This window comes from Enterobacter sp. UNJFSC 003 (assembly GCF_036903355.1).
Classification (GTDB): Bacteria; Pseudomonadota; Gammaproteobacteria; order Enterobacterales; family Enterobacteriaceae; genus Enterobacter.
On record NZ_JBAKHK010000003.1, the window covers coordinates 1 to 227190 of the forward strand.

Annotated in this window: 224 protein-coding genes, 8 tRNA genes and 6 pseudogenes (1 of these 238 only partly in view); 136 read left to right on the forward strand and 102 right to left on the reverse strand. The window is 54.7% G+C overall.

Going from position 1 to position 227190, the window contains the following annotated elements; genetic code table 11:
* From V5P19_RS10100 to V5P19_RS10130, 7 genes are all read left to right on the forward strand, one after another.
* Positions 1-77, forward strand: a tRNA-Met gene (locus tag V5P19_RS10100).
* A gap of 9 nt (positions 78-86) precedes the next feature.
* Positions 87-171: transfer RNA gene (locus V5P19_RS10105), tRNA-Leu, on the forward strand.
* Positions 172-194: 23 nt separating this feature from the next.
* A tRNA-Gln gene (locus tag V5P19_RS10110) sits at positions 195-269 on the forward strand.
* A gap of 32 nt (positions 270-301) precedes the next feature.
* Positions 302-376 (forward strand) — tRNA-Gln (locus tag V5P19_RS10115).
* A 17-nt stretch (positions 377-393) separates the two neighbouring features.
* Positions 394-470, forward strand: a tRNA-Met gene (locus tag V5P19_RS10120).
* Positions 471-514: 44 nt separating this feature from the next.
* Positions 515-589: transfer RNA gene (locus V5P19_RS10125), tRNA-Gln, on the forward strand.
* Positions 590-625: 36 nt separating this feature from the next.
* Positions 626-700, forward strand: a tRNA-Gln gene (locus tag V5P19_RS10130).
* 103 nt (positions 701-803) lie between these two features.
* Here the strand turns inward: V5P19_RS10130 and ubiF are convergent.
* Positions 804-1979 carry a 3-demethoxyubiquinol 3-hydroxylase gene (ubiF, locus tag V5P19_RS10135; protein ID WP_334402771.1) on the reverse strand — a complete coding sequence of 392 codons (1176 nt, stop codon included), beginning with the start codon at positions 1977-1979 and terminating at the stop codon, positions 804-806.
* Positions 1980-2114: 135 nt separating this feature from the next.
* On the opposite strand from ubiF, the gene miaB reads away from it, so the two are divergent.
* The 10 genes from miaB to rihA all read left to right on the forward strand — a co-directional run bounded on the left by miaB (position 2115) and on the right by rihA (position 12314).
* Positions 2115-3539, forward strand: coding sequence for a tRNA (N6-isopentenyl adenosine(37)-C2)-methylthiotransferase MiaB (miaB, locus tag V5P19_RS10140; RefSeq protein WP_334402773.1), 1425 nt, complete (start codon positions 2115-2117; stop codon positions 3537-3539).
* 153 nt (positions 3540-3692) lie between these two features.
* The gene (locus V5P19_RS10145) at positions 3693-4739 is read left to right on the forward strand and encodes a PhoH family protein (protein WP_334402775.1); all 1047 of its coding nucleotides are present in this window, start codon (positions 3693-3695) and stop codon (positions 4737-4739) included.
* Positions 4736-5203: an rRNA maturation RNase YbeY gene (ybeY, locus tag V5P19_RS10150; RefSeq protein WP_334402777.1), complete on the forward strand. Its 468-nt coding sequence runs from the start codon at positions 4736-4738 to the stop codon at positions 5201-5203. Before V5P19_RS10145 ends, ybeY begins: the two co-directional genes overlap by 4 nt.
* An 88-nt stretch (positions 5204-5291) precedes the next feature.
* Positions 5292-6170 carry a CNNM family magnesium/cobalt transport protein CorC gene (corC, locus tag V5P19_RS10155; RefSeq protein ID WP_021242574.1) on the forward strand — a complete coding sequence of 293 codons (879 nt, stop codon included), beginning with the start codon at positions 5292-5294 and terminating at the stop codon, positions 6168-6170.
* Positions 6171-6175: 5 nt separating this feature from the next.
* Entirely contained in the window at positions 6176-7714 is a 1539-nt protein-coding gene (lnt, locus tag V5P19_RS10160) for an apolipoprotein N-acyltransferase (protein WP_334402779.1), read from the forward strand.
* A gap of 337 nt (positions 7715-8051) precedes the next feature.
* On the forward strand, positions 8052-8957 hold the full coding sequence (locus tag V5P19_RS10165) for an amino acid ABC transporter substrate-binding protein (protein WP_334402782.1): 906 nt from the start codon (positions 8052-8054) through the stop codon (positions 8955-8957).
* 155 nt (positions 8958-9112) lie between these two features.
* The gene (gene gltJ / locus V5P19_RS10170; protein WP_334402784.1) at positions 9113-9853 is read left to right on the forward strand and encodes a glutamate/aspartate ABC transporter permease GltJ; all 741 of its coding nucleotides are present in this window, start codon (positions 9113-9115) and stop codon (positions 9851-9853) included.
* On the forward strand, positions 9853-10527 hold the full coding sequence (gene gltK / locus V5P19_RS10175) for a glutamate/aspartate ABC transporter permease GltK (RefSeq protein ID WP_182060023.1): 675 nt from the start codon (positions 9853-9855) through the stop codon (positions 10525-10527). Before gltJ ends, gltK begins: the two co-directional genes overlap by 1 nt.
* A complete protein-coding gene (locus V5P19_RS10180) occupies positions 10527-11252 on the forward strand; it encodes an amino acid ABC transporter ATP-binding protein (protein WP_334402789.1) in 726 nt (241 codons plus the stop codon). The genes gltK and V5P19_RS10180 overlap by 1 nt, the downstream gene beginning before the upstream one ends.
* Before the next feature lie 120 nt (positions 11253-11372).
* On the forward strand, positions 11373-12314 hold the full coding sequence (rihA, locus tag V5P19_RS10185) for a pyrimidine-specific ribonucleoside hydrolase RihA (RefSeq protein WP_334402791.1): 942 nt from the start codon (positions 11373-11375) through the stop codon (positions 12312-12314).
* A gap of 66 nt (positions 12315-12380) precedes the next feature.
* Here rihA and V5P19_RS10190 read toward each other — a convergent pair whose 3' ends face one another.
* Positions 12381-12863 (reverse strand): zinc ribbon-containing protein, encoded by a 483-nt coding sequence (locus V5P19_RS10190; RefSeq protein WP_334403492.1) that lies wholly within the window; start codon positions 12861-12863, stop codon positions 12381-12383.
* A 214-nt stretch (positions 12864-13077) separates the two neighbouring features.
* On the opposite strand from V5P19_RS10190, the gene leuS reads away from it, so the two are divergent.
* From leuS to lipA, 14 genes are all read left to right on the forward strand, one after another.
* Positions 13078-15660 (forward strand): leucine--tRNA ligase, encoded by a 2583-nt coding sequence (gene leuS, locus V5P19_RS10195; RefSeq protein WP_334402793.1) that lies wholly within the window; start codon positions 13078-13080, stop codon positions 15658-15660.
* A gap of 14 nt (positions 15661-15674) precedes the next feature.
* Positions 15675-16244 (forward strand): LPS assembly lipoprotein LptE, encoded by a 570-nt coding sequence (lptE, locus tag V5P19_RS10200; protein WP_334402795.1) that lies wholly within the window; start codon positions 15675-15677, stop codon positions 16242-16244.
* On the forward strand, positions 16244-17275 hold the full coding sequence (gene holA / locus V5P19_RS10205) for a DNA polymerase III subunit delta (RefSeq protein WP_334402797.1): 1032 nt from the start codon (positions 16244-16246) through the stop codon (positions 17273-17275). Before lptE ends, holA begins: the two co-directional genes overlap by 1 nt.
* Positions 17268-17933, forward strand: coding sequence for a nicotinate-nucleotide adenylyltransferase (gene nadD / locus V5P19_RS10210; RefSeq protein ID WP_334402799.1), 666 nt, complete (start codon positions 17268-17270; stop codon positions 17931-17933). Before holA ends, nadD begins: the two co-directional genes overlap by 8 nt.
* A gap of 269 nt (positions 17934-18202) precedes the next feature.
* Positions 18203-18520 carry a ribosome silencing factor gene (gene rsfS / locus V5P19_RS10215; protein WP_334402802.1) on the forward strand — a complete coding sequence of 106 codons (318 nt, stop codon included), beginning with the start codon at positions 18203-18205 and terminating at the stop codon, positions 18518-18520.
* Positions 18521-18523: 3 nt separating this feature from the next.
* A complete protein-coding gene (gene rlmH / locus V5P19_RS10220) occupies positions 18524-18991 on the forward strand; it encodes a 23S rRNA (pseudouridine(1915)-N(3))-methyltransferase RlmH (RefSeq protein ID WP_003858701.1) in 468 nt (155 codons plus the stop codon).
* Between the two features lie 28 nt (positions 18992-19019).
* On the forward strand, positions 19020-20921 hold the full coding sequence (gene mrdA / locus V5P19_RS10225) for a peptidoglycan DD-transpeptidase MrdA (protein WP_334402804.1): 1902 nt from the start codon (positions 19020-19022) through the stop codon (positions 20919-20921).
* Positions 20922-20923: 2 nt separating this feature from the next.
* A complete protein-coding gene (mrdB, locus tag V5P19_RS10230; protein WP_334402807.1) occupies positions 20924-22036 on the forward strand; it encodes a peptidoglycan glycosyltransferase MrdB in 1113 nt (370 codons plus the stop codon).
* 16 nt (positions 22037-22052) lie between these two features.
* Positions 22053-23159, forward strand: coding sequence for an endolytic peptidoglycan transglycosylase RlpA (gene rlpA / locus V5P19_RS10235; RefSeq protein ID WP_334402809.1), 1107 nt, complete (start codon positions 22053-22055; stop codon positions 23157-23159).
* A gap of 138 nt (positions 23160-23297) precedes the next feature.
* Complete coding sequence (gene dacA, locus V5P19_RS10240) at positions 23298-24509, forward strand: D-alanyl-D-alanine carboxypeptidase DacA (RefSeq protein ID WP_334402810.1); 1212 nt, start codon at positions 23298-23300, stop codon at positions 24507-24509.
* A gap of 106 nt (positions 24510-24615) precedes the next feature.
* Positions 24616-24879, forward strand: coding sequence for a DUF493 family protein YbeD (gene ybeD, locus V5P19_RS10245; RefSeq protein ID WP_006177135.1), 264 nt, complete (start codon positions 24616-24618; stop codon positions 24877-24879).
* A gap of 93 nt (positions 24880-24972) precedes the next feature.
* Positions 24973-25614, forward strand: coding sequence for a lipoyl(octanoyl) transferase LipB (lipB, locus tag V5P19_RS10250; RefSeq protein ID WP_334402813.1), 642 nt, complete (start codon positions 24973-24975; stop codon positions 25612-25614).
* 291 nt (positions 25615-25905) lie between these two features.
* Positions 25906-26859: a YbeF family transcriptional regulator gene (locus tag V5P19_RS10255; protein ID WP_334402815.1), complete on the forward strand. Its 954-nt coding sequence runs from the start codon at positions 25906-25908 to the stop codon at positions 26857-26859.
* 207 nt (positions 26860-27066) lie between these two features.
* A complete protein-coding gene (gene lipA, locus V5P19_RS10260) occupies positions 27067-28032 on the forward strand; it encodes a lipoyl synthase (RefSeq protein WP_334402817.1) in 966 nt (321 codons plus the stop codon).
* A gap of 84 nt (positions 28033-28116) precedes the next feature.
* Here lipA and tatE read toward each other — a convergent pair whose 3' ends face one another.
* Both tatE and V5P19_RS10270 read right to left on the reverse strand, forming a co-directional pair.
* Positions 28117-28320, reverse strand: a complete 204-nt coding sequence (tatE, locus tag V5P19_RS10265; protein WP_014069320.1) for a twin-arginine translocase subunit TatE — start codon at positions 28318-28320, stop codon at positions 28117-28119.
* Between the two features lie 126 nt (positions 28321-28446).
* On the reverse strand, positions 28447-29235 hold the full coding sequence (locus V5P19_RS10270) for a deaminated glutathione amidase (protein WP_334402820.1): 789 nt from the start codon (positions 29233-29235) through the stop codon (positions 28447-28449).
* A 67-nt stretch (positions 29236-29302) separates the two neighbouring features.
* Here V5P19_RS10270 and crcB point away from each other — a divergent pair, with 67 nt between their 5' ends.
* A complete protein-coding gene (crcB, locus tag V5P19_RS10275; RefSeq protein ID WP_334402822.1) occupies positions 29303-29686 on the forward strand; it encodes a fluoride efflux transporter CrcB in 384 nt (127 codons plus the stop codon).
* Positions 29687-29904: 218 nt separating this feature from the next.
* Here crcB and cspE read toward each other — a convergent pair whose 3' ends face one another.
* Positions 29905-30114, reverse strand: a complete 210-nt coding sequence (gene cspE / locus V5P19_RS10280) for a transcription antiterminator/RNA stability regulator CspE (RefSeq protein WP_000034825.1) — start codon at positions 30112-30114, stop codon at positions 29905-29907.
* Between the two features lie 189 nt (positions 30115-30303).
* Positions 30304-30921: a lipid IV(A) palmitoyltransferase PagP gene (gene pagP, locus V5P19_RS10285; protein WP_334402824.1), complete on the reverse strand. Its 618-nt coding sequence runs from the start codon at positions 30919-30921 to the stop codon at positions 30304-30306.
* 458 nt (positions 30922-31379) lie between these two features.
* Here pagP and dcuC point away from each other — a divergent pair, with 458 nt between their 5' ends.
* Together dcuC and rna are read left to right on the forward strand one after the other, a co-directional pair.
* Positions 31380-32747 (forward strand): anaerobic C4-dicarboxylate transporter DcuC, encoded by a 1368-nt coding sequence (gene dcuC / locus V5P19_RS10290; protein ID WP_334402826.1) that lies wholly within the window; start codon positions 31380-31382, stop codon positions 32745-32747.
* A gap of 94 nt (positions 32748-32841) precedes the next feature.
* Positions 32842-33651, forward strand: a complete 810-nt coding sequence (gene rna / locus V5P19_RS10295) for a ribonuclease I (protein WP_334402828.1) — start codon at positions 32842-32844, stop codon at positions 33649-33651.
* On the opposite strand, the gene V5P19_RS10300 is transcribed toward rna, so the two are convergent.
* Both V5P19_RS10300 and V5P19_RS10305 read right to left on the reverse strand, forming a co-directional pair.
* Positions 33645-34268, reverse strand: a complete 624-nt coding sequence (locus V5P19_RS10300; protein WP_334402830.1) for a flavin reductase family protein — start codon at positions 34266-34268, stop codon at positions 33645-33647. The two genes, rna and V5P19_RS10300, sit on opposite strands and share 7 nt — an antisense overlap.
* Before the next feature lie 89 nt (positions 34269-34357).
* Positions 34358-35188, reverse strand: coding sequence for an alpha/beta hydrolase (locus V5P19_RS10305; RefSeq protein ID WP_334402832.1), 831 nt, complete (start codon positions 35186-35188; stop codon positions 34358-34360).
* A gap of 255 nt (positions 35189-35443) precedes the next feature.
* Between V5P19_RS10305 and rnk the strand changes: the two genes are divergently transcribed.
* The 3 genes from rnk (at position 35444) to uspG (ending at position 36639) form a co-directional block, all read left to right on the forward strand.
* Positions 35444-35854: a nucleoside diphosphate kinase regulator gene (rnk, locus tag V5P19_RS10310; protein ID WP_334402834.1), complete on the forward strand. Its 411-nt coding sequence runs from the start codon at positions 35444-35446 to the stop codon at positions 35852-35854.
* Positions 35855-35993: 139 nt separating this feature from the next.
* A complete protein-coding gene (yldA, locus tag V5P19_RS10315) occupies positions 35994-36083 on the forward strand; it encodes a small membrane protein YldA (protein WP_334402836.1) in 90 nt (29 codons plus the stop codon).
* A 127-nt stretch (positions 36084-36210) separates the two neighbouring features.
* Complete coding sequence (uspG, locus tag V5P19_RS10320) at positions 36211-36639, forward strand: universal stress protein UspG (protein ID WP_334402838.1); 429 nt, start codon at positions 36211-36213, stop codon at positions 36637-36639.
* A 60-nt stretch (positions 36640-36699) separates the two neighbouring features.
* Here uspG and ahpF read toward each other — a convergent pair whose 3' ends face one another.
* Positions 36700-38265: an alkyl hydroperoxide reductase subunit F gene (gene ahpF / locus V5P19_RS10325; protein ID WP_334402840.1), complete on the reverse strand. Its 1566-nt coding sequence runs from the start codon at positions 38263-38265 to the stop codon at positions 36700-36702.
* A 149-nt stretch (positions 38266-38414) separates the two neighbouring features.
* Positions 38415-38978 carry an alkyl hydroperoxide reductase subunit C gene (gene ahpC, locus V5P19_RS10330; protein ID WP_334402843.1) on the reverse strand — a complete coding sequence of 188 codons (564 nt, stop codon included), beginning with the start codon at positions 38976-38978 and terminating at the stop codon, positions 38415-38417.
* A gap of 639 nt (positions 38979-39617) precedes the next feature.
* Here ahpC and V5P19_RS10335 point away from each other — a divergent pair.
* From V5P19_RS10335 to V5P19_RS10345, 3 genes are all read left to right on the forward strand, one after another.
* Positions 39618-40517: a LysR family transcriptional regulator gene (locus V5P19_RS10335; RefSeq protein ID WP_334402845.1), complete on the forward strand. Its 900-nt coding sequence runs from the start codon at positions 39618-39620 to the stop codon at positions 40515-40517.
* Positions 40518-40691: 174 nt separating this feature from the next.
* Positions 40692-41915: a phosphoadenosine phosphosulfate reductase gene (locus V5P19_RS10340; protein ID WP_334402848.1), complete on the forward strand. Its 1224-nt coding sequence runs from the start codon at positions 40692-40694 to the stop codon at positions 41913-41915.
* Positions 41900-42526, forward strand: a complete 627-nt coding sequence (locus V5P19_RS10345) for a ParB/RepB/Spo0J family partition protein (RefSeq protein WP_334402850.1) — start codon at positions 41900-41902, stop codon at positions 42524-42526. The genes V5P19_RS10340 and V5P19_RS10345 overlap by 16 nt, the downstream gene beginning before the upstream one ends.
* Here the strand turns inward: V5P19_RS10345 and V5P19_RS10350 are convergent, their stop codons facing one another.
* A complete protein-coding gene (locus V5P19_RS10350; RefSeq protein ID WP_334402852.1) occupies positions 42527-43687 on the reverse strand; it encodes a pyridoxal phosphate-dependent aminotransferase in 1161 nt (386 codons plus the stop codon). It abuts the gene before it with no gap.
* A gap of 123 nt (positions 43688-43810) precedes the next feature.
* Here V5P19_RS10350 and V5P19_RS10355 point away from each other — a divergent pair, with 123 nt between their 5' ends.
* From V5P19_RS10355 to V5P19_RS10365, 3 genes are read left to right on the forward strand one after another with little or no spacing between them, the layout of a single operon-like run.
* Complete coding sequence (locus V5P19_RS10355) at positions 43811-44425, forward strand: methylthioribulose 1-phosphate dehydratase (RefSeq protein ID WP_134348462.1); 615 nt, start codon at positions 43811-43813, stop codon at positions 44423-44425.
* Positions 44422-45111: an acireductone synthase gene (gene mtnC, locus V5P19_RS10360; RefSeq protein ID WP_334402857.1), complete on the forward strand. Its 690-nt coding sequence runs from the start codon at positions 44422-44424 to the stop codon at positions 45109-45111. The genes V5P19_RS10355 and mtnC overlap by 4 nt, the downstream gene beginning before the upstream one ends.
* Complete coding sequence (locus tag V5P19_RS10365) at positions 45108-45650, forward strand: acireductone dioxygenase (protein WP_334402859.1); 543 nt, start codon at positions 45108-45110, stop codon at positions 45648-45650. The genes mtnC and V5P19_RS10365 overlap by 4 nt, the downstream gene beginning before the upstream one ends.
* 23 nt (positions 45651-45673) lie before the next feature.
* On the opposite strand, the gene V5P19_RS10370 is transcribed toward V5P19_RS10365, so the two are convergent.
* Positions 45674-46153, reverse strand: coding sequence for an SRPBCC family protein (locus V5P19_RS10370; protein ID WP_334402862.1), 480 nt, complete (start codon positions 46151-46153; stop codon positions 45674-45676).
* A 42-nt stretch (positions 46154-46195) separates the two neighbouring features.
* Positions 46196-47212 (reverse strand): S-methyl-5-thioribose-1-phosphate isomerase, encoded by a 1017-nt coding sequence (gene mtnA / locus V5P19_RS10375; RefSeq protein ID WP_334402865.1) that lies wholly within the window; start codon positions 47210-47212, stop codon positions 46196-46198.
* Positions 47213-47316: 104 nt separating this feature from the next.
* On the opposite strand from mtnA, the gene mtnK reads away from it, so the two are divergent.
* Entirely contained in the window at positions 47317-48516 is a 1200-nt protein-coding gene (gene mtnK, locus V5P19_RS10380; protein ID WP_334402867.1) for an S-methyl-5-thioribose kinase, read from the forward strand.
* A 38-nt stretch (positions 48517-48554) separates the two neighbouring features.
* Here the strand turns inward: mtnK and V5P19_RS10385 are convergent, their stop codons facing one another.
* From V5P19_RS10385 to V5P19_RS10400, 4 genes are read right to left on the reverse strand one after another with little or no spacing between them, the layout of a single operon-like run.
* Positions 48555-49796, reverse strand: coding sequence for an LVIVD repeat-containing protein (locus tag V5P19_RS10385; RefSeq protein ID WP_334402869.1), 1242 nt, complete (start codon positions 49794-49796; stop codon positions 48555-48557).
* Positions 49793-50857 carry a sugar ABC transporter substrate-binding protein gene (locus V5P19_RS10390; protein WP_334402871.1) on the reverse strand — a complete coding sequence of 355 codons (1065 nt, stop codon included), beginning with the start codon at positions 50855-50857 and terminating at the stop codon, positions 49793-49795. The genes V5P19_RS10385 and V5P19_RS10390 overlap by 4 nt, the downstream gene beginning before the upstream one ends.
* Before the next feature lie 30 nt (positions 50858-50887).
* Positions 50888-51883 (reverse strand): ABC transporter permease, encoded by a 996-nt coding sequence (locus tag V5P19_RS10395; RefSeq protein WP_334402873.1) that lies wholly within the window; start codon positions 51881-51883, stop codon positions 50888-50890.
* Positions 51880-53382, reverse strand: coding sequence for a sugar ABC transporter ATP-binding protein (locus tag V5P19_RS10400; protein WP_334402876.1), 1503 nt, complete (start codon positions 53380-53382; stop codon positions 51880-51882). Before V5P19_RS10400 ends, V5P19_RS10395 begins: the two co-directional genes overlap by 4 nt.
* 160 nt (positions 53383-53542) lie before the next feature.
* Between V5P19_RS10400 and V5P19_RS10405 the strand changes: the two genes are divergently transcribed.
* From V5P19_RS10405 to V5P19_RS10420, 4 genes are all read left to right on the forward strand, one after another.
* Positions 53543-54631, forward strand: coding sequence for an oxidoreductase (locus V5P19_RS10405; protein ID WP_334402879.1), 1089 nt, complete (start codon positions 53543-53545; stop codon positions 54629-54631).
* A gap of 57 nt (positions 54632-54688) precedes the next feature.
* Positions 54689-55432 carry a 3-oxoacyl-ACP reductase family protein gene (locus V5P19_RS10410; protein WP_334402881.1) on the forward strand — a complete coding sequence of 248 codons (744 nt, stop codon included), beginning with the start codon at positions 54689-54691 and terminating at the stop codon, positions 55430-55432.
* A 183-nt stretch (positions 55433-55615) separates the two neighbouring features.
* Entirely contained in the window at positions 55616-55918 is a 303-nt protein-coding gene (locus V5P19_RS10415) for a type II toxin-antitoxin system RelE/ParE family toxin (RefSeq protein ID WP_334402883.1), read from the forward strand.
* On the forward strand, positions 55893-56297 hold the full coding sequence (locus V5P19_RS10420; protein WP_176610920.1) for a helix-turn-helix domain-containing protein: 405 nt from the start codon (positions 55893-55895) through the stop codon (positions 56295-56297). The genes V5P19_RS10415 and V5P19_RS10420 overlap by 26 nt, the downstream gene beginning before the upstream one ends.
* Here the strand turns inward: V5P19_RS10420 and V5P19_RS10425 are convergent.
* From V5P19_RS10425 to entC, 7 genes are all read right to left on the reverse strand, one after another.
* Entirely contained in the window at positions 56294-56491 is a 198-nt protein-coding gene (locus V5P19_RS10425) for a YbdD/YjiX family protein (protein ID WP_334402888.1), read from the reverse strand. The genes V5P19_RS10420 and V5P19_RS10425 overlap by 4 nt on opposite strands.
* A gap of 62 nt (positions 56492-56553) precedes the next feature.
* Entirely contained in the window at positions 56554-58659 is a 2106-nt protein-coding gene (gene cstA / locus V5P19_RS10430; protein WP_334402891.1) for a pyruvate/proton symporter CstA, read from the reverse strand.
* Positions 58660-58874: 215 nt separating this feature from the next.
* A complete protein-coding gene (entH, locus tag V5P19_RS10435) occupies positions 58875-59288 on the reverse strand; it encodes a proofreading thioesterase EntH (RefSeq protein WP_334402893.1) in 414 nt (137 codons plus the stop codon).
* Positions 59289-60044 carry a 2,3-dihydro-2,3-dihydroxybenzoate dehydrogenase EntA gene (gene entA / locus V5P19_RS10440; protein WP_334402895.1) on the reverse strand — a complete coding sequence of 252 codons (756 nt, stop codon included), beginning with the start codon at positions 60042-60044 and terminating at the stop codon, positions 59289-59291.
* A complete protein-coding gene (locus V5P19_RS10445; protein WP_334402896.1) occupies positions 60044-60898 on the reverse strand; it encodes an isochorismatase in 855 nt (284 codons plus the stop codon). The genes entA and V5P19_RS10445 overlap by 1 nt, the downstream gene beginning before the upstream one ends.
* 10 nt (positions 60899-60908) lie before the next feature.
* Positions 60909-62519, reverse strand: coding sequence for a (2,3-dihydroxybenzoyl)adenylate synthase EntE (gene entE / locus V5P19_RS10450; protein WP_334402898.1), 1611 nt, complete (start codon positions 62517-62519; stop codon positions 60909-60911).
* 9 nt (positions 62520-62528) lie between these two features.
* Entirely contained in the window at positions 62529-63704 is a 1176-nt protein-coding gene (gene entC / locus V5P19_RS10455) for an isochorismate synthase EntC (RefSeq protein WP_334402899.1), read from the reverse strand.
* A gap of 187 nt (positions 63705-63891) precedes the next feature.
* Between entC and fepB the strand changes: the two genes are divergently transcribed.
* Positions 63892-64851 carry a Fe2+-enterobactin ABC transporter substrate-binding protein gene (gene fepB, locus V5P19_RS10460; protein WP_334402901.1) on the forward strand — a complete coding sequence of 320 codons (960 nt, stop codon included), beginning with the start codon at positions 63892-63894 and terminating at the stop codon, positions 64849-64851.
* Between the two features lie 34 nt (positions 64852-64885).
* On the opposite strand, the gene entS is transcribed toward fepB, so the two are convergent.
* Positions 64886-66133 carry an enterobactin transporter EntS gene (gene entS, locus V5P19_RS10465; protein WP_334402903.1) on the reverse strand — a complete coding sequence of 416 codons (1248 nt, stop codon included), beginning with the start codon at positions 66131-66133 and terminating at the stop codon, positions 64886-64888.
* A gap of 109 nt (positions 66134-66242) precedes the next feature.
* Between entS and fepD the strand changes: the two genes are divergently transcribed.
* Genes fepD through fepC form a run of 3 tightly spaced genes read left to right on the forward strand, consistent with a single transcriptional unit; the run spans position 66243 to position 69033 of the window.
* Complete coding sequence (gene fepD / locus V5P19_RS10470; RefSeq protein WP_334402905.1) at positions 66243-67247, forward strand: Fe(3+)-siderophore ABC transporter permease; 1005 nt, start codon at positions 66243-66245, stop codon at positions 67245-67247.
* Positions 67247-68236: an iron-enterobactin ABC transporter permease gene (gene fepG, locus V5P19_RS10475; RefSeq protein ID WP_334403494.1), complete on the forward strand. Its 990-nt coding sequence runs from the start codon at positions 67247-67249 to the stop codon at positions 68234-68236. Before fepD ends, fepG begins: the two co-directional genes overlap by 1 nt.
* Positions 68233-69033 (forward strand): iron-enterobactin ABC transporter ATP-binding protein, encoded by an 801-nt coding sequence (fepC, locus tag V5P19_RS10480; RefSeq protein WP_334402908.1) that lies wholly within the window; start codon positions 68233-68235, stop codon positions 69031-69033. Before fepG ends, fepC begins: the two co-directional genes overlap by 4 nt.
* Before the next feature lie 10 nt (positions 69034-69043).
* Here fepC and entF read toward each other — a convergent pair whose 3' ends face one another.
* Genes entF through fes form a run of 3 tightly spaced genes read right to left on the reverse strand, consistent with a single transcriptional unit; the run spans position 69044 to position 74365 of the window.
* Positions 69044-72901 carry an enterobactin non-ribosomal peptide synthetase EntF gene (gene entF, locus V5P19_RS10485; RefSeq protein ID WP_334402910.1) on the reverse strand — a complete coding sequence of 1286 codons (3858 nt, stop codon included), beginning with the start codon at positions 72899-72901 and terminating at the stop codon, positions 69044-69046.
* Positions 72898-73110 carry an MbtH family NRPS accessory protein gene (locus tag V5P19_RS10490; RefSeq protein WP_334402913.1) on the reverse strand — a complete coding sequence of 71 codons (213 nt, stop codon included), beginning with the start codon at positions 73108-73110 and terminating at the stop codon, positions 72898-72900. The genes entF and V5P19_RS10490 overlap by 4 nt, the downstream gene beginning before the upstream one ends.
* Positions 73111-73120: 10 nt before the next feature.
* The gene (fes, locus tag V5P19_RS10495) at positions 73121-74365 is read right to left on the reverse strand and encodes an enterochelin esterase (RefSeq protein WP_334402915.1); all 1245 of its coding nucleotides are present in this window, start codon (positions 74363-74365) and stop codon (positions 73121-73123) included.
* A 103-nt stretch (positions 74366-74468) separates the two neighbouring features.
* Between fes and V5P19_RS10500 the strand changes: the two genes are divergently transcribed.
* Entirely contained in the window at positions 74469-76718 is a 2250-nt protein-coding gene (locus V5P19_RS10500; protein WP_334402917.1) for a TonB-dependent siderophore receptor, read from the forward strand.
* Between the two features lie 62 nt (positions 76719-76780).
* Positions 76781-77473 carry an enterobactin synthase subunit EntD gene (gene entD, locus V5P19_RS10505; RefSeq protein ID WP_334402919.1) on the forward strand — a complete coding sequence of 231 codons (693 nt, stop codon included), beginning with the start codon at positions 76781-76783 and terminating at the stop codon, positions 77471-77473.
* Here entD and sitD read toward each other — a convergent pair.
* The 4 genes from sitD to V5P19_RS10525 are packed head-to-tail and all read right to left on the reverse strand — an operon-like array spanning position 77409 to position 80820.
* Positions 77409-78248 carry an iron/manganese ABC transporter permease subunit SitD gene (gene sitD / locus V5P19_RS10510; protein WP_334402920.1) on the reverse strand — a complete coding sequence of 280 codons (840 nt, stop codon included), beginning with the start codon at positions 78246-78248 and terminating at the stop codon, positions 77409-77411. The two genes, entD and sitD, sit on opposite strands and share 65 nt — an antisense overlap.
* Positions 78245-79102 (reverse strand): iron/manganese ABC transporter permease subunit SitC, encoded by an 858-nt coding sequence (gene sitC, locus V5P19_RS10515; protein WP_334402922.1) that lies wholly within the window; start codon positions 79100-79102, stop codon positions 78245-78247. The genes sitD and sitC overlap by 4 nt, the downstream gene beginning before the upstream one ends.
* On the reverse strand, positions 79099-79905 hold the full coding sequence (sitB, locus tag V5P19_RS10520; protein WP_334402924.1) for an iron/manganese ABC transporter ATP-binding protein SitB: 807 nt from the start codon (positions 79903-79905) through the stop codon (positions 79099-79101). Before sitB ends, sitC begins: the two co-directional genes overlap by 4 nt.
* Before the next feature lie 3 nt (positions 79906-79908).
* The gene (locus tag V5P19_RS10525; protein ID WP_334402926.1) at positions 79909-80820 is read right to left on the reverse strand and encodes a metal ABC transporter substrate-binding protein; all 912 of its coding nucleotides are present in this window, start codon (positions 80818-80820) and stop codon (positions 79909-79911) included.
* 212 nt (positions 80821-81032) lie between these two features.
* On the opposite strand from V5P19_RS10525, the gene V5P19_RS10530 reads away from it, so the two are divergent.
* Genes V5P19_RS10530 through V5P19_RS10540 form a run of 3 tightly spaced genes read left to right on the forward strand, consistent with a single transcriptional unit; the run spans position 81033 to position 82446 of the window.
* Entirely contained in the window at positions 81033-81593 is a 561-nt protein-coding gene (locus V5P19_RS10530) for a type IV secretion protein Rhs (RefSeq protein WP_334402928.1), read from the forward strand.
* Positions 81590-81946 carry a putative T6SS immunity periplasmic lipoprotein gene (locus V5P19_RS10535; RefSeq protein WP_334402930.1) on the forward strand — a complete coding sequence of 119 codons (357 nt, stop codon included), beginning with the start codon at positions 81590-81592 and terminating at the stop codon, positions 81944-81946. The genes V5P19_RS10530 and V5P19_RS10535 overlap by 4 nt, the downstream gene beginning before the upstream one ends.
* Positions 81946-82446: a type VI secretion system tube protein Hcp gene (locus V5P19_RS10540; protein WP_334402933.1), complete on the forward strand. Its 501-nt coding sequence runs from the start codon at positions 81946-81948 to the stop codon at positions 82444-82446. Before V5P19_RS10535 ends, V5P19_RS10540 begins: the two co-directional genes overlap by 1 nt.
* A gap of 246 nt (positions 82447-82692) precedes the next feature.
* Here V5P19_RS10540 and betT read toward each other — a convergent pair whose 3' ends face one another.
* Positions 82693-84726 carry a choline BCCT transporter BetT gene (gene betT / locus V5P19_RS10545; RefSeq protein ID WP_334402936.1) on the reverse strand — a complete coding sequence of 678 codons (2034 nt, stop codon included), beginning with the start codon at positions 84724-84726 and terminating at the stop codon, positions 82693-82695.
* 128 nt (positions 84727-84854) lie between these two features.
* Between betT and betI the strand changes: the two genes are divergently transcribed.
* The 5 genes from betI to V5P19_RS10570 all read left to right on the forward strand — a co-directional run bounded on the left by betI (position 84855) and on the right by V5P19_RS10570 (position 91368).
* Positions 84855-85442, forward strand: coding sequence for a transcriptional regulator BetI (gene betI, locus V5P19_RS10550; RefSeq protein ID WP_334402938.1), 588 nt, complete (start codon positions 84855-84857; stop codon positions 85440-85442).
* 13 nt (positions 85443-85455) lie between these two features.
* Positions 85456-86928: a betaine-aldehyde dehydrogenase gene (betB, locus tag V5P19_RS10555; RefSeq protein WP_334402940.1), complete on the forward strand. Its 1473-nt coding sequence runs from the start codon at positions 85456-85458 to the stop codon at positions 86926-86928.
* Between the two features lie 13 nt (positions 86929-86941).
* Positions 86942-88621: a choline dehydrogenase gene (gene betA, locus V5P19_RS10560; RefSeq protein ID WP_334402942.1), complete on the forward strand. Its 1680-nt coding sequence runs from the start codon at positions 86942-86944 to the stop codon at positions 88619-88621.
* A 278-nt stretch (positions 88622-88899) separates the two neighbouring features.
* Positions 88900-89640 (forward strand): SDR family oxidoreductase, encoded by a 741-nt coding sequence (locus tag V5P19_RS10565; RefSeq protein WP_334402944.1) that lies wholly within the window; start codon positions 88900-88902, stop codon positions 89638-89640.
* A 33-nt stretch (positions 89641-89673) separates the two neighbouring features.
* Positions 89674-91368 (forward strand): thiamine pyrophosphate-binding protein, encoded by a 1695-nt coding sequence (locus V5P19_RS10570; protein ID WP_334402946.1) that lies wholly within the window; start codon positions 89674-89676, stop codon positions 91366-91368.
* Between the two features lie 30 nt (positions 91369-91398).
* Here the strand turns inward: V5P19_RS10570 and V5P19_RS10575 are convergent, their stop codons facing one another.
* A complete protein-coding gene (locus tag V5P19_RS10575; protein ID WP_334402948.1) occupies positions 91399-92097 on the reverse strand; it encodes a GNAT family protein in 699 nt (232 codons plus the stop codon).
* Positions 92098-92296: 199 nt separating this feature from the next.
* On the opposite strand from V5P19_RS10575, the gene V5P19_RS10580 reads away from it, so the two are divergent.
* The 5 genes from V5P19_RS10580 to V5P19_RS10600 all read left to right on the forward strand — a co-directional run bounded on the left by V5P19_RS10580 (position 92297) and on the right by V5P19_RS10600 (position 97294).
* Positions 92297-93865 (forward strand): ABC transporter substrate-binding protein, encoded by a 1569-nt coding sequence (locus V5P19_RS10580; protein WP_334402951.1) that lies wholly within the window; start codon positions 92297-92299, stop codon positions 93863-93865.
* Positions 93866-93927: 62 nt separating this feature from the next.
* Positions 93928-94941: an ABC transporter permease gene (locus tag V5P19_RS10585; protein ID WP_334402954.1), complete on the forward strand. Its 1014-nt coding sequence runs from the start codon at positions 93928-93930 to the stop codon at positions 94939-94941.
* Entirely contained in the window at positions 94941-95774 is an 834-nt protein-coding gene (locus tag V5P19_RS10590; protein ID WP_334402957.1) for an ABC transporter permease, read from the forward strand. Before V5P19_RS10585 ends, V5P19_RS10590 begins: the two co-directional genes overlap by 1 nt.
* Complete coding sequence (locus V5P19_RS10595; RefSeq protein ID WP_334402959.1) at positions 95767-96603, forward strand: ABC transporter ATP-binding protein; 837 nt, start codon at positions 95767-95769, stop codon at positions 96601-96603. Before V5P19_RS10590 ends, V5P19_RS10595 begins: the two co-directional genes overlap by 8 nt.
* Positions 96590-97294, forward strand: coding sequence for an ABC transporter ATP-binding protein (locus V5P19_RS10600; RefSeq protein WP_334402962.1), 705 nt, complete (start codon positions 96590-96592; stop codon positions 97292-97294). Before V5P19_RS10595 ends, V5P19_RS10600 begins: the two co-directional genes overlap by 14 nt.
* Positions 97295-97328: 34 nt before the next feature.
* Here the strand turns inward: V5P19_RS10600 and V5P19_RS10605 are convergent, their stop codons facing one another.
* From V5P19_RS10605 to budA, 4 genes are all read right to left on the reverse strand, one after another.
* On the reverse strand, positions 97329-97802 hold the full coding sequence (locus tag V5P19_RS10605) for a cold shock domain-containing protein (protein ID WP_334402965.1): 474 nt from the start codon (positions 97800-97802) through the stop codon (positions 97329-97331).
* Between the two features lie 131 nt (positions 97803-97933).
* Positions 97934-98704 carry a (S)-acetoin forming diacetyl reductase gene (locus tag V5P19_RS10610; protein ID WP_334402967.1) on the reverse strand — a complete coding sequence of 257 codons (771 nt, stop codon included), beginning with the start codon at positions 98702-98704 and terminating at the stop codon, positions 97934-97936.
* A gap of 19 nt (positions 98705-98723) precedes the next feature.
* Positions 98724-100403, reverse strand: coding sequence for an acetolactate synthase AlsS (gene alsS, locus V5P19_RS10615; RefSeq protein ID WP_334402969.1), 1680 nt, complete (start codon positions 100401-100403; stop codon positions 98724-98726).
* Positions 100404-100416: 13 nt separating this feature from the next.
* On the reverse strand, positions 100417-101196 hold the full coding sequence (gene budA / locus V5P19_RS10620) for an acetolactate decarboxylase (RefSeq protein WP_334403496.1): 780 nt from the start codon (positions 101194-101196) through the stop codon (positions 100417-100419).
* Positions 101197-101301: 105 nt separating this feature from the next.
* Here budA and V5P19_RS10625 point away from each other — a divergent pair, with 105 nt between their 5' ends.
* Complete coding sequence (locus V5P19_RS10625) at positions 101302-102183, forward strand: LysR family transcriptional regulator (protein WP_334402972.1); 882 nt, start codon at positions 101302-101304, stop codon at positions 102181-102183.
* On the opposite strand, the pseudogene V5P19_RS10630 reads toward V5P19_RS10625, so the two are convergent.
* A pseudogene (locus V5P19_RS10630) lies at positions 102175-102324 on the reverse strand (AraC family ligand binding domain-containing protein); the annotation flags it as partial. The gene V5P19_RS10625 and the pseudogene V5P19_RS10630 overlap by 9 nt on opposite strands.
* 205 nt (positions 102325-102529) lie before the next feature.
* Between V5P19_RS10630 and V5P19_RS10635 the strand changes: the two are divergent.
* Positions 102530-102985 (forward strand): hypothetical protein, encoded by a 456-nt coding sequence (locus tag V5P19_RS10635; protein ID WP_334402974.1) that lies wholly within the window; start codon positions 102530-102532, stop codon positions 102983-102985.
* On the opposite strand, the gene V5P19_RS10640 is transcribed toward V5P19_RS10635, so the two are convergent.
* The gene (locus tag V5P19_RS10640; RefSeq protein ID WP_334403498.1) at positions 102972-104498 is read right to left on the reverse strand and encodes an MFS transporter; all 1527 of its coding nucleotides are present in this window, start codon (positions 104496-104498) and stop codon (positions 102972-102974) included. The genes V5P19_RS10635 and V5P19_RS10640 overlap by 14 nt on opposite strands.
* Positions 104499-104620: 122 nt before the next feature.
* On the opposite strand from V5P19_RS10640, the gene V5P19_RS10645 reads away from it, so the two are divergent.
* Complete coding sequence (locus V5P19_RS10645; RefSeq protein WP_334402977.1) at positions 104621-105505, forward strand: LysR family transcriptional regulator; 885 nt, start codon at positions 104621-104623, stop codon at positions 105503-105505.
* Positions 105506-105614: 109 nt separating this feature from the next.
* A complete protein-coding gene (locus tag V5P19_RS10650; RefSeq protein ID WP_334402979.1) occupies positions 105615-106232 on the forward strand; it encodes a hypothetical protein in 618 nt (205 codons plus the stop codon).
* A gap of 163 nt (positions 106233-106395) precedes the next feature.
* On the opposite strand, the gene cspA is transcribed toward V5P19_RS10650, so the two are convergent.
* The 14 genes and pseudogenes from cspA to V5P19_RS10720 all read right to left on the reverse strand — a co-directional run bounded on the left by cspA (position 106396) and on the right by V5P19_RS10720 (position 121834).
* Positions 106396-106608, reverse strand: a complete 213-nt coding sequence (gene cspA, locus V5P19_RS10655) for an RNA chaperone/antiterminator CspA (RefSeq protein ID WP_334402981.1) — start codon at positions 106606-106608, stop codon at positions 106396-106398.
* Between the two features lie 436 nt (positions 106609-107044).
* Positions 107045-108973 carry an EAL domain-containing protein gene (locus tag V5P19_RS10660; RefSeq protein ID WP_334402984.1) on the reverse strand — a complete coding sequence of 643 codons (1929 nt, stop codon included), beginning with the start codon at positions 108971-108973 and terminating at the stop codon, positions 107045-107047.
* 17 nt (positions 108974-108990) lie between these two features.
* Entirely contained in the window at positions 108991-109485 is a 495-nt protein-coding gene (locus V5P19_RS10665; RefSeq protein ID WP_334402986.1) for a molybdopterin-dependent oxidoreductase, read from the reverse strand.
* Positions 109486-109911: 426 nt separating this feature from the next.
* A pseudogene (locus V5P19_RS10670) lies at positions 109912-110247 on the reverse strand (hypothetical protein); the annotation flags it as partial.
* A 475-nt stretch (positions 110248-110722) separates the two neighbouring features.
* A complete protein-coding gene (locus tag V5P19_RS10675) occupies positions 110723-111055 on the reverse strand; it encodes an SMI1/KNR4 family protein (protein WP_334402989.1) in 333 nt (110 codons plus the stop codon).
* 452 nt (positions 111056-111507) lie between these two features.
* Positions 111508-111780: a hypothetical protein gene (locus tag V5P19_RS10680; protein ID WP_334402992.1), complete on the reverse strand. Its 273-nt coding sequence runs from the start codon at positions 111778-111780 to the stop codon at positions 111508-111510.
* Between the two features lie 158 nt (positions 111781-111938).
* A complete protein-coding gene (locus V5P19_RS10685) occupies positions 111939-112505 on the reverse strand; it encodes a hypothetical protein (RefSeq protein ID WP_334402994.1) in 567 nt (188 codons plus the stop codon).
* Positions 112506-112692: 187 nt separating this feature from the next.
* A complete protein-coding gene (locus V5P19_RS10690) occupies positions 112693-113199 on the reverse strand; it encodes a hypothetical protein (RefSeq protein ID WP_334402996.1) in 507 nt (168 codons plus the stop codon).
* A gap of 447 nt (positions 113200-113646) precedes the next feature.
* A complete protein-coding gene (locus V5P19_RS10695; RefSeq protein ID WP_334402999.1) occupies positions 113647-114078 on the reverse strand; it encodes an SMI1/KNR4 family protein in 432 nt (143 codons plus the stop codon).
* Positions 114075-118286, reverse strand: coding sequence for an RHS repeat-associated core domain-containing protein (locus V5P19_RS10700; RefSeq protein ID WP_334403001.1), 4212 nt, complete (start codon positions 118284-118286; stop codon positions 114075-114077). Before V5P19_RS10700 ends, V5P19_RS10695 begins: the two co-directional genes overlap by 4 nt.
* A gap of 17 nt (positions 118287-118303) precedes the next feature.
* Positions 118304-118741: a DcrB-related protein gene (locus tag V5P19_RS10705; RefSeq protein WP_134348528.1), complete on the reverse strand. Its 438-nt coding sequence runs from the start codon at positions 118739-118741 to the stop codon at positions 118304-118306.
* Between the two features lie 72 nt (positions 118742-118813).
* Complete coding sequence (locus V5P19_RS10710) at positions 118814-119677, reverse strand: HlyD family secretion protein (protein WP_334403005.1); 864 nt, start codon at positions 119675-119677, stop codon at positions 118814-118816.
* Positions 119674-119889 (reverse strand): DUF1656 domain-containing protein, encoded by a 216-nt coding sequence (locus V5P19_RS10715; protein ID WP_334403007.1) that lies wholly within the window; start codon positions 119887-119889, stop codon positions 119674-119676. Before V5P19_RS10715 ends, V5P19_RS10710 begins: the two co-directional genes overlap by 4 nt.
* A complete protein-coding gene (locus tag V5P19_RS10720) occupies positions 119879-121834 on the reverse strand; it encodes an FUSC family protein (protein ID WP_334403009.1) in 1956 nt (651 codons plus the stop codon). The genes V5P19_RS10715 and V5P19_RS10720 overlap by 11 nt, the downstream gene beginning before the upstream one ends.
* A gap of 76 nt (positions 121835-121910) precedes the next feature.
* Between V5P19_RS10720 and V5P19_RS10725 the strand changes: the two genes are divergently transcribed.
* From V5P19_RS10725 to V5P19_RS10735, 3 genes are all read left to right on the forward strand, one after another.
* Complete coding sequence (locus V5P19_RS10725; RefSeq protein ID WP_334403011.1) at positions 121911-122705, forward strand: helix-turn-helix transcriptional regulator; 795 nt, start codon at positions 121911-121913, stop codon at positions 122703-122705.
* Positions 122706-123161: 456 nt separating this feature from the next.
* Positions 123162-123632 carry a tlde1 domain-containing protein gene (locus V5P19_RS10730; RefSeq protein ID WP_334403012.1) on the forward strand — a complete coding sequence of 157 codons (471 nt, stop codon included), beginning with the start codon at positions 123162-123164 and terminating at the stop codon, positions 123630-123632.
* The gene (locus V5P19_RS10735) at positions 123629-124063 is read left to right on the forward strand and encodes a hypothetical protein (RefSeq protein WP_334403014.1); all 435 of its coding nucleotides are present in this window, start codon (positions 123629-123631) and stop codon (positions 124061-124063) included. The genes V5P19_RS10730 and V5P19_RS10735 overlap by 4 nt, the downstream gene beginning before the upstream one ends.
* Positions 124064-124116: 53 nt before the next feature.
* On the opposite strand, the gene V5P19_RS10740 is transcribed toward V5P19_RS10735, so the two are convergent.
* Complete coding sequence (locus V5P19_RS10740) at positions 124117-125007, reverse strand: oxidoreductase (RefSeq protein WP_334403016.1); 891 nt, start codon at positions 125005-125007, stop codon at positions 124117-124119.
* Positions 125008-125114: 107 nt separating this feature from the next.
* On the opposite strand from V5P19_RS10740, the gene V5P19_RS10745 reads away from it, so the two are divergent.
* Positions 125115-126236 carry a YbdK family carboxylate-amine ligase gene (locus tag V5P19_RS10745; protein WP_334403019.1) on the forward strand — a complete coding sequence of 374 codons (1122 nt, stop codon included), beginning with the start codon at positions 125115-125117 and terminating at the stop codon, positions 126234-126236.
* Here V5P19_RS10745 and V5P19_RS10750 read toward each other — a convergent pair.
* From V5P19_RS10750 to V5P19_RS10760, 3 genes are all read right to left on the reverse strand, one after another.
* Positions 126226-129321 carry an efflux RND transporter permease subunit gene (locus V5P19_RS10750; RefSeq protein WP_334403022.1) on the reverse strand — a complete coding sequence of 1032 codons (3096 nt, stop codon included), beginning with the start codon at positions 129319-129321 and terminating at the stop codon, positions 126226-126228. The two genes, V5P19_RS10745 and V5P19_RS10750, sit on opposite strands and share 11 nt — an antisense overlap.
* A gap of 9 nt (positions 129322-129330) precedes the next feature.
* Positions 129331-130395 carry an efflux RND transporter periplasmic adaptor subunit gene (locus V5P19_RS10755; protein ID WP_334403024.1) on the reverse strand — a complete coding sequence of 355 codons (1065 nt, stop codon included), beginning with the start codon at positions 130393-130395 and terminating at the stop codon, positions 129331-129333.
* Between the two features lie 112 nt (positions 130396-130507).
* The gene (locus tag V5P19_RS10760; RefSeq protein WP_334403026.1) at positions 130508-133216 is read right to left on the reverse strand and encodes a cation-transporting P-type ATPase; all 2709 of its coding nucleotides are present in this window, start codon (positions 133214-133216) and stop codon (positions 130508-130510) included.
* Between the two features lie 489 nt (positions 133217-133705).
* Here V5P19_RS10760 and V5P19_RS10765 point away from each other — a divergent pair, with 489 nt between their 5' ends.
* Positions 133706-133954, forward strand: coding sequence for a DUF1158 domain-containing protein (locus tag V5P19_RS10765; protein WP_334403027.1), 249 nt, complete (start codon positions 133706-133708; stop codon positions 133952-133954).
* A gap of 65 nt (positions 133955-134019) precedes the next feature.
* On the opposite strand, the gene V5P19_RS10770 is transcribed toward V5P19_RS10765, so the two are convergent.
* Together V5P19_RS10770 and V5P19_RS10775 are read right to left on the reverse strand one after the other, a co-directional pair.
* The gene (locus V5P19_RS10770) at positions 134020-134361 is read right to left on the reverse strand and encodes a RamA family antibiotic efflux transcriptional regulator (RefSeq protein ID WP_334403028.1); all 342 of its coding nucleotides are present in this window, start codon (positions 134359-134361) and stop codon (positions 134020-134022) included.
* A gap of 32 nt (positions 134362-134393) precedes the next feature.
* Positions 134394-135497, reverse strand: coding sequence for an MBL fold metallo-hydrolase (locus V5P19_RS10775; RefSeq protein WP_334403030.1), 1104 nt, complete (start codon positions 135495-135497; stop codon positions 134394-134396).
* Positions 135498-135687: 190 nt separating this feature from the next.
* Between V5P19_RS10775 and V5P19_RS10780 the strand changes: the two genes are divergently transcribed.
* The 3 genes from V5P19_RS10780 to nfsB all read left to right on the forward strand — a co-directional run bounded on the left by V5P19_RS10780 (position 135688) and on the right by nfsB (position 137410).
* Positions 135688-136278: a TetR/AcrR family transcriptional regulator gene (locus V5P19_RS10780; protein ID WP_334403032.1), complete on the forward strand. Its 591-nt coding sequence runs from the start codon at positions 135688-135690 to the stop codon at positions 136276-136278.
* On the forward strand, positions 136268-136636 hold the full coding sequence (locus V5P19_RS10785; RefSeq protein WP_334403035.1) for an MmcQ/YjbR family DNA-binding protein: 369 nt from the start codon (positions 136268-136270) through the stop codon (positions 136634-136636). The genes V5P19_RS10780 and V5P19_RS10785 overlap by 11 nt, the downstream gene beginning before the upstream one ends.
* Before the next feature lie 120 nt (positions 136637-136756).
* Positions 136757-137410, forward strand: coding sequence for an oxygen-insensitive NAD(P)H nitroreductase (gene nfsB, locus V5P19_RS10790; protein WP_334403037.1), 654 nt, complete (start codon positions 136757-136759; stop codon positions 137408-137410).
* Positions 137411-137444: 34 nt separating this feature from the next.
* Here the strand turns inward: nfsB and V5P19_RS10795 are convergent.
* From V5P19_RS10795 to V5P19_RS10815, 5 genes and pseudogenes are all read right to left on the reverse strand, one after another.
* A pseudogene (locus V5P19_RS10795) lies at positions 137445-137730 on the reverse strand (helix-turn-helix domain-containing protein).
* Positions 137711-137821: pseudogene (locus tag V5P19_RS10800) on the reverse strand (type II toxin-antitoxin system RelE/ParE family toxin); the annotation flags it as partial. The pseudogenes V5P19_RS10795 and V5P19_RS10800, both read right to left, overlap by 20 nt.
* Before the next feature lie 6 nt (positions 137822-137827).
* Positions 137828-138250 carry a hypothetical protein gene (locus tag V5P19_RS10805; protein WP_334403039.1) on the reverse strand — a complete coding sequence of 141 codons (423 nt, stop codon included), beginning with the start codon at positions 138248-138250 and terminating at the stop codon, positions 137828-137830.
* A pseudogene (locus V5P19_RS10810) lies at positions 138243-138946 on the reverse strand (hypothetical protein). The gene V5P19_RS10805 and the pseudogene V5P19_RS10810 overlap by 8 nt, the downstream one beginning before the upstream one ends.
* A 254-nt stretch (positions 138947-139200) precedes the next feature.
* Positions 139201-140229, reverse strand: coding sequence for a DUF2157 domain-containing protein (locus V5P19_RS10815; RefSeq protein WP_334403040.1), 1029 nt, complete (start codon positions 140227-140229; stop codon positions 139201-139203).
* Positions 140230-140533: 304 nt separating this feature from the next.
* Here V5P19_RS10815 and V5P19_RS10820 point away from each other — a divergent pair, with 304 nt between their 5' ends.
* Complete coding sequence (locus V5P19_RS10820; protein ID WP_334403042.1) at positions 140534-142105, forward strand: Wzy polymerase domain-containing protein; 1572 nt, start codon at positions 140534-140536, stop codon at positions 142103-142105.
* Between the two features lie 161 nt (positions 142106-142266).
* Here the strand turns inward: V5P19_RS10820 and V5P19_RS10825 are convergent, their stop codons facing one another.
* The 7 genes from V5P19_RS10825 to V5P19_RS10855 form a co-directional block, all read right to left on the reverse strand.
* Positions 142267-143244, reverse strand: a complete 978-nt coding sequence (locus tag V5P19_RS10825; RefSeq protein WP_334403044.1) for a fimbrial protein — start codon at positions 143242-143244, stop codon at positions 142267-142269.
* Positions 143245-143336: 92 nt separating this feature from the next.
* Positions 143337-143849, reverse strand: a complete 513-nt coding sequence (locus V5P19_RS10830) for a fimbrial protein (RefSeq protein WP_334403045.1) — start codon at positions 143847-143849, stop codon at positions 143337-143339.
* A 10-nt stretch (positions 143850-143859) separates the two neighbouring features.
* Positions 143860-144384, reverse strand: a complete 525-nt coding sequence (locus V5P19_RS10835) for a fimbrial protein (protein WP_334403046.1) — start codon at positions 144382-144384, stop codon at positions 143860-143862.
* Between the two features lie 15 nt (positions 144385-144399).
* Positions 144400-147036 carry a fimbrial biogenesis usher protein gene (locus tag V5P19_RS10840; protein ID WP_334403048.1) on the reverse strand — a complete coding sequence of 879 codons (2637 nt, stop codon included), beginning with the start codon at positions 147034-147036 and terminating at the stop codon, positions 144400-144402.
* A gap of 22 nt (positions 147037-147058) precedes the next feature.
* Entirely contained in the window at positions 147059-147769 is a 711-nt protein-coding gene (locus V5P19_RS10845; RefSeq protein ID WP_334403051.1) for a molecular chaperone, read from the reverse strand.
* A 52-nt stretch (positions 147770-147821) separates the two neighbouring features.
* The gene (locus V5P19_RS10850) at positions 147822-148361 is read right to left on the reverse strand and encodes a fimbrial protein (RefSeq protein WP_334403054.1); all 540 of its coding nucleotides are present in this window, start codon (positions 148359-148361) and stop codon (positions 147822-147824) included.
* Positions 148362-148429: 68 nt separating this feature from the next.
* A complete protein-coding gene (locus V5P19_RS10855; protein WP_334403056.1) occupies positions 148430-148981 on the reverse strand; it encodes a fimbrial protein in 552 nt (183 codons plus the stop codon).
* 267 nt (positions 148982-149248) lie between these two features.
* On the opposite strand from V5P19_RS10855, the gene V5P19_RS10860 reads away from it, so the two are divergent.
* The 3 genes from V5P19_RS10860 (at position 149249) to V5P19_RS10870 (ending at position 151336) form a co-directional block, all read left to right on the forward strand.
* On the forward strand, positions 149249-149923 hold the full coding sequence (locus tag V5P19_RS10860; protein ID WP_334403059.1) for a molecular chaperone: 675 nt from the start codon (positions 149249-149251) through the stop codon (positions 149921-149923).
* Between the two features lie 12 nt (positions 149924-149935).
* Positions 149936-150472 (forward strand): fimbrial protein, encoded by a 537-nt coding sequence (locus V5P19_RS10865; RefSeq protein WP_334403061.1) that lies wholly within the window; start codon positions 149936-149938, stop codon positions 150470-150472.
* Positions 150473-150727: 255 nt separating this feature from the next.
* Positions 150728-151336, forward strand: a complete 609-nt coding sequence (locus V5P19_RS10870; protein WP_334403063.1) for a helix-turn-helix domain-containing protein — start codon at positions 150728-150730, stop codon at positions 151334-151336.
* Positions 151337-151370: 34 nt separating this feature from the next.
* Here V5P19_RS10870 and V5P19_RS10875 read toward each other — a convergent pair whose 3' ends face one another.
* Positions 151371-152237 carry a helix-turn-helix transcriptional regulator gene (locus tag V5P19_RS10875; protein ID WP_334403065.1) on the reverse strand — a complete coding sequence of 289 codons (867 nt, stop codon included), beginning with the start codon at positions 152235-152237 and terminating at the stop codon, positions 151371-151373.
* A 107-nt stretch (positions 152238-152344) separates the two neighbouring features.
* On the opposite strand from V5P19_RS10875, the gene V5P19_RS10880 reads away from it, so the two are divergent.
* Positions 152345-153781, forward strand: coding sequence for an MFS transporter (locus V5P19_RS10880; RefSeq protein WP_334403067.1), 1437 nt, complete (start codon positions 152345-152347; stop codon positions 153779-153781).
* A gap of 65 nt (positions 153782-153846) precedes the next feature.
* Positions 153847-155091: a mechanosensitive ion channel family protein gene (locus tag V5P19_RS10885; protein ID WP_334403069.1), complete on the forward strand. Its 1245-nt coding sequence runs from the start codon at positions 153847-153849 to the stop codon at positions 155089-155091.
* Here V5P19_RS10885 and V5P19_RS10890 read toward each other — a convergent pair whose 3' ends face one another.
* From V5P19_RS10890 to V5P19_RS10935, 10 genes are all read right to left on the reverse strand, one after another.
* Entirely contained in the window at positions 155092-156063 is a 972-nt protein-coding gene (locus tag V5P19_RS10890; RefSeq protein ID WP_334403071.1) for a LacI family DNA-binding transcriptional regulator, read from the reverse strand. It abuts the gene before it with no gap.
* A 75-nt stretch (positions 156064-156138) separates the two neighbouring features.
* A complete protein-coding gene (locus V5P19_RS10895) occupies positions 156139-157281 on the reverse strand; it encodes a Gfo/Idh/MocA family oxidoreductase (protein WP_334403073.1) in 1143 nt (380 codons plus the stop codon).
* Complete coding sequence (locus V5P19_RS10900) at positions 157274-158299, reverse strand: sugar phosphate isomerase/epimerase family protein (RefSeq protein ID WP_334403074.1); 1026 nt, start codon at positions 158297-158299, stop codon at positions 157274-157276. The genes V5P19_RS10895 and V5P19_RS10900 overlap by 8 nt, the downstream gene beginning before the upstream one ends.
* 15 nt (positions 158300-158314) lie before the next feature.
* Positions 158315-159553, reverse strand: a complete 1239-nt coding sequence (locus V5P19_RS10905; RefSeq protein WP_334403076.1) for an MFS transporter — start codon at positions 159551-159553, stop codon at positions 158315-158317.
* A 208-nt stretch (positions 159554-159761) separates the two neighbouring features.
* The gene (pheP, locus tag V5P19_RS10910) at positions 159762-161150 is read right to left on the reverse strand and encodes a phenylalanine transporter (RefSeq protein ID WP_334403078.1); all 1389 of its coding nucleotides are present in this window, start codon (positions 161148-161150) and stop codon (positions 159762-159764) included.
* Between the two features lie 102 nt (positions 161151-161252).
* Positions 161253-163433 carry a TonB-dependent siderophore receptor gene (locus V5P19_RS10915; protein ID WP_334403080.1) on the reverse strand — a complete coding sequence of 727 codons (2181 nt, stop codon included), beginning with the start codon at positions 163431-163433 and terminating at the stop codon, positions 161253-161255.
* A gap of 225 nt (positions 163434-163658) precedes the next feature.
* Positions 163659-163934, reverse strand: coding sequence for a DUF1471 family periplasmic protein YahO (gene yahO, locus V5P19_RS10920; RefSeq protein ID WP_334403082.1), 276 nt, complete (start codon positions 163932-163934; stop codon positions 163659-163661).
* A gap of 177 nt (positions 163935-164111) precedes the next feature.
* Positions 164112-165134, reverse strand: a complete 1023-nt coding sequence (locus tag V5P19_RS10925; protein WP_334403085.1) for an ABC transporter ATP-binding protein — start codon at positions 165132-165134, stop codon at positions 164112-164114.
* 1 nt (position 165135) lies between these two features.
* Positions 165136-166710 (reverse strand): iron ABC transporter permease, encoded by a 1575-nt coding sequence (locus V5P19_RS10930; RefSeq protein WP_334403088.1) that lies wholly within the window; start codon positions 166708-166710, stop codon positions 165136-165138.
* Positions 166711-166733: 23 nt separating this feature from the next.
* A complete protein-coding gene (locus V5P19_RS10935; RefSeq protein ID WP_334403091.1) occupies positions 166734-167750 on the reverse strand; it encodes an iron ABC transporter substrate-binding protein in 1017 nt (338 codons plus the stop codon).
* A 267-nt stretch (positions 167751-168017) separates the two neighbouring features.
* Between V5P19_RS10935 and V5P19_RS10940 the strand changes: the two are divergent.
* A pseudogene (locus V5P19_RS10940) lies at positions 168018-168258 on the forward strand (tyrosine-type recombinase/integrase); the annotation flags it as partial.
* A 15-nt stretch (positions 168259-168273) separates the two neighbouring features.
* Here V5P19_RS10940 and V5P19_RS10945 read toward each other — a convergent pair.
* Positions 168274-168350: transfer RNA gene (locus V5P19_RS10945), tRNA-Arg, on the reverse strand.
* Between the two features lie 276 nt (positions 168351-168626).
* Between V5P19_RS10945 and V5P19_RS10950 the strand changes: the two genes are divergently transcribed.
* From V5P19_RS10950 to fimZ, 3 genes are all read left to right on the forward strand, one after another.
* Complete coding sequence (locus V5P19_RS10950; protein WP_334403094.1) at positions 168627-169325, forward strand: EAL domain-containing protein; 699 nt, start codon at positions 168627-168629, stop codon at positions 169323-169325.
* A gap of 24 nt (positions 169326-169349) precedes the next feature.
* A complete protein-coding gene (locus V5P19_RS10955; RefSeq protein ID WP_334403095.1) occupies positions 169350-170066 on the forward strand; it encodes a DNA-binding response regulator in 717 nt (238 codons plus the stop codon).
* Between the two features lie 809 nt (positions 170067-170875).
* Complete coding sequence (gene fimZ / locus V5P19_RS10960) at positions 170876-171508, forward strand: fimbria biosynthesis transcriptional regulator FimZ (RefSeq protein ID WP_334403097.1); 633 nt, start codon at positions 170876-170878, stop codon at positions 171506-171508.
* Positions 171509-171559: 51 nt separating this feature from the next.
* Here fimZ and sfmF read toward each other — a convergent pair whose 3' ends face one another.
* From sfmF to fimA, 6 genes are all read right to left on the reverse strand, one after another.
* Entirely contained in the window at positions 171560-172081 is a 522-nt protein-coding gene (sfmF, locus tag V5P19_RS10965; protein ID WP_334403099.1) for a fimbria assembly protein, read from the reverse strand.
* A gap of 9 nt (positions 172082-172090) precedes the next feature.
* Entirely contained in the window at positions 172091-173098 is a 1008-nt protein-coding gene (gene fimH, locus V5P19_RS10970; protein ID WP_334403101.1) for a type 1 fimbria D-mannose specific adhesin FimH, read from the reverse strand.
* Positions 173091-175649, reverse strand: coding sequence for a fimbrial biogenesis usher protein (locus tag V5P19_RS10975; RefSeq protein WP_334403103.1), 2559 nt, complete (start codon positions 175647-175649; stop codon positions 173091-173093). The genes fimH and V5P19_RS10975 overlap by 8 nt, the downstream gene beginning before the upstream one ends.
* Positions 175650-175663: 14 nt before the next feature.
* The gene (gene fimC / locus V5P19_RS10980; RefSeq protein ID WP_334403105.1) at positions 175664-176356 is read right to left on the reverse strand and encodes a type 1 fimbria chaperone FimC; all 693 of its coding nucleotides are present in this window, start codon (positions 176354-176356) and stop codon (positions 175664-175666) included.
* 34 nt (positions 176357-176390) lie between these two features.
* Positions 176391-176933 carry a type 1 fimbrial protein subunit FimI gene (fimI, locus tag V5P19_RS10985; RefSeq protein WP_334403108.1) on the reverse strand — a complete coding sequence of 181 codons (543 nt, stop codon included), beginning with the start codon at positions 176931-176933 and terminating at the stop codon, positions 176391-176393.
* Positions 176934-177002: 69 nt separating this feature from the next.
* Positions 177003-177563 (reverse strand): type 1 fimbrial major subunit FimA, encoded by a 561-nt coding sequence (gene fimA, locus V5P19_RS10990; RefSeq protein ID WP_334403111.1) that lies wholly within the window; start codon positions 177561-177563, stop codon positions 177003-177005.
* 309 nt (positions 177564-177872) lie between these two features.
* Here fimA and folD point away from each other — a divergent pair, with 309 nt between their 5' ends.
* From folD to V5P19_RS11015, 5 genes are all read left to right on the forward strand, one after another.
* Entirely contained in the window at positions 177873-178739 is an 867-nt protein-coding gene (folD, locus tag V5P19_RS10995) for a bifunctional methylenetetrahydrofolate dehydrogenase/methenyltetrahydrofolate cyclohydrolase FolD (RefSeq protein ID WP_334403113.1), read from the forward strand.
* A 1-nt stretch (position 178740) separates the two neighbouring features.
* Complete coding sequence (gene ybcJ, locus V5P19_RS11000) at positions 178741-178953, forward strand: ribosome-associated protein YbcJ (RefSeq protein ID WP_334403115.1); 213 nt, start codon at positions 178741-178743, stop codon at positions 178951-178953.
* Between the two features lie 235 nt (positions 178954-179188).
* Positions 179189-180688, forward strand: coding sequence for a PTS transporter subunit EIIC (locus V5P19_RS11005; protein ID WP_334403117.1), 1500 nt, complete (start codon positions 179189-179191; stop codon positions 180686-180688).
* Between the two features lie 86 nt (positions 180689-180774).
* Positions 180775-181791 carry a Mal regulon transcriptional regulator MalI gene (malI, locus tag V5P19_RS11010; RefSeq protein ID WP_334403119.1) on the forward strand — a complete coding sequence of 339 codons (1017 nt, stop codon included), beginning with the start codon at positions 180775-180777 and terminating at the stop codon, positions 181789-181791.
* Between the two features lie 73 nt (positions 181792-181864).
* A complete protein-coding gene (locus V5P19_RS11015) occupies positions 181865-182386 on the forward strand; it encodes a metal-dependent hydrolase (RefSeq protein ID WP_334403121.1) in 522 nt (173 codons plus the stop codon).
* Positions 182387-182472: 86 nt separating this feature from the next.
* Here the strand turns inward: V5P19_RS11015 and cysS are convergent, their stop codons facing one another.
* Positions 182473-183858, reverse strand: coding sequence for a cysteine--tRNA ligase (gene cysS, locus V5P19_RS11020; protein ID WP_334403122.1), 1386 nt, complete (start codon positions 183856-183858; stop codon positions 182473-182475).
* Between the two features lie 174 nt (positions 183859-184032).
* Here cysS and ppiB point away from each other — a divergent pair, with 174 nt between their 5' ends.
* The 7 genes from ppiB (at position 184033) to mnmH (ending at position 188768) form a co-directional block, all read left to right on the forward strand.
* Complete coding sequence (ppiB, locus tag V5P19_RS11025; RefSeq protein WP_010428247.1) at positions 184033-184527, forward strand: peptidylprolyl isomerase B; 495 nt, start codon at positions 184033-184035, stop codon at positions 184525-184527.
* 3 nt (positions 184528-184530) lie between these two features.
* Positions 184531-185253, forward strand: coding sequence for a UDP-2,3-diacylglucosamine diphosphatase (lpxH, locus tag V5P19_RS11030; RefSeq protein ID WP_334403124.1), 723 nt, complete (start codon positions 184531-184533; stop codon positions 185251-185253).
* A gap of 150 nt (positions 185254-185403) precedes the next feature.
* Positions 185404-185613: a YdgH/BhsA/McbA-like domain containing protein gene (locus tag V5P19_RS11035; RefSeq protein WP_334403126.1), complete on the forward strand. Its 210-nt coding sequence runs from the start codon at positions 185404-185406 to the stop codon at positions 185611-185613.
* Positions 185614-185680: 67 nt separating this feature from the next.
* Positions 185681-185866, forward strand: a complete 186-nt coding sequence (locus V5P19_RS11040; protein ID WP_334403128.1) for a hypothetical protein — start codon at positions 185681-185683, stop codon at positions 185864-185866.
* A 173-nt stretch (positions 185867-186039) separates the two neighbouring features.
* Positions 186040-186549: a 5-(carboxyamino)imidazole ribonucleotide mutase gene (gene purE, locus V5P19_RS11045; RefSeq protein WP_334403130.1), complete on the forward strand. Its 510-nt coding sequence runs from the start codon at positions 186040-186042 to the stop codon at positions 186547-186549.
* The gene (gene purK / locus V5P19_RS11050; protein ID WP_334403132.1) at positions 186546-187613 is read left to right on the forward strand and encodes a 5-(carboxyamino)imidazole ribonucleotide synthase; all 1068 of its coding nucleotides are present in this window, start codon (positions 186546-186548) and stop codon (positions 187611-187613) included. The genes purE and purK overlap by 4 nt, the downstream gene beginning before the upstream one ends.
* An 84-nt stretch (positions 187614-187697) precedes the next feature.
* Positions 187698-188768, forward strand: coding sequence for a tRNA 2-selenouridine(34) synthase MnmH (gene mnmH, locus V5P19_RS11055; protein WP_334403134.1), 1071 nt, complete (start codon positions 187698-187700; stop codon positions 188766-188768).
* Between the two features lie 53 nt (positions 188769-188821).
* Here mnmH and V5P19_RS11060 read toward each other — a convergent pair whose 3' ends face one another.
* The 3 genes from V5P19_RS11060 to ybbA form a co-directional block, all read right to left on the reverse strand.
* Positions 188822-189967: a porin gene (locus V5P19_RS11060; RefSeq protein ID WP_334403136.1), complete on the reverse strand. Its 1146-nt coding sequence runs from the start codon at positions 189965-189967 to the stop codon at positions 188822-188824.
* Positions 189968-190149: 182 nt separating this feature from the next.
* Positions 190150-192564: a putative ABC transporter permease subunit YbbP gene (gene ybbP, locus V5P19_RS11065; protein ID WP_334403138.1), complete on the reverse strand. Its 2415-nt coding sequence runs from the start codon at positions 192562-192564 to the stop codon at positions 190150-190152.
* A complete protein-coding gene (gene ybbA, locus V5P19_RS11070; protein ID WP_334403140.1) occupies positions 192561-193247 on the reverse strand; it encodes a putative ABC transporter ATP-binding protein YbbA in 687 nt (228 codons plus the stop codon). Before ybbA ends, ybbP begins: the two co-directional genes overlap by 4 nt.
* Between ybbA and tesA the strand changes: the two genes are divergently transcribed.
* Genes tesA through V5P19_RS11085 form a run of 3 tightly spaced genes read left to right on the forward strand, consistent with a single transcriptional unit; the run spans position 193218 to position 195553 of the window.
* Positions 193218-193841: a multifunctional acyl-CoA thioesterase I/protease I/lysophospholipase L1 gene (gene tesA / locus V5P19_RS11075; RefSeq protein WP_334403143.1), complete on the forward strand. Its 624-nt coding sequence runs from the start codon at positions 193218-193220 to the stop codon at positions 193839-193841. The genes ybbA and tesA overlap by 30 nt on opposite strands.
* Before the next feature lie 28 nt (positions 193842-193869).
* Entirely contained in the window at positions 193870-194640 is a 771-nt protein-coding gene (locus tag V5P19_RS11080) for an SDR family oxidoreductase (protein ID WP_334403146.1), read from the forward strand.
* Positions 194641-194698: 58 nt separating this feature from the next.
* Positions 194699-195553 carry a co-chaperone YbbN gene (locus V5P19_RS11085; protein ID WP_334403148.1) on the forward strand — a complete coding sequence of 285 codons (855 nt, stop codon included), beginning with the start codon at positions 194699-194701 and terminating at the stop codon, positions 195551-195553.
* Positions 195554-195601: 48 nt separating this feature from the next.
* On the opposite strand, the gene fetB is transcribed toward V5P19_RS11085, so the two are convergent.
* Positions 195602-196384 (reverse strand): iron export ABC transporter permease subunit FetB, encoded by a 783-nt coding sequence (gene fetB, locus V5P19_RS11090; RefSeq protein WP_334403151.1) that lies wholly within the window; start codon positions 196382-196384, stop codon positions 195602-195604.
* The gene (fetA, locus tag V5P19_RS11095; protein WP_334403154.1) at positions 196377-197048 is read right to left on the reverse strand and encodes an iron ABC transporter ATP-binding protein FetA; all 672 of its coding nucleotides are present in this window, start codon (positions 197046-197048) and stop codon (positions 196377-196379) included. The genes fetB and fetA overlap by 8 nt, the downstream gene beginning before the upstream one ends.
* 143 nt (positions 197049-197191) lie before the next feature.
* Between fetA and V5P19_RS11100 the strand changes: the two genes are divergently transcribed.
* The 3 genes from V5P19_RS11100 to V5P19_RS11110 are packed head-to-tail and all read left to right on the forward strand — an operon-like array spanning position 197192 to position 199442.
* The gene (locus V5P19_RS11100; RefSeq protein ID WP_334403156.1) at positions 197192-198034 is read left to right on the forward strand and encodes a hypothetical protein; all 843 of its coding nucleotides are present in this window, start codon (positions 197192-197194) and stop codon (positions 198032-198034) included.
* A gap of 44 nt (positions 198035-198078) precedes the next feature.
* A complete protein-coding gene (locus V5P19_RS11105; RefSeq protein WP_334403159.1) occupies positions 198079-198993 on the forward strand; it encodes an SPFH domain-containing protein in 915 nt (304 codons plus the stop codon).
* The gene (locus tag V5P19_RS11110) at positions 198990-199442 is read left to right on the forward strand and encodes an NfeD family protein (protein WP_334403161.1); all 453 of its coding nucleotides are present in this window, start codon (positions 198990-198992) and stop codon (positions 199440-199442) included. Before V5P19_RS11105 ends, V5P19_RS11110 begins: the two co-directional genes overlap by 4 nt.
* Here the strand turns inward: V5P19_RS11110 and cueR are convergent.
* The 3 genes from cueR to V5P19_RS11125 all read right to left on the reverse strand — a co-directional run bounded on the left by cueR (position 199439) and on the right by V5P19_RS11125 (position 201363).
* On the reverse strand, positions 199439-199849 hold the full coding sequence (gene cueR / locus V5P19_RS11115) for a Cu(I)-responsive transcriptional regulator (protein WP_334403164.1): 411 nt from the start codon (positions 199847-199849) through the stop codon (positions 199439-199441). The genes V5P19_RS11110 and cueR overlap by 4 nt on opposite strands.
* A gap of 86 nt (positions 199850-199935) precedes the next feature.
* Entirely contained in the window at positions 199936-200958 is a 1023-nt protein-coding gene (locus V5P19_RS11120; RefSeq protein WP_334403165.1) for a tyrosine-type recombinase/integrase, read from the reverse strand.
* Between the two features lie 105 nt (positions 200959-201063).
* Complete coding sequence (locus V5P19_RS11125; RefSeq protein WP_334403167.1) at positions 201064-201363, reverse strand: helix-turn-helix transcriptional regulator; 300 nt, start codon at positions 201361-201363, stop codon at positions 201064-201066.
* Between the two features lie 89 nt (positions 201364-201452).
* Between V5P19_RS11125 and V5P19_RS11130 the strand changes: the two genes are divergently transcribed.
* The 7 genes from V5P19_RS11130 (at position 201453) to V5P19_RS11160 (ending at position 206880) form a co-directional block, all read left to right on the forward strand.
* Entirely contained in the window at positions 201453-201956 is a 504-nt protein-coding gene (locus tag V5P19_RS11130) for a hypothetical protein (RefSeq protein WP_334403169.1), read from the forward strand.
* A gap of 17 nt (positions 201957-201973) precedes the next feature.
* On the forward strand, positions 201974-202198 hold the full coding sequence (locus V5P19_RS11135; protein WP_059452853.1) for a phage filamentation protein Fil family protein: 225 nt from the start codon (positions 201974-201976) through the stop codon (positions 202196-202198).
* A 22-nt stretch (positions 202199-202220) separates the two neighbouring features.
* Positions 202221-202604 carry a hypothetical protein gene (locus V5P19_RS11140; protein ID WP_334403175.1) on the forward strand — a complete coding sequence of 128 codons (384 nt, stop codon included), beginning with the start codon at positions 202221-202223 and terminating at the stop codon, positions 202602-202604.
* Between the two features lie 69 nt (positions 202605-202673).
* A complete protein-coding gene (locus tag V5P19_RS11145) occupies positions 202674-203603 on the forward strand; it encodes a Dam family site-specific DNA-(adenine-N6)-methyltransferase (RefSeq protein WP_334403177.1) in 930 nt (309 codons plus the stop codon).
* Positions 203603-203989 carry a hypothetical protein gene (locus V5P19_RS11150; protein WP_334403179.1) on the forward strand — a complete coding sequence of 129 codons (387 nt, stop codon included), beginning with the start codon at positions 203603-203605 and terminating at the stop codon, positions 203987-203989. Before V5P19_RS11145 ends, V5P19_RS11150 begins: the two co-directional genes overlap by 1 nt.
* On the forward strand, positions 203982-206585 hold the full coding sequence (locus tag V5P19_RS11155) for a replication endonuclease (protein WP_334403182.1): 2604 nt from the start codon (positions 203982-203984) through the stop codon (positions 206583-206585). Before V5P19_RS11150 ends, V5P19_RS11155 begins: the two co-directional genes overlap by 8 nt.
* A 97-nt stretch (positions 206586-206682) precedes the next feature.
* Positions 206683-206880: a hypothetical protein gene (locus V5P19_RS11160; RefSeq protein WP_334403184.1), complete on the forward strand. Its 198-nt coding sequence runs from the start codon at positions 206683-206685 to the stop codon at positions 206878-206880.
* 28 nt (positions 206881-206908) lie between these two features.
* On the opposite strand, the gene V5P19_RS11165 is transcribed toward V5P19_RS11160, so the two are convergent.
* From V5P19_RS11165 to V5P19_RS11175, 3 genes are read right to left on the reverse strand one after another with little or no spacing between them, the layout of a single operon-like run.
* Positions 206909-207184, reverse strand: coding sequence for an ogr/Delta-like zinc finger family protein (locus tag V5P19_RS11165; protein ID WP_334403500.1), 276 nt, complete (start codon positions 207182-207184; stop codon positions 206909-206911).
* 47 nt (positions 207185-207231) lie between these two features.
* A complete protein-coding gene (locus V5P19_RS11170; RefSeq protein WP_334403186.1) occupies positions 207232-208296 on the reverse strand; it encodes a phage portal protein in 1065 nt (354 codons plus the stop codon).
* Positions 208293-210110 (reverse strand): terminase family protein, encoded by a 1818-nt coding sequence (locus tag V5P19_RS11175; protein WP_334403187.1) that lies wholly within the window; start codon positions 210108-210110, stop codon positions 208293-208295. The genes V5P19_RS11170 and V5P19_RS11175 overlap by 4 nt, the downstream gene beginning before the upstream one ends.
* Positions 210111-210285: 175 nt before the next feature.
* Here V5P19_RS11175 and V5P19_RS11180 point away from each other — a divergent pair, with 175 nt between their 5' ends.
* From V5P19_RS11180 to V5P19_RS11285, 22 genes are all read left to right on the forward strand, one after another.
* On the forward strand, positions 210286-211347 hold the full coding sequence (locus tag V5P19_RS11180; protein WP_334403189.1) for a GPO family capsid scaffolding protein: 1062 nt from the start codon (positions 210286-210288) through the stop codon (positions 211345-211347).
* A 28-nt stretch (positions 211348-211375) separates the two neighbouring features.
* A complete protein-coding gene (locus V5P19_RS11185) occupies positions 211376-212413 on the forward strand; it encodes a phage major capsid protein, P2 family (RefSeq protein WP_334403191.1) in 1038 nt (345 codons plus the stop codon).
* 2 nt (positions 212414-212415) lie between these two features.
* A complete protein-coding gene (gpM, locus tag V5P19_RS11190; RefSeq protein ID WP_334403193.1) occupies positions 212416-213120 on the forward strand; it encodes a phage terminase small subunit in 705 nt (234 codons plus the stop codon).
* Between the two features lie 103 nt (positions 213121-213223).
* The gene (locus V5P19_RS11195) at positions 213224-213697 is read left to right on the forward strand and encodes a head completion/stabilization protein (RefSeq protein WP_059445697.1); all 474 of its coding nucleotides are present in this window, start codon (positions 213224-213226) and stop codon (positions 213695-213697) included.
* A complete protein-coding gene (locus V5P19_RS11200; RefSeq protein WP_334403198.1) occupies positions 213694-214170 on the forward strand; it encodes a phage tail protein in 477 nt (158 codons plus the stop codon). Before V5P19_RS11195 ends, V5P19_RS11200 begins: the two co-directional genes overlap by 4 nt.
* A 35-nt stretch (positions 214171-214205) precedes the next feature.
* Entirely contained in the window at positions 214206-214862 is a 657-nt protein-coding gene (locus V5P19_RS11205; protein WP_334403502.1) for a hypothetical protein, read from the forward strand.
* Between the two features lie 2 nt (positions 214863-214864).
* Positions 214865-216001 (forward strand): DUF2586 domain-containing protein, encoded by a 1137-nt coding sequence (locus tag V5P19_RS11210; RefSeq protein ID WP_334403200.1) that lies wholly within the window; start codon positions 214865-214867, stop codon positions 215999-216001.
* Positions 215998-216456, forward strand: a complete 459-nt coding sequence (locus V5P19_RS11215; protein ID WP_032638419.1) for a phage protein — start codon at positions 215998-216000, stop codon at positions 216454-216456. Before V5P19_RS11210 ends, V5P19_RS11215 begins: the two co-directional genes overlap by 4 nt.
* 4 nt (positions 216457-216460) lie before the next feature.
* Positions 216461-216772 (forward strand): holin, encoded by a 312-nt coding sequence (locus tag V5P19_RS11220; protein ID WP_334403202.1) that lies wholly within the window; start codon positions 216461-216463, stop codon positions 216770-216772.
* Positions 216759-217097, forward strand: coding sequence for a M15 family metallopeptidase (locus V5P19_RS11225; RefSeq protein WP_334403204.1), 339 nt, complete (start codon positions 216759-216761; stop codon positions 217095-217097). The genes V5P19_RS11220 and V5P19_RS11225 overlap by 14 nt, the downstream gene beginning before the upstream one ends.
* Entirely contained in the window at positions 217097-217480 is a 384-nt protein-coding gene (locus tag V5P19_RS11230) for a hypothetical protein (protein ID WP_334403206.1), read from the forward strand. Before V5P19_RS11225 ends, V5P19_RS11230 begins: the two co-directional genes overlap by 1 nt.
* 102 nt (positions 217481-217582) lie before the next feature.
* Positions 217583-217852: a putative phage tail assembly chaperone gene (locus V5P19_RS11235; RefSeq protein ID WP_334403208.1), complete on the forward strand. Its 270-nt coding sequence runs from the start codon at positions 217583-217585 to the stop codon at positions 217850-217852.
* A 17-nt stretch (positions 217853-217869) separates the two neighbouring features.
* Positions 217870-218040 carry a hypothetical protein gene (locus V5P19_RS11240; RefSeq protein ID WP_334403210.1) on the forward strand — a complete coding sequence of 57 codons (171 nt, stop codon included), beginning with the start codon at positions 217870-217872 and terminating at the stop codon, positions 218038-218040.
* 1 nt (position 218041) lies between these two features.
* On the forward strand, positions 218042-220201 hold the full coding sequence (locus tag V5P19_RS11245) for a phage tail tape measure protein (RefSeq protein WP_334403212.1): 2160 nt from the start codon (positions 218042-218044) through the stop codon (positions 220199-220201).
* Positions 220198-220533, forward strand: coding sequence for a DUF2590 family protein (locus V5P19_RS11250; RefSeq protein WP_334403214.1), 336 nt, complete (start codon positions 220198-220200; stop codon positions 220531-220533). The genes V5P19_RS11245 and V5P19_RS11250 overlap by 4 nt, the downstream gene beginning before the upstream one ends.
* A complete protein-coding gene (locus V5P19_RS11255; RefSeq protein WP_334403216.1) occupies positions 220526-221710 on the forward strand; it encodes a baseplate J/gp47 family protein in 1185 nt (394 codons plus the stop codon). Before V5P19_RS11250 ends, V5P19_RS11255 begins: the two co-directional genes overlap by 8 nt.
* Positions 221703-222296 carry a phage tail protein gene (locus V5P19_RS11260; RefSeq protein ID WP_334403218.1) on the forward strand — a complete coding sequence of 198 codons (594 nt, stop codon included), beginning with the start codon at positions 221703-221705 and terminating at the stop codon, positions 222294-222296. Before V5P19_RS11255 ends, V5P19_RS11260 begins: the two co-directional genes overlap by 8 nt.
* 10 nt (positions 222297-222306) lie before the next feature.
* Complete coding sequence (locus V5P19_RS11265; protein WP_334403220.1) at positions 222307-224685, forward strand: phage tail protein; 2379 nt, start codon at positions 222307-222309, stop codon at positions 224683-224685.
* An 11-nt stretch (positions 224686-224696) separates the two neighbouring features.
* Complete coding sequence (locus V5P19_RS11270; RefSeq protein WP_334403222.1) at positions 224697-225215, forward strand: tail fiber assembly protein; 519 nt, start codon at positions 224697-224699, stop codon at positions 225213-225215.
* Complete coding sequence (locus V5P19_RS11275) at positions 225215-225937, forward strand: hypothetical protein (RefSeq protein WP_334403224.1); 723 nt, start codon at positions 225215-225217, stop codon at positions 225935-225937. Before V5P19_RS11270 ends, V5P19_RS11275 begins: the two co-directional genes overlap by 1 nt.
* Complete coding sequence (locus V5P19_RS11280; protein WP_334403226.1) at positions 225909-226451, forward strand: hypothetical protein; 543 nt, start codon at positions 225909-225911, stop codon at positions 226449-226451. Before V5P19_RS11275 ends, V5P19_RS11280 begins: the two co-directional genes overlap by 29 nt.
* Positions 226452-226454: 3 nt before the next feature.
* On the forward strand, positions 226455-227190 hold the beginning of the coding sequence (locus V5P19_RS11285; protein ID WP_334403228.1) for a hypothetical protein. 989 nt of this gene lie beyond the right edge of the window; 736 of the gene's 1725 nt are visible here — the first part of the coding sequence; the start codon lies at positions 226455-226457; its stop codon lies beyond the right edge, outside the window.

A 227190-nucleotide genomic window follows, 5' to 3' on the forward strand; every position in this document is an offset into this window, starting at 1 on the left:
GGCTACGTAGCTCAGTTGGTTAGAGCACATCACTCATAATGATGGGGTCACAGGTTCGAATCCCGTCGTAGCCACCATCTTTTTTTGCGGGAGTGGCGAAATTGGTAGACGCACCAGATTTAGGTTCTGGCGCCGCAAGGTGTGCGAGTTCAAGTCTCGCCTCCCGCACCATTCCCAAGTAAGCGTTGCACGGATGGGGTATCGCCAAGCGGTAAGGCACCGGTTTTTGATACCGGCATTCCCTGGTTCGAATCCAGGTACCCCAGCCATATTTCTTCGATTTTGCGGTTCTCCGCGGTATTGGGGTATCGCCAAGCGGTAAGGCACCGGTTTTTGATACCGGCATTCCCTGGTTCGAATCCAGGTACCCCAGCCATCGAAGATTGGAGTACTGGCTACGTAGCTCAGTTGGTTAGAGCACATCACTCATAATGATGGGGTCACAGGTTCGAATCCCGTCGTAGCCACCAAATTAGTAAACTATCGAATTATTCGGTAGACTAGAAAAAATTGTTGGGGTATCGCCAAGCGGTAAGGCTCTGGTTTCTGATACCAGCATTCCGAGGTTCGAATCCTCGTACCCCAGCCAATTTAAAAAGTCGTTAAGCCTTTTGTTTAACGCAATTGGGGTGTCGCCAAGCGGTAAGGCTCTGGTTTCTGATACCAGCATTCCGGGGTTCGAATCCCTGCACCCCAGCCACTTAGTAACAAAAAAGCCCGCTCTGCGGGCTTTTTTGTTTTTCAGAATTAAGTAGCCTGATGTCCTCACCCTGCCCCTCTCCCACAGGGAGAGGGCATAAAGTTTAGAGTCCCAGGGCGTATTTCAGCGCCTGACGTTTCAAACCACCGGCGCGTTCCGCCGCCATCAATCCTAAGTTACGCAAAATGCGTACCGGTGCTAAGTCATTGCTGAACCCGGCATAGAACAGGTCCATCCCCGACTGCATAATGAAGTTATCCGCCATCCGTCGCGTCTGGTAGCGCTTCAGTACCTGATGGCTGGCCCAGGACTCAGCATGCGAACGTGCACTGCCCAGGACATCCAGTAAGGCCTCAACATCACGATACCCCAGATTCACTCCCTGTCCGGCCAGAGGATGAATGGTGTGAGCGGCATCGCCCACCAGAGCTAAACCTTCTCGGGCATACTGCAACGCATGACGACGCGTCAGCGGGAATGCGCCTGCCGCGACCGGCGTGACATGGCCCAAACGGCGCGGGAAGTGCTGCAGAATTTCTCGCTGCAGTTGCTCCATTGAAAGTGCCTGTAGCTGACGAATGCGCGCCGGTCTGTCGTACCACACCAGCGATGCCCAGTTATCGAACAGCGGTAAAAAGGCGTGCGGCCCATTCGGAGTAAAGTGTTGCCAGGTACTTTCACCGGGTGCGTTCTCGCACTGAACGGTGATCAGCATGCAGGACTGCTGATATTGCCAGGCATGAACTCCAATTCCGGCCATCTGCCGGACCTGTGAATTAGCACCATCAGCCCCCACCACCAGCTTCACGGACAGCTCATCGTTGTTATCCAGCGTCAGCACATAGCCGCGCTCGTGATGATGTAGCGCCTTGAGCGATGCAGGCACGCGTAGCGTCACCGTTGGATGAGCCTCCAGCGCCTGCCAAAGCGCTAGCTGAAGGGCGTTGTTTTCGACCATATAGCCCAGACGCGGCAATTTCAGTTCGGCGGCATCGAATGCAACGTGGGCGTTTTCCCATTCCCAGGTTTCGAGCCGACGGTAAGGATGCGCGCGCATCGCCAGCACCGCATCCCAGACGCCCAGCCCGCGAAGCAGATCAACGGAGGCCGCGCTGATGGCAGATATGCGCACGTCAGGCCTGGAAGCAGGATCAAATGCTGCAGGGGCAACCTGTTCGATTACCGTGACTTCAAATCCCTGCTGCGCCAGCCCCAGCGCCAGTGCGCCGCCGACCATACCGCCGCCGACAACGGCAATTTCGGTTTGTTGGAGTGTCATGGTCAATTTTCCTTATTGCAGAATCCCTTAAGTTTACCGGATTTTTGTGGTCTTGAGGTTGACAACCTTCATACTGGTCACAACCGCACCAAAGCATTACAATACGCGGCTTGCAATCCTGAGCTGAGCAAGTCGATGACTAAAAAACTCCATATAAAAACCTGGGGCTGTCAGATGAACGAATACGATTCATCGAAGATGGCCGATCTGCTGGATACAACCCACGGATACCAGCTGACTGATAATGTGAAAGAAGCCGATGTGCTGCTGCTTAACACCTGTTCAATTCGTGAAAAAGCGCAGGAAAAAGTGTTTCACGTGTTGGGTCGCTGGAAACTTCTCAAACGAAAAAATCCGGACCTGATCATTGGCGTGGGTGGCTGCGTCGCGTCGCAGGAAGGCAAGCTGATCCGCCAGAGAGCCCCCTATGTGGATATTGTCTTTGGTCCTCAGACCCTGCACCGCCTGCCGGAGATGATCAATCAGGTTCGTGGCAACCGTAGCCCGGTCGTTGACGTGAGCTTCCCGGAGATCGAAAAGTTTGACCGTCTGCCAGAGCCGCGCGCTGATGGCCCGAGCGCTTTCGTCTCCATTATGGAAGGCTGCAACAAATACTGTACGTATTGCGTGGTTCCTTACACGCGCGGTGAAGAAGTCAGCCGCCCGGCAGACGATATTCTGTTTGAAATCGCGCAGCTTGCCGCACAGGGCGTACGCGAAGTGAACCTGCTAGGCCAGAACGTTAACGCCTGGCGCGGAGAGAACTACGACGGCAGCACCGGCAGTTTTGCTGAACTTCTGCGTCTGGTGGCCGCGATTGACGGTATCGACCGTATTCGTTTTACCACCAGCCACCCGATGGAGTTTACCGACGACATCATTGAGGTTTATCGCGATACGCCAGAGCTGGTGAGTTTCCTGCATCTGCCAATCCAGTGCGGCTCTGACCGCGTGCTGAACCTGATGGGCCGCCCGCATACGGTGCTGGAGTACAAATCCACTATTCGTAAGCTGCGTGAAGCCCGTCCGGATATCCAGATTAGCTCCGATTTCATCGTCGGCTTCCCTGGCGAAACCGCTGATGACTTCGAGCGCACCATGAAGCTTATCGGCGAGGTCAATTTCGACGTCAGCTACAGCTTCATCTTCTCAGCACGTCCAGGAACTCCCGCGGCCGACATGGTTGACGATGTTCCTGAAGAAGAGAAGAAGCAGCGTCTGTATATCCTGCAGGAGCGTATCAATCAGCAGGCAAACGCCTGGAGCCGTCGCATGCTCGGTACTGTTCAGCGTATTCTGGTGGAAGGCACCTCTCGTAAGAGCATTATGGAACTGTCCGGCCGTACCGAGAATAACCGCGTGGTGAACTTTGAAGGCACGCCGGATTTGATCGGTAAATTTGTGGACGTTGAGATTGAGGAAGTGCTGACCAACTCCCTGCGCGCGAAGCTGGTGCGCACCGAGGATGAAATGGGTCTGCGAATTGCTGAATCTCCGGAATCCGTTATTTCCCGCACCCGCAAAGTCAACGATTCTGGCGTAGGCATCTATCAGCCTTAATCCTTCAGGCCTGCCTTTTCGGCAGGCCTTGTATTTCTCCTCGTCGTCCCCAATATGCATACCAATGCTTGCGCCTTTATTCTATGGCGTGAATACTTTCGGTAATGACAGTTTTATGATGCCAGACCTACAAAACACTCAAAGAGGAACGGTTTGAATATAGACACGCGTGAAATTACCCTTGAGCCAGCAGACAACGCTCGCCTGCTGAGCCTGTGTGGGCCGTTTGATGACAACATCAAACAATTGGAGCGACGTCTGGGTATCGAAATCAATCGTCGCGACAACCATTTCAAACTCACCGGACGTCCTATCTGCGTCAATGCGGCTGCTGATATTCTGCGTAGTCTATATGTCGATACCGCGCCAATGCGTGGCGAAACGCAGGATATTGAACCGGAACAGATCCACCTCGCCATCAAAGAGGCGCGCGTGCTTGAACAAAGCGCGGAAAGCGTGCCGGACTATGGCAAAGCCATCAACATCAAAACCAAACGCGGTGTGATTAAGCCGCGTACGCCAAACCAGGCGCAGTACATTGCCAATATTCTCGACCACGACATTACCTTCGGTGTGGGTCCAGCAGGTACGGGTAAAACCTACCTCGCCGTTGCCGCAGCGGTGGATGCCCTGGAACGTCAGGATATTCGTCGTATTCTGCTGACCCGTCCTGCAGTAGAAGCGGGTGAAAAACTGGGCTTCCTGCCTGGCGATTTGAGCCAGAAGGTCGACCCGTACCTACGCCCGCTGTATGACGCGCTGTTCGAGATGCTCGGTTTTGAGAAGGTTGAAAAGCTCATTGAGCGTAACGTTATCGAAGTCGCCCCACTTGCCTACATGCGCGGCCGTACGCTCAACGATGCCTTTATCATTCTTGATGAGAGCCAGAACACCACCATCGAACAGATGAAGATGTTCCTGACGCGTATCGGCTTTAACTCAAAAGCGGTAATCACAGGTGACGTTACCCAGATTGACCTGCCGCGCAGCACCAAGTCCGGCCTGCGCCATGCCGTCGAAGTGCTGGCCGAGGTCGACGAAATCAGCTTTAACTTCTTCCACAGCGAAGACGTCGTGCGCCACCCGGTTGTGGCCCGCATCGTTAACGCGTATGAAGCCTGGGAAGAGGCGGATCAAAAACGTAAGGCCGAGCTGGCCGCAGAACGTAAGCGCGAAGCGCAGGAGCAAGAACATAAATGAGTCAGGTGATCCTCGATTTACAGCTGGCCTGTGAAGACAATTCCGGCATGCCAGAAGAGGCACAGTTTCAGAAATGGCTGGATGCGGTCATCCCCCAGTTTCAGGAAGAATCAGAAGTCACGATTCGCCTTGTTGATGAAGCAGAAAGCCATGAGCTTAACCTGACCTACCGTGGGAAAGATAAGCCAACCAACGTGCTCTCTTTCCCCTTTGAAGCCCCGCCAGGGATCGAGATGCCCCTGCTGGGCGATCTGATCATCTGCCGTCAGGTGGTTGAACAGGAAGCCAAAGAGCAGCAAAAGCCGCTTGAGGCCCACTGGGCGCATATGGTGGTACATGGCAGCCTGCATCTGCTGGGCTACGATCACATTGAAGATGAAGAAGCAGAAGAGATGGAGTCCCTCGAGACAGAGATAATGCTTGCTCTGGGCTATGAGGATCCGTACATTGCCGAGAAAGAATAGTCAGACAATCGCTGACTAACATGCCGCCGCGCAAGGATATCGCGCGGCGGTAAACGTTGAACTAACAAGAGAACCCTTAACAAACGCCATGAGCGACGACAATTCACACAGTAGCGACACGACAACCAGTAAAAAGGGATTTTTCTCCCTCATTCTGAACCAGCTTTTCCACGGTGAGCCCAAAAACCGTGACGAACTGCTGGAGCTGATTCGTGATTCCGGGCAAAACGACCTTATCGACGAAGATACGCGCGAAATGCTCGAAGGGGTCATGGACATCGCTGACCAGCGCGTCCGCGACATCATGATCCCCCGTTCGCAGATGATCACCCTCAAACGTAACCAGACGCTGGACGAGTGCCTCGATGTGATCATCGAATCAGCCCACTCGCGTTTCCCGGTCATCAGCGAAGATAAAGATCACATCGAAGGGATTTTGATGGCGAAAGATCTGCTGCCGTTTATGCGCAGCGATGCCGAAGCCTTCAGCATGGAAAAAGTGTTACGCCAGGCCGTGGTTGTACCGGAAAGCAAGCGTGTGGACCGGATGCTGAAAGAGTTCCGCTCTCAGCGCTACCACATGGCGATTGTTATTGATGAATTTGGTGGTGTGTCCGGTCTGGTCACAATCGAGGATATCCTTGAGCTGATCGTCGGTGAAATCGAAGACGAGTATGACGAAGAAGAAGATATCGACTTCCGTCAGTTGAGTCGTCACACCTGGACCGTGCGCGCGCTGGCCTCCATTGAGGACTTCAACGATGCCTTCGGTACCCACTTCAGCGATGAAGAGGTCGATACCATTGGCGGTCTGGTCATGCAGGCCTTTGGGCACCTTCCGGCACGCGGAGAAACCGTTGACATCGACGGTTACCAATTCAAAGTCGCGATGGCCGACAGTCGACGTATCATTCAGGTTCATGTCAGAACGCCGGACGATTCACCGGTACCAAAACTGGAAGATTAATGTAAATGGCATTTGCCCCATTACTTGAACGCCAGCGCGTCCGTTTGCTGCTGGCGCTGTTACTCGGAGCCAGCGGTACGCTGGCTTTTTCTCCTTATGACATCTGGCCTGCGGCCATCCTTTCGCTGATGGGGCTCCAGGGGTTAACGCTGAATCGCCGCCCCGTTCAGGCCGCCGCAATTGGCTACTTCTGGGGGTTGGGGCTGTTCGGCTCTGGCATTAACTGGGTTTACGTCAGCATCGCCCAGTTCGGCGGCATGCCTGGCCCGGTCAACGTCTTCCTCGTAGTTTTACTCGCCGCCTACCTCTCACTTTACACCGGTCTGTTCGCAGGCATACTTTCTCGCCTGTGGCCAAAAACGACCTGGCTGCGCGTCGCTATCGCGGCACCGGTTGTCTGGCAGATCACAGAGTTTCTGCGCGGCTGGGTCTTGACCGGCTTCCCGTGGCTGCAGTTTGGCTATAGCCAAATTGACGGCCCGCTGAAAGGACTCGCGCCACTCATGGGCGTTGAGGCGATTAACTTCTTGTTGGTGGTTGTCAGCGGCCTTCTGGTGCTGGCGCTGGTTACCCGCAGCTGGAAACCGCTTGTTGTGGCGCTGGTGTTGTTTGCACTGCCTTTCCCGCTGCGTTATATCCAGTGGTTTAGCCTGGTACCTGAGCGCGCCACGCAGGTTTCGATGGTACAGGGCGACATTCCGCAGGCAATGAAGTGGGATGAGAAAGAGCTGCTGAACACGCTGAAAATCTACGCTAACGCCACCGAAGAGGTGATGGGCAAATCACAGCTGATTATCTGGCCGGAGTCTGCTATTCCGGATTTGGAAATCAATCAGCAGCCTTTCCTGAACATGATGGATGACCTGCTTCGCGCACGCGGCAGCACGCTGATTACCGGTATTGTTGATGCGCGTCTGAATCAGCAGAATCGATACGACACGTACAACACCATCATTACGCTCGGCAAAGGCAGTGAATACAGCTATAGCTCCACCGATCGGTATAACAAGAATCATCTGGTCCCCTTCGGCGAGTTTGTTCCGCTGGAATCGATTCTGCGACCGCTGGCGCCGTTCTTCGATCTGCCGATGTCCTCTTTCAGCCGTGGTCCTTACGTACAGCCACAGCTGCATGCGCAAGGCTTTGCGCTGACGGCGGCCATTTGCTATGAGATCATCCTCGGCGAGCAGGTACGCGATAACTTCCGCCCGGATACTGACTTCCTGCTGACTATCTCAAATGATGCCTGGTTCGGTAAATCGATTGGCCCGTGGCAACATTTCCAGATGGCGCGTATGCGTTCCCTTGAGCTGGCGCGTCCGCTGCTGCGTAGCACCAATAACGGCATTACTGCAGTGATTGGCCCGCAGGGTGAAATTCAGGCCATGATCCCGCAGTTCACCCGTGAAGTGCTGACCACGAAAGTTACGCCGACCACCGGACTGACGCCATACGCCCGTACCGGCAACTGGCCACTATGGATCCTGACGGCCCTGTTTGGATTTGGCGCGCTGCTAATGAGCCTTCGTCAGCGTCGTAGATAACCGCCCCATCACCCTAACCCTCTCTCTTTCTGAGAGAGGGTCATTTTTGGCACGCCTATTGCTTTGTTTAAACACGCAAACGCGGTATGGCTTAACGTGCAACCTTGTCGCACCAGCGTAGATCATCAGCAGCACCGAAACGGTGCAACGAGAGATTATTGCCTCTGAATGGTGCGGCGCGCTTCGCAAAAATAAACAATAACGCAGCAAAATCTTTACATTAAGCCAGACTAAATGTTAACAAGCTTGCATAACACTGCACTCGCATAGCGCGAGATATAACAACATCACAATGGGTATCAATGCGTCACTGGCGCTGATAAGAAAGGAGTTGGGTATGCAATTACGTAAACTGGCCACAGCAATGCTGGTTATGGGAATGTCCGCAGGCGTCGTTCACGCTGAAGACGCTCCGGCAGCAGGAAGCACTCTCGATAAGATTGCCAAAAATGGCGTGATCGTGGTCGGCCACCGTGAATCTTCTGTCCCGTTCTCTTACTACGACAACACGCAAAAAGTCGTGGGCTATTCGCAGGATTACTCCAACGCCATCGTTGAAGCTGTGAAGAAAAAGCTGAACAAACCTGACCTGCCGGTGAAGCTGATTCCTATCACTTCACAGAACCGTATTCCACTGCTGCAAAACGGCACCTTCGATTTTGAGTGTGGATCCACCACCAACAACCTTGAGCGTCAGAAACAGGCCGCGTTCTCCGACACCATCTTCGTGGTAGGCACCCGCCTGCTGACCAAGAAAGGTGGCGATATCAAAGATTTTGCCGATCTGAAAGGCAAAGCGGTTGTTGTGACGTCGGGTACCACGTCAGAAGTGCTGCTGCACAAGCTGAATGACGAGAAGAAAATGGATATGCGCATCATCAGCGCGAAAGACCATGGCGACTCTTTCCGTACTCTGGAAAGTGGCCGTGCTGTCGCGTTTATGATGGATGACGCCCTGCTGGCCGGTGAACGCGCGAAAGCGAAGAAACCAGACAACTGGGAAATCGTGGGGACGGCCCAGTCTAAAGAAGCTTACGGCTGTATGCTGCGTAAAGACGATGCTGACTTCAAAAAACTGATCGATGACACCATCGCTCAGACGCAGACGTCCGGCGAAGCGGAAAAATGGTTCGACAAGTGGTTCAAGAACCCAATTCCACCAAAAAACCTCAACATGAACTTTGAACTGTCTGATGACATGAAAGCGCTGTTCAAATCACCAAACGATAAAGCTCTTAACTAATTAGAACGACAGGGGCGGGATCTCCTGCCCTCTCGATTGTCGGGAAGCATGGACAGACTATACGTTGAGTGGTCGTTCCCCACTCAGCGCGAAAAATGAGCTTCTCACCAATCTTCGAGGGTAGCGCTGCTACCCTTTTTTTTCTGGAGTTTATTATGTCAATTGACTGGAACTGGGGCATCTTTCTGCAACAAGCCCCGTTCGGCAACACCACCTATCTTGGCTGGCTGTGGAGCGGCTTTCAGGTCACCGTAGCGTTATCGATAACGGCGTGGATTATCGCGTTTCTTGTCGGTTCGCTGTTCGGTATTCTGCGCACCGTCCCTAACCGCTTTCTCTCAACGCTCGGCACTTTGTATGTGGAACTGTTCCGTAACGTTCCGCTAATCGTGCAGTTCTTTACCTGGTATCTGGTTATCCCGGAACTGCTACCGGAAAATATCGGCATGTGGTTTAAAGCGGAGCTGGATCCGAACATTCAGTTCTTTGTTTCCTCCATGCTATGTCTGGGGCTATTCACCGCCGCGCGCGTTTGCGAGCAGGTGCGTGCTGCCATTCAGTCTCTGCCGCGCGGGCAAAAAAATGCCGCGCTGGCAATGGGCCTAACGCTGCCGCAAGCCTACCGCTACGTGCTACTGCCAAACGCCTACCGCGTGATCGTCCCGCCGATGACCTCAGAGATGATGAACCTGGTAAAAAACTCGGCCATCGCCTCGACCATCGGCCTGGTCGATATGGCTGCGCAGGCAGGTAAGCTGCTGGATTACTCCGCCCACGCGTGGGAGTCCTTCACTGCGATTACGCTCGCGTACGTTCTGATTAACGCTGTCATCATGCTGGTGATGAACCTGGTTGAACGCAAAATTCGCCTGCCGGGCAATCTGGGGGGCAAATAATGTACGAATTTGACTGGAGTTCTATTGTTCCTTCCATGCCGTATCTGCTTGATGGTTTGGTGATTACGTTAAAGATCACTGTTATTGCCATCATCATTGGTATCGTCTGGGGCACCCTGCTGGCGGTGATGCGCCTGTCGAGCTTTAAGCCATTCGCCTGGTTTGCGACCGCCTACGTAAACGTTTTCCGCTCCATCCCGCTGGTGATGGTGCTGCTGTGGTTTTATCTGATTGTTCCTGGCTTTTTGCAAAACGTCCTGGGGCTGTCACCAAAAACCGATATCCGCCTGATCTCCGCCATGGTGGCGTTCTCAATGTTTGAAGCCGCGTACTACTCAGAGATTATCCGTGCCGGTATTCAGAGCATCTCCCGCGGGCAGTCCAGCGCTGCGCTGGCGCTGGGAATGACGCACTGGCAGTCAATGCAGCTCATCATTCTGCCGCAGGCATTTCGCGCCATGGTTCCACTCTTGCTCACCCAGGGCATCGTACTGTTCCAGGATACGTCTCTGGTGTATGTGCTGAGCCTGGCAGACTTCTTCCGTACGGCGTCCACCATCGGTGAACGTGATGGAACCCAGGTCGAGATGGTACTCTTCGCAGGTGGGGTCTACTTTGTGATTAGTTTAAGCGCATCGCTGTTGGTCAGTTGGCTGAAGAAAAGGACTGTATAATGATTTCCCTGAAAAATGTTTCTAAATGGTATGGGCACTTTCAGGTGCTGACCGACTGCTCCACCGAAGTGAAAAAAGGCGATGTGGTCGTCGTATGTGGACCATCAGGTTCCGGTAAATCCACGCTGATTAAAACGGTGAACGGCCTGGAGCCGGTGCAGCAAGGTGAAATCCTCGTTAACGGCACCAAAGTCAACGACAAGAAAACCAACCTGGCTCAGCTACGTTCCCACGTAGGGATGGTGTTTCAGCACTTTGAACTGTTCCCGCACCTTTCCATTATCGAGAACCTGACGCTCGCGCAGGTGAAAGTGCTGAAGCGCGATAAAAAGCTCGCGCGCGATAAAGGCCTGAAGTTACTGGAACGCGTAGGGCTTTCTGCTCACGCCGATAAATTCCCGGCGCAGCTTTCGGGTGGCCAGCAGCAACGTGTGGCAATAGCCCGCGCGCTGTGCATGGATCCGGTAGCCATGTTGTTCGATGAACCTACTTCTGCACTCGACCCTGAGATGATCAACGAAGTGCTGGACGTCATGGTCGAACTGGCGCACGAAGGAATGACCATGATGGTGGTGACCCACGAAATGGGCTTCGCACGCAAAGTAGCAAACCGCGTCATCTTTATGGATGAAGGGAAAATCGTGGAAGACTCGCCGAAAGAAGAGTTCTTCGCGAATCCGAAATCAGAACGTGCGAAAGATTTCCTCGCCAAAATCCTGCATTAATCTTCTCAGTGCGCAATCTGCGGATTGCGCACTGCTTCACGCTTTATAGCTCTTTCTCTCGTCTCCGTCACATTCCAGCGTTAACCTTGTCACAAAATAATGCTAAGAATGGAGATCTCTATGGCACAGCCCATCATTCTCGATTGCGATCCGGGTCATGACGACGCAATCGCCCTCGTCCTTGCCCTCGCCTCCCCTGAACTCGAGGTAAAAGCCGTCACCTCATCCGCCGGAAACCAGACACCAGAGAAAACCCTGCGCAACGTGCTGCGCATGCTGACGCTGCTAAAGCGCCCGGATATTCCTGTCGCAGGCGGAGCCGTCAAACCGCTGATGCGTGAACTGATCATCGCGGACAATGTTCACGGTGAGAGCGGGCTGGATGGCCCTGCGTTACCCGAGCCCAGCTTCGCACCGCAAAACTGTACCGCCGTTGAGCTGATGGCGAAGGTGCTGCGTGAAAGCCCTGAGCCAGTAACGCTGGTTGCCACCGGACCGCAAACCAACGTCGCGCTGCTGCTCAACAGCCATCCGGAACTGCACGGTAAAATTGCCCGTATCGTCATGATGGGCGGCGCGATGGGCCTGGGTAACTGGACGCCTGCCGCCGAATTCAACATTTTTGTCGACCCGGAAGCCGCAGAAATTGTCTTCCAGTCGGGTTTACCCATTGTGATGGCAGGGCTGGACGTCACCCATCGCGCACAGATTATGGCTGATGATATTGAACGTTTCCGTGCGATTGGTAACCCGGTGTCGACGACGGTGGCTGAACTGCTCGACTTCTTTATGGAGTATCACAAAACCGAGAAATGGGGCTTCCACGGTGCACCGCTGCACGATCCTTGCACGATAGCCTGGCTGTTAAAACCGGCGTTGTTTACCACGGTGGATCGCTGGGTGGGCGTGGAAACCCAGGGGAAATATACTCAGGGAATGACGGTGGTGGATTATTACTGTCTGACGGGAAATGCACCGAATACCACGGTGATGGTGGATATCGATCGTCAGGGGTTTGTGGATTTACTGGCGGAAAGACTCGAACACTATAGTGCGGCCTGATGCCCTCTCCCACAGGGAGAGGACGCAAACACTCAAACGGCAACTATGTTGCCGTTTTGCTTTTACCTAGGGCTCAAACGGACGTCGCTGAAACTGATCGTGCCCGCATTTTGGACACAGCGGCAGCACGTCAGGCGTATAGACCGCAATATGGTGATGGCACTTCTCGCACACCAGATTCCCCAGCCCCACGACTTCGCCGCTGTGATAAACGCCGTGATGGTTCAGATCCTGAAACACCTCGCGCCATTCAAGCTGCGTTTTGTCGGTGATGTCAGCCAGTTCCTGCCAGAGGCTTTCCTTAATTACCCGCATAAAAACGCTGTCGGCGACCTCCTCCTGGCTCTCCTCATAGCTGCGCGCAAACTCCTCAAGATCCCGGCGTACCGCTCGCGTCACTTCTTCGACTTCCGTGCGCGTTAACTCACCCGTTTGCGTCACCTTTGCCCGCGCCTGTTCAACCAGAGCATCAATATCACGTTCACCATTACGCAGCCGTTCCGTCAGTGTTGCCACCAGTTCGCGGTAAAATTGAGCAACCTTGTTCATCATTTTGCCTCCCGGGTAAGTAACTATTTCTAATAATAGACCTTATTTCATCACCGCTTTGTCAGGTGAAGCACAGACCCGGTAAATTCCTGCAAAGCGCATTTGTGCGAAAGGCTGTTTTGACGCGGACGTTTGGGCTATGCTATGCGGATCTGAGATACCACATCCATTGGCTACATTTGTAGCTGTATTGAAAACAGGACCACTGGCTGCCATGCAAGAGCAATACCGCCCGGAAGAGATAGAATCAAAAGTCCAGCAACACTGGGACGAGAAGCGCACCTTTGAAGTAACCGAAGACGAGAGCAAAGAGAAGTATTACTGCCTGTCGATGCTTCCCTATCCTTCTGGTCGACTACACATGGGCCACGTGCGTAACTACACCATCGGCGACGTGATTGCACGCTACCAGCGCATGCTGGGCAAAAACGTGCTGCAGCCTATCGGTTGGGATGCGTTCGGTTTGCCTGCGGAAGGCGCAGCGGTAAAAAACAACACAGCACCCGCCCCATGGACGTACGACAACATTGCGTACATGAAAAACCAGCTCAAAATGCTGGGCTTTGGTTATGACTGGAGCCGTGAGCTGGCAACCTGTACCCCAGAATACTATCGCTGGGAGCAAAAGTTCTTCACCGAGCTGTACAAAAAAGGCCTGGTCTATAAGAAGACCTCTGCGGTTAACTGGTGCCCGAACGACCAGACCGTTCTTGCGAACGAACAGGTTATCGACGGCTGCTGCTGGCGTTGCGATACTAAAGTTGAGCGTAAAGAGATCCCACAGTGGTTTATCAAAATCACTGCATACGCGGACGAACTGCTGAGCGATCTGGATAAGCTGGATCACTGGCCTGACACCGTTAAGACCATGCAGCGTAACTGGATCGGCCGTTCTGAAGGGGTGGAAATCACCTTCAGCGTGGACAACGACGACCAGACCCTGACCGTCTACACCACCCGCCCGGATACCTTCATGGGCGCGACCTACCTGGCCGTGGCCGCAGGTCACCCGCTGGCGCAGAAAGCTGCCGAGAACAATCCGGAGCTGGCTACCTTTATCGACGAATGCCGCACCACGAAAGTGGCCGAAGCCGACATGGCGACGATGGAGAAAAAAGGTGTTGATACCGGTTTCAAAGCCATCCACCCGCTGACGGGCGAAGCTATCCCTGTCTGGGCGGCAAACTTCGTTCTGATGGAGTATGGCACAGGCGCGGTAATGGCCGTTCCGGGTCACGATCAGCGCGATTACGAATTTGCCTCCAAATACGGCCTGAACATCAAACCTGTGATTCTGGCGGCTGACGGTTCTGAGCCGGACCTGTCTGAACACGCGCTGACCGAAAAAGGCACCCTGTTCAACTCCGGTGAATTCAGCGGCCTGAGCTTCGAAGACGGCTTCAACGCCATTGCCGATAAGCTGGCCTCACTGGGCGTGGGTGAGCGAAAAGTGAACTACCGTCTGCGCGATTGGGGCGTTTCCCGTCAGCGTTACTGGGGCGCACCTATCCCAATGGTCACCCTGGAAGACGGTACCGTGCTGCCAACACCAGAAGATCAGCTGCCGGTGATCCTGCCGGAAGACGTGGTCATGGACGGCATCACCAGCCCGATCAAAGCCGATCCTGAATGGGCGAAAACCACCGTTAACGGCCAGCCAGCGCTGCGTGAAACCGACACCTTCGACACCTTTATGGAGTCCTCCTGGTACTACGCGCGTTACACCTGCCCGCAGTATCAGGAAGGTATGCTGGATTCCGATGCGGCAAATTACTGGCTGCCGGTTGATATCTATATTGGCGGTATCGAACACGCCATCATGCACCTGCTCTATTTCCGCTTCTTCCACAAGCTGATGCGCGACGCAGGCCTGGTGAACTCTGATGAGCCAGCCAAACAGCTGCTGTGTCAAGGCATGGTGCTGGCCGACGCGTTCTATTACGTGGGTGTGAACGGCGAGCGTAACTGGGTTTCCCCGGTGGATGCTATTGTTGAGCGCGATGAGAAAGGCCGTATTGTTAAGGCGAAGGACGCTGAAGGTCATGAACTGGTGTATACCGGCATGAGCAAGATGTCCAAATCCAAAAACAACGGTATCGATCCGCAAGTCATGGTTGAGCGTTACGGCGCAGATACCGTACGTCTGTTTATGATGTTTGCGTCCCCGGCAGACATGACTCTGGAGTGGCAGGAATCTGGCGTAGAAGGCGCAAACCGCTTCCTGAAACGCGTCTGGAAACTGGTTTACGAGCACACCTCTCAGGGGGAGGCTCCGGCACTGAATGCTGCGGCATTGACGGAAGATCAGAAGGCGCTGCGTCGTGATGTTCATAAAACGATTGCGAAAGTAACCGATGATATTGGTCGTCGTCAGACCTTCAACACCGCAATTGCGGCTATTATGGAACTGATGAATAAGCTGGCAAAAGCCCCGCAGGAAGGCGAGCAGGATCGTGCCTTAATGCATGAAGCGCTGCTGGCCGTCGTTCGCATGCTGAACCCGTTTACGCCGCACGCAAGCTTCACGCTGTGGCAGGAACTGAAAGGCGAAGGCGATATCGACAATGCGCCGTGGCCAGTCGCTGACGAAGCCGCTATGGTTGAAAACACCACTCTGGTTGTGGTGCAGGTTAACGGCAAAGTACGCGGTAAAATTACCGTGGCAGTTGATGCATCGGAAGACCAGGTTCGCGAACGTGCGGGTCAGGAACCTCTGGTTGCGAAATATCTTGATGGCGTTACCGTACGTAAAGTGATCTACGTACCGGGTAAATTGCTGAATCTGGTCGTTGGCTAAGCGCGGGAGGAAACGTGCGACAACTGGCAACAATACTCTTATCTCTGGCGGTGCTTGTCACCGCAGGGTGTGGCTGGCACCTGCGCAATACCACGGCAGTGCCGCCTCAGATGAAAACGATGATCTTTGACTCTTCGGATCCGAACGGTCCACTGAGCCGTGCCATCCGTAACCAGCTTCGCCTGAACGATGTTGAGCTGATCGAGAAAAGCACGCTGCGCCAGGATGTACCTTCATTCCGCGTATTAAGCTCAGCGTTGGCGAAAGATACCGCATCCATCTTCCAGGATGGACGTACTGCGGAATATCAGATGGTGCTGACCGTTAACGCAGCCGTGCTGATCCCGGGTAAAGATATTTATCCTATCAACACTAAAGTGTACCGTTCGTTCTTTGATAACCCGCAAACCGCGCTGGCAAAAGATGCCGAGCAGCAGATTATCATCAACGAAATGTATGATAAGGCAGCGGAACAGCTGATCCGTAAGCTGCCAAGCATTGCCGCGTCTACGAAAGCAGGCTCTGACATCATCGACAAACCGGATACGACTACGCCGACCATGTCAACCTCGATGGGTAACTGATGATCAGGCTGTATCCTGAACAACTCCGCGCGCAGCTCAATGAAGGGCTGCGCGCGGCGTATCTGCTACTCGGAAACGATCCGTTATTGCTTCAGGAAAGCCATGATGCCGTCCGCCATGCGGCGGTCGCTCAGGGCTTTGATGAACACCATACCTTCCAGTTGGATAACAATACCGACTGGAATGCCCTCTTCTCCGTTTGTCAGGCGATGAGTCTGTTTGCATCACGCCAGACAATTCAGATCCTGCTGCCCGACAATGGCCCTAACGCGGGCATCAATGAACAGCTGGCGACGCTGGTCAGTCTGTTACATAGCGATCTGCTGCTGATTGTGCGTGGCAACAAACTGACCAAAGCGCAGGAAAACGCAGCATGGTTTACCCAGCTCGCGACCCACGCTGTACTGGTCACCTGTCAGACGCCAGAACAGGCGCAACTGCCAAAATGGGTGGCGGCGAGAGCAAAACAGCACAACCTCCAGTTGGATGAGGCAGCCAATCAACTGCTTTGTTACTGCTATGAAGGCAACCTATTGGCACTGGCTCAGGCGCTGGACAGGCTCTCACTGTTATGGCCGGATGGAAAACTGACGCTACCACGCGTGGAACAAGCGGTTAATGATGCGGCGCACTTCACCCCCTTCCACTGGGTTGATGCGCTGCTATCGGCGAAGAGCAAGCGGGCGCTGCACATTTTGCAACAATTGCGACTTGAAGGCAGCGAGCCGGTCATTTTACTGCGGACGCTTCAGCGCGAACTGTTGCTGCTGAATACACTCAAACGTCAGTCGACACATACGCCATTGCGTGCGCTGTTTGATAAACATCGGGTATGGCAAAACCGCCGGGCGATGACCACCGAGGCCATCAACCGCCTGAGTAATGAGCAGCTTCGCCAGGCCGTGCAGCTTCTTATGCGCGCTGAACTCACGCTAAAACAAGACTATGGTCAGTCAGTCTGGTCAGAGCTCGAAAGCCTTTCTCTGCTGCTCTGTCACAAGGCGCTGGCTGACGTATTTATTGATGGATAGTATGCATACTCTACAGGCACTGTACGGTGGCACCTTCGACCCGGTCCATTACGGGCATCTGAAGCCGGTTGAGATTCTGGCGAATCTGATTGGCTTACAGCGCGTAACCATCATGCCGAATAATGTTCCGCCGCATCGCCCTCAGCCTGAAGCAACCAGCGAACAGCGCAAAGAGATGCTCGCGCTGGCCATTGCAGATAAACCGCTCTTCAGTCTCGATGAACGTGAGCTTCGCCGCGATATGCCTTCATGGACGTCGCAAACGCTGCAGGAGTGGCGTGTCGAACAAGGGCCGAACAAGCCGCTGGCCTTTATCATTGGCCAGGATTCACTGCTCAACTTCCCGACCTGGCATCAGTACGAAACCATTCTTCAGAACAGCCATCTTCTCGTCTGCCGTCGCCCGGGCTATCCGCTGACCATGCGTGAAGAGCAGTATCAGCAATGGCTTGAAGCACACCTGACGGACAACGTGGAAGATCTGCATAATCAGCCAGCCGGGAAGATTTATCTGGCCGAAACGCCGTGGTTTGATATTTCAGCAACCCTTATTCGTGAGCGTCTGCAGCAGGGTTTAGACTGTGGCGATCTGCTGCCGTCGTCAGTGCTGGCGTATATTCACGCACACGGTTTGTATCAGAAAAGCGCAGACGCATAGCATGGGCGCACGAAAAAGCGCCTTATTGATTATCCTGCCTTGACAGGTTAAGCCATACTGTTATCCTCCGCTGCCAGACTTTCCCGCCGATCATTGCTTTACAGAAATTGTTTTACAAAAATGGCGATGCAATCTCAGGCGGAGGGTGGGATGATACCCGCCTTCAAAAGCCCGGCCGGAGACATTTGTCCCGACACAGGCGTCAGTTCAGGTATACTGTCTGGCCACGAATTCATAGTTGTACCATCTTATCCACCCAGGGGGAAAACTTGCAGGGTAAAGCACTCCAGGATTTTGTTATCGACAAAATTGATGACCTGAAAGGTCAGGACATCATCGCTATCGACGTTAAGGGTAAATCCAGCATCACCGACTGCATGATCATTTGCACCGGTACGTCTACTCGTCATGTTGCTTCGATCGCTGATCACGTTGTTCAGGAATCTCGTGCAGCAGGTCTGTTACCGCTTGGTGTTGAAGGTGAAGCAACCGCTGACTGGGTGGTTGTCGACCTCGGCGATGTGATTGTCCATGTCATGCAGGATGAGAGCCGTCGTCTGTATGAGCTGGAAAAACTCTGGGGTTAATGCGTGAAGTTGCAGCTGGTCGCCGTCGGCACCAAAATGCCAGACTGGGTACAAACCGGTTTTACTGAGTATCTGCGTCGTTTTCCAAAAGACATGCCGTTCGAACTGGTGGAGATCCCAGCAGGAAAGCGCGGCAAGAACGCCGATATCAAACGTATTCTCGATAAAGAGGGAGAACTGATGCTGGCGGCCGCAGGCAAAAACCGCATCGTGACCCTCGATATTCCAGGTAAACCCTGGGATACGCCGCAGCTGGCGCACGAACTTGAGCGCTGGAAGCAGGATGGCCGTGACGTCAGTCTGTTGATTGGCGGGCCAGAAGGATTATCTCCTGCCTGCAAAGCGGCGGCAGAACAAAGTTGGTCTCTCTCCGCGCTGACGCTCCCCCACCCGCTCGTACGGGTACTGGTGGCAGAAAGCCTGTATCGCGCGTGGAGCATTACTACCAACCACCCATATCACCGCGAGTAGTGACTGACCAGGGTAGATTAAGCAGCGGATGAAACTACAGAATTCTTTTCGCGACTATACGGCTGAGTCCGCGCTGTTTGTGCGCCGGGCACTGGTCGCCTTTACGGGGATTTTGCTGCTTACCGGCGTGCTGATCGCCAATCTTTATAATCTGCAAATTGTCCGTTTCACCGATTACCAGACGCGTTCAAACGAAAACCGTATCAAGCTGGTACCGATCGCCCCCAGCCGCGGCATTATTTACGACCGCAACGGCACGCCCCTGGCCTTAAACCGCACCATCTACCAGATAGAAATGATGCCGGAGAAGGTCGATAACGTGCAGGATACGCTGGACGCGCTGAAAAGCGTCGTTGACCTCAACGACGACGATATCGCCGCATTCAAGAAAGAGCGTGCACGCTCGCACCGCTTCACCTCAATTCCGGTCAAAACAAACCTCACGGAAGTGCAGGTGGCCCGCTTTGCCGTTAACCAGTACCGATTCCCCGGTGTAGAAGTCAAAGGCTATAAGCGCCGTTTCTATCCCTACGGCTCCGCTCTGACGCACGTCATCGGCTACGTTTCCAAGATTAACGACAAAGACGTTGAGCGTCTTGATAAAGACGGTAAGCTGGCCAACTACGCCGCAACGCACGATATCGGCAAGCTCGGTATTGAGCGGTATTATGAAGATGTCCTGCACGGGCAGACCGGTTACGAAGAAGTTGAAGTGAACAACCGTGGCCGCGTGATCCGTCAGTTAAAAGAGGTTTCGCCGCAGGCGGGGCATGACGTCTATCTGACACTCGATCTGAAGCTCCAGCAGTATATCGAAACCCTGCTCGCGGGCAGCCGCGCTGCCGTTATCGTCACCGATCCGCGTACCGGTGGGATTCTGGCCATGGTCTCTATGCCAAGCTACGATCCGAACCTGTTTGTTGACGGCATCTCTAGCAAGGATTATTCCGGCCTGCTTAACGATCCGAATACCCCTCTGGTTAACCGTGCTACGCAAGGTGTGTATCCCCCGGCGTCAACGGTTAAGCCTTACGTAGCCGTCTCGGCACTCAGTGCTGGCGTGATTAACCGTAATACCAGCCTGTTCGACCCGGGCTGGTGGCAGCTGCCGGGCTCTGAAAAGCGCTATCGTGACTGGAAAAAATGGGGGCACGGTCATCTGAACGTCACCAAATCTCTTGAAGAGTCAGCGGATACCTTCTTCTATCAGGTCGCTTATGACATGGGGATTGACCGTCTTTCAGAGTGGATGAGCAAATTCGGCTACGGCCACTACACAGGCGTTGACCTCTCGGAAGAACGCTCTGGAAACATGCCAACCCGTGAGTGGAAACTAAAACGCTTTAAAAAGCCGTGGTACCAGGGTGACACCATCCCGGTCGGGATTGGTCAGGGTTACTGGACGGCCACCCCGCTGCAAATGAACAAAGCGATGATGATCCTCATCAACGATGGTGTGGTGAAGGTTCCACACCTGTTACAAAGCACCGTGGAAGATGGCAAAAAAGTGCCGTGGATCCAGCCGCACGAACCGCCTGTAGGTGACATCCATTCCGGTTACTGGGAAATCGCGAAAGACGGTATGTACGGTGTGGCGAACCGCCCTAACGGTACGGCGCATAAATACTTCGCTGGCGCTCCCTATAAGGTGGCTGCTAAATCAGGTACTGCCCAGGTCTTCGGTCTGAAGGCCAACGAAACCTATAACGCGCACAAAATTGCAGAACGCCTGCGTGACCATAAGCTCATGACGGCATTTGCCCCTTACGATAACCCGCAAGTTGCGGTGGCGATGATCCTGGAAAACGGTGGTGCAGGCCCGGCAGTGGGTACCATCATGCGCCAAATCCTCGACCACATTATGCTGGGTGATAACAACACCGAACTGCCGGCTGAAAACCCGGCAGCCGCTGCGGCGGAGGACCAATAATCATGACGGATAATCCAAATAAAAAATCGCTGTGGGACAAAATCCACATCGACCCAGCCATGCTGCTGATCCTTTTGGCGCTGCTGGTCTATAGCGCCCTGGTTATCTGGAGTGCTAGCGGCCAGGACATCGGCATGATGGAACGTAAGATCGGCCAGATCGCGATGGGGCTGGTTATCATGGTCGTCATGGCCCAGATCCCACCGCGCGTTTACGAAGGCTGGGCACCCTACCTCTACATATTCTGTATTATCTTGCTGGTGGCCGTTGACGCCTTCGGGGCCATTTCTAAGGGGGCGCAGCGCTGGCTCGATCTGGGGATTGTTCGCTTCCAGCCCTCGGAAATCGCCAAGATTGCCGTTCCGCTGATGGTGGCGCGCTTTATCAACCGCGACGTCTGCCCACCTTCACTTAAAAACACCGCTATCGCACTGGTGCTGATCTTCCTGCCCACACTGCTGGTTGCGGCGCAGCCTGACCTCGGCACCTCGATTCTTATCGCACTTTCCGGCCTGTTCGTGCTGTTCCTGTCGGGGCTGAGCTGGCGTCTGATTGGTATCGCCGTGCTGCTGGTGGCCGCGTTCATCCCTATTCTCTGGTTCTTCCTGATGCATGATTACCAGCGCCAGCGCGTAATGATGCTGCTTGATCCGGAATCCGATCCGCTCGGCGCGGGCTACCATATTATTCAGTCTAAGATTGCGATTGGTTCCGGGGGGTTGCGAGGTAAAGGCTGGCTGCACGGCACACAGTCGCAGCTAGAATTCTTACCAGAGCGCCACACCGACTTTATCTTTGCGGTGCTGGCGGAAGAGCTGGGACTGGTTGGCATCTTGATCCTGTTGGCGCTTTACGTGCTGCTGATCATGCGGGGACTGTGGATTGCCGCACGTGCCCAAACGACCTTTGGCCGCGTCATGGCGGGCGGGCTGATGCTGATTTTATTCGTTTATGTCTTCGTAAATATTGGTATGGTGAGTGGTATTCTGCCGGTTGTTGGCGTACCGCTGCCGCTGGTGAGTTACGGAGGCTCGGCACTGATCGTGTTGATGGCCGGGTTTGGTATCGTAATGTCGATCCATACCCACAGAAAAATGTTGTCAAAAAGCGTATAAAAATAAGGGGTTCGGAATGCGTAAGCAGTGGCTGGGGATCTGCATCGCAGCAAGTTTACTTGCGGCCTGTACAAGTGATGATGGACAGCAACAGGCAACCGTTGCGCCGCCGCAGCCTGCGGTTTGTAATGGCCCGATCGTAGAAATCAGCGGAGCCGATCCCGTTTATGAACCGCTGAATGCGACCGCAAATCAGGATTATGAGCGCGATGGCAAAAGCTTCAAAATCGTTCAGGATCCTTCCCGTTTCAGCCAGGCTGGCTTTGCCGCCATTTATGATGCTGAGCCCGGAAGCAACCTGACGGCGTCGGGTGAAGCCTTTGATCCGCTGCAGATCACTGCGGCGCATCCCACGCTGCCCATCCCGAGCTACGCCCGCATCACAAACCTGGCGAACGGCCGTATGATCGTGGTACGCATTAACGACCGTGGTCCCTACGGTAACGACCGCGTCATTTCGCTGTCTCGTGCCGCCGCGGACCGCCTGAACACCTCAAACAACACCAAAGTGCGTATCGATCCAATTATCGTTGCGCAGGATGGCTCACTCTCAGGGCCGGGTACGGCTTGTACGACAGTGGCGAAACAGACCTATGCCCTTCCCGACCGCCCAAATCTCGACGGTGGAATGGGGAGCGTCTCTTCTCCGGCCCAGCCTGCGCAGCCTGGCGGCGAAGTTCACGCCATTAGTAACGACACGTTGCAAAGCGATGACACCATGGGGGCGCCGGTAAAGAGCAGCGGCTTACTCGGCGCACCGACGACCTTATCCCCGGGCGTGCTGGAAGGTAGCGAACCTACGCCGCCACCTGTCACAGTCCCTGTCGAGCAACCTGCGCCCGTAACGGCACCGGCCCCAACGCAAAGCCCAGCAGCTGCTGTGCCAGCGGTATCCAGCGGTGGTTTTGTGGTTCAGGTAGGCGCAGTGAGCGATCGGGCTCGCGCGCAGCAGTATCAGCAGCGTTTAAGCCAGCAGTTTGGTGTACCAGGACGCGTTGAGCAGAATGGCGCGGTCTGGCGTATTCAAATGGGACCATTTGCCAGTAAACCGGAGGCAGCCTCCCTGCAGCAGCGTTTGCAAAATGAAGCCCAGCTGCAGTCTTTTATCGCTGTTGCAAAGTAATTAATCGGCGGTATCCGAATTGTCGGTTTGTGTAACTAACATTCACAAACTCATACCGAAAGTCGGATGCCTGCCTGTATAGCATTTGCTATAGTAAGGCACTTTTTTAATTCCATCACGGATGTCGTAGTTCTGACTATGAAGACCACTTTTTCTGCTCGTTTTGTGCAGCGTATCGCGCTGACCACGGCCCTTTGCGCAGCGGCTTTCTCTGCAGCGCACGCCGATGACCTGAATATTAAGACCATGATCCCTGGCGTTCCGCAAATCGATGCGGAGTCCTACATCCTGATCGATTACAACTCTGGCAAAGTTCTCGCAGAACAGAATGCCGACGCCCGTCGTGACCCGGCCAGCCTGACCAAAATGATGACCAGCTACGTTATCGGCCAGGCCATGAAAGCAGGCAAATTCAAAGAAACCGACCTGGTAACTATCGGTAACGATGCCTGGGCAACCGGAAACCCGGTATTTAAAGGTTCCTCCCTGATGTTCCTGAAGCCAGGCATGCAGGTTCCTGTCTCTCAGCTGATCCGTGGTATCAACCTGCAGTCAGGTAACGACGCCTGTGTTGCTATGGCCGATTTCGCTGCGGGCAGCCAGGACGCATTCGTTGGCCTGATGAACAGCTACGTGACTGCACTGGGTCTGAAAAACAGCCATTTCCAGACCGTGCATGGCCTGGACGCTGACGGTCAGTACAGCTCCGCACGTGATATGGCGCTGATTGGCCAGGCACTCATCCGTGATGTGCCAAACGAATACACTATCTACAAAGAAAAAGAATTTACCTTCAACGGTATCCGCCAGACCAACCGCAACGGCCTGCTGTGGGATAACAGCCTCAACGTTGACGGTATCAAGACCGGCCATACCGATAAAGCAGGTTATAACCTGGTGGCCTCTGCCACCGAAGGCCAGATGCGTCTGATCTCTGCCGTGATGGGTGGCCGCACGTTTAAAGGCCGTGAAACAGAGAGCAAAAAACTGCTGACCTGGGGCTTCCGTTTCTTCGAGACCGTGAACCCACTGAAAGCAGGTAAAGAGTTTGCATCTGAGCCGGTCTGGTTTGGGGACAACGATCGCGCATCCCTGGGCGTGGATAAAGATCTGTACCTGACCATTCCACGTGGACGCATGAAAGACCTTAAAGCCAGCTATGTGTTGAATACCACCGAACTGCACGCTCCGCTGCAGAAAAATCAGGTCGTAGGCACCATCAACTTCCAACTGGATGGCAAAACTATCGATCAGCGTCCGCTCGTGGTGCTGGAAGAAATCCCTGAAGGCAATTTCTTCGGCAAAATCATTGATTACATTAAATTGATGTTCCATCACTGGTTTGGCTAAAAATTGAACACTTGAAAGTGTGATTTTGATCCCCATATACTAAGTATCCTGATAACTCCCACCTGACGTGGGAGTTATTATTTTTTGACGTTACGCCGGAGCTGACATGAAAACCAAACTTAACGAACTGCTTGAATTCCCTACCTCATTTACTTACAAAGTAATGGGTCTGGCGAAACCTGAGCTGGTTGATCAGGTGGTTGAAGTGGTACAGCGCCATGCGCCGGGTGACTACTCTCCGTCAGTAAAACCAAGCAGCAAGGGCAACTACCACTCGGTTTCTATTACCATCACTGCGACTCACATCGAGCAGGTTGAAACGCTGTACGAAGAGCTCGGCAATATCGAAATTGTTCGTATGGTACTGTAGTCCCCCTGCGGTTACCCGGTTTCCCGGGTAACCCCGTTTCTCGCTGTGATATAATGCCCTCACCTTTTGTCCCTCGTCTTCGGAGACGTTGTTTTGTTCCAGGATAAAATTCTTGTCCGTCACCTCGGGCTGCAACCTTACGAGCCTGTCTCTCAGGCAATGCACGACTTCACCGACTCACGCGATGACACTACACCGGATGAAATCTGGCTTGTAGAACATCTGCCAGTTTTTACGCAAGGACAGGCGGGAAAAACCGAGCATCTGTTAATGACGGGCGATATTCCGGTTATTCAGAGTGACCGCGGTGGACAAGTGACGTACCACGGTCCGGGCCAGCAGGTTATGTACGTAATGCTTAATCTGAAACGCAGGAAGCTGGGCGTGCGTGAATTGGTTACCCTACTGGAACAAACGGTCGTGAACACGCTGGCGGAATACGGGATTGACGCACATCCACGTGCCGATGCGCCGGGCGTTTATGTTGGCGAGATGAAGATTTGCTCTTTAGGGTTGCGCATCCGCAGAGGCTGCTCTTTCCATGGGCTGGCATTGAATATTAATATGGATCTGACGCCCTTCCAGCGCATCAACCCTTGCGGCTATGCCGGAATGGAAATGACGCAAATGCGGCAGTGGGTTAAAACCGCTACGCCTGATAATATTCGACCTGTACTTTTAAACAGCTTTTTAGCACTGCTTAACAATCCTCCTCACGAATATATCCCTGCTTAATACATCCTACATCATGGCTCGATTATTTGACGAGCCACTCCTCATTTAACGCTTTTACGCTTTACAACAATCCCTAGATTCTATATTTTCGAAGCGCCCGAATATAATAGTTACATATTATTTACCCTATCGCCATTGCTGCCTGCGGGTCCTGTGTAACGTGCGTGATAATCACACAACTGTTTGTTTTTGATAAACAACTAAAACACAACCAACAGTTTACGAATCTCTACAAGCATAATAAATAAATTCAACTATCATTCATATTGTGAATGAATACGGAGTGAACGCGTGGAGTCTAATAATTTACCAGCCAAACGCCTGAATGAACCCACTGGCGAAGACAAGCCACAAATTTTTCGGACTTTACGTAATATTGACCTCAATTTGCTGACTATTTTTGAGGCGGTATATGTCCATAAGGGTATCGTTAACGCTGCGAAAATTCTTAATCTCACGCCTTCAGCAATAAGCCAGTCAATTCAAAAATTGCGCGCTATATTTCCCGACCCGTTATTTATTCGTAAAGGCCAGGGAGTTACACCTACGGCCTACGCGACGCATCTCCACGAGTACATCAGCCAGGGGCTGGAGTCGATTCTGGGTGCGCTGGATTTAACCGGAAGTTACGATAAACAGAGAACCATCACTATCGGCTGCACCCCCTCTGTTGGTGTACTGGTAATGCCCGCGATCTTTGCAGCCGTGAAGCAACATGCCCCGCATCTCTTGCTACGTAATGTCCCTCTCAACGAGGCTGACGTTCAGCTCTCCCAGTTTCAAACCGACCTGATTATCGACAGCGGCAACTTCAGCGCCAGAGCGCTGGGACAAAACCTTCTGTTTGCCGATAGTCTGGTTTTAGTTTGCCGGCAACATCACCCGGCGCTCAGCGAACCCTTAACCATCGAAAATTTGCGTAATTACGACCACTCATCGTTCATTACCGAAGGGCAGTCTCAACACGCACTGCGACAGCGTATTGAGGAGATCTTCCCGGAACGTCAAATTAGCTTTAGCAGTTACAATATGTTTACGACTGCATCCCTGATCGGCAGCAGCGATATGCTGTGTATCATGCCTTCACGCCTGTATAATCTGCTGCGCAAATGCTGGCCGCTGGAGAGTATTCCTCTCGACCAACTGAATGCAGAATCCATTGAAATTTCACTGCATTACAACAAGCTCAGCTTGCGCGACCCGGTCCTGGAAAACGTCATCAACGTCATTCGCCAGGCCTTCTGAGCCCCTTTGACAGCATGACCGCCTGACGCATACGAGACAAAAAGCACAAACCAACAACTATTTTACAAATTGGCGACCCGGTAGGCTGCTTTATCGACCGTTTCAATGATATACTGCCTGTCGTTCGTTCAAAAATAGTTGATAAATACAACATTCCCTTGAAATGAAACGCTTTCCTTCGATATTCGCAACTGGAACACGCACGCTATGAGTAAACCCATTGTGATGGAACGCGGTGTTAAATACCGCGATGCCGATAAAATGGCCCTTATCCCGGTTAAAAACGTGGCTACAGAGCGCGAAGCGCTGTTAAGAAAACCGGAATGGATGAAAATCAAACTTCCGGCAGATTCTTCGCGTATCCAGGGGATCAAAGCGGCGATGCGTAAGAATGGCCTTCACTCCGTTTGTGAAGAAGCGTCTTGCCCGAACCTTGCTGAATGTTTCAACCACGGCACCGCAACGTTTATGATTCTGGGTGCAATCTGTACCCGCCGTTGTCCGTTCTGTGACGTTGCTCATGGCCGCCCGGTTGCGCCTGATGCTAACGAGCCGCAAAAACTGGCGCAGACTATTGCTGACATGGCGCTGCGTTATGTGGTGATTACCTCCGTTGACCGTGACGACCTGCGTGATGGCGGTGCTCAGCATTTTGCTGACTGCATTACGGCCATTCGCGAAAAAAGCCCAAGCATCAAGATTGAGACGCTGGTTCCAGACTTCCGCGGGCGTATGGATCGCGCACTGGATATCCTGACCGCGACCCCGCCAGACGTGTTTAACCACAACCTGGAGAACGTGCCGCGTATTTACCGCCAGGTCCGTCCGGGTGCTGACTATAACTGGTCGCTGAAGCTGCTGGAGCGCTTTAAAGAAGCCCATCCGCATATTCCTACCAAGTCAGGTCTTATGGTTGGTCTCGGTGAAACCAATGCCGAAATAGTTGAAGTGATGCGCGATCTGCGTCGCCACGGCGTCACCATGCTGACGCTGGGCCAATACTTGCAGCCAAGCCGCCACCACCTGCCGGTACAGCGCTACGTTAGCCCGGATGAGTTTGATGAGATGAAAGCCGAAGCAATGGCAATGGGCTTTACCCATGCAGCCTGTGGTCCGTTTGTTCGCTCGTCTTACCATGCTGATATGCAGGCTAAAGGCGAAGAAGTGAAATAATCACTGCAATATTCCCTTACAGTTATGCAAAAAAAAACCGGCCTCTTAAGCCGGTTTTTTTTCGCAAGCCCTCAGGCATTGCCGTTACTCTTTGTGAGAAAGCTTCTCCGCCGGGACATCGTCCTCGGCACTTTTCTTCGCAGCCGCATCATCGTCGTTCATGGCTTTCTTAAAGCCTTTGATGGCTGCACCCAGGTCACCACCCAGCGTGCGTAACTTCTTGGTACCAAACAACAGGACGACCAGTGCGGCAACCACCAGCAGTTTGGTAATACTAATCTCACCCATAGATACCTTCTTTACATAAAACAGGCTGCATTCAGCGCCAAAAACCTGATTGTATTAACGGTCATTTGACGCGTGCACACAATAGCAATCTGTAACAAGGTGAATCAAGCGTTGTTGAAAAAAACGTCACAATAATTGCGGTGGCGCAAACCGACGATTGCGAAGAACAGGTAATTGCTGACGCGCCAGCGCAATCCTGTCTGAAATTATCTCCGCCATCAGCAAAACCGGTGCTTCCGCCGCAGCTGCAATCGTGACGCCCAGCGGATCAACCACCCTACTCTGCCCGATATTCTTATTACCGCACTCCCCAGCAGCAACCAGATAACAGGTAGTATCCAGCGCGCGAGCCGCCAACAGCGTTGCCCAGTGATGCTCTTTCAATGGCCCCTTGACCCACGCGGCAGGTAGAACCAAGACATCAGCGCCCTGCAGCGCAAGGCTCAACGCCAGCTCAGGGAAACGAAGATCGTAGCAGGTCATCAGGCCTATCTTTAGGCCATCAATATCAATCAAAGGCGGAATACGATCCCCAGGATCAACTCGTCGCGACTCCTGAATACTGAATGCGTCGTACAGGTGCAGCTTGGCATAACTCGCGATAATAGTGCCCCCCCGAAGCGCGACCAACGTGTTCACCGCCCGACCGGACGTTGAGGGGACATGCAGCGTCAACACGGTAGTCATTTGATTGCCTGCACTCTCCACCAGCAGCTGCTGGAGAAACGTGCCGTCCAACGGCTGAGCTGATTTCACCGACAGATCGGGATCGTTATCATCGCGAGCCAGGAGAGCCTCCGGAAGGACCAACAGCGATGCGCCTTGACGCAGTGCCTGCGCCATCATAGCGACGCACTGACTCGCGTTCTGGCGCCAGTCTGGCGTCACCGCGAACTGTCCTACAGCAACATACATATTTGTCCCCTCGTCATATTCAGCGTTAAACTCGACACTCTTACACATCAAATAGCAGGTATTTAGCGTGTTACAACTACTTTTAGCCGTTTTTATTGGTGGGGGAACGGGTAGCGTTGCGCGATGGTTCTTAAGCATGCGGTTTAATCCGCTGCATCAGGCGATTCCTATGGGGACGCTGGCAGCAAACCTGATTGGAGCATTTATTATTGGTATGGGGCTCGCCTGGTTTAATCGCATGACGCATATCGACCCCATGTGGAAGGTATTAATTACCACAGGATTCTGTGGCGGATTGACCACTTTCTCAACCTTCTCGGCTGAAGTCGTTTTCCTGATTCAGGAAGGCCGCATCGGCTGGGCGCTCACAAACGTTGCGGTTAACATGCTCGGCTCTTTTGCGATGACCGGGATCGCATTTTGGCTCTTTTCTTCTGCCAGCGCGCAGTGATTGTTGGTGCGTTAATGTTGGCTTAATTTTTCTCTGTCACTCTGGCGGTAATACTGAACGAGGGTGACAAAATGAAAGAAAGTATGATGAGTGCAGGAATGGTATTGTTGAGCGTACTGATCGTCGCCAGCTTCCTGAAAATGTATCTGCTGGGTTGATTCAAACGAAAAAAACCCGCTCAATGAGCGGGTTTTGAAATTCTTGCTGACGTGTCTGAATTACAGAGCGATTACGTTAGCAGCAGAAGGGCCTTTGGCACCGTTAGTGATTTCAAACTCAACGCGCTGACCTTCAGCCAGGGTTTTGAAACCATTAGTCTGGATTGCAGAGAAGTGTACGAACACATCTTTGCTGCCATCTTCAGGAGTAATGAAACCGAATCCTTTGGACTCATTAAACCACTTAACGTTACCTTTAATCTTAGACATCAAAATTACCTTTACATTAAAAAACGACACAAATGCTGTGTCGGTATCAGTACAACAATTGTGGGACCTTTTGTCCAGCGGATCTTTGATAAAAAGTGACAAAAGTCGCGTTAATTTTTATTGGTGGATTTTTATCCTTTCCTATCCGACACCTGGACATTTAATCGCCAACAAAAACCGCCTTTTCAGTTAAAACTGAAAACGCATCCAGGCAAAGTAAACGTTTCCGTTGTTATACGTCCCCGGTATATACGTCATCTGGAACGTTGCAGGGCCGTAGCCAATGGAGGCCAGCGGCAGCAGAACCGGTACCGGTATGTACTTCCAGTTATCGCGCGCCGTAAAGCCTGCGGTATAGCCCAGCCCCAGACGGAAGTTATCATCCGCTAAAGGACGCCAGGTCTTCTCCCATCCGTACCCGCCAATAGGCTCCCACTTATTGTAAGAGTCCTTAAAAGCCATCAGATACAGGCCGTGCCAGTTGCCTTTGTCATCCCAACGGGATTGACCGAAACCAGCCCCCCATGGGCGCTCGTTGTAGCGATCGGTTTTTTCTTTGTCATAGGCAAAACGTGCATGCCATGTTATTGCTGGAATATAGAGGTCATAATGCTCAGGCTCTTTCCAGGTTTGCGCGACGTTATCCGTAAACGTTGAGAACCAGCCTTTATTCGCCGCGTTGTCTTCTGCCAGTGCAGCGGATGAAAACGTCAACTGCCCAAAAATAAACAATAAAATCAGGATTAAGTTATTACGTACAATCACAATGCAATTACCATTCTTAGTATTCAAGGCGAAATTTACCATAAAATACTTGAATCAATGCTTAACAGCATCAGCGTTTTTCCTAATTAATCAGTCACTTTCTGGGAATATTCTGAAGCAGCCAGCTCTGTATGTCCGAATAAGCGGACCCAGGACAGGTTAAAGCGGATGCCCACACAGGCCGGAGGCCTTTCAGAGTCTGGTCAGAGCTCAGTTCCTGCCGCGCGCAGCGGCGGTCCGCTCAAGGATATTATGAATGCATGAAATTAAACATAAAATTAACAGTTACCCACCATCCAAATAACATATACTGATTTTAGCCAGTCAATACTGACCGTGCGTAAATGCCATAGCGATGGCAAAAATATCGTCAACATCCGTTTTAGTCGTCTATTTATTGATTTTAATCAGCAAGAACTGGCCATTAATTGGGCACATTCTCAACCTTCTTTTTTTATTGATTTTTTGTGCTCTTGGGCAGCATGGATACAGGGGAAAGCATGCTTACGTTTATCGAACTCCTTATCGGAGTCGTCGTCATTGTAGGTGTAGCACGCTACATCATTAAAGGGTATTCAGCCACGGGTGTGTTATTTGTCGGTGGTCTGACGCTGCTCATCATCAGTGCCCTAATGGGACACCAGGTCTTACCGGCCAGCGAGACCAGTACCGGCTATACCGCTACCGATATTGTTGAATATATTAAAATTCTGCTCATGAGCCGTGGCGGCGACCTCGGTATGATGATCATGATGCTGTGCGGTTTTGCGGCCTACATGACCCACATCGGCGCCAACGATATGGTCGTTAAGCTGGCATCGAAACCGCTGCAGTATATTAATTCCCCTTATCTGCTTATGGTTGCAGCCTATTTCCTTGCGTGTCTGATGTCGCTGGCCGTGTCGTCTGCAACGGGCCTTGGCGTGCTGTTAATGGCCACCCTGTTCCCGGTGATGGTGAACGTCGGCATCAGCCGCGGTGCGGCGGCGGCAATCTGTGCCTCACCCGCAGCGATTATTCTTTCTCCAACCTCCGGTGACGTGGTGCTGGCGGCAAAAGCGGCGGAAATGTCGCTCATCGACTTCGCCTTTAAAACCACGCTGCCCATTTCCATCGTGGCCATTGTCGGGATGGGGATCGCGCATTTCTTCTGGCAGCGCTATCTGGATAAAAAAGAGAACATCAGTCACGAGATGATGGACGTGAGTGAAATCACCACCACCGCGCCATCGTTCTATTCTATTCTGCCGTTCACGCCGATTATTGGCGTACTGATCTTTGACGGTAAATGGGGCCCACAGCTGCACATCATCACCATCCTGGTTATCTGTATGCTGCTTGCCGCGCTGCTGGAATTTGTGCGCGGTTTCAACACGCAGAAGGTCTTTTCGGGCCTTGAGGTTGCTTACCGTGGCATGGCAGATGCCTTCGCTGGGGTCGTCATGCTGCTGGTAGCCGCAGGCGTATTCGCCCAGGGGCTGAGCACCATCGGCTTTATCCAGAGCCTCATCTCAATCGCAACCTCATTCGGCTCTGCCAGCATTATCCTGATGCTTGTTCTGGTGGTTCTGACCATGCTGGCGGCGATGACAACCGGCTCCGGTAACGCCCCGTTCTACGCGTTCGTTGAAATGATCCCAAAACTGGCCCACTCCTCCGGTATTAATCCGGCCTATCTCTCTATTCCGATGCTGCAGGCATCCAACCTCGGCCGCACCATTTCCCCGGTTTCCGGTGTCGTGGTGGCGGTGGCCGGGATGGCAAAAATATCGCCTTTCGAAGTGGTCAAACGCACCTCCGTACCGGTTCTGGTGGGTCTTATCATCGTCATTATCGCCACGGAAGTGCTGGTCCCCGGCGCTGCCTAAGCTAAATTCCTGATAGCCAAAAAGCGCCTGCGGGCGCTTTTTGTGCTTTAATAACTTTCAGAAATAAATCGCATTCAATCGATCAGGAAATCAAATGTTCAGGAAGGATATCGTCATCCCCTCTGGCGCAATGGCGCTTGCACTCTGTGTATTCTCCGCACAGGCAGATCCCCTCAAGGCAACGCAGTATGGCGATTTCGACCGCTACGTCCTGGCACTTTCCTGGCAAACAGGGTTTTGCCAGAGCATGGTGGAGCGGAACCGTAATGCACCTGAAGAGTGTCGTCTGCAAAAAGAGAGCGAGACCAAAACGGATTACCTGACCGTTCACGGACTCTGGCCTGGCCTGCCGAAGTCTATCGCCGCGCGTGGCGTGGATGAACGCCGCTGGATGCGCTTTGGCTGCGCCACGCGTCCGCTCCCCAACATGCCGGAAGTGAAAGCGAGCCGGAAATGTTCCGCTGCCGAAACAGGGCTATCACTCTCGGGTGCCGCAAAACTGAACAACGTCATGCCCGGTGCAGGCGGTAATTCCTGCCTGGAGCGCTACGAATATGCCAAACACGGCGTCTGCTTTGGTTTTGACCCTGATGCGTACTTCGGCACGATGGTACGAATGAATCAGGAGGTTAAAAACAGCGCGGTGGGGAAATTCCTTGCGGATAATTACGGTAAGACCGTAAGCCGCAGAGATTTTGATAGCGCGGTGGCTAAAAGCTGGGGCAAACAGAACATCAAAGCGTTTAAGCTCACCTGCAACGGTAATCCGGCCTATCTCACCGAGATACAAATCTCACTCAACGCCGAGACCATCAACGCCCCGCTCTCGGCGGCGTCGTTTGCGCCACAGCCGCACCCGGGCAACTGTGGCAAACAGTTTATTATCGATAAGGCCGGTTACTGACCCCTGCGGGCATCCGGGCGTACCAGGTCAAAGCGATGCGTATCGCTGATGGCATAGTACGCCGTTGGGCCACCCGCACGCAGGATCGGTTGCGCCTTCGCGGTCTGGTAAATGCCCTCTTCCAGCAGCGTTTCGGCGATATGGATACCGACCACTTCCCCCAGAACCAGCCAGGTATCTACCGGCGTGCCGTCAGCACCCGTTAGCTGAATGCACTGCGACAGGCGACATTCGAAGTTCACCGGACTTTCTGCCACGCGCGGCGCCTTTATCAGCTGGCTCGCAATCGGCGTCAAGCCAGCAAAGGTGAACTCGTCTTCCCCATGGGGAAGCGTGACGGAGGTTTCATTCATTGCTTCGGCCAGGTCGCGCGTGGCCAGATTCCAGACAAACTCGCCGGTTTCGGTAATATTGCGCACGCTGTCCTTCCAACCATTGCTGGAAAAGCCAATGATTGGGGGGCGGTAGTTAAAGCAGTTAAAGAAGCTATAGGGTGCGAGGTTCAGCTGCCCGGCATTATCGCATGAGGAGATCCATCCAATCGGGCGTGGACCCACAATGGCGTTCAGCGGGTCATGCGGCAGGCCGTGCCCCTGAGAAGGTTGGTAGAAATACATATTGTTCTCGCATTGGTGGGGCCGACACGAATTACGCTTCGCTCAACACCCTGTTTCAGGACGCTCAGCGTAGCGCAATCCGCCAGAAATTAAGACTGAATAAATTTCAGCAAATCGTCATTTATCTGGTGCTTATGGGTGGTGCAGATGCCGTGCGAACCGCCGGCATACACCTTCAGCTCAGCGTTCGGTAGGATTTCCGCCGCCACGCGACCGCAGGTGTCGATCGGGACGATTTGATCAGCATCGCCGTGGATCACCAGCGTCGGAATGGTCATCTTCTTCAAATCTTCGCGCAGGTCGGTTTCGGAGAAGGCTTTAACGCAGTCGTACAGGGCTTTAATCGAGCCCTGAAGCCCTTGCTCAACAAAGCTTTCCCGCACCGCTTTGGACTCCTTCGCCCCGGGACGGTTATAGCCATAAAATGCCGCGCTCAATTCATAGAAGAAGGCCGCGCGATCGTTAACCACGCCTTCCCGAATACCATCAAACACCTCTTTCGGCACCCCGTTCGGGTTGAAATCGGTTTTGATCATAATCGGCGTGACCGCACCAATCAGCGCGGCTTTGGCCACGCGCTGCGTGCCGTGGCGACCAATATAGCGCGCCACTTCGCCGCCGCCGGTCGAGTGGCCCACGTGGACGGCATCTTTCAGATTAAGATGCGCCGTCAATTCGGCCAGATCGTCGGCGTATTGATCCATATTATGGCCGTCCCACGGCTGTGCCGAACGACCATGTCCGCGTCGGTCATGCGCAATTACGCGAAATCCTTTTGACCCCAGAAACAACATTTGGTCTTCAAAGGCGTCTGCCGTCAGCGGCCAGCCGTGGCTGAACACGATGGGCTGCCCGCTGCCCCAGTCCTTAAAATTCAAATAACTGCCGTCTTTCAAGGTAAGTTTGTCGTAATCGCTCATGAGATCTCCTGATGAAGGAACACTGAATGCGGATAGTCGCCCGCAAAGGGCGCTTAAAAAGGATAATGCAAATTTGCCAGGGATCACGTTTTTCGCCAAAAATTCATATGACAGATGAATGTGACCTTCATCACTTCAAACTTGCGTGCACAGTGAGTATCATCAGGAGAGTTAAACCCTCGCTGCCAGACGGCGAGGGTTTTCTTTTGGATTGGTTTCTGCGTTCCACGCAGCATTAACGACATGGAGTAATAAATGTCCAGACCCACAATCATCATCAATGAACTTGACGCAGAACGTATTGACCGACTTCTGGAGAAAGCAGAATTTGCCTCCCTGCCGGTGGCAGACGCGCTGAATGAGGAACTCGACCGGGCACAAATGTGTTCGCCTGAGACCATGCCGCATGACGTCGTCACCATGAACAGCCAGGTGAGATTCCGTAACCTGTCCACCGGGGAAGAACTGATCCGCACGCTGGTGTACCCGTCACAGATGACGGACAGCAGCGCGCAGCTTTCCGTGCTGGCGCCTGTGGGTGCAGCGCTGCTTGGGCTGCGCACGGGTGATACCATTAACTGGGCGTTACCGGGTGGCACATCAACCCATCTTGAAGTGCTTGAGCTGCTCTATCAGCCAGAAGCTGCTGGTGATTACCTGCGTTAATCCCATCTGAAAAAGCGCCCCTTCGCTTTGCACAGAGGATGCATCAGCATCCTCTTTCCGCAAATTCACCCAAATGTCCTATATCGCGCAAAACCCCCTTAATCCACGCTTAATCTGTTTTAGTGCCGCGGGGACGGTCATGAGTGAAATCGTGTCTATTACACTGGTTTATCTCATTTTTTTGGCGATTATCGTCATGGCCGTGCTGTACCTTGAACGTCACTGGTAACCTGTTTCTCCCCCCTGATTCAAACGTAAAAAAACGTCACGGCATGAAAAGTGCCGTACAGATACCAAAAACCGATATTATTTTGTGGTTGAATGATTTCAGCGTTTATAAACAAGGAGAAACGGGTATGTATCAAACAATCATTATGCCGGTTGACGTTTTCGAAATGGAACTCAGTGATAAAGCGGTACGTCATGCCGAGTTTCTGGCGCAGCAGGACGGAATTATTCATCTTTTGCACGTTTTACCGGGCTCCGCCAGCCTGAGCCTTCACCGCTTTGCCGCCGATGTCCGTCGTTTCGAAGAACATCTGCAGCACGAAGCCGAAACGCGCCTGCAAACCATGGCCGGGCACTTCACTATTGACCCTGCACGCATCAAAACACACGTCAGGTTTGGTAGCGTGCGTGACGCCGTCAATGAACTGGCAAACGAATTGAAGGCCGATGTGGTGGTTATCGGTTCACGTAATCCTTCTATTAGCACTCACCTGTTGGGATCTAACGCCTCCAGCGTGATCCGCCACACCCACATTCCGGTGATGGTCGTGAGATAAAAAAAGAGGCCACCTTTTGGTGGCCTCTTGCTATAGCAGGTGTCGTCTTACTTTCTTTTATTATGCTGTTTTGGTGCGAATCAGATAATCGAACGAGCTTAGCGATGCCTTCGCCCCTTCGCCGGTGGCGATGATGATCTGCTTGTACGGTACGGTGGTACAGTCGCCCGCAGCAAACACGCCCTTCACGCTGGTTTCGCACTTCGCATCAATAATGATTTCACCCATCCGGTTGCGCTCAATGGCGCCTTCCAGCCAGGTGGTGTTTGGCAGCAGGCCAATCTGAACGAAAATCCCCGCCAGCGGCACGCTATGCACATCGCCGCTCACGCGATCACGGTATTCCAGGCCCGTCACTTTGCTGCCGTCGCCCTTCACTTCCGTCGTCTGCGCATTCAGCACGATGTCGACGTTTTTCAGGCTGCGCACTTTGTCCTGTAGCACCTGATCCGCTTTCATTTCGGGTGCAAACTCCAGCAGGGTGACGTGTTCAACGATACCCGCCAGGTCGATAGCCGCTTCTACGCCGGAGTTACCGCCGCCGATTACCGCCACGCGTTTACCTTTAAACAACGGGCCGTCGCAGTGCGGGCAGTAGGTTACGCCTTTAGTGCGATACTGATCTTCGCCCGGCACGTTCATGTTGCGCCATTTCGCACCGGTGGCAATGATAATGCTGCGCGCTTTCAGCACCGCGCCGGAGGCCGTTTCAATTTGGTGTAACCCGCCTTCAACCGCCGACGGAACCAGCTTGCTGGCACTCTGGCTGTCGATAACATCAACCTCGTAATCGTTGACGTGCGCTTTTAAAGCGCCCGCCAGCTTCTGTCCTTCGGTTTTCGGCACAGAAATATAGTTTTCGATGTCCACGGTATCGAGCACCTGCCCGCCAAAACGTTCGCCCATCAGGCCGGTACGAATACCTTTACGCGCAGAGTAAACCGCCGCCGCCGCGCCCGCCGGGCCGGAGCCCACAATCAGCACATCGTAAGCATCACGTGTGTTCAGCTCTTCCGCCGCACGCTTCTCTGCGCCGGTGTCCACTTTTGCCACGATTTCTGTCAGGGTCATACGGCCCTGGCCGAACGTCTGGCCGTTCATATAGACCGCAGGGACGCCCATCACGTTACGATCGGTAATTTCGTTCTGGAAGGTACCGCCGTCAATCGCCGTGTGTTTAATGCGCGGGTTCAGCACCGCCATCAGGTTCAGCGCCTGCACCACGTCCGGACAGTTATGGCAGGAAAGCGAATAATAGGTTTCAAACTCAAAATCACCGTCAATATTGCGGATTTGCTCCAGCAGCGTCTGCGCCTCTTTTGACGGATGTCCACCGGTCCACAGCAGCGCCAGCACCAGTGAGGTAAATTCGTGCCCCAGCGGAGAGCCAGCAAAGCGCGGCCCCTGGTCAGATCCCGGATTGGTAATCAGGAAAGAGGGTTTGCGAACGGCCAGAGCGTTATCTTCCTTAAAGGTCACTTTCGGTGACAGCTCGGCGATCTCCGCCAGCAGTTCCTTGATCTCTGCCGATTTTGCGCTGTCATCCAGCGTGGCAATCAGCTCAACAGGTTTGGTTAGTTTCTCAAGGTATGCCTTGAGCTGGGTTTTCATAGTTGTGTCGAGCATTGTTCTTCCCTCTCTAAAAACGTCATCATGCAAGCTGCCTTATACGGGCGGCCTGAATGCAACTTGCATCATGGTGCTGGAAAAAAACGGGTGCGGCGCACCCGTTGTTGTAGGCCCGAGCAGGCGGCGCGCCGCCGGGCTTTTCAGACTTAGATTTTGCCAACCAGGTCCAGGGATGGAGCCAGCGTCGCTTCGCCTTCTTTCCATTTCGCCGGGCACACTTCGCCTGGGTGAGAAGCTACGTACTGCGCCGCTTTCACTTTACGCAGCAGGTCAGATGCATCACGGCCGATACCTTCAGCGGTAACTTCGATGGCCTGGATAATGCCCTGCGGGTCAACAACGAAGGTTGCGCGGTCGGCCAGACCTTCATCTTCACGCATGTTTTCGAAGTTACGGGTCAGGGTGCCAGTCGGGTCACCGATCATCGCATATTTGATTTTAGCGATGGTTTCAGAGCTGCCGTGCCATGCTTTGTGGGTGAAGTGGGTGTCAGTAGACACTGAGTACACGTCTACGCCCAGTTTCTGCAGTTCGTCATAATGATCTGCGACGTCGCCCAGTTCGGTCGGGCAAACAAAGGTGAAGTCAGCCGGATAGAAGAAGAACACGCTCCAGCGGCCTTCGGTATCTTTCTCGGTAACTTCGATGAATTCGCCGTTTTTGAACGCCTGGTTTTTGAAAGGTTTAATTTTGGTGTTAATCAAAGACATCTGTACTTCCTCCGTGTTTTCGTTGAGAGGTAAGGTAACGGACTTTCGCCGAGCGGGCTAATGCGTTTGCTTTATCAAATCAATCAGCCATACCTTACAACCCGAACAAGACAACGTTTAGAACGGAATAAACATAAAGTCCAAAAGTAAAAAGGCCGCCCTGTTGGGCGGCCCTGATACCTGAACTTCCCACAGGAACTTTCAGTGCCAGCGAGGCTGGCGTTGCGTTGCGCTCTACATACCTTTATATCAAGGCGGTAACAGCGCTTTGATTACAACACCCGCAACGACGCGGGGCAATCGGCTACAGGGGTATTCGTGTCTATAACTGCAATAGGTTTTACCGAACGACGCATTTCATTTAAGCAGCGACGCCCTCCGGGGGGAGAAATAAGAATGAGTGATAATTATCTGTCGATATATAAACGACACTATTTTTATTCAATTTCACGTTCTATTTTAAAGATAAAAATATCTTAACCCACCTTGAAGTCCCATTTCATTAATCTTCCATCGTGATATATTAAGACGGTATTTAATGACAATTAAGTTAGTTAACCACACGGATGGTAAATGGTTAACTTAGTTCTATAGTTATCAGTGATGTAATAACGCAATGCAGCTCACTCAGGATGAAAAATGGCAAACCTTTACGATCTCAAAAAATTCGATCTTAACCTGCTGGTGATTTTTGAATGCATCTACCAGCACCTCAGCATCAGCAGGGCGGCGGAAACGCTCTACATTACGCCATCGGCAGTGAGCCAATCTTTACAAAGGCTGCGTAATCAACTCAACGACCCGCTTTTCATTCGTTCTGGCAAAGGGATCACGCCGACGACCGTGGGGGTCAATCTCCATTTACATCTTGAGCAAAATCTTAACCAGCTTGAGCAAACCATCAATATCATGCATGGTTCGTCGCTAAAGAAGAATTTCGTCATCTACTGCCCGCAGGTTCTGACCACGGATAACCTGCTCAATCCAATGAAGTTATTGATGAGAGAGCATAATTATGAAGTCGAACTTCATGACATGCTGCTGTCCAGTGACTCCGCCGAAGACCTTCTGGCTTACCGTAAAGCAGATCTGATTTTCTCTATAGCCCCTATCAGTAACCGCTCGATGGTATGCGCCCCCTATACGCGTTTCGATATGATTCTGGTGTGCAGTCAGGATCATCCGCGTATGAAAGACAGTGCAACAATGGAAGAGCTACAGGAAGAGAAGTTTACCATCTTCATGAGCGATGAAGCTGGGGTCAAAAGCTATCAGTCGAAGACAGAAGAAGTTCACGCGGACAGGACAATCGGGTTTCGGTGTGACTCACTCTTTTCAATCATGACCATGATCAGTGCATCGCATTTGGTTGGATATGTCCCAGGGGTACTGTATGAGAAATACCGTGATGTGTTACGGCTAAAAAAAATCGACGCGCCCTTCACGCTCCCGCATATGGAAGTATTTATGATTTACAACCGCTCGGCGCTTAACAGTTCGGTTTTCTCGAAATTTATTGAGCAGATCACCACAAAATAAAAAGGAATGGCTGTGATATCCACAGCCATTCAATTCCCCTCAAAATATAACCCTCACTTATAATTAATAAAAACAATTCTATTTTCCATTTACCTGCCTTTATTTTCGCTACTATTATTCTCTCTCCTGTATTGACACAACCATCCGGTATTTATTTCCAGGAGGAGTTTGCCCTTGTCAATCTATAAACACCCACTCAATCAAAATGTTCTTGAAGCCGCGACAGAGCGTATTACATGGGCTCTCGAGCATTTACCCAGAGTCTGCGTGTCGTTTTCCGGTGGGAAAGATTCCACCATCATGCTCCATTTAACGGCCCAGCAGGCACGAAAGATGGGAAAGAAAATCCATGTTCTGTTTATCGACTGGGAAGCACAGTTCACCTGTACCATTCAGCATGTGAATAACATAATCGTACAATACGCTGACGTCATAGAGAAAAGCTGGTGGGTGGCCCTGCCGCTGACCACGCAAAACGCGCTCTCACAGTTTCAGCCAGAATGGCAGTGCTGGGAGCCGGGCAAAAACTGGGTGCGCCAGCCCCCCGCAGAGGCAGTGATCTCTCCTGATTACTTTGATTTTTATCAGCCAGGCATGACGTTTGAAGCCTTTGTCCGCGCCTTTTCTGACTGGTTTGCCCAAAAGCGCCCTGCCGCGATGATGGTGGGTATTCGTGCCGATGAATCTTACAATCGCTTTTTGACTATCGCCAACGCGCGCAAGCAGCGCTTTGCTGATGACAAACCCTGGACAACCGTCGCTCCGGGCGGCCATGCCTGGTACGTCTATCCCCTTTATGACTGGAAAACTGCCGATATCTGGACATGGTTTGCCAAAACGGGCTGCTGCTATAACCCCTTGTACGACCTAATGTTTCAGGCAGGCGTGCCGCCACGCTATATGCGCATCTGCGAACCTTTTGGCCCCGAACAGCGTCAGGGCTTATGGCTTTATCACGTTGTCGAGCCGGACCGCTGGGCCGCGATGTGCGAACGCGCCAGCGGCGTGCGCAGCGGCGGTATCTACGCCGGGCAGGACAATCATTTTTATGGTCATCGCAAAATTCTCAAGCCGGAGCATCTCGGCTGGCGCGAGTACGCCATGCTTCTGCTCGACAGCATGCCGCAAACCACTGCGGAGCATTACCGCAATAAAATCGCGATCTATCTGCACTGGTATCAAAAAAAAGGCATGGCGGATATACCCGACACGCAAGAGGGGGATATCGGTGCTAAAGACATCCCTTCGTGGCGACGGATATGCAAAGTGTTACTTAACAACGACTACTGGTGTCGGGCGCTCTCATTCAGCCCAAACAAACCAAAGTACTACCAGCGCTACAGCGAACGGATGAAAACAAAACGCCAGGAATGGGGAATTTTATGCAGCAACGATTGATTAAAGAGATAGCAAGCTATCTTCAGTCGCTTCCGGAAGAGAAACGAATTGACGCTATCAACGCCTTTCGTCAGGCCATTCATGAAAATAGCCCTTTTCGCGATCAGCCTATCGACTGCGTGCTGTGGATTAAACAGGACGACATTATCGCCAACGATTACAACCCCAACAATGTGGCGCCACCGGAAAAAAGACTGCTCGGTAAATCGCTGGAGCTGGACGGATTCACGCAGCCGATTGTGGTGACAGAAAGCGACTCTCAGCACTATGAAATCGTCGATGGCTTTCATCGCCACGAAATCGGCTCAAACCGGGCAGCCCTGAAGCGTCAGTTGAAAGGCTACCTGCCGGTGACGTGCCTGCGTAAAGCGCGACAGGAAAAGTTCGACAGAATGGCGGCCACCATTCGCCACAACCGCGCGCGGGGTCGCCACCAGATTAATGCCATGTCGGACATCGTGCGCGAACTGGTACAGCTTGGCTGGAACGATGAAAAAATCGGCAAGGAGCTGGGTATGGACAGCGACGAGGTGCTGCGTCTGAAGCAGATCAACGGCCTGCTGGAACTCTTTGCAGACCGTCGATACTCGGAAGCCTGGACGGTAAAATAATCAGAGCGTGTTTAAGCGCTCGGCCGCCGCCAGCAGCGTCGATTCCTGTTTTGCAAAGCAGAGGCGAATCAGCTTATGCGGGAAGGGATCGGCGCAAAACACCGACAGCGGAATAGCCGCCACGCCGACCTCTCTGGTCAGCCACTGGCAGAAGCTCACATCATCCAGATCGGAAATCGCGCTGTAGTCCGCCAACAGGAAGTAGGTGCCCTCACACGGCAAAATTTCCAGGCGGCTTTGGCGCAGCGCATCTACAAACAGATCGCGGCGGGCGCGGTAAAAATCCGGCAGCTCACGATAATGTTCAGGTTCGGCACGCAGTATATCGGCCAGCGCCAGCTGAGCAGGCGTGTTGACCGCAAACGTCAGATACTGATGCACCTTACGCAGTTCAACGCTGATGGCTGCCGGCGCTACGGCGTAACCCACTTTCCAGCCGGTCATGTGGTAGGTTTTACCAAACGACGATACTGCAATGGCGCGTTCGCGAAGCTGCGGATGCGCCAGCACGCTGGCGTGCCCTTCGCCCGCAAAGCAGATATGTTCGTACACTTCGTCGCTCAGCACATAGATTTCGCGTTCAGCAATCGCCTGCCACAGGGCAGCAAAATCCGCCTTCTGCCATACCGTCGCGGACGGGTTATGCGGCGTATTCAGGATCACCAGACGGGTTTTCTCGCTCAGCAGGGCCGCAAACGCCTGCCAGTCAGGACGAAAATGCGGAGGCTGTAGCGCAACACGCTTCACCACGCCGCCAGAGAGCTCAATGGCCGGTGCGTAGCTGTCGTAGCTCGGGTCAAAGCAAATGACCTCATCACCGGTGCGAACCAGTGCGGTAATCGCCGCATACAACGCTTCTGTCGCACCTGCTGTTACCGTAATCTCGCTGTTCGCATCCGGCGCGAACCCATAGAGCGCCGCCGTTTTATCCGCAATGGCATCACGCAACGCCTGCACGCCAGTCATCGGTGCGTATTGGTTCGCTCCCTGCGCAACATGGTACGCCAGACGCTCCTGCAGGGTGTTCGGGCCGTCGAAGTCCGGGAAGCCTTGCGAGAGGTTAATGGCATTGTGCTGCTGCGCCAGGGCACTCATTTGCGTAAAGATGGTGGTGCCAAGATTGGGAAGTTTACTCTGCGGAATCAATGCGTTATTGCTCATTGTACTGTGCCTGCTTGTAATACTTATGTTGCTGCCACTATAACACGATGTTAGTCTTTGGCAATCAAGACGCTTAGACGTCTAAACCATATCAATATTCCTGGCCGAGAGGGTAAAAGGAAAATGACAGACAACCTGCAACTCACGCATCTGGTCGACGCCTGCCGCTGGATTGGCGCCAAAGGCTGGGCCCCCGCCACCGGCGGCAACATGTCGGTACGTCAGGATGAACACCTCTGCTGGCTCAGCGAATCCGGTAAAGACAAAGGCAGCCTGACAACGAAGGATTTTCTGCAGGTGGAGATCGCCACCAACCGTGCACCGTCTGGCCGCACGCCCTCGGCGGAGACCGGGCTACACACCCTCATTTATCGTCTGTTCCCGGAGGCCAATGCCGTCCTGCACGTTCACACGGTGAACGCGACGGTGCTGTCACGTCTGGTGAAAGAGGCTGAACTGAACATCAGCGGCTTCGAGATGCAAAAATCCCTCACCGGGCAGACCACGCATCAGGATACGGTGGCTATCCCGGTGTTTGATAACGACCAGGATATCGACGCCCTCGCCTCGCGAATCGCCCATTACGCCCAGGAACGCCCGCTTAATTATGGTTTTCTTCTACGCGGTCATGGCTTAACCTGCTGGGGACGCGACGTGGCCGAAGCCCGCCGTCATCTGGAAGGACTAGAATTCTTATTTGAATGCGAAATGCGTTTACGACAACTGGAGAGAGTATGATTCGCGCGATTGTGACGGATATTGAAGGGACCACCAGCGATATTCGTTTTGTCCATGACGTTTTGTTCCCCTACGCGCGTGAGCGTCTGGCGGCCTTTGTGACCGCCCAGCAGTACGCCGAGCCGGTCAAATCGATTCTGGACAACCTGCGTGATGAAATCGGCAATCCACACGCCAGCATCAATGACCTGATCGAGGCCCTGTTTGCCTTTATGGATGAAGACCGGAAATCGACGGCGCTGAAGGCCCTGCAGGGGATCATCTGGCAAGACGGTTACGTCAACGGCGACTTCACCGGCCACCTCTACCCGGACGTACTGCCTGCGCTGGAAAAATGGAAAGCGCAAGGCATTGATCTCTATGTTTATTCCTCTGGCTCCGTCGCTGCGCAGAAACTGTTATTTGGCTACAGCGATGAAGGTGATATTACTCATCTGTTCAGCGGCTATTTTGATACCCACATCGGCGCCAAGCGCGAGGTGCAGTCTTATCAGAACATTGCGGCACACACGGGCATTGCCCCGTCGCAGATCCTGTTCCTGTCGGATATTCATCAGGAGCTGGACGCGGCTGAACAGGCAGGTTTTCGCACCCTGCAGCTGATTCGCGGTGATGATGACGGCGCAAGCCACCACCATCAGGTTCACCAGTTTGACGAAATAAACCCGGAGCAGATCCCTTCATGAGCGCATTAACCATTTATTCCGATAAAGACGCGAGCGAATACCAGTGGTACAGCACCGACGCGGACGAGATCGCGCAACAGCTCAACGCCAAAGGCGTGCGGTTTGAACGCTGGGCGGCCGATCGCGATTTAGGCCAGGATCCTGAACCAGAGGCAGTGATCGAAGCCTATCAGCATGCGATCGATAAGCTGGTGGCGGAAAAAGGCTATCAGAGCTGGGACGTCATCAGCCTGCGCGCCGACAATTCGCAAAAAGAAGCGCTGCGTGCAAAGTTCCTGAACGAGCACACCCACGGCGAAGATGAAGTGCGCTTCTTTGTAGAAGGTGCCGGGCTGTTCTGCCTGCACATTGGCAATGAGGTGTATCAGGTCCTGTGCGAGAAAAACGATCTGATTTCCGTGCCGGCGGGCACGCCGCACTGGTTTGATATGGGTTCAGAACCGAACTTTACCGCGATCCGTATTTTCGACAACCCGGAAGGCTGGGTGGCCCAGTTTACCGGTGATGCGATTGCGGATGCGTATCCCCGATTAGCATAGGTATTCGCTTTCCTCCTTCTCCCTCAAGGGAGAGGAGGTCTAAGAGACTTCACATACCCCACCAGCTGATCCAGCACAATCCCCCAGCCTTCATGAAAGCCCATCTGTTCATGCTGCTCGCGGATGTCCTTCGTTGGATGGCGCGCAATCGCCGTATAGCGGGTCTTCCCCTCCCCCACCTCTTCCAGCAATAAAATCGCCGTCATAAACGGCTTTTCGGCCGGTTTCCAGCCTTCGGTATAACCGTCGGTAAAGACCAGCTTTTTGCCGGGATCGATTTCCAGGAAGACACCGCGGTTATCCATCCGCTGACCATCTACCTCAAAAACGGTGTTGAACCGCCCGCCCACGCGCAGGTCGAGGTCGCATTCGGTCACTTTATGGGGAACAGGAATGAAAAATTTTTTGATGTGTTCCGGCGTGGTCCAGCACAACCACAGCAGGTCGCGCGGTGCATCCACCACGCGCTCCAGTTTTAAGTCTGTTTCAGGATCGAGCGTCACGATGTTGTCCTCTCAGGGGAATCCCTTAAAGGATAGCTGGACTCAGGCAAATTTACCCTGCGCCACCTCTTGCGGCGTGACCACGCCCGTATCCAGCACCCAGCCACTAATCAGTGCCGCAGGCGTAACGTCAAAGGCCGGGTTGTAAACCTGGGCATTCTCCGGTGCCCACTGCACCGCGCCAAAACTTCCCGCCACGCCCGTAACCTCGCTTGCCGCGCGCTGTTCGATGGGGATCGCCTCACCGTTCGGGCAGTCCGGGTCGAGCGTAGTGTGCGGGGCCGCAACATAGAACGGAATGCCGTGGAATTTCGCCAGCACCGCCAGGGAGTAAGTGCCAATCTTATTCGCTACATCACCGTTAGCGGCAATTCGGTCTGCGCCCACCCATACGGCGTCGACCTGTCCTTTTGCCATCAGGCTGGCCGCCATGGAATCAGTAATGAGCTGATACGGTACGCCCAACTCGCCCAGCTCCCACGCGGTCAGTCTCCCGCCCTGTAACAATGGGCGAGTTTCATCCACCCAGACGTTGCTGACGTTTCCTTCCCGATGCGCGCGGGCAATCACGCCAAGCGTAGTGCCTACGCCCGCCGTCGCTAACCCACCGGTGTTGCAGTGGGTCAGCAGACGGCTGCCAGGCTTCACCAGCGCGCTGCCCGCCTGCGCAATCGCGTCGCAAAGCTGCTTGTCTTCCTCAACCAGGCGCAAAGCTTCTGCCGTCAGCGCCGGCACAAAATCTTCCTGCCACAGCGCCAGCTTCATGCGGTCGAGGTTGTTCATCAGGTTCACCGCCGTGGGGCGGGACGCGCGCAGCGTCTCAAGCGCCACCGCCAGCGCGTCGCGGCGTTGACCATTTTCCGCCAGCAGCGCCAGCAACAGGCTTGCAGAGAGACCAATCAGCGGCGCACCCCGCACGCGCAGAGCATGAATATGCCCCACCAGCGCCTCCACCGTTGAGGCGTTGAGCCAGCGTTTTTCCTGCGGAAGCGCCTGCTGATCGAGAATAAAGAGCTGATTATCCGCCACCCGCAGGCTGGTCGTCTGTAATGTCTGCATGTCGTTAATTCCCTGTTGCGTTGTTGTAGCACATTGTGTCAGGATGAAATCCAGATGTATAGACGTCTACATGTCTTTATTAGCAAACCAATGAGGAACAGGCAATGTCGCAATACCGTACCTTTACCGCCCAGGATGCCGTGGAGTATGCAAAGCAGTTCGGCGGCCTTGATAACCCATCATCGCTGATGGAGGCGCAGGAAGTGGGCGACGGCAACCTCAATCTGGTCTTCAAAATTTTCGATGCCCACGGCGTGAGCCGCATCATTGTTAAACAGGCGTTGCCTTATGTGCGCTGCGTCGGCGAATCCTGGCCGCTGACGCTGGATCGCGCCCGGCTGGAAGCGCAAACCCTGGTCGAACACTATCAGCACAGTCCGCAGCATACCGTGAAAATCCACCATTTCGACCCGGAACTGGCGGTGATGGTGATGGAAGACCTTTCCAGCCATCACATCTGGCGTGGCGAGCTGATTAAGAACCGCTACTACCCGCAGGCCTCCCGTCAGTTAGGTGAATACCTCGCAAACGCGCTGTTCCATACCAGCGACTTTTATCTGCATCCGCACGACAAAAAGGCGCAGGTGGCAAAATTCATTAACCCGGAGATGTGCGAGATCACCGAAGATCTGTTCTTCAACGATCCCTATCAGATCCACGAGCGCAACAGCTACCCAGCCGCGCTGGAACACGACGTGGCAGCACTGCGCGATGATGCGCAGCTGAAGATTGCCGTGGCCGCTCTGAAGCACCGCTTCTTTTCTCAGGCAGAAGCCCTGCTGCACGGGGACATTCACAGCGGGTCTATCTTCGTGGCCGACGGCAGCCTGAAGGTGATTGATGCGGAATTTGGCTACTTTGGCCCCATCGGTTTCGACGTGGGTACCGCCATCGGCAACCTGCTGCTGAACTTCTGCGGTCTGCCAGGGCATCTGGGCATTCGCGATGCCGCCGCCGCCCGCGAGCAGCGCCTGACCGATATTCAGGAGCTGTGGAACACGTTCGCAGAACGCTTTCAGGCGCTGGCACACGAAAAAACGCGTGACGCCGCCCTCAGTGCGCCAGGCTATGCCTCTGAGTTTCTGAAAAAAGTCTGGAAAGATGCCGTCGGCTTTTGCGGCACCGAGTTGATTCGTCGCTGCGTGGGGCTTTCGCACGTGGCGGATATCGACACCATTACGGACGAGGCGATGCGTCATGAATGTCTGCGCCACGCCATTACGCTTGGCAAAGCCTTGATCGTCATTGCCGATCGCATCGACAGCGTCGAAGAGCTGGTAGCACGAGTGCGTCAGTACAGCTAATTTATCCCTCTCCCACGGGAGAGGGCATCAAACCGTACTCATCCCAAATACTCAATTACCGACAGCCCGCCGTTATAGTCGGTGCTGTAAATAATCCCCTGCGCATCGACAAACACGTCGCATGACTGGATCACCGGCGGGCGATTCGGGCGCGTATCCATCATTTTTGCGGGTGCCGCGGGCACCAGCGCGCCGGTTTCAACCGGACGATACGGATTCGAAATGTCGTAGGCGCGCACTCCCGCATTCTGATACGTGGCGAAAATCAGCGTTGAACTGATAAAGCTCCCCGGTCGGTTCTCATGCAGGTTATGCGGCCCGAAGTGTGCCCCCTTTGCCACATAATCACGCTCGTCCGGCTGCGGAAACGTTGAAATACTGACCGGATTCGTTGGCTCGCGGATATCAAACAGCCAGATCAGCTTCTCACCATCCGCCTGGTTATCAAGCACCGCCTCGTCCAGCACCACCAGCAGATTGCGATCCGGCAACGGCAGCGCGGTATGCGTCCCTCCTCCAAACGGCGGACTCCAGTTGCGGTGGCTAATCAGCGTCGGCTGGGTTCTGTCCTTCACGTCCAGCAGCGTCAATCCGCCGTCGCGCCAGCTGCCGTACGCGGTATCGCCGGCAATAATGGCATGGTGGAGCGCATAGCGTTTGCCTTGCGGCCAGCCTGGCTGTTCGCCTTCGGCCTGGTTCATTCCCGGCAGCCACCAGCGCCCCGCCACCTCGGGCTTACGGGGATCGGCCAGGTCGATAGTCAGGAAGATGTAATCGGTAAAACCGTCGATCAGCGCCGACACGTATGCCCAGCGTCCGCCCACGTACCAGATACGGTGGATCCCGATACCGTTCAGCGACATAAAGCCGATTTCACGAGGGTTGTCAGGGGTAGAAATATCAAACACGCGCAGCCCCGCGCTCCAGTCTTTGTCCTGCACGTCGCTGACGGTCTCACCGACCTGGCGGGTGTAGTAGACTTTCTCATCGGCAAAGCGGGCATCGGCAAACAGGTCGCGGGCGTTAATCACCAGCAGCAGATCGTCATGCGCCTGGAGATGCACGTTCCAGGTCCCCGGAGGCGCAGGCACGTAGCCCGCCGCTTTGGGGTTTTTCGGGTCACGCACGTCAACAATCGAAAACCCCTGCGACACCATATGGCCGATGTAGGCAAAACCGCGATGCACCATCAGCTGCACGCCATCCGGGCGACCGCCCTGGTCGCTGTGGCCAATCAGCCGCATACTGCGGCTGTATTCGGGCGTGGGCAGTCCACTCATTTATTTTTCGCTTCCAGCGTCGCAAACCACGGCGCAATAAAATCTTCCGTCTGGCCCCAGCCCGGAATGATTTTACCCAGCGACGCCACGTTCACCGCACCCGGCTGCGCGGTCAACAGCGCCTGCGGGATCGCGGCAGCTTTAAAATCGTAGGTTGCAGGTGTAGTTTCACCGGCAATTTTGTTGGCAATCAGGCGCACGTTGGTGGCACCAATCAGCTTCGGATCCACCGCCACGCTCACCTTCCACGGGCTGCCGGATTCACGCATCAGCTGCAAATCCTGGTTAGAGATATCGATGCTGTAGAGTTTGATTTCGGTACGACCGTTCTCCTTCAGGGCTTTATACGCGCCCTGGCTGAAGGCATCCCAGGTTCCCCAGATAGCGTCGATTTTTCCTTTCGGGTATTTCGCTAAAATCGCACCGACTTTGTTGGCCGTATCACCCTGCACGTCCGATGACACCGCGCCGATAGACTCCAGCTCTTTAATGCCCGGGTACTGCTTTTGCAGCACTTTATACGCCGCCTGGCGACGCTCCATCGGCGGGAAGCCAGCGACCCACAGCTTCACAATATTGGCTTTACCGTTGAAATCTTTTGCCAACTGGCCAAAGGAGAGATTCGTCAGCGACGCATCGTCCTGCTGGGTGACGGTCACGCCCGGGATCTCGCCGTTGACGGCTGTATCAAACACCGAGACCTTGATTCCGGCATCCACCGCCTTCTTCACCAGCGCGGTCGCATAGGGATCGCGCCCCTGGGAAAGAATAATCCCGTCGTATTTCTGGCTGATGGCCTGGTTAACGAAATCCTGGAATTTAGCGTCATCGCCATTGCTTAAAAAGGTGCTGACCTTGAAGCCAAGTTTTTTCCCTTCCTGAATCGCGCCTGCGACAAACTGGGTGGTGTTGTCGTCAGAGCCGAGGTTACGGATCACCGCAATACGGATCGGCCCATCATGTTCGGCAATGGCCGCCGGAAGCGGTGCAGGCGTTGCGGCAAAACCCGGCAATGCGGTCAATAATCCTGCAGCCACTAAAGAGAGAGCGATTTTTTTCATTCTGTTATCCCGTTGTGTTGTTTTAAATGGTTAACGTTTTTGTATGTAGGTAATCGCCAGCGCCACTGCGAGCACTAGCCCTTTTATAATGTCCATTGCGTAATAGGGAACCGACAGCATCACCAGCCCGTTTGACAGCACGCCGAGAATAACCGCGCCGACCAGCGTGCCAAGTGCGTTCGGTTTGCCCGATCCGGCCAGCGAGAAGCCAATCCACGCCGCGGCGACGGCATCCATCAGATATCCGCCGCCCGCATTCACCTGCGACGAACCAATGCGCGAGGCCAGCAATATTCCCCCCAATCCTGCCAGCAGCGAGGCAATCACGTAGGCTGCCACCTTGTAGCGCGTAGTACGGATCCCGGACAGGCGCGCCGCTTCCGGATTACCGCCAATCGCGTACATACGGCGTCCGTGCGTGGTGAGCGACAATCCAAGCTGCGCCACAACGGTGACCACCAGCATGATGATGACGATGGTCGGTACTTGCCCCAGCAGGCTGAACGCCGCCGGAATGGTGCCTTCTGCCATGTCGCCGCTCGGCAGTACCATGTTCTCGGTAATCGACCCGCCGTAGCTGTAGGTCATCGCCACGCCCTGAATCACAAACAGGCTGGCAAGCGTGGCCAGCATGTCCGGAATACGCAGGATAACGATCAGAAAAGCGTTGAACAGCCCCACAAGCGTGCAGAGCGCAAGGGTGATCAGAATCGATTCTGTGGTGCCGAAGCCGTGCCAGACGAACAGCGAAATCACCAGCGCGTTGGCCAGAGACGCCGTCGATCCTACAGAGAGATCAAACCCACCGATGGTGAGCGAAATCGACACGCCGATAGCAATCACCGTCACGATGGCAATCGAGCGCAGGATGTTGATGATGTTGTTGGGATCGAGGAAGTTGTCCGACGCCAGGCCAAAGACGGCCACCAGCGCGACGACTGTCAGCAACATGCCCCATTTGTAGAGAAAATCGAAAATCTGCTGGCGGCCAGACGCCGCCGCGGTCACTGAAAGGGCCTTGCTCACGACGCCGTTCCTCCGGTTGAATAATAAAGTAATGTCTCTTCGCGGGCCTCGGCCCCGGCGATTTCTGCCACAATGCGCCCGTCCCACAGCACGCAGATGCGGTCGCACAATCCCACCAGCTCGGCAAACTCGCCGGAGGCGTAAATGACCCCTTTGCCTTCGCGCGCCAGGCCGTCAATCAGTTGGAACAGATCGGTTTTGGCCTTCACATCCACGCCTTTCGTCGGCTCGTCAAAAATCAACACGCTGGCGTCATTCCGCAGCCACTTGCCGATGGCGATCTTCTGCTGGTTACCCCCGGACAGCCTGCGCAGCACCTGGCCTGGCCCACGGGCACGCACGCCGACGCGGGCAATGACCTCCTCCGCCCAGCGCCATGCCTGACGATGGCCAAACAGGCTCCAGCGCGAGAAGCTGTTATCCGCCGTCACCGACAGGTTCATGCTCACCGGCTCATCGATAAAAATGCCCTCTTTGCGCCGCTCCTCCGGCACCAGCGCCAGCCCGCGCTGCACCGAGTCTGCCGGATCGCGCGGCTGCCAGGGCTGATGGTTCAGCTCGCCTTGGTCAATCCGGCTTTTGCTGGCACCAAACAGCGCTTTACAGAGTTCGGTTTTGCCCGCCCCCGCCAGCCCGGCAATGCCCAGAATTTCACCTTTACGCAGGTGCAGAGAGATATCTTTCAGTAAGGCTTCATCGTGCAGCCCTTCAACCCGCAGCAATGTCTCTTCGCTATGCGCTGGACGCGCGGGGGGATAAATATCGCTCAGCGCGTGGCCGAGCATCTTCTCGACAATCTCTTCGCCGCTGAGATCGGCCATCGGACCGGACTCAATCAACTTGCCGTCGCGCAGCACCGTTAAGGTGTCGCAGATGGCCTTCAGCTCGTGAATACGGTGAGAGATAAATACCACCCCGATACCCTGCTGCTGCAGGCGCTTCACGACGGCAAACAGGCGTTCACTTTCGTGAGCGTCCAGCGGTGCGGTAGGTTCATCCAGAATTAAAAAACGGCAGTGGTGCGACAACGCCCGCGCCAGCAAAATTTGCTGCTTTTCAGCGAGCGTGCAGCTGTCGATGGGGCGGCGAACATCAAGAGAGACGTCCAGCTGTGCCAGCGCCTGCCTCGCCTGCTGGCGAATAGCGCGCCAGCGATAGCGGTGACCGGGCTGCGCCAGCCGATCGAGCATAATGTTTTCCGCAATGCTCAAACCAGGAATCAACGCCACGTCCACCTCCTGCTGGACCAGATGGATCCCCAGCAGCTTAGCGTCGAGCGGCTCGCGGATCGTCACCGGCTGGTTATTGATGCTGATCTCACCCTCATAACGATCGTGTGTACCGCACAGCACCGCCATCAGCGTCGATTTCCCCGCACCGTTTGCGCCGGTCAGCGCGTGCACGGATCCGCCGGTCAACGTGAAGTCCACGCGTGACAGCGCCTGAAAGCCGGAAAAGGCCAGGCTGATACCACGCATCTCAAGGCGACTGGAAAGCATCCGCGTTAAATCCTTCATTTATATTTCGATTTATGGAATTTTTCACAGCTCCGGTTGACTGACAACGACGGAAAAGGCATAAGATAAAGCGAAATATTATTAGCCATCCGGATGTCCAGACATAACATCGGGTTAGCGATTCATCAAAAAGGACAACACCATGAGCAACACCGATATCCGCGTCGTGCCGGGTCCGGCGAACTACTTCTCACACCCCGGCAGCCTTGCGCATCTGAATGATTTCTTTACGCCGGAACAGCTTTCCCGCGCGGTGTGGATTTACGGTGAACGTGCCATCGAAGGCGCACGCCCCTACCTGCCGGAGAGCTTTAGCGCGCCGGGCGCAAAACACCTGCTGTTTAAAGGCCACTGCAGCGAACGCGACGTCACCCATCTGGTGAATGACGCCGGGCGTGATGCGGCCATGGTGATTGGCGTTGGCGGCGGCGCGGTGATGGATACCGTCAAGGCCGTGGCGCGCCGTTTAAGCGTTCCTTTCGTTGGGATACCCACCATCGCCGCCACCTGTGCGGCATGGACGCCGCTCTCCGTCTGGTATAACGATGCCGGTCAGGCGCTGCAGTTTGAAATTTTCGACGACGCCAACTTCCTGGTGCTGGTGGAGCCGCAGATCATCCTTAACGCCCCGGCGGAATATCTGCTGGCGGGTATCGGCGATACGCTGGCGAAATGGTACGAAGCGGTGGTGCTCGCCCCTCAGCCAGAAAATCTGCCGCTGACCGTGCGGCTGGGAATCAACGGCGCGCTAGCGATCCGCGATGTGCTTCTGGATCACAGCGAAGAAGCGCTCGCCGACCAGCAGCGTGGGGAAGCCACTCAGGCTTTCAGGGACGTTGTCGATGCGATTATCGCGGGCGGCGGGATGGTGGGCGGACTGGGCGAGCGCTATACGCGCGTGGCGGCTGCGCATGCCGTACACAACGGCCTGACGGTCCTGCCGCAAACCGAAAAATTCCTGCACGGCACAAAAGTGGCCTACGGCATTTTGGTGCAAAGCGCCCTGCTTGGCCAGGATGACGTGCTGGCTCAGCTGGTGGCGTCGTATCAACGCTTTAACCTGCCGACCACGCTTCGCGAGCTGGAGGTGGACATCAATAATCGCGACGAACTCGACAAGGTCATCAACCATACGCTGCGCCCGGTGGAGTCGATTCACTATTTGCCGGTAACGCTGACGCCTGACGTTCTGCGCGCCGCATTTAAGAAGGTGGAATCCTTCACCCGTTAACCGTCCTGACCGTCTATACCTAATGATGATTCTCACCACTCTCGCAACGAGGTCATCATGCAGATCGATTTAACAGGTAAGAAGGCGCTGGTTACCGGCGCCAGCCGCGGATTGGGTCGTGCTATTGCACTGTCTCTGGCACGCGCGGGTGCCGATGTGGTTATTACGTATGAAAAATCTCACGATAAAGCCCAGGCCGTGGCCGATGAGATAAAGGCGCTTGGGCGGCACGGCGAGGCCGTTCAGGCGGATAGCGCGAATGCACAGGCCATTCAGGATGCCGTCACGCATGCGGCGCGCTCCCTCGGCGGGCTGGATATTCTGGTCAACAACGCCGGCATCGCACGCGGCGGCCCGCTGGAGTCCATGACCCTGGCGGACATCGATGCCCTTATCAACGTCAATATTCGCGGCGTGGTGATCGCCACCCAGGAAGCGCTGGTTCATCTCTCTGACGGCGGGCGCATTATTAACATCGGCAGCTGTCTGGCAAACCGCGTGGCGCAGTCTGGGATCACCGTTTACGCAATGACCAAATCCGCCCTCAACTCCTTCACCCGCGGTCTGGCGCGCGATCTGGGGCCACGCGGCATCACTGTTAACCTGGTGCATCCCGGCCCGACCAACAGTGACATGAACCCCGAAGACGGTGAACAGGCCGACTCTCAGCGCCAGCTTATTGCGGTAGGTCATTATGGACAGCCGGAAGATGTCGCGGCCGCAGTCACCTTCCTGGCAAGCCCGGCCGCCGGGCAGATCTCCGGCACGGGGCTGGACGTTGACGGCGGGTTGAACGCCTGATCGCATATTCTGTGCAAGCCTCTGCCGTCCGGCGGAGGCCTTTACGAGCCGCCTCGACGGTTCGCGTTTTGCCTCTTACTTGCGTTTGTTCTCCGCTCTACAGTACCCCATAAGAAATTCGGAATTTATCTAATAGTCTTATTATTTCCTTATGTTTTGTGTGGGCGTACAGTGGAGGTACGGATGAAGATTGTCTGGTCAAAAACGGCAGAGAAACAATTTTCTAAAATCGATAACCGGTATCAGAACTGCATTAAAAGCAGGCTGGAGAAGATGGATGATAAAACTTCACCTGTATCGGATATCAAGAAATTATCTTCTCCCGAAAACCACTACAGGCTGCGTTTAGGTGATTACAGGGTTATTTACACCTTTGGGGATCCGCCGGGCGATACCTGCTACGTAGTGGCAGTTAAACGCCGAACAACTACCACCTACCTTCATGAGGAGCATACGGAATATGGCTATTCAGTTCATAAAGGATGAAGAAGGAAAAAACCAGTATGTCGTCATTCCTTACGGTGAATACTTTCGTATGCGCTTAGCCATGCTGGAGTACGACGACGACGATGAAAACGACTGGGAGGATATTCCCTATGAGTCAGACATCTACGATAACGTAGGCCTACCGGGAGAGGTCTGCAACGTAATGCACAGCCAAAACGTCAGCCTGCAGGCCGCCTGGCGCATTCTGCGCGGCATGTCTCAGCAGGAGGTGGCGGAGAAACTCGGCATCAGCCAGTCCGCCGTGTCACAGCTGGAAGCCCTCGACTCCCGTCCGCAAAAACGCACCCGCGAAAAGCTGGCGGCCATTTACGGCTGTAAGCAAGAACAGATCAGCCTCTATTTACCGAAAGAGGGTTAACAGCATTTCGGCCCGCCCTTGCTGCCGTAACGGGCGTCCTGACGATCGCGGAAGAACGCTTCGTAGGTCATCGGCTCCTGGTCCGGATGGTTGACGCGCATATGCTCAACGTAGTTGTCGTAATCCGGCACGCCGATCATCATTTTAGCGGCCTGACCTAAGTATTTACCGGCTTTGGAAAGCGTATCAAACATCGTTAATTCTCATTGATGCCTCTCCCCTGTGGGGAGAGGGCTGGGGTGAGGGGTATGTCGAGTTAATGTGCCCCTTTCGCCTGGGTCACAATCTCGTCCAGATTCTCAGGCATTGGCTCATACGGTGTCTCTTTCGCCGTTGGCTTGTCGATTTTCAGCGCGGCCAGGGCGGTCTTCAGAGAATACATCGCCAGCACCACGACCACCACCATAAAGAAGACAGTCAGCCCGGCATCCAGGCGGTTGTTAAACACCAGCTGTGAGAGCTGTGATTCGGTGTACTGCGGTGGGATCGCGCCACTGTCGATCATCGCCTGGAACTTATTCGCGATGGCCAGGAAGCCCACTTTGTTGTCCGGGCTAAAGGCTTTCTGCCAGCCCGCCGTCAGGGTACAGATCAGCAGCCACGCGGTTGGCAGTAACGCTACCCAGGCGTAACGCTGGCGCTTCATCTTGAAAAGCACCACGGCACAGAGCATCAGCGCCATCCCCGCCAGCATCTGGTTGGCAATACCGAACAGCGGCCACAGGGTGTTAATGCCGCCCAGCGGATCGACCACGCCCTGATGCAGGAAGTACCCCCACGCCAGCACGCACAGGGCCGTCGCCAGCAGGTTAGCGGGAAGCGAATCGGTACGTTTCAGGTTCGGAGAGATCACGCCCAGCAGGTCCTGCAGCATAAAGCGCGCCGCACGCGTGCCCGCATCCACCGCCGTCAGAATAAAGAGCGCTTCGAACAGAATGGCGAAGTGGTACCAGAACGACACATCCATCAGCCCGCCCAGCGCGCCGTGCAGAATGTACGCCATGCCCACCGCCAGCGTCGGGGCACCGCCCGCACGGGAGATGATCGATTGCTCACCGACCTCATTGGCAATATGCGTTAGCGTTTCAGGGGTAATTGCAAAGCCCCAGCCGCTCACCACCTGCGCGGCAGACGCCACCACGTCAACGGTTCCGGCCGGAGCCAGTACCGCCATCGGGCTGTTCATCGCAAAGTACACGCCCGGATCGATAATACAGGCGGAAACCAGCGCCATAATCGCGACGAAGGACTCCATCAGCATCCCACCGTAACCAATCAGGCAGGCCTGGTTTTCATTCGCCAGCATCTTCGGTGTGGTACCGGAGGCAATCAGCGCGTGGAAGCCAGACACCGCGCCGCAGGCGATGGTGATAAACAGGAACGGGAACAGGTTACCGGTCCAGACCGGGCCGGTGCCATCAATGAATTTAGTCAGCGCTGGCATGGTCAGCGTCGGACGCATGATCAAAATGCCGATCGCCAAACCCACGATGGTGCCAATTTTCAGGAAGGTAGAGAGGTAATCACGCGGCGCCAACAGCAGCCATACCGGCAGCACCGCCGCCACAAAGCCGTAGCCCACCAGCATCCAGGTCAGCTGTACGCCGGTAAAATCGAAGAACGGTGCCCAGGTCGGGCTTTCCGCTACCCAGCCGCCGGAGATAATGGCGAACACCAGGAATACCAGACCAATCACCGACACTTCGCCAATGCGCCCGGGGCGCAGATAGCGGATATAAATCCCCATAAACAGCGCCAGCGGAATGGTAAAGGCGACGGTGTAGGTTCCCCACGGGCTGTGGGTCAGGGCTTTCACCACGATCATCGCCAGCACCGCGAGGATGATCACCATGATCATAAAGGTCGCCACCAGCGCAATGACACCGGCGGTCGGCCCCATCTCCTCTTTCACCAGCTCGCCGAGCGAACGCCCGTCGCGACGGGTAGAAACGAACAGCACCATAAAGTCCTGCACCGCGCCTGCCAGCACCACGCCCGCCAGGATCCAGATCATCCCAGGTAGATAGCCCATCTGCGCCGCCAGCACCGGTCCCACCAGCGGCCCTGCGCCAGCGATCGCCGCAAAATGGTGACCGAACAGCACTTTTTTGTCCGTAGGAACGTAGTCCAAACCGTCATTGTGGCGAACGGCCGGCGTCATGCGGGTGGCATCGACGCCCAGCACATTCTTCGCAATAAAGCGGCCATAAAAACGATACGCAATCAGATAAATGCAGACGGAGGCGACGACAATCCAGAGCGCATTGATTTGCTCCCCCCGGTTGAGGGCGATATAGCCCAGGGCAAAGGCTCCCACAACGGAGAGCCCTGCCCATGTAAGGTATTTCCCTGAGTTGTTCATAGATGTTGTCCGTTGTAGTGAAACAGTGAGATGTTACATTTTGTTTCTAGAACAACGGCAAATATTTAACAACTTTGAAACGCAATAATGCGTGGTCAAACCAGAGATTTACACCACATTGTTAAGCCGATCACTTTCGCGCAGTCATGTAGCCGCCGCCTTACGGGATGATTTGTATGATCTTTTTAGGCCCTAGCCTTGCCTTACCGCGCGGCTCACCCCAGCACCATCGTACTCAACCGACAGGTGCAGCAACGCCGTCCCTGCTCGTCAAACACCACAATCTCCCAGCTCTGGCTGGAACGCCCGAGATGCAGCGGCTGACATACCCCGCGCACCTTGCCGAGCGCCACCGCGCGGTGATGCGTTGCGTTAAGCTCCGTTCCCACCACGTTTTGTCCGTCGCGGGTCATCAGGAAGCCGGCCATCGACCCAAGCGTTTCCGCCAGCGCCGCCGATGCCCCGCCGTGCAGCAGGCCAAACGGCTGGTGAGTACGCGCATCCACCGGCATTTCCGCTTCCAGCGTATCGTCGCCGATACGGGTATAGCTGATGCCCAGATGCGCCACCAGGGTGTTCAGGCTGGTGGCGTTAAGTTCTTCAAGCGATAGGTGACGTTTCCAGATCATCTACGCCCCCAGCGTGGAACCACCGTCCACCACGATATCCTGCAGCGTGATGTGGCTGGCGGCATCGGAGGCGAGGAACAGCACCGTACTGGCAATCTCCTGCGGACGGGCAATTTTGCCCAGCGGAATACCCAGCTTAAACTGCTCGCCAACGCCGCGAACGCGCCGCTGCTCGGCATCATCGCTCGTCCACAGGGTGCGCTGCATATCGGTATCGGTTGACCCTGGCGACACCAGGTTACAGCGCACGCCGCTGCTCGCCAGCTCAAGCCCGACGGTCAGCGCCAGGCTTTTCAGCGCGGCCTTCGAGGCGCCATAGGCGCTCATGCCAATGCGCGGGGTATGCGCGGCGTCAGACGCCACGGTGACAATCGCCCCGCCCTGCTGACGACGGAACTGGCCCATCGTCTGCTGGAACAGATTAAACGCCCCGCCAACGTTGACCGCAAACGTCTGCTGCCAGTCCTCCTGCGACATTTCATCCGTTGCGCCCATACGCAGAATGCCGGCAGCATTGACCAGCACGTCCAGGCGATCAAGAGTAGTGAGCACGCGGCCGCAAACGTTGCTGACCTGAGCAGGATCCGCAACGTTCATCGTTTCGGTGGCGAAGGGATAATCGCCGAGCGGAAACGCCAGATCGAACCCGGTCACCTGCGCCCCCGCGTCAACGAACGCCAGCGCCGTCGCGTAGCCGATGCCCTTTCCCGCGCCCGTCACCCAGACGTTTTTACCGGTAAAATCGAACCCCGCCATTACTTCACCTCGCGGGAAAGCAGCGCCCACCAGGCGTCGAGCGTCGGATTTTTCGCCAGCATCACGAAGTCGATATCGCCATGCACTTTGCGCCAGCGGGCGGCCAGCGCCATCATGCGCACCGAGTCCAGACCGTAGTCGATCAGGTTTTCGTCATCCATCGGCTCATCGGACTCGTCCAGCAGGGGCAGGATCATCTCACGCAGCGCGGCCTTTGAGGCCGGGACGGACGGCAGCAGTTCGTCGGTCATCACCACGCGGCCAGAACGCCCGGCCACGTAGTTGAGGGACATCAGATGCTCGTCGCGGGTAAAATCCGCCAGCGCGTCGGCAATAAAGAACGGTTTAATATCGCGCATAAAGGCGTCGGTGGCGGTGGTCATGCAGCCGATGTGGGCGTAAACGCCGGTAATCAACAGCTGGTTGCGTCCGGTCTCTTTCAACATGTGTTCCAGCGGCGAGCGATGAAACGCGCTGTAGCGCCACTTCACCAGCACGGTATCGGCTTCGTCGGGCGTCAGTTCAGACACGATACGCTGCTGCTCCGGCGAGCGGGTCAGGCCCGGCCCCCACATGTCGTTCAGCAGGGCGCGGTCTTCGTCGCTCTGCGCTTTCGGCTGAGCGGTGTAGTAAACCGGAATATGGTGTTCTTTGCAGTATGCACGCAGCCTCGCGATGTTCGCGACCACCTGCTGCATCATCGCGCTGTTTTCGCCCCAGAAGTTCAGGAAATACTCCTGCATATCATGGATGAGCAGCGCGGCACGCTCAGGCTCAAACGCCCAGTTCACTTTGTTATTCGGCAGGTCCGCGGCGGTTGGCAGCGCGTATGCGGTTAATTTTGGAATGGTCATACTCTGTTCCTCAGCCCTGGGCGCGTTCAGCAAGCCACAGGCGCAACTGTTTCTTATCGACTTTGCCGACGGGCGTTAACGGGAGCGCCTCCACGCTCTCCACGCGGTCCGGCAGCTTGAATTCGGCAACGCCCTGCTCGCGCAGGAAGCGACGCACCTCGACCGCGCGCAGGGGCTGTTTTACAACCAGATACGCGCAGCTCTTCTCGCCCAGCAGGCTGTCTTCCATGCTGACCAGCGCGGCGTGGATCACCGACTCATGGCGCAGCAGCAGGTTTTCGATCTCCTCGGCTGCGATCTTCTCGCCGCCGCGGTTAATCTGATCTTTCTCGCGTCCCTGCACGGTGATATAGCCCTGCTCGTCAATGGCGATCAGATCGCCGGAGCAGTAAAAGCCGTCAGCATCAAAGGCGCTGGCGTTATGTTCCGGGCTGTTAAAATAGCCGCGGAAGGTGTACGGCCCGCGCGTCATCAGGCGCCCGACTTCACCGCGCGGCAGCGGACGACCGTTTTCATCCGCCACCCACACTTCATCATCCGGACACATCGGGCGACCTTGGGTATTGATGATGCGCTCCGGCGTATCGTCGAGCGCGGTGTAGTTCACCAGCCCTTCCGCCATGCCAAACACCTGCTGCAGCTGGCAGCCAATGTCGGCCGGAATGCGCGCGGCAAGCGTGGCGGACAGGCGCGCGCCGCCCACCTGCAGCAGCGTCAGGGAGCGAAGCTGCTTATTACCCGCACCTTCAGATATTGCCTGCAGCCACAGGCTGACGGCTGGAGGCACCAGCGAGGTCACGTTAATCTGGTGTTTTTCAATCAGCGGGAAGCAAATCGTGGCGCTTGGGTCGCTGGCTAGCACCACGCAGCCGCCCGCAGTAAAAATGCCCAGCGATCCCGGCGAACTCATGGCGTAGTTATGCGCCGCGGGCAGCGCGTTCAGGTAACGGGTGTTCGCGGTAATGCCGCAAATTTCGTTGCTGCGGCGAATGCTGTAGTCGTAATCGTTGTGCGTACGCGGGATCAGCTTCGGCGTGCCGGTGCTGCCGCCGGAGAGCTGGAAAAATGCCACTTCGTCAGCGGGAGTGGGATTCGGAATAAAATTATCCGCCGGGCGGTCAATCGCCGTTTCCAGAGCATGTCCGCCCGTATCGCCCCGCAGCAGCACAGCGCGCACCGAGCGGTGTTCATCGACAAACGTATTCAGGAACGCATCGCCCGCAAACAGCGGATGCTCGCGATCGGCGATCAGCAGCACGGGGGTGATCTGTGCGGCATACGCGTTCAGCTCGCTGCGCTGATGGCTGAAGAGCGCATTGACCGGCGCCACGCCAACCTGCAGCAGCGCAAAGAAGGTGATGTAAAACTCTGCTACGTTGCCAAGCTGAACCAGCGCCGTTTCACCGCGATGCATACCCAGCGCCTGCAGTGTGGAAGCCAGGTTGTTCACCGCCTGATTGAACTGGCGGTACGTCACGCGGCGGTCGCCGTCAATAATGGCCGTCGCATCGTTATCCGCACGATCCGTCAGGATGTGGGTCAGGGGCAGATCTTGCCAGTAGCCTTTTTCACGGTAGCGCCGGGCAAAATCCTCAGGCCAGCGGGTAAAGGGAATGGTCATGAGTCTTCCTTAGTGCAAACCAAAAACGTTGAGCATGGTAGAGAGTTTCACGCCGGTCTCACGCCACTCACCTACCGGGGAGGAGGCAGGCACGATGCCCGCGCCGGCAAACAGGCGAACGGACTTCTCATGCAGGCGCGCGCAGCGGATCGTCACTACCCACTCGCCGTTACCTTCGCTGTCACACCAGCCGACGATGCCGCCGAACAGCTCGCGGTCGAACGGCTCCAGCTCGGCAATCAGCTGTTTTGCCGCCTGATGCGGGAAACCGCTCAGCGCAGGCGTCGGATGCAGCAGACAGGCCAGAGTTAACGCGTTCTCGTTCGCACGCGCCTCACCTTCCACCGGCGTCGCCAGATGCCACAGCGTTGGGGTGGTGATCAGCTGCGGGGAAGACGGCATGCTGAGATGATGGCTACGCGGCGCCAGAATGGCCTTCATCGCCTGGGTAACCAGGTCGTGTTCGTGGCGGTCTTTTTCCGACGCCAGCAGCTTATTGCCCGCCTCGCGATCCAGCACATCGTCCGGCTGACGACGCGCGGAGCCTGCCAGCGGCAGCGAGCTGAAGTGCGCGCCCTCTTTGCGCAGCAGCAGTTCCGGGCTTGCGCCAAGCAGTACGCCGCCGTCTTCCAGCGGCACGTGGAAGTTAAAGCTTGCCGGGTTCTGTGCAATCAGACGCTCCAGCATGGCCCCGCTATCAACGGTTTTATCGGTAGCGATATCAATCAGGCGCGACAGTACGACCTTGTTCACCTGCGGCGTGGCGGTAAGCTTCGCCGCGCGGGCGACGATCTCTTCAAAGACGGGCTGCTGCGGTATCTCGGTGCGTTTTTCAACGTTCAGCGCCTGCAGGCCGGAGACATAACGAGCCGACTTCTGGCGCGCGGGGCGGGAAAAGGTCTGCCAGCGTTGCGGAATAAACAGGGACGACGGCTTGCGGGTATCGAATGGGATTGCGCCCACCATCACCGGGTGAGCAATTCCGCTGGCTTTCGCGTTCTGAAAGGCCAGGGCTAATTTTTGCTGGAAATGACCCGACGGATCGTCGCCGCCAACGGCGGATTCAGAGAAGCGGGCAAAGCAGCCTGACGTGGTAAAACTGCGGTAAGGCGACATAAAGAAAAAGCTGTCTGATTGCAGCGTGGTAGCGGTGTGCTGAACTTCCTCAGCCAGGGACGTATCCATTTCATCCTCCTCAAAATGATAAAAGAAGCAATAATGATTATCATTTATATTTTCGTCGGCTAACCTAATCCTACAACGCGCCGGTGTCAACCGCAGAGCAAACAACTTATGTGACTAACGCTTGCATCTCGCCCCACAATCATGAAAATGAGAAGCATTAACTTTAACAAAAACAGGATGCTGCTTTGTGAAACTCCCTGCTACTTGCCGTAATGCTCTTCTTTTAACAGGACTTTTTGTTTTAGGACTTACCTCAGCCATCGCCGCCGACTGGCCGCGTGAGGTGACCGACAGCCGTGGCGTGCAGACTCTGGAGAGCAAACCCGCGCGTATTGTCTCCACCAGCGTGACCTTGACCGGCTCCCTGCTGGCGATTGACGCGCCGGTCGTCGCCAGCGGTGCCACCACGCCAAACAACCGCGTGGCCGACGCGCAGGGGTTTTTACGTCAGTGGGGAGAGATTGCAAAACAGCGCAAGCTGGCACGCCTGTACATAGGTGAACCGAGCGCCGAAGCGGTTGCCGCTCAGATGCCCGATCTCATTTTGATTAGCGCCACCGGCGGCGATTCTGCCCTGGCGCTGTACGATCAGCTCTCAGCCATCGCGCCGACGCTTATCATCAATTACGACGACAAAAGCTGGCAGGCGCTGCTGACGCAGCTGGGGACAATTACCGGGCAGGAAAAACAGGCCGCTGAACGTATCGCGGAATTTGATCAACGGCTCGCGCAGGTGAAACAGCAAATGACGCTGCCGCCGCAGCCGGTAAATGCCATCGTCTACACCGCCGCTGCGCATTCAGCCAACCTGTGGACCAAGGAATCTGCCCAGGGCAAGCTGCTGCATCAGCTGGGCTTTACGCTGGCAGAGCTGCCGCCCGGGTTACATACCTCGAAAAGCCAGGGAAAACGCCACGACATTATTCAGTTAGGCGGTGAAAACCTGGCGACAGGCCTGAACGGAGAAGGTTTATTCCTGTTTGCCGGAGACCAGAAGGATGTCGACGCGATTTACGCCAACCCGCTGCTGGCGCATTTGCCGTCGGTGCAGAACAAACGCGTCTGGGCGCTGGGAACAGAGACCTTCCGCCTGGATTATTACAGCGCGATGCGGGTGTTAGACAGATTGAATACGTTGTTTAAGTAGGCATTTCTCGCCCTCTCCCGCAAGGGAGAGGGCGTCACGCCGCACCGTCGTTCAACGTAATCTCTTGCCTGAAGCGTCGCAACTCCGCCAGCACCAACACTAAAATCCCGCCAACCGCGGCCAACGCAAACCCGCTGCTGCTCGCCGAGACCACCGGGGTCACGATCGCTCCCAGTCCGCCGAGGATCGCCGCCCCTATCGCATCGCCCGTCACGTTTTGCGCGGTCCATAAGCCATTAATGCGTCCCAGCATGCCTTCCGGCGTTTGAGTCTGAATCAGGGTGTACTGCAGCAAAGAACTGATGGCACTCAGCCAGCCGAATATCACCAGACAAATGACGCCCAGCGCCCATACCGGCATCAGGCTAAAAGACCCAATGGCAATAAACGAGGCCAGCGTCGCCAGCAGCATAATCAGACCCGGACGCGCGCTCTGCGCCAGGTTGCCGCTGGTCAGCGCGCCACAGGCCGCGCCAAGCGGAATGGCGGCATAAAGCACGCCAATCTCCGAGGCGCTCATCTGCCATTCGCCCGCCAGCGCGGGATAGAGCACGCGCACCGCGCTCGCCATGGTCAGCAGACCGCCGAGCAGCGCAATGCCGCCAATCAGCGAGTTGCTGAACAAAAAGCGGATCGCCGCCATAAGGGACTTCAAAGGGTGTTCACGCGGCTGCGGCGGGGGCGGCAGCTGCGGCAGGCGCAGCAGCGTCAGGGTAGTGATAAAGGTCCCCGCCGCCGCGAGGCCGTAGTTCCACGCCACGTTGCCGGTCGCCAGCAGCAGGCCGCCGACCATCGGCGAAATCACCGATCCCAGACGCACGGTAAGCATGGTAATGGCTCCCGCCTGCATCAAATTTTCTCGGCCGACCAGCGCAGGCGTGGCCGCCAGCAGCGCGGTGACGCCGAGCGAGGCAAAGAAACCATCCCACAATCCCAGCGCGTAAATGGCAATCAGCGACGGTTCTGGCAGCATCGCGTTCAGGCACAAACCAATAAACCCGACGCCGCACGTCCCGCGTGCCAGCAGGATCAGCTTTTTACGCTCGTACCGATCCGCCAGCACGCCCCCCACCATCAGGCCAATAAACATCGCGCCACCGGTTAAGGTGACGGAAAGCCCCACTAGCCAGCTGGAGTGGGTCATGGTCTGGATTTGCACCGGCACGGCAACGCCGAGCAGGCCGAGGGATAAAATGGAGATAAAACGGGCGATAAAGACGGCGCGAAACGCCGGGTGCGTGTTGAGCAGGCTGAGGTTGAGCAGCCAGGATTTTTGATTCATGACAAAGCCTTGAGGTGTCGATCTACCATTTCCATGGCGGCACATGCTAACATAGCCAAATAAGATAGATAACGATAATTACTATCATTATCAATTCATGGATGTTGCTATGTCGTTTTCCTCTTCTGCGGTGCGCGCCGTTGCCGTGCCCGTTTTATTGCTACTGTTGATCCTTGCGATTGCACTCAGCCTGCTGGTTGGCGCGAAGCCGCTGCCCGCGTCCGTTATTGTCGATGCGCTCTCCGGTACCTGTCAGAACGCCGACTGCATCATCGTGCTTGACGCGCGTCTGCCCCGCACCCTTGCCGGCCTGCTGGCGGGCGGCGCGCTGGGCCTTGCCGGTGCGCTGATGCAAACCCTGACCCGTAACCCGCTCGCCGACCCCGGCATTCTCGGCGTGAATTCAGGGGCGAGTTTTGCCATTGTGCTCGGCGCCGCGCTGTTCGGCTTCACCTCACCGTCTGAACAGCTGGCGATGGCCTTTTGCGGCGCGCTGGCTGCCTCGCTGGTGGTGGCGTTTACCGGCAGTCAGGGCGGCGGACAGCTCAGCCCGGTACGCTTAACGCTGGCGGGCGTGGCGCTCGCGGCGGTGCTGGAAGGGTTATCCAACGGCATTGCCCTGCTCAATCCCGATGTCTACGATCGACTACGCTTCTGGCAAGCGGGCTCGCTGGATATCCGTACCCTCGAAACCCTGAAAGTGGTGGCGATCCCGGTGATTATCGCCGCTGCCGTAGCGCTGTTTTTAAGCCGGGCGCTGAACAGCCTGAGCCTCGGCAGCGACACCGCAACGGCGCTTGGCAACCGCGTGGCGCGCACCCAGCTGATGGGGCTTGTGGCGATCACCGTGCTGTGCGGTAGCGCGACGGCGGTGGTTGGCCCGATTGCCTTTATCGGGCTGATGATGCCGCATATGTCACGCTGGCTGGTGGGGGCGGATCATCGCTGGTCTCTGCCGGCGACGCTGCTGGCAACCCCTGCCCTGCTGCTGTTTGCCGATATTCTTGGTCGTCTTTTAGTCCCCGGCGAACTGCGCGTCTCGGTGGTTAGCGCCTTTATCGGCGCGCCGATGCTCATCTTCCTGGTACGCCGTAAACGCGGAGGTGGCGCATGATGGCCCCGTCCCGCCGGTTAGTGGCCAGCATATCCCTGCTGGCGATCGCCATCGTGCTGATGGCGGTCTGGAGCCTGCGCAGCGGCGCGGTCACGCTCGACTTGACCCAGGTCTTTCACGCGCTCGTCGGCAGCGCGCCGCGCAACATCACCCTCGTGGTAACCGAATGGCGACTGCCGCGCGTGGCGATGGCGATACTGGTAGGCGCGGCGCTTGGCGTCAGCGGCGCGATTTTCCAGTCGCTGATGCGCAACCCGCTGGGCAGCCCGGACGTCATGGGGCTTAACACCGGCGCCTGGAGCGGCGTGCTGGTGGCGATGGTGCTGTTTGGTCAGCACCTGACGGCCATTACCTTTACGGCGATGGCGGGCGGCATTCTGACATCGCTGGTTATCTGGCTGCTTGCCTGGCGCAACGGCATCGATACCTTCCGCTTAATCATCATTGGGATCGGCGTTCGCGCCATGCTGATGGCGTTTAACACCTGGCTTCTGCTGCAGGCCTCGCTGGACACAGCCCTCTCCGCCGGACTGTGGTACGCCGGTTCACTTAACGGCCTGACGTGGGGCAAAACCTGGCCGGCCGCGCCGCTGATCCTGCTGATGTTTATCGGCGCGCTGCTGCTGGTGCGGCGCATGCGCCTGCTGGAGATGGGTGACGACAGCGCCTGCGCGCTGGGCGTGGGCGTGGAGCGCTCGCGCCTGATGCTCATGCTGGTGGCCGTATTACTCACCGCCGCCGCTACCGCTATCGCCGGGCCGATCTCGTTTATTGCCCTTGTCGCACCGCATATTGCCCGCCGCCTCAGCGGTACGGCGCGCTGGGGCTTGACCCAGGCCGCGCTGTGCGGCGCGCTGCTGTTGCTGGCTGCCGATCTCTGCGCCCAGCGGCTGTTTATGCCTTATCAACTTCCGGTGGGCGTCGTGACCGTCAGCCTTGGCGGAATTTACCTCATCGTCTTGCTCGTTCAGGAGTCACGCAAGAAATGACAGACTTAGCCTCCCGCTTGCGCGGCGAAAATTTAACCCTCGGCTACGGCAAAAAAATCATCGCCAGGGATTTGACCGTTGCGATCCCGGACGGCCACTTTACGGCGATTATTGGCCCGAACGGCTGCGGCAAATCGACCCTGTTGCGCACCCTCAGCCGCCTGATGACGCCGGTTGAGGGCAGCGTATTCCTCGACGGCGAGCAGATCCAGCGCTTCGCCAGTAAAGAGGTGGCCAGGCGCATCGGGCTTCTGGCGCAAAACGCCACCACGCCAGGGGATATCACGGTGCAGGAGCTGGTCTCCCGCGGTCGCTATCCGCACCAGCCGCTGTTTACCCGCTGGCGCAAAGAGGATGACGAAGCGGTAAACCGGGCGATGCAGGCGACGGGCATGAGTGAACTCGCCCAGCAAAGCGTGGATACGCTCTCCGGCGGACAGCGACAGCGGGCGTGGATCGCCATGGTGCTGGCGCAGGAAACCGCCATCATGCTGCTGGACGAGCCGACGACCTGGCTGGATATCAGCCATCAGATTGACCTGCTGGAACTGCTGAGCGAGCTAAACCGCGCGCAGGGTTACACCCTGGCGGCCGTGCTGCACGATTTGAATCAGGCCTGCCGCTACGCCACGCATTTGATTGCGCTACGCGACGGGGAGATCGTGGCCCAGGGCGCGCCAAAAGAGATTGTGACCCCGGACCTGATCGAGCGGATCTACGGCATGCGCTGCATGATTATTGACGATCCGGTGGCGGGGACACCGCTGGTTGTGCCGCTGGGCAAACGCGCGGTCTGATCCCCTCCTATTATCCCAAAATCTCCTTCAGCATCGGTCCAATCTCCTCAAACGCCTGCGGCGAAATGATATCCACGTGGGCACAATCCTGACAGTATACCTCAAGCTCGCCCACCCACGGCGCCCAGGCGACCTCAGGGTCCTGGGTTCGCGTGCGTTCGGCAACAAACAGCGTCGCTTTGCCGTCAAAGCGTGAGCTGTGCGCCGTGGTAAGCAACCGCACCGCATCGGCGTAGTTGCCCTCAATGGCGTTAAACAGCTCGCTGGAGCCCCGCCCCTGCTGCGCGGCGATAAACGCCTGTCGCTCGCGTTCAATTTCCGCCAGCACTTCCGGGTCAAGGCCGTTGGCCTCTTTCTCCGCCCAGTTTTGCGTTTCCGGCGGCCAGGTATCCAGCAGGCCGAGGAACGCGACCTCTTCACCCTGCGCGCGCAGGCGTGCGGCAATGCCCTGCGCCAGCGTGCCGCCGAGCGAATAGCCCAACAGATGATATGGCCCCTGCGGCTGCTGCGTTCGCAGGGTATTCAGGTGATGTTCAATCACGCCAACCAGATCCGCGCTCTGCTGCATCGGTCCGCCTGGTCGCGGCGACTGAATGCCGATAATTGACCAGCGCGGGCTGAGATAGCGCGCCAGCACGCTAAACTGCCAGGCAAAACCGGACGCCGGATGGAAGCAGAACAGCGTTGGGCCCTCGCTTTCACGCAGCGGCAGCAGGGTTTCATATCCCAGACGCCGCGCCTGCTCGTCGTTCACCTGCGAGTCCAACAGCGCGCTGAGCTTGTTGACCGTGGAGGCAACCATAATCTGTCCCGGCGTCACCCTGCGTGAAAACGCACGGCTGAGCTGCGCGGCCAGGCGCATCGCCAGCAGCGAGTGTCCGCCGAGGGCAAAAAAGTCGGCGTCGATATCGTTCACCTCGCAGCCCAGCAGAGCAGAGAACGCCTGCGCCACGGCGACTTCGGTTTCGCTTTCCGGCGCACGTCCCGAGGTTTTACGGTTCAGTTCAGGCAGCGGTAGCGCCTTGCGGTCGAGCTTGCCGTTCGCGCTTAGCGGCAACGCGCTGATTTGCAGCAGGACCACCGGCACCATATGCGGCGGCAGCTGTGCCTTCAGCGATTCCAGCAGTGCGTCGCGATCCAGCGGTAAACCCGATTCAGACACCACATACCCCACCAGCTGGCGCGCATCGCCGCCCGTGGCGGCCGCCTGGTTGAACACGCAGGCATGCGCCACGGCCTGCGCGACGTCTGGCAGCGAAAGCATCGCGCGGTCGATTTCCCCCAGCTCGATGCGCTGGCCGCGGATTTTTAGCTGATCGTCGCTGCGACCCAAATATTCCACCGCGCCGTTATCCAGCCAGCGGGCAACGTCACCGGTGCGGTACATCCGCTCGCCTGCCGCAAACGGGTCGGCGATAAAGCGGCTCGCCGTCAGATCCGGACGGCCAAGATACCCCTGTGCCAGCTGAATGCCCGTGAGATAGAGATCGCCCGCCACGCCAAACGGCACCGGACGCATCATCGCATCCAGAATGCGCAGCCCGGTGTTCCACACCGGAAAACCAATCGGCACGCTATTGCCTTCAACGGCCGCCAGCGCCGCGCCGCAGGCCGGATACCAGCTCACATCAACCGCAGCTTCCGTGGGGCCATAGAGGTTATGCAGCGGCGTATGGGTCAGCTGTTCCCATTCACGACACAGTTCGGTCGGCAGCGCTTCCCCGCTGCAGAACACCTGCTTTAGCGACTTACAGCAGCTAACGTTTTCCGGCGTCAGCGAGGCGACAAACGCCGCCAGCATCGACGGCACAAAGTGGGTGATGGTAACCCCGTATTGCGCGAAGAAACGCTGCATCGCCTGCGGATCGCGGTGCGCGTCCGGCTCGGCCATCACCAGCTTTGCCCCGGCAATAAACGGCCACCAGAATTCCCACACCGACACGTCAAAGCTGCACGGCGTTTTCTGCGCCACCACGTCACGCGCGTCGAGCGGATAATGGTTTTGCATCCACGTCAGACGGTTAACGATGGCGGTGTGTCCCACCATTACCCCTTTCGGGCGGCCGGTGGAGCCAGACGTAAAGATGATGTACGCGGTCTGCTCCGGCTTCGCCAGATTCAGTGGCTCACCGTCGGTAGCAGGTAATAGTGTATTGTAACTAAATCGGGTAACGGGCAGATCGCTAAAACGCGGAAGCTGCTCGTCGGTGGTGATGAGCAGCGACGGCTTCGCGTCCTCAAGCATCATCCGCAGCCGATCGTCCGGATAGCCGGTATCCAGCGGCAGCCACGCGGCGCCCGCCTCCACGATACCGTGCAGCGCCAGCGTCAGGAAAACCGAGCGCGGCAGCGCCACCGCCACGCTGTCACCTCGTTTTACGCCGCGTTCACGCAGCAATGCTGCCAGCGCTACCACCTGCTCGCGCATCTGACGATAGCTCAGCTCAATATGCGCGTCCGCCAGCGCGGGGGCGTCCGGCGTTTTGCTCGCCTGCTCGGCCACCAGGCTCGCCAGCGTCGCCGACGGCAACGCCAGTCCGGTATCGTTGATGCGAGCGAGCTGCTGATATTCCTGCTCGGAAACGATTTCCACTTCACCACAGCGCAGATCCGGATTCGCCGCAAACTGCCGCAGCATCGCGTTCAGGCGCGCCGCGTGACGGGCCAGCGTGGCGTCATCGTAACGCTGTTTGTTGGCGAGGATCTCGATGCTCAACCCGCCCTGCTCGTCCGGGAACAGCGCCAGCTCCAGATCGTTAACCGGGCCGGTTGCCAGCGTATGGGTGATGGCCTCCACGCCCTCAATGTCCAGCTGATAGTCGAACACCTTGACGTTCAGCACCGGACCAAACAGGGCTTCATCGCCTGCGCTGCGCCCGCTATCGCGGACAATCTGCTCGGCGTCGTAACGCTGATGGCGACGCATTTTTTTCAGCAGTTGCGCGAGGCGCATCGCCAGCTCGGGCAGGCTCTCCTGCGGGGCGATATTCACCGCCATCGGCAGCACGTTAAGCACCGGTCCGGTCGCGGTTAGCGCCGCCGACCCCATGCGGCGCATAAAGATAAACCCGGCCGCGTAGTCCAGCCGTCCAGTCAGGCGGCCCAGCCACAGCGCCACCAGCGCAAGGGCCAGATCGGTGCGCTGCACCTGCCCTGCCGCCTGTGCAAGCTGGCTAAAGGCCCGGCCGTCCATTGCAATTTTCAGGCGCAGAATGTCGGTAGTGGCGGCGCGTCCCGGCAGCGGCGCGGAAGAGAGCGAGACCGGAGAAGGAAGCTGCTTGCGCTGCTCTGCCCAGAAGGCACCGTCGCGCGCGTATGCCTCGCTGTCGCGATAGCGCTGATACTCGTCCACCACCTCGGCAAACGGCGTAAACGGGGATGCAGGCGTCGGTTCACCCTTTTTCCACGCGGCGTAAATCTCGGCGATTTGGCGGGTAATGGCCGGGAAGCTGAAGCCATCCACCACCAGATGGTGATAGCGCTGATACCAGTACCAGTGGCTTTCCCCCACCTGAATCAGCTGGTGAAACGCCAGCGGCTGCCCGCTGTCGACGCGCAGGTTCTGGTTAAGATCGGCCTCCATCAGCGCCACGGCGTCGTCGTGAGAGGTAACGCGAACGATGGACGGCTCCGGCAGAATGAAGGTGTCATCGACCCACTGCCACACCTCGCCGTTATCCTCGGCAAAACGCATCCGCAGGGTATCGGCCTGCATCATGCCCGCGGCAATCGCTTTTGCCAGCAGCGGCGCGTCAATATCGCCTTTCAGCTCGGTGTAGTGCGCCACGCTCCAGGCGTTTGGCAGGGTAGAAAGTTGTTCTGCCATCCAGATACCCGGCTGGGCGGCGACAAGCGGGAGACGGCTCATGCGTTCTCCTCCGCGAAATAGGTCGGTTCTAATGTTTGCCAGTGTTCGGCAAGCCACTGCTGGCAGGCTTCCTGTGATTGTGCGTCGCAGACTACGCGCCACCCCGCGGGTAGCGCGCACTGCTGCGGCCACAGGCTGTACTGCGCCTGGTCATTGCGCAAAATGGCGAACTGTCCTTGCGGATTATCGAAAGGATTACTGAATTCCATACAGACTCCGTTAATGAATAAGCGGCTGCCAGAGCGTCATCAGCCCCTGCGTCAGCCCACCGCGCCAGCAAAGCGCATCGTGACCGCCGTCAACCTGACGCCAGATAACCGGCTGCTGTGTGTGTTGTAGTTCGGCATAAATGGCCTGATTCGCGCGGAAGATAAGCGGCTCGTTGCGCCCGGCCTCAAGGACGATGCGCAGCCCGCGCGCGGTTTTATCACCCGTTCTAAGCTGTTCGATTAACAGCCCATCCCGCTGTCCTCCCCGGTGCGGCCACCAGTACGAGCCGGACTGGCTGAGCACGCAGCCAAATCGCTGCGGCCAGTTCAACCCGGCATAGAGTGAAGCGAGTCCGCCAAAGCTCTGACCCGCCACCACCGTACGGTCTGCACGATCGCTGAAGGACGCCGTTGTTTTCACGCGCGGGAGAAGTTCTTCCTGCACCGCCAGCCAAAAATCTGGGTTACAGGGCAGCTCGCGGCTGCGGTGCGCGGTATCTATCACGTCGATCAGCACATAGACCGCCGGGGGTAATTTGCCGTCGTCGGTAAGCGCCGTCAGCGCGGACCAGACGGGCATGCTTTCGGCCCAGAACTGGCCGTCGAGCAGAACGGCAAGCGGGCGCTCTGAGCCCTCTTCACCTGTAGTAAAAATCCAGACGCGGCGTCGATTACGCAGCCGATTGCTTTTCCATTCGATGCAGACAGGCTTTTTGTATGGCGTATCTGGTCGGTTCCAGCCCGGCTGTACCGGGGCTTCAGGCATTTCCAGCGCCGAGACGGCGTGACCGCGCCCGCCGCGCCAGCTTTGTGAATTCAGGGGGTCGGAAACCGCATACGCCAGCAATTTTTGCCAGCCTTCGCGCAGCGCCATGCGCTCGGGCTGCTCGCCTTCAAACACCGCATCGGCAAAAACGTGCTCATGCACAGAGGGGATAAAACAGTAGCTCCCGCGCCACTCGGGGCTGAACGCGCCCTGCCACTGCCAGACGTCAGTATCGGGAATGCGTTCGAGGGATTGCGGGCGGGCATTTCGATGATGATCGGTTACGCCGGTAATATAGAGCCAGACGCGCTTTACGTCCGATGTTGTCTGCGTGCCTGCCGGATCGCGCCACCAGAACGTGACGCGATAGTTATCCTGCTCTCGCACCCATTCAGGCCCGTTTTTTGACTGCCACCAGGCCTCACTTCCCGTTGTTAACGCCGTCACTATAACCTCAAATTTATCGCGTCTTTTTTTGCTACAAGACAAATAATATTGATAATATTATTGATAACTATTTGCATTTGCAATAGCGTAGTGCCCGCGCTGTGGGAAGCGCGTTCATAAAATAACCATAAAAGCAGGACGTAAAATGAATAAGAAGATTCACTCTCTGGCCTTGCTGGTCAACTTAGGGATTTACGGCGTCACGCTGCCCGCCATGGCGGAAGACAGCACCACCACCGCGCAGCACGAAGATACGATGGTGATCACCGCTGCAGAGCAGAACCTGCAGGCGCCCGGCGTATCGACCATCACGGCCGATCAAATTCGTAAAAACCCGCCCGCTCGCGACGTCGCTGAAATCATCCGTACCATGCCGGGCGTTAACCTGACCGGTAACTCCACCAGCGGCCAGCGCGGTAACAACCGTCATATTGACATTCGCGGCATGGGGCCGGAAAACACCCTGATCATGATTGACGGTAAGCCGGTCACCAGCCGCAACTCCATTCGTCTGGGCTGGCGCGGCGAGCGTGATACCCGCGGTGATACGGGCTGGGTTCCGCCTGAGATGATCGAACGCATCGAAGTGATCCGCGGTCCGGCCGCGGCACGCTACGGCAACGGTGCGGCAGGTGGCGTGGTGAATATCATTACCAAAAAGTTCGACAGCCAGTGGCATGGTTCGTGGAACACCTACCTGAACGCGCCAGAACATAAAGATGAAGGTTCCACCAAGCGTACCAACTTCAGTCTGAGCGGCCCGCTGGGCGGCGATTTCAGCTTCCGCATGTACGGCAACCTGGACAAAACGCAGGCCGATGCGTGGGACATCAACCAGGGCCATCAATCCGATCGTACCGGTGCCTACGCCGACACACTGCCCGCAGGCCGTGAAGGGGTAGAGAATAAAGACATCAACGGCGTGGTGCGCTGGGACTTTGCGCCTATGCAGTCCCTGGAATTTGAAGCGGGCTACAGCCGCCAGAACAACCTCTACGCGGGCGATACGCAAAACACCAATAACGATAACAGCAGCAACGGCCTGGTGAAGAAAAACTACGGTAAAGAGACCAACCGTATTTACCGTCAGAACTTCGCGGTCACCTGGAACGGCGGCTGGGATAACGGCATCACCACCAGCAACTGGGGGCAGTACGAACACACCCGCAACTCACGTCTGGGCGAAGGGCTGGCGGGCGGTCTGGAAGGTCTGTTCAACAGCAATAAATTCACCGACACCGACCTCTCCGACGTGATGCTGCACAGCGAAATTAACCTGCCAATTGATTTCCTGGTCAACCAGAACCTGACGCTGGGAACCGAGTGGAACCAGCAGCGCATGAAGGATTCCACCTCCAATTCACAGGCCCAGCAAGGCGGCATCATTCCCGGCATGAGCGACGATCGCAGCCCGTACTCTTCAGCGGAGATCTTCTCTCTGTTCGCAGAGAACAACATGGAGCTGACCGACAGCACCATGCTGACGCCGGCCCTGCGCTTCGACCACCACACCATCGTGGGAAACAACTGGAGTCCGTCCCTGAATCTGTCCCAGGGTTTGGGTGATGACTTCACCCTCAAGATGGGTATCGCACGCGCCTACAAAGCGCCGAGCCTGTACCAGACCAACCCGAACTACCTGCTCTACAGCAAAGGCCAAGGATGCTACGCAAGCTCTGACGGCGTCGGCTGCTACATGATGGGTAACGACGACCTGAAAGCCGAAACCAGCATCAACAAAGAGATTGGTCTGGAATGGAAACACGACGGCTGGCTGGCGGGCGTGACCTGGTTCCGTAACGACTATCGCGACAAGATTGAAGCGGGCTACGCGCCAATCGGCCAGACGTCCACCAGTAAAGTCACCACCGATATTTATCAGTGGGAAAACGTGCCAAAAGCGGTGGTAGAAGGTCTGGAAGGTTCTCTGAACGTGCCGGTCAGCGACACGATCAACTGGACCAACAACATCACCTACATGCTGCAAAGCAAGAACAAAGAGACCGGCGATCGTCTGTCGATCATCCCGGAGTACACGCTGAACTCAACCCTGAGCTGGCAGGTTCATCAGGACGTGTCGCTGCAGTCGACCTTCACCTGGTACGGCAAGCAGCAGCCGAAGAAATACAACTATAAAGGTCAGCCTGTGACCGGGTCTGAGAAGGACGAAGTCAGCCCGTACAGCATCGTTGGCCTGAGCGCGACCTGGGATGTGACCAAAAACGTCAGCCTGACGGGCGGGATTGATAACGTCTTTGATAAGCGCCAGTGGCGCGCGGGGAATGCCCAGACCACGGGTAACGCCACTACCGGCGCGTATATGTACGGTGCAGGGGCATACACGTATAATGAACCGGGTCGTACCTGGTATATGAGCGTGAATACGCACTTTTAAGGCACTGAAGTCAATCATTCCCTCTCCCCTTCGGGGAGAGGGTCAGGGTGAAGGGGAAAACCATGCGCACAACCCACAGCACATTTTCTCTCGCCGGCCACACCATCCACCTCGTCACCTTCGATCCCGCGACCTTCACCGATGCCGACCTCCTCTGGCTCCCCCACTATGCTCAGCTCGCCGATGCCGGACGCAAGCGCAAAGCCGACCATCTTGCCGGGCGCATTGCCGCTTCGCATGCGTTGCGCGACCACACCGTTCCCGGCATCGGACCGAGCGGCGAACCGCTCTGGCCGGAAGGGATTGCAGGGAGCATCACCCACGGCGGCACGCAGGCCATGGCGGTTGTTACGCACGAGCAGCATGCGCTTATCGGCATTGATTGCGAAGCGATCCTCCCCGACAGGGAGGCCAGAGAAATCAAAGATGGCATTGTTGATACGCTCGAAGAAATCGTGCTGTCACGCTCGGGAAAACCATTCGCGCTCGCCCTGACGCTCGTCTTTAGCGCCAAAGAGAGCCTGTTTAAAGCCCTCTTCCCGCGAGTGAAAACCTACTTGGGATTTGACAGCGCCCGCATCACGCACATCAACGAAGAGAGCCTGACGCTGGCGCTGACCCGTCCGCTGGCGGGGTTTGATGAAGGCACTCCCTTCACGCTGCACTGGCTATGCGACGGCGCGCGGGCGATCACCCTGCTGCCATACTCTCCCGCTGCCGGGCCTTTACGCTCGTCACCACAAAGGTCACGATAAACACGAGCGCGAACAGCACCACAATGGTCGGCGCGGGCGCGCTGTCGAGATAGAACGACAGATAGACGCCGCTCACCGAGACCAGCATGGAGATTCCTACCGCCACCAGCAGCGCCATGTGAAAGCGTCGGGTCATCAGTACCGCAATCGCGCCGGGCGCAATCAGCAGCGAAATAGACAAAATGATCCCCACCGCCTTCAGCGTCGCGACGATGGTGAGCGAGACCATGCACAGCAGCCCGTAATGTAGCCAGCGGGTACGCAAGCCGCTCGCCTGCGCCTGCTGGTAGTCGAAGCAAAACAGCAGAAAATCGCGCCACTTCACGCCAATGACCAGCGCAATGAGCGCCGCAACGATGCCGCTTTGCAGAATATCCATACTGTTTATCCCCAGCATATCGCCGAACAGGATGTGGTCGAGATGAACTTCGGGCTTTACGGCGATATAGAGGATAAGCCCGGCGGCAAACATGCCGGAAAAGACGATCCCCATCACCGTATCCTGCTTGATCCGGCTGTTGTCCTTCAGGTAACCGGTAGCGACGGCGCAGAACAGGCCCGCAACGAACGCCCCCACCGCCAGCGGCAGGCCCATCAGCCAGGCCAGCACGATACCGGGAAATACCGCGTGGCTCATGGCATCACCCATCAGCGCCCAGCCTTTGAGCACCAGAAAAACGGAGAGCAGCGCGCAGGGCACGGCCACCAGCAGTGAGATCAGCAGCGCGTTGTTCATAAACGCAAACTGGAAAGGTTCGATAAGCAGCGACATCATTCCCGCACCTCCTGCGCGTGACGCGCCCGGCGGCGGCTGGCGAGCAAACCGTGCTTCGGCGCAAAAACAAAGGCCAGCAGGAACAGCAGCGTCTGGGCAACCACGATGATGCCTCCGGTCGCGCCGTCCAGATAATAGCTGGCCCAGGCGCCGAGGAAGCTGGTGATGCTGCCAATCGCCACCGCAATGATCAGTAAACGCGGGAAGCGATCGGTGAGCAGCCAGGCGGTCGCACCGGGCGTGACCACCAGAGAGATAACCAGAAATGCGCCGACGGTTTGCAGCGCCGCCACCGTGGAGACAGCCAACAGCGTGAAGAACAGGATCTTCAGGCGCTCGGGGCGCAATCCAATGGCGCGGGCATGGTTTTCATCGAAAAAGGTCACCATCAAATCTTTCCATTTGAACATCAGGATGACGATTGACACCACCCCGATAATCGTCAGCTGAACGATATCTTCTGGGGCGATGGCGAGAATATTGCCGAGTACGATGGTCTGGATATTCACCGACGTCGGATTGAGCGACACCATAAACAGCCCGAGGCCGAAAAAGGAGGAGAAGATCAGCCCGATAATGGCATCCTCTTTCAGACGGCTTCGCTGGTTGAGAAACAGCATGCTCCCCGCCGCCAGCCCGCCCGATAAGAACGCCCCGAGCGCAAACGGCAGCCCGAGCATGTAGGCCCCCGCCACGCCGGGCACGATTGAATGCGAGAGCGCATCGCCAATCAGCGACCAGCCTTTGAGCATCAGGTAACACGACAAAAAAGCGCATAGCCCGCCCACCATCGCCGAGACCCACATTGCGTTGAGCATGTACTCATAGCCGAAGGGTTCCAGGAGCGTGTTCATTTTGCCTCCCTGCGGTGGGTGACGAAGGGCCGCTCGTCGTCGGTAATAATGCGATCTTCAGAGCCCCTGAGCACCACGTGGCGCAGCACGCCGCTGAAGGCGCGCTCAAGGTTTTCTGCGGTAAAGGTGGTCTCCGTTGGGCCGCTCGCCAGCACGGTACCTTTGACCATCACCGTGTAATCGCAAAACTCGCTCACCGAGCCTAAGTTATGGGTCGATACCAGCATGGTTTTGCCTTCATCGCGCAGCTCGCGTAAAAGGCTGATGATTCTGGCTTCGGTTTTGACGTCCACGCCGGTAAAGGGTTCGTCGAGCAGGATCACCTCGCCCTGCTGGGCAATGGCCCGCGCCAGAAAAATGCGTTTCTTCTGCCCGCCTGAAAGCTCGCCAATTTGCCGATGGCGCAGTTCGAGCATGTCCACGCGCTTCAGCGCGTCGGTGACGATACGGCGATCGTTTTCTTTAGCTCGACGCAGAAACCCCATATGCCCGTAGCGCCCCATCATCACCACGTCCTCAACCAGAACCGGAAATGACCAGTCGACCTCTTCCGACTGTGGCACGTAGGCGACCAGATTCTGGTGCAGCGCGCGCTGAGGCGGTATGCCCAAAATAGTGATGCTGCCCCGCGCCGCCCGCACAAAGCCCATAATGGCCTTAAACAGCGTGGACTTGCCGGACCCGTTCACCCCCACCAGCGCGGCAATCGATCCGCCCGGCACGCTGAACGAGGCATCGCGCAGCGCCGTATGGCCGTTGCGGTACGTCACGGTCACGTCAGTGACGACAATCCCCTTGTGCATGCGTTACTCCTTCATGCCGTCACGGATGCCCTGCACCAGCGTGCGAGTCGTGACGTTCAGCAGATCGATATAGGTCGGTACCGGGCCGTTTTCCGCGCTCAGAGAGTCCACGTACAGCACACCGCCGTAGTGCGTGTCGGTTTCACGCGCCACCTGACGGGCGGGTTTATCGGACACGGTGCTTTCGCTGAACACCGCCGGAATGTGATGTTTTTTCACTTGATCGATCACCGTGCGCACCTGCTGTGGCGTGCCCTGCTGATCGGCGTTAATCGGCCACAGATAGAGCTCTTTCAGCCCTAAATCCCGCGCCAGATAGGAAAACGCCCCTTCGCTGGTCACCATCCAGCGCTTGTCCTCCGGGATCTCCGCCACCTGCTTGCGCAGCGGTTCGAGCGCGGCGGTGATGTTTTGCTTGTAGGCGGCGGCGTTACGCTGGTAAGTCTGTGCGTTGGCCGGGTCGTACTTCACCAGCGCATCACGGATGTTATCGACGTAAATCAACGCGTTGTCCGGCGACATCCACGCGTGCGGGTTAGGCTTGCCGTTATACGGCCCTTCGCTGATGCCCATTGGGGTGATGCCTTTCGTCACAATCACTTCCGGCACGCCGTTCAGGTGCTGATAAAAGCGCTGGAACCACAGCTCCAGATTCATGCCGTTGGCCAAAATCAGCTGCGCCTTCTGGGCGCGCTTGATATCGCCCGGCGTGGGCTGATATTCGTGGATTTCAGCTCCCGGCTTGGTAATGGAAGTGACCTCTGCGGCATCACCCGCCACGTTTTTCGCCATATCGGCAATGACGGTAAAGGTGGTGATGACCTGAAACTTTTCAGCCGCCAGCGCGCCCGTGGTGGTCACGGTCATTAACAGCGCGCCGAGCAACAGACGCTTCAATCCTTGCAGTGGGTGCATCGCAGAGGTCTCCTGAGGTGGTTAAATTCAAAGCAAAATTAGCCTGTGCTATAAGGTATAGCACAGGCTATATTTAAATGAAAATGGTTATCATTAAAGTTATGTCAACGACGTCCGTCGGGCGGAGCTTTTAGGAAAAGTGCGTTCTTTTATCTCTCGCGCTCAGGAGTATGATTTACGCCCAATAGCCATGCTAAATAAAGGGAATTGGCGTGCCTGTTAACGAAAGAATTCACCCCACCTCGGGAACCCCAATTAATCCGGGCGGGGTCCGACAGCTCACGATTGGTGAAATCGCCCTCGCGAAGACGCTTTATGGTTACAGCATTCGCTATCATCAGGTGTGGGTACACAGGGAAAGCTATCTTCCTTTTACTCTCCAGCCTGTCGATGTAGCGATGAGCCCCAATGGGGAAATGTGGTTTAGAGAAGAAACTTATTCACCTGATTTCTCTTTAGAGGACGACTTAGTTAAGAAACATAGATTTATGCATGAAATGATGCACGTCTGGCAAACACAAAAGGGGATGTTTGTCAGGACCAGAGGATTATTTTCCGGTATTGCTGACTATACTTATAGTTTAGATAAAGTAGATTTATTGCATTATGGGTTAGAACAGCAAGCATCAATTGTAAGCGACTACTGGTTATTGAAATACTTTGGTCTGGACAAAAATCAGAGTTTACTACAATACCGGGATCTGCATCTTAAAGAAACGCTCTATTACCTCCTTAATAAATACAAAACTGCTTTAAAAGGATTTCCCGGATGAAAAAAAGTCTGTTTATTATTGCTATGTGTATTTCAGTTATCGGTTGTCCCGGTGGTAAACGAGCCCCCAAAACGCGATTAACTTTTATTGATGGCAATCATATTTGTTTTAGCACAAATGAAAATGACGTATTGAAATATTATACAATTTATACTAGCAAAGCCCATCAGATAAGCATAGTGACGGGTTCCGGATACGATTATCTAAACGTTTCCTATCCTGACACTTGTATTAATATAAAATGGGAGAATGGACAGACTTACGTAATTCACTATTGCTTAAATGACAAAGAATATGTACATCAGTTCGATATTGATAAAAATGGAAAGCTAATAAATCTAGGAGAACAATAATGTCACTACCCGCATACCTATTTCTCTACGATGAGCACGAAATGCTCGTTCAAGGCGACTGTATGATGCCAGGCCGGGAAGGTGCTATAGAAATCATGAACAGCAGTTACGGCATAAAGCAGGCAGTGGACAGTCATACCGGAAATATGAGCGGAACGCGGCAGCACGCACCTGTCACTCTGCATAAGCAATTAGATAAAGTGAGTCCTTATCTTGCCATTGCTGCCTGCGAGGGCAGACGCATGAAAAAAGCCATTATCAAATATTATGAAATTGTCGAAGCGGGAGTAGAAATAGAGATCTACACCATTACGCTTGATAGCGTAGTCATCTCATCTTTGGACTTCACACATGTCTATTATCCGGGCAGTTCCGCGCCGAATATGCATGAAGTGGTTGGACTTCGATTCAGGGGCATCCAGTGGAATTATGTAAAAGGCAATATTCTCTATGGCGACGCATGGATGAAACCTGCGCAGAAAGAAAAAAATAACGCATAATTTCTCTCACTCATCTGACGACTAAACATTAATCAATGTTGCTGCTCAGATTAGAGAACGGTTGCATTCCCCATCTTAATCTCAATTGCTTCTTCCTGTAACAGCGTGAGTTCTACAAAATACCCATAACATCACTCGCTCCGCCAGTAAGGGATACAGGTTACACTTCAAATTCGCCGCGTTAAAAGCACTATCTAAAAAAGGGCCAGAGATTCTCCCTGGCCCCATTTCAACTTTCACACAAGCTCACACATCCGGGAACATCACGCTATTCCCCGGCGCTTCCCTGTGCAGATGGATAAAGTTCAGGTGCCGCTCATACTGATCCAGAATATCCGTAATCACCTGCTCCTTGCTGTAATCCATCAAATCATTGCCCTGGCTCCCTTCCAGCAGGAAGGTCTCAAGCCGGTAGTAGGTCGATTTTCCGCTTCGTGCCCGGTAGGTAAACCCTGGCACCGAGTACTGCTGCGGCCAAATCTGGTAGATGAAGTTCTGCTCATCGCCCATGTGAACCAGCAGATCCAGGTGCCCCAGATTATCGCCCTCGTCCGGCGGCAGGTTTTTCAGCTCAACGTAAGCGCCGCGCAGCTTCAGCTCCTGCGCCACCTCTTCCATTGCCGGGTAACACACCGTCTCCATCATCTGCTTGGTGTAACGTGTGCCCGGATAATTCATCAGGCGCGACAGACGTTTCTTCCAGCTCAGGCGATCCTGTGCGCCCATGGGTCGCGGCGCGGTATCACGGCTGGCGCTTTCGCGGCGATAATCTTCCACCTTGAGCGATTTATACAGCCCGGCCATCACAAAGAAGATCACGAAACTGAACGGCAGGCCCATGATGACCGTGGTGTTCTGCAGGGCGGAAATCCCGTTGGTCATCAGCATGCCGAGCGTCAGCAGGCCAATGACGACCGACCAGAAGACGCGCAGCCAGTTCGGCGCATCACTGTTGATGTCTTTCAGCTTCGAGGTGAAGTTTCCCAGCACCAGCGCGCCCGAGTCCGCCGAGGTGACGTAAAACAGCAGGCCGGTGATGGTCGCCACGGATGCGCTAAAGGTGAACGCCGGATACTGCGCCAGCAGGCTGTAGAAGCCGCGCTCCGGGTGCGCCATTGCCTCCTGCGCGAAGGTCGCATTGCCGTGGATGATCTCGTGCAGCGCGCTGTTGCCGAAGATCGATAGCCACAGCAGGGTAAAGGTGAACGGGATAATCAGCGTGCCCATGACGAACTGACGGATGGTGCGCCCACGCGAAATTCGCGCCAGGAACAGGCCGACAAACGGCGACCACGCCACCCACCACGCCCAGAAGAACAGCGTCCAGTTGTTCATCCATTCCACCGGGCGGTCAAAGGCGAAGCTGTTCAGCGTCATGCCCATGAAGCGGTTCACGTAATCGCCCACGTTCAGCACTAAGGCATTGAGCAGGAACGAGGTGTCTCCCATAAACAGCACGAACAGGATTAACCCGAGCGCCAGCGCGACGTTCAGCTCGGAAAGCACGCGAATGCCCTTGTCCACGCCAGACGTCACCGAGATGGTGGCGATAATCACTGAGAGCGCAATCAGCGCCGCTTTCGCCGCCATCGAATCCGGAATATCAAACAGCACGCTCAGCCCATAGTTAAGCTGCACGACGCCAATACCGAGCGTGGTAGCGATACCGAAGATGGTACCGATGACCGCCGCGATATCGACGCTGTGGCCAATCGGGCCGTTAATCTTTTTGCCGAAAATCGGGTACAGCGCGGAGCGAATGGTGAGGGGCAAATTATAACGATAGCTAAAGTATCCGAGCGCCATCCCCATCAGGGCGTACATCGACCAGCCGGTTAAACCGTAGTGGAACAGCGTCCAGACCATCGCCTGGCGCGCGGCCTCCATCGTCTGCCCCGCCCCTTCCGGCGGCTGCATATATTGGGTGACAGGTTCCGCCACGGAGAAGAACATCAGGTCGATGCCGATGCCGGCGGCAAACAGCATTGCGGCCCAGCTCAGCAGGCTAAACTCGGGTTTTGATTGCTCTGGCCCGAGCTTTACGGAACCAAAGCGCGAGCAGGCAATGCAGACGACAAAGACGATATAGAGCGTCGCCGCCAGCAAATAGTACCAGCCGAAGGTCTTCGACACCCAGTTGAGGGTGCGCCCAATCCACTCGGCAGAAAAATCGCGAAAGAAGATCGTCGTCAGGGAAAACAACAAAATCAGTCCGGCGGAAGTATAAAAAACAACCGGATTGATTTTGTCTTTTTCTCTGTCTTGTGAAAGGTCTGTCATCCAGTATCCCCACTGTTTTTGTAACTATTAAAATCCAAATCCGCAACAATTAAGACACATTTTATATTGAACGTCCAATCAAAAACCGCTTTAATGGTTAACCAACGCTGATGAATGGAGTGGCAATAATGCCCAAAGTGGGGATGCAGCCAATCCGGCGCAGGCAGCTGATCGACGCCACGCTGGAAGCAATAAATGAAGTGGGAATGCATGACGCGACCATCGCGCAGATCGCCCGTCGGGCGGGCGTTTCCACGGGGATCATCAGTCACTACTTCAAAGACAAAAATGGTCTGCTGGAAGCGACCATGCGCGACATCACTGGCCAGCTGCGCGATGCGGTATTGAGCCGCCTGCACGCCCTGCCGAACGGCAGCGCGGAGCAGCGCCTGCAGGCGATTGTTGGCGGCAATTTTGATGAGACCCAGGTCAGCAGCGCGGCGATGAAGGCCTGGCTGGCCTTCTGGGCGAGCAGCATGCACCAGCCGATGCTCTACCGTTTGCAGCAGGTAAGCAGCCGCCGCCTGCTGTCGAACCTGGTATACGAGTTCCGCCGCGCGCTGCCGCGTCAACAGGCCCAGGAGGCGGGCTACGGGCTGGCGGCGCTGATTGACGGCCTGTGGCTGCGCGCCGCGCTGAGCGGCAAGCCGCTAGATAAGACGCTTGCCCAGTCGCTCACCAGCCACTTTATCAGCCAGCATTTACCGACCGAATAACCGAGGAGAAATTATGTCCCGAATGGCAGAACAGCAGCTTTATATCAATGGTGGTTATACATCGGCCACCAGCGGTCGCACCTTCGAGACCATCAACCCGGCCAACGGTGACGTCCTGGCGACCGTGCAGGCCGCCGGGCGCGAGGATGTCGATCGCGCCGTAGAAAGCGCACAGCGCGGGCAAAAAATCTGGGCGGCGATGACCGCCATGGAGCGCTCGCGCGTTCTGCGCCGCGCCGTCGATATCCTGCGCGAGCGTAACGATGCGCTGGCGAAGCTGGAAACCCTCGATACCGGTAAAGCGTTTTCCGAAACTTCCACCGTGGATATCGTCACCGGCGCGGACGTGCTGGAGTATTACGCGGGACTGATCCCGGCGCTGGAAGGCAGCCAGATCCCTCTGCGTGACACCTCGTTCGTCTATACCCGCCGCGAGCCGCTGGGCGTGGTGGCGGGCATTGGCGCGTGGAACTATCCGATCCAGATCGCCCTCTGGAAATCCGCCCCGGCGCTGGCGGCGGGCAACGCAATGATCTTCAAGCCGAGCGAGGTCACGCCGCTCACCGCCCTGAAGCTGGCGGAAATCTACACCGAAGCGGGCCTGCCGGACGGCGTGTTTAACGTCCTGCCGGGCGTGGGCGCGGAAACCGGTCAGTACCTGACCGAGCATCCGGGCATCGCCAAAGTCTCCTTCACCGGCGGCGTCGCCAGCGGCAAAAAGGTGATGGCCAACTCTGCGGCCTCGTCCCTGAAAGAGGTGACGATGGAGCTGGGCGGCAAATCCCCGCTGATTGTTTTCGACGATGCGGATCTCGATCTCGCGGCAGACATCGCCATGATGGCCAACTTCTTCAGCTCCGGCCAGGTGTGCACCAACGGCACCCGCGTGTTCGTGCCCGCGACGTTCAAGGTCGCGTTTGAGCAGAAAATTGTTGAGCGCGTGGGCCGCATCCGCGCGGGCGATCTGTTCGATGAGCGCACCAACTTTGGCCCGCTGGCCAGCTTCCCGCACCGCGACAGCGTGCTGCGCTACATCGCCAAAGGTAAAGAAGAAGGCGCGCGCGTGCTGTGCGGCGGCGACGCGCTGAAGGGCGAAGGCTTTGATAACGGCGCGTGGGTGGCGCCGACCGTGTTCACCGACTGTACCGACGAGATGACCATCGTGCGCGAAGAGATCTTCGGCCCGGTGATGTCCATCCTGACCTATGAATCCATTGAGGAAGCGATCCGCCGCGCCAACGACACCGACTACGGTCTGGCGGCAGGCATCGTCACCGCAGACCTTAACCGCGCCCACAGCGCTATTCATCAGCTCGAAGCGGGCATCTGCTGGATCAACACCTGGGGTGAATCCGCCGCAGAGATGCCGGTTGGCGGCTACAAGCACTCCGGCATCGGCCGCGAGAACGGGGTGATGACGCTCCAGAGCTATACCCAGGTGAAGTCCATCCAGGTTGAGATGGGTAAATTCCAGTCCATATTTTAACCGGGAGGTTTATTTGCAATTTGACTACATCATTATCGGGGCCGGCTCTGCCGGCAACGTACTAGCAACGCGACTGACCGAAGATCCGAACACCACCGTGCTGCTGCTTGAAGCGGGCGGGCCGGATTATCGCTTTGACTTCCGCACCCAGATGCCCGCCGCGCTGGCGTTTCCGCTGCAGGGCAAGCGCTACAACTGGGCGTATGAAACCGAACCCGAGCCATACATGAACAACCGCCGCATGGAGTGCGGACGCGGCAAAGGACTGGGCGGCTCGTCGCTCATCAACGGCATGTGCTACATCCGCGGCAATGCCATGGATCTGGACAACTGGGCAACAGAGTCCGGTCTGGAGCACTGGAGCTACCTCAACTGCCTGCCCTACTACCGCAAGGCAGAAACGCGCGACGTGGGCGCAAATGACTATCACGGCGGCGACGGCCCGGTGAGCGTCACCACCTCTAAGCCAGGCGTGAATCCGCTGTTTGAGGCAATGGTAGAGGCTGGCGTACAGGCGGGCTATCCGCGCACTGAGGATCTCAACGGCTATCAGCAGGAAGGTTTCGGCCCGATGGACCGCACGGTCACACCGCAGGGTCGACGCGCCAGCACCGCGCGCGGCTACCTGGATCAGGCAAAACCGCGGCCGAATTTGACCATCCGCACCCACGCCATGACCGATCGCATCCTCTTCGAAGGCAAGCGCGCGGTGGGCGTCGAGTGGCTGGAAGGCGAAAGCACAATCCCCTCAAAAGCAACGGCGAAAAAAGAGGTGCTGCTCTGTGCCGGGGCGATTGCCTCCCCGCAGATCCTGCAGCGCTCCGGCGTGGGCAGTGCGCAATTGCTGAAGCAGTTTGATATCCCGCTGGTGCACGACCTCCCGGGCGTGGGCGAAAACTTGCAGGACCACCTGGAGATGTACCTTCAGTACGAGTGCAAAGAGCCGGTTTCCCTCTACCCTGCACTGCAGTGGTGGAACCAGCCGAAGATTGGCGCAGAGTGGCTGTTTAACGGCACCGGCGTGGGCGCGAGCAACCACTTCGAGGCGGGCGGGTTTATCCGCAGCCGCGAAGAGTTCGAATGGCCGAACATTCAGTATCACTTCCTGCCGGTGGCGATTAACTACAACGGCTCGAATGCGGTCAAAGAGCATGGCTTCCAGTGCCACGTCGGCTCCATGCGCTCGCCGAGCCGTGGGCACGTGCGGATTACGTCCCGCGATCCGCACCAGCATCCGGCGATTCTGTTCAACTATATGTCCCACGAGCAGGACTGGCAGGAGTTCCGCGATGCGATCCGCATCACCCGTGAGATCATGCACCAGCCGGCGCTGGACAAATACCGCGGGCGCGAGATCAGTCCGGGCATTGACTGCCAGACCGACGAACAGCTGGACGAGTTCGTGCGCAACCACGCTGAAACCGCCTTCCACCCGTGCGGCACCTGCAAAATGGGCTATGACGAGATGGCGGTGGTCGACGGTGAAGGCCGCGTTCACGGGCTGGAAGGGCTGCGCGTGGTGGATGCGTCCATTATGCCGCAGATCATCACCGGTAACCTGAACGCCACCACCATTATGATTGGCGAGAAGATAGCCGACGCCATTCGCGGGCGCGAGCCGCTGGCGAAAAGTACCGCGGCGTATTATGTGGCGAACGGGGCACCGGTTCGCCAGACGGTCGCTCAGGGTTAAAAACACTCCCCTCTCCGTAAAAGGAGAGGGTTTTCAATGTGCAGCGCCTATTCGTCATATTATTTTTTACATATAAGAAATATATATTAGCCCTGCAATTAATTTAATTATTTAAAAGTTCATTGACACCTGCGCCTTTCCTCCCTTAAGTTTTAATCGAATGTCATCCCATTCGGAATATACAATATATTCAAAATACAGAATTAAAGAATATGTCATCATTCTTTAATTCTTCTCTGCATTTTATTTTTTGAATCACTCTACAGTGAGATAAGATCATGAATAATAGTGCAAACAAGGTTGTCGTTATCACCGGTGCCAGCAGCGGGATTGGTGAGGCCATTGCCCTCCATTTAGCAAATAACGCGTATTCACTGGTACTGGTGGCGCGCCGTCAGGACAAAATTAATGCCCTCGTGGACAGGATAATCCAGCAAGGCGGTAAGGCCATCGCCGTCAAGGCCGATGTCACCCGTCAGGAAGAGGTCCAGCGCGCCATTGAGGCCGCCATCGCCGCCTACCAGCGCGTCGATGTGCTGATTAATAACGCCGGTTTTATGGCTATCGCCCCCCTCAGCGAGCTGAAAACCGACGAATGGGACAAGATGATTGATACCAATCTTAAAGGCGTTCTGTATGGCATCGCTGCCGCTCTCCCGGTGTTCAAGCGCCAGGGGAGCGGGCACATTATCAACGTCGCCTCCGTGGCGGGCATTAAGGTCCTTGCTCCCGGCGGCGTGGTGTACAGCGCCACGAAGTTCGCCGTGCGCGCCCTGAGCGAGGGCTTACGCCAGGAGGCGGGAAAAGCCCTTCGCACCACCCTGATCTCGCCGGGTGCGGTCGAAAGTGAACTTCAGTTCGGCAGTTCGGACACGGAGAGTAAAAAATTCCTTCATGAATTTTATAAGCAGGCAATTCCGGCCGAGGCGATTGCCCGAGCGGTTTTATTTGCTATTGAACAACCTAATGACGTGGATGTGAATGAAATTATTGTCCGACCCACGCAGGAAGAATTTTAGCATGACTTAATTAACGCTGAATGAGGTGTCATTATGATGAAATCATTAACGTCCTTATCAGATTTAAATATGCGAACGGGTGCCGACATTCTCCTTGAGGTGCTGGAGAGTGAAGGCGTGGAATATATATTTGGGAACCCCGGCACCACGGAACTGCCGCTGATTGATGCCCTGCTGCGGCATGAAAATATTCACTATATTCTCGCACTCCAGGAGAGCAGCGTCGTCGCCATTGCCGACGGGTATGCAAAGGCGTCCGGCAAAACCGGGTTTATCAATTTACACACCGCCAGCGGACTCGGACACGGTATGGGAAATTTGATTAACTCCCGCATTATGAAAACGCCGCTGGTGGTGACGGTCGGGCAGCAGGACACCCGCCACTATGTTCGCGATCCGCTCCTGTACGATGATATTGTTTCCATTGGTGCCCCGGTGGTGAAATGGGCGCAGGAGGTCACCAGCGCCGACCAACTCCCGGTGCTTGTTCGTCGCGCGTTTCACGCGGCAAGCTATCCTCCCGCTGGTCCCGTACTGCTCTCACTGCCGATGAACGTCATGGAAGAACTCAGCGATGCCGGAATACAAACGGCATCCAAAGTGAACTATCACACCGTCGCAGGCTCGCTGGACGAACTGGCGGAGGCGCTAAGCCAGGTTATCCCCGGCAGGATCATGATCGTGGCAGGCGATGAAGTTCACTCCAGCGGCTCGACGCAGGAGATTGTCGGGCTTGCGGAAAAACTGGGCGCCCACGTCTACGGTTCCTCCTGGCCGCTGAATTTGCCGTTCCCTACCCAACATGCGCTCTGGCGCGGCAATATGCCCACCACGGCATGCGAGATCGCCAGCATTGTGAATGCCTACGACGCGGTATTCATCATTGGCGGCAGAAGCCTGATCACCATTTTGTACAGCGAAGGGGACGCCATCCCGGGAAGCTGCGCGGTGTATCAGCTCTCGGCCGATATGAATGAACTTGGCCGCACCTATGCCACCCGGCTCTCGGTGATGGGGGATATCAAACTCTCTCTTAATGCGCTCTTACCTCTGCTTGAGCAACGTCTGGTTGCCGGCAAGCTCACCCAGCAACGGTTATTGATTGAGGCGCTCGATGAGCGGGAAAAAGAGTGGCAGCAGCAGGAGGAACGCCTCTCTGCCGAGCGGCTACGCCCGGCAATTTCGCCGATGGTGGCGGCATACGAAGTCATCAGGGCCGTTCCGCCCGGCACCACGATCGTTGATGAGGCCATTGCAACGGCAAGGCATGTCCGCAGGTTTATCTCGGATCGGCAACATCAGCGCTACTACTTTATGCGCGGCGGCGGGTTGGGCTGGGGGATGCCTGCGGCAGTAGGTCATTCTTTGGGGTTAGGCCGTGAGCCGGTGGTGTGCCTGATAGGGGATGGTGCCTCGCTGTACTCGCCGCAGGCGCTCTGGACGGCGGCACACGAGAATCTGCCCGTCACCTTTATCGTGATGAACAACCGAGAGTACAACGTGCTGAAAAACTTTATGAAGAGCCATGAAGACTACAGCTCAACGCGACAGGGCCGTTTTATCGGCATGGATCTCGTCAACCCGCATATCGACTTTCAGGCGTTAGCCACCGCCATGGGCATCTGCTGTTGCCGGGTTACCCAGGCCACAGATATCGCCGCGGCGGTGACGCAGGGGCTTCAGTCCGGTAAAACGCATTTGATTGAGATTGTGATTTCCGCGGATTAACCGCTTTTTAGCTGTACCCTACAAACGTTCTTATAACCGAAACGCTTCAAGACGCTGAATCTGCTGCCCTTCCCCGTCAAAATTTTCCTGCGCCAGCCAGGCGCGCAGCTCCGCGTCCCTTTCCGGCCATTCGCCGTCAATAATAGAAAGCATATCGCTGTCGCGGTTGCGCCCTTTGCGCACCAGCTTCTGCCGCAGACGCCCTTCCCAGACAAACCCCAGCCGTTCCGCCGCGTTACGCGAAGCGATATTCATTGAATCGCACTTCCACTCCAGACGACGATACTTGTGCTCGAAGGCATTTTTCAGCAGTAGCCACACCGCTTCAGTGCCGATGCGCGTCCCTTTCATTTTGCGCGACCAGGTCACGTGGCCGATTTCCACCGAGCCGAGAAAACGCTCAATCGCCATGTAACTCACCAGCCCCACGGCTTTTTCGGTGCGTAAATCAATCACGGCAAACGGGACCAGATCGTCATCCATGACTTTGCCGAGCACCCACTCCGCCGTGGCCTCGACGCTTTCAGGCTGAGTGCTGGCAAGCCACGTCCAGTCGCTATCGTCACCCAGCGCGTACGCTTCAAACAGATCTGCGGCGTGGCGATCGGCATCCAGTGGCTCAAGGCAGCAGTATTTGCCCACCAGCGGCGTGCGGGTTAAGACTTGCGCACATTTCCAGTCTGGTACGATATCGTTAACGGTTTGACCATGATGATTGATTTCGGGCACGGCGGTGACTCCCTGAAAGGTAAGGCATTTGTTATAGCAGGTTAAAAACCGAACGCAAAGCACTCAGCCTAATAACCAGGCTGCATGCGTTATACCCGAACGGCATATACAAAGCAGAATTTCGACTTTGCGGAATGTCTGAGACCGCCTAACGTAACGGAGCATAAAACAATCACAATATTTTTTTTCAGGGATCGCTATGACGAAAAAACTGCTGCCGTTACTGGTGCTGGCTGCGCTCTCAAGCGCTGTTCACGCCGCTACTCCGCCCAACACGCTGGTTGTCGCTCAGGGGCTCGATGACATTGTGAGCCTCGACCCGGCAGAAGCCAACGAACTTTCCAGCATCCAGACCGTACCGAGCCTGTATCAGCGCCTGGTGCAGCCAGACCGCACTAACCCAGAAAAAATTACCCCGATTCTGGCCGAAAGCTGGGAAGCCAACGCGGCAGCAAAAACCCTGACCATCAAACTCAAGCCCGACGCGAAATTTGCCTCCGGCAACCCGCTGCGCCCGGAGGACGTGATTTTCTCGTATACCCGCGCCGTCACGCTGAACAAATCCCCGGCCTTTATCCTCAACGTGCTGGGCTGGGACGCGAGCAACATCGCTACCAAGCTGAAGAAAGTGGATGACCACACGCTCACGCTACACTGGACGGCGGACGTGAGTCCGTCGGTGGCGTTAAACATTCTCTCCACGCCAATCGCCTCCATCGTCGATGAGAAGCAGGTCGTGGCGAACGTGAAGGATAACGACTTCGGCAACGCGTGGCTAAAAATGCACTCTGCGGGGAGCGGCGCGTTCAAAATGCGCGTCTATCAGCCGCATCAGGCCATCGTGCTGGAGGCTAACGAATCCGCCCCCGGCGGAGCGCCAAAGCTCAAAAGCATCATCATTAAAAACGTCCCGGACCCCGCCTCCCGCCGCCTGCTGATCCAGCAGGGTGATGCGGACGTGGCGCGCGATTTGGGTGCAGACCAGATTAGCGCCCTGGACGGTAAACCGGGCGTGAAGGTGCTCAGCATCCCGTCAGCCGAGCAAAATTATCTGGTGTTTAACACCGCAAACAGCGCCAACCCGCTGCTGAACAACCCGGCATTTTGGGAAGCGGCTCGCTGGCTGGTGGATTATGAAGGCATCACCAAAGACCTGCTGAAAGGGCAGTACTTCGTCCATCAGAGCTTCCTGCCCGTCGGTTTACCGGGCGCGCTGGAGGACAATCCGTTCAAATTTGATCCGGCAAAAGCGAAAGCGATTCTGGAGAAAGCGGGTATCAAAGACGCACACTTCACGCTGGACGTGGAGAACAAGCCCCCCTTTATCACCCTCGCGCAATCCATGCAGGCGAGCTTTGCCCAGGGTGGTGTGAAGGTGGATCTGCTGCCCGCCGCCGGAAGCCAGGTATACGCCCGCGTGCGCGCGAAGCAGCATCAGGCGGCCATTCGGCTGTGGATCCCGGACTACTTTGACGCACACTCCAACGCCAGCGCCTTCGCGTGGAACGACGGCAAGTCCAGTACCGTGGCTGGCCTGAACGGCTGGCAAACGCCCGAGCTAAACAACGCCACGCTGGCGGCGGTCGCCGAGCCGGATCCGGCGAAGCGTTTAGAAATGTATAAGAAAATGCAGGGACAGTTGCAGCATAACTCGCCGTACGTGTTCGTCGATCAGGGTAAAACCCAGATCGTGGTGCGCGATAACGTGAAGGGTTATCAGCAGGGTCTGAACGCGGATATGGTCTGGTACGACAACGTGACGAAGTAAGTATTCCCCCTCTCCCACGGGAGAGGGGTCGTCCGCGCACATTTTCAGGATAACGATTTCCCATGCCACATCTTTCCACGCGCGTGCTTCAGGGTCTGCTGACCCTGCTGCTCACGCTGTTCGGGCTGCTGCTCGTGACGTTTGCGCTCTCTGCGTTTTCACCGGTCGATCGCGTTTTACAGATCGTCGGGGATCACGCCAGCCAGTCGACATACGATCAGGTCCGCCACCAGCTCGGGCTGGATCAACCTCTGGCCGTGCAGTTCTGGCATTACCTGCAAAATCTCGCTCACGGGGATTTAGGCACGGCAAGCGCCACCGGGCAGCCGGTACTCCAGGACCTGCTGCACGCGTTTCCCGCCACGCTGGAGCTGGCAACGCTGGCGTTAATCATCGGCTCTGCCTTGGGCGTGCTGTGCGGCGTGCTGTGCGCCCGCTACGCGGGTTCGCCGCTCGATTTAGCGATCAGAACGCTCACCCTGCTCGGCAACTCGGTGCCCATTTTCTGGCTCGGGCTGCTGATGCTGGCGCTGTTCTACGCCAGGCTGCAGTGGAGCGCTGGCCCCGGCAGGCTGGACGATATCTGGCAATTTACCGTCGAGCCTCGCACCGGCTTTGCGCTGATAGACACCTGGCTTTCCGGCGACCGCGAGGCGTTCAGAAACGCCATCAGCCATCTGGTGCTGCCGGTACTGCTGCTGGCGTACTACTCGCTGGCGAGCATCACCCGCCTGACGCGCTCGGCCTGTCTGAGCGAGATGAACAAAGAGTACATCCTGCTTGCCCGTGCCAAAGGCGCCGGTGAGATGACCATTCTGCTGCGCCACGTGATGCCGAACATTCGCAGCACCCTGCTGACGGTGATTGCCCTTGCGTATACCAGCATGCTGGAGGGGGCCGTGTTGACGGAAACCGTCTTCTCCTGGCCGGGCATCGGGCGCTATCTCACGACCGCGCTGTTCGCTGGAGACACCACCGCCATCATGGGCGGCACGCTGCTGATTGGTGTGAGCTTTGTGCTGATCAATAACCTTACCGACCTGCTTGTGCGGGCAACCGATCCCAGGGTGCGCTGATGCCGTTTTATCTCTTCTTACGCCGCCTGCGCCGCTCTCCCGCCGCCTTTTGCGGATTGATTGCCATCGCGCTGCTGGTGTTTATCGCCCTGTTTGCACCGTGGATTGCGCCTCTTAACCCCAACTGGCAGGACGCCGCCGCGCGACTGCAGGCCCCCAACGCGCAGCACTGGCTGGGCACCGACAGCTACGGGCGGGACCTGCTCTCGCGCCTGATTTACGGCACTCGCCCGGCGCTGGGGCTGGTGGCATTAGTTACCGCCATCACCCTGCCTGCCGGGCTAGTGGTTGGCATTTTATCCGGCTACTACGGCGGCTGGATGGAGCGTGTCCTGATGCGTTTTACCGACGTCGTAATGTCGATGCCGCGCCTGATCCTTGCCTTCGCGTTTGTCGCGATGCTTGGACCGGGCCTGGTGAACGGTGCGCTGGCGCTGGCCTTAACCACCTGGCCCGCGTACGCGCGCCAGGCACGGAGCGAAATCCAGCGTTTGCGCCACAGCGATTATCTGGCCGCCGCCGAAATGATGGGCATTCGCGGCCTGCGCCTGCTGGTCGGCCATATCCTTCCTCTGTGTCTACCGTCGGCAATTGTGCGGCTGGCGCTGGATCTGGCGGGTATTATTCTGGCTGCCGCCGGGCTCGGCTTCCTCGGTCTTGGCGCACGTCCGCCGATGGCGGAATGGGGGGCGATGATTGCCGACGGTATGCAGGTCATTTTCGACCAATGGTGGATTGCCGCAATACCGGGCGGTGCAATTCTGTTCGCCAGCCTGGCCTTTAACCTGCTGGGCGATGGCCTGCGCGACGTACTGGAGCCACAGCATGACTGAACATCGCGTCATCGTCGATGCGCTGAATATCGACTACCCCGCGGCCCGCGTGGTTAATAACCTGAGCTTTCGGCTTGGCAACGAACGGCTGGCGCTGGTTGGGGAATCCGGCTCGGGCAAATCGATGTCAGCCCGCGCCCTGATGGGGCTGGTCCGCAAGCCCGGCGTGGTGAGCGCCCGCCAGCTTAACGTGCTGGGCAACGACCTGCTCGCCCTCAACGACCGTCGCTGGCAGACGCTGCGCGGGAACGGTATTGCGATGGTGCTTCAGGACCCGCGCTACGCGTTGAATCCGGTGAAAAACGTCGCTGCCCAGCTTGACGAGGCGCTCACGCTGCACCAGCGCCTGCCCCGCTCGGAACGCGCGGCGCGCATTCATGACATCATCCGTGCCGTCGGGCTGAATGAAAACGTCTTGCGCCGCTATCCCGGCGAACTCTCCGGCGGCATGGGCCAGCGGGTGATGATCGCCATTGCACTGATCAACAATCCGCAGGTACTGATTGCCGATGAGCCGACCTCGGCGCTGGACGCGCGCCTGCGTAACCAGATCCTCGAACTGCTGGTGCAGCAGTGCGAGGCGCGTCAGATGGCGATGCTGTTAATCAGCCACGATTTGCCGCTGGTCGCAGAGCACTGTGACCGCGTGCTGGTGATGTATCAGGGTGAAAAGGTCGACGAAATGAGGGCAAGCCAGCTTCCGCAGGCGACGCATCCCTACACGCGCACGCTGTGGACCTGCCGCCCAAACGCCAACACGTACGGCCAGATGCTGCCGACGCTCGACCGCACTCTGCCCTGGAAGGAGGCGACCCATGGCCCTCGTTGACGTTAATCAGCTCCGGGTAACGTTTGGTGGAAAAACAGCGGTTTCAGCCGCCAGCTTTGCCATTGAGAAAGGGGAAACCTTCAGCCTGATCGGTGAATCCGGCTGCGGAAAATCTACCCTTCTTCGCGTGCTGGCAGGGTTACAGCGTGAGTGGCACGGCGAGGTTGCGGTGCTGGGAGAAAGATTGCAGCCGGGCCAACGCTTTGCGGGTCCGCTTCGCCGTAACGTGCAGATGGTGTTCCAGGATCCGTGGGCCTCGCTGCACCCGAACCACACGATTTCTCGCACGCTGTCTGAACCGTTAAGCATTCACGGCGAGACGCAGATTGCTGAGAACGTGGCGGATGCTTTGCAGCAGGTCGGGCTATCCGCCGACGCCGCTAAGCGCTACCCGCACCAGCTTTCCGGCGGCCAGCGTCAGCGCGTGGCGATTGCGCGGGCGCTGTTATTGCGCCCGCAGCTTCTGCTGCTGGATGAGCCGACCTCGGCGCTAGATATGTCCGTGCAGGCAGAAATTTTGAACCTGCTCAACCGCCTGAAAGCCCAGCACGGCATGACCTATCTGCTGGTCAGCCACGACGCGGACGTGATTGCGCATATGTCCGACCGCGCGGCGTTTATGGCGCACGGGGAGATCCAGCGGGTGTTTGACCGGGAAGCGATGCTAAGGAACGAGCACAGGATGGGGTAGGCCGGGTAAGGCGTAGACGCTACCCGGCAAAACGTTACTTCAGCAGCTTCACCGTGGCGTCGATGTCGATCTCATCTTCGGTAAAGATAAGCGTGGTGTTCTGGAAGGTGGTGATCGCCAGCTTTTTCACCGCGCGCATTTCGCCCGGCTTCTTCTCGGATTTTGGCTTGATGCTGTTCATCAGCAGCCCAACCGACAGCACCGCCTTCTCTTTATCGATCCCGGTATCCACCGGCTCTTCTTCGGTAAACACCACGAAGGATTTGATCGAGGTGAGCTTCACGCGCTCGCCCGCAATATAGAGGTGCTTGCTTTCCGGGATCACCTTCACTGCGTAAGCGGAAAGGCCTTTGTTGTTGGTGGTCGGCTCGAAGGTCACTGCCGCATCTTTCTTGATCAGATCAGGGTTAGCGACCTTAATCACATGAAAATAGCGGTTGTCACCGTTTTCATCTTTGATAAATCCAAAGCCTTTATCTTTAAACCACGTTGTGATTGTTCCGTTCATCGCTGTTACCGCCTGTCAGATCTCATAGACTAAAGTTTTGCAGCGCGCAGTGTAATGCACAATGGCTGAGGAGACAAAAAAAAGCCCCTGCACGGGTGCAGGGGAAAACTCATGTCAGAGCTTATTAGTATTTAGTTGAACACCATACCACCGTCAATCAGCAGCGACTGACCGGTCATGTAGTCGGAGTCTGGCCCAGCAAGGTACGAGACGCAGGCGGCCACATCTTCCGGTTCGGACAAGCGGCCAAGCGTAATGCGTTTGGCAAAGGTTTCGGTGCCATAGCCGAGCGGTTTTCCTGCCGCTTCGGACACCTGTCGGTCGATTTCCGCCCACATCGGCGTTTTGACAATGCCTGGGCAGTACGCGTTAACGGTGATCCCGAGCGGGGCAAGATCCCGCGCTGCGGTTTGGGTTAACCCGCGAACCGCGAATTTGCTGGAGCTGTATACCGCCAGTTCCGGGTTACCGGTATGGCCCGCCTGGGAGCAGGCGTTAACGATCTTGCCGCCGTGCCCCTCTTTGCGAAACGCGTCAATCGCGGCCTGAATGCCCCAGATCACCCCTTTCACGTTGATGTTGTAGACCTTGTCGACAATCTCTGGCGTGATGGATTCGATAGGGGTGGACGGCGCCACGCCGGCGTTATTGACGATCACGTTGAAGCCGCCAAGCACGGTACGGGCTTTCTCCACCGCCGCAAACACCTGCTCGCGGTTCGAAACATCCACCTTCACGGCGATGGCTTTGCCGCCGCGTTGGACGATCTCATCGGCGACGGCTTTCGCCGTCTGTTCGTTATAGTCGGCGATGGCAACGGCAAAGCCGTCTTTCACCAGGCGAAGCGCAATCGCTTTACCAATCCCCTGGCCTGAGCCGGTTACAAGAGCAACCTTTTGCATTTTTCTGTCCTTATCGTCATTACAAAATCTGGCTGAGATGGAGCTGGCCCATCAGCAGCGGGTTATCGCTGTAGTCGACGGGAATGGCCACCACGGCCGGGCCATCGACATCCATTGCGGCACGCAGCGTCGGTTCGAGCGCATCGGCGCTCTCCACGGCAAAGCCTTTTGCACCGAAGGCGTCGGCATAGGCTTTGAAATCGACCGGGCCGAACTCCACGCCGGAAAGACGCTGGTATTTTTTCTCTTCCTGGATCGCCACCATGTTGTAGGCATTGTCTACCCAGATGATGTGCAGCACGTTGGCGTTGAGGCGTACCGCGGTTTCCAGCTCCATGCTTGACTGCAGGAAACCGCCATCGCCGGACACCGAAACCACCTTGCGTCCCGGGTTCACCAGCCACGCACCAATCGCCCAGGGCAGCGCGACGCCCATGGTTTGCTGGCCGTTGGAGATCATCACCTGACGCGCCCGGAAGCTGTAGAGATAGCGGGCGATCCAGATGTGAAAGCTGCCCATGTCGACGGTAAGCGTCACGTCGTTGTTCACGATGTCCTGCATCGCCCGGACGATGCGCAGCGGATGCAGGGCAAACTGGTTGAGGGATGCGCCGCGGCGATCGAGCAGATCGCGCTGATGCTGACGGTCGACGAGGATTTCTGACGCACGTGGGCTGAGCTCGAGCTTGTGCGCGATCCGGCCGGCAAGCAGATCCAGCGTGGCGGCTATGTCCCCCACCAGCTCCAGATCCGGCACATAGTTGCGTTCCTCATAGGCCGGGAGGACATCAATGTGCACCAGCGTGGCATCGCCGCTGTTCCACATCGACGGCTCGTATTCAACGGGGCTGTAGCCGATGCAGATAATCAGGTCCGCCAGATGCAGCAGCCTGTCACCGGCCTGATTATTAAAGAGCCCAACGCGTCCGGCAAAGCGGGTGAAGTGCTCCTGGTTCACGGCTCCGGCAGCCTGATAGGTACTGGTGACCGGGATACGGCTTTTTTCCAGCAGCTTACGCAGCGCGGCGCTGTTCGCGGGCTGGCTGGCCATCAGCCCCAGCAGGATGACCGGGTTTTTGGCGTTTTCGATAAGCTTCGCCACGTCGTTAATCGCGGACTCTGGCGCTGGCCCCATCTGGGCGGCGGTGCTGGCCGGCAAAATCGCCCCGGTGACGGGCTGGTCGACAATATCCTGCGGCAGGCTGACAAAGGCGCCGCCCGGCCGGCCCTGCTCTGCCGCACGGAAGGCGTTCGACACGACTTCGGCAATGGCTTCAGGCGAATTGACCTCAACGGCATACTTTGTGACCGGGCTGAACATGGCAACGGTGTCCATGCTCTGGTGCACCAGCTTCGCTTTGTCCGCCCGCTTGACCGCCCCCCCGAGCGCCACCACGGGATCGCCCTCGCTATTGGCCGTCGCGATGCCGGTGATCAGGTTCGAACAGCCCGGCCCGGAGGTCACCAGCGCTACCCCGGCTTTACCGGTCAGCCGACCTACCGCCGCCGCCATAAACGCCGCGTTCGCTTCGTGACGCACGGGAACGATCTCGATGGAGGAGTCCAGCAGGGAATCAAACACCTTGTCGATTTTTGCGCCCGGGATACCGAAAACCTGCTTCACTCCCTGCGCTTCCAGCTGGCTGACGACCATATCGGCACCATGCGCCCACTGACGCGACTGTTTCTCACTGTTCACGGTAGTTCTCCTGTTAGTTTTCAACGGAACGGATCGCTGCATCTAGATTGCTGGGGTGGAGATCGGCCTGTAAAAAAGCGCTGTCGGCAGGCAGGTCAATCATCAGCTTGTGGATTTCACCAAACGTCAGCACGCCGTTTTCCAACTGGTAGTCGAGCAGATGCCCTCCACCCTGACGATCGTCGGTGATGAAATGCTCGTGATAACCCGCCACGTTAATGCCCTGCATATGCTGCGGCGTACGGAACCCGACCAGTACCCCCTCTTGCTGGCTGAAGCGGAACACCGGCTGGTCATCCAGCACATCGGTCATTGCCCGGTACGGCGGCGTCTGGCGCGGCACGGTGCGGGTGTGTGCATGGCGGAAATTCCCGTCGATACGTAACGCGCAGAACAGGTTATCCGAGGGGATTTGCCGGTCGATCGCCTCGTGGATTTGCTGACGATTGACCGGCGCATCGAAGGTGATACGGTACTGCGGCTGGAACCAGGTCATCACCGCGAACGGTGTTTTCTGCTCTGGTTTCGCGGCCCGGGCGCTGCCGTCGGCGCGCAATTGATACACCTGGCTGCTGAAGGCAATCATTTCGCCGTCCAGCTCGTTAAACGTACCCAGACCAAAGTCGCCGTGTGCTAGCAGGTCGGCGATGGTGGTTTCTCCCTCGTACACGCCGCTTAGCAGGGCGCTCATTAGCGATGTTTGGTAGATCACGCTGTCAGGATGCTGGGCGGAGAACCCACGCAGGGTCTCGCACAAGCTGGCCTCACAGTCGCATGCAGATGAGTGCAACATCATGCTCGTCCTCTTCAACTTTATTTAGAAAGGTTAAATAAATGTTGACCCGATTCAGCAGAGAGTTCCAATATAGATCTCATGCTGGTTTGAGACGTTTTAGATATGGAACTTCGTTATCTGCGGTATTTTGTCGCGGTTGCACGCGAGCGACACTTCACCAAGGCGGCCAAAGCGCTGGGGATTTCACAGCCTCCTCTGAGTCAGCAGATTAAACGGCTTGAGGAAGAGGTCGGCACGCCGCTGTTCAGACGCCTGACGCGAGGCGTGGAGCTTACCGAGGCGGGAGAAGCCTTTTATGAAGACGCCTGTAAAATCCTGGCGCTGAGCGATGCCGCGCTGGAAAAAGCCCGGGGTATCGCCCGCGGGCTGAACGGCAGTTTGTCGATAGGGATCACCAGTTCAGACGCCTTTCATCCAAAAATCTTCACGCTTATTCGCCAGTATCAGGTGCAGAACTTGGCGGTGAGGGTTCACCAGGTAGAAGCCAATATGTCTTCGCTGACGGCGATGCTGGCTGAAGGGGAACTGGATATTGCCTTTGTGCGTCTGCCCTGCGAAAGCAGCAAGGCGTTTGAACTAAAAATACTCGACCGCGAGCCGATGGTGGTCGCGCTGCACCGCGATCATCCGCTGGCAGAATGCGGTTCTCTGGCGTTAGAGCAACTGAGGGACACGCCGGTGGTGTTGTTCCCGCAGGAGGTGGCGCCGGGGCTTTACGATCGCGTTTACGGCTGCTGTGAACGGGCCGGTATCGCTGTGCAGCACGCGCTGCAGTCTTCTCAACTTTCGTCGTCTCTGAGCATGGTGTCCGCAGGCGGCGGGTTTGCGCTAGTGCCCGAGTCAATGGCGGCCATTTCACCGCCGAATGTCACCTACCATGCGTTGACGTCGCCGGAACTGTATACCGATATCGCGCTGTGCTGGCGGCGTTTTGAACGTTCGCGGACGGTGAAGCGTTTTTTGACGATGATGGGTGAAAGTTAGCGGCTTATCGCCGAGTATTTCCTGGATTAATGCAGGATCGATATACCCCATCCGGTACTGGAATCACTCTGCCGTTCCTGCGTCTCCCTCATGTATTTCGTCCGGATGTAAAACCATCGTCACGCCCGGCATGTGTGGCACCTGATGCGGGAAGAGGTTAAAGACAACCTCGCAAAGCGTTCTGGAAGGTGCCTAGCAAACCTGCCAGTAACCTTTATGTCATTGAGGATTACGCCTTGTCTTCGCATTTTAACGGCCGTAAAGTGCCTGCGTTGCGGTATATCCGCAATCGGGGGGAGCAATCCGTTGGCATTACGCGATGTTTTTTGCATAAAAAGGATGCCAAATGGCGACTATTCCACAATTTTATTATCCGCTTTCCGAAGACAGCGATATTCCCTCTCCCGTCCCCCTTCCACTTTCCGATTCGGCCAATCTCTTCGAACTGGCCGACGCCTGTACCGCCTATGTGAGCGTGCTGGTTGAAACCGACGATGCCGTCACCCATGCCACGCTGTGCCAGCATTTGTGGCTGGTACTTAAACATCTGCGCGAACGTTGCGATGAAGCGCTCCCGCCCAGTCTTGTTAAACAACTCATTGTGGGGGAGAAGCTCGTATCCTGCGTTCCCAACTGCTGGCAGGACACAACGTTGCAGGCCGACTATGCGCTGGCTCTCACGCAGGCCGTCATGGGCGGGACCTTGCCTGCCAGCGTGGCAAAAGATCTTACCGGACTGCTGCACGATATGGTCTGGTTGTTGGCAGAATTCGTAAAAGAGCCCTATATCACGGCAGGCTGAGGCGAGTAATGGCGTCGTTTCGGCCTAGCATCCGCCAGACCACGAAGGCGAAAATGACAGTCATTGCGGCGAGGAGACGAAATAGCCATACATAAGCAGCGTCATAGCTTTCCCTCAGTAGTACATGTGAAAGACCGGGTAAAAGCGCCGCAGCCTGCTCAGTATTCCCGTTACCAAGCCATGCGGCGGCATTATCAATACGCTCGGGTGCATAGCCGGAGAACGTTTTTCTCAGCGTGAACGCATTCATTTCCACTAAAAATGCTGACACCATCGCAAGTGCAATACCCTCCCCTGCGACACGAACCGTATTAAACACCCCTGCGGCCATACCGGCTTTTTCGACAGGTACCGAGGAAATCGCCATACCGTCCATCAGCCCCCACGGCAGTGCTGCGCCTGCACCGGTTAATACCAGCGAAAACACCAATAAACTACTGATGGTGCTCTGTAAGGCCTGCCCAAGGATAAATAATCCTGCAGCGGAGAAAAGCAGTCCAGCGGCAGAAACAGAACCTGGAGTAAACCAGCGGGTCAGTAAGGCTCCGAGCGAGGGAAAGATGAGCATCGGAGCCGTCAGTGCCATAAGGTAAAACGCACTCTGGGTCTCGCTCAAACCGTCTCCGCCCATAAAATGCAGCGGAATAATAATTAGCAGCACAACGTAGCAATAGCAGGTTGCCACAGGAAGTAAAAGAACACCAGCAAAGCGCGGAGTACGTAAAAGTGCGATATCCAGGACTGGGTTTTTAACGTGACGACAGCGCGCCGCAAATGCAGCGAAAAGCAGTATGGCGGCGAAAAACAGGACGAGCCCCGGAAGGGATAACAATCCCCAGGAGGGGATAAGCATCATCCCCGACGTAAACAGAACCAAAGCGATAGTGAACAGCGCTAAGCCAGCATAATCCACCTTTCGATCCGCGTTTTTTTTCGATACGGGTAAAGACAGGGTGCCAGCCAACATAATCGCTCCAGAGAACAGCGCCATCAAGACATACACCCATCGCCACCCCAAGCAATCGATAATAAACCCAATCCCCAGAGGCCCGAATGCAAGTCCGGTACCAAACATCGTCCCCAAAATGCTGAATGCTTGGGTTCTCGTCTCCCCCCCATAGAGTTGAGCCAATGCGGCGCTTCCTCCCGCTAGCGTCATCGCGGCTGCGACGCCCTGGAGCAACCTGAGTAATCCAATTGAGGAGGAACTCTCCGCTAATGCGATGAGCACGCAGCTCAGACAAAAGATAAATAAACCGAGGATGAATATGCGTTTGCTGCCTACAGCATCTGCAATTACGCCAGCTAACAGCAGGAAACTGCCGAAAGTAAGCATAAATCCATTCGTAAGCCATGATAAAACGGCTGCTGAACCGCCCAATTCATGGCCAATCGCGGGGGTCGTCCCCACGCCACCGGTAAAACTCATCGGTAGCAGTAAAGCCCCCAAAAAAACTGAGGCGGCGGCCGGATGTCGAACGAGCCGAAGTAAAGGTGTTATGAAAGAGCGCATCTGATTACCTTTGGTACGCAAAATAGATGATGAATAAATAAACTTCCGCCATGTTATTGCGGACCAATAGCAATATAAATAGACTGAATATACCGACTGAATAGAGATAAAGTTCATAATCAATGGATAGTCTTACCTCACTCACTTCGTTTGTAAGGACAGCGGAAACGTTGAGCTTTGTGCAGGCCGCAAGACTACTCGGTATTTCCGCATCAGCCGTAGGCAAAAATGTTGCCAGGCTTGAACAAAAACTGGGCGTAAGGCTTTTCAACCGCAGTACAAGGAGCGTAAGCCTGACGGCAGAGGGCGCGGTGTTGCTGGTACGCTGCCAGCAAATCCTTGAGCAATTGCAGGATGCTGAAGCAGAATTGACCCGCAATGTCGCCCTCCCCTCGGGCAAACTCAGGATTTCTCTGCCGGTAATGGGATATCGTTTGCTGCTTCCTCTTCTTCCTGCCTTTACCCGTCACTACCCTGAAATAGAACTGGATCTGGATTTCAGCGATCGGATGGTGAACATCATTGATGAAGGGTTTGACGTGGCGATACGGAGCGGCGACATAGCAGATTCCAGGCTCACCGCGAAAAAGCTCGGCAGCTTCAAATTTGTTCTTTGTGCCAGCGACGCCTATCTGGAGGAATACGGCTCGCCGATGTCACCGGCAGATTTAAACGTTCACAAGTGCATTCTTTATCGCTTTCCAACAACCGGGCTCATTCAGCCATGGGAGCTTAAGGGTATGAGCGACTCCGCACCTGTTTCTGCTTTAGCCGTCAACAATATTGAAGCCGTTATCCGCATGAGCGCTGCGGGCATGGGGATAAGTTACGTCCCGGATTTTGTCGTCCGCGAGGCGCTGCAAAAGGGGGAGTTAAGAGAGGTTTTACCGGGTTCATGCGTCCGGCAAGGGCAGTTTTCCGCTCTGTGGGCAACCAGAAGGCATCTTTCACCGAGAATACGCGCCTTTATTGATTTTATGTCTGAAAACGGTATACAGGGATTTTAAGGCGGTAAATGTTCATGTGAATCCGTCTTCAGTACGACATTATGCTGGTTATTGTTTGCCGCAGGGCATCCATTACTCTGGCGATGTTAAAGGATGACAAGGAAGAGATATGTTGAACCCTGGATTCGTTACCCGCAAAGCGCTGGCTGCATGGCAGGATATCCCCACTTTTTTGCCCCAGTTCCAGTTTCATGAACAACATCGAACGATCGTTCACACGACCCGCCCTGACGCTATTTTGCCGCTAATTGCGGAATTTGACGTCCAGCAGGACACGGTTATTCGATGGTTAATGTCTTTGCGCCAAATTCCGCAAAAATTTCTGCGCCATCAGCATATCCAGGCGACAAGTAACTTTGGAATGCACAGTTTTACCCTTTTAAAGCGCTCCCCTTCTGAGCTCTGCTATGGCTTAAGGGGGCAATTCTGGCGAGCCGATTTCGGCCTGGAAAACGTGCCGGATGCCGATGCATTTCAGGCCGCAGTCGCTCCGGGTAGCGCAAAACTGCTGCTGCGCTATAGGGTAACGGAACTGACGCCAGGTAAACATGAACTTTGTACTGAAACGTTTATTTATTGTCCGGACAGAAAGACGACGTTAAAAATGTCCGCTTACTGGCTGGCAATACGCGCGGGCAGCGGCTGGATCCGCAAAAGGACTTTAGAGGCTGTTAAGTCGAATATTCAAGACGTGAAGTCAGATGCTGAAGATAAATTAACGAGGTAAATGAACCCGCTTCATTTTTTATGGCTGCACCAGTCAGTGCGGCCTGCTGCAGAAGACAATAAAAAACCCGCACAGTGGCGGGTTTATTTTTATCAGTTTTAACTTAACTGCTCAGACTATTGTCTTCATCGCTATCGCAAGGTTCACTGATAATTAGCTCAGGTTACAGTGGAGAAACATTTCCAGCTGCAGGACCTTTAGCGCCATTTTCAATGGTGAAGGAAACTTTCTGACCTTCATCAAGCGTTTTGTAGTTGTCACTCTGGATTGCAGAGAAATGTACGAATACATCTTTGCTGCCGTCGTCAGGAGTGATAAAGCCAAAACCTTTATCTGAGTTGAACCATTTTACTAAACCAGTCATTTTATTAGACATAGATAATTCCTTAATTTATGAGCCACGTAAGCGCGGCGATGATGGCCTGTATTTAGAGAGTGACTTATTTGGCACTTAGGAGGAGGCTCATGAAGAAGGGTATCTATAGATAACACCTGAACTGAGGACTGCTTTACTAAAACTGCTTTCATAAGGTCTGTATTCCAAACCGATGACGCTATTAAGACATAGAGAAATTGATTGCGCAATGATTATTATTATTTATTTTAACCATTTAAACGCCCGGATGGCTGAATGAATGATAATACCCTAACAGCGCTAAGGCGGGTACCCGCATGAGGAGAAGCCAATGAATCGCCACGGGTTACAGCTCGTCAGATAAACAGACCTGCCCCTTCTTCATAAGAAGATCCTGCCCACGACCCACGCAGGGATCGGTAAAACACAGAGAACGGGACGGAGAAACGCTCGTGAATTACCCGTACCTGATTTTCCCATCGATACAAGGCTCGGGTTTACCAAACAGGTATCCTTGTGCGAAATCGCAGCCCAGCGCCTGAAGACTTTTCAACTGCTCTTCCGTTTCAACACCTTCTGCAACAGCCTTCATATCGAGAGATTTCGCCATACCGGTGATGAGCTTGATGATAGTAAGGGCATCTTCCTGAGTGGATATCGAATGCACAAAAGACTTATCTATTTTGATTTTATCGAAGGCAAGCCGACTCAAGCGTGAAAGAGAAGAGTATCCCGTTCCAAAATCATCGATAGAGATTTTTACGCCCAGCGCTCTGAGCTTATTAAGCGTGTTCATCGGCGTATTGTTCTCAGTAAAGAGAGAAGATTCCGTGACCTCCAGCTCAAGACGGTCAGCCGGAAGTCCCGTTTCTTTCAAAATGGCCTGTACTATTGCAGCAAAGGCTTTACTGCTTAACTGGACAGGAGAGACATTGACGGAAATTTTAGCGGGCATCGCCCACGAAGCCGCTTCCCGGCAGGCCATTTCAAGCACGGATTTTCCCATCTCATTAATCATTCCTGTTTTTTCAGCAACAGAAATAAAGCTGTCCGGCGACAGTAGGCCCTTTGAAGGATGTATCCAACGAATAAGGGCTTCATAGCTGTAAACTTCGCGGGTGAACGAATCGACGATAGGCTGATAATAAACCACGAACTCTTTATTCAATAATCCCAAAGCCATATCATGCTCAAGCGTTCGGCTTTCCTGCAGCTTATCTAACATTCGCTGTCTGAAGACTTTGATCTTACCGGAGCCTTCCTTTTTGGCTTCATAAAGAGCCAGGTCGGCAAATTTATAAAGATAGTCGGAGCGGCGTTCAGTATCTGAAATAACAATACCCACACAGGTAGTAATATTTATTATCGTGTTATAAATAGTGTAGGGCTGATTGATGGAGTCACATATTTTTTGCGCCATAGAAACGGCTTTACTCTCTGTCAGGCCACTAGAGAGAAACGCAAATTCGTCCCCACCTAAGCGATAAAGGGTATGTGAAGTAAGATGTAGCGAAATCAGGCGATGGGAGATCTGGCGTAATAACATATCACCGGCATCATGACCATAGGTATCATTGACTTCCTTGAATCGGTCTAAGTCAAACAACATCACGGTAACAGAATCATTATTTTTTCCTGCCCGCTCGATGGTTTTATTGAGTTCTCCCCAGAAGAAGTGTCTATTATTCATCTCGGTCAGAGAGTCATGATAAACATCATATTCCAGCTTTGCATTCTGGATTTGCAGTTTCTCTTTAGAGTTCTGTAGCTCTTCAGCAAGACTTTTAACCTGAAGATGCGCTTTAAGAATGTTTCTGTTTTGAACAAATATCAAACTACCCAGTATCGCACTCAGTATTATTAGCACCACAGACATGGCTGAATAGATATAATACAGAGTTTGAATATTTAGGTTAGCATGATTAATCGAGTTAACATCTTTATTTAATGCGCCGGAGGAAAGACGCCCCAGTGGCGCATCAAGCCGATGCATTATTTTCAAATATGATTTGATTTGTGAACGGTTCATGCTCTCAAGATGAACATCAAGATAGGTAAGCGTCTTTTCAAGCTCTACAGATAAATCGTGATGAATTTTATTGCTTTCTATGTAATGCCCTAAATCACCTTCATGCATTAAATCGCTCTGGCTGAGCATAATGTCGAGACGCAGACGGACATCATCAAGCGCCATCGTGTCATCGATAGTGTAAAGACCAAGCCATGATTCGAGTCGGTAATATTCTGATACCAGCTGTGCAGCAGACCAAGAATCAGTGTAATGCGTGAGTTTCTGTAACTCTTGCTGCCTTTCATGCACCAGGAAAGATATATACCCGGTAGCGATAAAAAGGGAAAATATGATGCCAGCCAGTATTCTGTTCATGATGTTCCTCTGAACGCCTACTCAATGCTCATTTTGCTGACCTGCCATGCCGATCTTGCATAATAAATCTGAGTATTCAGTTCAGGCAGGCTATCATAAGGATACACGATGAATGACGGTCCTTTATCGCGGATGCGCATATATTGCCCGTTAATTTTCAACGCCAGGATAACATTGTATTTTTTGAAATCACTAAGGGGGATAATGGTGGTGTAGTCATTGAGCGCGGTGACCTTAACGATAGTCCCTTTCGCGCCAACATAATCCATCAGTTTTTGCATGGGTACGCCCGTAAATGTCGTGCGTCCATTATACCAGGGTGAGGTCGTCTGGAAACTTACCACGCCCAGTTTCTCCAGGCTGGCGATATCAAAAACGGCTTTACCGTCTTCATTTGTATTTTCTATATTACCGGACATCGTTAAAAGGATTTTACCAACAGGTTTGGGAAATTCTCCCGCCCAGACCTGTGTGGAGACTACCAAGCTTAACAACATGACAATTAATCGCATTCTGACCTCACCAGGCTACCGGATGTTAAAGAATTATAATTTAGATATTGGGCTATTTATATATGCTGCCCGACTATTATTGTTACCTGTAATTCAACAGAATTATTAATCATTAAAAATCAATAAGTTAGGTGCGGTGTTTTTTAATGTCGTTTACGTAAAAGCGATGCTGTTATTTGAAGCATGCAAAAAAAACTTTGGTATGTTCAAAAAACAAGCCGCCTGTTGAAGCAACGCAAACAAATCACGCACTAACCTAAAGGTTATTTTGGTTTGTAGTGGCGGTTAAGAAGCCGAAGATTAGTCGACGTCTTCACGGAGAGCTTACGTAAACGCTGGCTCATGAGCCAACGCTTGCTACGTCGTTACGATGTCATCAGTTCCACTGAACGTCGAGCCTGTCAGAATGGGGCAAACGTAGCCTTTGAGGATGCGTCGGTTCATTATGTCATCCACATAATAATCAATCGAAATATTGTGCTCCCGATTAACTTGGGAAATGAATGCTTTTAGAGTCTCTGGCGTTGCAGGAAGGGTAGTTGCTACAAGGTTATCGAAATCGTTCTGAGTAAACCGCGTATTCCCCTCCAATGTTGAACGCTGGAGCAAAGTATGTGCGGTCACTTACAGGATGGCTCGTTGATATTGATCGGACAGCAGGACGTCAAGATCGGTCTGACGAATATCAAACTCAAAATGAAAGCTGACAAATCCCGATTCAACAGGTAATGAATAGATAAGACTGTCATCTAACTTATCAATGTAAGGTTCGCAGCCGTCTCACATTAGTCGTTGCAACTTCATATCGCCCTCTTCTTTAATTCACTATCACTTATGCTATTTGGAACGATGATATCCGATTAAATAATAAATAGTTGTTTTATTAAATAACCATTTCGCTGCTATTAATTTTTTTCCTTCCCGCCTCTTAAATTTGATAATAATTCCGTTCTACCCGTCAATGGGCCACCTGTTAAAACTCCCCATACAAATCACAAATTATAGTAAAATAAATCAGTCATAAAAGCTATCAATGGAGGTATCAAACTTTTCACTACCTATGGGCGCTACACAGTCCGCTCTCCTACTTCTCCTGCAGCAGGCGGTAACACTGCCACAGGAAGGAGTCTACCCGATCGGATAGACATAATTAAATCTTATAAAAAAGCTGTTTCGCCACTACCAACTTTCTTCACTTCAAGCCATTTAAATTTGATGCCAACCCCATGTTCCTGATCTAAATCGGTCGAGAACATGAACCCAAATTCACTGTCTTCATCTGGATGAAAGATAAACTTTCAGCAAAATCAAGTTCATTTAAAAAATTTTCATTTTGACGAAAAATGTCGTGGCTTGGATTTTTCATGTTTATTCCAAAAAGGGCATAAAAAGCGATAAACCCTTCATCGACACCTTCGTACTCCAACTCACAAAAATCCGGATATTTTACAGCAAAGCCATTTTTCAACCTGAGGAATTCTTTACAATCTTCAGGTAAACTGACTTTTAATTTTCCCCCTAAAACTTTAATTTCATCTTTATTTGCAGGTTTTCCGTATGAAATAGGCATAAGCTCTCCTTGCTAAGGTCATGACTTAGTGATCTTAGATACTCCACCTCTGTTATGGAAAAATCGATGGTAGTAATTAAAGCCGGAACTTAATGGTTTCCGGCATATTCCATTCATTTATCTAAATAAAAAACATGTATCCTAGCCATAAAAATAATCATAGAATGCATTAAAACCTTCATTACCGATAAGAGGCGCAATTCTTTTCCGCAACTCATCAATAAAGTCACCTTTCACTTCGTCATTATCATCCGCTATATCAAAGATATCGTATTGACCATATACCAAATCAATAAGCTCAGCTAATGAAAATATAGATCCAGAGAGACTGCCAGCTATTTTAAATGGTTCAATTACATCATAACTTGCATAAATATGGGTATTCCCTTCATCGACAACCGCAATTATAGGTTTACCTCCACCTAAATCATCACCAATAACAAGGTAATTTTTTAGTAAGCACTCATAACCATTTTAGCCTTCGAGAGCTCACTGACAGAGTGAATTTTAATTGGCGTGAAGCCTGTTTCAATTTTTAACTTTTCAGGATTATAATTTTTATATAAAAATTCCACTTCTGTCGAACGAGGTAAGTTGGACGGGAAGGCATTGTCCAGATCATTGACGGTGCTCAAACTCCCTGACAGCGAGTATTTATTGCAAATGACAATAAGTTGTTTTAATGCTTTTTCAATCTCATTCACAATAGTATCAGACGCATCCATAAATATAGCCCTCAGTAATAACTAATTAAATTAGAAAAAATTCCATAAAAGCAATTAAAAAATTAAGAAAGAAAATGCATTCTGAATAAAAAACATCATCTGCATTTTATAAGCCGGAAATAATTAATATTAATCCGGATTTTATTAATCACTTATCTTTACGAGTACTGCCAAAAACCAGCTATGATATTCCCGCCAGATATGTTTTTATACAAATACAAAGCACCGTAACCAAAGATGTAATCACCATCAAGCAATGCATCTGGATAATAACCTTCATCTATCTGCATGAAAAATTCATAACCATCTTTTTGCAAAGCATCAAAATAATAATCTTCAGGTTGTATTAACCTTGCTTCTTCGGTTTTAGTGATAAAATCAAACTCTTCACTTTCAACATTATCATACCCAACAATAACTGCTTTGTTAATGTGTTTTATCGTAAATGCATCATTATTGCTTTCATTAGAAAAAGTATGCGTAAAAAATTTTACTGAACAATTAGGATAGATATTGTTATCAATTATATCATCATATTCTTCTGGAGTAAGTATCGAAATATACTCATGTCCATCATCAGGATTCTGAACTGTCAAATAAAACTTATAACCCCGAACAATATCTAGTTTATCTAAAAAGAATTCAGGGATATTTCCACCAATCCGCCCAATGACATTACCATCAGAAATGATACTTATTTTAGAGATTAGATTACATTTAATCATTTCTTAATCTCGCCCTCATAAAAATTACATTTTCTCTTTCCTAATTTCCATAACCATTTCAGCGAACAAATTCTTAGCATCTTTAAGTCACATTTATGATTAACTACAATGTACGTCTCTTTAGGTATGATTGAAAAATAAATTAATAAAAGCCGGAAAGGTTTATATTCTTTGCCGGCTAATGGATTTAATAAAGCCTGGAGTCTGAGCGTGGTTCAACATCTCTTATACCAAGTTGATTCGTTTTTTCAAAAATTAAATTATAGCAATAGACAGTCTCTTCCCCCTTTAATAAATGAACACCTTCAAGGCTCACTTTATATATTCCTTTAGGAACATCAGCATTAATCCAACCAGTATAATCGTCCCACTCCCAAAATACTGCCATATCGGCAACATATAAATCACCCGTTACATTAAGATAGAAATATTTATCCGTGAATATAACCTCTCTGTCTTCATTGTCGGGGAGTTCATTTAAAAAGAGCCTAACAACATAGCCACCATCATCAAGGCCCATAATAGGTAAGGCAATACCTTCATTAAGAACAAGATCCCCTTTGTCTGTGGTGGTGAATTCCTGGAGAATGTTATCTCCATCCTCTATCTTCCCACCAAATGGGGCCAGTATTCCTGGATAATCGAAAATTATTATCCCGTTAAAATCCACATCAATGTCAATTGTTTTAACCACATCTACCTCCTGATGCCTTACCTGTTTGTTTATTATTGAACCACTCCAGCAGTTTTGAATGTGCTTCTTGAGGGGTGACATTTCTGGCTAAGTTTTCACCCGCCGAAGGAATCTTTAAATCGCCTCTTATATGTGAAACGCAATTTAAATTATGGTTATACGCATTGAATATATCATCCGCGGCCCCCTCTGCCACGGCCCCTGAATTTTCCCAATATCATTTTGAATAGCTCTATGTAGTTCTTCATGCATTCCAGCGCTATAAGGGTCCGGGAAAAACGTTGGCGTATTTTTCATAGTACCAAGATTGGTTAGTCTTATCAGATCCTGCACAATAAACCGCCCAACCTACGGGTTTTAGCAGTTATATTAAACTTAATAGGTAAAACAAGCCGGAAATTAAAAAGTACTTCCCGGCGTTTTAGTTAGAATGGAAAAATACAGTTATTAAATGTATGCAAGCAATCGTTTCTTGAGATACTCAATAAAATCATCAGCGTAAGGTTGAACATTCTCCCCTAATGATACATATATTTTTTCCATTTCATTTGCATCAAAAAAGAACTCTTCGCCAAAATCCGTATTCGATACAACAACTCTTCTTTTTTTTAAATTATCATTTGCTATAGTATTTTGATATACTATATCTCCACCTACCGCCTCATCAAAAGGCAGGCAGTAAATACTATATATTTCCTCACCACAGATATCTCCGCCACCATAATTGTTTAAAAACCACTTATAGCTAGCAGGAAAAGTCACTGATAATGCTTTTTCGGCAGCATCGATCCAGTCATTTCCTGGAGAATCTTCAGATGTTCCCATGTTGATTAAATCAGAATGTTTATCAAAAAGTTCTACCAATTCTTCTCTGTTCATAGGAAATCACTCGCTCTGTTTGTCCAATATTGTTTACGCCAAGTATCAAATACAGATCTATCTATACCAGATGGGATTGTGTTTGGATTTATGTGTATTATTCCATGGTTAGTTTTATGGAATGTTTGACTCATCTCCGCAATTGGGCCATCTTGAGTTTGTAACATATGATGTAAATTAACTGCATTTCCATCATATCCAACAGGTGCACGGCCTGTAGCCATTCGCTCTACGTTCGTTCCCCTGAAAACTTTTCCTTTTTCACGCCAAGTTGTCATCAATTCAGGATCAAATAAATCATCCCGCTGATAAACTTTATTTCCGTTAAATTCTATTGGTTCATTTTTCCAAAACTTCCTGTTTTGCCCAGAAGAATTACAAGCAGCAAGACCCAGCGGATCAATCCACCCCAACGGATTCGGCGCATACTGATAAAGGTTCCACCCGCCGTTCAACCCAATCGGATCCTGCACAATAAACCGCCCGACCTGCGGGTCGTAGTAGCGGAACAGGTTATAGTGCAGCCCCGTTTCACCGTCAGCATACTGCCCGGCATAGCGAAGCGGCTGGTGTGTCATCGCCGTGCGATTCACAAGCCGTGAGAACCCTTCGCTCTGGTGGCGCACCTCGCCAAAGCTGCCGTACTGGCCGCTCCAGCGCACCGCGCCGCGCTCGTCGGTCACCTCAAGCGGGGCGCCGTTCAGGTCGGTGTTGAACCAGTAAATCTCACCGCTCTTCTGGTCACGAAGGTGATCCACCCGCGCCAGCGGGCTCCAGGCTTCATTCGGGTCGTATACATAGGTGCTGCACAGCCCTCTCTCCTGCTGCTCCTGCAGCAGGCGGTAGCCCTGCCACAGGAAGCGGGTGTTGGTGGTGCCGTGCGTCGTGGTGACGATTTTGCGCGTGCGGCGGCCCAGCGCGTCGTAGCGATAGCGCGCCTCAAACCGCCCTTCCGGCCCGGTTCCCCGGGCGGATACCAGACGGTTCTCGGCGTCATACGCGTAATGCTGCTCATACAGCCCGTTGCGGCGGCTGACCAGGTTGCCCCAGTGGTCGTATTTCATAAACAGCGCCTGCCAGTGCTGCAGGCGGTTATCCGTGACCGGTGCCGGATCGTCACTGGCGGCGAGGTTATCCGCGGCGTCGTAGCTGAACTGCGCGCGGCTGTGCCCCTGGCGGGCCTCGTAGTGCTTCAGCAGACGCCCTTCGGCATCGTAGCCGTAGTCCACCTCTCCGCGCAGGGTGTCACTGACGCCGGAAAGCTCGCCGCGCGCGGTGTAGCGATAGAGGCGTTCCAGTATCGCCTGTTCCGGCAGGGTCACGTCCGTGCTCAGTTCGCTGCGCTGCAGGGTGCGTCTGCCGAGGCTGTCATACTGGCGGAGCTGCTCGCGCGCGCCCTGGGTGCGGCGCACCTCGCGGTGCAGGCGGTCGCGGGTGAACTCGGTCACCATCTGCTGCCCGAAGCGGATGGCGCTGACGTGGCCGGAGCCGTAGTGCAGCCAGGCCAGCTTTTGCTCGCCGGGCAGCGTCAGGCCGGTCAGGTTGCTCAGGGCATCCCATTCGTAGCCCACCGCGCCGTTAATGCCGGACTCGCTCAGCACGCGCCCGGCGGCATCGTGGCGGTAAGCGATCTCATCGCTTTCGATACCCAGGGCAACGCCTTCGGCGGTTGGCGTGCGGCGGATGCGGGTAATCTGGCCGCTCAGGTCGCGGAAGTAGCGGTACTCCGCGTGGCGCTGAGTGCGCCCGATCAGCAGCCCGCTGTCGTCATAGCTGAACTGCTGGACGCGACGGGCGATACCGCCGTCGGCGGCAGGCCGGCCGTTTTCTTCGAGCGCGCAGAGGAACCCTCGCGCGTCCCATTCCATATGGCGCACGGTCTCGTCCGGGCGCGTTTCGCTGAGCGGGCGCCCCACGGCGTCGTACGTGAAGCGGTATTCCGCCCCGTTGCCGTTATCGAGTCGCAGCAGGTTACCACGCGGGTCGTAGCGCCACTGGCGCACGCGGCCAATACGGTCGGTAAGGCTGGCCGGGAGGCCGAGCGCGTTGTAGGCCCAGCTCACCTCGCTTTCCAGCGGGTCGCGCCAGCCGGTGAGCTGACCGCGTTCGTTCCACACCAGCGACTCGCGGCTGCCGTCCGGGTGGATCACGGCGCTCAGCAGTCCGGCACGGCTCCACTCCCGGCGCGTGATATTCCCTTCTGCATCTTCGCTGGCAATCAGTTGCCCGAAGCGGTCGTAGGTGAAGCGGGTGACGCTGCCGGAGCAGTCGGTGCGCTGCGTCAGCAGCCCCTGGTGGTTCCAGACCAGATGCACCACGCCGCCAATGGCGTCGGTAATGCTCTCCGGCAGGTTTTCTTCATCATCGGGATAGTGATACGCGGTGGTGCTACCGGCCGGATCTGTTTCCGACAGCAGGCGACCGCGAAGGTCGTACATGGCCTGCGCTGAGGTGCCGTCCGGGTACACCGTCCGGGTGATGCGGTCGGTCAGGCGATGCCAGTGATACTCCGTGCGGCGGCCCGCCGGGTCCGTCTCGCTGGTCATGCGGCCGTATTTGTCCCACGTGCTGCGGCGCATTGCGCCACCGGGCAGGATGACGTCGCAGAGCTCGCCGTCGCGGTAAACAAACGTCGTCTGGCGACCGTCGTAATCTGTGAAGCGCGCGACGTTGTCGTCGTCATCCACCAGCCAGTGCGCCTGCGCGCCGTCTTCGCGGGTCGCGCGGCGGAGGCCGTTATCAAAATCGTATTCGAACGTCAGCTGTTCGCCGCCGCTGTGGCGGAAACCGACCACGCGAGGCAGGCCGTCAATCTCCCGCCAGCGGTATTCGCTCAGCAGGCCGTTGGCGTCCTCGTGGGCGCTCATCAGCCCGTCCTGCCAGCAGAAGCGTCGGCGCACGCTACCGCCCCGGCCGGTCACGGAGACCAGCTGGCGCTGTTCATCATAAGCGTAACTGACCAGGCAGATCTCGTCATCCAGCCAGGCGCCGACGAGCCTGTCACGGTCGTAGCGGCAGACCACGCGCTGGCCCGCACTGTCGGTCAGGGCATGCAGGGTATTATCCGCATTCCACTCGAAGAGGATATCGTTGCCGCACGGTTCAGAGATGCGCTGGAGCAGCGACGGCGCATCATCCTTAAGCGGCGCATAGTGCCAGCGCTCGCCGCTGACGTCATACACCGACCAGCTGTCGTCCTGGTGATGTTCAAGCCAGTTTTTTTCGCTTTCGCAGTAGGTGCGCAGCCCTTTCGGGACCTTCGGGAAGGCGACGTAATCGCCAGACGGCGCGCGCCATACCAGGCCGTCCTGATACGGCTCCAGGCGGCTTTCCCAGAACAGGCTCCAGCCGCGGCCCAGCACGCTGTCGCCGGGGTTGCCGCTGCGCCAGTAGCGCTGCCAGCGCACCGGAAGACGGGAAGGCAGGACGAAGTCCAGCTCATCATCCCCGCTGAGAAACTTCTGTCCGCTGACGATATCCACCGGGCGGGCGATGATCCCCGCTGCCGCCACGCCGGTCATCAGCGTGCCGGCGCGACAGGCGATACGGGCCAGCTTGTTGATGCCGGGGATTTTGCCCAGCAGCTTAGAGAGCGCTCCAACTTTGCCAGCGGCACCGCCCCACCCGCCGATAAGCCCGGCGAACAGCAGGGTCAGATCGGAGACTTTGTAGAGCCACTCGGGGACTTCAGACTGAATGGGCAGGGTTTGCTGCGGGTCGCCGCCGATAATGACGTTGTCCGAACCGGTCATCACCTTTGCGTCGCAGGTGGTGCGATCCCCGATGCGAGACGCAGGCTGGCTGTTAATGGAGACGCGCTTAGAGCCTTCGGCCATCTGCTGCGAGCCGTCGTCAGAGCACTTCACCGCGCTGTCCGTGGCTATGGCGGCAGGTTTGCCGTTGATAAACACATTGGGCGAGCCGGAGGTGATGACGCCTTTCTTCGTCATGCTGGATGCCCCGGCGTCCGCGATGCTGTCCCGGGCGGCGGTCGCCAGCTCCCCCGTGTAATATCCCACGGCCAGGCTGGCGCCGACGAGCAGGACGCCCACGCCAAGGCAGGATGCGCCAAGGCCCGCAATAAACATGGCCCCTGCCAGAATGCCCCCGGCGGCGGCAATCAGGCCACCGACAATCGTTCCGGCAATCATCCCGGCCAGCGCACCGGAGTGGCCGATATCATCACCAACGCGTGCTGCTTCAAACATAACAACGGTCCCTGAAGTTAATGGTGGAAGCGGAAGCTCCTGAGAAGTTCGCCAAACAGCGCGCCGTCGGCATCGCCCAGCGCGCGGGTGCAGGTCATGGTGAATACCAGAATTTTATTGCCATCGACGTTAAACACGGCCTGCTGCTGCCAGATGCGTTTCCCGTCGCGCAGGTAGCTGGCATGGACAGTTTCACCCTGTAAAAGGCTGTCGCCCAGCGTAGCGGCACTGCGCTCACCCTGCTTCCAGCCCTTGATGTGTTTTTCCATCAGGGCGAGCTGGCGATCGATATACGCGGCAAGCGCTTCGCCGGGATTGAGGGCGTCGCGAGAGATGTTGAACGCTGGCGCGTCCGCAGCGGGCGGCGCGAAAACGTTGACGGTACGATCCTGATATCCCTCAGGAAAGTTGATCAGTCCTTCATTGAACAGGCACTGCGAAGAGGATTCTGACATTGAGCGGGTCCCACCACATATTTTCAGAAGCGGTAAGTTTCGCATATGTGTTTAAGGCTGACTATCCCCAGATTAATGCCGCACCGTCACGCTTGCCGACAGCCCCGCCACCAGTTCAACCCCCTTAGGTAACGTGTCGATATGAATGCGCACCGGCACGCGCTGCGCCAGCCGCACCCAGCTGAAGGTGGGCTCGACGTCGGGCAGACCCAGCCCGCCCGTCTCATCGTTGCTGTCCCCGATCCCGTGCCCGATGCTCTCCACATGCCCGGCAATCTCAGGCCCGAAGCCCATCAGCGAGACCCGCGCGCGATCCCCAACGCGAATATGGCGCAGCTTGGTCTCCTCAAAGTACCCCACCACCCAGAAGCTTTGGGCATCAACGATGGCGACCTTTGTCTCCCCCGCCGTCGCATAGTCTCCGGGGCGAAGCCGCAGATGCGTGACGTACCCCGAGACCGGCGAGCGAACGGTGGCGTGCGCCAGATTAAGCTCGGCCAGCGCCAGCGCGGCCAGTGCACCGTGATAATTGGCCGCCGCGACGTTCGCCGCGCTGCCGGTTTGCTGCAGATCTTCGCTGGAGATGGCGTTTTTAATCAGCGTGCGTCGGTGGGCCGCATCCTGGCGCATCAGCATCTCATGGCGTTTCGACTCCACGTCAGCCTGCGCGCTGGCCACCGCCAGCCTGAGCCAGTGCGGATCGATCGCGTAGAGCACATCTCCCCGGTTCACCCACTGATTATCCCGAACGGCCACGTCGATCACCGGCCCGGAGACGTCCGGCGCGATTTGCACCACGTCCGCCCGCACCCTGCCGTCGCGGGTCCAGGGAGTCTGGGCATAGTGTTTCCACATCATAAACGCCAGAAGCATTGCCGCCGCGACGGCGCTCAGCGTGAGGGCATAACGGCCTAACAGAGAAAGTAGCGATTTCATATCAATAACCCCAGCGCGGTGGTGCCCTGCATCAGCAGGAAAAAGGTAACAATCCAGATCGAAACGTCCATCAGCGGGCGAAACGGTAAACGGCGGTAAAGCCTGCTGAGTGAGAAAAGCGGTATCAAGCACAGCGTGCAGACCAGCGCCACAAGCGCGGTCACGAGCAGCCCGGGGATAAATACGCCCCCGTTATTGAGATCATTTACCATCGTCTGGCTCCCGCAAGGCGCAGTGCAGATCCACCAGTCTGCCGACAAGCGGATCTGTCGCAGGTAGACGGTGGTCAATGAGGCTGGCGATGCGCTCGCGCAAGGCGTCGACGTCCGTCGAGTGAATCAGCTGATTCAGCACCGCCTCGATGTCCGGCGGCGTATCAGCGCGGCGCAGGTGCCTCACGCAGAGGCCAATACGCAGCGCGTGCAACAGCCGGTTGAGCGCCAGCGCTGATGACGCCCCGCCGCGCTGCAGGCGCGGTAAGAGCAGGGCAACCCTGTCGATCATCAGATTGGTCCAGTGCGTTTCATCGCCCTGCACTTTCCCCTTCACGCTGCGGCGAATGTCGCGCTGGCACAGGTTCAGCAGACGATGGATGGCTCCGTCCGCCTGCACGGTTTGCAAAAGACGCATGCCGATGACGGCGAAAACCGTGGCGGCAAATAAGGCGATAGCGGTGTTGACGGCTGTGGCGAAGTCTCCGCTGTAGCGAGCGCCCAGTTCGCACAGCACGGGCAGCGTCAGGGTGATCCCCATCGCCATAAAGGTGGTCTGCGGGCGCGCCTGAAGCGACCCGGCCAGCAGATACGCCGGCGCAAGCACCGCAACGAGCACGGGAAAATCGCTCACCATCGGGAGCAGCGCAAAGCTGTACACCAGGCTTATCACTACGCCCCAGAACGAGCCAATAATGTATTTCACGACGTGCGGGGCCGGGGTGTCGAAGCTGCCGAACAGCGTGCAGCAGACGCCAAGAATGGAAACCGCCGTACCGCCGTCGGGCCATGCCGAGTAAATCCAAATCACACAGCCGCTCAGGATGATGACGAACGCGCCCAGCGCCGTGCGCGCTGCGCTCAGGGGATCGCGGTGGAAAACGTAACCTTTGACGATGCGGCCTGCCCTCAGGCCGGATGCGAACGTGGTTGGGTGGATAGCGTCTGAAAGTCTCTCGCACTGCTGCAGGAGGGTAATAGCCTCCGTGAGATAGCGGATAAAGCTGGCTCGCTGCGCCTCTTCAAGCGTCTGCGCACGCGCAGCGAATCGCTCAGCGAGGTGTTCCCCGCGCTGGCGTAACGCGTAAGCCGTGCTGCTCCGGTGCGCGCCCTCGCCGCACAGCCAGCCCCGGACATCGTCCCGCAGCGCCTGCAGTTCTGCGGGCAGGGTCGCCGTCATCGGCAAGCGATCGCGTAACTCACAGTTGACGATGACGAGCCGCGCCAGCCGGTCGTGGATCGCCTTTCTGGCGTGCCGAACCGGAACGGAAAGGGCAAAATCATACGGAATATGGTGGCTGATGCCCTGCAGGAACTGCAGCGCCAGCGCCAGATGCAGAGGTTCGGAAATCGCCGCTGGCTTGCCCGCCAGGGTGTCGGCCATCCGCGCCCGCGCAGCGTGCAGCGTTTGCGATAGCTTGTCGTTGAAGATGCCTGAAATCCGCGCCGGTAACACGTAGCGGTGAATCAGCGCCGCGCAGAAAATCCCAATCGCGATCTCCTGCACGCGGACAATGGCGACGTTGAAGATGCCGCCGGGATCGGACACCGCCGGAAAGCCAATCAGGCTCGCGGTATAGCCCGCCAGCACGAAGGCATAGGCCCGGGGCGTGCGTTCAAGCAGGGAGAGCCACAGGCAGACCGCGATCCAGCCCGTCAGCACCGCGCTGCACAGGATTGGCGTATTCGCGAAGTTGGGCACAATCAGAACGGTCGCGCTGGCCCCCACAACCGTACCGGCCAGACGATAGAAGCTTCGGCTCAGCGATGCCCCCACCGACGTCTGAGACACGATATAAACCGTAATAATCGCCCATGAGGGACGTTCGAGGCCGATCGACAGCGCGATGTAATACGCGAGCATCGCCGCGGCAAAACTCTTTGCGGCGTAGATCAGCGCCCCCGCGTCGTTTCGCAGCGCGGGATGAGAGAAAATGTTTTTCATGCCGGGATTATTACCGGCTTGCAGACCCGCTTAAATACTCTATTCTGTCAAAAAATACCTAAAAGCTGCCAGAATCGTGAAGCCCCAACTTGCTCATACGCTGTACGACCCTGACTCTAGCGCCTCTCCTGCCGTGGCGCGTCATCTGGACTTCGTGGATTACGCCGCGGAAGTGCCGGTACATACCCACCGCAAGGGGCAGCTGATTATTGCCCGCTATGGCGCGGTCAGCTGTTATGCAGAGAATGATATCTGGATCGTGCCGCCGGACTGCGCCGTCTGGATCCCGGGTGGGATCCCGCACAGCGCGAAAGCAACCTGGAACGCACACCTGAACTACCTGTTTATTGAGCCCGGTGCGGCGGCGCTGCCGGAGAAGTGTTGCACGTTAGCGATCTCGCCATTGATTAAGGAGCTGGTCGATCGTTTGACGCATGAAGGGGTTGATTATCCCCCCGACAGCCACGTCGCCAGGCTGACCCGGGTCACGCTGGATGAGCTCGCCAGCATGCCGCAGCAGAAGCTGAGCCTGCCGGTCTCATCCGACCCGAAAATTCGCGCCATGGCCGACGCGCTGGTCAGCCGCCCGGAGGACAGAAGCACCCTGAAGGAGTGGGCGAAACGGCTGGCCCTCAGCGAACGCTCGTTTGCCCGCCTGATGCAGCGCGAGACCGGGCTGAGCTTTGGGCGCTGGCGTCAGCAGCTACATTTGATCATCGCCCTGCAGGAGCTGGCAAGCGGCGTTCCGGTTCAGAACGTGGCGACAACGCTCGGATACGAATCCGTGAACGCCTTTATCACCATGTTCCGAAAAGCGATGGGCAGCACGCCCGCGCACTATTTTGCCGAACGGAAAAGCAGCGGTCGTTAACCTGGCGGGTACGATCTGAGCCAGGATTCCTCCGCGCTTATTGTGGCCATTTAAACACCAGGAAAAGTATTTCTGCTCTCCCGCTTAAACCGTTTTCAGACCTGTCCCTACTGGCTGGCGGGTATTCTGACGAGCTATCAGGAACTATTGCTCAATACATAAATCGTCAAATCGATGTAACCCTAATAACAGATCAACTATTTATTACACTTACAATCATTATTCACTTAATTAAATTTTAAGTTAAACAACGATATTAATCATTAACCCTTTATCCAGTTCCAAACCGTAAGATCCCATCATTTCTTAATTTTCATCAACGAAACCGCAGATCGTCTTATATCCATACCGTACAAAAATTGACTGGTCATCTTGTAAGCGCTAGCGTTGCCATAGTTACATAACCCACTAAACCAAAAGGATTTTTCAGAATTTCCTTAAATGGAGTTTATACAAATGGCTATTCCCGCTTATTTATGGCTTAAAGATGACGGCGGTGCCGATATCAAAGGCTCTGTCGATATATATGGTCGTGAAGGAAGTATCGAGATAATCGGACTGAATCACGGCGTCGCGCAACCAACCGATAAGCATAACGGCAAGATGTATAAAGACGGTAAATTAATTGAGACCGGATATTCCGGTGCTCTTACAAATAAAAACAACCCGGACCGTCAGCATCTGAAGGGACTGAGGCCACTGCCTCGCGGTACGTATAAAATTGCGGGTCATTCGAATTCTAAAGGGCCGATAACCATTATTCTTGAGCAAACCTCGGGAGAAAGTTTTGGACGCTCAGAATTTCGCATTCATGGTGACCACAAGTATGGTCCCGCCGGTTTTGCATCCGAGGGATGCATCATTCTCTCACCGTCAACAAGGCGTAAGATTCTTCGCGACGGCGGCAAGCTTGAGGTTGTACGATGAAATACCCGATCGTACTGCTGCTATCTGCTTTTATGGCCCCGGCAATAGCTGGCGTTACTGACTGGTCTTCAGCACTTAAGGGAATCGCCTCAGGTGATGAACACTGGATTGAGCAAGCCCCAGCGCTGGCTGCCGTGGCTAATGGAAACCAGGCGCAGCGGCTAGAGGATGCCCTGGCCGCAGCGCTCACAACAAACACGAACGCCACGCTGAAAGCGCTCCGCACCATTGACGCCGGAAAATGGCCGCACATGGTAGGCAGTGATATCGTCTGCACCCCGCCTTTAGAAAAATCACCCGCAGAAATCGACGCGTTCTATCAACTCACACGCCAGGCGCTACTGGAAAGCATAGACGGTGCTCATTGCCTCTGGATCCTGGAGGCAACAATGGAAGAGCTAAAAGCAGAGAAAGCCCGTCGGGCTAAGTAAGAGGATAACCCGGCGCACAACGGCCGGGTCTTTCACTTGTTCCAGACCGTATCTCACCCCGGCCCTTCGCTCCCCGCCGCCAGCAGCGGTACCACCACGTCGCTGATGGGTACCGCAATACCGTGTTTGCGGCCGTAGCGCTGGATCACGCCATTGCGGATATCCCACTCCATCGGGCGATCGGCCTGACGGTCGGCAAGGATGGATGTGCCTAAATCGGCAGGCGCACGCTGGAAGTTCGCCAGAATGTCCTGGGCTACGTCATCGTTCAGCGCCGCGCCCTCGGCGCGGGCCACGGCAAGCCCCTCGTGCAGATACGCCAGCGCCAGCGCGCTGATATCCTCCCGGGAGAACATCCCGGCGCGGCGATTTGCCAGCACCATCAGGCCGGCAACCGCGTTTTGCAGCAGCTTGCGCCAGGCCACAGTAGAGAAATCTCCCGACAGCTCAACCGCACAGCGCGTGCCGCGCAGCGCATCCACCACTCGCTGCGCCTGCGGAACATCCGGCAGCGTCAGGCGCGGTTTAGCGCGCAGCCAGACGGACGCATCCGGCTCGCGCTGTGCCGGAAACCAGACCACCGAAGGCAACACCGTTGCGCCATTCACCCAAGGTTCAAGCTGGGCTTTTTGCTCGACGCCATTTTGCAGCGCGCAGACCACCGTATGCTCATCGCACAGCGCGCGCAGCCACCCGGCGCTGTCGGCATTCTGCGTGGTTTTCACCGCAATAAACACCAGATCGAACGCAGAGTTAATGGCCGCGGGATCGGTTAATACCGGACCGGGCACCACAATCTCGCCCTCATCGTGACGCAAACGTAATTCCGGGTGTGCGGTGCGTCCGCACAGCAGCGGCGTGCGGCCTGCTTCATGCAGCACCGCCGCAACGGTTGTACCGATTGCGCCAGGTCCTATCAGCGCAAGGGTTGGATAGTCAGACATGGTTAACTCCGCGTTTTGCTAAGCCTGCTAACAGTTATACCACCACGAGAAAAGAGCGCCACACCCCGTTGTCTATACTCACTGAATCAACGACAACGGAGTGCGCTATGCCTTTACCCGACTTCCATTCCTCTGAGCCCTTCACCCTTGGCATTGAGCTTGAGCTGCAGGTGGTCAACCCGCCGGGCTACGATCTGAGCCAGGACTCCTCCTCCCTCATCGCCGCCGTTAAAGATGACGTCAAAGGCGGGGAAGTGAAGCACGACATCACCGAGAGCATGCTGGAAATCGCCACCGGCGTGTGTCAGACCATCGACCAGGCGGCAGCGCAGTTCTCGGTGATGCAGCAGAGTATTCTGCGCGCGGCGGCGGAGCAGCATATTCAGATCTGCGGCGGCGGTACGCATCCGTTCCAGAAGTGGCAGCGTCAGGAAGTGTGTGACGACGAGCGCTATAACGTGACGCTGGAACGCTTTGGCTATCTGATTTTGCAGGCGACGGTGTTCGGCCAGCATGTGCATGTCGGCTGTCGAAACGGGGATGATGCCATCTACCTGCTCCACGGGCTGTCACGCTTTGTGCCGCACTTTATTGCCCTGGCAGCGGCATCGCCGTATATGCAGGGCACGGACACAAAGTTTGCCTCATCGCGGCTCAATATTTTCTCCGGGTTCCCGGACAACGGCCAAATGCCGTGGGTGAATAGCTGGCAGGAATTTGAGGGGCTGTTTCGCCGCCTGAGCTCGACCAGCATGATCGAGAGCATTAAAGATTTGCACTGGGACATTCGCCCCAGCCCGCATTTTGGCACCGTAGAGGTGCGGGTGATGGATACGCCGCTGACGCTCGCCCACGCCATTAATATCGCCGGGCTGATCCAGGCGACATCGCACTGGCTGCTGACGACAAGACCCTATAAGCATCAGGAACAGGATTTCTTGTTGTATCGCTTTAACCGTTTTCAGGCCTGTCGCTACGGGTTAGAGGGCATTCTGACGGACGTGCATACCGGGGAACACAAAACCGTGGCGGAAGACATTGCGTGGCTGCTGGAGCAGGTTGCGCCGTCGGCCGATAAGCTCGGCGCCGCGAGCGCGGTCCATGAAATTGGCCTGATGTTGAAACAGGGGAAGAGCGAGGCGCAGCGCATGCGAGACGTTATCGCAGACGGTGGCTCGCTCATCTCCTTAGTGCAAAGGCATTGTGAGCTGTGGGCAACTAGTCCGTAAGACGATGCCCCCACTCGCGCAGGCGCTGGAACAGGACGAATAGCGCCGGGATAAATAGAATGCCGACCACGGTGGCTACCAGCATACCGCTGAACACCGTGGTCCCGATGATGCGACGGCTCTGGGCACCGGCACCGGTTGCCAGCATCATTGGCAACACGCCGATAATGAACGACACGGCGGTCATCATTACCGCACGGAAGCGACGCGATGCCCCTTCGCGAGCGGCATCCACGATCGACATGCCGTCTATACGACGCGCGCGGGCAAACTCAACGATCAGGATGGCGTTCTTGGCCGCCAGCGCGATCAGCAAGACCAGACCAATCTGCACGTACACGTCGTTGGCGTACCCCGCTATCCATAGCCACACCAGCGCCCCGCCGATGGCGAACAGCACAGAGAGCATCACGCTCGCTGGCAGCGTCCAGCTTTCGTACTGGGCAACGAGGAACAGCCACGCCATGACCACCGCCGCCAGCACGATCCAGATGGCCTGATTCCCCGTCTGCTGCTCCTGGTACGACATACCGCTCCAGGCGTAGTCGTATCCCGCAGGCAGGTTCTCCGCCAGAATCTGGCCCATTACCGCCATCGCCGTACTGCTGCTCACCCCTTCCGCCGCGGATCCGCTTACCGACACGGACGGGAACTGGTTGTACTGCTGCAGGAACGGTGCACCAACGGTCGGCGTGATGGAGACAAGGTTGCTCAGGCGCACCCGCTCGCCGTTATTGCTGCGCACGAACAGCTCGCCAATCTGCTCGGCACGCTCGCGCCACTGCATCTCGTTTTGCATCACCACGTGGTAGACGCGGTTGTTGATACTGAAATCCCCGGCGCGCGTGCCGCCAAAGGCGGTTTGCAGGCTGCTGAAGATCCGCGAGACCGGCACGTCGAGACGGGCGGCGCGCTCGCGGTCAACGGTCAGCGTCAGTTGGGGCACATTGCTGCTCCAGGTGGTGAACACGCGGCTCAGCTGCGGATGCTGGTTGGCCTTCGCCAGCACCTCGCGCGTGACGCGCTCTAGCTCTGCCGGGCTTTGCCCCGCCTGAGCCTGAATACGCAGGTCGAAACCGGAGGCATTCCCCAGCCCCGGCAGCGTGGGCGGTGCAAAGGTCATGATGGTCGCTTCGGGCAGCGCCAGCAGCTGGCGCTGCAGCGTGCCCATGATCTCATCCAGCGGCGGCCGCTCGCTCCAGTCCTTCAGCATGATGGAGATAAACCCACCATTCGATGCGCTGGTGCCGTTGAGAATGTTAAACCCGGACACCTGGATCACATCCTCTACCGCCGGATTTTTGGCAATCAACGCCCGCGCGGTGGCCATCACCGCTTCGGTACGCTCCAGCGACGCCGCTTCCGGCAGCTGGACGCTGGCGAAGAAGTAGCCCTGATCTTCCTGCGGCAGGAAGCCTTTCGGCATCGACATAAAGCTGAACACGACGACGGCGGCCGCACCGGCGGTGGCCAGCAGCGCCAGCCAAGGACGCAGGTTTAACGCACTCACGATGCGGCCATAGATATTTCGCGTGGCATCCAGGCCCCGGTTAAAGGCGCGGCAAACTGCTGCAGGGCGCGCCGGACGTGGACGCAGCAGCATCGCACAGAGCGCTGGGGTTAGCGTCAGCGCCACCAGGCTTGAGAGCGTGACCGCGGTGGAAAGCGTGACCGCAAACTGGCGATACAGCTCGCCGACGATGCCCGGCAGAAGCGCCACCGGCACAAACACCGCCAGCAGCACCAGGGTGGTGGCAATCACCGGGCCGGCAATCTGGCGCAGCGCCAGCGCGGTAGCCGCCGTACGGCTCTGCCCTTCTGCCATCAGCGTTTCAACGCTTTCCACCACCACGATAGCGTCATCCACCACCATCGTCAGCGCCAGGATGATGGCGAACAGGCTGAGCGTGTTGGCGGAGTAACCCAGCGTATACAGCACCGCAAAGGTGCCCACGAGCGACACCGGAATGGCGAGCGCCACAATCAGCGTGGCGCGCCAGCTTTGCAGGAACAGGGAAACGACCACAACCACCGCCAGCATGGTCAGCGCCAGCGAGACGCCGATCTCCTTGATGGTGGCGGCAACAAAGGAGGTGGTATCGAACTTCACCTCGTAGACCAGATCGTCCGGGAAGCGCGTCGAGAGTCGTTCCAGCTCCGCGCGCACCGCATCGGCCACGCGCAGGGCGTTGGCAGACGGCGTAGGGTAGATGCCGAGATAGGCGGAGCTGTGCCCGTTCAGCTGCGCGCCGGAGCTGTAGCTGCGCGAGCCCAGTTCGATAGTCGCCACGTCCTTCAGGCGCACCAGCTGCCCCATCTCGCCAGCACGGATAATGATGTCGGCAAAGTCCTCGGCCCGGTTCAGGCGCCCCAGCCCGTTGATGGTTAGGGTCTGCTGCTGGCCGTTAAATACCGGCGGCGTTCCCACCTGGCCCGCCGCCCCCTGTACGTTCTGCTCGCGCAGCGCCTGCGCGACATCGTCGGTAGTCACATTCAGGGCGTTCATGCGATCCGGTCGCAGCCAGATGCGCATGCTGTAGTCGCGTGCGCCAAATATCTGCACCTGCCCGACGCCGGGCAGGCGGGACAACGACTCAAGCACCTGCGTGCTGGCGTAATTGCTCACAAACAGCGGCGTGTGGGTGCTGTTCGGTGAGTAAAGACTTACCCCCATCATCAGGTTGGTGGCGCGCTTACGAACCTGCACGCCGTTTTGCTGTGCCTCGGCGGGAAGTTGCGCCACGGCCTGCGCGACGCGGTTTTGTACGTCGATGGCGGCCAGATCGGGATCCGTGCCTGCGGCAAAGGTAATGTTCAGGCTGTAGGTACCTTCGTCCGAGCTGGTGGACTCCATATACAGCATGTGATCCACGCCGTTAAGCTGCGTCTCCAGCGGCGTAGCAATAGCCTCCGCCACGTCAGCCGAGCTGGCGCCCGGCCATGACGCGCTGACGTTGACCACCGGTGGGGTAATCTGCGGGTACTGCTCCACCGGGATAATCTTCAGCGCGATGGCCCCGAGCAGGGTGATGACCAGCGCAATCACCATCGCAAAGCGCGGGCGTTTGATGAAAAACGTCAGCATGATGGCTCCTTAATTCAGTATCTGAACGGCAGCGCCCGGCTGCACGCGCTGCGCGCCGTCTGCGATCGCTCGCTCACCGGGCTTCACGCCGGATGAAATCTGGAACTGCTGACCAATCTGACCGGCCACCTTCAGCGGACGTTTTTCCGCTTTTCCGTCGGCGTTAATAACCCAGGCAAAGAACCCGTCACCGTCCTGTTGTACCGCAGCGGCAGGCAGCGTCAGCACCGGCTGTTCGCTGGCGGGCCGGAGATAAATATTCACGTTGCCGCCGGGCAACAGCTGATGGCGCGGGTTGGCAAACTCGGCGCGCAGCATCACGCTGGCGGTGCGTGGGTCGATGCGGTTGTCCACCGACGTGAGTTCACCGCTGACGCGCTGGCCGTTACTGTCGATTAATGCCTGCCAGGCCTGCTTCATGGCATTGATGTCCGGGTGCTGTCCTGCTTTGGTGGCAAAGGTCCCCTCTTCCAGCGCAAAGGCGATGCGGATCGGGTCAAGCTGCACCACGTCCACCAGCACGCCGCTGGACGGATTCACCAGGCTCCCCACGTGGAAGTTGCTGTGCCCCACGCGGCCGTCAATCGGGGAGGTTATGCGGGTGTAAGCCAGCGTGACGTTACGGGTTTCAAGCCGGGCTTTGGCTTGCTCAAGCGCGGCGCGGGCAACATCGCGCTGCATGCGGGCGTTATCCACGTCGTGACGGCTGATGGCGTTGCTATTGCCCAGGCTTTCAAAGCGGGACAACTGCTGCTGGGCCTGACGCAGCGTGGCTTCGGCACTGTTTACCTCGGCCTGCGCCAGACGCACGGCAGCGCGCGGCTCGGCATCGTCCAGCTCGAACAGCACGTCACCTTTTTTTACATACTGCCCGTCGCGAAAAGGGGCTTTGGTTATAACGCCTTCCGTGCGGGCGCGCAGTTCAACGGTATGAATGGCTTCGATACGTCCGGGGATTTGGCGCTCGGCGGCATGGGCGGTTTGTTCTACGCTGACGACGCGAACGGGAATGGCGGCGGCAAATGCAGGTTGCAGGGTGCAGGCGAGAAAGGCGAACAGGAGCGGGAATTTCATTCAGGTATACCTCAGTGTTTTCCCCTCACCCCGGCCCTCTCCCCATAGGGCGAGGGGAGTTGAACACCCTCTCCCAATGGGGAGAGGGCTGTGTGAGGGGTAAGGTTTTAGGTTACGCAGCCTTACGGAACCTGCGGGTCAGTCGCTTCTCAATTTCGACAATAAAGAACATCACGCCTGCAACCGCCAGCGTCACGAACCAGTAGCGCAGCGGCAGCGCTTCGGTGCCAAACAGCATCTGCATAAACGGCAGGTAGATAATCGCCGCCTGGAGCAGGAACAGAACGCCCGTCACCAGCCAGATACCTTTGTTCGCCAGCAGGCCGCGATTCAGGGAGAACCCTTCGGTGTTACGGCAGTTAATCATGTACACCCACTGTGCACACACCAGCATCTGCAGCAGCACGGTGCGAATGAACTCCGCGCTGTGGCCGCGCGGAGCCAGCCAGGCTTCCAGCGCAAACGCTGCAATAGCAATCATAGTGCCGACGAAAGCCACGCGCCACACGGCGTAGGCATCCATCACGTGCTGCCCGGTCTGACGCGGCGGACGCTGCATGATCCTGCGCTCGGCAGCCTCAAAGGCCAGGCCGAAGGAGAGCGTGGCGGAGGTCGCCATGTTCATCCACAAAATCAGTACCGGCGTCAGCGGAATGATATTTCCGGCCAGCAGCGCAATCACAATCAGCAGACCCTGCGCCAGGTTGGTCGGCATGATGAACAGAATCGTTTTCTTCAGGTTGTCGTATACGCGACGCCCCTCTTTTACCGCGCTGGCGATGGTCGCGAAGTTATCGTCGGTCAGGACCATGTCCGCCGCTTCTTTGGTCACTTCCGTGCCCTTGATGCCCATCGCGATACCCACGTCCGCCTGACGCAGCGCCGGTGCATCATTCACGCCGTCGCCGGTCATGCCGACTATCTCGCCTTTGTTCTGCAGCGCCTGAACAAGACGCAGCTTATGCTCCGGGCTGGTACGGGCAAAGATGTCATATTTCACCGCGGCCTCTGCCAGCTCCGCGTCGTCCATTTTCTCCAGCTGATAGCCGGTCACTGCCTGCTCGCTGTTGGTAATGCCCAGCATCTGGCCGATGCTCATTGCCGTCTGCGGGTGATCCCCGGTGATCATCTTCACGCGGATCCCGGCCTGCTGGCAGGCGTGAATCGCATCAATTGCTTCCGGACGCGGCGGATCCATCATCCCGGCGATACCGAGGAAGATCAGGCCATGGCTCAGGTCGTCGTGCGTTAATTCCTGCTCACCGTTCGCCGGCTTGAACGCCGCGGCGACCATGCGCAACCCCTGGCGCGCATAACGCTCCATTTCAGCTTCCCAGTACGCGTGGTTGAAGGCTTCCGCGCCGTTACGGGTCTGCTGCTGGGCGCACAGGGCGAAAATCACGTCCGGCGCGCCGGTAATCAGGATCTGCTCCTCACCGCCAATCTGGTAGTGGGTGCTCATGTACTTATACTGCGAGTCGAACGGGATCTTGTTAATCAGCGTGGTCATCACCGGCGCGAGGTTAGCTTTTGCCGCCAGCACCTTCAGTGCCCCTTCGGTCGGCCCGCCGGTGATACCCCAAAGACCGCGCTCGTCCTGAATCATCTGGCTGTCGTTACACAAGTCGATGGTGCGCAGGTAGTGCTCCAGGACGGTACCCGGCTGGATCTGCACCGGCTCGTCGCTGCCTTCCAGATAAATATTCCCCACCGGCTCATAGCTGTTGCCGTCCACGCGGTAGCAGGAATCGGCGGTGATGATGGCTTTAACCGTCATCTCATTCATGGTCAGGGTGCCGGTTTTATCCGAGCACACCACGGTCATTGCCCCCAGGGTTTCAACCGTTGGCAATTTGCGGATAATAGCCCGCTGACGCGCCATCGCCTGCACGCCCAGAGAGAGGATGATGGAGATAATCGCTGGCAGACCTTCCGGTACGGACGCTACCGCCAGGCTAATCAGGGAGAGCAACAGCTCGCCCATTGGGATCTCGCGGAACACCAGGCTAAAGACAAACAGCGCGGCCATCATCGCCAGGATAATGGCGAAGATCGCTTTACCCAGCTTGTCCATCTGTACCAGCAGCGGGGTACGGTGTTTTTCAATGCCCGCCATCATCTGGTTAATATGGCCAAGTTCGGTATCCTGACCGGTAGCAATGACCACGCCCACGCCGCCGCCTGCGCTCACGGTCGTCCCGGAGAACACCAGGTTGGTACGGTCGCCCAGCGGTAATTCACCGCTCAGTGGGTTGGTGTGTTTATCCACCACCGTCGATTCACCGGTCAAAATAGCTTCTTCCACGCGTAAATTATGCGCTTCAATTAAACGCATATCCGCGGGAATACGATCCCCTGCGCGCAGGACAATAATATCGCCCGGGACTATATCGGTTGTGGGTATCGTTTCGTGATTACCGTTACGAATAACCCGCGCCTCGCTGGAGAGCATATTACGAATACTCTGCAGGGATTTTTCAGCGTTACTTTCCTGAATGTGGCCAATTAAGGCGTTGATAACCGCTACGCCCAGAATAACCAGCGTATCGACCCAGTGGCCCATCACGGCCGTTAATACGGCTGCAGCCAGAAGGACGTAAATCAGGACATCGTTAAAATGCGCGAGAAAGCGCAGCCATGCCGGCTTGCCTTTTTTCTCGGGTAACGCATTCGGGCCATGCTTCTGCAAGCGAGCCTGTGCCTCAGCGCGATCCAGACCATTGGCCTGGGTCTGCTTGTTAGCAAGCACTTGCTCTACTGTCTGCTGGTATGCCTGCCCGTGGGTAGGTGGCATATTCTGTGAGAAATTTTTTTGGGTCATCGTATCGTTCCTTTAATTTCCGGTGGTCGGTAGCCGGAATTCCTTTCTGGCTTAAATAAATTCATTTTAAATGCTTGCGGGTTAAATTGATCTGCCGCAATATAATTACTGCTGGGTTATTCAAAACTGCTAAAAAATCATTTCGATACGGTGATTTTTACAAAATATTTCTAAACCAACATTAAACAAGGAGGAAGCATGTTTGGCATTTATCGCGGGCGCCGCCTGGCGTTATACATTGTCGCTGCCATTGTTATTGCAACGTTAATTGGCTTTAGCACTTATACATTTGTAAAATTATTTTCATGATGCAGACGTTTATTTACATAACGCGATGTTAATTTAATCGTTGCAGTGACAATATTGTTTTTTGATCTATTATCCGTGGATAGGGTCCTTAATTTAATTAAAAAACCCCAGCCGGGTTTATATTGCTTTACGTTCCAGGATGCCGGACAATGACATTTTTAACTGACGATTAACATTAAGATGAAACACCCGTTAGAATCGCTGCTCGCTGCAGGGGGCATTTTATTGCTGGCTATGCTCTCTTGCCTGCTGTTACCTGCGCCTTCGCTAGGGCTAGCGCTGGCGCAGAAGCTGGTGACGGCCTTCCACATGGTCGACCTTAACCAGCTTTACACCATTCTGTTCTGTCTGTGGTTTTTACTGCTCGGCGCCATCGAATTCTTCGTGCTGCGTTTCATCTGGCGCCGCTGGTTTTCACTGGCATCGTGACCTGGCCGCTAACGGATACGAACCCTCTCCCCGTTGGGAAGAGGGTTAAGATGAGGGAGAGGGTTTCAGTGCGTACGACTGTGGTTCTCTTTACGGTAGGCGCCAGGCGGCTGGTTGAACGTGCGGGTAAAGATGCGCGTAAAGGTCTGCTGCGAGTCAAACCCGTAGCGCAGGCAGATTTCGTACACGCGTTCGTCCGATTCACGCAGATCGCGCGCCGCCAGCAGGAGCTTGCGTTCGCGAATATAGCGCCCCAGACTCTCCCCTTTATATTGCATAAACAACCGCTGCAGATGCCATTTCGAGTAACCCGCGCGGCGGGCAATCTCTTCAATGCGCAACGGCTGATGTAGGTTGTCGTCGATCCATTCGACGATGGTGTCGATGACCTGAGCGGAAATAGTCATGCTGCTCTCCCCCTCTGCTTCTCGATTAAACATTATTCCCACCACTCACGAAATTCTTGCGTGCTATCGCTTACCCGGACAGGCTCGCCCAGCTCCGGCGTCAGCAGCCGATAATTTTTATCCTTGCTGGCTTTTGCCAGCTGAATCAGCGGATCGTTCCAGGTGTGTTTCGCCAGCACGAAACGTCCGTTATGCCCTGGCACCACCGCCTTCGCGTTGAGATCTGCCGAGGCCTGCGCCGTTTCTTCCGGCAGCATGTGGATGTACTTCCAGTCCTGGTCGTACTGGCCGTTTTCCATAATGGCTAAATCCACTCCGCCGAACTGCTCGCCGATAGCCTTGAAGTGCGGGCCGTAGCCAGAGTCACCGCTGTAGTAAACCTTCTGCTCTGGCGTGACGAACATAAAGCTGCCCCACAGCGTCTGGTTGCGCTTGATGCCGCGCCCGGAAAAGTGACGCGCGGGAAGCACGTGAACCGTCAACGTATCGCTGACGAGCACCGACTGATTCCAGTCGCGCTCGTCGATAATCTCCGGGTTCATGCCCCAATAGCGCAGGTGCGATCCGACGCCCAACGGAGCGATCGCCCGCTTCACTTTTGGCAGCAATGCCTTGATGGTGGCGTAATCCAGATGATCGTAGTGATCGTGCGAGATAATCAGCAGGTCAATCTCCGGCATGCTGTCCGCGCGCCACGGATACTCCCCGTCAAAGGCCTTGTTCAGAAAGGAGAACGGCGCCGCGTAGTTGCTCAGCACCGGGTCAATCAGTATCCGCTTGCCCGCCAGCTGCATATACCAGGAGGAGTGACCAAGCCAGACCAGCGTGTCCTCCTCCAGCGGCAGGCTCGCCAGATCGGTTTTCACTAAGGGAAGCGGCCGCGCGGGACGCGCGTTTTCGGTTTTACGGGTCAAGAATTGCCACCACGCAACCAGCATGTTTTGCTGGCCAGTGAAGCCCGGCGTCGGGAGCGTATTGTTGAACTTCCCGTCGCGATAGTTTGGGGAAGCTTCTACTTCGGAAAGCTGCGCACCCTGCGGGGGCTGCCCAAATCCGGCATTCAGAACAAAAGGTAAACTCGCAGCTGAAGCAATAATCATGACAAACACCACGCAGATGAAGAGACGCTTTTTCATATCCTGACCCGAATACGCGCCCCATCCGATAGTTTGCGCGGGTTAAGCTTGATTATGAGTGAGTAAGCACTCATTATTGTGTATGATGAATATATCGTCAAGACGTTTTCGATCTTTGACATTCCGCGTTGCAGCCGTATGAATCGCGTGCTTCAATACTTTTTTTACAATAGACCAAGGGGAGAATTGAGTGGCACGTCCGAAGAGTGAAGATAAAAAACAGGCCTTACTGGAAGCCGCAACGGTGGCATTTGCACAGTCAGGTATTGCCGCCTCAACGGCGTTAATCGCGCGTAACGCGGGCGTCGCCGAAGGGACTCTGTTTCGCTACTTTGCTACGAAAGACGATCTGCTGAATGCCCTCTACCTGCACCTGAAGCAGGATCTCTGCCAGGCAATGCTGTCCAACCTGGATCGCAGCCTCACCACGCCGAAAGAGCATACGCGAAACATCTGGAACAGCTATGTTGACTGGGGGATCAAAAACCCTCTCTCGCACGCTGCTATTCGCCAGCTTGGCGTCAGCGAGAAGATCAACGCCGAGACCGAACAGGCAGTGAAAGAGATGTTCCCCGAGCTGCATGAACTCTGCCGCCGCTCGGTGCGTCAGGTGTTTATGTCTGATGAATTCAAAACCTTCGGTGATGCGCTTTTCTTATCGCTGGCCGAATCTACGATGGAATTTGCCACTCGCGACCCTTCCCGCGCCGTTGATTTTAAAGCGCTCGGTTTTGAGGTGATGTGGCGCGGGCTAGCTCAGGAAGACAGCCGTGGAGAGTAAATCCTTACAGGAGCACGCTAAACGCGTGGCGCTTGAACTTCCCTTTACCGAACACTGCTGGCCGTTTGGCCCGGAATATGACGTGTTTAAAGTGGGCGGTAAGATCTTCATGCTGATGGCCGTTACCCGCGGGCGAGCGCACGTGAGCCTGAAATCCGACCCGGAAAAGTCCTTGTTAAATCAGCAGATATACCGCGGCGTTGAGACTGGATATCACCTGAATAAAAAACACTGGATTTCCGTCTACGGTACCGACGACATTACGCCGGAGCTGGTCACCGACCTGATCGCGGACTCGTGGAATCTGGTGGTGGATAAACTGCCGAAAAAAGACCAGAAGCGGATACGCCCAACCTGATTGTTCGTCTGAGCCGAACAGAGTAAGCGCTCGAATTGCACTTATCATTTCCCGTTTCGCCCTGTAATCTGCTTTCCTTTCGCGCCCGCACGCGGGCGAATTTCATCACCAGGAGTTGTTATGGATATTATTTCTGTCGCCCTGAAACGCCACTCTACCAAGGCGTTCGACGCAAGCAAAAAACTGACCGCTGAAGAAGCGGAAAAAATCAAAACCCTGCTGCAATACAGCCCGTCCAGCACCAACTCCCAGCCGTGGCACTTCATCGTTGCCAGCACCGAAGAAGGTAAAGCGCGCGTGGCAAAATCTGCTGCGGGTACCTTCGTGTTCAACGAACGCAAAATGCTGGATGCCTCGCACGTCGTGGTTTTCTGCGCCAAAACTGCACTGGACGACGCGTGGCTTGAGCGCGTAGTAGATCAGGAAGAGGCTGACGGCCGTTTCAACACGCCAGAAGCAAAAGCTGCGAACCACAAAGGTCGTACCTACTTCGCCGATATGCACCGTGTAGATCTGAAAGATGACGACCAGTGGATGGCGAAACAGGTTTACCTGAACGTCGGTAACTTCCTGCTGGGCGTAGGCGCGATGGGTCTGGACGCGGTGCCGATTGAAGGCTATGACGCTGCCATCCTCGACGAAGAGTTTGGCCTGAAAGAGAAAGGCTTCACCAGCCTGGTGGTGGTGCCGGTTGGGCATCACAGCGTGGAAGATTTCAACGCCACGCTGCCAAAATCTCGCCTGCCGCTGAGCACGATTGTGACTGAGTGCTAACGATCTCGGGCATGCGTTTGTCGCGTGCCCGTATTCAATAAAGCGTAATCTTCGGGTGCTTAACCCTACACATCAGCGCATAGCGCGTTAACGTATCCAGACTCGCCCGTAAGATGTTTGCTTCCGTTCTGAAAACCGTGGGCGCTGACGCCCATTCTTTCTGCAACCTGAGCACGCGTCAGGCCAGCCCGGTTTCGCCATTGCGCCAACATTTCACGCAAACGCTCTTTTCGTTCTTCACCATCAAAAAAAGCCTGAACGTCTGAATCGCTTAACAGCTCTGCTCTGAGTTCGTCCCGGTCAATGATCTTCTTGCTCATCCAACATCTCCTTTTGTCTCTTCAGTGCTAGCCGGATTTTTGCAAAAGGTGTTTTTTGCGTATTTTTGATAAATACGCGCAGGCGAAATATTTTCAATCAGAAGTTATATATGATTGAGACTAAAATTGCTTTGGGGTTTTCCAGGGTGCTGACCGTCACAATTTCCTGGGGATCGGTACCAATCCAGCATACCGCATCAATATGGCAGCCATTCTGTTTTTGGAACCCTTGCGAACTCAGAAAGAGGTCTATCTTTCCGGAGTCATCGGCATCATAGTATCTGATAGCATAGACATGCGAGGCAGGGCCGGTAATGTTTGCAAAATCAAAATCGTACCGGGATGAGATTCGCGGCATTTTTTTCAGAATATCAGGCGTATAGAACTCGTATTCTCTCGTATCCTGTTCGGTATAGTGCGCACTGCCCGCAAACTCCATTCTTATATATGACCATGCCAAAAATATCACCGCAGCAAAAAGAACAACGAACATTGTCAGTAAGTTAAGTGGCTTACGCATAAGGTAAAACTCCCCCTTTTGCTGCGTCGATATATGAACCATCGACGCTTGCTATACTGACAATTCCTGAACGGAAGTCACTCCAGGGTTTTACTGTCTTCATAAAATTCGGCAATTCACCTTTGCGTGGTCTGGAATTTGGGGATCTTTCCGGATCCGGGAACAGCAATGGCTGGAAGGTTTCATTTTTCCAGGAACCCATTTTTCCGTAATAGTCCCAACGTTTGAGAGCGTCTTGTTTACAGACAGGCCGAAGAAATCCAAATGGGTTCTGGATTGAGACTACCCGATAGAATCCCAGTAAATCAGAAACCAGATCCTCCCCACTAAATCCACTGTCTGTGGTCAGGCTGAGCGGGAATCTCGACTGAAGTCCTTCAAACTTCCTGGCCAACGACATCATCATGGCCAGCGCAATGCTTTTACGTTCAAAATAGGAACGCCCGCATTTAATTCGCCAGGTGATAAATTTACCCATTTTCATGGTCCTTGTTGGATCGACCATCGACTGTGAATAGACGACCTCGTAGAACGCCTTCCCGGATGATTCCCCCACGTCAATATTTCGTAGCAGATTTCAGATATCCGTACCCTGCGCATGAACTAAATCAATCCAGCCCAGCACTTCTGTATAAACAAACCATATGGAACCCTGGCAGCAGCAGTTCCATCAATGATATCGCGTCGTCTACTCATGCGTTACTCTCCCTGTGTACCTGCCGAATTTTAACACAGAGGAATAACGCTTCCTGAGAAGGGCAATTTTTAAGAAAATAGCCTGAATAAAGGCGAATAAGTGCGCAATTTATTTAGATGGAGAGTTAACTTCGCCTTTCGCCCTGCAGCCAATGAGAGGCCCTCTTCTCTGACTGCCAGAGGAGAAATGAGTCTAAGCACACGTGTGACTGAGTGCTAACGATCACGGGCCGCTGCATGCGGCCCATGACCTTTTACCGACTCCCCGCGTGCCAAATCCGCTCTGCATACCGCCCTATCACCGCCAGCGACGCTGCCAGAATCAGGAAGAACACCACCTTGTTCATCCCGTCCCAGAAATACTCGAAGTACCGGGTGTACAGGTTGATGGTAAGGAACGTCAGACCAAAGCCGCGCAGCATACCGTCATCGGTTTTCAGGCTGATATAAATGCAGATAGCTGCCGCCACGGCGAACAACAGTGCCCAGGGCAGCAGCGACGCCTGCGTCATGCTGTACCAGCTGTCGATGTCGTAATTGCCAAAAATCGACATGATCCACAGGGCAACAAACAGATACGTTAGCCCCATCGCTTTACTGGTGGTATAGAGACGGCGCGCCTGCAGCACCCCACGCAGCCCCCAGCACAGCGCCAGCAGCGCACCGCCGAAGAAGATAAAGCGCACCGGGTAGTTCATCCCCAGCCAGTACGCGCCCCAGCCGGACATGTAGCCCGTCTCTGCGCCAAACCAGTTGCCGAGCGAGAGCAGGAAGAACAGCCACACCAGCCCCGAGCGGCCAAAGAACCCCACCAGTCCGTACACCACGCAGCCCGCCAGGAACAGCGGTGCAACGTGTCCGCTGCCGTTATCCAGCCGTTCACCCAGTTGCCAGAGGGCGATGGCGGTAAATAATACGCCGAGGAACAGGATGGCTTCGGTGCTGTAATGCCACTGGGTTTCCCGCCGCTGGCGGCTGAACCCCCACAGATAAAACAGCACGGCCATCAGCGCGGGTAGCCCGATGCGGGCGAGTGAGGAAAAGGCAAAGAATTCAATAATGCGTGCCATCAGCTCGCTGTCGGAGAACAGGCTGCCGATGGCGATAATGACGCAGGCCAGCGCCGTCCAGAAGGCGTAACGACTGAGCCGCTGCCAGTCCAGGGTGACGCGTTTTAAGGTGTCGGCCAGACGCTGGTGCTCGTCGGCGGATAATGCGCCCTCTTTTTCCCACTCGCCGAGCGCGCGGCGCAGGAGACGGTCTTGTTTGCGGGTGACGTTCATGTTCGATCCCTGAGAATGAAGATATTGATCCAGTATATCAGCATACGTTTTTTATGCTGCGGCAAGGTAATAATGCTGACCACCCTCAACGGCAAAGTCTTTTTCAGGATCGGATAGTGTTATAGATCTTTTTGCCCAAAGAATAAAATGGCGCTTTGCCGTGTGACTTATTATGCCTTTTAATCCCACTGTTCTTATGCAATTCAGAAATGCTGTATTTCTTCGCTACTTTTCATTCAGTCTTTTAACTGTGTATTGGTTGTTCCTTCTTCCCATCCCATGGTCAAACAATGGTGGCTACGGAATGGATTTACCGCTGAACCTTCTGTGCTGGGGGGTTATGTCTCTCTTGGGGCTAATGACATGGCTATGTGTTAGCTGGAATAAATTACGCTACTCCCACACCGTTGTCGTTTTATTCGCTAGCGCTGTGCTGCTGACACTCCCCATCATCTGGACACCTGCGGCAGGCTTGCCTATTGCCGCTCCACGTCTGGTTGGGATTTGGGGTGGAGTACTCTTTTATCTCACGCTAATTCAGCGTCCATTCTGCGAAAAAGAAATTGTCTCGCTTTTTTACCTTCTGGCAGCAGCATCCATCATAGAAACGCTTTTATCTATAGCTGGATTATTCTTTCCGCAATATTTACCCTGGCCGCTGGATGCACTGGCTTACAAATATTCAGGAAGTGCTTCCGGCATTTTCCAGCAAAGAAATGTGACGTCTTCATTCCTTGCAACCGGGTTTACAGTCGTGCTTATTCTCCTTGCAGACAAGCACCGAACATTAGCAGACCGTCGACTGGAAACGGTAAGAATGCTGTTGCTTAGCGGCGCGACGATTTTCATTTCTGCGACGCTGGTACTTCTGGAATCCCGTATCGGCTGGCTTGGGGCAATCACAGGTTTCCTGTGCGAAATAGTGCTGTTCTTCTCGCCACACTATCGAAACAGAACATCCCTTAAGCGCCAGCTACAGGTCATTATTCTGCCTGTCGCCGGCGTTTTACTGGGGATCAGTTTACTTAACCACTCTCTGATCGATTCCCTGCAACATGAAGGCTCTAATCACCAGCGCTGGCTCACAATCGACTATACGCTGCGCATGATAAGCGAGCATCCCTGGCGTGGCTACGGGCTAGGCATGTTTGAGTCTGTATATCAGAATTTTATGGCCAATCTCCCTTTTGATAACCCCAGCCGGGAAATGATGCAGCACCCTCATAACGAAACCTTATTCATCGAGGCTGAAGGTGGTGTTGTGGCACTGGCTGGCGGTATGTGTCTGCTCTGGGTTTGGATAATGTTATACCGCAGACGCAAAAGTTTGTGGCAATGGGCTGCCCTGCTAACCACGTTGCCCATACTGCTCCATACCCAGGTAGAGTTCCCACTGTACTACTCCGTTCCGCACTATTTTGCGGTGTTACTTTTAATGTCTGTTTCAGAAGGTAGATGTCAGTCAACGCGCTTCACAGTGAAGTTGTTACCCATTGTTATGGCTGCGGTTTCGGTATATGGCATGATTCTGGCGGCAAAGCTTTTTTTAGCCAGCCTGGCACTCGGCAAATTTGAAGCTGGTCACCTGGATAATCCAGAGAACATTCGCCAACTTTCTGTCCCCTGGTTGATGCAGATGCGGTATCAGCGCGATCTTTCATTATTACATTTGAACAATTTTAATCAGCGGGGAGATATTATCGAGCTGGAAATGTATGCGCGAGAAAATAAAGAATGGATAATATTGCACATGGAAGAAAATGCTTATAACGATCAAATTAACATACTAAACTTTCTTCATAAACCTCAAGAAGCTGAATTACTTAAAGAACGCTCACATAAATTAATGCCATGGGAGCAACGCTTCCTCCCTTAAAAAACAGAACATAGCTGCCCTAACTTTTTTAACGAATGAATTGATGGGCAGCTTTCTAATTAATAGACGGTAATTTATAGAGAGAGGTGAAGTAGTCACATTTAAAAGCACTTCCTAAAAAGTAAAAAAACAACTGATAACAACTCATTGCCTATGTGACATCACTGATAGGTTATATCTAATGTTAGCGTTGCATTGGCGCTCCCTGGTTTAACCATACCCTTCGTTTGAATATAGCGAACGGTAAAAGGAAGACTTTCCTGACCGCCGGAAGATTTTTCCAGGTTAATAAGTTCATTAACATTAATAGGCTTGCCTCCATACAACAACTGAACACCGACGCCATCAGCGACGCCAGGTTGGCCGTAATTAGATAATGATATAATACTCATATCATCTGAATCCGGGGTTTGCGTTCCTCTAAGAGTAATATTTATATTGGCATCTGCATCACAATCCATACCAAGATCAAACGTACTAGATTTAGGTGTACTTCCGGCACCAGTGAAATCTGCTGCGGGAATATCTCCCATAGGAACACTGAATGTTGTATTATTAATAGAACACGCTAGCGTTTTAATGTTTGCCCCCAGCAATGAAATGGTTACCGGGTCTGGATTAATGCCTGACAGAGACATCACGGCCCTAATCTGACCAGTATTACCACTCCCTGTGGCGGGATTTATTTTTGTCAGGGTTATAGTATATGATCGCCCCCAATATGACCATTGCCATGTTCCAGCAAAAGGTACTTCCTGCCCTGGACTTGAGAAAAAATATCTGGAATCCCCTGTTGCCACAGTTATACCCACACCAGGCACACTTGTTTCATATACATTTTTATAACCACTGACTGCCGCACCGACTCCATATAATGTATATGTCCCCACAGCGCTTGGGTCAGTGCTACAACTGGCGAAACCTTGATTCATATCTTTACCTGTCGAGTAAGTCTGAGTAAATAAAATAGAACCAACAGCGGCATCACGCTGAATACTTACGTCGGGAATGGAACCAGATAAATCAACAGGAGAATAATCATCATAAGCCACACAGGCATTGGCATTTGAAGTAAATATACAGATAATAAAAACAATAATTGCACACAAGAAATTAGCTTTGTATGATTTCATTTTCATAATGTTTCTTTCCATCGTATGTCGAACAGTTAGCTTAGGGAACTTCATTGATTAACCACTTACCAATTTATTTTTTTCAACCTATTAAATAATTAATTATAACTTAAAAGAAAAGTGAGTATGACATTAGCATTACCAGCGCTAACTTCGTCTTTCACTGATACGTACCGTGCAAAAAAATTCAAGGAAGCTGCTGCATTCGACTCTAAAGGATAAGAGTCTGAAGCCTTACCAGGTTCAATCAAGACACTGTCACCGCTGTAAATGCCCATTGCAATACCTACTGCAGAATTCTGGTTAACCTGAACCGAAAAATATCGTTTATCCTGCTCATCTGGTGTTCCAGAAAAGGTGACGTTTGCACCACTTGCCGCTGGACCACAATTTTCCAGGTCAATTGAAAATGAAATCGGAGGACCTTTATCCCCTGTGGAATGAAACATATTCACCGGTACCCCCCCCATTTTTATCGTCTGACTTTGCGAATCCGCTGCAATCTCACAAGTATTATCCTGAATCGTTCCTGAAATAGTCACTGTACCATCATGTGCTATTGCGGCCGTCACAAATACCACACATGGGAATATTGATAGAAACTTAATCATTAATTGTGGCTCACTGATACGATAAATCAAAATAGAGCACTGCCGACGCATCACCCGGTGTGACGGGATATTGTGTTGATTTATAGCGAAGCACAAACGATAACATCGTTGATTCGCCATCAATTTCATAGCTATACATTTTATCGCTATTAAACGGAATCGTTTTCATTGAATTATCCAGCAGTTCTACACCCACACCCGCTGCAAGCTGCCCTCCCGTACCGGCATTACTTAAAGCCAGAAGAGTAGGATCGTCTTCATCCGGTGTGCCGGTAAATTTCACCATAATCGTAGTTAATTTGTTGTAGCAATTTGAGAGATTGATATTCATGGCTTTAAAAGACGAAGTACTGCCCACAGAGGGAAAATCTTTTCCCGAGAAGACACCAATTTTTATTTTTTGGTTAGTACTTCCGGTATAAATATCACATCCGCTTGCCACTACCGTACCCTGCACATTAAGATTTGCCTCTTCTGCATATACGCTTTGTCCGGTCAACAACAATACGCCAATGAACCCAACAACTTTTTTCATGATTCATCTCCTTGATTAGCGGCAAATGACATTCATCTGCGTAATGGCCGCTTTTTCTGCGCCTTCCGGTAGCTGGTAGTTCGCCGTGCAATTCTGATCGGCGCCATCACCCCACTGAACCTTCAGTACCCCTTTCGGGGCAAGTCCTGTCAGATAGACCTGACCTTCGTCAGCGACAATACTCGAAGGCCCCTCATCATCACGGCTGACCATTGCGCCAAAAGGCACAGGAGAATTGTTGTGCAGTAAAGTGAGCAACGCGCGAATCCCAACATGCGCGGAGAAACTGGCCCGGACAAGGGCCCCCTTAGTTGGAACCACATCCACAACGGTATTATCCAGATCGACATTATCGCTGAAGGATGACGGGTCTAACGCGATACGGTTTGAGCGATAATTCGTGGCATAGGGTACGACCGCATAGCCGCGGAAACCTGTTGAAACCCCCGTCGCGTTTGCTACCTTCACATCACGTGCTCCGGGTGCTTCGACAAGAACGTTGGTTTCGCCTAACGGTTGGCTCAGGGTCACACCATGTTGGTGAACAACCATGCCTCCGGACAGACCGTACGTGGTTTGCCGAGAATTACCGTTATCGCTGTAGTTGTATCCAACGTTCATATTGCCGTAGCCTGCCTTATAGGAAAGGCTTGCACTGCCGCTATTACCCGTTCCCTGATTGCCAAATCCCTCCTGAACGTTATAGTTCAGGTTATGGTTTGCCAGCAGGGAACCGCCAACACCCGCATTCTGGGTAACTTTGCCATGGTTATCCCGGCTTCGGTTATAGGTGGCGAACGCGTCGCTCGGGGAATCGCTCGATGGTGATGAGAGCCATTTCCCCAGCGGCAGCGAGAAGTTCATTGCCACAATTTGATCGGCAATAGGCTGCCCGGATGACTTGCTGTAGTTGTAGCTGATACTCATGTTGATATCGTGCCACGTGGTGTTGTAACCCACCTGCACCAGGGTATCTTTACCGTCGGTGTGCCAGTATGTTTGCTGACTCCCACTAACATAAACAGAGCCAATGCTTCCCAGCTGCTGGGAAATATTGACCTGTACCTTTCCACGTTTGGTGTAATAAAGATTGTAATAATCAAACCAGTGCGGACGATCGTTAGCAGGATCGTTATCATTATTATCAGGATCGCTATTGTAACCATCCATATGCTTATAGGTGGTGTCTGCAAAGGTGTAGTACCCTGCAGTAGAATAACGGTAACCCAGTAATTGAAAGTTAGTACCAAAATCATTCAGCGATTTAGCATATAACAGGCGTAATGATTGCCCGGTATGCTGAGTGTCATCGATCAGCGTGCTTTTCGCTCCGGTAATATCTGCAGAAATGGCACCCCAACTGCCCATATTAAGACCTGCGCCAATCGCCAACGCATGATATTTACTGGCCTGTTGCGTACCGCCATACAGAGTAAATCCGTGTGGTAAACCCCAGATCAGCGTCGCCTGACCAAAATCGACTTCATCCTGTTGCTGGTTGTCCGTATGGTATTTGGCTGCGGTCAGAGCGTATTTCATACGCCCCTCACGTTGAAGCAACGGAACACCGGAATAAGGTACGCTATAGGTCGTTACTGAACCGTCCTGTTCCTTGACCTCAACAGCTAAGTCACCGCTGGAAGAGGTGGGAAATAAATCGTTGATCGCGAATGCACCTGGCGCCACGTAAGTTTGATAAACAATGTAGCCGTTTTGCTTGATGGTGACCTGTGCATTACTTTTCGCAATACCGCGTACTGTTGGCGCAAATCCCTTCAGGCTGTCGGGCAGCATGTTGTCATCAGAGGCAAGTTGCACGCCACGAAACGGTACGCTATCAAAAACGTCGCTTGAGGTAGAACTTACGCCAACCGTAAGCTCGGACTTCAAGGGTATGATCGTTCTTTCTACAAAGCCGCTGACGTGCTGCCAGCGGCTCGTGGTCTGGCCATTGCTGGATGTGTTTCGGTTAAACGTCGAATAATTGCGATAACGCCAGGCCCCCATGTTTATCCCGCCGTTGAGCCCCAGGAAGTTGCTTGTACTGGTACTGCTGCCGCTCTTGCTACTTGACCCGCTTAAGCTGTAACTCATCAGGAACGCGTTGATTCCCTGATCCCATTTTTCAGGAGCAATATAGCCGCGAGCCGTGTTTTTCAGGGCTATTTGCGGAACGCTAAGATCCAGACGCTGATGACCAAAATCAAAGCTGGCAGTAGCGCCTTCAATCAGCGCGGCAATATCAACACATTTCCCTTCCGGTGCTGTTTGCTTGTCGGCGGGAATATTCAGTTCTACACCGAGGTCACTCAACTTTTTCGCTGCAAGACAGGCAACCAAACCGGTATCATCTGCCTCTTTGCTGGCGTTTGCCTCAAGTTCTTTCCGGGACCTAAATTCCACGTCATGGCTCACGACAAATGCGTTATTGAGATAAACATCTACACGATAGATTCCCGGAGCCTGTCCACCGCTTCCTTCGAAACTCGACAGATCGGCGACCTGCCCTTTCCCGTCCGTCAGAAAGGCAGGGTTAAAATAGTCTTCTGCCTGCACATAGCCTGAAATCAGACTCATACCGATCATCAACGCCAGCGGTGAGACGCGTAAACGTACAGCAGAAGAGGCATTTTTGGAGTGTCTGATAACCATCACAGTGACCACTTATTACCGATTATGCGTTGCAGGTCAGTACAGGCGTAACTGCACCGTAATCATTCAGGGTCTGATAAGTAACAGGGCCTCTTGCAGTCTTCAGCACCTGACTGCCTTTTGGTGCAATCATCGTGTTCGGCAATTTCTGTCCGTTGGCGGTAAAATTCACCAGTGTGATGTAGTAAGGCGTTGGATTGCTTACGGTTAAAACATCACCGTTAACCTGGCAGTGCAGCATGGCTGGAGCTTCATTGGTCTTTACCGTCAAATGTGCCGGACGATAAAAAAGCTTGATCACGGACTGAGTCGCAATCTGTAACGTATTGCCTACCGCTACTTTTTTATCCAGCGAAGGAATGGCTTTGTTATTGAAGTAAAAGACACTTTCTCTGTCTGCAGGCAGTTTTTGGCCGGTGTACATGACACGCAAAACATTTATCGCTCCGGGCTTAAGGGTGAATAGCGGCGGAGTGACAATAAAATCGGATACTTTTTCTCCTTTCTCGTCAGAAATCCAGGATTGCACCAGATAGGTCTGCTTTTGCGAGGTATTTGTGGAATTCAGGGTAACTTCAGCTGCGCCTTGCGGATAAATCAAACGCGTACCGCTGAGGGTAATCCCGGCAGCATCGGCGTTATGCATCATGCCTATAATGCACAACAGAGCAACAGAAAAAAAAGAACGAGATTGTTGATCATATAAAAAGGATAAGGCTTTTAAATATTTCATGTCATAATCCAGATATATTGTAAATTAGTTTGAAAACATCCCTACAGCATAATCACTGATAAATAATTGCAAAATTAATGGTTGCGCTAGTTTTCCCGGGTTCAACATGAGCTGAGGTCGCGCGATATTTTGCCGTATAAAAAATTATATTTTGCCCTGCAGTAATAGCTGACTTCAGCTTCGGTGTTGTATTAGGAACAACCAGTTCACCTGATTCATCAAAAATGCCAATACCTACTCCTCTAGCACTATCTCCGCCGTATCCCGCCTTGAAAACCTGTGGATCACTTTCGTCCGCCTGTCCGGTAAACATCACACTGGCGAACTGATTAGTGTTAGCATCACATTGTTCAAGTTTGATCCAGAATGGCTTTGCACTGGCCCAACTTCCGAGTCCGGAAAATGTATTTGCCGTTACTTGATCCAGCATAATAGTTTGTTGCAGGCTTTGCGTATCAACTGAACAGGAAGTACCTACCACAGCACCGTAAAAATGAATCGCCCCCCCTTCAACCATATTTTCACGGTTTGCTTTGGAGGGGGTTATAATTAAACATTCTAAAACAGTGATAATGAAAACAAGACGAAACATGTTATGGCCTGCAGTCATTAATATTCAATAATTCCCCCCGTATTCAACGGGGAGAATATGCTTCAAAATCAGGAATAGGTGATCTGGAAGGTAGCTACAGATTCAACCGCACCTGCAGTCGCTGAGGCTGGATCGACCACAGAAACATAGTCCACACTCATTGCGATTTTGTTTGTGCCTTTAGACAGCGTCTGGCTTGAAGAGGCTTTGCCCAGATCCAGCTTGTTGCCATCTGGACCATAGAGCTGCAACGCAACACCCGTTGCGGCGCCAGACCCAGCTGTATTCGCCAGAACACCAGCCTGATCCGGGTTGGACTGACCGTTAAAGGTTACGGTGGCATTGGTGTAGGTGGTTACATCACAGTCTTCCAAAGTGATGTCAAACGCTTTAGCCTGACCTGACGCTTCCCCTTTATCGCCCAGGCTGCTTAACGTCACCTGATCTAAATGAATAATGCCGTTCTCAGAATCAGCACTGACAGAGCATGGTGCATCCGCTACGGAACCAATGAACTGAATAGAACCACCACTGACGGTGGAGCTGCTGGCTGCCTGTGCTGTAAATGCCGCACTGGCCATTACAGACGCGGCGATGATAGAAATAATCTGTTTTTTCATGATTGTTGAATCCTTAGGCTAAAGACAAATTTCCTTGCGAACTCATAAAACATAACATTGCTTTATGATGTGGATAATTCTTACAGCTTTTACAGACTCTTCAAATCAATAACGAATCTTTTCCAGGACATAAAATCCTGAAAAAGATTATTTTTAATAAACGCACAAAACACACCTGCGTTAATATTAAGCATATCAGCAGGGATTTACGCAAACAATATTAAATGGACTTGTCTATTAACCCGGAAAAATCTCTGGAGAACATAATTGAATTCAAAAGCGATATTTTTAACCTGTTGCCTTACTGCTGCAGTAAGCCAAAGCGCTCATGCCACTGTCACCATCGGAGGAACCCGAGTTCTTTACGATGGAAATAAAAAAGAAGTGTCATTAAGCGTACGTAACCCTGATACGAGCCCCTATCTCATTCAGTCTGTTGTCGAAAATCTGGATAAAGGCCCGGAGAAGCCCCCCTTTGTCATTACCCCACCACTTTACAGGCTCGATGGGGGAAAAGAAAATTTGATGCGAATTATTCTGGCAGGCAGTCTACCGCAGGATAAAGAATCGATGTACTGGCTACGAGTCAAAGCGATTCCATCCGCTCCACGTGAGAAAAACACGCTGCAGATCGCGGTTGCGACCAGTATTAAGCTGATTTATCGCCCTCAGACATTAAAAGGCATCGATGTCGATAAAGAAAGCAATAAACTGTCCTGGCATATTGCGAATAACCATCTGGAAGTCAAAAACCCAACGCCATGTTTTATTAATTTTAATGAAATAGACGTTGCTGGAAAAAAAGTCGATAACGTTTCTTATGTTGCGCCCGGTGCTACCGCGACCTTCCCACTCCCGGCGGGGGGCAAGGGTGGAAATATTCAGTTTAGCGTTATTAGTGATTTTGGTGCTGTCGGTCAATTACATTCTACATCTCTTTAAAGAGTTATTATCATGTCTAGTCTTAACAAAAGTCTTATTTTTATTGCTGTAACAGTATATGCCATCGTAGGCGTTGCACATTTTGCACTGGCTGCCGATCCGGTCCAGATCACCGTCACCGGAAATGTCGTCGCAACCCCTTGTGAAGTGACTGCGGACAGTAAATCGATGAATATCGATTTGGGCCAAGGCTCTGACTTGCAAACAGCCGACCTGAATGCAGCAGGAAGTAGCTCAGACTGGGTACCTTTTACAATTGCACTTGAAAACTGCCCAGCGGGTACGTCCAATGTCACAGCGACTTTCCACGGCACGGCTGATGCGGATGATGCAGCCTCGCTGTATTCAAATACAGGCACTGCCACTAAAGTTGCCGTGCAGTTGGAAGGCGTTGACAGCACGCCATACGGCAACGGCAAAACATCCAAAATTGACATTGCCTCTTCAGCTGCCTCCTGGAAATTGCAAACCCGAGCATTCAGCAAAGCGGGGGGAGTGACTCCGGGTACGATCAGCTCCGTTATCACTATGTCTTTTGATTACAATTGATTGCTGTTAGATAGTGTAAGCGTAGCGGGAGACTGCCAGCGGAATGGCTGTCTCCCTATTTAAACTGAACGGATTTCACTCATGAGCTCATTCCCTTCTCTTAGTTTTTTCTTTCAGATATTCTCCATCCATTAAACCTATTCGAACTGATGAAACTACGACCGTAACGGTTCGCAGACGTAACTTTTACGTGCCATACTGATTCAGTTCCGATCCGATATAGCTTTAGTGATACCTCTGAAATGGTTGAGAATCATGAAACCTGAAAACGAAGAAAAAAAAATTATTGCAGCAATTTCGCATCAAAACCGTATACGCCATGCTCAAGCCAGGCAGGTCATTAGCATGGAAAAATATTCTGACGCCATGACACTGGTTATTCATGAAGGTACTCTTGCAGCCTATCGCACTAAAGGAAAATTACTCATGAAGTACTTTCAGGCCCCCATACTCGTGGGGATGAACGCCTTGATTGATATGAATGAAAATCTCTTTTTCAAAGCATGTGGAGAAGTGAAATATGAAATCATCCCGCGAGATGAAGTATTAGAAATCATAGAGCGTGAAAATCTCTGGAAAGAGGCCGCGTATGTCTACATGTTTGGCATAAAAAGGCTTGTAGAAGCCAATAACGTGACTGCCGGACTGTCTACCTACGAGTCAATCCGTCAGAATATATTTTCATTGATGAATGAAAAGGAAGATTTACGTCTTACAGTAAACGCTTGCGATTATATTCAGGAGAAAACGCACCTCTCTCGCAGTCGTGTTATGAAGATATTGAGTGACCTGCGCGTGGGGGGCCATATAGAAATTAAACGCGGCATTCTCCTTGCAGTGCACAAATTGCCAGAAAAATATTAACAGGATGGTGCCACAGTGTAGGTTGTGGCACTTTTCATTTTTTTTCTGCAATCCATTCCAGCGCCTTCTCCCCCGCCTCATCCACCGGTAAATACACCAGCAGCCGCGAGCCGTTTCGCGGTGCCGAGTACCAGTACATCTGCTGTAAATTAAATTCCCCCAGCTCGGGGTGGCAGAAGACCTTGAGCTGGTTTTCTACGCCGCGCACGTCGTTGCGCTGGTGCCACAGGGTTTTAAACTCCTCCGACACCGCAAAGAAACGCGCCAGTTTGGCTTCCCACAGCGGGTCGCCCCGGTGCTCGGCCATCGCCGCGCGGAAGTAGGAGACGAATATCGCCAGCGCATCATCGCGTTTGCCCAGTCGAGCGCGCCACGCCGGATGGGTGAGGAAAAGATAAATACAGTTGCGATCTTCTGGCGGGATCGCGTTGAAATCTACGCCCATCAAGTGGCCAAAGCTGTCGTTCCACGCCACGATGTCAAAATTCGGTTTCTGAATACTGGCAGGTTTTGGCATCAGCGTATCCAGCAGGCGGCGTGTGCCTTCGCTGATCCCCTCGCAGCACACCGCCTGCGGCGCTTCACCTGGCGGCAGGCCCGCTAAAACAAACAGGTGCCGGGCTTCGGTCGGCGTGCACTGCAGCGCTTTTGCGACTGCAGCCATCACCGCGCTCGAGGGATTCACATCCCGGCCCTGCTCCAGCCAGGTGTACCAGGTCACGCCCACGTCGGCCAGCAACGCCACCTCTTCACGGCGCAGACCCGGCGTGCGGCGGCGGCCGCTGCGCGGTAAACCCAGGCGCAGCGGATCGAGGCTTTCGCGCCGGGCGCGTAAAAATGCCCCGAGCTGTTTTCGGGTATCATCCTGAAGCGAGGTGACGGGTTCGGACATCAGTGCCATAACTCCCCCTGCATGGTAGTGCCAGTACCAGTATAAGCAAGAACTGGTACCCGTTTATCAGATGGTTAATCCTACGTCTCTACGATGTTTGACGCAATGGAGTTACCATGAATACGTCAGTTGTTTCACCGGGTCGCGCAGGCCTGATATTGCTGTTAACCGGCCAGATGCTACCGCTGATTGATACCTCGATCACCAACGTCGCGCTGGACTCCATCACGCATTCATTACACGCCACCGCCACCGAGCTGGAGCTGATTGTCGCGCTCTACGGCGTGGCCTTTGCCGTCTGCCTGGCGCTCGGCAGCAAGCTGGGAGATAACCTCGGGCGTCGTCGTCTGTTTATGTGGGGCGTGGCAAGCTTTGGCCTGGCCTCGCTGCTGTGCGGAATGGCGGGCAGCATCGAGCAGCTGCTTGCCGCACGTATCGTTCAGGGCGCGGGGGCAGCGCTGATTATGCCGCAAATTCTTGCCACCCTGCATGTAACGCTCAAAGGCACCGCGCATGCCAAAGCCATCAGTCTGTTTGGCGGCATCGGCGGCATCGCGTTTATCGTCGGGCAAATGGGCGGCGGCTGGCTGGTCTCGGCGGATATCGCCGGCCTGGGCTGGCGTAACGCCTTCTTTATCAACGTGCCCATTTGTCTGGTGGTGCTGGCGCTAAGCCATCTCTATGTGCCCGAAACCCGTCGCGATACCCCATCGCGTATTGACTGGACCGGCACCGTCCTGCTGGCCATGATCCTCTGCTGCCTGCTGTTCCCGATGGCGCTTGGCCCGCAGTGGCACTGGTCCTGGCCGCTGAAGGTCGCGCTGATTGCGATCATCCCGCTGGGATATCTGATGATACTGAACGCGCGTAAGAAAGAGCGTGACGATGCGCATCCGCTGATCCCACCGCGCCTGATGCAGCTTCACAGCATCCGTTTTGGCGTGTTGATTGCCATGCTTTTCTTCAGCGTCTGGTCCGGGTTTATGTTCTGCATGGCGCTGACGATGCAAACAGGTCTGGGGATGGCACCGTGGCAGTCGGGGAACAGCTTTATCGCCCTGGGGGTAACCTACTTTATCTCCGCGTGGTTTGCCCCGCGCCTGATTGCCCGCTACAGCACCAGCACGATCCTGCTGACCGGGCTCGCTATCCAGATTATCGGCCTGCTGGCGCTAATGGCCACCTTCCGTCACTGGGGCATGCACAACACCGCGCTCACGCTGGCCCCCGCCACCGGGCTTGTCGGCTATGGGCAGGCGTTGATTGTGAACAGCTTCTACCGCATCGGCATGCGCGATATTCAGCCTGACGACGCGGGCGCGGCAAGTGCTATTCTGAGTACGTTACAGCAGGCTGCGCTGGGGCTGGGGCCGGCGATATTTGGGGCGATTTTGCTGCACGCATTGCAGAACCACCGGGGGGATTACACGCAGGCAGTCAACGTCTTCCTTGTGGTAGAAACCGCCATGATGATGGTGCTGGCGCTGGCCACGTTACGCATGCGTCAGCGCCTGTGCTTGCCGGCCGTGAAGGCCTGTCAGGCCGCCAAATAAGCCCGTGAATTTGCATAATAGATCCGCAGCCGCCATTATGGGGCTGCATCAATACAGGAGACGTTATGCAGGAATTAATTGCTCAGGTTGAAGAGTTAGGGATTGAAATTAATCACACCACCTCTTTAGTGATTATCTTTGGTATTATTTTTCTTACCGCCATCATCGTTCATTTTATTCTGCACAAGCTGGTGCTGCGAGCCTTCGAGAAGCGCGCGCAGGCCAGCAGCCATTTATGGTTGCAGATCATCACGCAGAACAAGTTATTTCATCGCGTGGCCTTTACCCTGCAGGGGATAATCGTCAACGTTCAGGCGGTGCTCTGGCTGCAAAAAGGCAGCGAAGCGGCGGAAATACTGACCACCTGCGCGAAGCTGTGGGTAATGGTCTACGCCCTTCTCGCCTTCTTCTCGCTGCTGGACGTGATTTTTAATCTGTCGCAGAAAATGGCCACCGCGTCGCAGCTGCCGCTAAAAGGGATATTCCAGGGCGTTAAGCTGGTGAGCGCGATCCTGGTGGGGATTTTAATTATCTCCCTGCTGATTGGTCAGTCCCCCGCGATTCTGATCAGTGGCCTGGGGGCGATGGCCGCCGTGCTGATGTTGGTCTTTAAGGATCCGATTCTCGGGCTGGTAGCGGGCATTCAGCTTTCCGCCAACGACATGCTCAAGCTCGGCGACTGGCTGGAGATGCCGAAATATGGCGCCAACGGCACGGTGACGGACATCGGCCTGACCACCGTTAAGGTGCGTAATTTCGATAATACCATCACCACCATCCCGACGTGGGCGCTGGTGTCTGACGCCTTTATTAACTGGAGCGGCATGTCGGCCTCCGGCGGCCGTCGCATTAAGCGCAGCCTGAATATTGACACCACCAGCATTCATTTCCTCGATGAGCAGGAGCAGCAGCACCTGATTAAGGCAAAACTGCTGAAGCCGTATATGGCCGCACGCCATGAGGAAATTAATCTGTGGAATCAGGAGAACGGTGAAGGGGAATCGGTACTTAATCTGCGCAAGATGACCAATATTGGCACCTTCCGCGCGTACCTAAATGAATATCTGCGTAACCATCCGCGCATTCGCAACGATATGACTCTGATGGTGCGCCAGCTTGCGCCAGAGGCCAACGGTCTGCCGATCGAAATATACGCCTTCACCAACACGGTGATCTGGGCGGAATATGAGGCGATTCAGGCTGATATCTTCGACCATATTTTCGCGGTCGTGGAAGAGTTTGGTCTGCGTATTCACCAGTCGCCGACCGGGAACGATATTCGCTCCCTGGCGGGCGTGATGGCGAAATAATCAGGCGCTGGCGCGGGAAATAAAGCGCCAGTCCAGCATCACCCTTTCCGTGGGCGCATCCGGGTTGTCGATTTTGTTCATCAGCAGATCGACCGCCTTGCGCCCGATATCCCGCGACGGCTGCTGGATCGTGGTGAGTGAAATCATCTCGGCCAGTTCCGTACCGTCAAAACCTACCACCGCAATATCGTCCGGCACGCGCAGCCCCGCCTGCTGAATCGCCCGCAGCGCCCCTGCTGCGAGGGTATCGGAAACCGCAAACACCGCGTCCGGCGGAGTGTCCTTCAGCAGCTTTTGCATCGCCGCCATCCCCGCGCTGGAGCTGAGATCGCTGGCGTATTCCACTGCCTGATAGTCCAGATCCTTTAGGTGGATCACGCTTTTGTAGCCACGCTCGCGCAGGCGAGCATATTTGTAGCTTAAGTCGTGGTTGATCAGCGCGATGCGTTTACGGCCGCTGTCGGCCAGCTGGGTGACGACATGCTGCGAGGCATCCACGTCGTTAATGCCCACGCAGGAAACTGCGCCCGCATCGGCATATTCCGCGCACTGTACCCACGGCGCGTTGCCGATCAGCGCCGAAAGTTCAGGAAGTTTGGAAAACGCGTCCATGGTGATGATGCCGTCGACAATTTTACCCGACAGCAGGCGCAGCCCCGAGCGGGAACGTTCGATATCAGAACCAGAGTTGCACAGCAGAATGCGGTAGCCGTTCTTCTCGGCCTCTTCTTCGATGCCTTTCACCACTTCGGCGCAGAAGGGGTTGGCAATGTTCGAGACCATCACCAGGATCATAGAGCTGCGGGCCGTGCGCAGCTGGCGCGCCAGCAGATTAGGCTGGTAGTTACTCTCTTTAATCGCCTGCAGGACGCGATCGCGGTTTTTTGCTTTCACGGTATCGCTGTTGTTGAGCACGCGGGAGACCGTCGCTACGGACACCCCGGCCAGCTGAGCGATTTTCTGAATTGACATAGCGACGACACATCCTGCGGTTAGCGTTTTGTGCAGGCTACCATAAATTCGCTGCCCGGCGAACCGGGCAACGCGTCAGTGCTCCACGCCAATCCAGCGCTGTTGCTGATGGCTTTTCACTATAGCATCAATGATATACATCACGTTTACACCGTCGTGGAAGGTCGCAAAGAGCGGCTGTTCAGGCATTGCTCCCGCCTGCACGGCCCGGTAGAACTGCGCCATCATATTTTTGAACGCGTCCGGCCAGCCTTCAATATGTCCGCCGGGGAAATGGGCGCTGTCGGCCACGTCAGGATTCATCAGGCCCGGATCGTCGCTCAGCGTCTGATTCGCCTGCGCGCGATGGCCGATCCACAGCTGCTGCGGCACCTCCTGATCCCACGCCACTGACCGCTCGCTGCCGTTGATTTCAAAGGTCAGGCGGTTTTTGCGCCCGGCACTCACCTGCGAGACGCTAAAGCAGCCTTTGCTGCCGTCGTCAAAGCGGAACAGCACGGAGCCGAAGTCTTCGGTGTTGACCGGTTTGTCCTCATAGCGTGCGTGCTCGTCGTGCACGAAGGTCTGATTTCCAGCCACGTTAGCCTTGCGCGTCGGCCAGACGATGGCGAGATCGGCCATCACCTCGGTGATGCGCCGCCCGGTGACAAACTGCACCGTGTCGCACCAGTGGGAACCGATATCCGCCACCGCGCGCGATGCGCCGCCGAGCGCCGCATCTACCCGCCAGTTGTAGTCGGTTTCAAGCAGCATCCAGTCCTGCAGATAGCTGCCGTGCGCGGCAAACAGCCGCCCGATGCTGCCCGCGCGCATCATGCTTGCCGCCTGGCGCACCATCGCGAACTGGCGATAAACAAAGCTGACGCCGTGCACCACGCCCGCCTGCTCGGCCAGCGCCACCAGCTCGCGCGCCTCGTCCGGGGTCATGCACAGCGGTTTCTCGGAAAAAACGTGCTTTCCCGCGCGCAGGATCTGGCGGTTAATCTCCGCGTGCAGGTTGTTCGGCGTGCAGTTGTGCACCACGTGCAGATCGGGATGGGCGAGTAACGCCTCCACGCTGCCGTAGGCGTGCGGGACGTTCAGCCGACGCGCTTTTTCCTGCGCCTGCGCCAGCGTGCCGTCGCACAGGGCGACAACCTGCACATCGCCGAGACGGCGCAGCGCCTCGATATGCGCCGGGCCGATAAACCCGCTACCGATGATGCCGACGTTAATCATTCGCGCCTCCTGCGGCAAAATCATCAAACGCGCGCCCGGACACCGGGATGATATGACGGCGAATAAACGCGCTGCCCTCACTCGCGCCGGTATCACCGTCCTTCAGGCAGCACTCCCACTCCAGCACCGCCCAGCCCTCATAGTTGTACTGGGTCAGCTTGCTGAAGATACCTTTGAAGTCGATTTGCCCGTCGCCCAGCGAGCGGAAGCGACCGGCACGGTTGATCCACGGCTGGTAGCCGCCGTAAACGCCGCTGCGCCCGCTGGCCCTGAACTCGGCATCTTTGACGTGGAACGCCTTGATGCGGGAGTGGTAGAGATCGATAAAGCTCAGGTAGTCCATCTGCTGCAACAGCATATGGCTTGGGTCGTAGAGAATGTTGCAGCGCGGGTGATGCTCGACAAGCGCGAGGAATCGCTCGAAGGTCACGCCATCGTGCAAATCCTCTCCCGGATGCAGCTCAAAGCAGAGGTCGACGCCCTGTTCATCGAAGACATCCAGAATCGGCCGCCAGCGGTTAGCCAGCGCCTGAAAAGCCTCCTGAAAGCGCTGTTCGTTGTGCGGAGGCCACGGATAGAAAAACGGCCAGGCCAGCGAGCCGGAGAACGTAGCGTGGGCTTTTAGCCCTAATTTTGCAGAGGCCGCTGCCGCTTGCTTGAGTTTCTCTGTCGCCCACGCCCGTCGGGCTGCGTCATTGCCGCGCACGGCCGCAGGCGCGAAGTGGTCAAACGCGTCGCTGTAAATTTCGCTTACCGCGACAAGCTGCCCTTCAAGATGCGTCGACAGCTCGCTGATGACCAGCCCGTGCTTCGCCAGCGTGCCGGTAATGTCGTCACAATAGGTTTGGCTTTCGGCCGCTTTCTCCACGTCAAAAATGTGCGGATGATTGCAGGGGATCTGCACCGCGTTATACCCTTTCTCCGCCGCCCAGCCTGCCAGCCCGTCCAGCGTGTTGAACGGGGGCTGCCCGCCGATAAACTGCGACAGAAAAATACCCGGTCCCTTAATCGTTCTCATAACCCCTCCTGAACATTACGCCTTGTCATCGTCATACCTGAACGTGAGAAGGAAAATCAGCGCGATCGCCGCGGCGGCCACCGCCGGGATCCACCAGAATGTCACCCACGCCTGCGGCACGGCCTGACCCGCCACCAGGCGGTTGTAAAGCGCCCCGGAAATCTGCGAACCGAGCAGCATCCCGATGCCGTAGGTGAACATCACAATCATGCTCTGCGCCTGGCCTTTTACTTTTTCGCCCGCCACGCGGTCGGTGTAGATAAAGCCCACGACAAAGAAGAAGTCATAGCACACGCCGTGCAGCAGAATGCCGATGTACAGCAGGAAACATCCCTCTTCGCTCACGCCGAGGGCAAACATGGCGTAACGCACGAACCACGCCAGCATGCCGATCAGCAGCATATATTTCACGCCCAGGCGGCGGAACAGCAGCGGAATAACCAGCATGAAGACGATTTCCGACATCTGCCCGAATGACATCGCGGTGCTGACGTCTGCAATCCCTGCGTCTGCCAGATAGGACGCGGTGTAGGCGTAGTAGGTGCCGAGCGGCACGGAAATCAGCATCGCGCAGACGGAGAAGACGAAGAAGTGACGGGTTTTAAGCAGCGCGAAGGCATCCGCGCAGAACAGGTCACGCACCTTAACCGGCAGCCCTTTTGCAGGGGCTGGCGTGTGCGGCAGCGTCAGGCTGTAGATCGCCAGCAGCACGGAGCTGGCCGCTGCCACCTGAAAAATGGTGACGCTTGCGGCCACGCCGGTAACGCCAATAAATATCCCCGCCACAATCCAGCCGACAGTGCCGAACACGCGAACCACCGGGAAAGTTTTATCGACGTTTGCCAGGCTGTGAAACGCGATGTTGTTGGTCAGCGCGAGCGTTGGCATGTAGCAGAGCGTGTAGCCAAACAGCAGACCGATCAGCAGCGCGCCGTTTTCAGCAACGAGCGCGCCCGGCACGAACCACAGAATCGCCGCGCCCGCGAGATGCATCACCGCCATCACCTTCTGTGAGGCAAAAAAGCGATCCACCAGCATGCCGAGCACAAACGGCGAGAGAATAGACGCAATTGGCCCGGCGGAGAACGCATCGCCAATCAGCAAAGACATGTTGTGCTGGGTCATCACCAGGCCGAGCGTGACCGACCAGCTACCCCAGATAAAAAACTGCAAAAACATCATTAACGACAGCCGCGGAACCAGCAGCCGGTGCTGCGCTATCGCCTTTCCACTACTTTCAGTTGTTGACACCATGATGAGCCTCACCCAAAAAAAGTAATCGATTACAAAAAAGGTTGAAGTAAAAAGTAATCGATTACAAATTAAAGATCTTGTGGATCAAAACAGATTTGGGAGGGGGGTCACGATAAAGGTGAAGTGGCGCTTTGCAGGCCCGGTAAGCGTAGCGCCACCGGGCGTGAAGACGGGTGCCCTCTCCCACATGGAGAGGGAGAAAAACGGGCTACTTTTTGCGTGAGAGCTTAAACGCGATAAACAGAAACACCACCCACACCGGCAGCAGCATCGCCGACAGACGCATGTCATCCATGGTGCACATCAGCACCAGAATCAGCCCCAGGAACGCGATACAGATATAGTTCCCCGCCGGATAAAGCAGCGCTTTAAACTGCGTCTCACGGCCTTTGCGGCGCATCGCAGCGCGAAAGCGCAGGTGCGCGAGGCAGATCATGATCCAGTTCAGCAGCAGCGTGGCGACAACCAGCGCCATCAGCAGGCCAAAGGCCTCTTTCGGCAGCAGGTAGTTAATCAGCACCACCAGCGACGTAATCGCGCCTGAAAGCAGCAAAGAATTGACCGGCACGCCGCGACGGCTGACGCGGGTCAGGAACTTCGGCGCGTTGCCCTGCACGGAAAGACCAAACAGCATGCGGCTGTTGGAGTACACGCCGCTGTTATAGACAGACAGCGAAGCGACCAGAATGACAAAGTTCAGCGCCGATGCCACCAGATTGCTGTTCATATCGTGGAAAATCATCACGAAAGGACTGCTGTCTGATTTCACTTCCACCCACGGATAGAGCGCCAGCAGTACCACCAGCGAGCCGATATAAAACAGCAGAATACGGTACACAACCTGGTTGACCGCTTTCGGAATGCTTTTATGCGGATCGCGCGCTTCTGCCGCGGTGATCCCAATCAGCTCCAGCCCGCCAAACGAGAACATGATCACCGCCAGGGAGAGGACAAGCCCTTTCCAGCCGGTAGCCAGGAATCCGCCGTGCTTCCACAGGTTGTCAATATTCGCACGCTCGCCGCCGTGACCAGAGAACAGCAGCCACAGCCCGAAGCCAATCATGCCGATAATCGCCAGCACTTTAATGAGCGCAAACCAGAACTCGGTTTCGCCATACAGGCGCACGTTAACCAGGTTGACGGCGTTAATGATGATGAAGAAGGCCGCCGCCCAGATCCAGGTAGGAACATCCGGAAGCCAGTACTGCATATAAATACCTGCAGCGGTCAGCTCAGCCATGCCCACCAGCACGAACATCACCCAGTAGTTCCAGCCGGAAAGGAAACCTGCGAATGGGCCCCAGTATTTATAGGCAAAATGTGCGAAGGAGCCAGAAACCGGCTCTTCAACGACCATTTCGCCAAGCTGGCGCATGATCAGGAAAGCAATAATCCCGGCGATGCCGTATCCCAGCAGTACCGCCGGGCCAGCCATCTGAATCGCGGGGCCGATACCGAGAAACAGTCCGGTACCGATAGCCCCACCGAGGGCAATTAACTGAATATGTCGGTTTTGCAAACCACGTTGCAGCGTCGGAGTCTGTTCCGACGAGGCTTCAGCATTCACAGTGTCTGAAGCGGATGACGCGTCTTTCACGTCCTACCCCTGTCTCTTTTTTAGAAGGGGCACGTTTTAACACTTCATGCTGGAGGTAGCAAGGGATTGGGGCATCCATGCCCCGGATAACGAGGGTGGAACTCAGAACTCGTAGCCAACCGACACTTTAAAGGTGCGCGGTTCGCCCTGAGTGATGTAGGTGCCAGAATCGTCAACGCTTGCCCAGTAGTTTTCATTGGTCACGTTGTCGATACCCGCACGTACCGTCATTTGGTTTTCATTATGATTAACCGCAAAGCGATAGCGCATGCCCAGATCCAGCGTGGTGTAGCTGTCCAGCTTTTTGGTATTGGCCAGGTCAGCATACTGCGTGCCGGAGTGGTTCACGCGCGCGGTGGCGGTCAGGCCATCGATCGGCTTGATATCATACTCCGCGCCCAGCACGGCGTAAAAGTTCGGGATGCCGATTGCATCGTTACCCTGATTTACGCCGTTGTTGGTTTTGGTCAATTCCGCCTGCAGCCAGGTGGCGCTGGCATTCAGACGCATGCCCAGCATCGGCTCACCAAACGCGTTCAGCTCCACGCCGCGGTTACGCTGTTCGGCATCTAATCCGTAATGACCGCTGCTGTTCAGAATAGCCGACGGCATTTTGATTTCGAACAGCGCCAGCGAGCCCCCTACACGACCAAAGTCCGCCTTCACGCCCACTTCGTTCTGTTTCGAATGCACGATGCCGGTGCTCTGGCCGTAGTTGGTCGCGGACCTGGGTGCGGTTTCACCCGGCTGGAGCGCTTCGGTGTGGTTCGCGTAGAGGGAAATCGTCTCCCACGGCTTGTAGACCACGCCGTAGGTTGGCATCCAGCGGCTGCCGTCAAAACTGTCTGCCGCATTTTCTACGCCGGTAACTTTGTTATAGCCACGGATCACCACTTTTTGATGACGCGCCCCAACGGTGAACAGCAGCGTGTCATCCAGCATGCCCAAGGTGTCGCTCAGCAGCCAGCCCTGCGTACGGGTGCGCCCGCTGGTCAGCGGATCGCTGTACTTTCCACCTGAACCATTGAAGTTAGAGCTGTCCGGCATGGCAACGTCGGTGTTGTGATAGATATTGGTGGTCGGGTTGTCTGCCGCCGCCGACATTTTCCAGGCAATCTTTTCGTTTTTGGTCATCGCGGAGTAACCCACGTTCACCTTGTGCGACACGACGCCGGTATCAAAGCTACCGCGAATGCCCGCCATCCCGCTGACGGAATCGCTAATGCGGTTGGTATCAAGGCGGCTGACCGTCGCCTTACCGCTTTTGTCTACCAGCTTAGGCGAACTGTAGATCCCTTCTTCATGCGCGTGCTGAGCGCCCAGGCCGGTATAGGCGGTCCAGCTATCGGTGATGTCATATTCGCTGCGCCACATCCCGAACTCATTTTCGATATTGCTGTAGGCCCATTTCTGCGAGAAGTTGCGATCGTTTTTCGGCGGCTCAGGGACAAAATCCACGCCGGAAATGTTGATGCTTGTCGGGCTACCGTGGAAGGTTTTCTTCTGATAGCCCAGATCCAGCGAGGTACGGACGTTGTTGCCGCTGTAGTCGAGGCCGGTGGAAAGCAGCGTGGTGCGGCGGCGATCGTCAGGCACGCCAGTTTCCCCTTCGCGATGGACCAGGTTTACGCGTGCGCCAAACTGGTCGTTGTCGCCAAAACGGCGGCCCGCATCCAGCGTGGTGCCAATCTGCGAATCGGAGGTGTAGTCCACACCAATTTTCGCCTGCGGAATGGCGCCCGCGTGTTTTGGCTCAAGGTTGATCATCCCGCCCACGCCAGAGCTTGCCGCACCGTTCATCAGGGAGTTTGCCCCTTTGAAGATCTCAATGCGATCGACCATCTGCGCATCCACGACCTGCCGCGGCAGCACGCCGGACAAGCCGCCAAAGGTCATGTCGTCGCCGTCAAACTTCAGGCCACGAATACGGAAGGTTTCCGCGCTGTTACCGTAACCCTGAACGAACTGCACGCCCGCATCATTCGCGACCACATCAGCAATGGTTTTCGCCTGCTGATCTTCCACCAGCTTTGAGGTGTAGCTGATGATGTTAAACGGCACGTCCATGGCATTTTGCTGGCCGAGCATCCCCATGCGTCCGCCGTTGGCGACCTGTCCGTCGAGGAAGGCCGGCACCAGCTGGTCGCCACCCGGCTTGAAAGCGTTGGCAGGCGCGGCCTGGACCACAAGGGTATCTTCTTTTTTCGCGTCGGCCGCAAAGGCGTGTGTCGCTGAGCCGATGGCGAGCGCCAGCAGCGTTTTGTGCATCAGGGTGTTATTCATAATTAACTCATTAAAAGTGCGCGCTAACATGGCCCGTCGTCGGGCCTTAGAGTGATTTTATATGCAATACAAATGAGAACTATACGCATTATACATTTATTGGCAAGGGTAGCCGCGCATTTCAGGCTGAGCAATATGGACTAAACGGATCGGAAGGATGGGAAGACGCCGTGGCGGGAAAGCGTGATGCACAACCACCCCGGATTAGGGGTGGTTGAAATGACATTATTTTTTCTTGTAAATATCGGCGGTGCCGTGGATCTTATTGTTGGTGTTACCTGAAGTGAGCACCAGCACATCAGCGCCTTCTTTGTCAGCTTTCTCAATCAGCTCTTTTTTCGCATCAGAAACAGAAACTTCATTTGCCGTGTTCACCGTACCGATTTTTTCATACTGTGATTCAACTTTCTCGAATTCAGTTTTTGTCAGCAGTTCAGCAGCAAAGGCATTGGTGGTAAACAGAAAAGCGGTTCCCAACAAAATAGCAGTCGTCTTTTTCATAACCTTTTTTCCTTGAGATTAATCAGCAACTACGAAAATCCTCACTCATGTTGAGGAGGTATATTGAGCATGGTCGAGAATCTCAGGAAATGCCATCAACTCAGGAAAATTGTTTTATAACAATCCATTGACTGAAAATACTAACGAACATTAAGAATAGTTGAAACACCGCCCCGTCTATAAAACGCGGGCGTTACCGGCGATATCAATTCGTACTGCCGCGCCCGGGTTCCATCCTGACTGGCTGACGGTTTTGAGGACGATGGGCTCCTTTTGACCGGCGACCGCTAGCGTGAGCGTGGACAAATGTCCGGTGAAATCCACATCGATAATCGACACGGGGCTCTCATGGGGCGCGCATGGCGTCACGCGCAGCTGTTCGGGGCGCATCATTACTCTCCCCTGCCCTGTCGCCAAACGATTATCCGTGCGCACTTCCCCGAGCGCGCATACCGCGTAGCCCGTCTCAAGCCGAGCGGGCAAGATCACGGCATCGCCAAGAAACAGCGCAGTCTCTTCATCAACCGGCTGCGTGTAAACCTCGAAGGGTGTTCCAACCTGCGTAAAACGCCCGGCGCGCATGACGGCCACCTGAGTGGCAAAGGACAGCGCTTCGTGTTGATCGTGGGTGACAAGAATCGAGGCCACGCCCGCGTCGGCCAGAAGATCGGCGGTCGCCTTGCGCGTCATGGCGCGCAGGCCGGTATCCAGCGCAGAGAAGGGTTCGTCGAGCAGCATCAAAGAAGGGCTTTGCGCCAGCGCGCGGGCAAGCGCCACGCGCTGCTGCTGCCCACCGGAAATCTCGTGCGGCCAGTGCGTAGCGAGCTGTTTGTCCAGAGAGACCCTCTCCATTAGCGCGGCAACGCGCTGCTGCTTCTCGCGGCGGGTTCCGTCTAGCCCCCAGGCGATGTTGTCCGCCACGTTGAGGTGCGGGAACAATGCCCCTTCCTGTGGGACGAAGCCGATGCCGCGCTGATGCGCGGGGACAAAACTGTTTTCATCGAACAAGGTTCGCCCCTGCATGTTGATACGCCCGCTATCCGGCGTTTCAAAACCCGCAAGAATACGCAGCAGCGTGGTTTTGCCCGACCCTGACGGTCCGACAATGGCCGTCCGGCTTCTCGGCGCAACGCTCAGGTTTAAATTATCGAGCACTCGCGCATCGGAAAACGATTTTGAAATGGACGTCAACTCAAGCATGTCATTGCCCTGCAATTTTTTTAGACTGAATGTAAAGAATGGCGGTCAGCGGGAGTGAAATCAGGATCATCAGCATGGCGTAAGGCGCTGCCGCAACATAGTCGATCTCGCTGGTCAGCGCCCAGAAGCCGGTAGAGAGCGTGCGCGTTCCCAACGGGGAGAGCAGCAGCGTCGCGGTCAGTTCGTTGCTGACGCCAAGGAAAACCAGCGCAGCGCCCGCCGCCGCACCGGGTGCAGCCAGCCTCATCGTCACGCTCCAGAGTGCCTTCGCGGGTATGCTGCCAAGACTACGCGCCACGTTTTCCAGCTCCACCGGTGCCTGCGCAATCCCCGCCCGCAGGTTAATCAGCGCGCGAGGCATAAACATCAGCAGATAGGCGAGGAACAGCGTGATTTCTGTCTGGTAAATAGGACGAGCGTAATGAATGGTGACCGTCACCAGCGCAAGGGCGGTAACAATTCCCGGGAGTGAGCTGGTGATATAGATACACCCTTCCAGCATGCGGTAAACACGGTGTGGATAGCGGATCCCAAGCCATGCAATGGGGATCACGCAGGCGGTGGTGAGCAACGCCCCGCCCGCGCCGAGCATCAGCGTCTGGCGCAGCGACTGCCAGAGCTCAGGACTCGTCCAGTTCTGTACGCCGCCAAGCCATACCCAGCGACACAGTACAATCAGCGGTACGCCCAGCGCCAGTACGATCAGCGTGAGGAAAGATAGCTGCCCCAGCGCTGCCGCAGCAGGCTTCAGCGGCCAACGTTTCTGTTCACGGGCGGCCCCGGCACCTATACGCGCATAGCGCGCCCTACCGCGCGTGACGCCCTCCAGCACCAGGATGACCAAACAACACAGGGCTAGCACGCCCGCCAGCATATTGGCTGCCGGGCCGCTGAACGTCGACTGGAACTGATCATAAATTGCTGTCGTAAAGGTATCAAAGCGGATCATCACGTACAGACCGTATTCCGCCAGCAGGTGCAGCGCCACCAGTAGCGCGCCGCCGCAGATGGCGAGCTTAAGCTGTGGCAGCACCACGCGGAAGAAAACCCGCCAGGGCGGCGTGCCAAGCGAAGCGGCCACATCTTCAAGCGTGGGATCGAGACGGCGAAGCACTGCCGCAACCGGCATATAAATAAACGGGTAATAGGCCAGCACGGAGAGAAACACGCCAGCCGGAAGGCCGTGCAGCGAGGGCACGACGCTAACCCAGGCATAGCTTTGCACAAACGCAGGGATCGCCAGCGGAGCCACCGCCAGCGCCGACCAGATCCCCCGCCCGGCAAGCGTGGTTCGCTCCGTCAGCCAGGCAATCGCCACGCCTGTCACCATGCACAGGGGAACCGTGAGGACAGTCAGCCACAGCGTGTTGCTGAGCAGCTCAGCAACACGTGGGCGAAACACCAGCGCCTGGATGGTTTCCCAGCCCGTCTCAATGCCAATCGCAACGATAAAGCCCAACGGCAGGAGCGCCAATAATGAGAACAGCACGGCTAACGCAACCATCGGCAGCGCAGGACGCCTGCGAACAGGCTTTCGCACTCTGTTTTGACCGATATCGAGACTTAAACCAGACATATGCGTTCACTTTACTCTCAGGATCACAGCAGACCAGCTTGCGTCATCATCTCAATGACTTTTTTGCTATTGAGCGTAGAGGGTTCAACCTTAGGCGCATCAAGATCTTTCAGCGGAACCAGCTTCGGGTTAGAGGCTGCGTTCACACCCACCGCATATTCAAACGCGTTGTTCGTCCGCAGGCTTTCCTGACCTTCTTTGCTGGTGATGTATTTGATGAACGCCTGAGCCTGTTCTTTATGTTTGCTGGACGCCATGACGCCGCCGCCGGAGAGGCTGACAAACGCACCAGGATCCTGATGTTTGAAGTAGTAAAGTCTGGTGTTTTTGCTGTTTTCACCCGTTTTGGATTGATCCACAAAACGGTAGTAGTGATAAATCACACCGCCATCAATTTGCCCCGCGTTGACGGCTTTCATCACCGTGCTGTTGCCTTTATAGGCGACAAAGTTAGTTTTCATCGCGTTAAGCCATTCCTGCGTGGCTTTCTCGCCCTTCAGCGCCAGCATCGCGCTAACGATCGCCTGGAAATCCGCCCCCGACGGCGATGCCGCCCAGCGGCCTTTCCACTCTGGTTTTGCCAAATCCATCAGCGATGTTGGCAGCTGCTGCTCGCTCAGTTTTTCCGGGTTATACACAAACACCGTGCTGCGAGCGGCAATACCGATCCAACGGCCATGCGCCGGGCGATATTCTGCAGGGACCTGCTTTAACGTATCGGCATCTAATGGCGCAAAGAGCTTCGCGTTATCAACCAATACCATGGACGGGGAGTTCTCCGTCAGAAACACATCCGCAGGGGATGCACTGCCTTCCTGAACCAGCTGGTTGCCAAGCTCGCTGTCCCCCCCGTTACGCAGGGTGACCTTAATTCCGGTTTCTTTTGTAAAGCCATCGACCCACGACTTCACCAGATTTTCGTGTTGCGCGTTATACACAACGATGCCTTCGTTGTTTTCCGCCGCAACGGTTTGTGTGGAAAGGAAAATTGATGAAGACAACAAGGCAAGCGAGAAGCATGACAGCAGGCGAGAATTCATAAAAATATCCTTAAAAGACGAACAGGGATAACAGTAGGTTGCATTGCGGAAAAGGATTAAAGCATACAAAAACGCTAATGATAATTAGTATCAATCAAGTTTAGAGGTAAAGGTGTAAAATATCTTTGAAGGCAGGATTAATATGATAAAAATCTATTTTTAAAACAGAGATTAAATAAAGATTAAGAAAACCTTAAGGTAAAAGAAGGCGAAAATTAATTAGCCTTCTATCTAATGTGAACGTTATATAAATTTCACCGGCAGGTTATCGAGGACTTTCATTTTCACGCCCTCCGGCACACCGGGCGAGTTGGTTAATTCAGTCAGGTGTCCGCTATCCGTTCTTCAGAAACTGGGAGGACGGGAGTCTATCGAAAGGGTACGCCGCTATGCTCACCTTGCGCCGAACCATTTACGCGAGCACGCACGGAAAATAGATGCCATTTTTGGCAACCATGACACAAATACGACACAAGGAGAAAATCAGGCGGGTTTGAAACTGGCGTAAGTGCATGAAATTTAATGGTACGCCCTGTAGGATTCGAACCTACGACCTACGGCTTAGAAGGCCGTTGCTCTATCCAACTGAGCTAAGGGCGCACGGAGAAGAGTGAACTTCGTGGTGGTGAAGCGCGAGGAATTATACGGTCAATGGCAGGTGAGTCAATGCCTTTTCCGTCTTCTGTGCCGATAACGGCTAGCTGATTGTAAATACGCTTGTTTTTTCAACATTTACCCCCTTCCCCCGCAGAATTATCGCTGCGAAAAAGCTTAGCCGCTTTTAAGTAACAGCTTCTGTTTTCCTTCGCGCTATCCCGTCACACTGGTGCGAGGTATCCCGGCCGCCTGGAGGCTGACAAAGAACAGGACAATGGAGTGACAGCGCACAACCAGACCTATACGCCCCCCCGGTTACAGCACGTTTCCCAGGATCTTACCGGTATCAAACTCGAACCCATCGTCGCCCTTCCTGCGTTACGCCCCGTCGGTGCTGAGGTGCTCAGCATGTTAAGCCCGCAGGTGCATAGCGAACGTTTTTTTCGCGATCAATCGGCGGCTCAGTCCCTTATGCTACTGGAAGCGCAACTTGCAGCACTAAAAAACACCTCCGTCTGCAACAATCTTTTTATCAACCTGCCGATAACCGTAATAACCGTGCAGGAAACGTTCCAGAGGCTGCTCCAGCTGAAAAGCCCGCCGCTGAATATTGAGATTGTCGAGCCTGCGACGTTTTTATCCCTGCCAGGCACGCAGCGTGAATGCGTTGTTCGACGCCTGCAGCACCTCACCATGATAGGTCATCGCCTGTGGCTGGATGATGTTGATGAAGCGTTAGTCCGCGCTTTTTTATGCTGTCGCCTGCCGTTGAGCGGGGTAAAAATCGATAAGATCGCGTTTTGGCGTTTACGCACGACGCCAGCGTTGGGTGAGTTGGTCGCGCTGTGTTCACGGCTTGCCGCCAATGTGCTCATAGAAGGGATAGAGACAGACAGCGATCTTGCATTTGCATTACAGGCAGGAGCAGGACTCGGCCAGGGATATTTCTGGCCATCCTGGACATGGCCGGAGGACTAAACGACCATCTCCAGGAGGGAAGCCATGCGAATGACAGTGCGCCGTTACCGGCGGCGGCGTACAGGAAGTGATACCCTGGGATTTACGCACTCGCCTTTTGCTCCCCCCTTCTTCGATCGTCTCGAATTTTTGAGCCAGTCTATCAACCAGACTCGCAAAACTGACGCACCTTTTATCATTCTTGTCACTCAGGATAATTTTCTGCGTACCGGTTTTCTGAGCGGTGTGCCGCCCCTGTCCAACTGCTGCGCCTACGCCACGCTGGAAGACGCCTTTAGCGCGCTCAATCACTGGCCCTCTTCACGGCTCGTGGTGGATATCGACTGCCGGGCTTCACCGCTTATTGACATGCTGGATCAGTTGAGAAGACATAGCCTCTACCCGCCTTTCCTTGCGCCTCATCTGCTTATCCGAGCCGATGATTATGACTCGCGACTTTTTTGCCAGGCCGCCGGACCTTTCAAGGTTCTGGAGCGTCAGCTCACCGCGCCGTCATTGCAGCGGAGTTTACTGGAGACCTGGTTTCCCCAGCGTTCAAATAAAGAGTGGTTCTCCCGCACCGAATGGCCCATTTTGCAGGATCTGTCGCGCGGGCACTCGTTGCGACACATCGCGAGCCTGCATAATCGCCCCTACAGCCGCGTTATCTATCGTCTCGGCTGCATCCTGACAAAGCTTGGGCTAACGCATCGTCAGGAACTGCTGCACCTTCTCAATAACCTCTCAGACTACGCACAGTAGTCCTCTTCATAACCCATTAATTCCTAAAGACCTTTAGGAAATTACTTACCATTGATGTTAATTTTATGTTTAATTTTAACCTTTATCTCGATTTTATAACTATTCCTAATTCCTAGCCCTCTCCCACGTTAAATTCTGAGAAATTCCTCAACCTTAGCGTTTTCATCCATTCGTTAAGGTATTAGCCATTCCGTTAATAAGATGATAATGATGTAAAAACAAGCAGATTTGCTGCAGAGACCTCACGCACTAAGCCGCCAAAACAGCATATCCTGCTATTCACCGACGGGCCTGTATTGGGGGAGTTTAAGAAGGGTGAGAGGGAGGAATTGCGCACTCTTTCGTCATTTTTTTCTGATAAATGTGGAATATCATCAGGATAGTGCCCTTTCTGATTTTTTAACAACTAATCAACATATAGCGATATCTTTTATTTTTTGTTATTACATAAAGATGAAAGGTTGCGATAAAAGGAATAACAGGACATTTCCGCTAAATTTAAAATAAACCTTATTCAGATCCAGAAGATAATATTCAGCAATAACCAGGAATTAATTTACAGGGTTTTCGGAGAATACTTACGCGGTATAATAAGACGCGTTGTAAACATGAATAAGAAAAACCTTTTTATGATCACAGCCAAATCACTTCTCATGCTGTGGCATAGGCTTTACCACTACGTTAACAAGGATGCTTTCGCTCTTTCCAGGGAAATACTACCGTATAAGGATCTGCATATTTATCCTTCCGGCTTTTCGAGAGTTCTAACAAACTCAGCATAACGCGTTTAACAATCTGAGGCATAAAAAATGAAACCGGCATCCGTTATCATTATGGACGAACATCCTATCGTCAGAATGTCGATAGAAGTCCTGCTACAGAAAAATAAAAACATCGTCGTCAAACTCAAATCGGGTGACAGTCACGAAGTGCTTGATTGCATACGTAACCATACGATCGATTTAGTGATCCTCGATATCGAAATGAAAGGAACAGATGGATTCTCATTACTCAAGAGAATCAGAAACTTAAACAAAGACATTAAAGTCCTTTTTTTGTCTTCAAAATCAGAGGCATTTTATGCCGGACGCGCTATTCGCGCGGGGGCAAATGGCTTTGTCAGTAAACGAAAAGACCTGGGCGAGATTTACAATGCAGTTGAGATGATACTCAACGGTTATTCATTCTTCCCTTCTGAGACGTTGAGCTTTATAAATCATCTGGGCTCGAGGACGGGAAGTGCGGTTGATATGCCGCTGTCGAATCGCGAGGTAACGGTGCTCCGTTATCTGGCTAATGGATTATCAAATAAGGAGATTGCAGAGCAGTTGTTATTAAGCAACAAAACAATAAGCGCACACAAATCCAATATCTATTCCAAGCTGGGTGTGCAAAGTATCGTTGAATTAATTGATTATGCGAAGGCACACGAACTGCTATAACCTGAAATCACTCCCTGCAGTTTATCTGAGCTGCAGGGAGTGCAGTCAGTGCTAATTATAATTAATCATAAAGGTGGCATCAGCATCCGCGCTTCCCGGCTGCGGGTTATCAGCCGTGGCAATATAATTTGCATAAAATAACAGTTCCGCATTTCCCTCGGCATCCACCGCCACCTCCTGACTCGCCTGCTGGAGCGCCAGCCGCGTTTTATCCCGATCGCGGATTTCAACCGCGACGTTGCTTGCCGCGCTGGCGTCATTCAGCGCCAGCAGGGTGCTGTCGCTGTCGTCCGCTTTGCCCGAAAAGGTAACAGAGGCCGCGCCCGGCGGACAGCCGGTAAGTTTGAGAGAAAAGGGCATAGCCTGCGTACGGCTGCCCGTCGTACGGAGCTGCTTTGTCGGCCAAGTACCCAGAGGGACGGCCTTGTCGCTATCGCTGCCCTCTGCCACGCAGGTAAAATCGACAATATTGCCGTACAGCCGAATGTTGATTTCCCCCAGCGCCGTCTCCGCATGAGCTGGGCTACAAAGCGCAAAGAGCGCTACGGCGATGCACCGAATACCGTTTCGCATATCTGCTCCTTAGTCGTAATCCACACGCAAATAGCCGCGAGAGGTGAATCGCCCCTCGGCGGGCTTGTTGCCCGTTACGCTGACTGGCCAGACGCGGATGCCAACCTGCGCCTGCGCGCTGTCGTCCAGGCGGAACGGGATTTTGCTGGTCAGGCTGTTGGGCGTCAGCGGGGCACCGCTCTCGTTGGCGATGACAAACCCGACGTCCGGGTTATCCGATACCAGCACGTTGTCGGCAACCTTTTCAGCCTCGACGCGCATCGTCAGCATGGCGTTCGCTTCCACGTTGGTACATTTAATGGCGATAGTTTTACTTTGGGCAGAGACCCCTTCCGGCTTGTTCCCCACGCCCGCCTTGCTGAATAAGGACGCGCCAATATCTCCGAAATCAAACTCAACCACATTCCCGGCATTAATGGCACAGCTTTGCGGCACCTGAATAGTGCCGCTGTAGCTGATGGTATAAACCGGCGTGGTTAACGGATCCGCAGACGTGGTGGTGACATACACGCGGAACATCGTCGCGCGCGGGATAACCACCATATTAATAAAACGTCGGGTCACCTTAAGGCGAAAGACCAGGCTGGAATCCTGCACGCCAAAGGGTTTGTTTTTAGACACGTTGGGGTGACTCCCCATCTGAATATAACTTTTGGGTGGGTAGAATACGCCAGCATAGCTGTCCGTGATTTTCATTGCCCCATCGAGATAGTCGTTAAGCTTCAGATACTGGTAGCCATCGCTGGTCCCCGTTACCGTATAGTCGGTAACATAACTGCGCCTGGTCGTATTCCCGGAGGTGCCTTTAGGGCAGACGGCATTGACCCCGACCCACTGCGTTTTCTCAGCGAGCGTGACAACCTGCCCAATCTGATTATTCGAACTGTTGAACTTGTCCGTCAGGTCGTAATGCACCTCGGTAGGCACGCCTTTTTCATTTACGCACACGGTCGCTAACGCGTTCGTGACGGGCATAACGGCCAGAAGCGTTAAGGCCAGGCGTTGAATGTTAATCACAGCGAATCCCCTTAAGTGTGATTGCCTGTTGCAGGCTCTGTTCTGGCAAGCTGTAAGGGGCACGGCACTGGGATTGCTTTCCGTCGCCCCACTGGATGAGCAGTTCGCCCTCCAGCGGCAGCCCGCTTAAATAAATCTGCCCGTCATCTCCCACCATGCTGGTGACGCCGCTCTGGGTTTCACGCACGACGGCGCCAAAAGGTACCGGCTGGTTGTCACGCTTGACGGTCAGCAGGGCGCGCACGCCAATACGGGTATCGAAGCTGGCGCGCACCAGCGCGCCTTTGGTTGGCACCACGCTGCTCACGTTGTTTTCAATGTCGGTATTGTTGCTCATGGTGTTAGTGTCGAGCGCCACGCGGTTATAGCGATAGACGGTGGCATACGGCATCACCGCATAGCCGCGCCAGTCGGTTTTCACCCCGGTCTGGTTCTCTACGCTAACCCCGGTCGCCCCCGGCGCTTTAATTAACACGTTAGTATCGCCCAGCGGCTGACTGAAGGTCACGCCATCGGCATGCCCCACCACACCGCCGGAAAGCTGCCAGTTAAGATCGTGCTGGTCACGCGCGTAGTTGTAGCCCACGCCCAGCGTGCCGTAGGTCGCCTGCCAGTTTGCGCTGGCACTACCGCTGGAGCCGTTATTGCTGGTGTGGCCCTGGGTTACGCTGTAGTTGAGGTTGCGATCCTGCAGGAGGGTACCGCTGACCCCGGTCTGCCAGCTGGTATCACCGTCGCTGTTACGGCTGGCTGACGCCGTGGCGTAGGCGCGGTCAATCGCGCTGTCGCGACGATAACCGTGGCGGGTAAACAGGCTGAACGGCACGGAGACGTTAAACGACGCGATGCGATCCGTCCCGTCAATCCCCACGGATTTGTTCCACGACCATGAAACGGAATAGCTGATCCCCTGCACGCCGCCCGCATAACCGAGCTGATACCAGAGGTTCGATTCGTTGGTTCCCCAGTACGTCTGTTCGCTACCGGAGACATACACTGAACCGTAGTCCCCCAGCGACTGGGAGATGTTGAGCTGGAAGCGCCCTTTTTTATTCCACGTCAGGTTGTGATAGCTCTGCACGTCCGGCACGCCGTCGTCGTCCTGACTGTCGCCATACTGATAACCTTCCATGGATCGCCATGCGACATCATCCAGGGTGTAGAACCCTTTCGTAGAGTAGCGATAACCCAGAAGCTGGAAGTTGGTGCCGAAGCCGTTAAGTGATTTTGCATAGAGGAAGCGCAAGGATTGCCCTTCGTGACGGCTATCGTCCGCTAGCTGGCTGCGGGCGTGCGTGAGGTCAAGCGACACCGCTCCCCAGTCGCCGAGGTTTTTGCCAGCGCCGATCGCCAGCGCGGTATAGCGTGACGCCAGCTGGGTGCCGCCGTACAGCGTGTAGCCATCGGCAAGACCGGTAATCAAGGTGCCCTGGGTAAAGAACGGCGTATCCTGCTCGCTGTTGCCGCTGCGGTACTCCCCTGCCACCAGATCGTATTTCCAGCGACCTTCACGCTGCAGCAGCGGCACGGTGGAGTACGGCACGGTATAGCGCTGCTGGCTGCCGTCCTTCTCTTCTACCGTCACCTCCAGATCGCCGCTTGATGAGGTGGGGTTGAGATCGGTAATGGCAAACGCGCCAGGCTGGACGTAGCTCTGATAAATGACGTAGCCGTTCTGACGAATCACCACTTTGGCAGGCGTGCGGGCGATACCGCGCACGGTTGGCGCGTAGCCCTGCAGGCTGTCTGGGTACATGCTGTCGGAGGAAAAGAGCCGTCCGCCGCGAAAGCCCAGGCTGTCGAACACATCGTTGCCGGTATTGCTGTCACCCAGCACCAGCTCGCTTTTCAGGGGAATGACCGTGCGCTGTGCCCAGGTGCCAATATTCTGCCACTCGCTGTGGCGCTGGCCGTTGTTTTGCGAATAGCGCCACGCGCCGTTGTTGCGCAGCCGCCAGGCGCCGTAGTTCAGCCCACTTTGCAGGTTCAGATAATAGTTGTCGTCATCGCTGCCCCGGTTACCGGTGAAGCTGTAGTTCACCAATGCCGCGGGGATGCCTTCGTCCCACTGCTCGGGCGGGATGTAACCCCGGGCGCTGTTCTGCATCGCCACCTGCGGCAGGCTGACGTTGAGGCGCAACGAGGCAAAGTTAAACGCCGTTTCGCTGCCGGGAATCGCGGTCTCCAGCGGGACGCAGGCATCACCCTTCACGTTCGCCAGCTCGGGGAACGCGGCGATATTGACGCCAAAGCGATCGAGCATCGCGCGCGTAACGCACGGCGACAGCCCACCCGCCACCGGCGGCGTGTTGTCGGCCTGTTCAAAGCGCACGTCCTGGGTGCCGATAAATTCATCGTTGCGCCAGATGTCCACGCGATAAACGCCCGGTGCCTGCTGGTGCCCTTGCTCAAAACGCGACAAGTCCGCCACGTTAGCGGTGTCGTCGGACAAAAAGGCCGGGTTGAAGTAACTTTCACCCCAGCCGACGTGCGGCCAGAGCGTTGTCATCAGTGCCAGTGCAACCGGGCAGTAACGCCATTGAGTATTCATCGGCCTGACTCTGTTCACAGGTTAACGCTACGCGCCGGCGTAATGGCACCGTAGTCGTTGACGCTTTGCCATGAGAGCGTGCCGCTCGCTGCGGTAGGGAGCACCTGCTGCGCTGAGTTTTTCGGCGCGATCATCAGGTTGATAAGCGTCTGACCGCCAAGCTTCAGGTTGACCAGCGTGACGTAGTAAGGCGAAGCGTTGCTGACCTTAAGATGGTTTCCGACGCGTTCAAAACGCAGCTGAGAGAGCGCCTCTTCCGACGGCATCGCCAGGTTGTTAGGGCGTACAAACAGCTTGATACGCGACAAAATAGCCAGCTGCAGGACGTTATTACCATCCTGGTGGGATTTACTTATCGACGGGATCGCTTTTACGTTCATGTAAAAAAGCGATTCACGATCGGCGGGCAGCGGCGGGCCAGCGTAAATAATGCGCAGCGTGTTTTCGCTGTTCGGCTCGCTGACGAACAGCGGCGGCGTCACGGCAAACGTTTTTTCTTTCTGTCCGCTGGCGTTTTCAATCCACGCGTTAATTAAATAACGCTCTTGCTTGTTGCTGTTGGTGATCGCCAGCGACGTCTGCTTGGCATCCGCCGGGTAAATAACGCGCGTGGCGCCCAACGCAATGCCACCAGAAGCATGTGCACACGTGGAAATCATCATCAAAATAAAAGATAAAATCAGTCCTGGTTTAATTAGGGTGTTCATCACAACCGTACCTTTAATAATGTGTTCGCAGGCGTTATGGATAAATCAACGTAAACCAGACATCTGACTGAATACTGCCTGGCACGAGGTGTTCGGAAATAGCCCGATAGCGGGCGCTGAAATGAAATTCCAGCTCGCGGGTCGTAATAGGCAACTCGCTGGCCGCCATGGCGTTCGGGATTATCTGACGCTGTTGTTCGTCAAAGAGTGCCAGCCCAACGCCGCTGCTGATGGGGGCTTCACCTGGCCGCGATGTCGCCAGAAAGACCTGCGGATCTTCAGCAGGCGTGACGCCCTGAAACTGGATCCCCACGGTGCGAGAGACATCCACGCTGCAGTCCAGCAGCCGCACGGTGAAGGGCACGTTAACCGTCGAAAAACTGCCGACACCGGAAAATGAGTTGGTGCGATATTGGCCCATATCAATACGCATATTCTGGCTGTCGGGCGCCACGGCGCAGCCGCCGTTGACCAACTCGCCTCTGAGGTGGACCTTACCGCCGTCGATCACCACGGTATGGGCGCTTATTGCAGGCGCAATTGCAAGGGCTAACAGCAGTATCCCAATCCTTGTCATCCTTCGTTCCCGGCATTAGCGATTAAAAGGCCTCCTCCCTGAGGCCAGCGTCATCCCTGAACGGAAGAATTATTCGTATTTCATGACGAAAGTGGCGTCAGCGTTCGCCTGGCCTGGTTCAGTGGTTGCAGCCGTTGCTTTATAGCGTGCGGAGAAGTTCAGAATGTTAGTACCTTCGATCAGGCTCTTCGCGGCAGAGAAGGTCGCACCGTCTGGGGTCAGCGTGGTGGAGTTGCTGTCGAGGATCTCGATACCCACGCCTTTCGCGGAGTTATCGTTGTTACCGGAGGTCACTGCCAGCAGGGTTTTGTCGGTCGCGTCAATCTGACCGGTAAAGGCAACGGCTGCCGTTTTCGCTACCAGCGGATCGCAATCGTTCAGCTCGATAGTGAAAGGAATATTGGAGGTGGTATCACCCACTTTCGTGAATTTCGCAGTACGATACTGACCGAGTCTAACCGTCTGCTCGGAAGAATCAGTATTGACTGAACATGCGGCATTCACTAATTCACCTCTGAAATGCACGGTACCGCCGTTTACGGAAACAGGCGTGGTATCTTCTGCATGAGCGGCACCCGCGACCAGGGCCAAAGTAGCAATTACGGTAGAAGCAATGTTGCTGAGTTTCATGTCTATTCCTTTAAAATGTAAATAACCCTTCCCGTGAAAATCGGGAATAAAGAAATACGTTCAATCGGTTAATTGAAGGCTTATTTCGGAGAAGACAAAGTAGCTCATCAAAGTATTTTAAAATATGTCAAAACACTGCCATTTTATTAGGTCACGTCCTAAACATGCCTAAGAAATAGGCCCTACAGGGGAAAGGGGTTTTGCGCCCTTTGAAGGAAATCTCGCAAAGGATGACTGACAGCGGCCCTCGCTTCTGACAAAATATAGGCAATCCCCCTTTTGAACGTTACAGACGGAATCTTCTCTCTGATGGCAGCAAAGATTATTGACGGTAAAACGATTGCGCAGCAGGTGCGCTCTGAGGTCGCTGAAAAAGTGAAGGCGCGTAAAGCGGCCGGAAAACGTGCACCTGGGCTGGCTGTTGTGTTGGTTGGTAGCAACCCGGCATCGCAAATTTATGTCGGCAGTAAACGCAAAGCGTGTGAAGAGGTGGGCTTCCTCTCCCGCTCTTACGATCTGCCGGAAACCACCAGCGAAGCAGAACTGCTGGAGCTGATTGACACCCTGAATGCCGATAAAGAGATCGACGGTATTCTGGTTCAACTGCCGCTGCCTGCCGGCATCGACAACGTGAAGGTGCTTGAGCGTATCGCGCCAGACAAAGACGTGGACGGTTTCCATCCGTACAACGTTGGCCGTCTGTGCCAGCGCGCGCCGCGCCTGCGTCCGTGCACCCCACGCGGCATTGTTACGCTGCTGGAGCGCTATAATATCGACACTTACGGCCTGAACGCCGTGGTTATTGGCGCCTCCAACATTGTTGGCCGCCCGATGAGCATGGAGCTGCTGCTGGCGGGTTGCACCACCACCGTGACCCACCGCTTCACCAAAAACCTGCGCCACCACGTGGAGAACGCCGATCTGCTGATTGTGGCGGTCGGTAAGCCTGGCTTTATTCCGGGTGAGTGGATTAAAGAGGGGGCGATTGTCGTAGATGTCGGTATTAACCGTCTGGAAAACGGCAAAGTGGTGGGTGACGTGGTTTACGAAGATGCCGCAGCGCGCGCGTCGTATATCACCCCCGTCCCGGGGGGCGTAGGCCCGATGACCGTAGCAACATTAATTCAGAATACCTTGCAGGCGTGCGAAGAGTATCACGACGTAGAGGACGCGTAAGATGGCAACTTTTTCTTTAGGTAAACACCCCCACGTTGAGCTGTGCGACCTGCTCAAACTGGAAGGCTGGAGCGAAAGCGGCGCACAGGCCAAAATCGTTATCACCGACGGGCAGGTGAAAGTGGACGGCGCGGTAGAAACCCGTAAGCGCTGCAAGATTGTCGCGGGTCAGACCGTGAGCTATGCGGGCCAGACTATTACGGTTACGGCGTAAGCCCTCTGATGCCCTCCCCCTAACCCTCTCCTTTCGGGAGAGGGGATCACAAAATCCCCTAAACACATCACGGTTAATTATCGATCAACTTCAAATAATCACTATTTCATCTGTTGAAAAGTGAAAATTACGTTGCGCGAAATTCATCCTTTCTCCACGATAAGTAGAACGTTCTACTAAAACGTTCTACTTACAATAACAGCGCCCAACAAAGCGCTACTCGGGGGAAGTCAGCATGAGTCTGATATCAGGGTTTGTTAAATCGTTGTCTAAGTTATCGATGATTGGTCGCGCCTTAATGCTGCCAATTTCACTGCTTCCCGCTGCGGGTCTGCTGTTGGCCTTTGGCGATAAGTTCCACCTGCCGCTGATGATGAACGCGGGCGGGGTTATTTTTGATAACCTGCCGATGCTGTTTGCCATCGGCTCGGCCGTCGGCCTGGCGTCAGAATCCGGTATCGCGGCGCTCTCTGCGGCGGTCTCGGTATTTGTCACCAACATCACCATCAGCACGGTGCTGAGCATCACGCCGGAGATGGCCTCCCAGGGCGGGAAATACGCGATGGTGGTCGGCATCCCAACGCTGCAGATGGGCGTTTTTGGTGGTCTAATCTGCGGTATTCTCGCGGCCTGGTGTTATAACCGCTTCCACACCCTGCAGCTGCCGGAGTTCCTCGGGTTCTTCTCCGGTAAGCGTTTTGTGGCCATTGCGACGGCGTTTCTGTCATTCGTTCTTGGGCTACTGCTGCCGTACGTCTGGCAGCATATCCAGTCCGGTATCGACGCGCTTTCTGTGGTAGTAAACGGCGATAATCAGGCGGCATCGACCTTTATCTTCGGGCTGGTTGAACGCGCGCTGATCCCGCTCGGCCTGCACCACATCTGGTATCCGTCGTTCTGGTATTCGTTTGGGGACTACACCACCCAGGCAGGCCAGGTGATCCACGGCGACCAGACTATCTGGTTCAAGATGCTGGAAGAAGGGGTGAAATCCTTTAGCAGTGATACCTACCAGAACGCCGGTAAGTTCATGCAGGGTGAGTTCCCACTGATGCTCTTCGCGCTGCCGGCAGCGTGCCTGGCGATGTACCACGAAGCTCACACCAAAAATAAGAAAATCGCGGCCGGTATTTTGTTCTCCGCCGCGCTCACCTGCTTCCTGACCGGGATCACCGAGCCGGTTGAGTTCACCTTTATCTTTGTGGCACCCATTCTGTATGTCTTTAACGCCATCATGGCGGGCCTGGCCTACATGACCATGTATCTGCTGCATGCGCATATTGCCAAGTCGTTCTCCGCAGGCTTTATCGATTACCTCTCGTTCGGGATCCTGCCGTCGTTTAACGGCTATCAGACCAACTTCCTGAGCGCGATTATCATTGGCATCCCGATGGCCCTGATTTATTACTTCACGTTCCGCTATGTGATCCGCCGTTTCGACGTCAAAACGCCGGGCCGCACTGAAGTGACCGCGAATGCGAATGACAAGTCCGATTCCGAACTTGCAACCGAAATCATTAGCCTGCTCGGCGGAGCGCAAAACATTGATTCCGTCGGTTCCTGCATCACCCGCCTGCGTCTCGAAGTGGCAAAAAGCGAGGCGGTGGATAAGGACGGTCTCAACGGACTCGGCGCGCGCGGCGTGGTGTTCGTCGGTGAAAACGGGATTCAGGTGATTTTCGGTGCCAGAGCACAGTTTATTGCCCAGACCATGTCCACGATGATCGGCAAATAATAAGATGCCTGTACAACACGTCTCCTGTACGCTGGGAGACGTCTTGTCTTATCTGGCTGATAATCGGTAAATTTCAGGGAGTGGTTTTGAAGAAAGTCAGCATTATTGATGTCGCAAAGCACGCGGGCGTTTCGGTCTCTACCGTGTCGCTGGTGCTACGCCAGAAAGGGAAAATTTCAGAGGCGACGATCGAGAAGGTCAACGCTGCCATCACTACGCTGGGCTATGTGCATAACGTCGCCGCCGCTAACCTTCGCGCCAATACTTCCAACCTTATCGGCCTGATCCTGCGTGATTTCAGCGACAGCTTTTCCATCAAGGTCATGGCGAGCATCGTGCAGGAGCTGGAGAAACAGGGTTATATGGTGTTTCTCGGCCAGCCATTAAACGATTGTGAACACCTTGAACGTTGCCTGCTGTCATTTAAGCAGCAGGGCGTGGCCGGCGTTATCTATTTGTCCTCCGATACCCGCACCTCAACGCTACCGGAACAAATCCGCGACTGCCCGCTGCCGCTGGTGGTGGTCTCGCAGTCTTTACTGGATGAAAAATGCAATCTGGTGATGCGCGATAACCGCCAGGCGGCAAACCTTGCCGCACGCTATCTTATCGAGCGGGGTCACCGCAATATTGCCTATATTGGCGGGCGGGAGGGTTGTCTTATCCGCGAGCAACGCCTGCTCGGTTTTCGCAGCGCAATGACGCAAAACGGCCTGGTCTGGCGCGATGATTTCTCTCCCGCCTGCAGCGACGACACACAGGCCGTGGGGATTGCTGCCCGTCACCTGCTGGAAAATAACAACACCATCACCGCCCTGCTCTGTCATTCACCGGATGCGATGATAGGCTCAATTTCAGGGATTCATCAGGTGGGACGTACCGTTGGGAAAGATGTTTTTCTGACGCAGCAGGTCGCCCTGGTGGGCTTTGAAGATATGCTGCACGTTAACCTGACGTCGCCGTCGTTTACCTACGTTTCCTCCGCCAGCGAAGAGACGGGGCGTCAGGCCGCCGGGTTAATGCTCCGCAAGCTGAAAGAGCCAGCGCTGCAAACGCAGCGCATCACCCTCTCCGGGCAGCTTATCGCGCGTGAGTCGGCGTAAATTCAGAATGTAGGGCAGGTCTTTTCCCGTCAATTCGCTGCTATATTTCCATGATTTGCCATGGATATTCACGATGCCTACCGTTATCACTCACGCTGCTGTTCCGCTCTGTCTGGGCTTAGGCCTGGGAAGCAAGATTATTCCTCCCCGCCTGCTGTTTGCCGGTATCGTCCTTGCCATGCTGCCGGACGCCGACGTGCTGACCTTTAAGTTCGGCGTCGCCTACGGCAATATTTTCGGCCACCGCGGCTTTACTCACTCCCTGCTGTTTGCCTTTGCCGTACCGTTGCTCTGCGTGCTCGTGGGGCGACGATGGTTCAGGGCCAGCCTGATGCGCTGCTGGCTCTTTTTAACCGTGTCGCTGCTGTCGCACAGCCTGCTGGATTCAATAACCACCGGGGGAAAAGGCGTCGGCTGGCTGTGGCCGTGGTCGGATGAACGTTTCTTTGCCCCGTGGCAGGTGATTAAGGTCGCGCCGTTTGCGCTGTCACGCTACACCACGCCTTACGGGCATCAGGTGATTATCTCGGAATTGCTGTGGGTATGGCTGCCGGGTGTGGTGCTGATGGGCGTGTTGTGGTGGAAACGGAGATAAAAGAAAAGCCGGGTGGCGGCTACGCCTTGCCCGGCCAACGTTCTCTTGTAGGCCCGGTAAGCGAAGCGCCACCGGGTATTACAGACTTACTTACGGCGCCAGGTGGTGCCCTGCGGGCCATCTTCCAGAATGATGCCCATCTCGGTCAGACGGTTACGCGCAGCGTCCGCCGCCGCCCAGTCTTTCGCCTGACGCGCTTCCAGACGCGCTTTAATCAATGCTTCAATTTCCGCCACTTCGCCGTCATCTGCCTGCGCGCCGCTCTGCAGGAAAACGTCCGGCTCCTGCTCCAGCAGGCCGAGCACGGATGAGAGCTTACGCAGGTGAGACGCCAGCGCATTGGCAGCAGCCATGTCCTCTGACTTCAGACGGTTCACTTCGCGCGCCATATCGAACAGCACGGAATAGGCTTCCGGGGTGTTGAAGTCGTCGTTCATCACCTCAACAAAGCGGTCTTCAAACGCTTCACCGCCCGCTGCAGGGACGGATTTGTCGGTGCCGCGCAGCGCGGTGTACAAACGTTCCAGCGCTGCGCGCGCCTGCTTCAGGTTCTCTTCGCTGTAGTTCAGCTGACTGCGGTAGTGGCCGGACATCAGGAAGTAACGCACGGTTTCCGCGTCATAATACTTAAGCACGTCACGCACGGTGAAGAAGTTGCCGAGGGACTTAGACATCTTCTCGCGATCGACCATCACCATGCCGGAGTGCATCCAGTAATTCACGTATTCGCCGCCGTGCGCGCAGGTCGACTGGGCAATTTCGTTTTCATGGTGCGGGAACATCAGATCCGAACCGCCACCGTGGATGTCGAAGTGTTTACCCAGTTGTTTGCAGTTCATCGCCGAGCATTCAATGTGCCAGCCTGGACGCCCGTCGCCCCACGGAGAAGGCCAGCTTGGCTCGCCCTCTTTAGACATTTTCCACAGCACGAAATCCATCGGGTTACGCTTCACGTCGACCACGTCAACGCGGGCGCCAGCCTGCAGCTGGTCCAGATCCTGACGGGAAAGCGAACCGTAGGTCGGGTCCGTTGGCACAGAGAACATCACGTCGCCGTTATCCGCCACGTAGGCATGACCCCGCGCGATCAGCTTCTCGGTGATGTCGATAATTTCATGAATATGGTGGGTCGCACGCGGCTCGCTGTCCGGGCGCAGAATATTGAGCGCGTCAAAATCCTTGTGCATTTCCACGATCATACGATCCACCAGCGCGACAAAGCTTTCGCCATTTTCATTAGCGCGTTTAATGATTTTGTCGTCAATATCGGTGATGTTGCGCACATACTTCAGCTTATAGCCAAGGAAGCGCAGGTAACGTGAAACCACGTCAAACGAAACAAAGGTACGGCCATGGCCAATATGACAGAGATCGTAAACCGTAATACCACACACGTACATGCCGACTTCCCCGGCATGGATAGGTTTAAATTCCTCTTTCTGGCGCGTCATTGTATTAAAGATTTTTAACATCGAAGATTCCATGTAAACACGTGTGTGGACGAAAACCGGGTATTCTACCCGTAATTCAAACCCGAAGCAGCACACAATGCAAGGTGATCGCATCCTGAGGTTATGCTATAACAAGCCCCTATATGTGACCCGAACAGGGGTCGACGCACCACAATAACGGAACAGGATGCAAAAATGGTTACTTTCCACACTAATCATGGCGATATCGTAATCAAGACCTTTGATGACAAAGCGCCTGAAACAGTTAAAAACTTCCTGGACTACTGCCGCGAAGGTTTCTACAACAACACGATTTTCCACCGTGTGATCAATGGCTTTATGATCCAGGGCGGCGGTTTTGAACCTGGCATGAACCAGAAAGAGACTAAAGAAGCGATCAAAAACGAAGCGAACAACGGCCTGAAAAACACCCGTGGTACGCTGGCGATGGCCCGTACTCAGGCGCCTCACTCTGCAACCGCGCAATTCTTCATCAACGTGGCCGACAACGACTTCCTGAACTTCTCTGGCGAAAGCCTGCAGGGTTGGGGCTACTGCGTATTCGCAGAAGTGGTTGAAGGTATGGACGTGGTAGACAAGATCAAAGCCGTCTCTACTGGCCGCAGCGGTATGCACCAGGACGTTCCAAAAGAAGACGTTGTGATTACAAGCGTGACCGTCAGCGAGTAATTCGTGGCGACACTCTTTATTGCAGATTTGCATCTGCAAACAGAAGAACCGGCGATCGTCGCCGGTTTTCTGCGTTTTTTGAGCGGTGAAGCGAAAAGCGCAGATGCGCTTTACATCCTGGGCGATCTCTTTGAAGCCTGGATTGGGGACGATGATCCTAATCCGCTGCATCGTGAAATGGCTGCAGCCATAAAAGCGCTGGTTGATTCAGGCGTCCCCTGTTACTTCATCCACGGCAACCGCGATTTTCTGATCGGTAAGCGCTTCGCCCGCGAAAGCGGCATGACGCTGCTGCCGGAAGAACAGGTGCTCGATCTCTACGGCCGCAAGGTGCTGATCATGCACGGCGACACGCTCTGCACCGACGATACCGGCTATCTGGCGTTTCGCGCCAAGGTCCACACGCCGTGGATCCAGACGCTGTTCCTGGCCCTGCCGCTGTTCATCCGCAACCGTATCGCCGCCAAAATGCGTGCGGGCAGTAAAGCGGCCAACAGCAGTAAATCATTGACCATTATGGACGTTAACCCACAGGCGGTCGTCAACGTGATGGAAAAGCATCACGTCCAGTGGCTCATCCACGGCCATACCCATCGTCCGGACGTACATTCCCTTATCGCCAACGGCGAGCCTGCTCATCGTGTGGTTTTAGGCGCCTGGCACAGCGAAGGCTCCATGGTTAACGTCACGCCTGAAGGCGTGGAGTTAATTGCCTTTCCCTTCTGAATCTCACCGCACTCACCGCTCAAAACCAGTTCAATTTTTTTGAATGATATCGGCAAATTGTTTCGATTTTAATCAGCCCATGGTCGGTCTATTATTAATCACATCAGGGCAGCACGCCCTACTCAAACAAAATGCTTAAGGAATATGACCATGAAATCTATCAAAACTTTCGTTGCAGTTGCCGCACTCTCTCTGATCTCTTTCGGTTCTTTCGCGCAGAGCGTCAGCGCTACTGCTTCAACCCTTGACCGCGCCGAAGCAAAAATTGCTGCTCAGGCTGCTGACCAGGGTGCGTCCTATAAAATCACCAGCGCGCAGTTCAAAAACCGCGTTCATATGACTGCAGAACTGACTAAATAAGCCCCCTGATTGCCGTGCCGCCAGTACGTACAAGCGACAGCGACAATACGATGAGGAAGGAAAGAGAATGAAAACAATCAGCATCGTGAGCACCCTGCTCCTGGCAGCTGTCCTGTCCACTGGCGCGATGGCGGCGGAGAATCGCTTCTCCCTCCCTGAAGCAGGCTCAAATATCGACACCGGCGTGCAGAATCATATTGATGTCAGCCACGCATTCGACGAAGAGAACCTGACCGCCGGAAATCTTCTGTAAAAAGACGTCGGCATAACCCTGAACAGACCGCCAATGGCGGTCTGTTTTGTTCTCTCCCCGGGCCAACAACAGCTCATCTTTTAACCGCGCAACCGTTTTCCTTGCCCGTATAACATGCTATTCTCTGTGCCCTCAAAAGCAGTGTGTTTCGCACCACAGGAGTTTTAAGACGCATGTCTTCCCGCAATAATCCGGCGCGTGTCGCCATCGTGATGGGGTCCAAAAGCGACTGGGCTACCCTGCAGTTCGCCGCCGAAATTTTTGAAATCCTGAATGTTCCGCACCACGTTGAAGTGGTCTCCGCGCACAGAACGCCCGACAAACTGTTTAGCTTCGCCGAAAGCGCTGAAGAGAACGGTTACGAGGTGATCATTGCCGGTGCGGGCGGTGCAGCACATCTGCCAGGCATGATTGCCGCTAAAACGCTGGTACCGGTACTGGGTGTTCCCGTGCAAAGCGCGGCGTTAAGCGGTGTCGACAGCCTTTACTCCATTGTTCAAATGCCGCGCGGTATTCCTGTCGGCACGCTGGCCATTGGCAAAGCGGGCGCAGCAAACGCCGCTCTGCTTGCCGCGCAAATTCTGGCGACCCACGATAAAGCACTCCATCAGCGCCTGGCAGAATGGCGTAAAGCGCAGACCGACGAGGTGCTGGACAACCCGGATCCGCGGGGTGCGGCATGAAGCAGGTTTGCGTCCTCGGCAACGGTCAGCTAGGCCGTATGCTGCGCCAGGCCGGTGAACCGCTGGGTATTTCCGTCTGGCCCGTTGGGCTGGATGCCGAGCCGGAAGCCGTACCGTTCCATCAGAGCGTCATTACAGCCGAGATCGAACGCTGGCCGGAAACCGCGTTGACCCGCGAGCTGGCGCGTCATAACGCCTTCGTTAACCGCGATGTGTTCCCGATCATCGCTGACCGTCTCACGCAAAAGCAGCTGTTTGACAAACTCGGTCTGGCTACGGCCCCGTGGCAGCTGTTGTCCGATAAAAGTGAATGGGATGACGTCTTCGCCATGCTGGGCGAGCTGGCGATTGTGAAGCGTCGCGTCGGCGGTTACGATGGCCGCGGACAGTGGCGTCTGCGCGCGCACGACACCGCTGAGCTACCGGACGACTGCTACGGCGAGTGCATTGTTGAGCAGGGCATCAACTTTAGCGGCGAAGTCTCGCTGGTTGGCGCACGCGGTCATGACGGCCATACCGTGTTTTATCCCCTGACGCATAACCTCCATCAGGACGGTATTCTGCGCACCAGCGTGGCGTTTCCACAGGCCAACTTCGAACAGCAGGCGCAAGCCGAAGAGATGCTTTCCGCCATCATGCATGAACTGGGCTATGTTGGCGTAATGGCGATGGAATGCTTCGTTACGCCTGCCGGTCTGCTGATTAACGAGCTGGCGCCGCGCGTGCACAACAGCGGCCACTGGACGCAAAACGGTGCGTCCATCAGCCAGTTTGAGCTGCATCTGCGCGCCATTACCGAACTGCCGTTACCGCAACCGGTAGTGAACAGCCCATCGGTGATGCTCAATCTGATCGGGACCGAGCTGAACTACGACTGGCTGAAGCTGCCGCTGGTGCATCTGCACTGGTACGACAAAGAGGTGCGCCCCGGTCGTAAGGTGGGTCACCTGAACCTGAACGATACCGACACGGACCGTCTGAGCGCCACGCTCGAAGCAATCACCCCTCTGCTGCCGCCTGAATATGCGAGCGGCATTGTCTGGGCGCAGTCAAAGCTCAAGTAACACATCTACGCCGGGGAGTTGACCTTCCCCTTCCCCGGCGTAAAATCCCCGCCCATTGCTGCTCAGTTTTCTTCTGGAATAATCATGAACGATGGAACGGATTATCGCGCGATCCTCGCGTCAGATACCCCTTTAATCGACGTTCGCGCGCCGATCGAATTTGCACAGGGTGCGATGCCTGCGGCAATCAACCTGCCTTTAATGAACGATGACGAACGCGCCGCCGTAGGCACCTGCTATAAACGCCATGGGCCGGATGCCGCACTTGCGCTTGGTCATAGTCTGGTCAAGGGCGACATCCGTGACGCGCGCATCAATGCCTGGCGCGAAGCAAGCCTCGCCCACCCCGGTGGCTATCTCTGCTGCGCGCGCGGCGGCCAGCGTTCGCATATTGCGCAGGCCTGGCTGAAAGAGGCCGGCGTAGATTACCCGCTGATAAAAGGCGGCTATAAAATGCTGCGTCAGGCCGCCATTCAGGCTACCGCAGCGCAGGTACAAAAACCGATGGTGTTGATTGGCGGCTGCACCGGGAGCGGTAAAACGTTGCTGGTGAAACAGCACGCGCAGGGCGTGGATCTGGAAGGGCTGGCGCACCATCGCGGTTCTTCGTTCGGGCGGACGCTCACCCCGCAGCTTTCGCAGGCGAGTTTCGAAAACCAGCTTGCCGTTGCGCTATTAAAAAAAGACGCCGCGCGCTGGGTGCTGGAAGATGAAGGCCGGATGATCGGATCGAACCACCTGCCGGAGTGCCTGCGCGATCGCATGGTGCAGGCCCCGATCGCCGTCGTGGAAGATCCGTTTGATGTTCGCCTTGAGCGGCTGCGCGAAGAGTATTTTGACCATATGTGGGCGGATTTTTCTGCCGCCTATGGCGAAGACGCGGGCTGGAAAGAGTACAGCGAGTATCTGCATCACGGCCTGTTCGCGATTCGCCGCCGTCTGGGGTTACAGCGCTATGCTGAATTTACCGCGTTATTAGACAGCGCACTTCTGGAGCAGCAGCGTTCCGGCAGCACCGACGCGCACTTTAGCTGGCTCGCCCCCCTGCTGAAGGACTATTACGACCCGATGTATGGCTATCAGCTGGAGAAAAAAGCGGAGAAGATTGTGTTTCGCGGAACCTTTGAAGAAACCGCAGGCTGGCTCACTCGCTAACAGCCGGCGGGACTGTCCCCTTTCCCTTTCAGGAAGAGGGGACAGGGTAAGGATTAGAAATCGTAACGCAGACGCACCAGGTTCATATCGCCCAGATCGTCGGTGCTGGAGGTGAACACGTGTTCGTAATCCACGCGGAAACCATAATCCAACTGGAAGCTGATACCCACGCCGTTATCGATGCGCTGGTAGTTGCGGCCATTCACGTACTGGATGCGGTCGCCCATGAAGTAAGGCTGGATAGATTTAACCGCATACTGATCAACCGGGAATTTGTACCCTGCGAAGTATTCAATACCCCACGCATCACCGGCAAAGTAGTCGTTAACGGAGACTTTTTTGGTGGTCATGAAGTTCTGATACCAGCCGCCGCCAGCTGAGAAGGTCCAGTTATCCGGCGTCCAGCTCAGCGCCGTACCGAGGATGTTCTGGTCGTAGGTTTTGTTATCGCCGTTGCCCGGGTTACGCATTTCTGCGCGGGTGTAGTTCCACGCGGTCCCCCAGGACAGGTCGTCGGTCAGGTGATAATCCACGCCCAGCGAGCCGCCGCCTTTACGCTTGTAGCGCAGACCGTTGCCCGGCAGGTATTCACCATCCTCAAACAGGTAAGAGACATAGATATCTGCATCGCCTACGGTTTTCTTATATTTCAGCATCTTGCGTGAACGATAAGAACCGTCGTAGTCACCGTTAATACCGTTACCCGGTGCCTGACCAATCATGTCGTAGTCCCAGATATCAGTTTTCGCGCCAACCACATCGTAGTAAACGCTATTCTGTTGACCGAAGGTCAGCGTACCCCAAGTGTCGCTCTTCAGACCGGTGTAAAGCATACGGCGGGACGTGTTGTTCGCCCCTTCTGCGTAGTGGTTATCCCAGTCGAACAGCGCAGGAATGTTCACACCCAGCTCGTAGTAGCTTATCCAGCTAATGTCATCAAACAGGTAGTAATCCGCGGCGAAACGGAAGCGGGTGCCGCCGTCGAAGCCGTTACGCTTGTAAGAACCTTTATCGCCATCGCCCGTCATCATGTTGAACTGAGGACGAATGCTGCCGCCAACGGTGAAATTAAGACGGCTTAGCGGATCGCCCGCCTGAGGATCTTGTTTCAGAACAGTAATTTCCGCTTGCGTTGCGAAAGACATCAATGCCACTGCTGCGCCGATCGTTGCCGCCAGCGCTGTTTTTTTTATAGTCATTCTTTTTCCTTGATAGACACGCTGCTAAATATTTAGCAGGAGAATATTAACTGGAAATAATCTGGCTGTGGTGGCGGGTTTTTAATGTTTTGTGCTACTAAAAGAGTGGGTATTATCGATTTGTGCTACTACGTGATGATGCACCAGCAGATAAACCGGTGCGTAATCATCACGAATGTAAACTAACTCATGAACTGGCGGAACAACGCTTTCCCCTTCAACAGCCGCGTACCGAGCCAGCCTCCGCAAAGGGAGAGCAGAATCGCGCCGCAAATCGGCAGCGTGAACCACAGTCGCCAGTCCGGCTCCCACGGGAAGTCGAAGACCTTGGTCTGCAGTACCGCCAGCGCGGTCTCGGCCCCTATCGCGGCTACCAGGCCGGCCACCAGCCCCAGCAGGGCAAATTCACTCCAGAGCGTGGCGCGCAGCAGACGCTTGCTTGCGCCCAGCGTGCGGTAGACCACCAGCTCCTGATGACGCTGACGCATACCGACCTGCACCTGAGCCAGCAGCAGCAGAACGCCACAGAGCGTGACCAGCACGACCATCACCTCCAGAGCTCGACTCACCTGCTCCAGCACCTGCCCGACCTGCTTCAGGATCGCGCCGATATCCAGCAGGCTGACCGTCGGAAACTCCCGGTTAAGCTGGGTCAACATCCCGTTGCCGTTTTCCCAGCGGAAGCTGGTGAGCCAGCTCTGCGGCTGCCCGTCCAGCGCCCCAGCCGGGAAGATAAAGAAGAAGTTTGGCCGCAGGCTTTCCCAGTCCACTTTTCGCAGGCTGGTCACTTTAGCGCTGAAGTCCTGGGTATCACCGGTAAAGGTGACGCTGTCTCCTAATCCGACGTTCAGGCGCTTCGCCAGCCCCTCTTCCATCGACACCTCTCCCGCTTTCGGCGGCCAGGTTCCGGCGGTAATCGGATTATGATCGGGGCGTTTTTCCTGCCATGTCAGGTTCAGTTCGCGGTTCAGCGATTCGTCTTTATTGCCCTCCGTTGACTGACCGTTGATCTGGGTCAGACGCGCCCGCACGATGGGGTAGAATGACTCTGGCACAATCTGGTGCTCGGAGAGGAAGCCCTTCAGCGGCGTCACCTGCTCTGGAGCAATATTGATCAAGAAGTAGTTGGGGCTTTCTGGCGGAAGCTGCTTCTGCCAGCGGTCCAGCAGATCCCCGCGCAGCACCAGCAGAAGCGCCAGCAGCATAAATGACAGCGAAAATGCGGAAAGCTGGCTCAGCGTTGACCACGGCTGATGGAGTAAGCGATTGACCGCCAGCCGGACGGGCAGCGATTTAACCGTTATCTTTCTCAGAATGTTGAGCAACAGCCAGCCCAGCACGCCGCACAGCATCGCCAGAACGACCGCCCCCGCCAGCACGGCCCACAGCAACGTGCTGCCGCCCATCAGCCAGGCCAGCAGACCAACGGTCACCGCAACAATGACCGGCAGGTAAAATTTCAGCGGCCAGACGTTAGCCACCACATCGCGGCGCAGCACGCGCAGCGGCTGCGTTGCCAGCAACAGACGATACGGACGTAACCCCACCAGCAGCGATATCACCGTCATTGCGCCTATCGCCCACAGCCACGGCCAGAAGCTGGCAGGCGGCAGTTCGGCAGGCAGCACCGGTTTGAGCAGCACCATCAGCAGCGTTTCAAACAGCAGCCCCATTGCTCCGCCCGTCATGGCCGACAGCGCCAGCACCATTAGCCACTGACCGACAATCAGATTACGCAGTTGCACCCTCCCCGCGCCGAGGGTTTTGAGGATCGCCACCAGATCGTAACGGCTCCGGCAGTAATGCCCCATCGCCACGGCGACTGCCGCCACGGCCAGCAGCAACGTTAACAGCGCAGAAAGCAGCAGGAACTGCTGAGACCGCTCAAGCGATTTGCCGAGCGCACCCTCATCCTGCTCCAGCCCATACCAGCGGTGTTCGGGTTTCAACTGCGGCAGAAGCCATTTTTCATAGGCGTCAAGCTGGGCAGCCGTACCGCCAAACTTGTAGCGCCAGGTCACGCGGCTCCCCGGCTGCACGGCGTTGGTTTTCGCCACGTCCGCGGTGTTCATCAGTAACCGCGGCGCAAGCTGGAAGGGGTTAAAGCCAGAGTCAGGTTCCTGCACCACCTCGCCGGCAATCTTTAGCGTGGCGTCGCCGACATCAATGCTGTCGCCCGTTTTCAGGTTCAGCAGCGCCATCAGTCGCGGGGCCAGCAGCACCGTGCCGGAGGCGGGCTTTAATCCCGGCGGGTTCGTCTGCAGTTCGCCGTACAGGGGGTAGATATCATCCACGGCTTTCACGCTGGCGAGCTGCGGCGTGTCGCCAGCGAACGTCATGGTCTGAAAGCTTATCTGCTCACCGACCTGAAGCCCCTGCTTGCGCGCTTCGTCAATCCAGCCTTGCGGAACCGCGCGCGAGCTTTGCAGCGCCCTGTCACCCGCCATAAATTCCCGGCTTTGCTGACTTAAGCCTTTTTCCATGCGATCGCTGACGCTCCCTAGCGCCAGCACGCAGGCCACCGCGAGGCTCAGCGCCAGCCAGACAATCAGCAGCGAGGGCGAGCGCCACTCGCGCCAGAACCAGCGGGCAATCATGCGTCCTCCTGAAGAATACCGTTGTTCAGCCGCAGACGACGATCGCAGCGGGCGGCAAGCTGCGGATCGTGAGTGACCAGGATCAGCGTGGTGCCATGCTCGCGATTGAGTGAAAACAGCAGATCGGCAATTTTGTCCCCGGTTTTACGGTCAAGGTTGCCGGTCGGCTCATCGGCAAAGAGCACTTCCGGGCGGCCATTGAACGCGCGAGCCAGCGCGACACGCTGCTGTTCGCCGCCGGACAGCTGAGCCGGAAGATGGTCGAGTCGTTTGCCCAGCCCCAGCTGTTCCAGCAACGCTTTCGCATGATCGCGGCTTTCGCGAGTGTTCTCTCCCCGCAGAAGCCCCGGCAGCTCGACATTTTCCAACGCGTTGAGGGTAGGAATGAGCATAAAGGATTGAAATACAAAGCCGATATGCCGGGCACGCAGCGCGGCCCGCGCCTCTTCGTCAAGCTGATGGAGCGGCTGACCGACCAGGCTGACCTCTCCGCTGCTGCCGTCGTCCAGCCCGGCTAAAATGGCCAGCAGCGTGGACTTACCGGAACCGGATTCACCAATCAGCGCGATGGTTTCGGCACGTTTGACAACGAGTTCAACTCCGGTGAGGATGGAAAGCTCGTGTTCCCCCTGACCGACGGACTTCTTAAGACGATGAACTTCAACAATGTTTTCCGCTGGCATTTGCCCTTCCTGTTTTTGATTCTGATGACTTTCCGCGCGGCGGCAGCGGACACAATTCTGGTTCTGGGTGACAGCCTGAGCGCAGGCTATCGTATGGCGGCCAACGCGGCCTGGCCCGCGTTGCTCAACGACAAATGGCAGGCAAAAACGCCGGTCATCAACGGCAGCATCAGCGGCGATACCTCGCAGCAGGGGCTGTCGCGCCTGCCGGCCTTACTCAAACAGCATCAGCCGCGCTGGGTACTGGTGGAGCTGGGCGGTAACGATGGTTTGCGCGGCTTTCAGCCTCAGCAAACGGAACAAACCTTGCGCACCATTTTGCAGGAGATTAAGGCAGCCAACGCACAACCGCTGCTGATGCAAATTCACCTGCCTGCTAACTACGGCCGTCGGTATAATGAGGCCTTTAGCGCGATTTACCCTAAGCTTGCCAAAGAGTTTGATATTCCGCTGCTGCCATTTTTCATGGAAGAGGTCTATCTCAAACCCCAGTGGATGCAGGACGACGGTATACACCCCAATCGTGATGCACAGCCGTTTATTGCCGACTGGATGGCAACGCGGCTGGCTCCTTTAGTTAACCATGACTCCTGATTAAGAGGAGATCCTGACAGGTAAAGTTATGCAAAAATCGGTCTTAATTACAGGATGTTCCAGCGGAATTGGTCTGGAAAGCGCGCTCGAATTAAAACGCCAGGGATTTTGGGTTCTGGCAGCCTGTCGCAAACCCGACGATGTCGAACGCATGAGCAGCATGGGACTGACCGGTGTGTTACTGGATCTGGACTCACCGGAAAGCGTGGAGCGCGCCGCCGACGAGGTGATTGCGCTTACCGGCAACCGTCTGTACGGCCTGTTTAATAATGCCGGCTACGGCGTTTACGGCCCGCTGGAGACCCTCTCACGTCAGCAGCTGGAACAGCAGTTTTCTGCCAACTTCTTTGGCGTTCATCAGCTGACCGTGCGCCTGCTCCCTGCCATGCTGCCGCACGGTGAAGGTCGCATAGTGATGACCTCTTCCGTGATGGGGCTGATTTCTACTCCAGGCCGTGGAGCCTATGCTGCCAGCAAATATGCGCTGGAGGCCTGGTCCGACGCGCTGCGCATGGAGCTGCGCCACAGCGGCATCAAGGTCAGCCTGATTGAGCCCGGCCCGATCCGCACCCGTTTTACCGATAATGTTAACCAGACGCAGGCCGATAAGCCGGTCGAAAACCCCGGTATTGCCGCACGTTTTACGCTGGGGCCGGAAGCGGTTGTCGCCAAAGTGCGCCATGCTTTTGAGAGTGATAATCCCAAAATACGCTATCCGGTGACGCTGGTAACCCATGCCGTTGGCTGGTTAAAACGCCTGCTGCCGGGCCGGATAATGGACAAAATTTTACAGGGTTGAGTTGAAGCCTCGCCGCTCACCCCCATGTAATCATCAAACAGATTAAAGAGAATGCCGCATGTCCGTACAGAATATCGTCAATATTACTGAAGCTAACCTGCAACAGACCCTTGAACAGTCAATGGCGAAGCCAGTGCTGTTCTACTTCTGGTCCGAGCGCAGCCAACATTGCCTTGAACTGACGCCCGTGCTGGAGCGTCTTGCCGCGCAGTACAACGGCCAGTTTATTCTTGCCAAACTGGACTGTGATGCCGAGCCAATGGTGGCATCACAGTTTGGTCTGCGCGCGATCCCAACGGTCTATCTGTTCCATAACGGTCAGCCTGTTGATGGTTTCCAGGGGCCGCAGCCGGAAGAGGCGATCCGTGCCCTGCTGGATAAAGTCCTTCCGCGTGAAGAAGAACTCAAAGCGCAAGAAGCCGTGGCGCTAATGCAGGAAGGGAAATACGACGAGGCGCTGCCGTTGCTGAAAGACGCATGGCAGCTGTCGAACCAGGGTAGCCAGATTGGCCTGCTGCTGGCGGAAACGCAGATTGCCCTGCACCGTTCAGAAGACGCCGAAGCCGTGCTGAAAACCATCCCTATGCAGGATCAGGACACCCGCTATCAGGGTCTGGTGGCGCAGATTGATCTGCTCAAGCAGGCGGCGGACACCCCTGAAATTCAGCAGCTTCAGCAGCAGGTTGCCGATAATCCGGCCGATGCTGCGCTGGCAAGCCAGCTGGCACTGCAGCTGCATCAGGTCGGGCGTAACGAAGAGGCGCTGGAACTGCTGTTCAGCCACCTGAAAACCGATCTGGCCGCTGCGGACGGTCAGGCGCGTAAGATGTTCCAGGAGATCCTGGCCGCGCTGGGTACCGGCGACGCGCTGGCGTCGAAGTACCGCCGTCAGCTTTACGCGCTGTTGTACTGATGCAAAAAGCCCGGTGGCGCTTGCGCTTACCGGGCCATCAAAAACGGCTTATTCCGCTTTTTTTAGCTGCGTCACCACCAGTTGATGTCGCGCGTTGTAGAATTTCCGATACGTTAAGTAGCAGGCAATGATGGTCGACAGGCTCGCCGTTGAAAGCAGCATAAAGGTCACCATGATCTGATACTTAATCGCTTTCACCGGATCGATCCCCGCAAAAATCAGCCCTGACATCATTCCCGGTAAACTTACCAACCCCACCGTTTTCGCCGAATCCACCGTTGGGATCAACGACGAGCGAATGCTCTCGCGCATTAGCCGCGTCGAGGCCACTTTTGGCGTTGCTCCAAGGCTTAACTTCTCCTGAATTTGCTGCTGTTCACTGCTAAAACGCTGCCCCAGATTGTTGTAACACAGCCCCACGGCTACCATGGCATTCCCGGCGATCATCCCGGAAATGGGGATAACCTGCATAGGCGTAAACTCAATTGAACCGGAGAGCACCAGGACAGCAAGCGTGAGCGCGGTTCCGGTAGTGATAGCAATAAACGACGAGGTAAAGGCTTTATCGATATACTTACTGCGTTTTTGCGCATTCCACGCCGCGTTGAAGCAGATAAAGAGCACCATCAGCAGCGTTAGAACCGCGTGGTTAACGTTGAAAATGTACTTCAGCACGTAGCCAACGATGATGAGCTGAATGACCGCGCGGCAGATGCTCCAAAGAATGTCTTTCTCCAAGCCCAGCTTTTCCCGGTAGCTCACCACAATGGCCACCAGGACCAGCACCATCGAAAACGCCAGCGATGTGTTGGTTATATTATGCTCACCCACGGTTTGCCTCCTGCATTTTTCCCCCCTGTGCATGCAGCGTAATGACGTCATCCGCATGGGTTATCTCGTTTGAATCGTGCGTCACCCACAGCACGGCAATATTTTGCTCACGGGCGTAGCCATGAATGATGTCATTCACATTGTGTTTGTTGGCGTCATCCAGCGCGCTGGTGATCTCGTCCAGCAGCAGCACCTTCGGCAGGAACTGCAGGTTACGGATGAGCGAAACGCGCTGTTTTTCACCGCCAGAAAGCGCGTTAATCGACTTTGTTAGCGTCTCCGGCGACAGGCCAAAGCGGGTCAAATCGGCGGTAAATCGTTCGGGCTCCGGCGTTTTGTTGCGGATTTTCCACGGGAAGATCAGGTTATCGTAAACCGTATCGCCGAACAGCGAAGGCGTTTGCACGCAGTAAGAGACCTGCTGGCGATAGCTCTCCGGTGAAAGCGTCGCGATATCCTCCCCCTCAAACAGAATACGTCCCTCCGTCGGGCTTAACAGCGAGGCCACCATTTTCAGTAACGTACTTTTGCCGCAGCCCGACGGGCCGGTGATAAGTTTAAATTCGCCAGGTGCAAGACAAAAGTCGACATGCTGAAGGATCGTATTTTTCCCCACACGAAATCCGACATCCCTGACATGCAAAAGGTTTTTTTTGTTGTTCATTCCGCTTCCGTTAACATCTTTTTATAAGAAGTGCCTGTAGCATAATCCTTTCACTTACCCAGTGCGAATAGCCTTAATCTATCGCTAGTGTTAAACTTTTTGCTCGCTAATTGTCACTCTTATAACTACAGGAAGTATGCAGCATGGCACATATCTTTTATGAGTTCCCTTCCCTGAAGCCTGGCGTTCCCGATGTAGAAACATTAATGGAAGTCATCAAGTCTTCGGAACTCACACGTTTTGTCATTGGTGCAGAAGTGGTCGACTTTGTTAAGAAGGCATTGATTGTTAACACAACCATCGGCAGCTTCAAAAACTGCTATTTTGCCTTCGACAACGGAACACACTTCCTGGAATTTGATGGCAAAGGCAAATCAAAACGCTTTAGCGAAGTGCCCGACTGGTTCGTCTCTCCGGCTGAATTTTCCCGCACGCAGTGGCTAATCAACCACGATCTTGCTGATGTGAAGGCAACCCAGTTTATTGACGTACTGATGTCCTACCCGCTTAAAGAGCGCCGTGCGCACTGTAATTTGTTATTCGGGCTGGAGCTGGAAAAAGTGAATGCGGTTCCGTCAGCGACAGGTAAAATCGGCAATAAAAACGGGAAGACCACGAAACCGCGCGTGACCGACCTGGGCTCGTTCGAACTGTTCAATCAGTTTTTCGATCGAATGAAAACCGCCGTAATGGCCGATGAATTCCCTACCCTGCAGGTGTTGACGGGAATGGATAACCTGGCAAAAGCGCCGCACCACCTCAAGCAGGGTATCCGCACCTGGTTTAAAGCGATTGCAGGGGATCTCCCGCCAAACAACAAGCGCGTTGAAGCCGGTAACGCAGTCCTGTTCTGCGCCCCCATCCGCGAGCAGATCCAGCAGATTGAGACGCTAGGCCTGGAAAATTACTATCAGGGCTTATCCAAAGCCATTGCCGAGGCGGGCGATGGCTTTATCACTGACTTTACGTATACTTACGAACAATAAATACACAGTTTTTCTCGCTACAGCATGCAAAACAGGAGGTTTTTATGCTCATCGTTGTTCCGGTCCTTATCTTCGTTGCGCTGGTTATCGTGGGCGCAGGCGTCAAAATTGTCCCGCAGGGTTACCAGTGGACCGTGGAGCGCTTTGGTCGCTACACCAACACGCTACAGCCAGGCTTGAGCCTGATTGTGCCCTTCATGGATCGAATTGGTCGTAAGATCAATATGATGGAACAGGTGCTGGATATCCCGTCTCAGGAGATCATCTCCAAAGACAACGCCAACGTCACCATTGATGCCGTCTGCTTTATTCAGGTGATTGACGCGCCTAAAGCCGCATACGAGGTGAGCAACCTGGAGCTGGCTATCGTCAACCTGACCATGACCAACATCCGTACCGTGCTCGGCTCAATGGAGCTGGACGAGATGCTTTCCCAGCGCGACAGCATCAACACGCGCCTGCTGCACATTGTCGATGAAGCGACGAACCCGTGGGGGATCAAAGTCACCCGTATAGAGATCCGCGACGTGCGTCCGCCTGCAGAACTCATCTCCTCCATGAACGCCCAGATGAAAGCCGAGCGTACCAAGCGCGCCTACATCCTTGAAGCCGAAGGGGTACGACAGGCTGAGATCCTGAAAGCAGAAGGCGAGAAACAGTCGCAGATCCTGAAAGCGGAAGGTGAACGCCAGTCGGCGTTCTTACAGGCAGAAGCGCGTGAACGTTCCGCCGAGGCGGAAGCCCGTGCGACGCAGATGGTGTCAGAGGCGATTGCCGCCGGTGACATCCAGGCCGTGAACTACTTCGTCGCCCAAAAATACACGGATGCGCTGAAAGAGATCGGCTCCGCGAATAACAGTAAAGTGGTGATGATGCCGCTGGATGCCAGCAGCCTGATGGGCGCGATTGGCGGTATTGCCGAGCTCATTAAAGACAGCGGAAACGAGCGTAAGAAATGATCGCGCTGATCGTGGCACATCCGCATGCCTTCTGGCTAAGCCTCGGCGGCTTATTGCTGGCAGCCGAGATGCTAGGCGGCAACGGTTACCTGCTGTGGAGTGGGGTCGCGGCCGTCATTACCGGGCTTGTTGTCTGGCTGCTGCCGGTTGGCTGGGAGTGGCAAGGCGCCTTATTTGCCGTGCTGACGCTTGTGGCAGCGTGGCTGTGGTGGCGCTGGTTGAGCAGGCGAGTGAAGGAGCAAAAGCCAGCTGATGCCCATCTGAACCAGCGTGGGCAACAGATCGTCGGCAAACGCTTTACGCTCGACACCGCGCTGGTTAACGGGCGCGGACACATGCGCGTAGGCGACAGTTCGTGGCCGGTTGTCGCCGATGATGACCTCACTGCCGGTACGCAGGTAGAGGTCACTGCGGTAGAAGGGATTACTCTGCGCGTAAAAGCCTGTTAAGCATGGGTCTTGCGATGGCAGCAGCCTGAAAGGTTATCGATAATCGGGCAGTCGGCGCTGTCATCCCCCGGGCAAGACGCCGCTAGCCCCAACAGCTGGTTACGCATGTCCTGTAGCTCGACAATGTGACGTTCGATTTCGGCCACTTTTTCCAGCGTACGCCTTTTTACGTCCGCGCTATGGCGCTTCGGATCGTTAAACAGGTTAACCAGCTCGCCACATTCTTCCAGGTTAAAACCCACCTGTCTGGCCTGACGCAACAACGTCAGTTCATCAAGATGCCGTTGGGTATAGCTGCGGTATCCGTTTTCGCTGCGCAGCGGCGGCGTGACCAGCCCTTTCTCTTCATAAAAGCGAATCGCTTTGCTGGTTAAACCGGTTTTTTTTGCCACATCACTGATATTCACATTTCCCCCTTGACCTTCCCCTTGATGGTGGGATTCTGAAAGGCGCAGCCCTGTAAGGTACTGCGCCGAATCAATATTTTAAAGACTTAACTTGCCTTTAAAACCCCCTCATTGCCTCCAGAGTGTGGACACAATGTGGACATTCCACTGAGAGGATTATAGCTCACTGCGTCCAGCAAATAGTCTGGTGCGAAGTGTGCGTAAACCATCGTTTGCGAAATATCCGCATGGCCCAAAATTCGCTGTAAGGCAATTATGTTGCCCCCCTTCATCATGAAGTGCGTTGCGAACGTATGCCGCAAAGCATGGGCCGCCTGTCCATCTGGCAAGTTAGGCTTTGCCTCTTTCATCCTCAAGCGGAATGTCTTGTAACTGACCCGGAAAAGCCGCCCTGATTCCCTATGTTTAATTATCCTAGCGATATCATCCGATATCGGAACAACGCGCCTTTCACCGTTTTTTGTCAGGGTAAACATAACTCTGTTACCGACAATATTTTCCGCTTTCAGATTGTATGCCTCTCCCCACCGCGCACCGGTAGCAAGCAGTAAGATCGCAATCCGGTAGTAATCACCGGAACAGAGCGACAACAGCCGGTCGACTTCGCCTTGAGTGAGGTATGACATTTCGGTTTTAGGTTCTTTCAAGGCAGCAACTGAGGTCACAGGGTTTTCTCCGTGAAACTCGTCAATTTCCGCCATTGATTTAAAGATCCCACTCAGAGCGAAAAGGTCATGATTTATCGTTGAAGCCTTGATCCCCTGCTCCAGCCGGTATGCCCGATAATCAATAATGCATCGCGCATCAAGCTGGTAAAGCATGGGGTCACCCATATCTAGGCAGATACAATTAGCCGCGCTTAGTCTGCGGTTCGCATAGTTTTTGTTTCGTCCGATTAACTGCCACCAGAGCGCAATAAACTCGCTTAGTTTTCGTTTATCTGCCGGTTTGTTCAGATAATCATGGTTCTGAAATTTGGCAATGATACTGCGTTCAAATGCGTGGGCATCTGCCTTTCTGTCGAACTTCCGCCGAATGCGTTTTCCATCGCGCCCGCGCGGTCTTACATCCACTTCATAGCGTCCATCTTCAAGCTTCTTAACTGACATATTGAAGCCCTCCAATGGTAATGCGTTTCTTTGTGTGATCCTTTTGCATACTGGTATGACAAGTTGTAACGGTACATTTATCACACAAATAACATGCGTAAATTGTTAACCAGTCTTTTGGTCTGAGTGCTGCGAGGTTGTTGCAGTATGCCCAGAGTGTGCGAGAGCCGGTGCGATTTGGCCCCGGCTTTCGTCTGTGCGGTCGTACATAAACCAGTCTTGATACTTATGAAAACGTGGGTGGCCGAAAAGCTTTATTGCTGCCTCTAAAGACATTTTTGCTTTGCCCAACTCATAACCGTTATAAGTCCCGTAATTTACTCCAATCAAATCAGCTACTTCTTTTGATTTGAGTCGTTCAGAGTCACGGATTAACTGTAGTTTTTCATGCTGCGGTATTGACATGATATGTCAGATCTCTCATTGTATGCGTGAATTGACACTCACAAGCGGCATACGCCACTTATGACACGAAAGGCTTTAATGGGCGAAAGATGCCTCAACAAGCCTCAAGCAATGGAGTTTATCAAATGAGAGAAATGCGAGAAATCGAATTAAATCCGGGATCTCAGAATTTACGTCAGAATCCCTTGGATAATGCCCGTATTGCACGCACGTGCAAAATGACTGAATCTCAAGCTGCATCAATTCGAGATATGCAAACCGAAGAACTTCAAGGGCAGACTTTCGTTACTCCTGCTGAATTCGCTTATCTTACGGGCCGCACGTTAAAGAGCGTTCGTAACCTGATGGATCGCGCTCAATTACCAGTACACCGCGAAGGGATGCCGGGTTCTAAACGCCCTAAGCGTTTCATCATGCTTCAAGAGTACTGGGCCGCCGTTGCGCATTGCCGCGCACTGATTACCCCAGAGGAAAGGCACTATATTGATCGCCTGATGCGAGACAACAAAACCTATCGTCAGATAACAGGCAAAACGCTTCAAACTCATAAGCGCACCCGCCGAAATTCCTTTTCACTTCAACGCGCCTGCTAACGGAAAAGAGGTTAATCATGACTACGCTGACGACAAGCCCTTCTTTCGCAAGCCTGTTAACCAAAAGCCAGCAGGTAACACACCGCGCCCACACCCGCGGCTGGATTGAAACCCCGGACGGTCGTTTCTTTCAGCCAAAGGCCGCGGACGTGCAGTTCATTAAACATTGCCGCTTGCCCTTCATGACACGCCCGCGCAATAAACGTCGCTGGTTCGCCCGCCTGATGGGCATCTTCGCTTAGTTCTGGTGAGGTGGATATGTTCATGGATAAAGCAGGACAGCAACCAGGGCGCCGCAGTTTTCTGGAACAACGCGCCCGACTGCAAGCCAGTTTGAATGCCAACCGCGTGAACGATACGGCAACCCGTTTCAATCGCCTGGATGAAACTCGCAAAAAAGTGGTTTTCATCCTGGCGAATGATGCGGCCAGCCGCGTAGTGGGGTTACCACAGCTGACCCGCAGCCACCTGAATTTAGCCTTTGCAGATCTGACCGAAGCGGAACAAACCTGCCTGATGATGGGGATTAAGCGCCTTTCGGAGTTCGCCGCGTCAATGCCGTGGGAATTTGAGGACTACGCCGCGCCCCGCGCTGAAATGCAGGCGCTACGCGATAAGCCGCCAGAGCCAGACAAACCAACCAATTAACAAATAACTGACCACAAAAAAGAAACAGGCGCTAACGCGTCGGGCTTCTTGCACCCTGGAGAAAGTAAAATGATTCGTTCGCTTGTGAAATGGCCTGGTGGTAAAAGCCGTGTAATTCCCGATCTGCTGCCGGTACTGCCTAAGGCGGATTGCCTAGTTGAGCCGTTCGTCGGCGGTGCTTCTGTTTTCCTCAATACTGAATATCGCCGCTATATCCTGGGTGATATTAATCCCGATTTGATAAACCTTTACCGCCAGATAACGCGCTGGCCGGATGCAGTTATCAACGCCGCTCGTCCGTTGTTTAAAGTGTACGGTGACAAGGACGGTTATCTGTGGGTCCGTGATGATTTCAACGCACGTGCCAAAGATAATCTTTCTTCGCGTGAAGTTTTCGAAAACGGCCCGGACACGGGAAAAATTCTTCGCGCAGCGCAATTCCTTTACCTGAACCGTCACGGATATAACGGCGTTGTGCGCTACAACCGCCAGGGCGGATATAACGTTCCGTTTGGAACGCACAAAACCCCGCCTTACTTCCCGGAAGAACAGATCCGTTTGTTCTCTGAAAAGGCCAACGACACGAAAGCCATTTTCGTTTGTTGTGACTACCAGAGCACATTAAAAATCATGATTGGCAGCGACGCCGTTATCTACTGCGATCCGCCGTACCTGCCAGTAAGCGAAACCGCCAATTTCACCCAGTATCACACCGCCCCCTTTGGTGAGAAACAACACCGCCAGTTAGCTGCCACCTTGCTGGAAGCAAATCGCGTCTACGGTTCGCCAGTGATCCTATCCAATAGCGACACCACAGCAACGCGTGAGATCTACCGCGGTTTCAACTTTCAGGAAATTAGCGTTAACCGTTCCGTGAGCGCGAAAGCAGATGCAAGGGGATCTGCCAGCGAGGTAATCGGCGTTCTCAAATCCCCGAAAGATTCCCCGCACGCTGTTTGGTTTGGAGTTGATTTAGCCAAAGGTGTGGAGGTGCTCTGATGGGGATGAAATGGTCAGTATTTAAAGATTATTTCTTTCATGTTTGCCGCGCTTGCCTGTTTGGTTACAACCACCCATTCAATGCGCACTGGGATCACCAGCTTGAACGTATTTTGAAAGCTGGGGAATTGTTATCTGTTAGCGATTGTGTGGCTACATTTGCATTTAAAGGCAATGTTTTTGAAGTGTGGATCGGGAATCGCTGGTATGCATACGCTTCATTAGCCCGCCTGAATGGGGATTTAGTCGAATATCGCTTACAGGTTCGCCCCAAGTTTCGGAATATGCGCCATTTAAGATTTATGGTGGATGCGTTTACTAGCAAGCCGCGAAGCCGTAAGGAGTTCTACGCACGCCTTGACCTGCTGGGCAAAGCGCATGATTGAGTTCTACTGGAACAAGCCCCGCCCCGCTATCGGGGCATTTAGTTCTGAATCTGCAAAACTCGCCCCGCTTGCCGGGGCGGTTACGCATCACCCTGCCGTCGAAAAGCATATTGACCGGCTTATCAAACGCGCCGGTTATAACCCGGCAGAGGTCCGCAACCGTGAAGCGCTGATCCATGCGCTGGACAAATACGAGCCGCACGGCTTGCCGCTTTCCGTGCATCAAGAAATCGTCAGAAAAGATATGGCCGCCGCAAAGGCCACCGCAGCCGCATGGGCTAACACGCCGGAAGGTGTGGAAGCCCGTTTGTTATCTGAGCCGTTCTTTATCCGCGAAGTCTGGCGCAAAAAAATCGACTGGTTACGCACCAACCGCGAAGCCCGACACATTAATGATTTTCTTATGGGGACCGTGAAAAAATCATTACTGCGTCTTGATGTCGTGCGCAGCAAGCAAGGCGTTTCGACCAGCGTTAACAGCGAACTGGCCGCCTACTGGCATGGACGCTGGCAACGCCTGGCCGATTTCACAAAGCGGGAAGCATTAAGCGCCGCGCATGAAATTGCCAACCGTCTGGCTGAAATGCTTGAAACCGAATGCGCTGCTTTGGGCCTGACCGCCGAGGGCATGAGCGTTGAGGAACTGGACTGGATTTATTGCCACCTGGGCCGCGAAATGCTGGCCTTGCGCGTTGTGCCGCCAGCATGGACGGCGCCGTGGGAGCGTGAGCGGATCTTTACTGCCATTCTGCGTATGTGCTCGCCGGACTGGTGGGGTCGCAAAATCTGGCGCCTGCGCTGTGACTGGCGCGAAAACCAGTTGCGTGCAATCGGCGCAGTTCATCGCAAGGCCCACGCCTATGTAAGCGCTTCAAGCCTGGTTGAGTGGCAGGAACAGCGCCGGAAGAACCGCGAATTTTTCAAGAGTCATGAGCTTGTCGACGAAGACGGCAACGTTTCATCGCTTGAAGATATGATTAACAAGTCCACGTCCAATCCGGCGATTCGCCGCCATGAGCTAATGGCGCGTATGGCTGGCGTAGAGCTTGTCGCACAACAGCGCGGCGATGTGGGCATCTTCCTGACCATCACTTGTCCGTCCAAATATCACAGCAATGTCGAATCCGGTCACCATAACGGCAAGTGGAATCACACCACCGTTGCCCAGGCACAGCGGTATTTATGCCGCGTCTGGAACCGCGCAAACGCCAAACTGAAGCGTGAAGATTTACGTCCCTATGGCTTCCGTGTCGCAGAGCCACACCACGACGGGACGCCACACTGGCACGCCCTGTTATTCATGCCGCAGGCGGAAGTAAAAGCCACGGTCGCAATATTGCGCGAATACTTCACCAAAGAAGACCGCGCCGAACTGGGCCGCAATACCGGCGCTCGCTTCAAGTCCAAAAAAATGGACCCGCGTAAAGGGTCAGCAACGGCCTATATCGCGAAATATATTTCCAAAAATATCGACGGCCACGCGCTGGCCGGTGAGCTGGACGACGAGACGGGCAAGCCGCTGAATGAAACGGCTAAATATGCAATGGCGTGGGCATCGCTTCACCGCATCCGTCAGTTTCAGCCGCTGGGCCAGCCGCCTGTGTCCGTTTATCGCGAACTGCGCAAACTGAGCAACCAGCTAACCAACCAGCGCAAAATTGCAAATACCTTCAAACGTGGCGCGGCAATGCTGGCCGATCCCGAAATGGATGCGGTCTGCGCCGCTGCCGATGTGGGTTGTTTCGCCACATACATTTTGCGCCAGGGCGGTGTCCTGATCCCGCGTGAAGATTATGTCGTCCGCCTGGCCTATCAGCCCGCCGAAGAAATGAATGCTTACTGTGAGATCTCCGACAAGGTCTTCGGCGTCTGGTCGCCGCGCTTGGGGGAAGACTCCCGCATTTGCACACGTCTGGTTAAGTGGACAATTCGAGCTAAATCTAAACCCGTCACCGAAGCCAAAACCGGCCCCGGTTTGGGGGTTGACGTTTTGCCGTCGCCACCCGGCGACGCTTGGAGTTCTGTCAATAACTCTACGGAAGACGAAAAAATCGCCGATTTTGCGCCTGACGTGGAGGATGTGACAGACGATTCAGAGGAAGAAATGGTCGATTTTGAAAATATGGATGCGGCCACGCGGCGCAAGCTGGTTCGCCGGTTACGGGAAACGCCAGTCAGACGGGTTAAAACAGATTCACCGTATGACCCAGGCAGTGAACTGGATGTCGCCTGGCGGGCCGCAGTGGAGAAAATCAACTCAAAATCGGCTGAGGAAAGCGCCAGACGGGCCGCTCTTGCGCCAGCGGTTAGCAAATTGCTGGCTGATGCCGCCCTTCATGCGCTGGATATTTCTGAAGCGCAGGCAATTTCGCTGCTGAAAGGCAGCCGACTGGAAATTAACGGAGTGTTTTATCGCGCCAGTTCAGACGGCGAGTTAATCACGCGTCAGCAATATGACGAGTCCAGCACGGTAAACAAATTGTGGGAACGGCTAAGGGATAACCACGGCGTTGATGTAACACGGTTGCGGTTCGATCCAGTTGGTGAATACAAAAAGATGCTGGCCGCTGCTGAGGTTCAGCAATCAAAAGACTAAGTAAATCACGCTGGCCGCTGCAACTGGTTGCTGTGGTCGGCGTGATTCTGCGGGTGCGGGCGGCAAAGAGTCCGCGTCTTTTTAAAGGAGGGGTAAAGTGAAAGTGAAAATTCGTGTGAATAACAGCAGAAACACGGTCGCGGGTGTTGTTACTGGCTGGCGCTGGGAAAAATCGTCAATTAAGGTCGTCGCAGAAAAAGTAATAGATGTCTGGTGTAAGGGAGGTGTTGGTGTTGGAAAGCCGTCAATGCTGGGTCTTAGGTTCAGGGTGGTGATTAATGGCAATAGCAAATAAAAAAAGCCCGCTTTGATGCGGGCTTCTTTTATGCGGTCTGGCCGTTGAGCAGGTCCAGTGCGAACTGACGTTCTTCGGGCTTGAGCCGGTCAATCAGGAATTTGACCAGCTTGTTACCTGTCAGCCCGCTGGGGCTGAGAGTGTGAGAAAACGAGGCGTTAAACACAAACGTATGACCGCATTCAACTTCGGTGCAAGCGCAGTATAAATCCGCCAGTTTTTTATCTTTCCAGTCAGATTTACGAATGATGGCCGGTTGGCCGCATTCAGGGCATTTAATTTTAAAAACTCGCATGTTCACCATCCCGCACGCCATTGCTAACAATGGGGATGATTTTAAACTAATTGCGCTCATTTTTCGCCCTTATCGACGGTAATTACCGGCAATTCAACGTCAAAATTAAGATGTAAGCGCGGCGGGATTTCCGGGTCATTGTTAACACCATTCATAAATTTACGCTGTAACGGGATAACCTCGTCTTTCCGGTAGGTCGTGCGGGCAGTTTCAGGGTTACCCATTACCGCGCCGTTCGTCGGAATGATGCCCGCCAGCCCTGCGGGGAAGCGGTGAGCGGTAAAGATGTCCTGCGCGGTGATCCCTTTGATGTTCTGGAATTCATCCTTTGCGCTGACTTCACCCACTGGCAGGATTTTGACCCCGTCCGGGTCGCCTTTCGGGATGTTGATAAACATGTTGCGGAAGTTGCCCAGCCCTTTGGACTGCGCAATCTTGTCTTTGATTTCGTTTTCCATTTCCAGCGTTAAATTTGGGTCGCTGGTATAAAGAATAAAGCCCATATGTGCCCCGTTGTTGTAGTAGCGGCGGCGGAAGATGGTCGCTTCGCTGTTAAGTAAAACTGAATGGATCCCGCCGATGTAATCCGGCAGGCCATAAACCTGCTGGCGTGGGTCATACATTTTGAAAAAGACGATGTCCTGCGGGTCATAAATCAGCGCTGGCCCCTCCTGGAGAATGGCGAACGTTCCGTCCTTCCGGCATCGCAGATAAAGCGACGGCAGAGGCAGCAGGTCGATCACCTCCCCGAATACATTACGAATTTTCAGGATAGCAACGTCGCCAAACAGCAGATAATCAAAGACCGCCTGTTCGACCTGGTCAGGCGTCAGGCCGCCGCCGATATAGCCACCGGCAACCATATTGCGCCGCGCATACAATACGCCCCCATGCTGGCCGTTAAGGTTCGGCAACTGTGACAGCGCCAGCCGGTTAATCGGGAGTCGCCAGTGATCTGCCTCGTTGTCGTACCAGATATTGTGATAATCGGTGCCGGTCGTAAGGATGGGTTCTGGTTCGCCAAAGGTGATCACGCTGCCGCGCCCTGGCGTGAACGTTTCAACGTTGCTGCCGGTTGCAGCCCTGAATTTTTTCGCTTTACGCTGTTTCTTAGTCGTCATGCTGCTTTCCCAAAAGCCCAGGTCGATGGGCGGTCAAATTCGTGATCGATAGGTTCGTTTATTACGGCGTGCGAGATAGCGAAGAAAACATCCGCGTGGCCGGTTGCGTCGGAACGTTCAGCAACGAACGTTAACGCGTTGCCGCTGTTAGTTGTGGTGCGCCGGATAGCCATAAACGACGCCGGAATTTCGACGCGCTCTTTGTTGGTTTCGTCTATGGCGTCTTTCGCCCATTCGATGCGCTTACGTTCCACAACGTCGATCATCTTCATTACCAGGCGGTTTTTACTTTCAACGCTGTATAGAATGGCGTTGGCCTCGCGTGGGGCAAACTTGCTGACCAGGTCATACACCCCTTTCCCGATGCCGGTTGTGTCGATCCCGATGTAGGTGATATTAAAGCGGCGCATAAGCTGACGTATCTGGTCTGCCTGCCAGCTAAAGTTAAAGCCCTGCCATTGCCAGCAGGCCAGCACGCGGAAGCGTTCACCGTCGTGAATGGGTGGCGCAATTATCACAAAAGTGGAGTTGTCGCCGGAGCGCGACGGGTCGAAGCCCGCCCACACTTCGCGGTTACCGAATGGCCGCGCGGCGGTCGGGTCATAGTCGCCCCAGGTTGCCCGGTCCACTTCGCAGCCGACCAGCGTCGAGAATTTGAAGACCGCGTCTTTGCTGTCAACGAACTGGCACATGTAGAGCATGGCGAACGCGGTCGGGTTGTACTTGTTGCGGAGCCGCTCAATATCGACAAGCGCACCCAGCCCGCCTTTGATGGCGTCTTCCATCGTGATGATGTAGCGCCAGATCCCATCCGGGCAGATGATGCCCTGGCGCATGGCGCTTTCTTTGGGGAACTGAATTCCTTTGCGTTTCGCATCATCACCACGCCATTCGTCGCCGGTCCATACCGGGTAGGCCTGGTGCGTCTTCGCGCTGGGCGTTGAAAAGTAGGTCGTTCTGTATTTGTTATGCGTCGCCATTGCGCTGGCAACTTCGTGCAGGCGCGTGAATTTCGGGATCCAGAAGACTTCATCACCATAAAGGTGGCCGTTAAAGCCCTGCGCGGTGCTGGCGTTTGTGGACAGAAAGCGCAGGATTGCGCCGTTGCTGAGGCGGATATTTTTGCCGGTCAGCGTGATACCGAAATGGTTTTGTGCAATCTGGACGATGTATTCGCGGAAGATTTCCGACTGTGCGCGGGATGCTGAGAAAAACACCTGGTTGTCGCCGCTTATGACGGCATCTTCAAATGCTTCCCATGCAAAATAGTAGGTCATGCCGACCTGACGGCTTTTAAGGATAAAGCGCCAGTCTTCGCCTTTATGCTCGCGGCAATGTAGCTGGTATTCGAAAAGATGTTCCCGCGCCCAGGTGTCAAGCATTTCAGGCGTCAGGCCGGAAACGTCGTTTTTCTTATACCGGCGCTTTCCTTCCCGTTCCCCAGGTTCCCCGCCTGCACTGCTGAGGCAATAGCCCTCCCCGTCATAGGATGCTTTTTTGGCCTGAATTTCGGCCAGCTTTTCGGCGTGCTTGTTTCGCTGCGCCATAAGTTTGACGTGATGGGCAATCAGATCGCGTAGTTCTTCCAGTTCCAGCGCCGTTTTTTTCTCGCGGCGGGAGAGCTGGTCAATGCGGCGGGCGATGACATTTTCCACTGATTCGACAGGCAGCAGTGATGCCCACTCCCCGACGTCAGCCCAGTGGTAAATGGTACGCGGTGGAATATTCAATTCCTGCGCAATATCTTTCGGCGTCCAGCTTTTAATGTATAGCGTGCGGGCCGCTTCTTTTAATTCATCGGAGTATTTAGCCATGAGGGTATTATGACGGGAATATTTAACCCGTTTGATAATTAAATATCGGTAAAAGGTGGCTAACCACTTATAACCGAAGACATAAGAAATTAAGTTGTCGCGCCGTTTTATTTAATTGGCAATACTGACCATCACAAACGAATTGTATTATTCATTTCATTATTAAAGGTCAGTTATGACGCAACCCAGTTACCGAACTGATTGGTTATGCATTGCCACATCAGGGCAGGCCGTGGACGGTCGCACCATTGAAGCGCAATGGTTAATTGACGCTGCGGAAACCTATTCCCGCAAAACCTACACGGCAATGATTTGGCCGCATCATCCGCAATACGATATTGGCGAGCGTGAATTTACCTGCAACCTGGGCGAAGTGGATGCGCTGAAAGTTGAGACGGAAGGTGACGTCACCAAATTATATGCCCAGTTAATCCCTAACCAGTTCTTAATTGATGCCAACCGCATGGGGCAAAAGCTGTTTACATCTGCCGAATTTGTCACTGATTTTGCAGGCAGCGGACGGGAATATCTTTTCGGGCTGGCTGTGACGGATATTCCGGCAAGCCTGGGAACTGAAAAACTTAAATTTGTTTTGGCTGGAGAAGAAAAGGACGCAGAACGCGGAAGCCTGGAAACGTTCAGCCTGGGAAACTTGCAGACCAGCAAGCCAGAAAAAAAAGATTCTTTCTGGTCGAAATTATTTTCGACTCGTAAAGATTTTACGCCAACACCAGAACCTAACACCGACAAGCCCAATGAGGGCGAGGAACAGAAAATGGAAGAGTTAAAAGCCCTCATCCAGCAACTGCTGGATTTAGTCAAAAGCGGCAAAGACGCTGCCAGCGGTGACGCTGATAACGTCGATACGCCAGAGCAGGCCGCCGAGGAAGTGGCAGACATCGCCGACGAGATCGCCGACGCTGCCGCCGAAGTTGCAGAACTGGCGCAGGATGTCGCAGAGAACCCGGAAGACGAAGTCAAAGCGGCAGAGTTCAGCGCGGCAAAAGCCAACCTGGCTAAAGCAATGAAAGCGTTCAACGTCACCCCTTCCAAGCGCCCGCGCCGCAGCCGTCGCCGTGAGTTTTCGGCACGTCGCCCGACCGGTGGCAATCAGAATGCTGACCTCACCGCGCAGCTGACCGCGCTTATGACCAAACTGTCCGCGATGGAAAGCAACGGCACGCAGCGACCTGGCAATGCGCCAGGCGGCAGTAATAAGCCGTTTGAATTTCTTTAATCAATTTTCTTTCCAGGGATAAAACAAAATGCAATTAACCCCAAAAGCAGAGCAGATGTTGCGCAAGTTTGCCGCAGGCCTGGCGAAAGCTAACGGCCAGGTGGACACGTCTCGATACTTCTCGCTGACAAACCCGAAAGAAACCCAGCTGCGTAATGCGCTGCTGGAAAGTTCTGAATTCCTGCGCCTGCTGCCTAACGTCCTGGACGTGGATCAAATCACCGGGCAGGTAGTGACTACCGGTAAAAAAGGTATTTACACCGGGCGTAAAAAGGACGGGCGCTTCTCGCGTGCGCTGGGCGTTGGCGGTAATGAATACAAGCTGGTTGAAACAGATTCCGGTTCGTACCTGCCTTACTCCCTGCTGGTTGTCTGGGCCAATGCTGGCAGCGAGGAAGAATTCTTCCAGCGCATCCAGGCATTCAGCAATGAATCATTTGCGCTGGATATGCTGCGCGTCGCGTTTAACGGTACAAGCGCAGCAGAGAACACCGACCCGGACGCGAACCCGAACGGCGAAGACGTCAACATCGGCTGGCATAAAATTGTCCAGGAGCGTACCCCAGAGCAAATCATCACCGGTGACGTCACTATCGGCGGCGCGAATGCTGATTTCATGGGGCTGGATGCGGCTGTAACCGACCTCGTTCATACCTGTATTTATGAACCGTTCCGCAATGACCCGCGTCTGGTTGTGCTGGCATCCGCCGATCTTATCGGCGCAGACGTCACCACGCTGATGAACAAAATTGACCGCCCGACCGAGAAAGTTGCGGCGCAGTTGATTGGCCGCCAGATCGCTGGCCGCACCGTGTACACCCCGCCGTTTATGCCGGAAGGTCGTCTGATTGTTACCACGCTGGACAACCTGCATATCTACACCCAGCAGGGAACCCGCAAGCGCAAGGCGGAATGGGTCGACGACCGCAAGCGCTTTGAGAATAACTATCTGCGCATGGAAGGGTACGCCGTCGAACATGACGAGCTTTACGCCGCCTACGACAAAATCACCCTGGCAACTGACGCACCAGTACAGGAAGCCCCAGAACAGGGCGGGGGTGAATAAAAATGGCAATGTCCCCGTGTCAGCGACACCGTGCACGCATTAAAACTGCAAAAGCGCTGGATAAACGCGAAGCCCTGACATCGTCGCCGGTAAGCTTCCACCTGCAAATGCTGGAACTGGAAAAGGATGTTGAACAACTTCGCAGCCTGCCGCGTACCGAAGACCGCATCGAATTTAAACGCGATGTCCTTCTGCCGCGCTGGATGCCGACAGTTGAATCCTATCTTGCCGGCGATGCCCGTTTTGCAAATCCGGCCCTGGTTTACTGCGTGATCTGGTTGTTCGACACGGGGGAAATGGGTAAGGCGCTGGACTGGGCCGACGTGGCTATCTCTGAGAACCAGACGATGCCGGAAAACTTCAAAAGCACCATGCCCGCATTTGTGGCCGATACGGTGCTGGAGTGGGCAACGAGACAGGCGGAAGCCGGTCACAGCATTGAGCCTTATTTTGGCCGCACGTTTGAAAACATCCGCGAAAAGTGGCGTTTGCATGAAGACATTAACGCGAAGTGGTTCAAATTCGCGGGGCTTTACATGCTGCGCGACGAGAAGGGCCAGCCCCGCGCCACTGCTGTGGATGATGTGGAAACGCTTGAACAGGCTGATGCCCTGCTGGCCCAGGCGCACGCGTTCAATACAAACGCCGGAGTCAGGACCATGCGCGACAAGATTCGCGCCCGGATTAACAGCCTGACAAACCAATAACGACTCCCGCAAGCCGGGACGGGCGCGGGGGAGGCATCAACCCTTTTGGGTTGTTGGCTATGGATCCCGTTAGCCCGTTTCTTTTGCAAACAAGGTGTAAACCATGAGTGGTCCAAGTTTCAGCATTAGCGGCAAGCCGTTAACGGTGACACCCACAGTGATCACCAATGGCGTGACGTTCTGGCCTGATCTGGATCTGGCTGAATTTCAGACGTCGCGCACCCTGCCCGCTGACCTGCCGCCAGATACCGCAGGCGTTGCCCTGCTGGCAGCCATTGCCGAGGTCAATACAACGCTGGCCGACGTGGTGGCCTACTGGAACGGGAAAGGATGCGAGCGGGCCGCCGATGTACCGGGCGCAAAGCTGAGAGACGAAAACCAGTTAACAGCCCAGTACAAAAAAGCAGTTTATGCGCGGGCAAAAGCCGATTTGCTGGGCGAGTTCGCCACCATCGGGCGACGTGAGTCGCACCCAGGCCAGGAAAGCCTGGACACCCGCGCCAACCTGCTGGCCGAAGCTGCCAACGTGATGCGCAACATGCTGCAACAGCCACGCGTGGGGGTGCATCTGATATGAGTCAGCTTGAAAGCCTGACGGCGTTTATCACGGCGAACCTGCCACGCGATGCCATGCAGATGTTTTCCAGTTCAATGGACGATTGCGAACTGGTGCGCAGCGCGAAAGCGATGGGAAACGGTCAGCGCCGCATCGGTGTACTGACGTACAGCGGCCGTTTGTCGTGGGATAACTTCCCGTTTCGCAAGTATTCGCCAGGTCTGATTTACGCCCTGGTGCTGGCCTGGGTGGATGAGCACGCCAACGAGCTGCGCGACGAGTTGAAATTAGCCGATCCGACCGTGGACCCGGAGTTCGACGACGAGGGAACGTGCATCCTTGATGTGGTCGTCGGGCTGGCTGACCCGGTGATCATCCGTGAAGTGGCAAACGGCCCTATCCCGTTCAGGGATAAATCGTGGGATATCGTCAATCCAGAAATCTGGGTGGCAGAGGAAGCCGAAATTATTGTCCAGACCGGTGACGCGTCGTGATCCGTGGCGAGCTAAACCAGCAACAGCTAAAGCTGATGCGCGAAAAGCTGGCCCAGGCCGATCTTCCTCCACGCAAGCGGCAGCGCCTTTTATGGCGCGTGGCAAAGTTGGGGGTTATCGCAGCGGCTAAACGTCACCAGCGCCAGCAGGCAGCACCGGACGGCACGCCGTGGGAGCCGCGCAAGCGTGGCAAAGGGAAGATGCTTAAAGGGTTGCCCAAGCTGCTGGCCGTGAGGGAGATGCCGGAAATTCAGGGGGTACGCGTTTACCTGAAAGGCGGCAATTACCGCAACGGAAATAAGCCCGTCGCGGCGGGTCTGGTCGGTGCGGTCCAGCAGGACGGTGCGCGGATCCAGATGAAAGCCAGCAACGCCCCGCGTAAACCGCAGGCAAATCAGCCAGCGCTACCGCGTCAGGCAAAGCGACTGCGGGCGCTGGGGTACAAGGTCCGCAAGGGTAAGCGCTGGGTGAAGCCGTCCAGCAAACAAATCATGGAAACCATGAGCATGGCGCAGGCGGGTTTAGTTATCCGCAAGCTGAAAGGAACGCCAGCCAAACGCACATGGACCATAGACATTCCGGGCCGCGTTTTTCTGGGTGTCAGTAACGATGAATTTAACCAAATCATAGCGCGGCAAATGCAGGCAATCGGCTTCGGCTGGGACGTCAACGCGCAGGATATCAGGGGGTAGAAATGACGTGGCCATCAGTCAATGTCAGCCAGGTAAATCGCTATAACGGCACGACTAATGAAGTTGAGCGAGTTGTCCTTTTCGTAGGTTATGGAAAAGAAAATGTTGGTAAAACCCAGCCGTTAAATACAGGCAGCGATCTGGACAAAGCGCTGGGCAGTGAAGATAGCGTGTTGAAATCGATCGTTTCGGCCGCTCGCGATAACGCCGGTCAAAACTGGTTTGCGTATGTGCACGTATTAGCAGAGCCAGAAAATGCCGCTAACGACACGTCGTGGATTGGCGCTGTATATGACGCGCAAAGCGTGGCATCCGTTGAAGGGGTTGTCCTGGTGTCAGCGCCAGCGAGTAAGACCTCTATCGAATTCGCATCATCAACGCGCGCCAATCTCCAGGCAAGTTATGGTCGATTTGTCTGGATGATGATCGCGGTTGATGGTCCAGCGGAGGAAGAGGCATGGATCGATTACATCGGGCGACTTTCGGCATTGCAGGAAGGGATTGCCGCGCCGGGCGTTCAGCTTGTACCACGCATCTGGGGGAATGAGCCGGGCGTGCTTGCCGGTCGCCTGTGTAATCGTTCAGTAACGGTGGCCGATAGCCCCGCCCGCGTTGCAACTGGTGCCCTGCTGTCCTTGGGCAATGCAGAATTGCCCGTTGATGGAACTGGCGCAGTGCTTGAACTGGCAACGCTTCAGGCATTACAGGCCGCACGCTACAGCGTGCCAATGTGGTACCACGATTATGACGGGATTTACTGGTCAGACGGCCGCACCCTGGATGTTGAGGGAGGCGACTATCAGGTGATCGAAAATGTTCGCGTGGTTGATAAAGCCTCCCGCCGCGTCCGTCTGCGTGCAATTCCAAAAATTGCGGATCGCTCACTTAACAGCACCCCGGGCAGCATCGCAGCGCACCAGACGTATTTCGGCAAGCCACTGCGTGAAATGGCGATTTCGACCCAGATTAACGGCGTGGAATTCCCCGGCGAAGTGAAGCCGCCGCAGGACGGTGACATCACCATTACCTGGACCAGCAACGTTGCGGTGCAGATTTATATTGTGGTTCGACCGTATGAAAGCGCGAAAGAAATCGGCGTCAGCATCGAACTGGATACTTCACTGGAGACCCAGAAATGAGCGGAGAACGCATTAGCGGCGGATCGTTTGATGTGAACTATGACGGGGTCATGATTCACGTTGAAAACGCGACCGTCACCATTACCGACAACAGCGCCGTGGCGCAAACCCGTGGCGTGCCGAACGGTCACACAAAAGGGTCAGTTTCGGCGGACGTGGAAATCGAAGTCGATTCCCAGAACTTTAAAAAGTTTACTGCCGTAGCACGTGCTGCCGGTTCCTGGCGCGGCATCCCGGCAAAGGACTTTTTGTTCTATGCGAACGCCGGAGACGACGAAGAAAAAATAGAGGTGTTTGGCTGCGTTCCTGCGCTGTCTGACATCGTGAACATCAACCCCAACGAGGCCAGCAAAACCACGAAAAAAATTAAATTCATGGTGACCAGCCCCGACTTCGTAGCGATTGACGGCGTCCCGTATCTGTCAGCCCGCGACACCCGTGATCTGAAAGGTTAACAAAATGCCAAATGGAGAAACATCGCTGCTGGCAAAGCTGCTGCTGATTGGGGCCGTGATTGGTTTGGGGCAACTGATGGTCAGCAGTGAGCAGATCACAACCCGTCTTCTGGTTGGGCGGATGATTCTGGGTGCTGCGGTGGCCCCGCTTGCCGCAATCCCATTACTGAAATTTCCCGATATGCCGGAACTGGTGGTCGTGGGTATTGCCTGCGCCCTGGGCATTCTGGGAAGCGCCTTTATTGAGCACGGTTTAAGGCGCCTGGCGGAATTCTGGATGAAACGATGGGGAAGTAAAAACCATGAAACTGAGTGAGAAACAACAGCTTTTCACCGTGATGATCGCAAACCTGATCCACTTTGCCGAGGAAAAAGGTTTCCGACTGACTTTTGGCGAGGCATACCGCACGCCAGAGCAGGCCGCGCTAAATGCGAAAAAAGGCAGCGGCATTGCAAACAGCCTGCATACCCAGCGTCTGGCCGTCGATTTCAACCTGTTTATTAACGGGGAATACCAGACCGACAGCGCCGCCTATCGTCCGCTGGGCGAATACTGGGAATCCATCGGCGGCGCATGGGGCGGGCGATTCAGCAAGCCGGACGGCAATCATTTTTCCCTTGAGCATAACGGGGTCCGCTGATGCGTAACTTGCTGGGGTTGCTGCTGATCCTGATTGCTGCCATGTCAGCAGGGTGGCAGGCGCACGACTGGCACGACGCAAAGCTGGAACTGGCCGCCAGTAAGGCGACGGAAGAAACGCGCCAGATTGTCGTGGAGGTAACGCGGCAGTCCGGCGAGGCACTGGAAAAAAAACTCGCGGAGTTAAGAGCCAATGAGATCCACACCGAACGGGTTATCCGCACCGAAACCATTAAGCCGGTTTTTAACAATGTGTGTGCTTCTGATGATTACGTCCGGTTGTTCAACGAAATGGCAGCCAGTACAGAGCGAACCCTATCAGGAAAACCAGCTAATACTTTGCCCGGTGAACCTGCCCAGGCTGGCAGGGCCGACCGGCAATGATTTTGACGCGGCATTAACCGCTTATCGGCAGATGTATGCCGATTGCGCCGCACGACATAACGCCCTGGTGGGCATCATTCGACAGCGAAAGGAAGTAACAAAATGAGCAAGTCTAAAAAAATCATCATGACAGTGGCGGGCGTGGGCCTGAGCTTTGAGCCGAACAAAACAGCCTACAACAACCTGATTAACGAAATGACCATGACCAACAAGGTTGCGCCTATGGCGACCTATCTGGGGCGCATTGTTGATGCCGAATCAAAAGAAGCATTAAACAAGCTGATGGAAGATTACCCCGGCTGCGAAATGCAGATCGTTGAGAAAGTTAACGAGATTTACTCACCAAAACTTGAGATCGAAGTAAAAAACTAGCGGCGCGGGTGGCGGCCATGCGCACGAATGGGCTTGAGCAGTATCTTGCCCTTCGCCGCTACTACCTCCCGCACGAACCCGACGATGAAGAAAGCATCGCTCGCGCCCTTTGGCTGGATGAGTATTTCGCCAAAACCAGGGCGAATAAAACGGCGGAAGGTATCGCCATTGCACTAAACGGAAACTGATATGAGCCACCTGGATTTTACGCTGAGCCTGATTGATAAGCTGACGCGGCCATTAAAAACGGCTCAGTCTTCGCTGACTGGCTTTGCTGAAAAATCGCAGGCGTCTTTTGCAAAAATCGGTATCGGTGCGGCGGCGGTCTGGGGCGTTGCTCAGTCCATCGCGGGCGTGGTTGGCCCCGCGTATGAAATGAATGCGGCGCTTTCGGAAGTGGGAGCCAAAGGCGTGGCAGAAGACACGCTGAAAAGGCTGTCCAGCGAAGCCCTGAAATTCAGCGTCCGCTACGGTAAAAGCGCGGTTGATGTGGTGAATTCCAGTTACGCAATGAAAGGCGCAATGGCTGGTCTTTCTGATGCCGATTTGCCACGCGTTACGGTGGCGGCCAATACCCTTGCGGCAGGCGTTAAAGCCAGTGGTGAGGAAGCTGGCGAATATATCGGCGCGATGGCATCCCGTTTCAATGCGGAGTTGTCCAGCCTGGGCCACGTCAGGTTTGCCGAAGAACTGGCCGGGAAAACGGCCTATATGGTGCAAAACTTCGGCGTGAAAATGCAGACCATGCAGGAGCTTATCGAGGGCACCAAAAACGCCGGTGCTGACTTCGGCGTCAGCATGGATGAACAGTTCGCGGTGCTGGGATCGTTATCTCGTACCCTGGGGACTGAATCCAGCGGTATCTACGAGCAGTTTTTGCGAAGCGCACCGGCCGCTGCTGAAAAGCTGGGGATGAGCTTTGTTGATGCAACCGGCAAGCTGCTGCCAATGGGCGATATCCTGCAAAAACTGCAAGATAAATACGGGGCCAGCATTGAAGGGAACGTCAAAGCCCAGCAGGCGCTGGACGCTGCGTTCGGCGGTGGTGCTGATGTCATCAAAAAGTTGTACGGCCAGCAGGCAAATTTAAACCGCAGCATCACAGAACTGGGCCGCAATGACGGTATGAAACGCGCCCAGGAAATGGCCGAACGAATGGCGAAACCGTGGGAACGTATTGTCGCGACGTTTTACGCCATGCGCGTGGCCCTGGGCAATACGCTGATCCCTATTCTTACGCCGATGATGAACCGCGTTGCCGACGTGGGGGCGAAGTTTGCCCGCTGGCTGGAAATGTTCCCCAACATTGCCCGCTGGCTGGGTTATATCACCCTGGGCGTGCTGTCCTTTGGGCTGGCCGGAGCGGCAACAAACATCGTGATGGGGATTTTTGGATTCACGATGGTGGGCCTGAGCGCTATCGCTAAGGTTCTGGGCGGTGCATGGAAAGCCCTGTTATGGACGCTGAACTTGTTGCGCCCGTCGTTGCTGACGACCCGCATTGGTCTGGCCGCGCTGTGGATCCAGTCAAAGCTGTTAGCCCTGTGGACCGGCGTTTGTCGTGTCGCGCTGGCCGCCTGGAATGTCGTGTTAAAAGCCGGTGCGGTTGCCATGCGCATTTATGGCGTGGCGACCATGTTTGCCGGTGCGGCCATGCAACTGCTGACCAGTCCGATCACCCTGATTATTGCCGCGCTGGCACTGCTGGCGCTGGGCGTCTGGTATGTCGTGAATCACTGGGAAGAACTGACAGCGGCGGTCATGAATACGGCGGCCTTTGCCTGGGTGATGAATGTTGCCGCGCAGGTAGGCCAGGTGTTTGCCAGCGTCTGGCAATCCATCACTGACGGCTGGGCCGTTGTGGTTGCGTTCTTCGCTGGCCTGTCACCGCTCGCCTCTTTTGAAGGTTTCGCGGACACCATCGGGGGCGTATTCAGGAAACTTTTCGACACCCTGAAAAACACGTTTGCATCCACCTATAACTGGATTGCAGAGAAGTTAAACAAAATTCCCGGCATCAATATCGATCTCAAAACTACGGCACAGCCGCCAGTAGCAGATCCCGCAGGGGTGACGGTGCCTGCCGGAGCCGGGGCTGTTCCCGGTGTAACAGCAGTTCAGGACCGCAATGTCATTCCTGATCGCCCTCCAGCGCTGAACGCCCCGTCATTGCTGACAGGTAACAAAATCAATGCGGATATCCCACGCGGTGGCCTGATAAGTCAGGTGAAATCTGACACCAAAACCGTAGTGGATAGCCGTAAGACGTGGGGCGATACGTATATCAATGCCCCGAATGGAATCACCCCGGCCCAGTTGGCCGAATGGCAGGAGCTTAACGCCGGATGAGTACCGAACCGCTTTATATCGATCTACTGATCACTGACGGAGATTTCACCCTGGACAGTGGGAGCGAGCCACAGCGATGTAATAACCGTGACAGCATCGCCCAGGACATCATTCACAGCATCCTTGAAAGCGGCGTGACAACCCGACTGATTGGCGAGCGTAGCCCAACGATGCGCGGTGATGTGCTGACCCAGCTATCCCTTTTGGTGGAAAGTGATGAACGTCTTGTCCCCGGAACGGTAGTCATCACTGAAGAAAGCATCACCAGGCTGTATGTCACCGCAGAAACGTATGAGTTTGGCAGCGTGGGAACTGAGGTTAACTATGACTGAGAAACCAGATGTCGATTTTGAAAAGGTTCTGAATGACAGCGGTATGCCGTCGACAGAAGCCGAGGTAACGGCGATTTTCAAGAAAACCGTTGAGGCGGAAGGTTTTGTCACCAACACGTCGAGAATGTCACCTTTCTGGCGTCTGATTTCGAAAATTGTCACCACGCCGGTGATGTGGCTACGCGACGCGTTAATCAATGTCGTATTGCGCAATATGTTTGTTGCAACGGCTACCGGTTCAATGCTGCGCCTACTTGCCTGGGCCGTGAATATCGAGGCAAAGCCTGCCAGCCCAGCCGCAGGCGTATTGCGATTCTATAAGCTGAACGCGGGGGATGAAGTGGTCATCCCTGCCGGAACGGTAGTGCAAACGGAAAGAATTAACGGCGTGGTGTATTCGCTGGCCGTTAGTGAGGCCACGACGATAGCCGCGGGCGTTGAAAGTGGGCTGGTGCCGGTCGCGGCAACCGGCAGCGGCAGCGGCTACAACCTTGCGCCGGGTTACTACCGCATTTTGCCGGTCGCCGTCGCAGGCATTAACAGCGCCGTGAATGAGGAAGACTGGTTGCTGACGCCTGGGGCTGATGAGGAAACAGACGACGAGCTGCGCGACCGCATGCGCAACCAGTTCAATCTGGTTGGCAGTTACCACACCGACGCCGTTTACCGCAGCATGATTGCTGGCGTGGTAGGTCTGAGCGTGGATCGCATTTTCTTTTTGCATGACGCCCCGCGCGGACCAGGTACGGCTAACGCCTACTTATTGCTGGATAGCGGTGAAACCTCGCAGCCCTTTATTGATGCGGTAAATGATTATGTGAACAGCCAGGGCCACCACGGCCACGGCGATGATATGCAGTGTTTTGCCATGCCTGAAACCAGCCACACGCTGGCGGTAACCGTGTTTGTGGAAAGCGTCGAAAACATGGAGCCGGAAGAACTGAGCATGTTGAAGAGCAACATCACGAATCTGATCCGCTGTGCGTTTCGTGAGAATGCCGACTACGACGTCAAAAAAACGTGGCCTTATGCGCGTTTCTCATTTTCGAATCTGGGCAGGGAAATTCATAAGGCGTTTCCGGTGGTCGATTCACTGAGTTTCTCACTGACCGATATTGTCAGTGAACTATCGGTCCCGCGTCTCGCAGGCTTAACCGTGGAGATCGTCAATGACTGATTTTTCCCGACTGCTGGCCGGTCTGAAATTGCCGTCATGGATGGATCGTGGAGACCCGGCAAGGCTGCTGCGTGCCTGCGTGAAGTTCTGGTCACAGGTCTATAGCTGGCTAACCTGGCCGCTGAGACAGTTTGACCCGCTGACCTGCGCAGAGCCGCTATTAAATCTTATCGCCTGGGAACGTGATATTGCCCGCTTCAAAGGGGAACCAATCGGCCTGTATCGCAAGCGTGTGAGTTACGCATTTATCAACGCGCAGCAGGCCGGAGAGATAGCCGGGTTTATAGCCATTTTTGAGCGGCTTGGGATCGGCTATGTCGAACTGCAAGAGCGCCAGGAGGGCATGGACTGGGATGTCATTACCGTTCGGGTTACAGATAGCCAGGTATCAGACAACAGCGACCTGCTGTTAGAAATTATTCGCAAGTATGGCCGGACGTGTCGCCGGTATCGCTTCGAGGTGATCACCAGCCTGCCGGTGCATATCAATATTGGCTGGTATCAGGGTGACTATATTTGCTGGCCCGCCACGCTGGGCGATGTAAAAAATGAATCAAGCGCGACATATAGCGCCAGTTTGCTGTAGGGAAAAAATTATGTCACAGGCTGTAATTACAAAAGCATTTACTGAATGGAAAGCGCAGCAGGCTGTAGATAATAAGCCCGTCCTGCTGGATGAGTTTATTTTTGCCTTTATCCCAGGTATGGATGTTGAAAAGCCGGTTGCTAACACCGAAACCACACCGGCCGCCGATAAAATCGTACACCGTCAGGCGGTCAGCAAGTCCGGCGTAGTAAACGGTGATTCCGTTGTCTATTCCGTGACTCTGGGCGCGGACGTCGGGGATTTTGATTTCAACTGGATCGGACTTGCGAATAAAGCGACCGGCACGCTGGCAATGATTATCCACGCGCCGACGCAACGCAAAATTAAGAATGCCAGCGGTCAACAAGGTAACGTCCTGGTGCGCTCCATGCTGATGGAATACAGCGGCGCACAGGCGGCAACTAACATCACCACGCCAGCAGAAACATGGCAGATTGATTTTACCGCCCGCCTGGCGTCTATGGATGAGCGCCAGCGCCTGGAGAATATCGATCTGTATGGTACGGCCGCGTTTTTTGATAGCGGCTACCTGGTTGCAAAAAGCGGTACACAATATTTTGTCACGAAAGGCGCGGGTTACGTCGCCGGGTTACGTACTGAACTGGCCGCAAACCAGAACATCGCTGTATCAACGAAACCTGTAAAAGTCTGGCTGGATGTGTCCTGGTCGGGAACGTTAACAAGCGAATGGACCGTAAAAAGCAAAATTACTGTGGCCGCGAATCTCGCCGATTACATGGAAAATGGGAGCCAGCATTATGTTTTTGCACTGGCGAGCATTGACGCCAGCGGGAATATTACCGACCTGCGCCCGAAAGGTACGCTGAATGATCAGGCTGCAACCGATGCGCTGAAAAAACATGAGCAGTCGCGTAATCATCCGGATGCAACGACCAGCGCGAAAGGGTTTGTCCAACTCAGTAGCGAGACGAACAGCGACAGCGAAGCGCTGGCGGCAACGCCGAAAGCGGTTAAGGCTGCTAACGATAACGCGAATAATCGTCTGCCCGTAATAAAAAATAACCTCAGCGTGGATTTGAATACGCTGGGCAAAGCGACAGATGTCGGTGTTTATCAGCAACAGGCTAACGCGTCAGCAACAACGGCTAATAATTATCCCGTTAATGCAGCAGGTACGCTTTTTGTTACACCGTCTGCGTACGGCTGCCAGCAAATGTACATTTCTTACAGCGGCCGTATTTTTGTCCGGGCATTGTCCGGTGCTTTTGACGGCAATGGCCCCTGGACTGAATGGAATGAGTTCTTTAGCACCAAAGGCGGCACGTTATCTGGTTCGCTTGCGATTGCCATGAATGCGCCAAATATTGCGCTGAGGAGTACAGGTGATGACACGCGCCAGTACATCATGTCGTACAAAAAAGATGGTTCTAACTCATGGTATGTAGGGAAAGCGAATGCGAACAGCGAATCCCTGATGCTGTGGAACTATCAGTCAAATAGCGGCATTGAAATTGATGTAAATGGCCGTATCAGTTTAAGGGCAAATGGGAAAACGGTTATTTTCAACCCCGATGGTACCTTTGACGGTGAAATCATTGGTAAAACCGCTAATAACTTCCGCATTGCATACGGCAACTATGGTTCTTTCTGGCGCAATGATGGCAACAATCTGTATCTGATGCTGACAGATAGCGGCGCACCTCTTGGAAGCTATAACAGCTTGCGTCCTCTACGGGTGAACCTGAGCACAGGAGAGGTAGTTTTCGGGGAGGGGGTCAACGCCACAAAAGGCATTTCAGCGGGATATGTCGGGGCGTACGCATGGGATCAGCAGTACAACACTACAGCCGCTTACTATCAGGATTTTAGCTCTGCTGGAACCAGTGAATACCACCCATTAATTAAACAACGTGCACGCCTGAGCAGTAACGCATGGGTGTTTTCAATGGGCGCGCTGATTAGCGGTACAGCGTTAAGCTGGCATCTCCATATCAGGGGCAGCGCTGGTCAGGAACATAACCACAAATGGGACACCAGCGGAAATTACTCCTGTCCGGGGCAAGTCACTCCTGCTGACTACACAAACTTTGATGCACGTTATTACACTAAAACGCTTTCTGATTCGCGCTATTACACCAAAGCCCAATCGGATGCGGGGTATATGGCTAAGACTGGCGCATATACAAAAGCCGAAAGCGAAGCGCGTTATCAGGCAAAAGGAAATTATATAACCGGCGTTCGGCTTGGGGCGTCGGCTGAGTATCAGGAGCGCGGTAATAGTGAGCGCATGACTGGCGGTGTAATGACGTCATTTGCTGACCGGGGGAGTTCAAATTACTGGATCCGCCTTCGTCCGCTCCAGTATCAGATTAATGGCGGTTCATGGGTTACAGCGGCCTACGCATAAGGATAAATAACATGATGTTAATGAAAAATTTCACGGCTGATACTAAACAACTTAATGGTATTTCCATCATGGTGTTTACCGATGAGGATGGTAACGACTGGTATGACTCACAAGTTAAATTCTCAGCTACCAGTTTGAAATTCATGTTTGATGATAAAGGGATCATTGTCGCTGCATCATGGGATGTTTCGATGCTTGCCCCTGAGAATCTATCGGTTGCAGAAGTTCGCAAAGCCAGTGTCCCGGCGAAATTCTTTGATTCGGGCACGCGCTGGGTTTTTGATGGTAAAAAAATCATGCCATTTGTTTATAGCCCGGAAGAATTACAGCAACAGGCAGAGGAAAATCGTGATCGTTTGCTGAGTGAAGCAAAAGAGCAAATCATTGTTCCACAGACCAGATTAATGACCGGCCGCACGCTGTCAGACGTGCAATTAAATACGCTGAACGAATGGCTGGATTATATTGAAAAGCTGGAAAGTCTGGACCTCACTGTATTGCCCGTTAACTGGCCGGAGGCCCCGCAGTAATGTGGAAGGAATCGGTTATAAAAATTGCCGATGATATGGCCCCGCTAAGTTGCTCGATCATTCCGGCGCATCCGTGGGTATATGGACTGGGCCAGGCCGCTGATTCTGGCGGATATCTCAGCCCGGCTAACGCGCTTTCATATCTGGCGGGCAAGCTGGCCTCCAGCAGTCTGAGCGGGGATGTTATCGTGATGATGGTTGCTGAAAATACCCATGACGTGTTTTTGAAAGCCCTGGGCAACCTCGCAACGGTATTCCCTGCGCCAGTTTTTACCCAGGTTAGCCGCATGGCCGCAGCGGCGGCCAAACTGAGCACGGTAAAAATGCAAGTACCATCAAAAGTTGCGGCATTGCCTATCGCCGCGCCGTTATCAGTATCAACGAACCGGCTTGCAGTTAATGCCCAGCGGGTCGCCGCCGCGAAACTTGCCGCCGCCCTGCCGGCCAGTGTCACAGGACTGAAAAGTCAGATTGCCGGATTTATTCAGGAACGGGCAAGCCTGCTGGATTCGTTAAGCGAGTCACTGGATGAATTAAAGGGGGCAAGCGCTGAGATCTTGTCTTTCTCTTATACCGGCCCGCATCGCTTTGCCGCCGTGGAGCTACTAAAAAGTATTCCCCGCACAACCGCTGTGCACACTGCGGCAATGCTGTTTATTGGTGATTCACTTACTGATTTAGGAAAAATGATCCATGAGCCAGACCGCGCTACTGGCGCTTAACGGCGAAGGGATTACCATGCAAAACATGCTGGTTTCCCCTTCGATGCAATTTCAGGAAAAGGACCAGTCCGGGCAGACATCGAGCACGACCAATTCCGAGCAGGGCATCAAAGCCAAAGAGCTGCGCGTTTCTGGTCTGGTGACGTTTGACGACGAGGCAGTTTTACAGCGTCTTTTCCAGTTGGCATCCGCAACTGAAACCAGCGGAGCACTGAAAACGTATCGCGTAGCCAATGCTACCGCGACCGCAATCAATTTTCGTGAAGCCACGTTCACCGGCCAGATTGATGCCGTTCCCCAGGAGGACCGCCTCGCCTGGCAGGTCAGTTTTACCTTGCGCGAAAAAAACAGCGTGCCAGAAAAACGCCAGGCGCGTAAAGGCAACGCCACGGCCAGCACCAAGCAAACCGGCGCAGCGGGCGGTAGTGCCACCGCCGCAGCAGACGAGCCAGCCGACAAAATGAGTTGGTTCGAAGAAAAGGTCCTGAAACCGGTCAACGATGCGCTGGGGTAAATCATGAAACCAATAAAACGCCTTTATCTTTCCAGCGATCATATCCACATGGTTGACTGCAATATCGTGCTGGAATTGAACGCCTGCGGGCGCGGCTTCATTACGGCCAGCACTGAAACGGATTACACCGGCAAAGTGGTTCGTGTGGATGTGGGCTACGACGGATTAGTCCTGCGCTGGTTCACCGGGTACGTTGAGCGGTCCCAGCCTGCCGATATTGGCACATGCCGATTATTCGTGCGTGAGCTTGTCGGGGTATTCGATAAGCTTTGGCCGTGCTCTTTCCAGCATCCCACGTTACGGCAGATCACTGACTGGATTACCGAGCAAAGCGGGCTGACCGTTGCCCCGCCTGCCGGTGCTGCTTATGCGGATAAGCCAATCCCACACTTTACGCACAGCGGAACCGGATATCAGCTTTTAGCGAGCCTGGGCCGCGCATTCTCAATAACGGATTACGTCTGGTATCAGTTACCGGACGGCGCAGTCTTCACAGGTGCCGCAGCGGATAGTCTATTCGCTGGAAAGCCCGTGGAAATCCCGCACGAATTTAGCCAGGCATCCGCAGCTGGTAATTCAATGGTTGTGCCGATGATTCAGAGCTTGCGCCCCGGCGTTGAGGTTAACGGCCAGCGCTTAAGCCAGGTTCAGCTAAACAACGATGATATGACTATCACCTGGTTGCCGCGTAACAAGGCCACCGGAAAACCATTACAAAAATCACCCATACAGCGACAGA

Excerpts from the sequence above, each read along its gene's own strand:
- V5P19_RS10820 (WP_334403042.1), top strand. The coding sequence starts at position 140,534 with ATGGATTTACCGCTGAACCTTCTGTGCTGGGGGGTTATGTCTCTCTTG.
- V5P19_RS10870 (WP_334403063.1), top strand. The coding sequence starts at position 150,728 with ATGAAACCTGAAAACGAAGAAAAAAAAATTATTGCAGCAATTTCGCAT.
- V5P19_RS11200 (WP_334403198.1), top strand. The coding sequence starts at position 213,694 with ATGAGTCAGCTTGAAAGCCTGACGGCGTTTATCACGGCGAACCTGCCA.
- budA (WP_334403496.1), bottom strand. The coding sequence starts at position 101,196 with ATGTTGCACTCATCTGCATGCGACTGTGAGGCCAGCTTGTGCGAGACC.
- V5P19_RS11245 (WP_334403212.1), top strand. The coding sequence starts at position 218,042 with ATGAGCCACCTGGATTTTACGCTGAGCCTGATTGATAAGCTGACGCGG.
- V5P19_RS11040 (WP_334403128.1), top strand. The coding sequence starts at position 185,681 with ATGAAAACAATCAGCATCGTGAGCACCCTGCTCCTGGCAGCTGTCCTG.
- V5P19_RS10585 (WP_334402954.1), top strand. The coding sequence starts at position 93,928 with ATGCCACATCTTTCCACGCGCGTGCTTCAGGGTCTGCTGACCCTGCTG.
- V5P19_RS10660 (WP_334402984.1), bottom strand. The coding sequence starts at position 108,973 with ATGAACAGAATACTGGCTGGCATCATATTTTCCCTTTTTATCGCTACC.
- V5P19_RS10705 (WP_134348528.1), bottom strand. The coding sequence starts at position 118,741 with ATGTCAGAATCCTCTTCGCAGTGCCTGTTCAATGAAGGACTGATCAAC.
- mrdB (WP_334402807.1), top strand. The coding sequence starts at position 20,924 with ATGACGGATAATCCAAATAAAAAATCGCTGTGGGACAAAATCCACATC.
- V5P19_RS10745 (WP_334403019.1), top strand. The coding sequence starts at position 125,115 with ATGCCTTTACCCGACTTCCATTCCTCTGAGCCCTTCACCCTTGGCATT.
- V5P19_RS10710 (WP_334403005.1), bottom strand. The coding sequence starts at position 119,677 with ATGAAATCGCTACTTTCTCTGTTAGGCCGTTATGCCCTCACGCTGAGC.
- V5P19_RS10305 (WP_334402832.1), bottom strand. The coding sequence starts at position 35,188 with ATGAGCGATTACGACAAACTTACCTTGAAAGACGGCAGTTATTTGAAT.
- V5P19_RS10935 (WP_334403091.1), bottom strand. The coding sequence starts at position 167,750 with ATGAATTCTCGCCTGCTGTCATGCTTCTCGCTTGCCTTGTTGTCTTCA.
- ybeY (WP_334402777.1), top strand. The coding sequence starts at position 4,736 with ATGAGTCAGGTGATCCTCGATTTACAGCTGGCCTGTGAAGACAATTCC.
- gpM (WP_334403193.1), top strand. The coding sequence starts at position 212,416 with ATGGCAATGTCCCCGTGTCAGCGACACCGTGCACGCATTAAAACTGCA.
- V5P19_RS11255 (WP_334403216.1), top strand. The coding sequence starts at position 220,526 with ATGACTGAGAAACCAGATGTCGATTTTGAAAAGGTTCTGAATGACAGC.
- sitB (WP_334402924.1), bottom strand. The coding sequence starts at position 79,905 with ATGCACAAGGGGATTGTCGTCACTGACGTGACCGTGACGTACCGCAAC.
- ybbP (WP_334403138.1), bottom strand. The coding sequence starts at position 192,564 with ATGATTGCCCGCTGGTTCTGGCGCGAGTGGCGCTCGCCCTCGCTGCTG.
- V5P19_RS10355 (WP_134348462.1), top strand. The coding sequence starts at position 43,811 with ATGACAGACAACCTGCAACTCACGCATCTGGTCGACGCCTGCCGCTGG.
- V5P19_RS10760 (WP_334403026.1), bottom strand. The coding sequence starts at position 133,216 with ATGACCCAAAAAAATTTCTCACAGAATATGCCACCTACCCACGGGCAG.
- V5P19_RS11170 (WP_334403186.1), bottom strand. The coding sequence starts at position 208,296 with ATGACGACTAAGAAACAGCGTAAAGCGAAAAAATTCAGGGCTGCAACC.
- V5P19_RS10915 (WP_334403080.1), bottom strand. The coding sequence starts at position 163,433 with ATGAATAACACCCTGATGCACAAAACGCTGCTGGCGCTCGCCATCGGC.
- V5P19_RS10605 (WP_334402965.1), bottom strand. The coding sequence starts at position 97,802 with ATGAACGGAACAATCACAACGTGGTTTAAAGATAAAGGCTTTGGATTT.
- fimC (WP_334403105.1), bottom strand. The coding sequence starts at position 176,356 with ATGAACACCCTAATTAAACCAGGACTGATTTTATCTTTTATTTTGATG.
- ybbA (WP_334403140.1), bottom strand. The coding sequence starts at position 193,247 with ATGCCAGCGGAAAACATTGTTGAAGTTCATCGTCTTAAGAAGTCCGTC.
- V5P19_RS10975 (WP_334403103.1), bottom strand. The coding sequence starts at position 175,649 with ATGAATACTCAATGGCGTTACTGCCCGGTTGCACTGGCACTGATGACA.
- V5P19_RS10840 (WP_334403048.1), bottom strand. The coding sequence starts at position 147,036 with ATGGTTATCAGACACTCCAAAAATGCCTCTTCTGCTGTACGTTTACGC.
- nadD (WP_334402799.1), top strand. The coding sequence starts at position 17,268 with ATGGATAGTATGCATACTCTACAGGCACTGTACGGTGGCACCTTCGAC.
- V5P19_RS10400 (WP_334402876.1), bottom strand. The coding sequence starts at position 53,382 with ATGCTTTCCAGTCGCCTTGAGATGCGTGGTATCAGCCTGGCCTTTTCC.
- V5P19_RS10190 (WP_334403492.1), bottom strand. The coding sequence starts at position 12,863 with ATGAACAAGGTTGCTCAATTTTACCGCGAACTGGTGGCAACACTGACG.
- V5P19_RS11195 (WP_059445697.1), top strand. The coding sequence starts at position 213,224 with ATGAGTGGTCCAAGTTTCAGCATTAGCGGCAAGCCGTTAACGGTGACA.
- V5P19_RS11100 (WP_334403156.1), top strand. The coding sequence starts at position 197,192 with ATGGCACATATCTTTTATGAGTTCCCTTCCCTGAAGCCTGGCGTTCCC.
- V5P19_RS10565 (WP_334402944.1), top strand. The coding sequence starts at position 88,900 with ATGAATAATAGTGCAAACAAGGTTGTCGTTATCACCGGTGCCAGCAGC.
- V5P19_RS11185 (WP_334403191.1), top strand. The coding sequence starts at position 211,376 with ATGCAATTAACCCCAAAAGCAGAGCAGATGTTGCGCAAGTTTGCCGCA.
- betI (WP_334402938.1), top strand. The coding sequence starts at position 84,855 with ATGCCCAAAGTGGGGATGCAGCCAATCCGGCGCAGGCAGCTGATCGAC.
- V5P19_RS11275 (WP_334403224.1), top strand. The coding sequence starts at position 225,215 with ATGTGGAAGGAATCGGTTATAAAAATTGCCGATGATATGGCCCCGCTA.
- entF (WP_334402910.1), bottom strand. The coding sequence starts at position 72,901 with ATGAGCCGTCTCCCGCTTGTCGCCGCCCAGCCGGGTATCTGGATGGCA.
- yldA (WP_334402836.1), top strand. The coding sequence starts at position 35,994 with ATGAGTGAAATCGTGTCTATTACACTGGTTTATCTCATTTTTTTGGCG.
- V5P19_RS10715 (WP_334403007.1), bottom strand. The coding sequence starts at position 119,889 with ATGGTAAATGATCTCAATAACGGGGGCGTATTTATCCCCGGGCTGCTC.
- V5P19_RS11145 (WP_334403177.1), top strand. The coding sequence starts at position 202,674 with ATGATTCGTTCGCTTGTGAAATGGCCTGGTGGTAAAAGCCGTGTAATT.
- V5P19_RS10570 (WP_334402946.1), top strand. The coding sequence starts at position 89,674 with ATGATGAAATCATTAACGTCCTTATCAGATTTAAATATGCGAACGGGT.
- V5P19_RS10345 (WP_334402850.1), top strand. The coding sequence starts at position 41,900 with ATGCAGCAACGATTGATTAAAGAGATAGCAAGCTATCTTCAGTCGCTT.
- V5P19_RS10925 (WP_334403085.1), bottom strand. The coding sequence starts at position 165,134 with ATGCTTGAGTTGACGTCCATTTCAAAATCGTTTTCCGATGCGCGAGTG.
- V5P19_RS10535 (WP_334402930.1), top strand. The coding sequence starts at position 81,590 with ATGAAAAAAAGTCTGTTTATTATTGCTATGTGTATTTCAGTTATCGGT.
- V5P19_RS10405 (WP_334402879.1), top strand. The coding sequence starts at position 53,543 with ATGAGCAACACCGATATCCGCGTCGTGCCGGGTCCGGCGAACTACTTC.
- dcuC (WP_334402826.1), top strand. The coding sequence starts at position 31,380 with ATGCTTACGTTTATCGAACTCCTTATCGGAGTCGTCGTCATTGTAGGT.
- mrdA (WP_334402804.1), top strand. The coding sequence starts at position 19,020 with ATGAAACTACAGAATTCTTTTCGCGACTATACGGCTGAGTCCGCGCTG.
- V5P19_RS10735 (WP_334403014.1), top strand. The coding sequence starts at position 123,629 with ATGAAATACCCGATCGTACTGCTGCTATCTGCTTTTATGGCCCCGGCA.
- V5P19_RS11140 (WP_334403175.1), top strand. The coding sequence starts at position 202,221 with ATGGATAAAGCAGGACAGCAACCAGGGCGCCGCAGTTTTCTGGAACAA.
- V5P19_RS11125 (WP_334403167.1), bottom strand. The coding sequence starts at position 201,363 with ATGTCAATACCGCAGCATGAAAAACTACAGTTAATCCGTGACTCTGAA.
- pagP (WP_334402824.1), bottom strand. The coding sequence starts at position 30,921 with ATGGTAAATTTCGCCTTGAATACTAAGAATGGTAATTGCATTGTGATT.
- V5P19_RS10525 (WP_334402926.1), bottom strand. The coding sequence starts at position 80,820 with ATGCACCCACTGCAAGGATTGAAGCGTCTGTTGCTCGGCGCGCTGTTA.
- V5P19_RS10635 (WP_334402974.1), top strand. The coding sequence starts at position 102,530 with ATGGCGACTATTCCACAATTTTATTATCCGCTTTCCGAAGACAGCGAT.
- sitD (WP_334402920.1), bottom strand. The coding sequence starts at position 78,248 with ATGATGTCGCTGCTTATCGAACCTTTCCAGTTTGCGTTTATGAACAAC.
- V5P19_RS10385 (WP_334402869.1), bottom strand. The coding sequence starts at position 49,796 with ATGAGTGGACTGCCCACGCCCGAATACAGCCGCAGTATGCGGCTGATT.
- mnmH (WP_334403134.1), top strand. The coding sequence starts at position 187,698 with ATGAACGATGGAACGGATTATCGCGCGATCCTCGCGTCAGATACCCCT.
- V5P19_RS10625 (WP_334402972.1), top strand. The coding sequence starts at position 101,302 with ATGGAACTTCGTTATCTGCGGTATTTTGTCGCGGTTGCACGCGAGCGA.
- rnk (WP_334402834.1), top strand. The coding sequence starts at position 35,444 with ATGTCCAGACCCACAATCATCATCAATGAACTTGACGCAGAACGTATT.
- V5P19_RS11120 (WP_334403165.1), bottom strand. The coding sequence starts at position 200,958 with ATGTCAGTTAAGAAGCTTGAAGATGGACGCTATGAAGTGGATGTAAGA.
- betT (WP_334402936.1), bottom strand. The coding sequence starts at position 84,726 with ATGACAGACCTTTCACAAGACAGAGAAAAAGACAAAATCAATCCGGTT.
- V5P19_RS10490 (WP_334402913.1), bottom strand. The coding sequence starts at position 73,110 with ATGGAATTCAGTAATCCTTTCGATAATCCGCAAGGACAGTTCGCCATT.
- V5P19_RS10845 (WP_334403051.1), bottom strand. The coding sequence starts at position 147,769 with ATGAAATATTTAAAAGCCTTATCCTTTTTATATGATCAACAATCTCGT.
- V5P19_RS10855 (WP_334403056.1), bottom strand. The coding sequence starts at position 148,981 with ATGAAAAAACAGATTATTTCTATCATCGCCGCGTCTGTAATGGCCAGT.
- V5P19_RS11250 (WP_334403214.1), top strand. The coding sequence starts at position 220,198 with ATGAGTACCGAACCGCTTTATATCGATCTACTGATCACTGACGGAGAT.
- V5P19_RS10675 (WP_334402989.1), bottom strand. The coding sequence starts at position 111,055 with ATGCCTATTTCATACGGAAAACCTGCAAATAAAGATGAAATTAAAGTT.
- ybcJ (WP_334403115.1), top strand. The coding sequence starts at position 178,741 with ATGGCAACTTTTTCTTTAGGTAAACACCCCCACGTTGAGCTGTGCGAC.
- V5P19_RS10300 (WP_334402830.1), bottom strand. The coding sequence starts at position 34,268 with ATGTATTTCTACCAACCTTCTCAGGGGCACGGCCTGCCGCATGACCCG.
- fimA (WP_334403111.1), bottom strand. The coding sequence starts at position 177,563 with ATGAAACTCAGCAACATTGCTTCTACCGTAATTGCTACTTTGGCCCTG.
- V5P19_RS10885 (WP_334403069.1), top strand. The coding sequence starts at position 153,847 with ATGCAGGAATTAATTGCTCAGGTTGAAGAGTTAGGGATTGAAATTAAT.
- V5P19_RS10610 (WP_334402967.1), bottom strand. The coding sequence starts at position 98,704 with ATGCAAAAGGTTGCTCTTGTAACCGGCTCAGGCCAGGGGATTGGTAAA.
- fepG (WP_334403494.1), top strand. The coding sequence starts at position 67,247 with ATGGCCCCGTCCCGCCGGTTAGTGGCCAGCATATCCCTGCTGGCGATC.
- V5P19_RS11105 (WP_334403159.1), top strand. The coding sequence starts at position 198,079 with ATGCTCATCGTTGTTCCGGTCCTTATCTTCGTTGCGCTGGTTATCGTG.
- entS (WP_334402903.1), bottom strand. The coding sequence starts at position 66,133 with ATGAATCAAAAATCCTGGCTGCTCAACCTCAGCCTGCTCAACACGCAC.
- fimI (WP_334403108.1), bottom strand. The coding sequence starts at position 176,933 with ATGACAAGGATTGGGATACTGCTGTTAGCCCTTGCAATTGCGCCTGCA.
- V5P19_RS10415 (WP_334402883.1), top strand. The coding sequence starts at position 55,616 with ATGAAGATTGTCTGGTCAAAAACGGCAGAGAAACAATTTTCTAAAATC.
- V5P19_RS10365 (WP_334402859.1), top strand. The coding sequence starts at position 45,108 with ATGAGCGCATTAACCATTTATTCCGATAAAGACGCGAGCGAATACCAG.
- V5P19_RS11135 (WP_059452853.1), top strand. The coding sequence starts at position 201,974 with ATGACTACGCTGACGACAAGCCCTTCTTTCGCAAGCCTGTTAACCAAA.
- fetA (WP_334403154.1), bottom strand. The coding sequence starts at position 197,048 with ATGAACAACAAAAAAAACCTTTTGCATGTCAGGGATGTCGGATTTCGT.
- V5P19_RS11220 (WP_334403202.1), top strand. The coding sequence starts at position 216,461 with ATGCCAAATGGAGAAACATCGCTGCTGGCAAAGCTGCTGCTGATTGGG.
- leuS (WP_334402793.1), top strand. The coding sequence starts at position 13,078 with ATGCAAGAGCAATACCGCCCGGAAGAGATAGAATCAAAAGTCCAGCAA.
- V5P19_RS11270 (WP_334403222.1), top strand. The coding sequence starts at position 224,697 with ATGATGTTAATGAAAAATTTCACGGCTGATACTAAACAACTTAATGGT.
- V5P19_RS10865 (WP_334403061.1), top strand. The coding sequence starts at position 149,936 with ATGTCTAGTCTTAACAAAAGTCTTATTTTTATTGCTGTAACAGTATAT.
- V5P19_RS10835 (WP_334403046.1), bottom strand. The coding sequence starts at position 144,384 with ATGAAAAAAGTTGTTGGGTTCATTGGCGTATTGTTGTTGACCGGACAA.
- cysS (WP_334403122.1), bottom strand. The coding sequence starts at position 183,858 with ATGTTAAAAATCTTTAATACAATGACGCGCCAGAAAGAGGAATTTAAA.
- ubiF (WP_334402771.1), bottom strand. The coding sequence starts at position 1,979 with ATGACACTCCAACAAACCGAAATTGCCGTTGTCGGCGGCGGTATGGTC.
- V5P19_RS11215 (WP_032638419.1), top strand. The coding sequence starts at position 215,998 with ATGAGCGGAGAACGCATTAGCGGCGGATCGTTTGATGTGAACTATGAC.
- entA (WP_334402895.1), bottom strand. The coding sequence starts at position 60,044 with ATGGCGGGGTTCGATTTTACCGGTAAAAACGTCTGGGTGACGGGCGCG.
- lnt (WP_334402779.1), top strand. The coding sequence starts at position 6,176 with ATGGCATTTGCCCCATTACTTGAACGCCAGCGCGTCCGTTTGCTGCTG.
- ppiB (WP_010428247.1), top strand. The coding sequence starts at position 184,033 with ATGGTTACTTTCCACACTAATCATGGCGATATCGTAATCAAGACCTTT.
- V5P19_RS10805 (WP_334403039.1), bottom strand. The coding sequence starts at position 138,250 with ATGCGTAAGCCACTTAACTTACTGACAATGTTCGTTGTTCTTTTTGCT.
- V5P19_RS11260 (WP_334403218.1), top strand. The coding sequence starts at position 221,703 with ATGACTGATTTTTCCCGACTGCTGGCCGGTCTGAAATTGCCGTCATGG.
- dacA (WP_334402810.1), top strand. The coding sequence starts at position 23,298 with ATGAAGACCACTTTTTCTGCTCGTTTTGTGCAGCGTATCGCGCTGACC.
- V5P19_RS10595 (WP_334402959.1), top strand. The coding sequence starts at position 95,767 with ATGACTGAACATCGCGTCATCGTCGATGCGCTGAATATCGACTACCCC.
- fepC (WP_334402908.1), top strand. The coding sequence starts at position 68,233 with ATGACAGACTTAGCCTCCCGCTTGCGCGGCGAAAATTTAACCCTCGGC.
- V5P19_RS10640 (WP_334403498.1), bottom strand. The coding sequence starts at position 104,498 with ATGCGCTCTTTCATAACACCTTTACTTCGGCTCGTTCGACATCCGGCC.
- V5P19_RS10720 (WP_334403009.1), bottom strand. The coding sequence starts at position 121,834 with ATGAAAAACATTTTCTCTCATCCCGCGCTGCGAAACGACGCGGGGGCG.
- V5P19_RS11150 (WP_334403179.1), top strand. The coding sequence starts at position 203,603 with ATGGGGATGAAATGGTCAGTATTTAAAGATTATTTCTTTCATGTTTGC.
- tesA (WP_334403143.1), top strand. The coding sequence starts at position 193,218 with ATGAACTTCAACAATGTTTTCCGCTGGCATTTGCCCTTCCTGTTTTTG.
- V5P19_RS11165 (WP_334403500.1), bottom strand. The coding sequence starts at position 207,184 with ATGGTGAACATGCGAGTTTTTAAAATTAAATGCCCTGAATGCGGCCAA.
- V5P19_RS10680 (WP_334402992.1), bottom strand. The coding sequence starts at position 111,780 with ATGGATGCGTCTGATACTATTGTGAATGAGATTGAAAAAGCATTAAAA.
- cstA (WP_334402891.1), bottom strand. The coding sequence starts at position 58,659 with ATGAACAACTCAGGGAAATACCTTACATGGGCAGGGCTCTCCGTTGTG.
- lipA (WP_334402817.1), top strand. The coding sequence starts at position 27,067 with ATGAGTAAACCCATTGTGATGGAACGCGGTGTTAAATACCGCGATGCC.
- mtnC (WP_334402857.1), top strand. The coding sequence starts at position 44,422 with ATGATTCGCGCGATTGTGACGGATATTGAAGGGACCACCAGCGATATT.
- V5P19_RS11130 (WP_334403169.1), top strand. The coding sequence starts at position 201,453 with ATGCCTCAACAAGCCTCAAGCAATGGAGTTTATCAAATGAGAGAAATG.
- rihA (WP_334402791.1), top strand. The coding sequence starts at position 11,373 with ATGGCACAGCCCATCATTCTCGATTGCGATCCGGGTCATGACGACGCA.
- entC (WP_334402899.1), bottom strand. The coding sequence starts at position 63,704 with ATGGATACGTCCCTGGCTGAGGAAGTTCAGCACACCGCTACCACGCTG.
- V5P19_RS10335 (WP_334402845.1), top strand. The coding sequence starts at position 39,618 with ATGGCAAACCTTTACGATCTCAAAAAATTCGATCTTAACCTGCTGGTG.
- V5P19_RS10755 (WP_334403024.1), bottom strand. The coding sequence starts at position 130,395 with ATGAAATTCCCGCTCCTGTTCGCCTTTCTCGCCTGCACCCTGCAACCT.
- sfmF (WP_334403099.1), bottom strand. The coding sequence starts at position 172,081 with ATGCGAAACGGTATTCGGTGCATCGCCGTAGCGCTCTTTGCGCTTTGT.
- tatE (WP_014069320.1), bottom strand. The coding sequence starts at position 28,320 with ATGGGTGAGATTAGTATTACCAAACTGCTGGTGGTTGCCGCACTGGTC.
- entE (WP_334402898.1), bottom strand. The coding sequence starts at position 62,519 with ATGACCATTCCCTTTACCCGCTGGCCTGAGGATTTTGCCCGGCGCTAC.
- entD (WP_334402919.1), top strand. The coding sequence starts at position 76,781 with ATGCGCACAACCCACAGCACATTTTCTCTCGCCGGCCACACCATCCAC.
- V5P19_RS11080 (WP_334403146.1), top strand. The coding sequence starts at position 193,870 with ATGCAAAAATCGGTCTTAATTACAGGATGTTCCAGCGGAATTGGTCTG.
- V5P19_RS10775 (WP_334403030.1), bottom strand. The coding sequence starts at position 135,497 with ATGAAAAAGCGTCTCTTCATCTGCGTGGTGTTTGTCATGATTATTGCT.
- V5P19_RS10410 (WP_334402881.1), top strand. The coding sequence starts at position 54,689 with ATGCAGATCGATTTAACAGGTAAGAAGGCGCTGGTTACCGGCGCCAGC.
- nfsB (WP_334403037.1), top strand. The coding sequence starts at position 136,757 with ATGGATATTATTTCTGTCGCCCTGAAACGCCACTCTACCAAGGCGTTC.
- V5P19_RS10645 (WP_334402977.1), top strand. The coding sequence starts at position 104,621 with ATGGATAGTCTTACCTCACTCACTTCGTTTGTAAGGACAGCGGAAACG.
- V5P19_RS11235 (WP_334403208.1), top strand. The coding sequence starts at position 217,583 with ATGAGCAAGTCTAAAAAAATCATCATGACAGTGGCGGGCGTGGGCCTG.
- V5P19_RS10650 (WP_334402979.1), top strand. The coding sequence starts at position 105,615 with ATGTTGAACCCTGGATTCGTTACCCGCAAAGCGCTGGCTGCATGGCAG.
- V5P19_RS10600 (WP_334402962.1), top strand. The coding sequence starts at position 96,590 with ATGGCCCTCGTTGACGTTAATCAGCTCCGGGTAACGTTTGGTGGAAAA.
- V5P19_RS11240 (WP_334403210.1), top strand. The coding sequence starts at position 217,870 with ATGCGCACGAATGGGCTTGAGCAGTATCTTGCCCTTCGCCGCTACTAC.
- V5P19_RS10815 (WP_334403040.1), bottom strand. The coding sequence starts at position 140,229 with ATGAACGTCACCCGCAAACAAGACCGTCTCCTGCGCCGCGCGCTCGGC.
- ybeD (WP_006177135.1), top strand. The coding sequence starts at position 24,616 with ATGAAAACCAAACTTAACGAACTGCTTGAATTCCCTACCTCATTTACT.
- V5P19_RS11015 (WP_334403121.1), top strand. The coding sequence starts at position 181,865 with ATGCCTACCGTTATCACTCACGCTGCTGTTCCGCTCTGTCTGGGCTTA.
- V5P19_RS10540 (WP_334402933.1), top strand. The coding sequence starts at position 81,946 with ATGTCACTACCCGCATACCTATTTCTCTACGATGAGCACGAAATGCTC.
- V5P19_RS11155 (WP_334403182.1), top strand. The coding sequence starts at position 203,982 with ATGATTGAGTTCTACTGGAACAAGCCCCGCCCCGCTATCGGGGCATTT.
- mtnK (WP_334402867.1), top strand. The coding sequence starts at position 47,317 with ATGTCGCAATACCGTACCTTTACCGCCCAGGATGCCGTGGAGTATGCA.
- V5P19_RS10420 (WP_176610920.1), top strand. The coding sequence starts at position 55,893 with ATGGCTATTCAGTTCATAAAGGATGAAGAAGGAAAAAACCAGTATGTC.
- V5P19_RS10750 (WP_334403022.1), bottom strand. The coding sequence starts at position 129,321 with ATGCTGACGTTTTTCATCAAACGCCCGCGCTTTGCGATGGTGATTGCG.
- V5P19_RS10665 (WP_334402986.1), bottom strand. The coding sequence starts at position 109,485 with ATGCGATTAATTGTCATGTTGTTAAGCTTGGTAGTCTCCACACAGGTC.
- folD (WP_334403113.1), top strand. The coding sequence starts at position 177,873 with ATGGCAGCAAAGATTATTGACGGTAAAACGATTGCGCAGCAGGTGCGC.
- purE (WP_334403130.1), top strand. The coding sequence starts at position 186,040 with ATGTCTTCCCGCAATAATCCGGCGCGTGTCGCCATCGTGATGGGGTCC.
- V5P19_RS10350 (WP_334402852.1), bottom strand. The coding sequence starts at position 43,687 with ATGAGCAATAACGCATTGATTCCGCAGAGTAAACTTCCCAATCTTGGC.
- V5P19_RS10695 (WP_334402999.1), bottom strand. The coding sequence starts at position 114,078 with ATGAACAGAGAAGAATTGGTAGAACTTTTTGATAAACATTCTGATTTA.
- V5P19_RS11005 (WP_334403117.1), top strand. The coding sequence starts at position 179,189 with ATGAGTCTGATATCAGGGTTTGTTAAATCGTTGTCTAAGTTATCGATG.
- purK (WP_334403132.1), top strand. The coding sequence starts at position 186,546 with ATGAAGCAGGTTTGCGTCCTCGGCAACGGTCAGCTAGGCCGTATGCTG.
- V5P19_RS10825 (WP_334403044.1), bottom strand. The coding sequence starts at position 143,244 with ATGAAAATGAAATCATACAAAGCTAATTTCTTGTGTGCAATTATTGTT.
- V5P19_RS10445 (WP_334402896.1), bottom strand. The coding sequence starts at position 60,898 with ATGACCATTCCAAAATTAACCGCATACGCGCTGCCAACCGCCGCGGAC.
- V5P19_RS11280 (WP_334403226.1), top strand. The coding sequence starts at position 225,909 with ATGAGCCAGACCGCGCTACTGGCGCTTAACGGCGAAGGGATTACCATG.
- gltJ (WP_334402784.1), top strand. The coding sequence starts at position 9,113 with ATGTCAATTGACTGGAACTGGGGCATCTTTCTGCAACAAGCCCCGTTC.
- V5P19_RS10580 (WP_334402951.1), top strand. The coding sequence starts at position 92,297 with ATGACGAAAAAACTGCTGCCGTTACTGGTGCTGGCTGCGCTCTCAAGC.
- V5P19_RS10700 (WP_334403001.1), bottom strand. The coding sequence starts at position 118,286 with ATGTTTGAAGCAGCACGCGTTGGTGATGATATCGGCCACTCCGGTGCG.
- V5P19_RS10905 (WP_334403076.1), bottom strand. The coding sequence starts at position 159,553 with ATGGTGTCAACAACTGAAAGTAGTGGAAAGGCGATAGCGCAGCACCGG.
- V5P19_RS10930 (WP_334403088.1), bottom strand. The coding sequence starts at position 166,710 with ATGTCTGGTTTAAGTCTCGATATCGGTCAAAACAGAGTGCGAAAGCCT.
- V5P19_RS11035 (WP_334403126.1), top strand. The coding sequence starts at position 185,404 with ATGAAATCTATCAAAACTTTCGTTGCAGTTGCCGCACTCTCTCTGATC.
- V5P19_RS10765 (WP_334403027.1), top strand. The coding sequence starts at position 133,706 with ATGAAACACCCGTTAGAATCGCTGCTCGCTGCAGGGGGCATTTTATTG.
- uspG (WP_334402838.1), top strand. The coding sequence starts at position 36,211 with ATGTATCAAACAATCATTATGCCGGTTGACGTTTTCGAAATGGAACTC.
- V5P19_RS10740 (WP_334403016.1), bottom strand. The coding sequence starts at position 125,007 with ATGTCTGACTATCCAACCCTTGCGCTGATAGGACCTGGCGCAATCGGT.
- cspA (WP_334402981.1), bottom strand. The coding sequence starts at position 106,608 with ATGTCTAATAAAATGACTGGTTTAGTAAAATGGTTCAACTCAGATAAA.
- V5P19_RS11175 (WP_334403187.1), bottom strand. The coding sequence starts at position 210,110 with ATGGCTAAATACTCCGATGAATTAAAAGAAGCGGCCCGCACGCTATAC.
- V5P19_RS11060 (WP_334403136.1), bottom strand. The coding sequence starts at position 189,967 with ATGACTATAAAAAAAACAGCGCTGGCGGCAACGATCGGCGCAGCAGTG.
- V5P19_RS10165 (WP_334402782.1), top strand. The coding sequence starts at position 8,052 with ATGCAATTACGTAAACTGGCCACAGCAATGCTGGTTATGGGAATGTCC.
- V5P19_RS10390 (WP_334402871.1), bottom strand. The coding sequence starts at position 50,857 with ATGAAAAAAATCGCTCTCTCTTTAGTGGCTGCAGGATTATTGACCGCA.
- V5P19_RS10895 (WP_334403073.1), bottom strand. The coding sequence starts at position 157,281 with ATGATTAACGTCGGCATCATCGGTAGCGGGTTTATCGGCCCGGCGCAT.
- sitC (WP_334402922.1), bottom strand. The coding sequence starts at position 79,102 with ATGAACACGCTCCTGGAACCCTTCGGCTATGAGTACATGCTCAACGCA.
- V5P19_RS10900 (WP_334403074.1), bottom strand. The coding sequence starts at position 158,299 with ATGAGAACGATTAAGGGACCGGGTATTTTTCTGTCGCAGTTTATCGGC.
- V5P19_RS10890 (WP_334403071.1), bottom strand. The coding sequence starts at position 156,063 with ATGTCAATTCAGAAAATCGCTCAGCTGGCCGGGGTGTCCGTAGCGACG.
- V5P19_RS11210 (WP_334403200.1), top strand. The coding sequence starts at position 214,865 with ATGACGTGGCCATCAGTCAATGTCAGCCAGGTAAATCGCTATAACGGC.
- mtnA (WP_334402865.1), bottom strand. The coding sequence starts at position 47,212 with ATGCAGACATTACAGACGACCAGCCTGCGGGTGGCGGATAATCAGCTC.
- V5P19_RS11110 (WP_334403161.1), top strand. The coding sequence starts at position 198,990 with ATGATCGCGCTGATCGTGGCACATCCGCATGCCTTCTGGCTAAGCCTC.
- entH (WP_334402893.1), bottom strand. The coding sequence starts at position 59,288 with ATGATCTGGAAACGTCACCTATCGCTTGAAGAACTTAACGCCACCAGC.
- rna (WP_334402828.1), top strand. The coding sequence starts at position 32,842 with ATGTTCAGGAAGGATATCGTCATCCCCTCTGGCGCAATGGCGCTTGCA.
- V5P19_RS10730 (WP_334403012.1), top strand. The coding sequence starts at position 123,162 with ATGGCTATTCCCGCTTATTTATGGCTTAAAGATGACGGCGGTGCCGAT.
- ahpC (WP_334402843.1), bottom strand. The coding sequence starts at position 38,978 with ATGTCTTTGATTAACACCAAAATTAAACCTTTCAAAAACCAGGCGTTC.
- V5P19_RS10770 (WP_334403028.1), bottom strand. The coding sequence starts at position 134,361 with ATGACTATTTCCGCTCAGGTCATCGACACCATCGTCGAATGGATCGAC.
- V5P19_RS10875 (WP_334403065.1), bottom strand. The coding sequence starts at position 152,237 with ATGGCACTGATGTCCGAACCCGTCACCTCGCTTCAGGATGATACCCGA.
- V5P19_RS10685 (WP_334402994.1), bottom strand. The coding sequence starts at position 112,505 with ATGATTAAATGTAATCTAATCTCTAAAATAAGTATCATTTCTGATGGT.
- fimZ (WP_334403097.1), top strand. The coding sequence starts at position 170,876 with ATGAAACCGGCATCCGTTATCATTATGGACGAACATCCTATCGTCAGA.
- V5P19_RS11230 (WP_334403206.1), top strand. The coding sequence starts at position 217,097 with ATGCGTAACTTGCTGGGGTTGCTGCTGATCCTGATTGCTGCCATGTCA.
- V5P19_RS11265 (WP_334403220.1), top strand. The coding sequence starts at position 222,307 with ATGTCACAGGCTGTAATTACAAAAGCATTTACTGAATGGAAAGCGCAG.
- ahpF (WP_334402840.1), bottom strand. The coding sequence starts at position 38,265 with ATGCTCGACACAACTATGAAAACCCAGCTCAAGGCATACCTTGAGAAA.
- rlpA (WP_334402809.1), top strand. The coding sequence starts at position 22,053 with ATGCGTAAGCAGTGGCTGGGGATCTGCATCGCAGCAAGTTTACTTGCG.
- V5P19_RS10590 (WP_334402957.1), top strand. The coding sequence starts at position 94,941 with ATGCCGTTTTATCTCTTCTTACGCCGCCTGCGCCGCTCTCCCGCCGCC.
- V5P19_RS11205 (WP_334403502.1), top strand. The coding sequence starts at position 214,206 with ATGCGCGAAAAGCTGGCCCAGGCCGATCTTCCTCCACGCAAGCGGCAG.
- corC (WP_021242574.1), top strand. The coding sequence starts at position 5,292 with ATGAGCGACGACAATTCACACAGTAGCGACACGACAACCAGTAAAAAG.
- holA (WP_334402797.1), top strand. The coding sequence starts at position 16,244 with ATGATCAGGCTGTATCCTGAACAACTCCGCGCGCAGCTCAATGAAGGG.
- miaB (WP_334402773.1), top strand. The coding sequence starts at position 2,115 with ATGACTAAAAAACTCCATATAAAAACCTGGGGCTGTCAGATGAACGAA.
- fepD (WP_334402905.1), top strand. The coding sequence starts at position 66,243 with ATGTCGTTTTCCTCTTCTGCGGTGCGCGCCGTTGCCGTGCCCGTTTTA.
- V5P19_RS10850 (WP_334403054.1), bottom strand. The coding sequence starts at position 148,361 with ATGTTTCGTCTTGTTTTCATTATCACTGTTTTAGAATGTTTAATTATA.
- V5P19_RS11225 (WP_334403204.1), top strand. The coding sequence starts at position 216,759 with ATGAAACTGAGTGAGAAACAACAGCTTTTCACCGTGATGATCGCAAAC.
- cspE (WP_000034825.1), bottom strand. The coding sequence starts at position 30,114 with ATGTCTAAGATTAAAGGTAACGTTAAGTGGTTTAATGAGTCCAAAGGA.
- V5P19_RS10425 (WP_334402888.1), bottom strand. The coding sequence starts at position 56,491 with ATGTTTGATACGCTTTCCAAAGCCGGTAAATACTTAGGTCAGGCCGCT.
- yahO (WP_334403082.1), bottom strand. The coding sequence starts at position 163,934 with ATGAAAAAGACGACTGCTATTTTGTTGGGAACCGCTTTTCTGTTTACC.
- V5P19_RS10880 (WP_334403067.1), top strand. The coding sequence starts at position 152,345 with ATGAATACGTCAGTTGTTTCACCGGGTCGCGCAGGCCTGATATTGCTG.
- V5P19_RS10500 (WP_334402917.1), top strand. The coding sequence starts at position 74,469 with ATGAATAAGAAGATTCACTCTCTGGCCTTGCTGGTCAACTTAGGGATT.
- V5P19_RS11085 (WP_334403148.1), top strand. The coding sequence starts at position 194,699 with ATGTCCGTACAGAATATCGTCAATATTACTGAAGCTAACCTGCAACAG.
- V5P19_RS11180 (WP_334403189.1), top strand. The coding sequence starts at position 210,286 with ATGACGCAACCCAGTTACCGAACTGATTGGTTATGCATTGCCACATCA.
- V5P19_RS10830 (WP_334403045.1), bottom strand. The coding sequence starts at position 143,849 with ATGATTAAGTTTCTATCAATATTCCCATGTGTGGTATTTGTGACGGCC.
- V5P19_RS10955 (WP_334403095.1), top strand. The coding sequence starts at position 169,350 with ATGCGAATGACAGTGCGCCGTTACCGGCGGCGGCGTACAGGAAGTGAT.
- V5P19_RS10270 (WP_334402820.1), bottom strand. The coding sequence starts at position 29,235 with ATGTATGTTGCTGTAGGACAGTTCGCGGTGACGCCAGACTGGCGCCAG.
- gltK (WP_182060023.1), top strand. The coding sequence starts at position 9,853 with ATGTACGAATTTGACTGGAGTTCTATTGTTCCTTCCATGCCGTATCTG.
- V5P19_RS10180 (WP_334402789.1), top strand. The coding sequence starts at position 10,527 with ATGATTTCCCTGAAAAATGTTTCTAAATGGTATGGGCACTTTCAGGTG.
- betB (WP_334402940.1), top strand. The coding sequence starts at position 85,456 with ATGTCCCGAATGGCAGAACAGCAGCTTTATATCAATGGTGGTTATACA.